The organism is Streptomyces sp. CA-106110, assembly GCF_050936285.1.
Taxonomy (GTDB): Bacteria; Actinomycetota; Actinomycetes; order Streptomycetales; family Streptomycetaceae; genus Streptomyces.
This window is the reverse complement of the sequence record NZ_JBNJNB010000001.1, coordinates 4,548,275-4,775,740: the sequence shown is the minus strand read 5'-3', so window position 1 is coordinate 4,775,740 and position 227,466 is coordinate 4,548,275. Positions and strand designations below refer to the sequence as shown.

204 protein-coding genes, 2 tRNA genes, 3 pseudogenes and 1 riboswitch (2 of these 210 only partly in view) are annotated in these 227,466 nt (G+C 70.6%); of the genes and pseudogenes, 125 read left to right on the top strand and 84 right to left on the bottom strand.

What is annotated here, in order from left to right; genetic code table 11:
• On the top strand, positions 1-780 hold the 3' portion of the coding sequence (locus tag ACQEXA_RS21925) for an SIS domain-containing protein (protein ID WP_432932075.1). 381 nt of this gene lie to the left of the window's left edge; 780 of the gene's 1,161 nt are visible here — the last part of the coding sequence; its start codon lies beyond the left edge, outside the window; its stop codon occupies positions 778-780.
• A 165-nt stretch (positions 781-945) separates the two neighbouring features.
• A complete protein-coding gene (locus ACQEXA_RS21920) occupies positions 946-1,794 on the top strand; it encodes a class II fructose-bisphosphate aldolase (RefSeq protein WP_432932077.1) in 849 nt (282 codons plus the stop codon).
• Between the two features lie 36 nt (positions 1,795-1,830).
• On the opposite strand, the gene ACQEXA_RS21915 is transcribed toward ACQEXA_RS21920, so the two are convergent.
• The gene (locus ACQEXA_RS21915; RefSeq protein ID WP_432932079.1) at positions 1,831-2,934 is read right to left on the bottom strand and encodes a Gfo/Idh/MocA family protein; all 1,104 of its coding nucleotides are present in this window, start codon (positions 2,932-2,934) and stop codon (positions 1,831-1,833) included.
• Positions 2,935-3,015: 81 nt separating this feature from the next.
• Positions 3,016-5,652, bottom strand: a complete 2,637-nt coding sequence (locus ACQEXA_RS21910; protein WP_432932081.1) for an amino acid permease — start codon at positions 5,650-5,652, stop codon at positions 3,016-3,018.
• A gap of 438 nt (positions 5,653-6,090) precedes the next feature.
• On the opposite strand from ACQEXA_RS21910, the gene ACQEXA_RS21905 reads away from it, so the two are divergent.
• The 4 genes from ACQEXA_RS21905 (at position 6,091) to ACQEXA_RS21890 (ending at position 9,145) form a co-directional block, all read left to right on the top strand.
• A complete protein-coding gene (locus ACQEXA_RS21905) occupies positions 6,091-6,387 on the top strand; it encodes a hypothetical protein (RefSeq protein WP_432932083.1) in 297 nt (98 codons plus the stop codon).
• A 49-nt stretch (positions 6,388-6,436) separates the two neighbouring features.
• Positions 6,437-6,871: an archease gene (locus ACQEXA_RS21900; RefSeq protein WP_432932085.1), complete on the top strand. Its 435-nt coding sequence runs from the start codon at positions 6,437-6,439 to the stop codon at positions 6,869-6,871.
• Between the two features lie 345 nt (positions 6,872-7,216).
• The gene (locus ACQEXA_RS21895) at positions 7,217-7,648 is read left to right on the top strand and encodes a DUF2267 domain-containing protein (protein ID WP_432932087.1); all 432 of its coding nucleotides are present in this window, start codon (positions 7,217-7,219) and stop codon (positions 7,646-7,648) included.
• A 72-nt stretch (positions 7,649-7,720) separates the two neighbouring features.
• The gene (locus ACQEXA_RS21890) at positions 7,721-9,145 is read left to right on the top strand and encodes an RtcB family protein (protein ID WP_432932089.1); all 1,425 of its coding nucleotides are present in this window, start codon (positions 7,721-7,723) and stop codon (positions 9,143-9,145) included.
• A 56-nt stretch (positions 9,146-9,201) separates the two neighbouring features.
• On the opposite strand, the gene ACQEXA_RS21885 is transcribed toward ACQEXA_RS21890, so the two are convergent.
• Entirely contained in the window at positions 9,202-10,323 is a 1,122-nt protein-coding gene (locus ACQEXA_RS21885; RefSeq protein WP_432932090.1) for a pyridoxal-phosphate dependent enzyme, read from the bottom strand.
• Positions 10,324-10,530: 207 nt separating this feature from the next.
• On the opposite strand from ACQEXA_RS21885, the gene ACQEXA_RS21880 reads away from it, so the two are divergent.
• The 6 genes from ACQEXA_RS21880 (at position 10,531) to ACQEXA_RS21855 (ending at position 17,272) form a co-directional block, all read left to right on the top strand.
• Positions 10,531-11,718, top strand: coding sequence for a DUF4190 domain-containing protein (locus ACQEXA_RS21880; RefSeq protein ID WP_432932092.1), 1,188 nt, complete (start codon positions 10,531-10,533; stop codon positions 11,716-11,718).
• A 147-nt stretch (positions 11,719-11,865) separates the two neighbouring features.
• Complete coding sequence (locus tag ACQEXA_RS21875; protein WP_432932094.1) at positions 11,866-12,618, top strand: GntR family transcriptional regulator; 753 nt, start codon at positions 11,866-11,868, stop codon at positions 12,616-12,618.
• Between the two features lie 376 nt (positions 12,619-12,994).
• Positions 12,995-13,177: an SPOR domain-containing protein gene (locus ACQEXA_RS21870; protein WP_432932096.1), complete on the top strand. Its 183-nt coding sequence runs from the start codon at positions 12,995-12,997 to the stop codon at positions 13,175-13,177.
• 53 nt (positions 13,178-13,230) lie between these two features.
• On the top strand, positions 13,231-13,629 hold the full coding sequence (locus ACQEXA_RS21865; protein WP_432932098.1) for a (deoxy)nucleoside triphosphate pyrophosphohydrolase: 399 nt from the start codon (positions 13,231-13,233) through the stop codon (positions 13,627-13,629).
• 312 nt (positions 13,630-13,941) lie between these two features.
• Positions 13,942-14,370, top strand: coding sequence for an ATP-binding protein (locus ACQEXA_RS21860; protein ID WP_432932100.1), 429 nt, complete (start codon positions 13,942-13,944; stop codon positions 14,368-14,370).
• 292 nt (positions 14,371-14,662) lie between these two features.
• Positions 14,663-17,272, top strand: a complete 2,610-nt coding sequence (locus tag ACQEXA_RS21855; RefSeq protein ID WP_432932102.1) for a SpoIIE family protein phosphatase — start codon at positions 14,663-14,665, stop codon at positions 17,270-17,272.
• A 223-nt stretch (positions 17,273-17,495) separates the two neighbouring features.
• On the opposite strand, the gene ACQEXA_RS21850 is transcribed toward ACQEXA_RS21855, so the two are convergent.
• From ACQEXA_RS21850 to ACQEXA_RS21835, 4 genes are all read right to left on the bottom strand, one after another.
• Positions 17,496-18,347: an immunity 49 family protein gene (locus tag ACQEXA_RS21850; RefSeq protein WP_432932104.1), complete on the bottom strand. Its 852-nt coding sequence runs from the start codon at positions 18,345-18,347 to the stop codon at positions 17,496-17,498.
• Between the two features lie 370 nt (positions 18,348-18,717).
• Positions 18,718-19,359 (bottom strand): hypothetical protein, encoded by a 642-nt coding sequence (locus tag ACQEXA_RS21845; protein ID WP_432932106.1) that lies wholly within the window; start codon positions 19,357-19,359, stop codon positions 18,718-18,720.
• 8 nt (positions 19,360-19,367) lie between these two features.
• Positions 19,368-21,986, bottom strand: a complete 2,619-nt coding sequence (locus tag ACQEXA_RS21840) for a hypothetical protein (RefSeq protein WP_433130782.1) — start codon at positions 21,984-21,986, stop codon at positions 19,368-19,370.
• Positions 21,987-22,191: 205 nt separating this feature from the next.
• Positions 22,192-23,763, bottom strand: coding sequence for a TPM domain-containing protein (locus tag ACQEXA_RS21835; protein ID WP_432932109.1), 1,572 nt, complete (start codon positions 23,761-23,763; stop codon positions 22,192-22,194).
• A 136-nt stretch (positions 23,764-23,899) separates the two neighbouring features.
• Between ACQEXA_RS21835 and ACQEXA_RS21830 the strand changes: the two genes are divergently transcribed.
• Genes ACQEXA_RS21830 through ACQEXA_RS21820 form a run of 3 tightly spaced genes read left to right on the top strand, consistent with a single transcriptional unit; the run spans position 23,900 to position 25,511 of the window.
• Entirely contained in the window at positions 23,900-24,196 is a 297-nt protein-coding gene (locus tag ACQEXA_RS21830) for a hypothetical protein (protein ID WP_432932111.1), read from the top strand.
• Complete coding sequence (locus ACQEXA_RS21825; RefSeq protein WP_432932113.1) at positions 24,193-25,182, top strand: phosphotransferase family protein; 990 nt, start codon at positions 24,193-24,195, stop codon at positions 25,180-25,182. Before ACQEXA_RS21830 ends, ACQEXA_RS21825 begins: the two co-directional genes overlap by 4 nt.
• Positions 25,179-25,511: a hypothetical protein gene (locus tag ACQEXA_RS21820; protein ID WP_432932115.1), complete on the top strand. Its 333-nt coding sequence runs from the start codon at positions 25,179-25,181 to the stop codon at positions 25,509-25,511. The genes ACQEXA_RS21825 and ACQEXA_RS21820 overlap by 4 nt, the downstream gene beginning before the upstream one ends.
• On the opposite strand, the gene ACQEXA_RS21815 is transcribed toward ACQEXA_RS21820, so the two are convergent.
• The 4 genes from ACQEXA_RS21815 to ACQEXA_RS21800 form a co-directional block, all read right to left on the bottom strand.
• A complete protein-coding gene (locus ACQEXA_RS21815; protein WP_432932117.1) occupies positions 25,492-26,262 on the bottom strand; it encodes a succinate dehydrogenase/fumarate reductase iron-sulfur subunit in 771 nt (256 codons plus the stop codon). The two genes, ACQEXA_RS21820 and ACQEXA_RS21815, sit on opposite strands and share 20 nt — an antisense overlap.
• Positions 26,259-28,208 (bottom strand): fumarate reductase/succinate dehydrogenase flavoprotein subunit, encoded by a 1,950-nt coding sequence (locus tag ACQEXA_RS21810; RefSeq protein WP_432932119.1) that lies wholly within the window; start codon positions 28,206-28,208, stop codon positions 26,259-26,261. Before ACQEXA_RS21810 ends, ACQEXA_RS21815 begins: the two co-directional genes overlap by 4 nt.
• Positions 28,208-29,041, bottom strand: a complete 834-nt coding sequence (locus ACQEXA_RS21805; RefSeq protein WP_432932121.1) for a hypothetical protein — start codon at positions 29,039-29,041, stop codon at positions 28,208-28,210. The genes ACQEXA_RS21810 and ACQEXA_RS21805 overlap by 1 nt, the downstream gene beginning before the upstream one ends.
• 95 nt (positions 29,042-29,136) lie before the next feature.
• Positions 29,137-29,427 (bottom strand): hypothetical protein, encoded by a 291-nt coding sequence (locus tag ACQEXA_RS21800; RefSeq protein WP_359396742.1) that lies wholly within the window; start codon positions 29,425-29,427, stop codon positions 29,137-29,139.
• Positions 29,428-29,788: 361 nt separating this feature from the next.
• Between ACQEXA_RS21800 and ACQEXA_RS21795 the strand changes: the two genes are divergently transcribed.
• The 7 genes from ACQEXA_RS21795 to ACQEXA_RS21765 all read left to right on the top strand — a co-directional run bounded on the left by ACQEXA_RS21795 (position 29,789) and on the right by ACQEXA_RS21765 (position 40,484).
• Complete coding sequence (locus ACQEXA_RS21795) at positions 29,789-31,927, top strand: ABC transporter family substrate-binding protein (protein WP_432932124.1); 2,139 nt, start codon at positions 29,789-29,791, stop codon at positions 31,925-31,927.
• A gap of 171 nt (positions 31,928-32,098) precedes the next feature.
• Positions 32,099-34,006 (top strand): translational GTPase TypA, encoded by a 1,908-nt coding sequence (gene typA, locus ACQEXA_RS21790; protein ID WP_329504986.1) that lies wholly within the window; start codon positions 32,099-32,101, stop codon positions 34,004-34,006.
• 617 nt (positions 34,007-34,623) lie between these two features.
• Complete coding sequence (locus tag ACQEXA_RS21785; protein ID WP_432932127.1) at positions 34,624-36,252, top strand: peptide ABC transporter substrate-binding protein; 1,629 nt, start codon at positions 34,624-34,626, stop codon at positions 36,250-36,252.
• Between the two features lie 145 nt (positions 36,253-36,397).
• Positions 36,398-37,330 carry an ABC transporter permease gene (locus ACQEXA_RS21780; RefSeq protein WP_432932129.1) on the top strand — a complete coding sequence of 311 codons (933 nt, stop codon included), beginning with the start codon at positions 36,398-36,400 and terminating at the stop codon, positions 37,328-37,330.
• Positions 37,323-38,273, top strand: a complete 951-nt coding sequence (locus ACQEXA_RS21775) for an ABC transporter permease (RefSeq protein WP_432932131.1) — start codon at positions 37,323-37,325, stop codon at positions 38,271-38,273. Before ACQEXA_RS21780 ends, ACQEXA_RS21775 begins: the two co-directional genes overlap by 8 nt.
• An 11-nt stretch (positions 38,274-38,284) precedes the next feature.
• Positions 38,285-39,343: an ABC transporter ATP-binding protein gene (locus ACQEXA_RS21770; RefSeq protein WP_432932133.1), complete on the top strand. Its 1,059-nt coding sequence runs from the start codon at positions 38,285-38,287 to the stop codon at positions 39,341-39,343.
• Positions 39,336-40,484, top strand: a complete 1,149-nt coding sequence (locus ACQEXA_RS21765; protein WP_432932135.1) for an ABC transporter ATP-binding protein — start codon at positions 39,336-39,338, stop codon at positions 40,482-40,484. The genes ACQEXA_RS21770 and ACQEXA_RS21765 overlap by 8 nt, the downstream gene beginning before the upstream one ends.
• A gap of 210 nt (positions 40,485-40,694) precedes the next feature.
• Here ACQEXA_RS21765 and ACQEXA_RS21760 read toward each other — a convergent pair whose 3' ends face one another.
• The 6 genes from ACQEXA_RS21760 to ACQEXA_RS21735 form a co-directional block, all read right to left on the bottom strand.
• Positions 40,695-41,684 carry an ABC transporter ATP-binding protein gene (locus tag ACQEXA_RS21760; RefSeq protein ID WP_432932137.1) on the bottom strand — a complete coding sequence of 330 codons (990 nt, stop codon included), beginning with the start codon at positions 41,682-41,684 and terminating at the stop codon, positions 40,695-40,697.
• On the bottom strand, positions 41,681-42,658 hold the full coding sequence (locus ACQEXA_RS21755; protein ID WP_432932139.1) for an ABC transporter ATP-binding protein: 978 nt from the start codon (positions 42,656-42,658) through the stop codon (positions 41,681-41,683). Before ACQEXA_RS21755 ends, ACQEXA_RS21760 begins: the two co-directional genes overlap by 4 nt.
• The gene (locus ACQEXA_RS21750) at positions 42,655-43,578 is read right to left on the bottom strand and encodes an ABC transporter permease (protein WP_433130780.1); all 924 of its coding nucleotides are present in this window, start codon (positions 43,576-43,578) and stop codon (positions 42,655-42,657) included. Before ACQEXA_RS21750 ends, ACQEXA_RS21755 begins: the two co-directional genes overlap by 4 nt.
• Positions 43,575-44,642: an ABC transporter permease gene (locus ACQEXA_RS21745; RefSeq protein ID WP_432932143.1), complete on the bottom strand. Its 1,068-nt coding sequence runs from the start codon at positions 44,640-44,642 to the stop codon at positions 43,575-43,577. Before ACQEXA_RS21745 ends, ACQEXA_RS21750 begins: the two co-directional genes overlap by 4 nt.
• Positions 44,643-44,704: 62 nt before the next feature.
• The gene (locus ACQEXA_RS21740) at positions 44,705-46,561 is read right to left on the bottom strand and encodes an ABC transporter substrate-binding protein (protein ID WP_432932145.1); all 1,857 of its coding nucleotides are present in this window, start codon (positions 46,559-46,561) and stop codon (positions 44,705-44,707) included.
• A 340-nt stretch (positions 46,562-46,901) separates the two neighbouring features.
• Positions 46,902-47,642: a class I SAM-dependent methyltransferase gene (locus ACQEXA_RS21735; RefSeq protein ID WP_432932147.1), complete on the bottom strand. Its 741-nt coding sequence runs from the start codon at positions 47,640-47,642 to the stop codon at positions 46,902-46,904.
• Positions 47,643-47,808: 166 nt separating this feature from the next.
• Between ACQEXA_RS21735 and ACQEXA_RS21730 the strand changes: the two are divergent.
• The 6 genes and pseudogenes from ACQEXA_RS21730 (at position 47,809) to ACQEXA_RS21705 (ending at position 54,164) form a co-directional block, all read left to right on the top strand.
• A pseudogene (locus tag ACQEXA_RS21730) lies at positions 47,809-48,196 on the top strand (VOC family protein).
• A gap of 303 nt (positions 48,197-48,499) precedes the next feature.
• Complete coding sequence (locus tag ACQEXA_RS21725) at positions 48,500-50,122, top strand: peptide ABC transporter substrate-binding protein (protein WP_432932149.1); 1,623 nt, start codon at positions 48,500-48,502, stop codon at positions 50,120-50,122.
• A 33-nt stretch (positions 50,123-50,155) separates the two neighbouring features.
• Positions 50,156-51,079 (top strand): ABC transporter permease, encoded by a 924-nt coding sequence (locus ACQEXA_RS21720; protein ID WP_432932151.1) that lies wholly within the window; start codon positions 50,156-50,158, stop codon positions 51,077-51,079.
• Entirely contained in the window at positions 51,072-52,076 is a 1,005-nt protein-coding gene (locus tag ACQEXA_RS21715; protein ID WP_432932153.1) for an ABC transporter permease, read from the top strand. Before ACQEXA_RS21720 ends, ACQEXA_RS21715 begins: the two co-directional genes overlap by 8 nt.
• A gap of 5 nt (positions 52,077-52,081) precedes the next feature.
• Positions 52,082-53,074, top strand: coding sequence for an ABC transporter ATP-binding protein (locus ACQEXA_RS21710; RefSeq protein WP_432932155.1), 993 nt, complete (start codon positions 52,082-52,084; stop codon positions 53,072-53,074).
• Complete coding sequence (locus ACQEXA_RS21705) at positions 53,061-54,164, top strand: ABC transporter ATP-binding protein (RefSeq protein WP_432932157.1); 1,104 nt, start codon at positions 53,061-53,063, stop codon at positions 54,162-54,164. Before ACQEXA_RS21710 ends, ACQEXA_RS21705 begins: the two co-directional genes overlap by 14 nt.
• Before the next feature lie 203 nt (positions 54,165-54,367).
• Here ACQEXA_RS21705 and ACQEXA_RS21700 read toward each other — a convergent pair whose 3' ends face one another.
• Complete coding sequence (locus ACQEXA_RS21700) at positions 54,368-56,500, bottom strand: prolyl oligopeptidase family serine peptidase (RefSeq protein ID WP_432932159.1); 2,133 nt, start codon at positions 56,498-56,500, stop codon at positions 54,368-54,370.
• Positions 56,501-56,704: 204 nt separating this feature from the next.
• Between ACQEXA_RS21700 and ACQEXA_RS21695 the strand changes: the two genes are divergently transcribed.
• From ACQEXA_RS21695 to ACQEXA_RS21660, 8 genes are all read left to right on the top strand, one after another.
• Positions 56,705-56,899, top strand: a complete 195-nt coding sequence (locus tag ACQEXA_RS21695; RefSeq protein ID WP_003992731.1) for a hypothetical protein — start codon at positions 56,705-56,707, stop codon at positions 56,897-56,899.
• Positions 56,900-57,170: 271 nt separating this feature from the next.
• Positions 57,171-58,094 (top strand): N-acetyl-1-D-myo-inositol-2-amino-2-deoxy-alpha-D-glucopyranoside deacetylase, encoded by a 924-nt coding sequence (gene mshB / locus ACQEXA_RS21690; RefSeq protein WP_433130778.1) that lies wholly within the window; start codon positions 57,171-57,173, stop codon positions 58,092-58,094.
• Positions 58,091-58,510, top strand: coding sequence for a DUF6113 family protein (locus ACQEXA_RS21685; protein WP_432932164.1), 420 nt, complete (start codon positions 58,091-58,093; stop codon positions 58,508-58,510). Before mshB ends, ACQEXA_RS21685 begins: the two co-directional genes overlap by 4 nt.
• A 223-nt stretch (positions 58,511-58,733) precedes the next feature.
• Positions 58,734-60,950, top strand: a complete 2,217-nt coding sequence (locus ACQEXA_RS21680; RefSeq protein WP_432932166.1) for a hypothetical protein — start codon at positions 58,734-58,736, stop codon at positions 60,948-60,950.
• Between the two features lie 131 nt (positions 60,951-61,081).
• Entirely contained in the window at positions 61,082-62,005 is a 924-nt protein-coding gene (locus ACQEXA_RS21675) for an ABC transporter ATP-binding protein (protein ID WP_432932168.1), read from the top strand.
• Positions 62,002-62,742 (top strand): ABC transporter permease, encoded by a 741-nt coding sequence (locus tag ACQEXA_RS21670; protein ID WP_360998708.1) that lies wholly within the window; start codon positions 62,002-62,004, stop codon positions 62,740-62,742. The genes ACQEXA_RS21675 and ACQEXA_RS21670 overlap by 4 nt, the downstream gene beginning before the upstream one ends.
• Complete coding sequence (locus tag ACQEXA_RS21665) at positions 62,739-63,926, top strand: sensor histidine kinase (protein WP_432932170.1); 1,188 nt, start codon at positions 62,739-62,741, stop codon at positions 63,924-63,926. Before ACQEXA_RS21670 ends, ACQEXA_RS21665 begins: the two co-directional genes overlap by 4 nt.
• 10 nt (positions 63,927-63,936) lie before the next feature.
• Positions 63,937-64,551 carry a response regulator transcription factor gene (locus ACQEXA_RS21660; protein WP_359396688.1) on the top strand — a complete coding sequence of 205 codons (615 nt, stop codon included), beginning with the start codon at positions 63,937-63,939 and terminating at the stop codon, positions 64,549-64,551.
• Between the two features lie 40 nt (positions 64,552-64,591).
• Here ACQEXA_RS21660 and ACQEXA_RS21655 read toward each other — a convergent pair whose 3' ends face one another.
• Complete coding sequence (locus tag ACQEXA_RS21655) at positions 64,592-65,443, bottom strand: transglutaminase-like domain-containing protein (protein WP_432932172.1); 852 nt, start codon at positions 65,441-65,443, stop codon at positions 64,592-64,594.
• 17 nt (positions 65,444-65,460) lie between these two features.
• Positions 65,461-66,510, bottom strand: coding sequence for a GNAT family N-acetyltransferase (locus ACQEXA_RS21650; protein ID WP_432932174.1), 1,050 nt, complete (start codon positions 66,508-66,510; stop codon positions 65,461-65,463).
• A 140-nt stretch (positions 66,511-66,650) separates the two neighbouring features.
• Here ACQEXA_RS21650 and fdxA point away from each other — a divergent pair, with 140 nt between their 5' ends.
• Together fdxA and ACQEXA_RS21640 are read left to right on the top strand one after the other, a co-directional pair.
• Positions 66,651-66,971, top strand: coding sequence for a ferredoxin (fdxA, locus tag ACQEXA_RS21645; protein ID WP_043443616.1), 321 nt, complete (start codon positions 66,651-66,653; stop codon positions 66,969-66,971).
• Between the two features lie 153 nt (positions 66,972-67,124).
• A complete protein-coding gene (locus ACQEXA_RS21640; protein WP_432932176.1) occupies positions 67,125-68,216 on the top strand; it encodes a bifunctional succinyldiaminopimelate transaminase/glutamate-prephenate aminotransferase in 1,092 nt (363 codons plus the stop codon).
• A 67-nt stretch (positions 68,217-68,283) separates the two neighbouring features.
• On the opposite strand, the gene ACQEXA_RS21635 is transcribed toward ACQEXA_RS21640, so the two are convergent.
• Together ACQEXA_RS21635 and ACQEXA_RS21630 are read right to left on the bottom strand one after the other, a co-directional pair.
• Positions 68,284-68,715, bottom strand: coding sequence for an ATP-binding protein (locus ACQEXA_RS21635; RefSeq protein ID WP_432932178.1), 432 nt, complete (start codon positions 68,713-68,715; stop codon positions 68,284-68,286).
• Between the two features lie 324 nt (positions 68,716-69,039).
• The gene (locus ACQEXA_RS21630; protein ID WP_432932180.1) at positions 69,040-69,996 is read right to left on the bottom strand and encodes a heavy metal transporter; all 957 of its coding nucleotides are present in this window, start codon (positions 69,994-69,996) and stop codon (positions 69,040-69,042) included.
• 95 nt (positions 69,997-70,091) lie between these two features.
• On the opposite strand from ACQEXA_RS21630, the gene dapE reads away from it, so the two are divergent.
• Together dapE and ACQEXA_RS21620 are read left to right on the top strand one after the other, a co-directional pair.
• Positions 70,092-71,171 carry a succinyl-diaminopimelate desuccinylase gene (gene dapE, locus ACQEXA_RS21625; RefSeq protein WP_432932182.1) on the top strand — a complete coding sequence of 360 codons (1,080 nt, stop codon included), beginning with the start codon at positions 70,092-70,094 and terminating at the stop codon, positions 71,169-71,171.
• A 112-nt stretch (positions 71,172-71,283) separates the two neighbouring features.
• On the top strand, positions 71,284-72,042 hold the full coding sequence (locus ACQEXA_RS21620) for a TIGR00730 family Rossman fold protein (RefSeq protein WP_359396673.1): 759 nt from the start codon (positions 71,284-71,286) through the stop codon (positions 72,040-72,042).
• A 78-nt stretch (positions 72,043-72,120) separates the two neighbouring features.
• Here the strand turns inward: ACQEXA_RS21620 and folP are convergent, their stop codons facing one another.
• Positions 72,121-72,981 (bottom strand): dihydropteroate synthase, encoded by an 861-nt coding sequence (gene folP / locus ACQEXA_RS21615; RefSeq protein ID WP_432932184.1) that lies wholly within the window; start codon positions 72,979-72,981, stop codon positions 72,121-72,123.
• A gap of 151 nt (positions 72,982-73,132) precedes the next feature.
• Between folP and ACQEXA_RS21610 the strand changes: the two genes are divergently transcribed.
• Together ACQEXA_RS21610 and ACQEXA_RS21605 are read left to right on the top strand one after the other, a co-directional pair.
• The gene (locus ACQEXA_RS21610) at positions 73,133-73,480 is read left to right on the top strand and encodes a DivIVA domain-containing protein (protein WP_359396668.1); all 348 of its coding nucleotides are present in this window, start codon (positions 73,133-73,135) and stop codon (positions 73,478-73,480) included.
• Positions 73,477-74,058, top strand: a complete 582-nt coding sequence (locus ACQEXA_RS21605) for a DNA-3-methyladenine glycosylase I (protein ID WP_432932186.1) — start codon at positions 73,477-73,479, stop codon at positions 74,056-74,058. The genes ACQEXA_RS21610 and ACQEXA_RS21605 overlap by 4 nt, the downstream gene beginning before the upstream one ends.
• 21 nt (positions 74,059-74,079) lie before the next feature.
• On the opposite strand, the gene ACQEXA_RS21600 is transcribed toward ACQEXA_RS21605, so the two are convergent.
• Entirely contained in the window at positions 74,080-74,883 is an 804-nt protein-coding gene (locus ACQEXA_RS21600) for an enoyl-CoA hydratase/isomerase family protein (RefSeq protein WP_432939524.1), read from the bottom strand.
• A 369-nt stretch (positions 74,884-75,252) separates the two neighbouring features.
• Here ACQEXA_RS21600 and ACQEXA_RS21595 point away from each other — a divergent pair, with 369 nt between their 5' ends.
• Positions 75,253-75,420, top strand: a complete 168-nt coding sequence (locus ACQEXA_RS21595; RefSeq protein WP_003966491.1) for a DUF3117 domain-containing protein — start codon at positions 75,253-75,255, stop codon at positions 75,418-75,420.
• Positions 75,421-75,565: 145 nt separating this feature from the next.
• Here the strand turns inward: ACQEXA_RS21595 and ACQEXA_RS21590 are convergent, their stop codons facing one another.
• The gene (locus tag ACQEXA_RS21590; protein WP_359396768.1) at positions 75,566-76,264 is read right to left on the bottom strand and encodes an O-methyltransferase; all 699 of its coding nucleotides are present in this window, start codon (positions 76,262-76,264) and stop codon (positions 75,566-75,568) included.
• Positions 76,265-76,415: 151 nt separating this feature from the next.
• On the opposite strand from ACQEXA_RS21590, the gene sigE reads away from it, so the two are divergent.
• The 5 genes from sigE to ACQEXA_RS21565 all read left to right on the top strand — a co-directional run bounded on the left by sigE (position 76,416) and on the right by ACQEXA_RS21565 (position 82,056).
• On the top strand, positions 76,416-77,186 hold the full coding sequence (sigE, locus tag ACQEXA_RS21585) for an RNA polymerase sigma factor SigE (protein WP_432939528.1): 771 nt from the start codon (positions 76,416-76,418) through the stop codon (positions 77,184-77,186).
• Positions 77,183-78,178 carry an anti-sigma factor family protein gene (locus ACQEXA_RS21580; RefSeq protein WP_432932188.1) on the top strand — a complete coding sequence of 332 codons (996 nt, stop codon included), beginning with the start codon at positions 77,183-77,185 and terminating at the stop codon, positions 78,176-78,178. The genes sigE and ACQEXA_RS21580 overlap by 4 nt, the downstream gene beginning before the upstream one ends.
• Positions 78,179-78,842: 664 nt before the next feature.
• A complete protein-coding gene (locus ACQEXA_RS21575; protein WP_432939530.1) occupies positions 78,843-80,525 on the top strand; it encodes a S1C family serine protease in 1,683 nt (560 codons plus the stop codon).
• Positions 80,526-80,723: 198 nt separating this feature from the next.
• Positions 80,724-81,158, top strand: a complete 435-nt coding sequence (locus tag ACQEXA_RS21570; RefSeq protein WP_432932190.1) for a sec-independent translocase — start codon at positions 80,724-80,726, stop codon at positions 81,156-81,158.
• 241 nt (positions 81,159-81,399) lie between these two features.
• A complete protein-coding gene (locus tag ACQEXA_RS21565; protein ID WP_432932192.1) occupies positions 81,400-82,056 on the top strand; it encodes a hypothetical protein in 657 nt (218 codons plus the stop codon).
• Between the two features lie 91 nt (positions 82,057-82,147).
• Here ACQEXA_RS21565 and ACQEXA_RS21560 read toward each other — a convergent pair whose 3' ends face one another.
• Genes ACQEXA_RS21560 through ACQEXA_RS21550 form a run of 3 tightly spaced genes read right to left on the bottom strand, consistent with a single transcriptional unit; the run spans position 82,148 to position 85,173 of the window.
• Complete coding sequence (locus ACQEXA_RS21560) at positions 82,148-83,281, bottom strand: Mrp/NBP35 family ATP-binding protein (protein ID WP_432932194.1); 1,134 nt, start codon at positions 83,279-83,281, stop codon at positions 82,148-82,150.
• Between the two features lie 43 nt (positions 83,282-83,324).
• On the bottom strand, positions 83,325-83,903 hold the full coding sequence (locus ACQEXA_RS21555) for a DUF1003 domain-containing protein (protein ID WP_432932196.1): 579 nt from the start codon (positions 83,901-83,903) through the stop codon (positions 83,325-83,327).
• Positions 83,893-85,173: a magnesium transporter MgtE N-terminal domain-containing protein gene (locus ACQEXA_RS21550; RefSeq protein WP_432932198.1), complete on the bottom strand. Its 1,281-nt coding sequence runs from the start codon at positions 85,171-85,173 to the stop codon at positions 83,893-83,895. Before ACQEXA_RS21550 ends, ACQEXA_RS21555 begins: the two co-directional genes overlap by 11 nt.
• Positions 85,174-85,345: 172 nt before the next feature.
• On the opposite strand from ACQEXA_RS21550, the gene ACQEXA_RS21545 reads away from it, so the two are divergent.
• Complete coding sequence (locus ACQEXA_RS21545) at positions 85,346-86,089, top strand: hypothetical protein (protein WP_432932200.1); 744 nt, start codon at positions 85,346-85,348, stop codon at positions 86,087-86,089.
• 32 nt (positions 86,090-86,121) lie between these two features.
• Here ACQEXA_RS21545 and ACQEXA_RS21540 read toward each other — a convergent pair whose 3' ends face one another.
• Both ACQEXA_RS21540 and ACQEXA_RS21535 read right to left on the bottom strand, forming a co-directional pair.
• Complete coding sequence (locus tag ACQEXA_RS21540) at positions 86,122-86,631, bottom strand: hypothetical protein (protein ID WP_432932202.1); 510 nt, start codon at positions 86,629-86,631, stop codon at positions 86,122-86,124.
• Positions 86,632-86,690: 59 nt separating this feature from the next.
• Positions 86,691-87,809 (bottom strand): magnesium and cobalt transport protein CorA, encoded by a 1,119-nt coding sequence (locus tag ACQEXA_RS21535; protein WP_359396643.1) that lies wholly within the window; start codon positions 87,807-87,809, stop codon positions 86,691-86,693.
• Positions 87,810-88,320: 511 nt separating this feature from the next.
• Between ACQEXA_RS21535 and ACQEXA_RS21530 the strand changes: the two genes are divergently transcribed.
• On the top strand, positions 88,321-88,905 hold the full coding sequence (locus ACQEXA_RS21530) for a suppressor of fused domain protein (protein WP_432932204.1): 585 nt from the start codon (positions 88,321-88,323) through the stop codon (positions 88,903-88,905).
• Positions 88,906-88,945: 40 nt separating this feature from the next.
• Here the strand turns inward: ACQEXA_RS21530 and ACQEXA_RS21525 are convergent, their stop codons facing one another.
• Entirely contained in the window at positions 88,946-90,208 is a 1,263-nt protein-coding gene (locus ACQEXA_RS21525; RefSeq protein ID WP_432932206.1) for an MFS transporter, read from the bottom strand.
• A gap of 171 nt (positions 90,209-90,379) precedes the next feature.
• Between ACQEXA_RS21525 and ACQEXA_RS21520 the strand changes: the two genes are divergently transcribed.
• The 3 genes from ACQEXA_RS21520 to ACQEXA_RS21510 all read left to right on the top strand — a co-directional run bounded on the left by ACQEXA_RS21520 (position 90,380) and on the right by ACQEXA_RS21510 (position 92,764).
• Positions 90,380-91,021: a DUF6758 family protein gene (locus ACQEXA_RS21520; RefSeq protein WP_432932208.1), complete on the top strand. Its 642-nt coding sequence runs from the start codon at positions 90,380-90,382 to the stop codon at positions 91,019-91,021.
• A gap of 113 nt (positions 91,022-91,134) precedes the next feature.
• Entirely contained in the window at positions 91,135-92,001 is an 867-nt protein-coding gene (locus tag ACQEXA_RS21515) for a PHP domain-containing protein (protein WP_432932210.1), read from the top strand.
• 157 nt (positions 92,002-92,158) lie between these two features.
• A complete protein-coding gene (locus ACQEXA_RS21510; protein ID WP_432932211.1) occupies positions 92,159-92,764 on the top strand; it encodes a MarC family protein in 606 nt (201 codons plus the stop codon).
• Positions 92,765-92,991: 227 nt separating this feature from the next.
• Here the strand turns inward: ACQEXA_RS21510 and ACQEXA_RS21505 are convergent, their stop codons facing one another.
• Entirely contained in the window at positions 92,992-93,144 is a 153-nt protein-coding gene (locus tag ACQEXA_RS21505; RefSeq protein WP_359396631.1) for a hypothetical protein, read from the bottom strand.
• 249 nt (positions 93,145-93,393) lie between these two features.
• On the opposite strand from ACQEXA_RS21505, the gene ACQEXA_RS21500 reads away from it, so the two are divergent.
• Positions 93,394-94,290, top strand: coding sequence for an NYN domain-containing protein (locus ACQEXA_RS21500; RefSeq protein ID WP_359396629.1), 897 nt, complete (start codon positions 93,394-93,396; stop codon positions 94,288-94,290).
• On the opposite strand, the gene ACQEXA_RS21495 is transcribed toward ACQEXA_RS21500, so the two are convergent.
• Both ACQEXA_RS21495 and ACQEXA_RS21490 read right to left on the bottom strand, forming a co-directional pair.
• On the bottom strand, positions 94,287-95,165 hold the full coding sequence (locus tag ACQEXA_RS21495) for an alpha/beta fold hydrolase (protein ID WP_432932214.1): 879 nt from the start codon (positions 95,163-95,165) through the stop codon (positions 94,287-94,289). The genes ACQEXA_RS21500 and ACQEXA_RS21495 overlap by 4 nt on opposite strands.
• 132 nt (positions 95,166-95,297) lie before the next feature.
• A complete protein-coding gene (locus ACQEXA_RS21490; protein WP_432939533.1) occupies positions 95,298-97,505 on the bottom strand; it encodes a DEAD/DEAH box helicase in 2,208 nt (735 codons plus the stop codon).
• A 475-nt stretch (positions 97,506-97,980) separates the two neighbouring features.
• Between ACQEXA_RS21490 and ACQEXA_RS21485 the strand changes: the two genes are divergently transcribed.
• A complete protein-coding gene (locus ACQEXA_RS21485; protein WP_432932216.1) occupies positions 97,981-98,718 on the top strand; it encodes a ferritin-like fold-containing protein in 738 nt (245 codons plus the stop codon).
• A gap of 861 nt (positions 98,719-99,579) precedes the next feature.
• Here ACQEXA_RS21485 and ACQEXA_RS21480 read toward each other — a convergent pair.
• The 4 genes from ACQEXA_RS21480 to ACQEXA_RS21465 all read right to left on the bottom strand — a co-directional run bounded on the left by ACQEXA_RS21480 (position 99,580) and on the right by ACQEXA_RS21465 (position 101,629).
• Positions 99,580-99,849 carry a hypothetical protein gene (locus tag ACQEXA_RS21480; protein WP_359396623.1) on the bottom strand — a complete coding sequence of 90 codons (270 nt, stop codon included), beginning with the start codon at positions 99,847-99,849 and terminating at the stop codon, positions 99,580-99,582.
• Between the two features lie 204 nt (positions 99,850-100,053).
• Complete coding sequence (locus ACQEXA_RS21475) at positions 100,054-100,281, bottom strand: DUF3107 domain-containing protein (RefSeq protein WP_359396621.1); 228 nt, start codon at positions 100,279-100,281, stop codon at positions 100,054-100,056.
• 151 nt (positions 100,282-100,432) lie between these two features.
• Positions 100,433-101,077, bottom strand: a complete 645-nt coding sequence (locus ACQEXA_RS21470) for a TetR/AcrR family transcriptional regulator (protein ID WP_432932218.1) — start codon at positions 101,075-101,077, stop codon at positions 100,433-100,435.
• Between the two features lie 327 nt (positions 101,078-101,404).
• Positions 101,405-101,629: a hypothetical protein gene (locus ACQEXA_RS21465; RefSeq protein ID WP_359396617.1), complete on the bottom strand. Its 225-nt coding sequence runs from the start codon at positions 101,627-101,629 to the stop codon at positions 101,405-101,407.
• A 212-nt stretch (positions 101,630-101,841) separates the two neighbouring features.
• Here ACQEXA_RS21465 and ACQEXA_RS21460 point away from each other — a divergent pair, with 212 nt between their 5' ends.
• The 13 genes from ACQEXA_RS21460 to ACQEXA_RS21400 all read left to right on the top strand — a co-directional run bounded on the left by ACQEXA_RS21460 (position 101,842) and on the right by ACQEXA_RS21400 (position 117,579).
• Positions 101,842-102,921 (top strand): alpha/beta fold hydrolase, encoded by a 1,080-nt coding sequence (locus ACQEXA_RS21460; protein ID WP_432932220.1) that lies wholly within the window; start codon positions 101,842-101,844, stop codon positions 102,919-102,921.
• 8 nt (positions 102,922-102,929) lie between these two features.
• Positions 102,930-104,522, top strand: a complete 1,593-nt coding sequence (locus ACQEXA_RS21455) for a DUF3152 domain-containing protein (RefSeq protein ID WP_432932222.1) — start codon at positions 102,930-102,932, stop codon at positions 104,520-104,522.
• Between the two features lie 56 nt (positions 104,523-104,578).
• Positions 104,579-104,671 carry an Ms4533A family Cys-rich leader peptide gene (locus ACQEXA_RS21450; protein WP_432932224.1) on the top strand — a complete coding sequence of 31 codons (93 nt, stop codon included), beginning with the start codon at positions 104,579-104,581 and terminating at the stop codon, positions 104,669-104,671.
• A gap of 175 nt (positions 104,672-104,846) precedes the next feature.
• Positions 104,847-106,559: an ABC transporter substrate-binding protein gene (locus ACQEXA_RS21445; protein ID WP_432932226.1), complete on the top strand. Its 1,713-nt coding sequence runs from the start codon at positions 104,847-104,849 to the stop codon at positions 106,557-106,559.
• A gap of 4 nt (positions 106,560-106,563) precedes the next feature.
• Positions 106,564-107,574, top strand: coding sequence for an ABC transporter permease (locus ACQEXA_RS21440; protein WP_432932228.1), 1,011 nt, complete (start codon positions 106,564-106,566; stop codon positions 107,572-107,574).
• Positions 107,571-108,569 (top strand): ABC transporter permease, encoded by a 999-nt coding sequence (locus ACQEXA_RS21435; RefSeq protein ID WP_360998746.1) that lies wholly within the window; start codon positions 107,571-107,573, stop codon positions 108,567-108,569. Before ACQEXA_RS21440 ends, ACQEXA_RS21435 begins: the two co-directional genes overlap by 4 nt.
• Positions 108,566-110,206 (top strand): dipeptide ABC transporter ATP-binding protein, encoded by a 1,641-nt coding sequence (locus ACQEXA_RS21430; RefSeq protein ID WP_432932231.1) that lies wholly within the window; start codon positions 108,566-108,568, stop codon positions 110,204-110,206. Before ACQEXA_RS21435 ends, ACQEXA_RS21430 begins: the two co-directional genes overlap by 4 nt.
• 232 nt (positions 110,207-110,438) lie before the next feature.
• The gene (gene pelF, locus ACQEXA_RS21425) at positions 110,439-112,169 is read left to right on the top strand and encodes a GT4 family glycosyltransferase PelF (protein ID WP_432932233.1); all 1,731 of its coding nucleotides are present in this window, start codon (positions 110,439-110,441) and stop codon (positions 112,167-112,169) included.
• Positions 112,166-113,635 carry a hypothetical protein gene (locus ACQEXA_RS21420; RefSeq protein ID WP_432932235.1) on the top strand — a complete coding sequence of 490 codons (1,470 nt, stop codon included), beginning with the start codon at positions 112,166-112,168 and terminating at the stop codon, positions 113,633-113,635. The genes pelF and ACQEXA_RS21420 overlap by 4 nt, the downstream gene beginning before the upstream one ends.
• Before the next feature lie 187 nt (positions 113,636-113,822).
• On the top strand, positions 113,823-114,782 hold the full coding sequence (locus tag ACQEXA_RS21415) for an NAD-dependent epimerase/dehydratase family protein (protein ID WP_433130775.1): 960 nt from the start codon (positions 113,823-113,825) through the stop codon (positions 114,780-114,782).
• Positions 114,770-115,519: a spherulation-specific family 4 protein gene (locus tag ACQEXA_RS21410; protein ID WP_432932237.1), complete on the top strand. Its 750-nt coding sequence runs from the start codon at positions 114,770-114,772 to the stop codon at positions 115,517-115,519. Before ACQEXA_RS21415 ends, ACQEXA_RS21410 begins: the two co-directional genes overlap by 13 nt.
• A gap of 63 nt (positions 115,520-115,582) precedes the next feature.
• Positions 115,583-116,761, top strand: coding sequence for an adenylyltransferase/sulfurtransferase MoeZ (gene moeZ, locus ACQEXA_RS21405; protein ID WP_359396593.1), 1,179 nt, complete (start codon positions 115,583-115,585; stop codon positions 116,759-116,761).
• Positions 116,762-117,135: 374 nt separating this feature from the next.
• Positions 117,136-117,579 (top strand): SMI1/KNR4 family protein, encoded by a 444-nt coding sequence (locus ACQEXA_RS21400; protein ID WP_432932240.1) that lies wholly within the window; start codon positions 117,136-117,138, stop codon positions 117,577-117,579.
• 385 nt (positions 117,580-117,964) lie between these two features.
• Here ACQEXA_RS21400 and ACQEXA_RS21395 read toward each other — a convergent pair whose 3' ends face one another.
• The 3 genes from ACQEXA_RS21395 to ACQEXA_RS21385 all read right to left on the bottom strand — a co-directional run bounded on the left by ACQEXA_RS21395 (position 117,965) and on the right by ACQEXA_RS21385 (position 124,233).
• Positions 117,965-119,506 (bottom strand): alpha/beta hydrolase, encoded by a 1,542-nt coding sequence (locus ACQEXA_RS21395; protein ID WP_432932241.1) that lies wholly within the window; start codon positions 119,504-119,506, stop codon positions 117,965-117,967.
• A 167-nt stretch (positions 119,507-119,673) separates the two neighbouring features.
• Positions 119,674-121,236 (bottom strand): alpha/beta hydrolase, encoded by a 1,563-nt coding sequence (locus ACQEXA_RS21390; RefSeq protein WP_432932243.1) that lies wholly within the window; start codon positions 121,234-121,236, stop codon positions 119,674-119,676.
• 138 nt (positions 121,237-121,374) lie between these two features.
• Positions 121,375-124,233 (bottom strand): lysylphosphatidylglycerol synthase transmembrane domain-containing protein, encoded by a 2,859-nt coding sequence (locus tag ACQEXA_RS21385; RefSeq protein WP_432939535.1) that lies wholly within the window; start codon positions 124,231-124,233, stop codon positions 121,375-121,377.
• 186 nt (positions 124,234-124,419) lie between these two features.
• On the opposite strand from ACQEXA_RS21385, the gene ACQEXA_RS21380 reads away from it, so the two are divergent.
• The 5 genes from ACQEXA_RS21380 (at position 124,420) to nudC (ending at position 134,756) form a co-directional block, all read left to right on the top strand.
• On the top strand, positions 124,420-124,785 hold the full coding sequence (locus ACQEXA_RS21380; RefSeq protein ID WP_359395976.1) for an MGMT family protein: 366 nt from the start codon (positions 124,420-124,422) through the stop codon (positions 124,783-124,785).
• Positions 124,786-125,099: 314 nt separating this feature from the next.
• A complete protein-coding gene (locus tag ACQEXA_RS21375; protein WP_432932246.1) occupies positions 125,100-128,564 on the top strand; it encodes an ATP-dependent helicase in 3,465 nt (1,154 codons plus the stop codon).
• Positions 128,565-128,669: 105 nt separating this feature from the next.
• Positions 128,670-132,236: a UvrD-helicase domain-containing protein gene (locus tag ACQEXA_RS21370; RefSeq protein WP_432932247.1), complete on the top strand. Its 3,567-nt coding sequence runs from the start codon at positions 128,670-128,672 to the stop codon at positions 132,234-132,236.
• 10 nt (positions 132,237-132,246) lie between these two features.
• The gene (locus tag ACQEXA_RS21365; RefSeq protein ID WP_432932249.1) at positions 132,247-133,650 is read left to right on the top strand and encodes a dipeptidase; all 1,404 of its coding nucleotides are present in this window, start codon (positions 132,247-132,249) and stop codon (positions 133,648-133,650) included.
• A gap of 164 nt (positions 133,651-133,814) precedes the next feature.
• Positions 133,815-134,756: an NAD(+) diphosphatase gene (gene nudC, locus ACQEXA_RS21360; RefSeq protein ID WP_359395967.1), complete on the top strand. Its 942-nt coding sequence runs from the start codon at positions 133,815-133,817 to the stop codon at positions 134,754-134,756.
• A 177-nt stretch (positions 134,757-134,933) separates the two neighbouring features.
• Here nudC and ACQEXA_RS21355 read toward each other — a convergent pair whose 3' ends face one another.
• Positions 134,934-135,176 (bottom strand): mycoredoxin, encoded by a 243-nt coding sequence (locus ACQEXA_RS21355; RefSeq protein WP_359395965.1) that lies wholly within the window; start codon positions 135,174-135,176, stop codon positions 134,934-134,936.
• A gap of 290 nt (positions 135,177-135,466) precedes the next feature.
• Between ACQEXA_RS21355 and ACQEXA_RS21350 the strand changes: the two genes are divergently transcribed.
• From ACQEXA_RS21350 to ACQEXA_RS21330, 5 genes are all read left to right on the top strand, one after another.
• Positions 135,467-137,665 (top strand): ATP-dependent DNA helicase UvrD2, encoded by a 2,199-nt coding sequence (locus tag ACQEXA_RS21350; protein ID WP_432932252.1) that lies wholly within the window; start codon positions 135,467-135,469, stop codon positions 137,663-137,665.
• Between the two features lie 165 nt (positions 137,666-137,830).
• On the top strand, positions 137,831-138,151 hold the full coding sequence (locus tag ACQEXA_RS21345; RefSeq protein ID WP_359395961.1) for a hypothetical protein: 321 nt from the start codon (positions 137,831-137,833) through the stop codon (positions 138,149-138,151).
• Positions 138,152-138,327: 176 nt separating this feature from the next.
• Positions 138,328-138,696, top strand: a complete 369-nt coding sequence (locus ACQEXA_RS21340; RefSeq protein WP_019072119.1) for a WhiB family transcriptional regulator — start codon at positions 138,328-138,330, stop codon at positions 138,694-138,696.
• Positions 138,693-139,016, top strand: coding sequence for a hypothetical protein (locus ACQEXA_RS21335; protein WP_359395958.1), 324 nt, complete (start codon positions 138,693-138,695; stop codon positions 139,014-139,016). The genes ACQEXA_RS21340 and ACQEXA_RS21335 overlap by 4 nt, the downstream gene beginning before the upstream one ends.
• Before the next feature lie 113 nt (positions 139,017-139,129).
• Entirely contained in the window at positions 139,130-139,354 is a 225-nt protein-coding gene (locus ACQEXA_RS21330; protein WP_432932255.1) for a hypothetical protein, read from the top strand.
• A gap of 13 nt (positions 139,355-139,367) precedes the next feature.
• On the opposite strand, the gene ACQEXA_RS21325 is transcribed toward ACQEXA_RS21330, so the two are convergent.
• Positions 139,368-140,729 carry an ABC1 kinase family protein gene (locus tag ACQEXA_RS21325; RefSeq protein ID WP_432932257.1) on the bottom strand — a complete coding sequence of 454 codons (1,362 nt, stop codon included), beginning with the start codon at positions 140,727-140,729 and terminating at the stop codon, positions 139,368-139,370.
• The gene (locus ACQEXA_RS21320) at positions 140,722-141,945 is read right to left on the bottom strand and encodes a TOMM precursor leader peptide-binding protein (RefSeq protein WP_432932259.1); all 1,224 of its coding nucleotides are present in this window, start codon (positions 141,943-141,945) and stop codon (positions 140,722-140,724) included. Before ACQEXA_RS21320 ends, ACQEXA_RS21325 begins: the two co-directional genes overlap by 8 nt.
• A 222-nt stretch (positions 141,946-142,167) precedes the next feature.
• Here ACQEXA_RS21320 and ACQEXA_RS21315 point away from each other — a divergent pair, with 222 nt between their 5' ends.
• The 4 genes from ACQEXA_RS21315 (at position 142,168) to ACQEXA_RS21300 (ending at position 146,034) form a co-directional block, all read left to right on the top strand.
• A complete protein-coding gene (locus tag ACQEXA_RS21315; RefSeq protein WP_359395950.1) occupies positions 142,168-142,764 on the top strand; it encodes a M48 metallopeptidase family protein in 597 nt (198 codons plus the stop codon).
• A gap of 141 nt (positions 142,765-142,905) precedes the next feature.
• A complete protein-coding gene (locus tag ACQEXA_RS21310) occupies positions 142,906-144,570 on the top strand; it encodes a TerD family protein (protein ID WP_433130773.1) in 1,665 nt (554 codons plus the stop codon).
• Positions 144,571-144,581: 11 nt separating this feature from the next.
• Positions 144,582-145,262, top strand: a complete 681-nt coding sequence (locus ACQEXA_RS21305) for an AIM24 family protein (protein WP_359395946.1) — start codon at positions 144,582-144,584, stop codon at positions 145,260-145,262.
• A 16-nt stretch (positions 145,263-145,278) separates the two neighbouring features.
• On the top strand, positions 145,279-146,034 hold the full coding sequence (locus tag ACQEXA_RS21300; protein ID WP_432932263.1) for an AIM24 family protein: 756 nt from the start codon (positions 145,279-145,281) through the stop codon (positions 146,032-146,034).
• Between the two features lie 44 nt (positions 146,035-146,078).
• Here the strand turns inward: ACQEXA_RS21300 and ACQEXA_RS21295 are convergent, their stop codons facing one another.
• Complete coding sequence (locus ACQEXA_RS21295; RefSeq protein WP_433130771.1) at positions 146,079-146,600, bottom strand: NUDIX hydrolase; 522 nt, start codon at positions 146,598-146,600, stop codon at positions 146,079-146,081.
• On the bottom strand, positions 146,597-148,012 hold the full coding sequence (locus tag ACQEXA_RS21290; protein ID WP_432932267.1) for a zinc-dependent metalloprotease: 1,416 nt from the start codon (positions 148,010-148,012) through the stop codon (positions 146,597-146,599). Before ACQEXA_RS21290 ends, ACQEXA_RS21295 begins: the two co-directional genes overlap by 4 nt.
• Positions 148,013-148,203: 191 nt before the next feature.
• Between ACQEXA_RS21290 and ACQEXA_RS21285 the strand changes: the two genes are divergently transcribed.
• The 4 genes from ACQEXA_RS21285 to ACQEXA_RS21270 all read left to right on the top strand — a co-directional run bounded on the left by ACQEXA_RS21285 (position 148,204) and on the right by ACQEXA_RS21270 (position 151,554).
• Positions 148,204-149,367 carry an SDR family oxidoreductase gene (locus ACQEXA_RS21285; protein ID WP_432932269.1) on the top strand — a complete coding sequence of 388 codons (1,164 nt, stop codon included), beginning with the start codon at positions 148,204-148,206 and terminating at the stop codon, positions 149,365-149,367.
• A gap of 217 nt (positions 149,368-149,584) precedes the next feature.
• The gene (locus ACQEXA_RS21280) at positions 149,585-150,043 is read left to right on the top strand and encodes a molybdenum cofactor biosynthesis protein MoaE (protein WP_432932271.1); all 459 of its coding nucleotides are present in this window, start codon (positions 149,585-149,587) and stop codon (positions 150,041-150,043) included.
• Between the two features lie 168 nt (positions 150,044-150,211).
• A complete protein-coding gene (locus ACQEXA_RS21275) occupies positions 150,212-150,376 on the top strand; it encodes a hypothetical protein (protein ID WP_359395934.1) in 165 nt (54 codons plus the stop codon).
• Positions 150,377-150,456: 80 nt separating this feature from the next.
• Positions 150,457-151,554, top strand: a complete 1,098-nt coding sequence (locus tag ACQEXA_RS21270) for a YlbL family protein (protein ID WP_432932273.1) — start codon at positions 150,457-150,459, stop codon at positions 151,552-151,554.
• 76 nt (positions 151,555-151,630) lie between these two features.
• Here the strand turns inward: ACQEXA_RS21270 and ACQEXA_RS21265 are convergent, their stop codons facing one another.
• Positions 151,631-152,173: a PPA1309 family protein gene (locus ACQEXA_RS21265; protein ID WP_432932275.1), complete on the bottom strand. Its 543-nt coding sequence runs from the start codon at positions 152,171-152,173 to the stop codon at positions 151,631-151,633.
• A gap of 142 nt (positions 152,174-152,315) precedes the next feature.
• Between ACQEXA_RS21265 and ACQEXA_RS21260 the strand changes: the two genes are divergently transcribed.
• The 4 genes from ACQEXA_RS21260 (at position 152,316) to ACQEXA_RS21245 (ending at position 157,589) form a co-directional block, all read left to right on the top strand.
• Positions 152,316-155,288 carry a UPF0182 family membrane protein gene (locus ACQEXA_RS21260; protein WP_432932277.1) on the top strand — a complete coding sequence of 991 codons (2,973 nt, stop codon included), beginning with the start codon at positions 152,316-152,318 and terminating at the stop codon, positions 155,286-155,288.
• 42 nt (positions 155,289-155,330) lie between these two features.
• Positions 155,331-155,404: transfer RNA gene (locus tag ACQEXA_RS21255), tRNA-Met, on the top strand.
• A gap of 230 nt (positions 155,405-155,634) precedes the next feature.
• Positions 155,635-157,440: a tetratricopeptide repeat protein gene (locus ACQEXA_RS21250; protein WP_432932279.1), complete on the top strand. Its 1,806-nt coding sequence runs from the start codon at positions 155,635-155,637 to the stop codon at positions 157,438-157,440.
• Positions 157,441-157,515: 75 nt separating this feature from the next.
• A tRNA-Met gene (locus ACQEXA_RS21245) sits at positions 157,516-157,589 on the top strand.
• A gap of 207 nt (positions 157,590-157,796) precedes the next feature.
• On the opposite strand, the gene ACQEXA_RS21240 is transcribed toward ACQEXA_RS21245, so the two are convergent.
• Entirely contained in the window at positions 157,797-158,213 is a 417-nt protein-coding gene (locus ACQEXA_RS21240; protein WP_432932281.1) for a Fur family transcriptional regulator, read from the bottom strand.
• A gap of 126 nt (positions 158,214-158,339) precedes the next feature.
• Here ACQEXA_RS21240 and ACQEXA_RS21235 point away from each other — a divergent pair, with 126 nt between their 5' ends.
• Positions 158,340-159,812: a catalase gene (locus ACQEXA_RS21235; protein WP_360995633.1), complete on the top strand. Its 1,473-nt coding sequence runs from the start codon at positions 158,340-158,342 to the stop codon at positions 159,810-159,812.
• Positions 159,813-159,887: 75 nt separating this feature from the next.
• Here the strand turns inward: ACQEXA_RS21235 and ACQEXA_RS21230 are convergent, their stop codons facing one another.
• Positions 159,888-160,289, bottom strand: coding sequence for a CBS domain-containing protein (locus ACQEXA_RS21230; RefSeq protein WP_359395921.1), 402 nt, complete (start codon positions 160,287-160,289; stop codon positions 159,888-159,890).
• A 209-nt stretch (positions 160,290-160,498) separates the two neighbouring features.
• A complete protein-coding gene (hisN, locus tag ACQEXA_RS21225; protein ID WP_359395919.1) occupies positions 160,499-161,299 on the bottom strand; it encodes a histidinol-phosphatase in 801 nt (266 codons plus the stop codon).
• 213 nt (positions 161,300-161,512) lie between these two features.
• On the opposite strand from hisN, the gene ACQEXA_RS21220 reads away from it, so the two are divergent.
• Positions 161,513-162,121, top strand: coding sequence for a TetR/AcrR family transcriptional regulator (locus tag ACQEXA_RS21220; RefSeq protein WP_432932284.1), 609 nt, complete (start codon positions 161,513-161,515; stop codon positions 162,119-162,121).
• A gap of 42 nt (positions 162,122-162,163) precedes the next feature.
• On the opposite strand, the pseudogene ACQEXA_RS21215 reads toward ACQEXA_RS21220, so the two are convergent.
• From ACQEXA_RS21215 to ACQEXA_RS21195, 5 genes and pseudogenes are all read right to left on the bottom strand, one after another.
• Positions 162,164-162,271: pseudogene (locus ACQEXA_RS21215) on the bottom strand (hypothetical protein); the annotation flags it as partial.
• A gap of 154 nt (positions 162,272-162,425) precedes the next feature.
• Positions 162,426-162,749: a DMT family transporter gene (locus ACQEXA_RS21210; protein ID WP_359395917.1), complete on the bottom strand. Its 324-nt coding sequence runs from the start codon at positions 162,747-162,749 to the stop codon at positions 162,426-162,428.
• A 104-nt stretch (positions 162,750-162,853) separates the two neighbouring features.
• Positions 162,854-163,864 carry a ribosome small subunit-dependent GTPase A gene (gene rsgA / locus ACQEXA_RS21205; protein WP_432932287.1) on the bottom strand — a complete coding sequence of 337 codons (1,011 nt, stop codon included), beginning with the start codon at positions 163,862-163,864 and terminating at the stop codon, positions 162,854-162,856.
• Positions 163,865-163,880: 16 nt separating this feature from the next.
• Positions 163,881-165,197 (bottom strand): 3-phosphoshikimate 1-carboxyvinyltransferase, encoded by a 1,317-nt coding sequence (aroA, locus tag ACQEXA_RS21200; RefSeq protein WP_432932289.1) that lies wholly within the window; start codon positions 165,195-165,197, stop codon positions 163,881-163,883.
• Between the two features lie 138 nt (positions 165,198-165,335).
• Positions 165,336-166,067: a M50 family metallopeptidase gene (locus ACQEXA_RS21195; protein ID WP_432932291.1), complete on the bottom strand. Its 732-nt coding sequence runs from the start codon at positions 166,065-166,067 to the stop codon at positions 165,336-165,338.
• A 49-nt stretch (positions 166,068-166,116) separates the two neighbouring features.
• Between ACQEXA_RS21195 and ACQEXA_RS21190 the strand changes: the two genes are divergently transcribed.
• The 10 genes from ACQEXA_RS21190 (at position 166,117) to ACQEXA_RS21145 (ending at position 176,365) form a co-directional block, all read left to right on the top strand.
• Positions 166,117-166,971: an SOS response-associated peptidase gene (locus ACQEXA_RS21190; protein ID WP_432932293.1), complete on the top strand. Its 855-nt coding sequence runs from the start codon at positions 166,117-166,119 to the stop codon at positions 166,969-166,971.
• A 19-nt stretch (positions 166,972-166,990) separates the two neighbouring features.
• On the top strand, positions 166,991-167,626 hold the full coding sequence (locus ACQEXA_RS21185; RefSeq protein ID WP_432939537.1) for an alpha/beta hydrolase family protein: 636 nt from the start codon (positions 166,991-166,993) through the stop codon (positions 167,624-167,626).
• Positions 167,627-167,882: 256 nt separating this feature from the next.
• The gene (sigR, locus tag ACQEXA_RS21180; protein WP_359395990.1) at positions 167,883-168,566 is read left to right on the top strand and encodes an RNA polymerase sigma factor SigR; all 684 of its coding nucleotides are present in this window, start codon (positions 167,883-167,885) and stop codon (positions 168,564-168,566) included.
• On the top strand, positions 168,563-168,865 hold the full coding sequence (rsrA, locus tag ACQEXA_RS21175) for a mycothiol system anti-sigma-R factor (protein ID WP_359395907.1): 303 nt from the start codon (positions 168,563-168,565) through the stop codon (positions 168,863-168,865). Before sigR ends, rsrA begins: the two co-directional genes overlap by 4 nt.
• Before the next feature lie 194 nt (positions 168,866-169,059).
• Positions 169,060-170,415, top strand: a complete 1,356-nt coding sequence (locus ACQEXA_RS21170) for an HD-GYP domain-containing protein (RefSeq protein WP_432932296.1) — start codon at positions 169,060-169,062, stop codon at positions 170,413-170,415.
• Positions 170,412-171,662, top strand: a complete 1,251-nt coding sequence (locus ACQEXA_RS21165; protein ID WP_432932298.1) for an HD-GYP domain-containing protein — start codon at positions 170,412-170,414, stop codon at positions 171,660-171,662. Before ACQEXA_RS21170 ends, ACQEXA_RS21165 begins: the two co-directional genes overlap by 4 nt.
• Positions 171,663-171,878: 216 nt before the next feature.
• Entirely contained in the window at positions 171,879-172,886 is a 1,008-nt protein-coding gene (locus tag ACQEXA_RS21160; RefSeq protein WP_432932300.1) for a tetratricopeptide repeat protein, read from the top strand.
• A 102-nt stretch (positions 172,887-172,988) separates the two neighbouring features.
• The gene (gene def, locus ACQEXA_RS21155; RefSeq protein WP_359395899.1) at positions 172,989-173,639 is read left to right on the top strand and encodes a peptide deformylase; all 651 of its coding nucleotides are present in this window, start codon (positions 172,989-172,991) and stop codon (positions 173,637-173,639) included.
• A 270-nt stretch (positions 173,640-173,909) separates the two neighbouring features.
• Positions 173,910-174,995, top strand: a complete 1,086-nt coding sequence (cyc1, locus tag ACQEXA_RS21150; protein WP_432932302.1) for an epi-isozizaene synthase — start codon at positions 173,910-173,912, stop codon at positions 174,993-174,995.
• Entirely contained in the window at positions 174,992-176,365 is a 1,374-nt protein-coding gene (locus tag ACQEXA_RS21145; RefSeq protein WP_432932303.1) for a cytochrome P450, read from the top strand. The genes cyc1 and ACQEXA_RS21145 overlap by 4 nt, the downstream gene beginning before the upstream one ends.
• Positions 176,366-176,380: 15 nt before the next feature.
• On the opposite strand, the gene ACQEXA_RS21140 is transcribed toward ACQEXA_RS21145, so the two are convergent.
• On the bottom strand, positions 176,381-177,343 hold the full coding sequence (locus ACQEXA_RS21140) for a GlxA family transcriptional regulator (RefSeq protein WP_432932305.1): 963 nt from the start codon (positions 177,341-177,343) through the stop codon (positions 176,381-176,383).
• A 93-nt stretch (positions 177,344-177,436) separates the two neighbouring features.
• Here ACQEXA_RS21140 and ACQEXA_RS21135 point away from each other — a divergent pair, with 93 nt between their 5' ends.
• On the top strand, positions 177,437-177,679 hold the full coding sequence (locus ACQEXA_RS21135; protein WP_432932307.1) for a hypothetical protein: 243 nt from the start codon (positions 177,437-177,439) through the stop codon (positions 177,677-177,679).
• Here the strand turns inward: ACQEXA_RS21135 and ACQEXA_RS21130 are convergent.
• From ACQEXA_RS21130 to ACQEXA_RS21105, 6 genes are all read right to left on the bottom strand, one after another.
• Positions 177,592-178,599, bottom strand: a complete 1,008-nt coding sequence (locus tag ACQEXA_RS21130; RefSeq protein ID WP_432932309.1) for a ribonucleotide-diphosphate reductase subunit beta — start codon at positions 178,597-178,599, stop codon at positions 177,592-177,594. The two genes, ACQEXA_RS21135 and ACQEXA_RS21130, sit on opposite strands and share 88 nt — an antisense overlap.
• Before the next feature lie 58 nt (positions 178,600-178,657).
• Complete coding sequence (locus tag ACQEXA_RS21125) at positions 178,658-181,024, bottom strand: ribonucleoside-diphosphate reductase subunit alpha (RefSeq protein ID WP_433130769.1); 2,367 nt, start codon at positions 181,022-181,024, stop codon at positions 178,658-178,660.
• 122 nt (positions 181,025-181,146) lie between these two features.
• Positions 181,147-181,283, bottom strand: a riboswitch (cobalamin riboswitch).
• Positions 181,284-181,335: 52 nt separating this feature from the next.
• Positions 181,336-181,842: a GNAT family N-acetyltransferase gene (locus tag ACQEXA_RS21120; RefSeq protein ID WP_432932313.1), complete on the bottom strand. Its 507-nt coding sequence runs from the start codon at positions 181,840-181,842 to the stop codon at positions 181,336-181,338.
• A gap of 73 nt (positions 181,843-181,915) precedes the next feature.
• Positions 181,916-183,544 carry a monocarboxylate uptake permease MctP gene (gene mctP, locus ACQEXA_RS21115; protein ID WP_432932315.1) on the bottom strand — a complete coding sequence of 543 codons (1,629 nt, stop codon included), beginning with the start codon at positions 183,542-183,544 and terminating at the stop codon, positions 181,916-181,918.
• Entirely contained in the window at positions 183,541-183,807 is a 267-nt protein-coding gene (locus tag ACQEXA_RS21110; protein ID WP_432932317.1) for a DUF3311 domain-containing protein, read from the bottom strand. The genes mctP and ACQEXA_RS21110 overlap by 4 nt, the downstream gene beginning before the upstream one ends.
• 361 nt (positions 183,808-184,168) lie before the next feature.
• Complete coding sequence (locus ACQEXA_RS21105; protein WP_359395879.1) at positions 184,169-184,933, bottom strand: GntR family transcriptional regulator; 765 nt, start codon at positions 184,931-184,933, stop codon at positions 184,169-184,171.
• A gap of 423 nt (positions 184,934-185,356) precedes the next feature.
• Here ACQEXA_RS21105 and ACQEXA_RS21100 point away from each other — a divergent pair, with 423 nt between their 5' ends.
• The 4 genes from ACQEXA_RS21100 to ACQEXA_RS21085 all read left to right on the top strand — a co-directional run bounded on the left by ACQEXA_RS21100 (position 185,357) and on the right by ACQEXA_RS21085 (position 190,142).
• Positions 185,357-186,643: an extracellular solute-binding protein gene (locus tag ACQEXA_RS21100; protein ID WP_433130767.1), complete on the top strand. Its 1,287-nt coding sequence runs from the start codon at positions 185,357-185,359 to the stop codon at positions 186,641-186,643.
• A 164-nt stretch (positions 186,644-186,807) separates the two neighbouring features.
• Positions 186,808-187,794: a carbohydrate ABC transporter permease gene (locus tag ACQEXA_RS21095; protein WP_359395875.1), complete on the top strand. Its 987-nt coding sequence runs from the start codon at positions 186,808-186,810 to the stop codon at positions 187,792-187,794.
• On the top strand, positions 187,791-188,639 hold the full coding sequence (locus ACQEXA_RS21090; RefSeq protein ID WP_359395872.1) for a carbohydrate ABC transporter permease: 849 nt from the start codon (positions 187,791-187,793) through the stop codon (positions 188,637-188,639). The genes ACQEXA_RS21095 and ACQEXA_RS21090 overlap by 4 nt, the downstream gene beginning before the upstream one ends.
• Positions 188,640-188,648: 9 nt before the next feature.
• Positions 188,649-190,142: a glycoside hydrolase family 3 protein gene (locus ACQEXA_RS21085; RefSeq protein ID WP_432932322.1), complete on the top strand. Its 1,494-nt coding sequence runs from the start codon at positions 188,649-188,651 to the stop codon at positions 190,140-190,142.
• Positions 190,143-190,202: 60 nt separating this feature from the next.
• On the opposite strand, the gene nagB is transcribed toward ACQEXA_RS21085, so the two are convergent.
• On the bottom strand, positions 190,203-190,988 hold the full coding sequence (gene nagB, locus ACQEXA_RS21080; protein WP_432932324.1) for a glucosamine-6-phosphate deaminase: 786 nt from the start codon (positions 190,986-190,988) through the stop codon (positions 190,203-190,205).
• 224 nt (positions 190,989-191,212) lie between these two features.
• On the opposite strand from nagB, the gene ACQEXA_RS21075 reads away from it, so the two are divergent.
• On the top strand, positions 191,213-192,286 hold the full coding sequence (locus ACQEXA_RS21075; RefSeq protein WP_432932326.1) for an SIS domain-containing protein: 1,074 nt from the start codon (positions 191,213-191,215) through the stop codon (positions 192,284-192,286).
• A 550-nt stretch (positions 192,287-192,836) separates the two neighbouring features.
• Positions 192,837-194,303 carry a PAS domain-containing sensor histidine kinase gene (locus ACQEXA_RS21070; protein WP_433134588.1) on the top strand — a complete coding sequence of 489 codons (1,467 nt, stop codon included), beginning with the start codon at positions 192,837-192,839 and terminating at the stop codon, positions 194,301-194,303.
• Positions 194,304-194,525: 222 nt separating this feature from the next.
• Here the strand turns inward: ACQEXA_RS21070 and ACQEXA_RS21065 are convergent, their stop codons facing one another.
• A complete protein-coding gene (locus tag ACQEXA_RS21065; protein WP_006380970.1) occupies positions 194,526-194,783 on the bottom strand; it encodes a WhiB family transcriptional regulator in 258 nt (85 codons plus the stop codon).
• A 320-nt stretch (positions 194,784-195,103) separates the two neighbouring features.
• Entirely contained in the window at positions 195,104-196,072 is a 969-nt protein-coding gene (locus ACQEXA_RS21060; RefSeq protein WP_432932329.1) for a diacylglycerol/lipid kinase family protein, read from the bottom strand.
• Positions 196,073-196,210: 138 nt separating this feature from the next.
• Between ACQEXA_RS21060 and ACQEXA_RS21055 the strand changes: the two genes are divergently transcribed.
• Complete coding sequence (locus ACQEXA_RS21055) at positions 196,211-196,660, top strand: hypothetical protein (RefSeq protein ID WP_359395861.1); 450 nt, start codon at positions 196,211-196,213, stop codon at positions 196,658-196,660.
• A gap of 60 nt (positions 196,661-196,720) precedes the next feature.
• On the opposite strand, the gene ACQEXA_RS21050 is transcribed toward ACQEXA_RS21055, so the two are convergent.
• The 3 genes from ACQEXA_RS21050 to ACQEXA_RS21040 all read right to left on the bottom strand — a co-directional run bounded on the left by ACQEXA_RS21050 (position 196,721) and on the right by ACQEXA_RS21040 (position 198,805).
• Complete coding sequence (locus ACQEXA_RS21050; RefSeq protein WP_432932331.1) at positions 196,721-197,863, bottom strand: RNA polymerase sigma factor SigF; 1,143 nt, start codon at positions 197,861-197,863, stop codon at positions 196,721-196,723.
• A complete protein-coding gene (locus tag ACQEXA_RS21045) occupies positions 197,860-198,273 on the bottom strand; it encodes an anti-sigma regulatory factor (protein ID WP_043449288.1) in 414 nt (137 codons plus the stop codon). Before ACQEXA_RS21045 ends, ACQEXA_RS21050 begins: the two co-directional genes overlap by 4 nt.
• Positions 198,274-198,544: 271 nt before the next feature.
• Positions 198,545-198,805, bottom strand: a complete 261-nt coding sequence (locus tag ACQEXA_RS21040) for a UBP-type zinc finger domain-containing protein (RefSeq protein ID WP_359395856.1) — start codon at positions 198,803-198,805, stop codon at positions 198,545-198,547.
• 87 nt (positions 198,806-198,892) lie between these two features.
• On the opposite strand from ACQEXA_RS21040, the gene ACQEXA_RS21035 reads away from it, so the two are divergent.
• The gene (locus ACQEXA_RS21035; RefSeq protein WP_432932333.1) at positions 198,893-200,488 is read left to right on the top strand and encodes a Na+/H+ antiporter; all 1,596 of its coding nucleotides are present in this window, start codon (positions 198,893-198,895) and stop codon (positions 200,486-200,488) included.
• Positions 200,489-200,583: 95 nt separating this feature from the next.
• Here ACQEXA_RS21035 and ACQEXA_RS21030 read toward each other — a convergent pair whose 3' ends face one another.
• A complete protein-coding gene (locus tag ACQEXA_RS21030; protein ID WP_432932334.1) occupies positions 200,584-201,528 on the bottom strand; it encodes a 1-aminocyclopropane-1-carboxylate deaminase/D-cysteine desulfhydrase in 945 nt (314 codons plus the stop codon).
• A gap of 55 nt (positions 201,529-201,583) precedes the next feature.
• Positions 201,584-202,174: an N-acetylmuramoyl-L-alanine amidase gene (locus ACQEXA_RS21025; RefSeq protein ID WP_432932335.1), complete on the bottom strand. Its 591-nt coding sequence runs from the start codon at positions 202,172-202,174 to the stop codon at positions 201,584-201,586.
• Positions 202,175-202,531: 357 nt separating this feature from the next.
• Between ACQEXA_RS21025 and ACQEXA_RS21020 the strand changes: the two genes are divergently transcribed.
• The 5 genes from ACQEXA_RS21020 (at position 202,532) to ACQEXA_RS21000 (ending at position 206,842) form a co-directional block, all read left to right on the top strand.
• Positions 202,532-203,938, top strand: a complete 1,407-nt coding sequence (locus tag ACQEXA_RS21020; RefSeq protein ID WP_432932337.1) for a family 2B encapsulin nanocompartment shell protein — start codon at positions 202,532-202,534, stop codon at positions 203,936-203,938.
• A 114-nt stretch (positions 203,939-204,052) separates the two neighbouring features.
• The gene (locus ACQEXA_RS21015; RefSeq protein WP_432932339.1) at positions 204,053-205,177 is read left to right on the top strand and encodes a family 2 encapsulin nanocompartment cargo protein polyprenyl transferase; all 1,125 of its coding nucleotides are present in this window, start codon (positions 204,053-204,055) and stop codon (positions 205,175-205,177) included.
• Positions 205,178-205,412: 235 nt separating this feature from the next.
• Positions 205,413-206,021, top strand: a complete 609-nt coding sequence (locus ACQEXA_RS21010) for a GNAT family N-acetyltransferase (RefSeq protein WP_432932341.1) — start codon at positions 205,413-205,415, stop codon at positions 206,019-206,021.
• Positions 206,022-206,252: 231 nt separating this feature from the next.
• Entirely contained in the window at positions 206,253-206,600 is a 348-nt protein-coding gene (locus tag ACQEXA_RS21005; protein ID WP_432932343.1) for a DUF952 domain-containing protein, read from the top strand.
• The gene (locus ACQEXA_RS21000) at positions 206,597-206,842 is read left to right on the top strand and encodes a hypothetical protein (RefSeq protein WP_359395841.1); all 246 of its coding nucleotides are present in this window, start codon (positions 206,597-206,599) and stop codon (positions 206,840-206,842) included. Before ACQEXA_RS21005 ends, ACQEXA_RS21000 begins: the two co-directional genes overlap by 4 nt.
• A gap of 48 nt (positions 206,843-206,890) precedes the next feature.
• Here the strand turns inward: ACQEXA_RS21000 and ACQEXA_RS20995 are convergent, their stop codons facing one another.
• The 4 genes from ACQEXA_RS20995 to sodN all read right to left on the bottom strand — a co-directional run bounded on the left by ACQEXA_RS20995 (position 206,891) and on the right by sodN (position 209,241).
• Positions 206,891-207,640: a VOC family protein gene (locus tag ACQEXA_RS20995; protein ID WP_432932345.1), complete on the bottom strand. Its 750-nt coding sequence runs from the start codon at positions 207,638-207,640 to the stop codon at positions 206,891-206,893.
• Between the two features lie 117 nt (positions 207,641-207,757).
• Positions 207,758-208,174 carry a VOC family protein gene (locus ACQEXA_RS20990; protein ID WP_359395837.1) on the bottom strand — a complete coding sequence of 139 codons (417 nt, stop codon included), beginning with the start codon at positions 208,172-208,174 and terminating at the stop codon, positions 207,758-207,760.
• Positions 208,175-208,183: 9 nt separating this feature from the next.
• Positions 208,184-208,615 (bottom strand): helix-turn-helix transcriptional regulator, encoded by a 432-nt coding sequence (locus tag ACQEXA_RS20985; RefSeq protein WP_359395835.1) that lies wholly within the window; start codon positions 208,613-208,615, stop codon positions 208,184-208,186.
• Positions 208,616-208,845: 230 nt separating this feature from the next.
• Entirely contained in the window at positions 208,846-209,241 is a 396-nt protein-coding gene (gene sodN / locus ACQEXA_RS20980) for a superoxide dismutase, Ni (RefSeq protein ID WP_355133333.1), read from the bottom strand.
• 145 nt (positions 209,242-209,386) lie between these two features.
• Between sodN and sodX the strand changes: the two genes are divergently transcribed.
• Positions 209,387-209,821 carry a nickel-type superoxide dismutase maturation protease gene (sodX, locus tag ACQEXA_RS20975; RefSeq protein WP_359395832.1) on the top strand — a complete coding sequence of 145 codons (435 nt, stop codon included), beginning with the start codon at positions 209,387-209,389 and terminating at the stop codon, positions 209,819-209,821.
• On the opposite strand, the gene ACQEXA_RS20970 is transcribed toward sodX, so the two are convergent.
• The gene (locus ACQEXA_RS20970; protein ID WP_359395830.1) at positions 209,725-210,354 is read right to left on the bottom strand and encodes a CGNR zinc finger domain-containing protein; all 630 of its coding nucleotides are present in this window, start codon (positions 210,352-210,354) and stop codon (positions 209,725-209,727) included. The genes sodX and ACQEXA_RS20970 overlap by 97 nt on opposite strands.
• A 98-nt stretch (positions 210,355-210,452) precedes the next feature.
• Between ACQEXA_RS20970 and ACQEXA_RS20965 the strand changes: the two genes are divergently transcribed.
• The gene (locus tag ACQEXA_RS20965; RefSeq protein ID WP_432932349.1) at positions 210,453-211,220 is read left to right on the top strand and encodes a class I SAM-dependent methyltransferase; all 768 of its coding nucleotides are present in this window, start codon (positions 210,453-210,455) and stop codon (positions 211,218-211,220) included.
• A 141-nt stretch (positions 211,221-211,361) separates the two neighbouring features.
• Here the strand turns inward: ACQEXA_RS20965 and ACQEXA_RS20960 are convergent, their stop codons facing one another.
• The 3 genes from ACQEXA_RS20960 to ACQEXA_RS20950 are packed head-to-tail and all read right to left on the bottom strand — an operon-like array spanning position 211,362 to position 214,083.
• Positions 211,362-212,162, bottom strand: a complete 801-nt coding sequence (locus tag ACQEXA_RS20960) for an amino acid ABC transporter ATP-binding protein (protein WP_359395826.1) — start codon at positions 212,160-212,162, stop codon at positions 211,362-211,364.
• Positions 212,159-213,088, bottom strand: a complete 930-nt coding sequence (locus ACQEXA_RS20955) for an amino acid ABC transporter permease (RefSeq protein WP_361825506.1) — start codon at positions 213,086-213,088, stop codon at positions 212,159-212,161. The genes ACQEXA_RS20960 and ACQEXA_RS20955 overlap by 4 nt, the downstream gene beginning before the upstream one ends.
• Positions 213,089-213,117: 29 nt before the next feature.
• The gene (locus ACQEXA_RS20950; protein ID WP_432932351.1) at positions 213,118-214,083 is read right to left on the bottom strand and encodes an ABC transporter substrate-binding protein; all 966 of its coding nucleotides are present in this window, start codon (positions 214,081-214,083) and stop codon (positions 213,118-213,120) included.
• A gap of 539 nt (positions 214,084-214,622) precedes the next feature.
• On the opposite strand from ACQEXA_RS20950, the gene ACQEXA_RS20945 reads away from it, so the two are divergent.
• The gene (locus ACQEXA_RS20945; RefSeq protein WP_432932353.1) at positions 214,623-215,846 is read left to right on the top strand and encodes an NAD(P)-dependent malic enzyme; all 1,224 of its coding nucleotides are present in this window, start codon (positions 214,623-214,625) and stop codon (positions 215,844-215,846) included.
• A 444-nt stretch (positions 215,847-216,290) separates the two neighbouring features.
• Positions 216,291-217,256, top strand: a complete 966-nt coding sequence (locus ACQEXA_RS20940) for a zinc-binding dehydrogenase (protein WP_432932354.1) — start codon at positions 216,291-216,293, stop codon at positions 217,254-217,256.
• A 148-nt stretch (positions 217,257-217,404) separates the two neighbouring features.
• Here ACQEXA_RS20940 and ACQEXA_RS20935 read toward each other — a convergent pair.
• A pseudogene (locus ACQEXA_RS20935) lies at positions 217,405-218,633 on the bottom strand (IS701 family transposase).
• Between the two features lie 215 nt (positions 218,634-218,848).
• Between ACQEXA_RS20935 and ACQEXA_RS20930 the strand changes: the two are divergent.
• Both ACQEXA_RS20930 and ACQEXA_RS20925 read left to right on the top strand, forming a co-directional pair.
• Positions 218,849-219,058, top strand: coding sequence for a helix-turn-helix domain-containing protein (locus ACQEXA_RS20930; RefSeq protein ID WP_040248424.1), 210 nt, complete (start codon positions 218,849-218,851; stop codon positions 219,056-219,058).
• Positions 219,058-219,621, top strand: coding sequence for a Clp protease N-terminal domain-containing protein (locus ACQEXA_RS20925; RefSeq protein ID WP_360995572.1), 564 nt, complete (start codon positions 219,058-219,060; stop codon positions 219,619-219,621). The genes ACQEXA_RS20930 and ACQEXA_RS20925 overlap by 1 nt, the downstream gene beginning before the upstream one ends.
• A 185-nt stretch (positions 219,622-219,806) precedes the next feature.
• Here the strand turns inward: ACQEXA_RS20925 and ACQEXA_RS20920 are convergent, their stop codons facing one another.
• The 5 genes from ACQEXA_RS20920 to ACQEXA_RS20900 form a co-directional block, all read right to left on the bottom strand.
• The gene (locus tag ACQEXA_RS20920; protein WP_432932357.1) at positions 219,807-220,457 is read right to left on the bottom strand and encodes a dihydrofolate reductase family protein; all 651 of its coding nucleotides are present in this window, start codon (positions 220,455-220,457) and stop codon (positions 219,807-219,809) included.
• On the bottom strand, positions 220,414-220,917 hold the full coding sequence (locus ACQEXA_RS20915; RefSeq protein ID WP_432932359.1) for a helix-turn-helix domain-containing protein: 504 nt from the start codon (positions 220,915-220,917) through the stop codon (positions 220,414-220,416). Before ACQEXA_RS20915 ends, ACQEXA_RS20920 begins: the two co-directional genes overlap by 44 nt.
• A gap of 54 nt (positions 220,918-220,971) precedes the next feature.
• Entirely contained in the window at positions 220,972-222,000 is a 1,029-nt protein-coding gene (locus ACQEXA_RS20910; RefSeq protein WP_432932360.1) for a helix-turn-helix transcriptional regulator, read from the bottom strand.
• A 1-nt stretch (position 222,001) separates the two neighbouring features.
• Positions 222,002-222,928 (bottom strand): DUF4097 family beta strand repeat-containing protein, encoded by a 927-nt coding sequence (locus tag ACQEXA_RS20905; protein ID WP_432932362.1) that lies wholly within the window; start codon positions 222,926-222,928, stop codon positions 222,002-222,004.
• A 750-nt stretch (positions 222,929-223,678) separates the two neighbouring features.
• Positions 223,679-223,861, bottom strand: coding sequence for a DUF6104 family protein (locus tag ACQEXA_RS20900; RefSeq protein ID WP_128381182.1), 183 nt, complete (start codon positions 223,859-223,861; stop codon positions 223,679-223,681).
• Between the two features lie 159 nt (positions 223,862-224,020).
• Here ACQEXA_RS20900 and ACQEXA_RS20895 point away from each other — a divergent pair, with 159 nt between their 5' ends.
• The 3 genes from ACQEXA_RS20895 to ACQEXA_RS20885 all read left to right on the top strand — a co-directional run.
• Positions 224,021-224,542 carry a CU044_2847 family protein gene (locus ACQEXA_RS20895; protein WP_432932365.1) on the top strand — a complete coding sequence of 174 codons (522 nt, stop codon included), beginning with the start codon at positions 224,021-224,023 and terminating at the stop codon, positions 224,540-224,542.
• Positions 224,539-226,800 (top strand): trypsin-like peptidase domain-containing protein, encoded by a 2,262-nt coding sequence (locus ACQEXA_RS20890; protein ID WP_432932367.1) that lies wholly within the window; start codon positions 224,539-224,541, stop codon positions 226,798-226,800. Before ACQEXA_RS20895 ends, ACQEXA_RS20890 begins: the two co-directional genes overlap by 4 nt.
• Before the next feature lie 108 nt (positions 226,801-226,908).
• Positions 226,909-227,466, top strand: partial view of an AAA family ATPase gene (locus ACQEXA_RS20885; protein WP_359395804.1) — the 5' portion only. It continues 474 nt past the right edge of the window; the window shows 558 of its 1,032 coding nt (coding positions 1-558); its start codon is at positions 226,909-226,911; its stop codon lies off the right edge, out of view.

Here is a 227,466-nt window from a genome sequence, read left to right as displayed (position 1 = left end):
GATCAGGTGCTCTCCGAGGTGCACCATCTGGTGATCACCTGCAACCCGCAGGGGCAGTTGGCGCGGGAACACACGGACCGCTCCGCGTCGCATGTGCTGCTGATGCCCGCCGCGGCCGACGACCGGGGCTTCGCCATGACGTCGAGCTTCACGTGCATGACACTCGCGGCACTGCTCGCCCTGGGCGGCGACGCCTACGACGGGACAGCCGGGTGCCTGGCCCGCGCGGCTGAGTGGATCACCGAGGACGGCGGCCTCGACGCTGCCGTCGGTGCCCTGGTGGACCGCGTCCCCGAGCGCATCGTCTTCCTGGGCAGCGGGGCGCTCAAGGGCCTCGCGGGGGAGTCGGCGCTGAAGGTGCTCGAACTCACCGGCGGAACGATCGTGGCCGGGGCGGAGTCGTCCCTGGGGTTCCGGCACGGGCCGAAGGCGGTGCTCAACGAACGGACGGTCGTGGTCGTGTACGTGTCCAACGATCCGTACACCCGGCTGTACGACCTGGACATCGTCGCGGAACTGCGCGGGAACCTCCCCCCGGGCAGCGTGGTGACGGTCGCCGCAGGCCCCGTGGCGGCCATGGACCAGAGCGGCGCCGAAGCCTGGCTGCTGCCGGGCCTCGAGGACGTCGAGGACGTGGCCCTGGCCCTGCCCGCCGTGGTGTGCGCCCAGCTCATCGCCCTGCGCGCCTCCGTGGCCCGGGGCATGCGGCCCGACAACCCCTTCCCCTCGGGCGAGGTCAACCGTGTGGTGCGGGGCGTGATCCTGCACCCCCTGCCGTAGGACCGGACGGATCGCCGGCGCGCACCGAGGCGCCGGACGGCGGCCGCACCCCGGTCCACCGCCGCCCCGGCACCGTCGCCCCTGTCTCGCCCGGTACGGATGCGGCCCGTTCCGTACCGGCCCCACCACGACGAGGGCCGGCCACCAGAGCGAGGGGAATGATCCATGTCCTTGGTTTCCATGCGTGACCTGGTCGCGAAGGCCGTCGCCGGCCACCGGGCCGTCGCGGCGTTCAACGTGGTCACGCTGGAGCACGCCGAAGGGGTCACCGCGGGCGCCGAGGCGGCCGGGATCCCGGTGATCCTGCAGATCAGCGAGAACGCCGTGCGGTTCCACGGCGGGCGGCTGGACCCGATCGCCCGGGCCGCGGCCGAGGCCGGCCTCGAGTGCGCCGTCGATGTCGCTCTGCATCTGGACCATGTGACCGACATGCGGCTGCTGCGCGGTGCGGCCGACGCGGGGTTCTCCTCCGTGATGTTCGACGCCGGGGCACAGCCGTACGCCGAGAATGTCGAAGCGACCCGCGCCGCGGCGCAGTGGGCGCACGGCGCGGGGCTGTGGCTGGAGGCCGAACTCGGCTATGTGGGCGGCAAACCCGGCGCCCCCGGGAGCGCCCACGCGGCCGGGGTGCGCACCGACCCGGGGGAAGCGGCGCGCTATGTCGCGGAGACCGGTGTGGACGCCCTGGCCGTCGCCGTCGGCAGCAGCCACGCGATGACCGAGCGCTCGGCGTCGCTGGACCACGCACTGATCGAGCGACTCCGGGAGGCCGTGCCCGTACCGCTGGTGCTGCACGGCTCGTCGGGCGTCGGCGACGACGAACTGCGGCGCGCCGTCCGGGCCGGCATCGCGAAGGTCAACATAGGCACCGCACTCGGCATCGCCTTCACCCGCGCGATCCGCGACGCGCTCGCGTCCCAGCCCGATCTGACCGACCCCCGCCCGTATCTGGCCCGCGGCCGGGAGGCGATCGCGGAGGCGGTACGGCTTCTGCTCACGGTGGTGAGCGGCTGAGACGGGATCACAGGGGGCGTGACGGGGACCGGGGGATCAGTGGTCCGCCCACGCCTCCACCGCGGTCGTCACCGGTGTCCCCGTACGCGCCGACTCCTCGACCGCCAGCGCCAGCAGATGGTCCTGACAGCCGTCGGCCAGCGGATACGGTTCCGGCCCTGCGCCCCGCACCCATGCGCCGGTGCGGCACAGCAGGTCCACCACGGCGAGGTCGTCCTCGGACAGGCTCGCCCCGACGTGGTCGTTGCGCCACACCACCCGTCCGTCGAAGGAGATGTGGTGCACCTCCGCCCCCTCCAGATTGAGGTCGGTTCCGGTGCGGCGCCGCACCAACGGGGACTCCACGGGCGTACGCGGATCGGCCATCCGCACCACGGTGTCGTCCACGATCTCGCCGAGCGAGCCGCGCACCACCATCCGGCGGGCGCGCAGCGGGTTCCACCACTGGTTGTCCGTGAAGTCGTACAGGGCCGTACGGGCCCCGCCGAAGTCCAGGAGGGCGAGGGTGGTGACGGCGTCCTTGGGGGTGAGGTCGTCGGACCAGCCGCCGGGGGACAGCGGGTCGGCGAGCGGGGCGGTGAAGGCGCGGGCCGTCACCGTCGCGGGCCCGAAGCCGATGCCCAGCGTGTGCCGGATCAGCGACATCGCGTGATACATGTGCGTCGAGGACACCTGCACCGAGGTGGCCTCGCCGATCACGCCCTCCCGGACGAGCGCGATCCGAGCGGCGTGGCCGGGCATCAGCGTGTACTGCTCCGCGACCTGGACGAGTCCGCTGCCGTCGGCGCGCGTCGCGCCGCCCACGGCGGCCCACAGCTCCCGCAGCCCGCGCACATCGGGGGCCGGCGGTGTCTCCGCGAGAACCGGGATCCCGCGGTCGACGAGGTCCCGTACGGCCTGGGGCGTTACCTCCCAGGGCACCGAGACGATCACGAACTCCGGAGCGGTGCCGCACAGTTCGTCGACGGTCAGGAAGGCGGGCACCCCCCACTCCTCCCGCACCTGGGCGGCGCGTGCCGCCGAGCGCGTCACCACGCCGGCCACCGTCAGCCGCCCGGGCAGTGCCCTCGCCAGCCGGGCGAAGAACCCGGCCCGCCAGCCACTGCCCACGATGCCGAAACGTACGGGTGCTGCGTCCACGTCTGCGCTCCTCCCGCATCCGGGCCGCGAGTCTAGCCGGGCGGCCCGGCGCGGGGTCCCGTAGGTCGTGCCGCCTTCCTCCTACGAGGAGTCCCCGGGCGGCATGGCCTGTTCGGCCCAGATGGTCTTGCCGGTGGGGGTGTAGCGCGTTCCCCAGTGCGCGGTCATCTGGGCGATGATGAACAGGCCCCGGCCTCCTTCGTCGTCGCTCGCGGCGTGGCGCAGGTTGGGGGTGGTGTGGCCGGTGTCGGAGACCTCGCAGATCAGGTTCCGGTCGCGGATCAGCCGTACCTGGATGGGGCCGCCGACGTAGCGGATGGCGTTGGTGACGAGTTCGCTGACGATGAGTTCGGTGGTGAAGACCAGGTCGTCGAGGCCCCAGTCGCTGAGTTGCTTGCTGACGCTGGTGCGCAGGGAGGCGACCGCCGCGGGGTCCGCGGCGGTTTCCCACTGGGCCAGCCTGTCGCGGTCGAGCATGCGTGTGCGGGCCAGGAGCAGCGTGGCGTCCTCGTCCACCGGCCCGGGCAGCAGGGTCGCCACCGCCTGGTCGCACAGGTTCTTCAGGGGCCGGGTGTGGTCGGCGAGGACCTGGGCGAGCCGGGCGAGCCCCTCGTCACGGCTTTCGTTCACCTGCAGAAGGCCGCCCGTGAAGAAGGCCAGGAGACTGCCCGGCGGGAGTTGCACCTCGGTGCTCTCGTAGGGCGGACCGACCACGCCCAGCGGCGGTCCGGGCGGCAGCTGCGGATAGTCGACGACGCGCGCGTGCGGGGCGACGACGGCCAGCAGCGCCTCTCCTGCCCGCGCCAGACTGCACTGCCCCGAGACGGGGTCGTAGACCGCGTACACGCATCTCACTCCGAGGGCCTCGTCCGCATGCGCTCTCGAGTGGCCGGAGGCGTGGCCTGCCTCCCCCTCGTGCTGGGTCTGCTCGACCAGGTCGTCCAGACGGGACAGGAGCTCGTCCGGGGCCAGGTCCAGCCGGGCCAGGACCCGTACGCCCGTGCGCAGGCGGCCCATGGTGGCGGCGGCGCGCAGTCCGTGGCCGAGTACGTCCCCGACGACCAGGCCGACCCGGGTACCCGACAGCGGGATGACGTCGAACCAGTCCCCGCCCACCCCGGACCCGCTGTCGGCCGGGAGGTAGCGGCTCGCGGACTCGAGCCCGGTCAGCGGCGGCAGCCTGCGGGGAAGCAGGCTCCGCTGGAGTTTGAGGGCCGCGGTGTGCCCACGGGTGATCACCAGCATGAGCACGAAGCCGATCAGCAGGGAGCCCAGACCCACGATCATCACGCCGCTCGTCGGCCCGATCAGCGGCAGGTCGACGATGGTCGCGCCGTACCGGGGGACCGCGTAGACGTCGAAGGTGCCGTAGAGGAACAGGGAGAGCATCCCGAGCCCGCCGAGTCCCGGCAGCACGCCCTTGAACACCAGGTCCTTGTTGCTGCGGGTGAGGACCTTGCGGTGGTACCAGACGCAGGCGAAGCCGGTCAGCCCGTAGTAGAACGTGACCGCGAGGCCGACCGAGTTGACCGACGTGAACAGGATGTTCCGGCTGAACACGCTGAGCAGGATCAGCACGACGATCGAGAGCGCCCCCATGCCGATGGTCGACCAGGTCGGGGTGAGGAACCTGCGGTGGACCCGGGCGAACTGGGCGGGTACGGCCTTGTGCACCGCCATGGAGAAGACGGTCCGGGCCAGGGGCAGGATGGTGGTCTGCGTGGAGGCCAACGCGGAGGTCAGCACCATCAGGATCAGCAGCCTGGACAGGAACAACCCCGTGGCGCCGCTGCCGAAGACGGCGCTGCCCAGGATGGAGAGCACATCGCCGACGTTGCCGGGGTTGCCCAGCCCGATGCCCGAGCCCTTCACACCGGCGAAGGCCTGCGCCGAGGTGGCCACCAGTCCGTAGGTGACCAGGAGAAACACGGTCGACAGGACCGCGGCGCGCCCCGGGATGCGCGTGCTGTCGGCCGTTTCCTCGTTGACCGACACGGCGGTGTCCCAGCCCCAGTAGATGAAGACCGCGGTGAGGACCCCGGAGGCCAGCGCCCCGACGGAGGGGATCTCGAAGGGGTTGAACCAGGAAGCGGACACATGCGTCGCCGTCGCGGGCGGGTCGGTGTAGACCCTGACCAGTGCCATGACAGCCAGCAGGAAGAGCACCGCGACCTCGGTGCACAGCAGCCAGCGCTGTACGGCGGCCGAGAGTTCGATGCCGATGTAGCAGATCGTGGTCATCACGGTGATCCAGCCGATGCCGGCCACGGTGGTCCACATCCGGTTCGCGGCAAGACCGTCGAAGCCCAGCAGTCGGAAGCTGTAGATACCGGCGATCTCGGCGACGTTCGTCATGACGAGGATGTCGGCGACGATGATGCCCCAGCCGCCCATCCAGCCGCTGCGCGGTCCGAAGGCACGGGTCGCCCAGGTGAAGGTGGTCCCGCAGTCGGCGTTGCTCGCGTTGAGCTCCCGGTAGGCGTACGCGATCAGCAGCATCGGGATGAACGCCAGCATGGTGACGATCGGGGCCTGCAGTCCGACCGCGACCACGATGAGACCCAGTGTGGCGGCGAGGCTGTACGCCGGGGCGGTGGAGGCCAGGCCGATGACGACCGAGGAGAACATCCCCAGGGCGCCGCTCTTGAGCCCCTTGCAGCCGGATCCCGAGCCCGGAGCGGGACGGCCGGGGGACACGGTACTGCCGAAGAGCCTCACGCCTGATTCCAACTCCGGCCCGCTCCCGTCCGCAACAGCACGGGAAGGCCGGGGAGCCGGCCGCCACCCGACTCCGCGGTGGGCGGCGAGCCCTGTGCGCGCGGACCGGGCGTGGCATCCCGGACTCCGGACAAAGCGAAGGCAGCCCGTCCCTGTGCCCGCCCCAGCGCCCCGGGCCCGGCAGGTGCGACCATGCGTTCGGGCATGCGCGGTCCCTCCTACCGTGATTGCTGCCCGCGAACCGGGACGAGTCGGGTGTGCTGCGTTGTCACCCACCCTGCGCCTTGCACCGGAAATCCACAACAAGTGTGCCTTTGTCCTGGTTCGGGGGATCGCGCCCGCTGTCGTTCCGGGCGCGGCGGGCGGACCATACCCAGTAGCAGGCAATGCGGCGCCGCCGGAACGAGCGCCCGCGTTCATGGGGAAAGGGTGATGGTCATGCTCTGGGCATCATGGACGACGACGGGGGTGTTCGCCGGACGCGGAGGCGCCCGTACCGACGAGGCAGGGATCATGACCGGCGACCTGACCGTGCACACCACCTGGGACGGCAGCCAGGTCGATGTGGCGGTGCAGTACAGCGGTGGCTCGCAGTGGTTCACCCTCGCCGGGAGTCCGGTGCCCTGCCTTTCCGAGGAGGACAGCCGGCATCTGCACCAGGAGGTGGTGGAGGCCGTGCGGGCCGGCGGTGGCGCCACCGTTCCGCAGGAGCACGGTCAGGAGCGGCGGCCCTGAGCGCCGAAGGCCGCCGGGCCGGCTCCGGTGCGGCCGCGGCAGGTGTGTGATGCCGCGGGAGGGTCCCCCGGGGCGCGCCGGTCACCGCAGTGTTCCGCATACCGCGGATCTGCGGGTCGAGGCCTGGGGCCCCACCCGTGAGGAGTGCCTGGCGCAGGCGGTCCGCGGTATGTGCGAGTCGTTCCTCGACCTGGCGGGAGCCGTGGCTCTCCGCACCCGGGACGTGGTGGTACGGGCCGGCACCGACGAGGACCTGCTCGTGGCCCTGCTGGAAGAGGTCGTGTACCGGCTCGACACCGACGGCGAGATCCCGCTGGACGTGGAACTGACCCCGCACGGCGACGGTCTGCGCGCCGGCCTGCGCATGGCCGACGCCGAGTCGCTCCCGGTGACGGGCGCGGTCCCGAAGGCCGTCACGCTGCACGAGCTGGACATCGCGGGTGGGCCGCGAGGCTGGACGTGTTCGGTGACGCTCGACGTCTGAGCGGCCCGCGCCCCGGACCGGACCATGTCCCCTCCGCCGGCCCGGAATCCCGCGCGAGCCCGCCCCGACCTGCCCGGCCCGCCCGGTCCCGTGGCGCGGCTGCCGACCGGTTTCCCCCGCCATACCATGGACGTCAGAGGACAGGGACGAAGAGAAGCAGCCGCGCGCGGCGCCTCCGCTCCCGCGGCACGGCCCGCCGGCCGTCACCGGCAGGCGCACCGCCTGCCCGTCGACTTCTCCTCACCTGGTCGTCGCGGTGTCGCACACCGCCCGCGCCAAGGCGCCGCATTCCATGACATTCCGAGAAGCGCAGGGACGCCACCGGCAGACCGGAAGGGAAGATTCATGTCCGTCACCCACCCACCCGACTTCGAGCGCACGATCCATACGGCGAACATCTGGCTCAAATCGGTGTGCGAGGCGCTGGGGACCGAGGACCGCCACCTCGCCCACCGGGTGCTGCGCACCTGGATGCACACACTCCGGGACCGGCTCACCGTGGATGTGGCCGCCCACTTCGCCGCCCAGCTCCCCGAGTTGATGCGAGGGGCCTACTACGACGGCTGGGACCCCAGCATCGTGCCCATCAAGTACGACCGCGAGGGCTATCTGAACCGCTTCTCGCACGAGGCCAAGGTCAGCGCCGAGGAAGTCCCCCGGATCGCCGCCGCGGTCACCGTGGCCGTACACGACCACGTATCGCCGGGAACCCTGGAGTCGGCGCTGGAGCAGATTCCGCACGACATCCGGGATCTCCTCCTCCAGCCGGCCTCCTGACGGCGCCGGGGCCGGGGCGCGGACACGCGTTGCCCGGTGCTGGGGCGGCCCTTCTTCGGACGGTGATCCGGAATGGACATCACGCTGGTGCCCGAGGGCCCGTTCCGGTTCCGCATGGACCGGTGCGACCCGATGCGGGTGCCCGGAGTGGTCTTCGCGACGCGGGAGCTGCTGCCGCAGGCCGCCGGGGACAAGGCGCTGGAGCAGGTGGCGAACGTGGCCACGCTGCCCGGCATCGTGCGGGCCTCGTTCGCCATGCCCGATGTGCACTGGGGCTACGGCTTCCCGATCGGCGGCGTGGCCGCCACGGACATCGACGCCGGCGGGGTCGTCTCGCCCGGCGGCGTGGGATTCGACATCTCCTGCGGTGTCCGGCTGCTCGCCGCCGACATCGACCGTGAGCCCCTGGCGCCGAGGATGCGCAGCCTGATGGACATCCTCGGTGACACGGTGCCGCGCGGCACGGGGCGCGGCGGGCTGTGGAAGCTGTCGGGCCGGGCGCAGATGGAGAAGCTCCTGGTCGCCGGCGCCGGATACGCGGTCGAACAGGGCCACGGGGTGCCGCGCGACCTGGACCGCTGCGAGGACCGAGGAGCGCTGACCGGAGCCGATCCGTCGCAGGTGGGGCAGCGGGCCGTGGACCGGGGACTCCAGCAGGTGGGGAGTCTGGGCTCGGGCAACCACTTCCTGGAGGTCCAGGCGGTGGACCGGGTGTACGACGCCCCGACCGCGGACGCCTTCGGGCTGCACGACGGCCAGGTCTGCGTCATGATCCACTGCGGCTCGCGCGGTCTCGGCCACCAGGTGTGCAGCGACCACGTCCGCGTCATGGACCAGTCCCTGCGCGCGTTCGGCCTCAGTCTCCCGGACCGGCAGCTGGCCTGCGCACCCGTCGTCTCGGCACCGGGCCGCGCCTATCTGGGGGCGATGGCGGCCGCAGCCAACTACGGCAGGGCCAACCGGCAGTTGCTGACCCAGGCCGCGCGCCGGGCCTTCGCCACCGCCGCGCAGGCGGGACTCGACCTGGTCTACGACGTCTCCCACAACACCGCCAAGCTCGAGACCCACGACGTGGACGGCGTACAGCGCCGGCTGTGCGTCCACCGCAAGGGCGCCACCCTCGCCCTTCCGCCGGGCCACCCCGATCTGCCCGAGGACCTCGCCGCCTTCGGGCACCCCGTGCTCGTTCCCGGCACGATGGGCACAGCGTCCTACGTCCTGGTCGGCGCCGCCGACAACGACGCGTTCGCGTCCGCCGCCCACGGCGCCGGGCGGGTGTGGAGCCGCCACCAGGCGCTGCGCCGGGTCCGCGGCGAGGAGCTGCGCGACGAACTGGAGGCACAGGGCGTCTCCGTCCGGCCGTCCTCGTGGCGCGGGCTCGCCGAAGAGGCCCCCGACGCGTACAAGGACGTCGACGCGGTCGTCCGTGCCGCGGAAGGGGCGGGCCTGGCGCGGCGGGTCGCCCGTCTGGTGCCGCTCGGTGTCGTCAAGGGATAGCGCCCGCTCTCCGGGTCCGCGTACGCAAGTCCGGCTCCCCGGAAGCCGGCCGCTCCTCAGGCGGGGGGCGGTCCGCCGATCGCCAGCCCCGTCTTCAGGCCGGCCCCGCACAGCGGTACCGCCGCACTGCGGTCGCCCAGCACCCCCTCCCGCACCGCCGCCCAGCACACCACCCCTGTCGACTCCACATAGAGCCCCCGGGTGGCAAGGTCCGCCTGGGCGTGCCGGATCTGATCCTCGGTCACGGTGAGGAACCGCCCGCCCGAGTCGCGGACCGCGCGCAGGATCTGCCGGGCCCGCGGCGGCCGGGGGATCGCGATGCCCTCGGCGGACGTGGGAGCCGTGGGTGTGGCGTCCGTCAGGTCGTCGGCACCCTCCTCCCACGCGTGCGCCAGCGGCGCGACCGCGGCCACCTGTACGGCGTACAGCGCAGGACGGCGCCCGATCAGGCCCGCCCCGTACAGCTCGGCGACGGCCAGGGCCGCGCCCAGCAGCAGGGTGCCGTTGCCGACGGGCAGGACGAGTACGTCCGGGAGCCGTCCGCCGAGGTCCTCCCACAGTTCGTGGACGTACGTCTTGGTGCCGTGCAGGAAGTACGGATTGAAGACGTGCGACGCGTAGAACGTCTCCGGTTCGTCCGCCGCCTCGCGTGCCGCCTGCGCCGCGGCCTCCCGGTCGCCGTCGACCACATGCACCCGCGCCCCGTGCGCCCCGATCTGCTCCAGCTTCTTGGGTGAGGTGGCTGCGGGGACGTACACCGTGCAGGGCAGTGCGGCCCGGGCACAGTACGCGGCGATCGACGTGCCCGCGTTGCCGCTGCTGTCCGCGACCACCCGCCCCGGCCGCAGCCGCAGGGCCAGCTCGGCCAGCAGCACCGCGCCCCGGTCCTTGAAGGACAGCGTCGGCATGAGGAAGTCGAGCTTGGCGGAGACCCCGTCCGTCAGCTCCACCAGCGGAGTACGGCCCTCTCCCAGGCTGATCGAGGGGGTGGACAGCGGCAGCGTCTCCGCGTACCGCCACAGCGAGTTCACCCGTCCGCCGAGGGACTTGAGCGGAGCGGGGGTCGGCGCGAAGTCCAGGTCGAGCGGACCGTGACAGACGGGGCAGCACCAGGCGAGCGACTCTGCGGCGACGCGCGTGCCGTCCACCGGGCAGTAACGGTCCGGCAAAGGTGTCATACCTGCAGGGTAGGTGTCCTTCCGGTCGGCATCCGCCGTGACCCGTGCATGACGCCCGTGTGGCGCTGCGCCCGCAAGCCCTCAACCCTCCGGTGCCGCACGACCGCGCTCGAGCGGCGCACACCATGCGTTCCGCCGCCGCCTCCTCCGCCCTACGATGCGCGTCGTACATCAGTTCTGCGCACTCCGGACGAGGAGCACGGTCCCGTGTCCATACCCCCGCCCCGCGAGCCCCAGCAGCCCGGGGGCCCCTACCCGCAGGGTCCCCATCAGCAGCCGTACGGGGGCGGGTTCCCATACCAGCCCTGGGGGCAGGGCTACAGCCCGTACAACCGTCCGGCGCCGATCAACGCGCTCGCGGTCACGGCGCTCGTGCTCGGCATCCTGTGCTGCCTGCCCGGCGTCGGACTGCTTCTCGGGCTGATCGCGCTGTCGCAGATCAAGCGGCGCGGTGAGCGCGGCCGGGGGCTCGCGATCGGCGGCATCGTGATGTCCTCGATCGGGCTCGTCCTCGTCGTCCTCGCCTTCGCGACGGGCGGGGTGCACGACTTCTGGGACGGCTTCAAGGACGGGGTGCGCAACGCGCCCGGCAACGGTGTGACCTTCTCCGTGAAGAAGGGCGAGTGCTTCGACGCGCCGGGCGGTTCCCTGGAGGGCGAGGCCTACGACGTCGACAAGGTGCCCTGCTCCGGTGAGCACCAGGCCGAGGTCTTCGCGAACTTCATGCTGCCGGACGGTGGTTACCCCGGCGACTCCGCGGTCGACAGGAAGGCCGACTCCCGGTGCTACGCGCTCCAGGACACCTACGCCATGGACGTCTGGGCCATCCCGGACGACGTCGACGTGTACTACTTCACGCCCACCCGTGAGAGCTGGGCCTTCGGTGACCGCGAGGTCACCTGCATGTTCGGCAACACCGACGAGCACGCCACCCTCACCGGCAGCCTGCGCCGCGACGCCACCACCCTCACCGGCGACCAGATGGCCTATCTGCGTGCCGACCGCGTCCTGTACGCGGCTCTGGACACCGCTCCCGACGCCGAGTACGTCGAGGACGACCTGCCGGGCCACAAGCAGTGGGCGGCCCGGGTGGCCGCGGCGCTGTCCGACCAGACCGGTCAGCTGCGCGCCCGCACCTGGCAGGACGGTGCGGGGCGGCCCGTCGCCGGCCAGGCCGACGCCCTGGATCGGGCCCGTGAGGAATGGCGGAAGGCCGCGGCGGCGTCCGACGCCGACACCTTCTACGTCCACTACGACCGGGGCAGTGCACTGATCGAGGGCCGTGCGGCAGTGACCGCCCGCAAGGCTCTGGGCCTCGCCGTGACTCCGCCGTCGCACGGTGCGGACGGTGGCGGCAGCGGGGGCGGAGGCACGGACAGCGGAAAGCAGGTGTGACGGCGGCCAGAGCGGGGAGAAAGTGCCTGCGTAGCGCCCTCGGCCGAGCCGGGTAATCACATCGGGTGATTCTCTGGCCCGCGCTTGCATAGAACAACCCTCGGTTGCCAGGCTGTTGCTGTCTGTACAAACTGATGGGAGCGGCCAGTGACTTTCGGTGAGCAGCCGGCGTATCTGCGTGTTGCGGGTGATCTCCGCAAGAAGATCGTCGATGGTCTGCTCCCACCCCACACCCGCCTGCCCTCACAGGCCCGGATCCGCGAGGAGTACGGGGTCTCGGACACGGTCGCCCTCGAGGCGCGCAAGGTCCTGATGGCCGAGGGCCTGGTGGAGGGCCGTTCCGGTTCGGGCACCTATGTCAGGGAGCGGCCGGTGCCGCGCCGCGTGGCCCGGTCCGGGTACCGGCCGCAGAGCGGTGCCACCCCGTTCCGCCAGGAGCAGGCGGAGGCCTCCGCGCGCGGCACCTGGGAGTCGCGCAGCGAGCAGACGGAGGCGAGCGGCGCCATCGCGGAGCGGCTCGCCATTGCGCCGGGCGACCGCGTGATGTGCACGAAGTACGTGTTCCGGGACGCGGGTGACGCGATGATGCTCTCCACCTCGTGGGAGCCGCTCACCCTGACCGGCCGCACCCCCGTCATGCTTCCCGAGGAAGGGCCTCTCGGTGGCATGGGCGTCGTCGAGCGCATGGCGGCCATCGACGTGATCGTGGACAACGTCATCGAGGAGGTCGGCGCCCGCCCCGGCCTCGCGGAGGAGCTGCTCGCCCTGGGCGGAGTCCCCGGGCACGTCGTGGTGGTCATCCAGCGCACCTACTACGCGTCGGGCCGCCCGGTGGAGACGGCGGACGTGGTGGTGCCGGCGGACCGCTACCGGGTGGCGTACCACCTGCCGGTGAAGTAGCGGGACGGGCGCCCGCCCGCTCTCCCTCTGGACCCCTGCCCGCCGCGGCGCATCCGCCGGGCCCTCAGCTTCCCCTTCCCTGCCCCGAGTCGGTCCGCGCTGCCCCTCAACGGGCGTGACCTGGGTAGCGGTTGCAATCCGGCCCTTCTCCCGGCGCCGTACCTGGAGCCCGCACGCTGCTTCGGGCGTACCGAAAGCGTGCTGGGCGGCGCATTCGGCGGCGCGCGCCCCATCCGACATGGCTGGTTGCGTACCTCTTTGTGAAAAGCCGTGTTCGCTGCGTAAAGGTAAGGCGTAGGCTCGGGCATATGCGCAGTGCGGTTTCCTTGGTGGGCGGGGCACGGCGAGAGCCGGGGACGGGAAGTGGAGGGGCGCGATGAACGACGGCACGGTCACTCTCCCCTGGCTCGTCATACGGCAGGACGACAACGGCAACCGCTACAGCGTGGGCAGGTACGCGACCCGGGCCGAGGCGCAGAAGATCGTGGACAGCCTCGACGCCCGCGGGCACAAGCAGCTCTACTGGGTCGAGCGCATCGGGCAGAAGGGGGGCAAGTGAGGGCGCCGGCCGCAGATGTGTGATCGGTCGCGCGCTCCCGTAGGCTCCGGCGCATGACGCAACCCCTCGTGGTGGTGGGAGCCGCCCTGGTCGACGGCGGCCGCCTCCTCGCCGCCCGCCGCAGCGCGCCCGCCGAGCTCGCCGGACGCTGGGAGCTGCCCGGTGGCAAGGTCGAGCCCGGAGAGACCCCCGAGCAGGCCTTGATCCGCGAACTGCGCGAGGAACTGGGCGTCACGGCGGAGCCCGTCGAGCGCGTACCGGGAGAGTGGCCCCTGAAGCCGGGATACGTCCTGCGGGTCTGGACCGCCCGCCTTCTGGCCGGCGCGCCCGAGCCCCTGGAGGACCACGACGAGCTGCGCTGGCTGACGCCGGACGAGGTCTGGGACGTGGACTGGCTCGACCAGGACGTGGCGGCGGTCAAGGCGGTACTGACCGTTTGGAAGCGGTACTGACTCCTTTGGGCTCGGCCGGGGTGCGGCGGCGGCCCGTGACCTGTGTATGGAGTCGGTAAAGCCTGTGGCGTTGCCGTGAGAGGGGTCCCGCGGCCGGCAGGCCTGAATTCGCGCTTCCGGCCTGCCTGGGGGCGCGATCGGAGCCCCGGAGCGGCCGGATGCGGGGCAGCTATGGGCCTGGGTCTGGCGGGGTTTGTGGTGCTCCAGGGGCCGGCGCCCCATACGCCGTTCGTGCCACAGTGCGCCCCGGTGCGCGGTAAGGCACTCGCGATATCGGGTATGTGCCAATTAACCCCCCGAAACCGGACAGGGATGGGAATTTGGGCCTGGGAAGTGGTCGGCGTGCTCGACACTCATGGCGAAAGCGCCGAGTGGACTTTTCCCGCTGACCCCGGTGCGGTAAGGACCGCTCGCGCCGTAGTCCGGGGGCAGCTGCGCACCTGGGGGCTCGACGTGCTGGGGGACGTGGCCGCGTTGCTGGTCAGCGAGCTGGTCACCAATGCGCTGCGGCACGCCAAGGGCCCCATCGGTGTGCGGCTGGCCCGTACCGACGAAGGCGACCCCGCTCTGCTCGTCGAGGTGTCCGACCCGCTGCCCGAGCCGCCCCACAAGCGCGCCGCCGGCCATGAGGACGAGGACGGCCGCGGACTTCAGTTGGTCGCGCACTCCTCGCGCCGCTGGGGCACCCGGCCGGCCGACCCCGGCAAGACGGTCTGGTTCGAACTCGCGCTGCCCGGCTGACCGCGAGCTCTCGGTACCGTGCGGAGCCCGTGGCGGAGCCCCGAGAGAGGGGTGGCGGGCGCCCCGGGGCATGGACCGATGGAATCCGGCCACGGCAGAAGTCCGAAGTCTTTGATTCGAGGGGGCACCACCTGGTTAGAAGACTGGGAGTATTGCCGGGCCGGTCCAAAAACCATCGGGACCGGGCTGTGATCGTGAACACCGTGTTGTGCGGCACCGTAGTGCTGGATACTGCGGGCAGCCGCCCCCGGTGACCGGTGCCGGACGCGGTGAGCTGGAGGGGACGGTTCGCGTGAGCGAGATACCAGCGAGGGCCACGGAGTCCGACGACCCGTCGGGCGGCACCGGGGAGGGCGCCGCGGTCGATTCCGCTTTGGCCGCCGAGGGCCGCGACACGACGAGCGGGGCGATGTGGCAGAGCAGCCCGCCCGGCTCCATCTACGACTACATCAAGGTCGCCTCGTTCTCCATCGGCCCTGACGGGCTCGTCGAGCAGTGGAGCCTGCGGGCCGAGCACCTCTTCGGCATCCCCGCCGAGCGAGTCGTCGGCATGGACCCCATCGAGGCGTTCATCAGCCCTCCGTTGCGCGAGCGCGGCCAGCGCAAGATGGCGGAGATCCTCGACGGCCGCGAGTGGACCGGGGTCGTCCCCTTCCGGATGCCCGGCGGGCAGGGGACCGAGGGGCTCGCCGAGGTCTATGTGATGCCCACCACGACGCAGGAAGGCGAGCGCGGCGCCGTCTGCATCATCGTCGACGTCCGCACCCTCCGCAGCATCGAGACGGACGTCGCCGCCTCGCAGGCGATTTTCGGTCAATCTCCTTTCGGTTTCCTGCTCATCGACTCCGACCTGCGGGTACGCCGCGCCAACGAGCGGTTCGCGTCCACGTTCGGCGGCACCCCGAACGACCACCGCGGCCACTCGGTCCACGACTACCTGCAGTCGCCCGAGGCCGAACGCGTCTTTGCGACGCTGCAGCGCGTCCTGGAGACCGGCGAGTCGATCACCGACATGCACATCACGGGCTTCATCCCGGGCTCCGACGAACGCAAGCACTGGTCCGTCAACCTCTACCGCGTGCAGAGCGGCAGCGGCCGTCCCATCGGCATCGCCTGGCTCGGGACCGACATCACCTCCCGCCGTGCCGCGGCCCGCGAGGCCGCCGCCGCCCGCCGCAACCTCGCCCTGCTGAACGAGGCGGGCGCCCGCATCGGCAACTCCCTCGACCTGGAGACCACCGCGCGCGAACTCCTCGACGTGGTCGTCCCCGGCTTCTGCGACCTCGCCACCGTCGACCTCTACCAGGGGCTCCTGGTCGGCGACGAGACCCCGCCGGGACTGGCCGACGGCAGCGCCGAGTTGCGCCGCGTGGCGTTCGCCAGCGCCGTCTCGGACGCGCCCTTCGTCGGCGGGCCCGAACCCGTGGACGTCGGCGCCGTGCACCACTACGCGTTCAACTCGCCTTGCGCGGACGCTCTGCGCACCGCCCGCCCCCGGCACATCCCCGCCGACGACGGCGGCCTGATCCAGTCCACGCTCGCCGTCCCGATGGTCGCCCACGACACCGTGGTCGGGCTCGCCCAGTTCTCCCGTACCAAGGGCAGCGAGCCGTTCGGCGAGCGCGACCGCGCCCTCGCCGTGGAGCTGGCCGCGCGCGCCGCGGTCTGCATCGACAACGCGCGCCTGTACCGCCGTGAGCACGAACGCGCGCTGATACTGCAGAGGTCGCTGCTGCCGCCGGGCGACCCGGAGGCCTCCGGTCTCGACATCGCGTGCCGCTATCTGCCGGGCAACGCGGCCACGGGGCGGCCGAGCGAGGTCGGCGGCGACTGGTTCGACGTCATCGAACTCCCCGGCCACCGCACGGCGCTGGTCGTCGGCGACGTCATGGGCCGGGGACTGCGCGCCGCCGTCGCCATGGGCGAACTCCGCACCGCCGTGCGGACCTTGGCGCAGCTGGACCTCGAACCGGCCGAGGTCCTCGCCCAGCTGGACGAGATCGCGCGCGGCCTTGGCGCCCCCGGAGGCGTCCAGCAGGCCACCCGCGCGGCCCGCAGGCCCCGGGAGGCGGACCTGTCCGAGGTCTACCTCGCGACCTGTGTGTACGCGGTCTACGACTCGGTCACACGACGCTGCACCTTCGCCAACGCGGGCCATCTGCCGCCGGTGCTCGTCGAGCCGGGTGAGCCCGCGCTGATGCTGGACGTCCCACCCGGGATGCCGCTGGGGGTGGGCGGCGAGCCGTTCGAGGAGGTGGAGGTCGAACTGCCGGAGGGGGCGCTCCTCGCGCTCTACACGGACGGCCTGGTCGAATCCCGCGACCATCCGCTGGACGAGGGGCTGCAGGCGTTCGTGGGTGCGCTCACCGACCCCACGCAGCCGCTGGAGGACGTCTGCGACCAGATCCTCAACACTCTGGACACCCATCACGGCGAGGACGACATCGCGTTGCTGATGGCACGTGTACAGGGGCTGCCGGCCGAGTCCGTCGGCGACTGGACGCTGCCGCGCGAGCCGCGCAGTGTGGGGCGGGCCCGGGAGTACGCACGCGGCCAGCTGCTCGCATGGGACCTTGAGCCGCTGGTGGACACGACCGAGCTGCTGGTCAGCGAGCTGGTCACGAACGCCCTGCGGTACGGCGAGGGCGAGATCAGACTGCGGCTGCTGCTGGACCGGACGCTGGTGTGCGAGGTGTGGGACTCGGGCCTGGTCCAGCCGCGCCGCCGCCGCGCCCGGGACACCGACGAGGGGGGCCGCGGGCTGCAGCTGGTCGGCCTGCTCTCCGCGGCCTGGGGCTCCCGCCGCACGCCGCGCGGCAAGACGGTGTGGTTCGAACTCCCGCTGCCCGACGGTGAGAACGGACTCACGGACCCCGCGGAGGCGTTGCTGAGCCTGTTCTGAGCGGGTCCGTCGCGGCACGCGGTACCGGTCCGGTCGTGGGAGGGCACGTCACCTCTCCCGCGCCACCGTTGCGGTACGGGGCCTCGGCAACTGCTGCGGGGACGGGTGCCCCGGGAGCGATCGCGGAACAGGTACGTGGACCCGACCACGACGTGCATGCCGACGTCGTACGCCGTGCAGTCGCTACGCGTCGGGCCGGCGGACGAGAGGTGTCACGTATGCCTTACGTGGGGAACTCGCCGCACCAGTTGCGTCCGATGAGGACGGCGGGCAGGTACTCGGACTCGACCTCGATGGGGACGCCCGCGTCGTGGGCGAAGCAGACGATGGCGAGCGGCGCGAGCGCGACGAGACCCGAGGCCTGGAGGGCCCGGCTCTCCTCGCTCCAGTACTCCTTGTGCCACTGAAGGGCGTTGGCCAGGGCCCGGTTGAACCCCGCGTGGTCCTTGCGGATGAAACGGTGGAACATCTCCATCGGCGGGTACAGCAGCTTGCCCACCGTCTCCGGATCGGCGACGGCCTCCGGATCGGTGCCGTCGACCGCGGCCACCAGCTTCGAGCCGAGGTCGGGACCGCCGAGCCAGTAGGTCTGGAGGGTGTCGATCCACGCGTAGTGGTAGTCCTGGAAGCGCGAACCGTTCTCCCGCAGCAGGGAGACGGGCACGTTGCACAGAGCAGTGATCCGGTCCCGTTCCCGGCACACCACGGCCAGGTAGAAGGCCGTGAGCCAGGAGCCCGGGTTCACGTACCACTGCGGGCCGGTGGCTCGAAGGTTGCGGTCCTTGTGCGCGATACGGCACTGCACATGATCCTCGGTCGTGGTCGCGGCGGCGAACACGGCGGAGCCGACCTGCATCGCGTTGACCCAGGCATCCCAGGTGGGGTAGTTCGCCGCCCGCGGATCCACCAGGCAGCGCGACTGCGCCAAGGTGAGCGTGATGCGCTGGGCGTCACCCAGATCGGTGGAGTCCTCCTCCAGACCGTCGATCAGCTCCTGTGCGTTCTCCTGGAGCACTGCGAGGCCTTCTTCCGCGTTCCCCTTGGGCAAGGGGGGGCGGCTGATGATCGAGACCAACGCGCTTCTCCTTAGAAGATCTTGAAATGCTTGAGCTCGGCCCAGCATGGTTACCAGTGTTCTCCGTCGCCTGGACGAGGACGTACTGCAGCCGAGCCGGCGTGCGACGGTGGTGACCGGCGTCTCGTCGGACTCCGGCGGGCCGATGTGGCCGAGGACCTGTTCGACCCGTTCGACGCTCACGCCTCAGTCGTCAGCGATCTTGACGACGGTCATGCGGCCGGCAGCCTGCCGGGCGACCTCGCGTACTCGCTCGCCGGGATCCGGCCCCTTCAGGCGCGGCTGGTGATGGAGCCGCCGTTCTGCCGCAGCTCGCGCCGAAGGCATCGATCCGCAGAGCGACTCCTTCGGCGCCCACCCAGGAATACCGTCACAGCATGTCCGTGAGGTCGGGCCCCCGGCCCTCGATCAGATCCGGCATCTCGATGCTGTAGCCCTCGGCGTGCCCGAAGTAGGTCGGATCACCCGGCTCGGCTGTCGCTCCGAGCAAGGATTCGAGTCCCTGCAACATCGCGGCCAGTCGAGGCGCGTTCCGCTTCTGGAGATCCGGGTGAGGGAGCCCCTTGAAGTCGCAGTAGCCCCAAATGTCATGAAAAACCGCAACCTCTGCGGCGAGGTGACGCTCATCCGGGTAGACGGTCAACTCCACCAGATCAGCCTCGTGATGCTCCCTGCCCTCGGCATCGAGCCACGTGCCCATGCCGGAGACCATGAGTGCGCCGACTTCGGCATCGGGGAATCCCACTGGGCGGAACAGCTGGATCTTCTGTCCGAGTTCGGCTTCATTGAGACTGCCCTTCAGGGCGACGCTCGTGCCGGCCCCGATGCTGCCACGCCCGGGGAGGAGCCACTTCCACTCCAGTTTGGAGGGCTCCAGCAGCCCGTGCTCCCGCAGCACCACCGTCATCCGTGCGGCCGTCATCAGCGCCGAGTCGAGTCCCGGTGGCGCGAAGCCGTCCAACTCCCATTCCCACGAGGCGCACGGCTGGGGTGCACGCATCAAAGTGGACATCGGTTTCCTCAGGGGTAGATCTGGCCGTTGGCCGGGATAGTGATCGAACCGTCCCGGAAGCGAAGCTCGTACGTCGCGCCGGTCCTCCTCGCGTAGTACTCGACGTCCTTAACGGTCGACTCGGTGAGAGCTGCCCGCGTGTCCTGGACGTCCAGTATCGCGACCTTGGGGCCGTCGATCTCACCGACCAGCTGCTTCTCCGCGATCTTACGAGCCGCCGAGGCGATGCCGTGTTCCTGCTGCACGTCCTTGAGCTGGCACCCGTACTTGATCTCGTCGCCCGACTTGACCAGGACGTCGAGGTCCAGACCCAGCTGCGGCTTCTTGTACTCGAAGGCCAGGTTTTCCACCCCGCGCGACTTGAGCTCCGCGGCGTACTCCATGGCTTGATGAACGGCGGGCATCATGCCCTTCTGCTTGGTTTGGTACAGCAGCTCTTTGTAGCCGGGCATTCCATCGAAGTCCCCCCGCGCAATGTGCTCGGCCACTCCGGCACCATAGTCGCCCTTGCGCAGCTGAGTGAGCAGGCGTTGCTGGTCCTGAGCCGGCATCTTCACCCGGTCGAGCGCAGCCTTGACTCCGGACTCCTGAACAGGGCTCATCGGGCCGGTGGCGGGACTGGCCGTGTGGTCTCCCTCGCTGAACCTCTCCGGGTCCCGGAAAGGTTCATGGCTCCCACTCGGTCCGTTGCCGGCACCTCCCGGCGCGCCCGGACCGCTGTGCTCCCCACCGGTCGGGCCGTCGTGTGAGCCCGTGGTGTGCGCGTCATGACCCGGGCCGCCATGATCACCGGGCTCACTGTGATGGCCCGCACCGTCCGAGCCGTCCGTATGGCCACCTGTGTGGCCGGAAGGCGGTTTGTGGCCGGCCGAGGGACCCGCGCCGTGCTCATGGGCGCTACCGCCCGGCAGGTGGTCGCCCGCGTGACCACCGGGGAGCTGATCATCCGCGTGGCCGCCGGGGAGGTGGTCTCCGGCGTTCCTGCCGGGGAGGTGGTCTCCGGCGTGCACGGTGGGCATGTCATTGCCGGCGTGGACGGTGGCGTCGTCGCCGGTGCGGCCCACGTCGCCGAGGTCATGACCCGCGCTGTCGCCGAGCCGGACCGACTGGCCCGCGTGTTCCGCGGTGTGGGTGCCCGCGCCGACCAGGGCCGGTTCCTTGACCGGGGAGGGTGTGTGCGGGACGTCCGAGCCGGCGTGCGGGTCGAGGTCGGTGCCGCCCGGCTCCTTCGGCGCGGCGTCGGCGTGCTGCACCACATCGCCGTGCTCGTCGAGGATGTTGCCGTGCGGGTCCAGGTACTGCGCCGGCGCGCCGTGTTCGGTCGGCAGCTTCATGCTGCCCTCCGGCAGCATTGTCGCATCGTGCGGCAACTGGAAGTTGCCGTCGGGGAGTTTGACCGCGCCCTCCGGGACCACCGAACCCTCGGGCAGGTGCACGGTGCCGTCCGGCAGCTTCAGCGCACCCTCGGGCAGCGTGATCGCATTGTCCGGGAGTTTGGGGATGTCGACGTTGCCGACGCCCTTCAGCGCCTTGCTGATGTCCCCGATCTTCGACAGCCCGGCTCCGGCACCCTTGGCGATGTACGTCATCGGGTCAATGACCCTGCCCGCCTTGCCCGCCAGCGACAACGCCTTCGCGACCGCACCCGCCTTGCCCGCACCCGACGCCGCACCCCCCGCACCACCCGTGAACACCGTCGTCAGCACATTGAAGGTGACCGCACCCGCAGCACGAGCCGGGTTCTTACCCCACTCGTCCCACGCCACCAGCGCCTTACCCGTCTCCTTCATCGCCGTACGCGAATCACGCAACCACGACGGCAACTTGTCATCCGGCAACGCCCAGAACAACGCCCCCGCACCCGGCATCGAGGAAATCACCAGACCAGTCGCCAACTGCGCCAGACCCTTCCACGCCTGACCCATCGCCTCCCAGCCACCACAACCCACCAGCGTGCCCAGACCCTTGATCGTCCCCCACACCCCGTCGACGATCAGCCCGTCCCACACGAACGACTTCACCCAATGGCCGATCTCGTACCAGTGGTGCTTCTCCTCCACCGGGTCACCCCAGGGAAGCTTCGCGTCCTTCATGTCCCGGGCGTTGAACCCGTACTGGTCCTTACGATCCGACCCGTCCCCGGCCACCATCTGCGTCCCACCGAACAACGCAGTGATCTTGTTGTGGCACGTCCGCTCCGCCGCCCAGAACGCCGCCACCGCCGCCGTCACATCATCACGGATCTGATTGTGGTGATCGACCTTGTCCCCGTCGTACTCCCAGTCCCCGTCACCCTTGACCGAGTCCACGAACGCCGTCGCATCCAGCTTCAACTGCTTCAGCTTCGCCACCAGCGGACGGATCTCCGTCGCATACGACGACAAGGCGGAGGACACCGTCTCCAGATCGCCGGCGAACCCGTCCGCCCGATCCGCCACCGGCTTCGTCGTCGCGAACAACTGCTCCGCCTCCGGCGCCGTGTAATACGCCGACAGACCCTGGAACTGCGTATGCACATCCCGGCCCGTGGACCGCACATGCGACGCATCCGACTTCAGATCGCCGTAATCCTTCTCCAACTGCGCCAGATCACCCGTGAACTGCGGAATCTGCCCAGGATTGATCACGCCGACTGCACCCCCGTATCGCCCTGTGCATCCCCTGCGAACGCGCTGCGCGGGCAGTCGACCCGCGGCTGTCCCAGGGGACTTCATCCCACCCGGTCGGAACGCCCATCATCACACAAGTCGCTTGGTAATTCCCTCGATTGGCGAACCGAAACAGCAACTCTCTGCCACGCTCGGGATCATGGGCGGCTGCCGTGCCGCGCGACTAGGGCGCTTTCGTCTCGTCCGGGAGCGGGCTCTGCGGTGGTCTCGGCCGGAAGAGTTCACCCCCGTCGCGCCGCCCCCGTGTGCCCGGTCCGCCGTAGCTCGCGGGACCACCGTCGCCCGGGTGGCCGGGTCGGTCGGCGGTCCGGTGAGGGACGTCGAGCAGGATGCCGCCGAGCACGGCGCCGCCCGTCCAGTCGCCCTCGCCGTACGGCGTCCCGTGCGCCCGTACGTCCCTCTCCGCCGACTGCCTGGCCTGCCGGGCGAGCGAGTCCGCCTCACGGGCGTCGGCGAGGGCGTCGGCCGGGGCCGGGACGGGTGGTGCGTCCGTGTTCTCCGCCGCGCGCAGTCGCCGCTCCGCCTCCGCGAGCCGGGTCCTCGCCTCGCGGCCGACGGCTCCGCGATGCGTGGTGACGTAGTCCGCTGTGGCGCCGACGGCACCGCGGGCGACGAGCAGGGCCCGCTCGAGGCGGGCCAGGGCTTCGGAACCGCCCGGTACCTGGTGCAACGCCCGGTCCAGCCCCAGGGCCACCTGCTCGATCCGTCGCAGCGCCCCCACCGGGTCGCTCGGCCCGTGTGCCCCTCGTACCTCCGCCATCACCGATTCCCCGTGAGCGATCGCCCGGGCGGTCTGCGGGCCGAGGAGGAGTCCGCGGGCCCGCGTCAGCGCGGTCTCGATGCCGGTCAGGGCCCCGGGGAGTGCGTCCGTCGCCGTGGCCAGGTCCGCGGCGAGGCGCGCGATGCCGTCCAGGAGGACCGCCGCCTGCTCCACGGCGGCCTCGCCGGCGCGCAGCAGGGCCACCGCGTCGTCCGCCCGGCCCGCGTCCATGGCCTGCCGTGCTCGGCCGAGGACGGTGGTGGCGAAGGCCAGCCGGTCCTTCGCATGTTCGTCGTGGCCCACCACCGGCAGATACGCGGGCAAGGCGTACCGCTCGCGCAGCCCGGCCGTCGTCGCGTCCGCTTCCGGGATCCGCGCCGCCACCTCCCTGGACCGTGCCTCGGCATGCGCCAGTGCCTCGCCCGCGGTCCGCTCCAGCGCCCGCAACTGGTCCCATCCGGGTGCCTCCGCGTCGAGGCGCCGCCCGGCGGTTCCGCACCGCCCGAGGATCTCCGTCAGCAGCACCCGCGCCTCGCCCGCCCCGTCGTCGAACCGTTGCCGGGCCCCGAAGGCCTGCGTCAGTTCGGCCGCCGCGACCTCCACCGCCTCCGTGCACGCCCGTATCGCCTCGTCCTCCAACTGCACTGCGGCACACCGGAGTTCCTCCCGGCTCGCGCGTATGCAGTCGTCGGTCTCGATGAGCGAGTGCTGCGCCCGCCGGTCGAGTTCGTCGAGCGGTACGACGGTGGGGGAGGCTCCGCCGGGCGTCGTACGGGTCCTCGCACGCAGCCTGCGCCGCACCGACGCGTACCCCGCCACGGCCACGGCGGTGACCCCGGCTATCAGCGGCAGGACCAGGTCGCCGGTGGACGTCTGCTGCGGCGCCGACACCACCCCGAACACAGCAGGAACCGACCGCACGGCTGGATACGCGACGGCCCGGCGCGGCCGGCGTCGACGGTGGGGCGGCGTCACATTTCGGAGCGTATGACCGATCCGGCGCTTCGGCGACCGGGATGCGCCGCTCGATGGGCGGAGGGTGGATCCGGCGACCGGCGAGGGCGGTGGCATCATCGGGGCTGACGGAACACCAGGGGGAGCGGGGGGCTCGATGGATGTCATCTCACTGATCGCAGGGGTGGTGGTCGTCGGGCTCTGTGCCGGTGTGGGAGTCCCGGCCGTGACGACCGGCTGGGTACTGCCGTGGCAGCGGGGCCGCGTCCTGCGGCCGCGGTTGTGGGGCTACGGATGCCTGCTCGTCGGAGCGGCGGCGGTGCTGTCGTGGTGCAGCGAGAACGTGTCCGGCGACGCCGCGTACGGCGTCCTCTCCGACAGCGGCCTGGCCTGCTTGCTCGTCGGCTTTGCGTTGCGGTTCCTCGGTCACCGTGCGGGACGGGTCTCCGCTTGACGAACGACCGAGCGGCTCTCACCCGCTCCGATCTCGCGCCTCTCGCCCGCGCGGCGCTGGGCGCCGGCCGGCGCCTGGAGACCGTCACCCGACTGCGCGGCGGCAGCAAGAAGGGCGTCTACCGCCTCACCCTGGAGGACGGCTCCACCGCCATCGCCTACGTCTGGTCACCCGACGAGGACTACTGGGACGAGCCGCCCGCCGACCCCTGCGACCCCTTCTCGCACGCCTCGGGCCTCGACCTGTTCACGTCGTCCCACGACCGTCTCGGTGCCGTCGGCGTCCGCACGCCCCGCCTGCTGTTCACCGACTCCACCCGCGCACTCCTCCCCGGGGACGCGGCGGTCGTCGAGGACCTCGACGGCGGCAGCCTGGAGGAACTGCTGCACCGCGACCCGCTCGCGGCCGCGCGCCCGCTGGAGGAACTCTCCGCCGGCCTGGCCGCGATGCGGGACTGTACGGCACCCCGCTTCGGCAAGGTGGCCGTCGTCGACCGCGGCGGCAGCGCGTCCGGCAGTTCGTGCGAGGCCCTGGTACGGGACCGCGCACTGCGCGACGCCGAGGAGGCCGCCGCCCGGGAGCCCCGTATGGCGGCCGTGCGCGAACGCCTCGACGACCGGGTGCGCTCCCTCGCCGCGAAGGTACGCCCCCGGGCCCGCCACACCCTCGTCCACGGCGAACTGGGCCCGGACCACGTCCTGCTGGACCGGCACGGCCGCCCCGCGCTGATCGACGTCGAGGGCCTGATGTACTTCGACGCCGAGTGGGAGCACGTGTTCCTGCGGCTCCGGTTCGGCCGCCACTACGACGCCCTCGGCGTCTCCGGCCTGGACGACTCCCGTCTGCGCCTGTACACCCTCGCCCTGCATCTCAACCTCGTCGCCAGGCCGTTGCGTCTTCTCGACGGCGACTTCCCGGACCCGGCGCCGATGCGGGCCATCGCGGAGCACAACCTCCGGTGCGTGCTGGAGTTGGTGCGACGATGACCGGTATGCACGAGATCATGGCGGGGGTGGCCGCGGCGGCCGTGGTGGCAGGCGTGGCGATGGGCGTCGCCGGGGCGGCGACGGGCTGGTCGCCTTCGTGGGCCGGCCGCAGGATCCTGCGGCCGAGGCTGTGGGGGTACGGCACGCTGGCGGGCGCCGTAGGCATGGCCGCGTACCTCTTCCTCGGTCCCCTCAGCGACTCCCCGTTCGCCCACAGGCCCGAGGCGGGCGTGGGCCTCGCGCTGTGGATGGCGGGACTGGTGGCGCAGATGCTGAGCGGGCGCCCGGGCCGTACCCCCGAAGCGGACTCTACGAAGAACGCCTCCTGATCTTCGACCCCAGCCACACCAGCGGGTCGTACTTGCGGTCGACCGCCCGCTCCTTCAAGGGGATCAGCGCATTGTCCGTGATCTTGATCCCCTCCGGGCACACCTCGGTGCAGCACTTGGTGATGTTGCAGTAGCCGAGGCCGTGCTCGTCCTGGGCGGTGCGCCTGCGGTCCAGGCCCGCCTGGTCCGCCGCGTCCAGCGGGTGCATGTCCAGCTCCGCCACCCGCATCAGGAAGCGCGGACCGGCGAACACCTGCTTGTTCTCCTCGTGGTCGCGCACGACATGGCAGGTGTCCTGGCACAGGAAGCACTCGATGCACTTACGGAACTCCTGGGAGCGTTCCACGTCCTCCTGCATCATGCGGTACTCGCCCGGACCGAGGTCGGCGGGCGGCACGAAGGACGGGATCTCGCGCGCCTTGCGGTAGTTGAAGCCCACGTCCGTCACCAGGTCGCGGACCACCGGGAAGGCGCGCAGCGGTGTCACCGTGATCGTCTCGTCCCGTTCGAACACCGACATCCGCGTCATACACATCAGCCGCGGCCGCCCGTTGATCTCCGCCGAGCACGAACCGCACTTGCCGGCCTTGCAGTTCCAGCGCACGGCGAGGTCGGCCGCCTGAGTGGCCTGGAGCCGGTGGATGATGTCCAGCACCACCTCGCCGTCGTTGACCTCGACCTTGAAGTCCTCCAGGGCGCCGCCCTGCGCATCGCCCCGCCACACCTTGAAGCGGGCCTCGTAGCTGCTCACTCGTAGAGCTCCTCTTCGGCCAGGTACTTGACCAGCTCCTCCTTCTCGAAGAGGGCGAGCAGGTCGGAGCGGACGGGTTCGGTGGTCTCCCGGAGAAGGGTGATCTGGCCGCGGACCGGATCGGTCGCCGCCAGACCCCCGGTGGGGTCGGTGAGCCGGCACAGCAGATTGACGCGGCGCCATGCGCGGTCCATCGCCGGACAGTCCTCGCGGGTGTGCCCGCCGCGGGACTCCGTGCGCTCCAGCGCGGCCCGCGCCACACACTCGCTGACCAGCAGCATGTTCCGCAGGTCGAGGGCGAGGTGCCAGCCCGGGTTGAACTGCCGGTGCCCCTCGACGCCCGCCCTGCGGGCCCGTACCCGCAGATCCGCCAGTTTCTTCAGCGCCTGCTGCATCTCCGCCTCGCGGCGGATGATGCCGACCAGGTCGTTCATGGTCTGCTGGAGTTCCTGGTGGAGGGTGTACGGGTTCTCCGGCGGGCGGTGCGGCTCCTCGATGTCCTCGCCAGGCGCCGGACCCTCGACCGAGAACGGTCGCAGGGCCTCCGCCGCCGCCGCGTCCACCTGGATGTCGTCCACCGCGGGGCGCACGGCGAGGCCCGTCGCGTACTGCGCCGCGTGCAGACCGGCCCGGCGCCCGAACACCAGCAGGTCGGAGAGCGAGTTGCCGCCCAGCCGGTTGGAGCCGTGCATACCGCCGGCAACCTCACCGGCCGCGTACAGGCCCTGGACCCCGCGGGTCGCCGCCGTGTCCGAGTCGACCGCGATGCCGCCCATCACGTAGTGGCAGGTCGGGCCGACCTCCATCGCCTCGGCGGTGATGTCGACGTCCGCCAGCTCCTTGAACTGGTGGTACATCGACGGCAGCCGGCGCCGGATGACCTCGGCGGGCATGCGCGTCGACACGTCCAGGAAGACCCCGCCGTGCGGGGAGCCGCGCCCGGCCTTCACCTCGGCGTTGATGGCGCGCGCGACCTCGTCGCGGGGGAGGAGCTCGGGCGGCCGCCGGTTGTTGTCCGGGTCCTCGTACCAGCGGTCGGCCTCGTCCTCCGACTGCGCGTACTTCTCCTTGAAGACGTCGGGGATGTAGTCGAACATGAACCGCTTGTCCTCGGAGTTCCTGAGCACCCCGCCGTCGCCGCGCACCGACTCGGTGACGAGGATGCCCTTCACCGACGGCGGCCAGACCATGCCCGTCGGATGGAACTGCACGAACTCCATGTTCAGCAGCGGCGCCCCGGCGAGCAGCGCCAGCGCGTGCCCGTCGCCCGTGTACTCCCACGAGTTCGACGTCACCTTGAAGGACTTGCCGATGCCGCCCGTCGCGATCACCACGGCGGGTGCCTCGAGGACGAAGAAACGGCCGGACTCGCGCTCGTAGGCGAAGACCCCGGACACCCGGTCCCCGTCCTTGAGGATCCTGGTGACGGTGCACTCCTGGAAGACCTTCAGCCGGGACTCGTAGTCCCCGGTCTCCTTCTCGTCCTCCTGCTGGAGGGCCACGATCTTCTGCTGGAGTGTCCGGATCAGCTCCAGGCCCGTTCGGTCGCCGACGTGCGCGAGGCGCGGGTACTCGTGGCCGCCGAAGTTGCGCTGCGAGATGCGCCCGTCCTTCGTGCGGTCGAAGAGGGCGCCCCAGGTCTCCAGTTCCCAGACCCGGTCGGGTGCCTCGCGCGCGTGCAGTTCGGCCATCCGCCACTGGTTGAGGAACTTCCCGCCGCGCATGGTGTCGCGGAAGTGCACCTGCCAGTTGTCATGGGGATTGGCGTTGCCCATCGCCGCCGCGATGCCGCCTTCCGCCATCACCGTGTGCGCCTTGCCGAACAGCGACTTGCAGATCACGGCCGTACGGGCACCGCGCTCGCGGGCCTCGATGGCGGCCCTGAGGCCGGCGCCGCCGGCCCCGACCACGACCACGTCCCACTCCTGCCGGTCGACCACGGACATCAGAAGAACCTCGGATCGTCGAAGGCGCCGGACGCCACCAGGTACACGTAGAAGTCGGCGAGTGCCACGCTGACCAGGGACGCCCACGCGAGGAGCATGTGCCGGGCGTTCAGCCGGCTGACGAACTGCCATGCCCCGTAGCGCACGGGATGCTTGGAGAAGTGCTTGAGCTTCCCGCCCACGATGTGTCGGCAGGAGTGGCAGGAGAGGGTGTACGCCCAGATCAGGACGATGTTCACCAGGAAGACCAGGGTGCCCAGCCCCATATGGCCCCAGCGGTAGTGCTGGTCGCGGAAGGCGAGCACGGTGTCGTACGTGAGCACACCCGCCACGAGGAGTGCCGCGTAGAAGAAGTACCGGTGGATGTTCTGCAGGATCAGCGGGAAGCGGGTCTCACCGCTGTACGTGCGGTGCGGCTCGGCCACCGCGCAGGCCGGGGGCGACATCCAGAAGCCGCGGTAGTAGGCCTTGCGGTAGTAGTAGCAGGTCAGGCGGAAACCGAGCGGGAAGATTAGGATGATGATCGCCGGGGAGATCGCCCACCAGCTGCCGAACAGGTCGGCGTTGGGGCCCGCGTGCATGGTCCGGCAGCGTTCCGCCAGACAGGGCGAGTAGAACGGGGAGACGTAGGGCGCCGCGTAGTAGTCCGCGTCGGCGAACGCGCGCCACGTCGAGTAGACGACGAAGGCCAGCAGCCCGGCGGCGGTGGCGGCCGGGGCCAGCCACCAGCGGTCGGTGCGCAGATGCGGGGCGGCGATCGCGGCGCGCGTACCGGTGCGCACGCCGCCGGGCGCATGGGATTCCGTGTCGGGGGGTTCCGTATCAGTGGTCACGCTATGACGCACCTTTCAGGGCTCGGTTCGGCTCCGGGCCGCGGACGTGTCGCCGTGCGCCCGGCCGCGGCCCTTCGGCTCACTCGCCTGTGGGTTCAGGGGGCGTGCCGGTCCCGGGCGCCGAGGCCCTCGTCGTCCGAGTCCGTCCACAGGCTGGTGTCGTACGGGGTGTCTGGGATCGTCACGAGGTCGACCCGCCGGGCCGCCTCGGGGGCGGCGGTGGCCTCGCGCAGTAGTGCGACGCTCTCGCGCAGGTGATCGGCGTCGGTGCGGACACGGCGTATCTCGAGCCCGCCGCTCCCCATCTGCTGCTCCAGGCGCCCCACCGACCGGTACAGGTCGTCGAGGCACCGCTGAACCGACGTCAGTTCGTCATACACGGACATGACGTGACCTCACTTCCAGGGGCCGGTGGCCCAGGGTGGCGACGTTCATGCGCCTGCGAGTGTTGCGCGTCACACCGGTCGGTGTGAAGGGACATGCAGGGATTGGTCGAGGCGCATCGTCGTGTGCGGGTGCGGATTCGATTTCCCGGCCCCGCCGGGGCCGGGAAGCAGGGGCGGGACCAGCAGGGGCGGTAGGCCGTCCGGGTGACCTTCCCGGCACTCGCCGCCGTGTCGCCCCACGTACCTCACCCCTTTCATCTTCAGTGGTCCATATATCTGATCAACACCAAATACCCCCAAACCAGAACAACCGGATCATAACCCTCGCTCATCGGTCGAGCGGCTCCCGGAGGAGGACGTGATGTCCCACGACGACGTCGGACCCCGCACGGTGATGCGCTCGGTGGCATTCCTCACTGCGGGAGCCCTCGCGGTGGCTGCGCTCGCCGGCTGCAGCGCCGACGAGGACCGGAGCAAACCGGTCGCCGCCCAGGACATCGCCCCGGCCGCCCGTACGGTCGTCGCCGACGGCGGGACCCTGCGCTGGGCCGTCGACGCCGTGCCCCGGACCCTGAACGCCTTCCAGGCGGACGCCGACGCCTCCACCACTCGGGTGGCTGGTGCGGTGCTGCCCACGATGTTCCGGCTGGACGCCAACGGCCGTCCCGAGCGCAATCCGGACTACCTCGAGTCGGCCAAGGTCGTGTCGACCGAGCCCAAGCAGGTCGTCGTCTACCGCCTCAACCAGCAGGCCGTCTGGAGCGACGGCCGGGAGATCGGCGCCGACGACTTCGCCGCCCAGTGGCGCGCCCTCTCCGGCCGGGACAGCGCGTACTGGACCGCCCGCAACGCGGGGTACGACCGCATCGAGAACGTCGAGCGCGGCGCGAACAACCTCGAGGTCAAGGTCACCTTCGGCAAGCCGTACGCCGACTGGCGGTCGCTCTTCTCGCCCTTGTACCCGAAGGACGTCATGGGCACCGCGAACGGCTTCAACGACGGGGCGAGGGCGGCCTTGAAAGCCACTGCCGGCCCGTTCACCCTTCAGGGTGTCGACGCCAAGAAGGGCGAGGTCACCCTCGGCCGCAATCCGCGCTGGTGGGGCCGCCCCGCCAAGCTCGACCGGATCGTGCTCGTGGCCGTCCCGCGCGACAAGCGGGCCGCAGCGATCGCCGCCGGGTCCGTCGACATGGCGGAGATCGACCCGCAGGACGCCGGACGGATCGCGAACGCCGCAAAGAACAAGGGCAGCGCCGCCCCGCAGGGCTCCTCCCCGGCTGCCACCACGCAGAGCGCATCGCCGGGCGCCACCGCGGAGAGTGCATCGCCGGGGGCCACCGGGCAGAGCGCATCGCCGGGCGCCACCGCGTCGAGCGGCCCGTCGGCCGCGCCGGGCGCCGCGGCGCTGAAGGCCCAGCGCGACTACGTGATTCGCAAGTCGCTCGAGCCCGCCTTCACCCAGCTCGCCCTGAACGGCTCCCGGGCCCCGCTCAGTGACGAGCGGGTGCGCCGGGCCGTGGCCCGCGCCCTCAACCGCGAGGAACTGGCCGGACTGGTCCTCACCCCGCTCCGGTTGCCCGCCGTGCCGGTCGGCAGCCACCTCGCCCTGTCGGGACAGGAGGCGTACGCCGACAACAGCGGCGCCCTCGGCGACCAGGACACCGGGCAGGCGAAGGAGCTGCTCAGCGAGGCGGGCTGGGTGCCCGGAGGACCGGTCAAGGAGGAGAAGAAGAAGACGGCCGGGTCGGGGGGCAAGAAGGCGGCCGGCGGCAAGGGCGCGGGCGACGACGGCAAGAACCTGGTCGGGGAGGACGACAAGGGGTACCGGAAGGACCCCGGTGACCACTCGAAGAGGCAGCCCGGGCACAAGGCCGGGGTGCCGGGGGCGTACGCGCCCAAGGGCACCGCCGCCCCGGGCGGCAATGTGAAGGGGGCGCTCGCCAAGGACGGCAAGGCGCTGGTGCTGCGGTTCGTCGTGCCGTCCGGGCCGGGCTCCCAGACCCTGCGTACGGTCGCCGACCGCATCACGCGCATGCTGGAGAAGGTCGGGATCCGCACCGAGATCGCCAAGGTTTCGGACGAGAGCTACTTCAAGGACCACATCGCGTCCGGGGACTACGACATCGCGCTGTACTCGTGGCCCGTATCGGCGTTCCCCGCCACCGACGCCCGGCCGATCTACGCCAAGCCGGTGCCGGCGTCGGACGGCACGCTGAGCGTCGAGCAGAACTACACCCGGGTCGGCACCGACCAGGTGGACCAGCTGTTCGACCAGGCGATCGCCACGCTGAACGAGAGCGAGGAGCGCGCCCTGATGCGAAAGGCCGACGCCCGCATCTGGGCCACCGCGAGCTCGATCCCCCTCTACCAGCGCCCCCAGCTCACGGCCGTGCGCGCCGACCTCGCCAACGCGGGCTCGTTCGGGTTCCAGGCTCCGGTCTACGAGGACATGGGCTTCCTGAAGAAGGGGGTGCGGCCCTCGGCGAGCCCGTCGTCGTGACCGGAGTGGGTGGCCCGCGCAACGTGCCTGGTCAAGGGGCCTGATCTGTACCCGGCAAGCCCGAACGGCAGGGTCCCCTTACCATGGGACAAGGCCGAGGCGTGTTCAGCCCGGCAGGCCGGCGCAGCGAAAGCGCGGGCCGTCCTCACCATTCCGGGAGTACGCCACATCATGGCCACGCGCCACGACATCCGCAATGTCGCCATCGTCGCCCACGTAGACCACGGCAAGACGACCATCGTCGACGGCATGCTGAAGCAGGCCGGTGCCTTCGCCGCTCACCAGCTCGAGCAGGTCGACGACCGCGTCATGGACTCGAACGACCTGGAGCGTGAGAAGGGCATCACGATCCTCGCCAAGAACACGGCGGTGAACTACCACCCCAAGGACGGCGGGGACCCGATCACGATCAACATCATCGACACCCCCGGCCACGCCGACTTCGGCGGCGAGGTCGAGCGCGGTCTGTCGATGGTGGACGGTGTCGTCCTGCTCGTGGACGCCTCCGAGGGCCCGCTGCCGCAGACCCGCTTCGTGCTGCGCAAGGCGCTCCAGGCCCGGCTGCCCGTCATCCTGTGCATCAACAAGACGGACCGCCCCGACGCCCGTATCGACGAGGTCGTCAACGAGACGTACGACCTGTTCCTGGACGTGGACGCGGACGAGGACCAGATCGAGTTCCCGATCGTCTACGCCTGCGGCCGTGACGGCATCGCGTCCCTGACCAAGCCGGAGAACGGCACGGTCCCGGCCGACAGCGACAGCCTGGAGCCGTTCTTCTCCACGATCCTGGAGCACATCCCGGCCCCCACGTACGAGGAGGACGCGCCGCTCCAGGCCCACGTCACCAACCTCGACGCCGACAACTTCCTCGGCCGTATCGCGCTGCTCCGCGTCGAGCAGGGCGAGCTGCGCAAGGGCCAGACCGTCGCCTGGATCAAGCGCGACGGCTCGGTCAGCAACGTCCGCATCAGCGAGCTGATGATGACCGAGGCCCTCACCCGCAAGCCGGCGGAGAAGGCCGGTCCGGGTGACATCTGCGCCGTCGCCGGTATCCCCGACATCATGATCGGCGAGACCCTCGCCGACCCGGAGAACCCCGTCGCGCTGCCGCTGATCACGGTCGACGAGCCCGCGATCTCGATGGTCATCGGTACCAACACCTCGCCGCTCGTCGGCCGGGGCGGCACCGGCAAGGGCGCCAACGTCAAGGCCACGGTCAAGGACCGCAAGGTCACCGCGCGCCAGGTCAAGGACCGCCTGGACCGCGAGCTGATCGGTAACGTCTCGCTGCGGGTCCTGGACACCGAGCGTCCGGACGCCTGGGAGGTGCAGGGCCGCGGTGAGCTGGCGCTCGCCATCCTGGTGGAGACCATGCGCCGCGAGGGCTACGAGCTGACCGTCGGCAAGCCGCAGGTCGTCACCAAGGACGTCGACGGCAAGGTCCACGAGCCCGTCGAGCGTCTGACCATCGACGTGCCCGAGGAGCACATGGGCGCGGTCACGCAGCTCATGGGCGTCCGCAAGGGTCGTATGGACAACATGTCCAACCACGGCTCCGGCTGGGTGCGCATGGAGTTCGTGGTGCCCTCGCGCGGTCTGATCGGCTTCCGTACGGAGTTCCTGACCGGCACGCGCGGCACGGGTATCGCCCACTCCATCCACGAGGGCCACGAGCCCTGGTTCGGCCCCCTCCAGACCCGTAACAACGGCTCGCTGGTCGCCGACCGCTCCGGCAGCGTCACCGCCTTCGCGATGACCAACCTCCAGGAGCGCGGCACGCTCTTCATCGAGCCCGGCACCGAGGTGTACGAGGGCATGATCGTCGGCGAGAACTCCCGCTCCGACGACATGGACGTCAACATCACCAAGGAGAAGAAGCTCACCAACATCCGGTCGGCCACGTCGGACATCGCCGAGTCGATCGTGCCGCCGCGCAAGCTGTCGCTGGAGCAGTCCCTGGAGTTCTGCCGCGACGACGAGTGCGTCGAGGTGACCCCGGAGTCCGTCCGCATCCGCAAGGTCGTCCTCGACCAGCGTGACCGCGCCCGCGCCGCCAGCCGCGCCAAGCACGGCTGACGAGGCTCCTGCACGGCGAAGGCCGGGCACCCCACGCGTGGGGTGCCCGGCCTTCGTTTTCGAGAAAGGATAGGGAAAACCCTTCATTCTGGTCGGGCACCCGTGTGACGCGCTCGATACGCTCTACTCTGCTTCCCGATGTGCACCCTGTCCGTGCCCTGTGGGCCGCCGGAGAGACGCGTCCGACTTGGGGTCTGTTGACCGGAACGGGACGGTACCTGCACTGTGCGTGCCGGGGTGAGGACACGCCTGGACGCCCCTCCCGGAAGCCATCTTAAAAGCAACCGGATTTTGCCTCCCGTCTGTCCGGAATGCGGACACCCGACACCGGTAGATGTGTAACAAGTCCGTTTCGCATGGATCTTTCAGTCGACGCTTTGTCCGGATTTTGGAAGAAGTGCACGCCGGGTGTGATCGAACCGAGACCTTAGGAATGTGGTTCGGCCACGAGTTCTGCCAGATAGTTAGGCGCGTAGAGCTCGGATTAATGGGTCACGCGCTGAACTGGTGGCGCCGACTCACGAGCGCGGGGCACTTGACTATCCACAGAGCCGATGGCGGTGGCGTGTCATATGCCTCTCCATGTGGTGAACCATTGGACTCATGAGGAGGAACCCATGCGCGGTGCGAAGAGCGCCAAATGGGTCGCGATAGCCGCGGTTGTGGCGCTGGGCGTGACCGCCTGTGGTGGTGGCGGCGGAGGCAAGGGCAGCGACAGCAGCAAGGCCGCAGTCGATCCGAACGGCAAGTTCTCGGTCGAGGTGGGCGAGCCGCAGAACCCTCTGCAGCCGGCCAACACGATGGAGTCCAACGGCAGCATCGTCATCAAGTCGATCTTCTCCGGACTCGTGGACTATGACGAGAGCGGCAAGATCGTCTATGTCAACGCAGAGTCGGTCGACTCCAAGGACAACAAGACCTTCACGGTCAAGCTGAAGCAGGGCTGGAAGTTCCACGACGGCACCCCGGTGACGGCCGATTCCTACGTCAAGGCGTGGAACTGGGCCGCGAACCCTGCCAACAAGCAGACCAACAGCTTCTGGTTCTCGGACATCCAGGGCTACGACGACGTCGCTCCGGCCAAGGGCAAGCCCAAGGCCGACACGATGTCCGGCCTGAAGGTCGTCGACGACAACACCTTCACGATCACGCTGTCCAAGCCGATCCCGTACTTCGTCTACAAGCTGGGCTACGAGGTCTTCGACCCGCTGCCGGAGTCCTTCTACAAGGACCCGAAGGCCGCGGGCGAGCACCCGATCGGCAACGGCCCTTACAAGTTCGTCAGCTGGCAGCACAAGAAGCAGATCGAGGTTGCCAAGTTCGACGGCTACAAGGGCCCGAACGCCGCCAAGAACGGTGGTGTGCTCTTCAAGAACTACACCAGCCTCGAGACGGCGTACGAGGACCTGAAGTCCGGCAACGTCGACGTGCTGCGTCAGATCGCGCCGAAGGACCTGCCCGTCTACAAGGCGGACCTCGGCGACCGCGCGGTGGACAAGGCGTACTCGGCGATCCAGACCATCGCCGTCGCCTACTACACCAAGCAGTGGAAGGCCATCGACCCGAAGGTCATCCAGGGCCTGTCGATGGCGATCGACCGCGACACCATCACGAAGACCGTGCTCCAGGGCACCCGTGAGCCCGCCACCGGCTGGGTCGCCAAGGGTGTCCTCGGCTACCAGCCGAACGCGGCCGGTGACGTCACCACGTACAACCCGACGAAGGCCAAGGAGCTCATCAAGGCCGGCGGCGGCGTTCCGGGCAACGCCATCTCCATCCAGTACAACGCCGACGGCGGCCACAAGGAGTGGGTGGAGGCGGTCTGCAACTCCATCACCACGGCCACCGGCGTCAAGTGCACCGGCGACTCCAAGGCCGACTTCCAGGCCGACCTGAACGCGCGTGACGCGCACCAGGTCAAGTCGCTGTACCGCTCCGGCTGGGTGCTGGACTACCCGTTCAACTCCAACTTCATCCGCGACCTGTACGGCAGCAAGTCGGACGGCAACCAGGGCGGCTTCTCCAACAAGAAGATCGACCAGGAGATCGCCGCGGCCGACTCCGCCGGTTCGCTGGAGGAGTCGGAGCAGAAGTACCAGGCGATCGAGAAGCAGCTGGCCGACTACATGCCGAGCATTCCGCTCTGGTACTACAAGGTCAACGCGGGCTACTCGGACAAGGTCACCGGCGTCGCGTACGCGCAGGACGGCGACCCGATCCTGACCGGCGTTCAGGTCAAGAAGTAACCGCAATCAGACCGTTTGTCCCGGGGCGCGGTGGTACCGCGCCCCGGGGAACGGCAGTGGCTGGGGGGCCCTTTCCGCGCGCATCATTCAATGGTGCCCGCAGAAAGGGCCCCTTGGCTGCCGCTGTGACTGACATGGAGGCACGATGGGGCGCTACGTCGCACGACGACTGCTCCAGATGATCCCGGTGTTCATCGGGACAACCTTGCTGATCTTCCTCATGGTCTACGCGCTGCCCGGTGACCCCGTACGAGGGCTGTTCGGTGACAAGGGCGGCAGCCCGCAGGTGATTGCGCAACTGAGGCATCAGTACGGTCTGGACCAGCCGATCTTGGTCCAGTACTGGCACTACATGAAGAACATGATCCTGCATGGCGACTTCGGCACGCAGATCGCCAGTGGCCGGCCCGTCACGGACGTGCTCGGTGACGCGTTCCCCGTCACCCTGCGGCTCGGCGCGCTGGCGTTCGTGATCGAGTTCGTCCTGGGCATCGCCCTGGGCATCGTGGCCGGCCTGCGCTCCGGGCGCGTCACGGACAACGCGATCCTGCTGGTCACCCTGCTGCTGATCTCGGTCCCGGTGTTCGTTCTCGGCTACATCCTCAAGGTCGTCTTCGCGTTCAACCTGAACTGGTTGCCGCCGAACGTCAATGACTCGACGAACATCAACGAGTTGTTGATGCCGGCCATTGTGCTGGCGACCGCGTCACTGGCGTATGTGACCCGGCTCACCCGTACGTCGATTGCCGAGAACCTGCGCTCTGACTACATCCGCACGGCCATCGCCAAGGGCCTGCCGAAGCGCCGTGTGGTGGGCGTCCACCTCATGCGCAACTCGATGATCCCGGTGATCACCTACCTGGGTACCGACATCGGTGCCTTGATGGGTGGCGCCGTCGTCACCGAGGGTCTGTTCAACATCCAGGGTGTGGGAGGCACGATCGCCCAGTCGATCGTGCGCCGCGAGGGCACCACGCTTGTCGGCCTGGTGACCATCCTCGTCATCGTGTACCTCCTCGCCAACCTGCTGGTCGACCTGCTCTACGCGGTCCTTGACCCGAGGATTCGCTATGCCTGACGTGACCAAGACCGTTCCTGAGAACGCTGCGGAGGAGGCGGCCGTGGCGGCGGCCGGCGGACCGCTGCCCGAGCCCAAGCCGGAGAAGACCCGCAGCCTGTGGGGCGACGCCTGGCAGGACCTGCGCCGCAGCTGGATCTTCATCGTCTCGTCGGTGCTGATCGTCGTGCTGCTGCTGATCACCTTCTTCCCGGGGTGGTTCACCGGAGTCGACCCCACCTCGGGCGACCTGGCCAAGCACTTCCTGCAGAAGCCCAAGCTGAGCAACGTCGGCTCGCCGGACTGGCTGGGCTACGACCAGCAGGGCCGCAGCGTCTTCGCCCGTGTCATGTACGGCACCCGGGCGTCCATCGCGGTCGGCTTCGGCACCACCATCGCGGTGACCGTCGTGGGCGGCCTGGTCGGCATGATCGCCGGGTACTTCGGCGGCGTCGTCGACTCGGTCCTGTCGCGGCTGACCGACGTGTTCTTCGGTATCCCGTTCCTGCTCGGCACCATGGTCGTGCTCAACTCTTTCCAGAACCGCACGACCTGGGTCGTCATCGGCGCGCTGAGCTTCTTCGGCTGGACGCAGATCGCCCGTGTGATGCGCGGCGCGGTGATCACCACCAAGCAGGCCGACTATGTGCACGCCGCCAAGGCCCTGGGCGCGAGCACCCCGCGCATCATGTTCCGGCACATCCTGCCGAACACGCTGGCTCCGGTGATCGTCGTCGCCACGATCTCCCTCGGCATCTACATCTCCGCCGAGGCGACCCTGTCGTACCTGGGCCTCGGCCTGAACGGCGTCTCGTGGGGCAACGACATCTCGGACGGCGGCAACCAGATCCGCGTGGCGCAGTGGATCATGCTGTACCCGTCGATCATGCTCATCATCACTGTGCTGGCGTTCATCATGCTCGGTGAGGCGGTCCGCAACGCCCTCGACCCGAAGATGCGCTGAGGGAGGCGTACGTGACCACCATCGAAGAAGTCGTTCCCGTTCCCTCGCCGCGCGACGGCGGGACGGACGGCACCCCACTGCTCGAAGTGCGTGACCTGCACGTCGAGTTCCACACCCGTGAGGGCGTGGTCAGGGCCGTCAACGGCGTCAACTACAGCGTGAACGCCGGTGAGACGCTCGCGGTGCTAGGTGAGTCGGGCTCTGGCAAGTCCGTCACCGCCCAGGCGATCATGGGCATCCTCGACATGCCGCCGGCGAAGATCCCCCAGGGGGAGATCCGCTTCCGCGGCCAGGACATGCTGACCATGTCCGGCGAGGACCGCCGAAAGATCCGCGGACAGCGGATCGCCATGATCTTCCAGGATGCGCTCAGCTCGCTGAACCCGGTGCTGAGCGTCGGGTACCAACTCGGCGAGATGTTCCGGGTCCACCAGGGCCTGTCCAAGAAGGAAGCCAAGGCCAAGGCGATCGAGCTGATGGACCGGGTGAAGATCCCGGCCGCGGCCGCCCGCGTGAACGACTACCCGCACCAGTTCTCGGGCGGTATGCGTCAGCGCATCATGATCGCGATGGCGCTGGCCCTGGAGCCGGACCTGATCATCGCCGACGAGCCCACCACGGCCCTCGACGTGACGGTCCAGGCCCAGGTCATGGACCTGCTCGCGGAACTCCAGCGCGAGTACAACATGGGCCTGATCCTCATCACCCACGACCTCGGCGTCGTCGCGGACGTCGCCGACAAGATCGCGGTGATGTACGCGGGCCGGATCGTGGAGCGCGCGCCGGTCCACGAGCTGTACAAGCGTCCCGCGCACCCGTACACGCGGGGTCTGCTGGACTCGATCCCGCGCCTGGACCAGAAGGGCCAGGAGCTGTACGCGATCAAGGGTCTGCCGCCCAACCTGCTGCGTGTCCCGACCGGCTGCGCCTTCAACCCGCGCTGCCCCAAGGCCCAGGACGTGTGCCGTACCCAGGTCCCGGACCTGCTGCCGATCTCCGAGCAGGACGGCACCGAGCTGGTGGGCCGGGCCTCGGCATGCCACTTCTGGAAGGAGACGATCCATGGCTGAGCTCAGCAAGACCGACGAGCCGCAGGACGCCACGCCGAACGTCTCCGAGGTGGACGTCGTCGACGCGCGCACGGAGGAGGAGGCGGTCCACGCGATCGAGGCCCCCGTCGAGCGCGGTGAGCCGATCCTGCAGGTCCGCAACCTGGTGAAGCACTTCCCGCTCACCCAGGGGATCCTGTTCAAGCGGCAGATCGGTGCCGTCAAGGCGGTCGACGGTGTCTCCTTCGACCTGCACCAGGGCGAGACCCTGGGCATCGTGGGCGAGTCCGGCTGCGGCAAGTCGACGGTGGCCAAGCTCCTGATGAACCTGGAGCGGGCCACCGCGGGCGAGATCTTCTACAAGGGCCAGGACATCACCAAGCTGTCCGGACGCGCCCTGAAGGCCGTGCGCCGGAACATTCAGATGGTGTTCCAGGACCCGTACACCTCGCTCAACCCCCGTATGACGGTGGGCGACATCATCGGCGAGCCCTTCGACATCCACCCCGAGGTGGCGCCGAAGGGCGACCGGCGGCGCAAGGTCCAGGAGCTCCTGGACGTCGTCGGCCTCAACCCCGAGTACATCAACCGCTACCCGCACCAGTTCTCCGGCGGTCAGCGCCAGCGCATCGGCATCGCCCGCGGCCTTGCGCTCAACCCGGAGATCATCATCTGCGACGAGCCGGTCTCCGCACTGGACGTGTCTGTCCAGGCGCAGGTCATCAACCTGATGGAGCGACTGCAGGACGAGTTCAACCTCTCCTACATCTTCATCGCGCACGACCTGTCGATCGTCCGGCACATCTCGGACCGTGTGGGCGTGATGTACCTCGGCAAGATCGCCGAGATCGGCTCGGACGAGCAGATCTACGACCACCCGACGCACCCCTACACACAGGCGCTGCTCTCGGCGGTTCCCGTGCCGGACCCGGAGGCCCGCGAGCACCGCGAGCGGATCATCCTGACCGGTGACGTGCCGTCGCCGGCCAACCCGCCGTCCGGCTGCAGCTTCCGCACTCGCTGCTGGAAGGCGCAGGAAAGGTGCGCGTCGGAGGCTCCGCTCCTGGCGATTCCCGAGCGTTTCAAGGGCGCGGACTCGCCGGCGGCCCACGAGTCGGCCTGCCACTTCGCCGAGGAGAAGGACATCGTGCACGCCGCCTGACGGCTTCCCGGCCTCGGTTCGGTTCCCGGCACCTCGACGAGGTGCCGGGAACCGGCTTTTTCGGGCCCTGTACGACCACCCCGCCCGCCTGGAAGGCCGGGGCGACCCGGCCTTCCGCCGTGCCACGGCGCGCGGCACCGAGCGGCCCGCTTCGCCGGCGGGAACGGGTCCGAGGCGGAAAACCGGTCGCCGGTGAAGGGTCACCGCCCATCACGTGGCGATGGCCGCCCGCGCCCAATGGCATGCCACCTGGCTCCCGGCGCCGCCCTCCAGGACCCCCGGATCCCGGCCGCGGCAGGCGTCCGCGACGCCCGCTCGTTCGGCCTCACCGCTCGCCAGGACCTGGCAGCGGGCGTGGAAGCGACAGCCACCGGGGATGCGGGAGGGGTCCGGCGGCTCGCCGGTCAGCACCACCGGGTCCCCCGGCGCCTCCGGCAGGACCGACAGCAGCGCCTGGGTGTACGGATGCCGGGGCGCCGTCAGCACCTGCTCCACCTCACCCGTCTCCACGATCCGGCCCAGGTACATCACCGCCACCCGGTCGGCGACGTTCCAGGCCAGGCCCAGATCGTGGGTCACCACGAGGGCGGCCAGGCCCAGTTCGGTGCGCAGGCGCAGCAGCAGCGCGAGGATCTCGCCCCGTACCGAGGCGTCGAGCGAGGCCACCGGCTCGTCGGCGACGATGAGCTCGGGCTCCAGTACGAGCGCGCCCGCGATCACCACACGCTGGCGCTGGCCTCCCGACAACTCGTGCGGGTAGCGCAGGAAGAACCGCTCGGGCGGCCTGAGCCCCGCCCTGGACAGGGCCTCGGCGACAGCGGCCCGCTCGTCGCCCGCGAACCCGTGGATCCGCAGCCCCTCGGCCACCGCGTCGAACACCGTGTGCCGCGGATTCAGCGACCCGCTCGGATCCTGGAGCACCAGCTGAACGCGCCTGCGGTAGGCCTTGAGCGCCCTCGATGTGTACGCAAGCGGCTTCCCGCCGAAGCCGACGTGCCCTGCCGTGGGCCGTACGAGGCCCAGCAGAGATCGGGCCAGCGTCGTCTTGCCGCAGCCCGACTCGCCGACCAGCGCGACGATCTCCCCGGCGCGGATGTCGAGGTCGACACCGTCCACGGCCCGGCTCGGCGCACCGCCGTGCCGGCCGGGGAAGGCCACGTGCAGCCCCTGGGCGCTGAGCAGGGGCGATGGTGAGGTCATACGGTGCTCCTCGCGTGCTCGGCTGTGTCCGCCACGTGCACACAGGCCGCTTGCCGGGCCTGCCCCGCCTCCCGCAGTGCCTGGTCCTGGGTGGCGCACAGGTCCAGGGCCACCGGACAGCGCGGATGGAAGACGCAGCCGGAGGGCAGCGCCGACGGGTCCGGAGGGTCACCGGCCAGTCCGCGCGGGGCGAACCGGGAGGCCGGGTCGCCGATGCGCGGGAACGCGGCCGACAGCGCCTTGCCGTACGGGTGGCGGGCGTCCTCGTAGACCGCCAGGCTGGGGCCCTCTTCGACCACCCGGCCCGCGTACATCACCGCGAGCCTGTCGCAGGTGTCGGCGAGCACCGCCAGATCGTGGCTGATCATGATCAGGCCCAGATCCTGCTCGGCGACCAGCCGCCCGATCAGCCGCAGAATCTGCGCCTGGATCATCACGTCCAGGGCCGTGGTCGGTTCGTCGGCGATGACCAGTTGGGGGTCGCAGGCCAGCGCCATGGCGATCATGACCCGTTGGCGCTGACCGCCCGAGAGTTCGTGCGGATACGCCGTCGCCCGCGCCGCCGGCAGGCCCACCTGCTCCAGGAGTTCGCCCGCCCGCCTCCTGGCCGCGGCCGCGGTCGCCTTGCGGTGCAGCAGGATCGGCTCGGCGATCTGGTCGCCGACACGATGCACGGCGTTCAGCGAGTGCATCGCGCCCTGGAAGACGATCGAGGCGCCGGCCCAGCGGACCGCCCGCACGCGCCCCCAGCGCATCGTCAGCACGTCCTCGCCGTTCAGCAGGATCTCCCCGGTGATCCGCGTCCCGGACGGCAGCAGTCTGAGCAGTGCGAGCGCCAGCGTCGACTTGCCGCACCCCGACTCGCCCGCGACACCGAGCTTCTGCCCCGCCGCCAGCGACAGGTCCACGCCCCGCACCGCGGCCGCCCCGCCCGGATACGTCACTTCGAGGTTCCGGACCTCCAGCAGGGTCAACGGGCCACCCCCAGCCTCGGGTTGAGAACGGACTCCACGGCGCGGCCGCAGAGTGTGAACGCCAGCGCGACCACGGCGATGGTGATTCCCGGCGGCACCAGGTACCACCAGTCACCCGCGCTGATCGCGCCCGCCTCGCGCGCGTCCTGGAGCAGTCCGCCCCATGACACGACCGTGGGATCACCCAGACCGAGGAAGGCGAGGGTCGCCTCGGCGAGGATCGACGAGGAGATCATCAGTGTGGTCTGCGCGAGCACGAGGGGCATCACGTTGGGCAGCACGTGCCGGACCATGATGTGCCGGTGCCCACCGCCCAGCGCCTTGGCGCGCTCGATGTAGGGCCGGGACTCCACCGCCAGCGTCTGGGCGCGCACGAGCCGGGCCGTGGTCGGCCAGGACGTCACGCCGATCGCCAGGATCACCGTGCCGAGTGAGCGGGACATGACGGTGGCGAGCGCGATGGCGAGGACCAGCGTCGGCATCACCAGGAACCAGTCCGTGATCCGCATCATCACGGTGGCGTACGCACCGCGGAAGTGCCCGGCCGTGATCCCGACGAGCGTGCCGATCGCCACCGACAGCACGGCCGCGAGCAGCCCGACCAGCAGCGAGACGCGGGAGCCCCACACCACAAGGCCCAGCACATCGCGCCCGTACCGGTCGGTGCCGAGGAGGAAGTCCCCGCTCGGCGCCTCCAGCGGGTGTCCCGGCGCTCCGGTCACGCTGGACACGTCGGAGCCGACCGTCAAGGGCGCGGTCAGTGCCAGGAGCGCGAAGACGACGAGCGCGGCCAGGCCCAGGAGTCCGGCGCGGTGGCTGCTGTACTGCTTCCAGAGCCGGGCGGCGGAGGCGCGGCGGCGCTGCCGGGCGAGGGTCCGCGGACCGGCTTGCATCGCCGGGGGCGTCGTGTCGGTCGTCATCTGCCCACCCGGGGGTCGAGTAGTGGATAGACCAGGTCGGCGATCGTGTTCATCACGATCACCGCCGCGGCGAAGACGAAGAACAGCCCCTGGACGAGGGGGAGGTCCGGCACGCTCAGCGCCTGGTAGAAGAGCCCGCCGAGGCCCGGCCAGGAGAACACCGTCTCCACGAGGATCACACCGGCGACGGTCCGGCCGAGGTTGACGAAGATCAACGTCACGGTCGGCAGCAGTGCGTTGGGCACCGCGTGCCTGCGCCTGACCAGGTCGTCCCTGAGGCCCTTGGCGCGTGCGGTGGTCAGATAGTCGCTGCCCATCTCGTCGAGCAGTGCGGAGCGGGTGACCAGCAGCGTCTGCCCGTACTCCACGGCGACCAGTGTGATAACCGGAAGGACGAGGTGGTGTGCGACGTCGACGACATAGGCGAGGCCCTCCTCGCCGCCCGACTCCATCCCCCCGGTGGGGAAGAGGCCGGGAATCGGGCCCGCGCCCACCGCGAACACGATGATGAGCAGCAGACCCAGCCAGAACGAGGGCACCGAGTAGAGAGTCAGGGCCAGTCCTGTGTTCAGCCGGTCCCCGAGCCGCCCGTGCCGCCACGCCGAGCGTGTCCCGAGGAAGATGCCCAGCGCGGTGTACAGCACGAACGCGGTGCCGGTGAGCAGCAGGGTGTTGGGCAGTGCCTCGGTGATCTTGTCGATCACCGGTGCCCGGAACTGGTACGAGGTGCCGAGGTCTCCGGTGAGTGCCTTGCCGCAGTAGTCCGTGAACTGCTGCCACAGCGGCAGGTCCAGTCCGAACTCCCGCCGGTAGGCAGCAAGTTGTTCCGCGGAGACCGGACGGCCACCCGTCATGAACTTGACCGGGTCGCCGGGGATCAGCCGGAAGAGGAAGAAACTGGTGACGAGGACCGCGAGCAGGGAGACGGCGGCCCCGCCCAGCTTCCCGGCCGCGTACTTGAGGTACGCGGCCCTGGTGCCCGTCCGCCGGCCGTGGGCGGACGGCCCGGCGGGAGCCGAGCCGTCCGGCTTCGCGACCGACGCGGGTGCGGCGTCGGCGGTCATGAAGGTTCTGCCTGATGGCGGGCGGCCCGATGAGGGGCCGGAGTGTTCTGTCGGATCATCGGCTACTCACGGTCCTCGGCAGTGGCGCGGCGGCGCAGCGCGAAGAACGCCCCGGCGCCGGCGAGCACGACGACGCTGACGATGACGCCGATGAGGATGCCTGACGAGTCGTCGCCGGAGGACTTGCCGGAGTCGGCCGGCACCGCCGACCACCAACTCCAGTAGCCGTCCTGGCCGTAGATGTTGCCCGCCTTCTCCGGCATGGTGGTGATCGACGCGATCTGGTCCGTGCGGTAGGCCTCGACGGCGTTCGGGTAAGCCATGACGTTCATGTACCCAAGGTCGTACAGCCGCGATTCCATCTGCTTCACGACGTTCGCCCGTTTGGCGGAGTCGTACTCCGCCAACTGCTGCGCGTAGAGCTTGTCGTACGTCTTGTCGCAGATGAAGTTGTCGGTCGCGCCGGTGTCCTTCGGGGTGGCGGGAAGCGCCGCACAGGTGTGGATGGAGAGGACGAAGTCCGGGTCGGGGTTGACGGACCAGCCGTCGAAGGCGAGGTCGTACTGGCCCGCGAGCCAGGGATCGGTGACATTGTCCAGGCAGTTGATCGTCACGCCGATGCCGAGCTTGCCCCACCACTCCTTGAGGTACTGGCCGACGGCCTTGTCGTTCGAGTCGGTGGCGTGGCACAGGACGCGGTAGTTCAACGGCTTGCCGTTCTTGCCGACGCGCTTGCCGTCGCTGTTTTGCTTGTAGCCCGCTTCGTCGAGGAGTTGGCCGGCCTTGGCCGGGTCGTAGGCGAGTTCCTGGCTTCCCGACGGCTGCCAGAAGTATGTCGAGAAGCGCGGCGGGATGTAGCCCTCGCCCTCGACCGCGTGGCCCTGGAAGACCTTGTCGATCAGGGTCTTGCGGTCGACCGCCATGAACAGCGCGTGCCGCACCCGCTGGTCCAGCAAGGACGGGTCGCCGTCACCGAACTTCTTGCCGTTCTTCGCCTGCGCGCCCGGATTGGTGGCGAGGGCGTAGAAGCGGCGACCGGGGCCTTCGTTGACGTGGATGTTCTTCTCGCCCTTGAGGGAGGCCGCCTGGGCGGGTGTCAGGGAGGGCGAACCGGCGACGAAGGAGACCTCGCCCTTGCGCAGGGCCGCCACCGCCGCGTCCTGGTCCTTGTAGTACCGGAAGACGAGCTCGTCGAACTTCGGCGCCCCGCGCCAGAAGCTCTTGTTGGCCTTCAACCGCACGTGGCTGTCGGCCTTGTAGTCGGTGAGGACGAACGGCCCGTCGCCGACGATGGGGAAGCTCTTGTCGTTGTTGAACTTCGAGAAGTCCTTGACCTTCTCCCAGATGTGCTGGGGCACGATCGGCACATCGAGTGCGGTCATCGTGGCCTGGGGCTTCTTCAGTTCGATGACGAGTTCGGTGGCACTCGGCGCGGTGACCTTCTTGAAGTTGCCGACGAAGCTGCCGTTGGCGGTGGCGGCGCCCTCGTCGGTCATCATCTTGTTGAACGTCCAGGCCGCGTCCGCGGCGGTGACCTGCTTGCCGTCCGACCACTTGGAGTCGGATCGAATGGTGTACGTCCAGGTCAGTTTGTCCGGCGAGGACGCCCATTTGGTGGCGAGGCCGGGGATGACATGGGCGTCCTTGGGGTCGTAGTTGGTCAGGTACTCGTACATCAGCCGGTGGATGCTCGTACTGACCAGGCGGCTCGCGAGGAAGGGGCTGAGCGAGTCGACGCTCTGCGCGACCGCGACGGTCAGGACCTTCTGATCCTTCGCCTCGGCCTGCTGGGGCGCGGGGGCGAGCGTTGTCGCGAACGCGGCCGCGAGAGTCAGGGCGGCTGCCAGAAGCCGCGGTGTACGGGGCCGTGTTCTGTGCGGGCGCGGGCGCCCCTTGCCGTGCTGGTCTTGCGTGCTCATCGATCCTGACCTCGCGTCATCTCTTGTACGGGGACGGCTCGCCGGACTGCTCGATCGGGCTGCAACGGGGACGGCTCAGGCTGAGTGAAGGTGTGTCTATCAGTGGCGGAATGCGCGCGTCAACGGCGCATGAATACCCTGTGGCCTGCGGAAATGGCACGCTGACACACCTGGGGCGAGCCATTGGTCCACACCTGTGAAGCGTTGCAGGTGGACGCCTGACGGCGCGTCGGTCCTGGGCGGACGGCAGCACGGCGTCGTCGCGGTCGCCTGCGCCCACCGGTTCCTCGCGGCCGAACGGAAGGGTGCAGGCGCCCCGCGCCTCAGCCTCGGACGTCTTCTAGCGGGATGCCCGTGCCATGGTGATGATCACGGGGCTGGTGGGCGTGAGCGGACCTCGTTCCCAGTCCCCGTACTGTTCGACGATGCGGAGTCCCGCCTCCTTCAGGAAGCGGGAGAGGGCGTCGGGCCCGAGGAACCGCAGGGTGCCGCGGGCGACCCGCGGCCGGTCCCACCCGGTGCCCTCGAAGGTCGCGGTGAACGTCACCCGGTCCCCGGTCACCGGGGCCCGGACCTCATGCCGCAGGCTCACCGACCCGCCGTCGCCGTCGGTTACTTCACGCACCCGGTCCGGCGTCCACGACTCCCAGGCCCGGGCAGAGGGGTTCCGGGTCTCAAACACGAACCGCCCGTCCTCGGCGAGGGCTTCGCGCACGGCGGCGAGGCAGCTCCTCAGTTCCTCGTCTCCGAGGATCAGTTGGAAGGTGTCCCCGGTCATCACGACGAGATCGAAGGCGCTCCGCCGGCGATGGGACCGCAGATCCCCGAGCACCCACTCCAGACCGGGGGCGCGCCGCCGTGCCTGGACGAGCATCGCGGCCGCCGGATCGAGCCCGCACAGCCGACCGTCGTGTCCCCTCTCCCGGGCCCGCGCGAGCAGCCTTCCCGTGCCGCAGCCGACGTCCAGGACGCTCCGCGAGGACATCACAAGTCCCAGATGGAAGTCATCACTCGGCCCCCACGGGTGGAGGGCGTCGTACAGCCCGGCGAGGGTGAGGTCGGAGTACGCACGGTCGGCCATCGTCGCAGTTTCCCAGCTCCGGAGGACGGTGGGGCGGACTGTACGCGATCTTTGTCGAACGGGAGCAGCACGGGGGAGTGTCGCGTAATGTCGGGTGGGGAATGCGTCCCGGTACGCCGGACATTCCACGAACTGCCCGACGGCGCCAAGGGAGTCCGACCCGGACATGGCAGAGACGACATCGCCCGGCCCGGTCATCCGCACCATCACTTTCGACTGTACCGGTGACCCGTACGAACTCGGCCTGTTCTGGGGCGCGTTGCTGGAACGCCCCCTCGCCGACGACGACAAGCCGGGCGACCCGGAGGCCGTGTTGCGCGACCCCCGGGGGCGGTCCGACCCTCCTCTTCGTGCGGGTGCCCGAGGGCAAGTCCGCCAAGAACCGCATCCACCTCGATCTGCGGCCCCAGGGCCGTACCCGTGCGCAGGAGGTGGATCGCGCCCTGGCTCTGGGCGCCCGCCGGATCGCCGACCACACCCGCCCGGACGGTGGCGGCTGGGTGGTCCTCACCGATCCCGAGGGGAACGAGTTCTGTATGGAACGCGGGGACTGAGAGCGCCTGCCCACCCCGCCTGCGCCGGCGGCAGGCCCTTCACCGTGATGTACCCATGCGCCCGTCAGGGGACCGACCCCTGACGGGCGTACCGCGTCTCACCCCGGGATCGATGCACGCCCACATGTGACCGTGCCACATCAAGATCGGCCGTGGGCCTGTCGGAGTGTGCCTGCCATCCGGATGACGTCCTGCTCCGACGGGTGGCGTGACTGAGTGATATGTACGCTGAATGCTGATATGGACCGATAGCGGACAGCGCCTCGGCGCTGGAGGTACGGGGCACTCCGAGGAGGCACTCCCATGCGTGGAGCCAGGCGCGCGAGACGGGCGGCGGCAGTGGCCGCGGCAGCCCTCGCGGCGGCCGGCTGCGGCGGGGGTGCGGGCACGGGTAGTGAACCCGGGGTGTTCAGCGCCTCCTGGAGTGATCCGCAGAACCCTCTGGAGCCCGCCAACACCAACGAGGTCCAGGGCGGCAAGGTCCTCGACATGCTCTTCCGGGGGCTGAAGCGCTACAACCCGAGAACCGGCGCGGCCGAGAACATGCTGGCGGAAAAGATCGAGACCTCGGACTCGCAGAACTTCACCATCACCGTCAAGGACGGTTGGACGTTCAGCAACGGGGAGCCCGTCACCGCCAGGTCCTTCGTCGACGCCTGGAACTACGGCGCCGGCCTGAGGAACAACCAGAAGAACGCGTACTTCTTCGGATACATCGAGGGGTACGACAAGGTGCACCCGGAGACCGGCAGGCAGACCGCCGACACCCTGTCCGGACTCGCGGTGACCGGCCCCCGCACCTTCACCGTGAGGCTCAACCAGAAGTTCTCGACGTTCCCGGACACCCTCGGCTATGTGGCCTTCTCCCCGCTGCCCCGGGCGTTCTTCGACCACCACGCGGCCTGGCTGAAGAAACCGATCGGCAACGGTCCGTACCTGGTCAAGTCCTACACCAGGGGCTTCATGATGTCGCTCAGGACGTGGAACGGCTACCCGGGCGCGGACAAGGCGCAGAACAACGGGGTGGATCTGCAGGTCTACACCGACAGCAACACGGCCTACACCGATCTGCTGGCCGGGAACCTCGATCTCGTCGACGACGTGCCCGCCCCGCAGCTCAAGTTCATCAAGTCCGATCTGCACGGCCGGTACATCAACACCCCGGCGGGCATCATCCAGACCCTCGCCTTCCCCTTCTACGACCCGAGATGGAGCAAGCCGGGGACGGAGAAGGTCCGCACGGGCCTGTCCATGGCGATCGACCGGAAACAGATCACGAACACCATCTTCCTGAAGACCCGTACACCGGCGAGCGACTGGACCTCCCCGGTGCTGGGCACGAAGGGCGGCTTCCAGGATGGGCTGTGCGGCGAGGCCTGCACCTACAACCCGGTCCGGGCCAAGCAGCTGATCCAGCAGGGCGGCGGGCTGCCCGGCGGCCAGATCAAGATCACCTACAACGCCGACTCCGGCTCGCACCGGCAGTGGGTGGACGCCGTGTGCAACGACATCAACAACGTCCTCGACAACGACAAGGCGTGCGTCGGCAATCCGGTCGGCACCTTCGCCGACTTCCGCAACCAGATCGGCCGGCACAAGATGCAGGGCCCGTTCCGGGCCGGCTGGCAGATGGACTACCCGCTGATTCAGAACTTCCTGCAGCCGCTGTACTACACGGGCGCCTCGTCCAACGACGGCCAGTGGTCCAACAAGGGGTTCGACAAGCTCGTCGACCAGGCCAACGCGGAGAGCGACCAGGCCTCGGCCGTGAGGCTGTTCCAGCAGGCCGAGGGCGTCGTGCGGGACAACATGGCCGCCATCCCGCTCTGGTACCAGAACGGCAGCGCCGGCTATTCGGAGCGCCTCTCCCATGTGGCCCTCAACCCGTTCAGCGTCCCCGTCTACAACGAGATCAAGGTCGGCTGAGCCCACGGCTGCCCGCTACCCCCCGGAGGCTCCATGGGACGGTACGTCGTCCGGCGTCTGCTGCAGATGATCCCGGTCTTCATCGGCGCCACCCTGCTCATCTTCCTGATGGTGAACGTCATGGGCGACCCCATCGCGGGCCTGTGCGGGGAACGGCAGTGCGACCCCGCCACGGCCGCTCAGCTGCGCCGGGACTTCGGCCTCGACAAGCCCGTGTGGCAGCAATACGCGACCTACATGGGCAAGGTGTTCACCGGCGACTTCGGCACCGCGTTCAACGGGCAGCCGGTCACCGAGCTGATGGCGACGGCCTTCCCCGTCACGATCCGGCTCACCGTGGTGGCCATCCTCTTCGAGATCGTCATCGGCATCGCGCTCGGCGTGGTCACCGGTCTGCGCCGGGGGCGGCCCGTCGACACGACGGTGCTGCTGCTCACCCTCGTCGTGATCTCGGTACCGACCTTCGTCACCGGTCTGCTGCTCCAACTGCTGCTCGGCGTCGAGTGGGGCTGGATCAGACCCTCGGTCTCCCCGGCGGCCGCCTTCGGCGAGTTGATCGTCCCGGGCCTGGTCCTCGCCTCCGTCTCGCTCGCCTACGTCACCCGGCTGACCCGGACCTCCATCGCCGAGAACAAGCGGTCCGACTACGTCCGGACGGCCGTCGCCAAGGGGCTGCCGCGCCACCGCGTGATCACCCGGCATCTGCTGCGCAACTCGCTCATCCCCGTGGTCACCTTCATCGGCACCGACATCGGCGCCCTCATGGGCGGTGCGATCGTCACCGAGCGGATCTTCAACATCCACGGCGTCGGCTACCAGCTCTACCAGGGGATCCTCCGGCAGAACACGCAGACGGTCGTCGGCTTCGTGACGATCCTCGTCCTCGTCTTCCTGGTCGCCAACCTGCTCGTCGACCTCCTGTACGCCGTACTCGACCCGAGGATCCGCTATGCATGACCAGCCGCCTGAGCGCGAGGGGGCCATCGCCGGTACCGGCATGGGCGGCGCGATGGACCTCGCAGCCAGCGAGGCGACCACCCTGGAGCCGCAGCGGACAGGCGCCGCCGGAGGACCTGCGGGGGGACCGGAGGGCGTGCCTCCCGCGGGCAAGCCACGCAGCCTGTGGTCCGACGCCTGGCACGATCTGCGCCGCAACCCCGTCTTCATCGTCTCCGGACTCGTGATCCTCTTCCTCGTCCTCATCTCGATCTGGCCGTCCCTGATCACCTCGGGCAACCCCCTGCAGTGCGAACTCGCCAAGGCGCAGGAGGGCAGCCAGCCCGGACACCCGTTCGGCTACGACGGTCAGGGCTGCGACGTGTACACCCGGACCGTGTACGGCGCCCGCACCTCGGTCACGGTCGGTGTCTGCGCCACGGTCGGCGTCGCGGTGCTCGGCTCGATCCTGGGCGGGCTCGCCGGATTCTTCGGCGGGGGATGGGACGCCGTCCTGTCCCGCGTCACCGACATCTTCTTCGCCATCCCGGTCGTCCTCGGCGGTCTGGTCCTGCTCTCCGTCGTGACCAGCAACACCGTCTGGCCGGTGATCGGGTTCATGGTGCTGCTCGGCTGGCCGCAGATCTCCCGTATCGCCCGCGGCTCGGTCATCACCGCCAAGCAGCACGACTACGTCCAGGCGGCCCGCGCCCTCGGCGCCTCCAACTCCCGCATCCTGCTGCGGCACATCGCGCCCAACGCGGTCGCGCCGGTGATCGTCGTCGCCACCATCGCGCTCGGCACGTACATCGCCCTGGAGGCGACCCTGTCGTACCTCGGCGTGGGACTGAGACCGCCGAGTGTGTCCTGGGGGATCGACATCTCCGCCGCCTCCCCGTACGTCCGCAACGCCCCGCACGCGCTGCTGTGGCCCTCCGGTGCGCTCGCGATCACCGTGCTCGCCTTCATCATGCTCGGCGACGCGGTGCGCGACGCCCTCGACCCCAGGCTGAGGTGACCGCCGTGCTGCTCGAAGTGCGCGACCTGCAGGTGGAGTTCCGCACCCGGGACGGGATCGCCAAGGCGGTCAACGGCGTCAGCTTCGCCGTGGACGCGGGCCAGACGCTCGCCGTGCTCGGCGAGTCGGGCTCCGGCAAGTCCGTCACCGCACAGGCCGTCATGGGAATCCTCGACACACCGCCCGCCAGGATCACCGGGGGCGAGGTCCTCTTCGGGGGACAGGACCTGCTCGCCCTGAAGGAGGACCAGCGGCGCAGGATCCGCGGAGCCAGGATGGCCATGATCTTCCAGGACGCGCTGTCCGCCCTCAACCCTGTGCTCACCGTGGGCGAGCAGCTCGGCGAGATGTTCGTCGTGCACCGCGGCATGTCGAGGAGGGACGCCCGGGCGAGGGCCGTCGAGCTGATGGAACAGGTGCGGATCCCGGCTGCCGCCCAGCGGGTGCGCGACTACCCCCACCAGTTCTCCGGCGGTATGCGCCAGCGCATCATGATCGCCATGGCGATGGCGCTGGAGCCGGCGCTGATCATCGCCGACGAGCCGACCACCGCCCTCGACGTCACCGTCCAGGCCCAGGTGATGGACCTGCTCGCCGAGTTGCAGCGCGAGTACCGCATGGGCCTCATCCTGATCACCCACGACCTCGGTGTCGTCGCGGACGTCGCCGACCGGATCGCCGTGATGTACGCGGGCAAGATCGTGGAGTCGGCTCCCGTGCACGACATCTACAAGGCGCCCGCCCACCCCTACACCAGGGGACTGCTCGACTCGATCCCGCGGCTCGACCAGAAGGGCCGTCGGCTCTACGCCATCAAGGGCCTCCCACCGAACCTCATGGACATCCCGCCGGGCTGCTCCTTCAACCCCCGGTGCCCCATGGCCCGGGACGTGTGCCGCACCGACGTGCCGCCGCTCTACGAGGTCGCCGGCGACCACGGGAGCGAGCGGGTGAGCGCCTGCCACTTCTGGAGGGAGTGCCTGCATGGCCGGTCCTGAGCCGATTCTGGAAGTGCGCGGTCTGGTCAAGCACTACCCGCTCACCCGGGGGATCCTGTTCAAGAAGCAGGTGGGCTCCGTCAAGGCGGTGGACGGCGTCGACTTCACCCTGGGCCGGGGAGAGACGCTCGGCATCGTCGGCGAGTCCGGCTGCGGCAAGTCCACGGTCGCGCGGATGCTGGTCAATCTGGAGCGCCCGACTGCCGGTTCGATTACCTACCGGGGCGAGGACATCACCAGGCTGTCCGGGCGCGCCCTGAAGGCCGTGCGGCGCAACATCCAGATGGTGTTCCAGGACCCGTACACCTCCCTCAACCCACGGATGACCGTGGGCGACATCGTCGGGGAGCCGTACGAGATCCATCCCGAGGCCGCGCCCAAGGGGGAGCGGCGGCGGCGGGTACAGGAACTGCTCGACGTGGTGGGGCTCAACCCCGAGTACGTCAACCGCTATCCGCACCAGTTCTCCGGCGGCCAGCGCCAGCGGATCGGGATCGCCAGGGGGCTGGCGCTGCGCCCGGAGATCATCGTCGCCGACGAGCCGGTGTCGGCGCTCGACGTGTCCGTCCAGGCGCAGGTGATCAACCTGATGGCGGGGCTCCAGGACGAGTTCGGGCTGTCGTACGTCTTCATCGCGCACGACCTGTCGATCGTGCGGCACATCTCCGACCGGGTCGCGGTGATGTACCTCGGGCGCATCGTGGAGACCGGCAGGGACGCGGAGATCTACGAGCATCCGACGCACCCCTACACGCAGGCCCTGCTGTCGGCCGTCCCCGTGCCCGACCCGGAGGCGCGCGAGCACCGGGAGCGGATCATCCTGAGCGGTGATGTGCCGTCCCCGGCGGCCATCCCCTCCGGCTGCCGCTTCCGCACCCGCTGCTGGAAGGCCCAGGAGCGGTGCGCCCTGGAGGTGCCGCCGCTCGCGGTGCCCGAGGAGTTCCGCCGTACGAGCGGACCGGCCGCGCACGATTCCGCGTGCCACTTCGCGGAGGAGAAGAGAGTGGTGCCGCCCGAGGAGCCGCCGGTGCCCGGCGATGCGCCGCACGAAGAGCGGCAGAAGCGGACAAACGCGAACGAAGGTCGTTAACACGCAGGCAACTTGACTGACGCGGTACCGATATACGGACACAGGAGAGTGAACTGCGTACGGCCGTGCGGGTGCCGTAAACGAGCCGGGGTGCGCCATGTCACCCCGGCTCGTTCATTGGGCACGGGCCGGCGCCGCTCTCGCGGACGCGGCCGGTGTTTCGCTGCCGCCGACGGTCGCAGTGCTCCGTGGGAGATCCCTGCTCAGCCCAGGTTCAGGGCGCGCTTGAGGAAGTCCAGCTGGAGCAGCAGCAGGTTCTCCGCGACCGTTTCCTGAGGTGTCATATGGGTCACCCCGGACAGCGGCAGCACCTCGTGCGCGCGGCCCGCGGCCAGGAGGGCCGAGGACAGGCGCAGGGAGTGGGCCACCACCACGTTGTCGTCCGCGAGGCCGTGGATGATCATCATCGGCCGGGCCGGATACGCGTCGTCGACAAGACCGGCGTCGTCGACGAGGGAGTTGCGCCGGTACACCTCGGGCTGCTGCACCGGGTGCCCCAGATAGCGCTCCTGGTAGTGAGTGTCGTACAGCCGCAGATCGGTCACCGGTGCGCCGACCACGGCCGCGTGGAACACGTCCGGGCGGCGCAGCGCCGCGAGCGCGGCGAGATAGCCGCCGAAGGACCAGCCGCGGATCGCGACCCGGGTCAGATCGAGCGGGAAGTCGCCGACCAGGGCGTGCAGAGCGTCGACCTGGTCCTCCAGCACGACCGCCGCGAGGTCGTCCTTGACCGCCTTCTCCCAGGCGGGGGAGTGGCCCGGGGTGCCCCGGCCGTCCGCGACGATCACGGCGAAGCCTTGGTCGGCGAACCACTGGGAGGTCAGGTGCGGGTTGTGCGCGGCCACCACCCGCTGTCCGTGCGGGCCTCCGTAGGGGTCCATGAGGACGGGGAGGGAGGTGTCACCGTCGTAGTCCGTCGGCAGAAGCACGGCGCACGGGATTCGTCGTGCGCCCCCTTGTGCAAGCGTCACGCGCGGGGACAAACCCGGGTGTTCCGCGAACGACGCAACGCCGGCCACACGCTTGCCGTCGTGCAGCACTTGCGCCTGGCTGCCCGCGCGGCCGAGTGTGGCGGAGATGAGCACGGTCACGCCCCCGGCGCGCACCGCCGTATGGACGCCGGGCTCCTGCGACACACGCTCCACACCGAGTTCGTTCACCCGGTACACATGGATCTCGCCGGTCTCCGGATCGGCCGCCGCCTCGCCCGCCGAGGCCGTGACGAGCACATCGTCGTCGGACACGTCGAGCACCGCGCGCACATGCAACTGTGCTCCGGTCAGGGGCCGTTCACCCACTGCGAGCACCCGTGCGCCGCCCTCGTCGGCGATCCGCACGAGCTGCCCCGAGGGGCTCCAGCACGGCACCCCAGGGAAAAGTTCAAGCCATTGTGGATCTTCGTCCGCGTGCACCATCCGAGTCGCCCCGGTGTCCGGGTCCACCGCCAGGAACAGCTGGCTGCGCTGGTCGCGTGCCTGCACCAGAATCAGTGGCGCACCCGCCGCTGACCAGTGCACTCGCGCCAGATACGGGTAGCCGGCCCGATCCCAGACGACCTCCGTGCGCGTCCCGTCGAGGCCCACGACGAACAGCCGCACCTCCGCGTTGTCCGTGCCCGCCGCCGGATATGCGACAGGCTGCGGCTCCCGCTCCGGATGTGCGGGATCGGAGATCCACCATCGGCGCACCGGCGTCTCGTCCACGCGCGCGACGAGCAGCCGGTCGGACTCCGGCGACCACCAGTAGCCGCGTGAACGCCCCATCTCCTCGGCCGCGATGAACTCGGCCAGTCCGTAGGTGACCGATCCCGGTTCCGTCTCCGGCTCCGCCTCGGCCAGCACCCGGTCGCCCTCGCCCTCGGCGCCGATCACCCGCAGGGCGCCCCGGGCGACATACGCGATGTGCCGTCCGTCGGGGGCGGGCCGGGGGTCGATCACCGGTCCGGGTACGGGCAGTTCACGTGCCGTGCCGACGCGCAGTTCGGCCGTGAAAAGCCGCCCTGACAAGGCGAAGGACGCCAACTCCACGGCGGCGTCGGTGGCGTAGCCGACGATGCCGGCACCGCCCTCGCGGCTGCGTTCGCGACGGGCGCGTTCCTCGGGTGGCAACTGCTCGGCGGTGCCCCCGAGAAGCGCACCCGGATCGGCCGCCGGGCGCTCCGCGCCGTCCGTCACATCGAGGACCCAGAGCTGGTGCGCGCGGTCCGCGCCGGACGCTGAGCGCAGGAACACCACGCGGGAGCCGTCGGGTGCGACGGTGAACGCACGCGGCGCGCCGAGCGTGAACCGCTGGGTCCGCGCGTGCCGTCGGGGGAAGGAATCAGACTCGGTCGTCATGCCACGACCATATTGGCCATGCGCCCCCTTGTGCGGCCGTGCGCCGACCGATGCGCACGTACGGATAGTTATGATCGCTGGCGCATGGTGGGTATGAACCCGCTGGCATCCGGGCGGACTTATCTGTGAGGACACGTCTGCCCGGATTCGTTGCCCCCATAGCCCGACCCCCGCGCCCCTGTGGATCTTTGGAGGTGAACCGCCGTGGCACTCTCGATTTCGGCGGTGGTGCTGCTGGCGATCATCGTCTTCCTACTGATCAAGAAGTCAGGGCTGAAGGCCGGGCACGCGATCGTCTGCATGCTGCTCGGGTTCTATCTCGCCTCCTCGACCGTCGCCCCGACGATCAGCGAGCTGACGACGAACATCGCCGGCATGATCGGCAGCATCAAGTTCTAGCGGCTGCGCAGGGCGCGGGTCCGGCGACCGTGGGGACCGGGCTCAGTGCCGGGGTTCGGTCCTGGTCCTCGCATCCCTGCCCGCGCCCCCGTCGCATCCACAGACCCGACACCCCCTGCCCCCGTCGCTTCCCGCCGTACCTCGCCCGCCTACGCCGCCCCGGTGCTCCTCAGGCCCGTCACCGCCCTCCTGGACGGTCTGCCGGGCCACGGGCGGGGGCGCTGTACGGCCCAGGCCCGGAGAGGACCCGGCGCCTCGTAGGGTGGACCCCATGACGGATCTGCCCGACCGGCGTCTGCTCCTGGTGCACGCGCACCCGGACGACGAGTCGATCAACAACGGCGCGACCATGGCCAGATACGCGGCCGAGGGTGCCCGGGTGACGCTGGTGACCTGCACGCTCGGTGAGGAGGGTGAAGTCATCCCGCCGCCGCTCGCTCATCTCGCGGCGGACCGCGACGACACGCTGGGCCCCCACCGCGCCGGCGAACTGGCCGCCGCCATGGCCGCGCTCGGCGTCAGCGACCACCGCCACCTCGGCGGCCCCGGCCGCTACCGGGACTCCGGGATGATGGGCGCCCCGCAGAACAGCCGTCCGGAAGCCTTCTGGTCCGCCGATCCCGACGAGGCGGCCGGCCACCTGGTGGCGGTCGTCCGGGAGGTGCGCCCCCAGGTCCTCGTCACCTACGACCCCGACGGCGGCTACGGTCACCCCGACCACATCCAGGCCCATCGTGTCGCCATGCGCGCCGCCCGGCTGGCCGCCGACCCCGGCTTCAGGCCGGACCTCGGAGCGCCCTGGGAGATCACCAAGATCTACTGGAACCGGGTGCCGCGCCGGGTGGCCGAGGCCGCCTTCGCGCGGCTCGGCGAGGCGCTCGACGACACCCCCTTCGCCAAGGCGGCGGCCGTCGAGGACGTCCCCGGCGTGGTCGGCGACGAGGTGATCACCACAGAGATCGACGGCACCGCGTTCGCCGCCGCGAAGGCCGCCGCGATGCGGGCGCACGCCACGCAGATCGAGGTCGCCGAGCCGTGGTTCGCCCTCTCCAACGCCCTCGCGCAGCCCCTGTTCACGACCGAGTACTACGAGCTGGTCCGTGGCGAGCAGACCGGGACGGGGGTCCTCCCGGCCCAGGGTGCCGGGAGCGCCGAGGCCCGGGAGACGGACCTGTTCGAGGGAGTGGCGCCATGATGTCCACGGGCAAGCAGCAGAGCACGCTCGCGCAGCCGCTGAAACCGCCCTCGGCCGGCCGGGCCGCCGCCTATCTGGGCCTGTTCGTGCTCGGCGCGGTGGTGGGGGCGGCGGGCGCGCTCGTGCAGGGCGGCTGGTTTCCCGGTGGGCTGCTCCTCGCGCTGGCGGGTGCGGCCGGGCTCTTCGTCGGCGGTGCCCGGGTCATGGGGACCCGGGCGGGGGCCGTCGCGCCCGCCGCGGGCTGGGTGGTCTCCGTCATCCTGCTCACCGCGAGCCGTCCGGAAGGAGATTTCCTGTTCGGTGCGGGCGTCGGGTCCTATCTTTTCCTGCTCGGCGGAATGGCCGTCGCTGTGATCTGCGCCACGCCCGCCCCGGGGCGGCCGGCAGGCGGCTCAGGCGTCCGACTCGGCAAGTGACGTACCACTTCGTCTCCCGGATCACGGAATGCCCCCGGGGAAAACGGGGTGCGCGCGTAGGAGTACCGTGCGGGTTTCCTGACAGGCGCGGTCTGCGGACCACCTGCGGCCAGTATGGTGGTGCGCGCCGCCGAGCCTTCCCCGAGCCCCTGGCTTCGCTCGAGCACGGGAGGCCACCTGTTGAGGTCGAAACAGGCGGTGGAGCCAACCGGGAGAACCTGCCTTGAGTCGTGAAACTGACAGTTCGTCCGCCGGATCCAACGGGCGTGGCGGAGCCGCGTATCCGTCCGGGACGCCGCCGTACGGGACCCCCATGGCTTCCGAGGACGGTGTCGACGCGAGCCGTTCGGCCACGCGGCCGGAGGAACGAAAGACCGAGACCACACTGACGACCCGGATCCGGATCAACATCCCCGGATCACGGCCCATTCCGCCGGTCGTCGTGCGCACCCCCGTCGCGGACGCCGACACCGCCGACACGACGGCCGAAGCGGCTGCCGACCCGCAGCCGACGAGCACCGTCACCCCGCTGAGCGCCCTCGACAGCACCGCGGAGCCCCCGGCGCCGGCCGGGGAGAAGACGAGCGACTGGTTCGCACCCCGCAAGCCCTCGGCGGCCAAGGGCCCGCAGGGCGGCGGCTCGACCGACGGCGCGGGTATGCCGGGAGGGTCCGGCATACAGGGGTCCGACGTGCCCGGCGGATTCGGCGCGGGCGGAGCGCGTCCGGGTGCTCCCGGCGCGAACGGCGCCGGTGCCGTGCACCCTGGTGCTTCCGGCGCGCCGGGCGCCACGGGCGCACGGCCCACAGGGGGCACGGGCGCCGCGGGCCCGCTGGGCGCACGCCCGGGCGCGACGAACGGCAGGGGGCTTCCGGGTGCCACCGGCGCGGGACCCGTCGCGCCGGGGCACGGCGGAGGAACCGGCTCCTTCGACGTCTCCGACGCCGTGGCCGCCACCACCGCCTCGTTGCCCGTCATAGGTCCCGAGGACGGCGTGGAGCCCAGCCGCGACGATCTGCCGTACTTCACGGACGGGAGCCCGCACGGCCCGTCCGGTCCCACCGGCGGCCCGGTCATCGGCGACGGCCCTGCCATCCCTCCCGCGGGTCCCACACCCGGCGGCCCCGGCCTGCCGGCACGGGGTCTCCCGGGGACGCCCGGCGCAGGCCAGGGCAGCCCGTACGGCCCCGGGGCACTGGGCGCGCCGGGCGCCGGCCCGGGCCAGGGCCGGCCCGGGGGCGGACTCAGCGACGACACCGCGATCCTCACCCCGCAGAAGCCGGCCCCCGCTCCGGGTGGCCAGGGCTACGGCCGCCCCGGCGACAACATTTCCGGGCACACGGTCACCAGCGGCATCCCGGTCGTCCCCGCGGGCGCCCAGAACGGCCCGTTCCCGGGCACGCAGTCCGACGGGCCCGTGCAGCACACGGCACCGAAGCTGCCCGAGCCGCCGAAGAGCCAGAACTCCAAGAGCGCGAAGCCGGCCAGGAAGAAGGGCCGCAGCAAGCCGGCGCTCTTGATCGGCGGCCTGGTCTTCCTCGGCGGTGTCGCCTACGGCGCCGGACTGCTGATGAACCACTCCGACGTGCCCAAGGGCACCACCGTGCTCGGTGTCGACATCGGTGGCGGAACGCGCGGCGACGCGATCCAGAAGCTGGACTCCGCCCTGGGCAGCCGTACCGGCAAGCCGCTCGAACTGTCGGTGGACGGCAAGACGGTCGCCCTCAGGCCGGACCAAGCGGGCCTCCAGCTCGACAGCAAGGCCACCGTCGCCGCCGCCGCACAGAGCGACTACAACCCGGTGTCGGTGATCGGCTCCCTGTTCGGGCAGGAGCGCGTCATCGATCCCGTGATGCCGGTCGACGAGGAGAAGCTGCAGGCCGAACTGGAACGCGCCGCGGGCGGTGCCAGCTCGATGGTCGAGGGCACGGTCAAGTTCGAGTCGGGCAAGGCCGTCGCCGTGTACGGAAAGGCGGGCGAGGGCGTCGACGTCTCCGCTTCCACCGCGGCCGTCGAGCAGGCGTACCGCACCGAGGTGGAGACCGGCGCGAGCACGCCCGTGAAGGTGCCCACGACCACGCGCCGGCCGACGGTCTCCAACGCGGAGGTCGACCGGATGATGAAGGAGTTCGCGCAGCCCGCGATGTCCCAGAACGTGACGGTGCGCACGGACGCCGCCCACACGATCTCCTTCAGCCCCCGCAACTCCCTGTGGAAGTTCATCGGGGTGAAGGCCATCAACGGCAAGCTCGTCGACACATACGACAAGGCGGCGCTGCAAGGGCTGTACGGCAACACCTTCGACGGTGTGCTCATCACCCGCGCCACCGGCCAGAAGACGGCGGTCACGGTGGAGGACGTGATCGGCGCGCTGCGGCCCGCGCTGCTCGGCAAGTCGCCGGCGGCCCGTATCGCGACGATCGACACGAACCCCAGCTGATCCGGACGACACGGGGGTGGCCGCCGGGAGCGGGCACCCCCGTCGTCGTGCCGGCCATATGACATCTGTCATGTGGGAGTCACGACACCTGGCACTGCTCCGCGGCACCACCGCGCGGCGACGATGGGGTCATGACGACGACAACTGCGGTCACCACAACGGTGGTCGCGTTCGACCAGGTGACCAAGGCCTACGGGAGCGTCCGGGCCGTCGACGGTCTGACGCTCGACCTGCACCCGGGCGAGACGGTGGCCCTCCTGGGGCCCAACGGCGCGGGCAAGTCCACCACTCTCGACCTGCTCCTCGGGCTCAAGCAGGCGGACAGCGGCACGGTCCGCGTGTTCGGGACCGGTCCGCGCGAAGCCATAGTCGCCGGACGCGTGGGCGCCATGCTGCAGAGCGGCGGCCTGATGGACGAGGTCACGGTCGCCGAACTGGTCAAGCTCGCCTGCGACCTGCACCCGAAGTCGTACAAGATCGACGATGTGCTCACTCGCGCGGGCATCGCGCAGATCGCCGGCCGCAAGGTCAACAGGCTCTCCGGCGGCCAGGCCCAGCGTGTCCGCTTCGCCCTCGCCACCGCGGGCGACAGCGACCTCATCGTCCTGGACGAGCCGACCACCGGCATGGACGTCTCCGCCCGCCAGGCGTTCTGGGCCACCATGCGGGAACAGGCGGACGAGGGGCGTACGGTCCTGTTCGCCACGCACTACCTCGAAGAGGCCGACGCGATCGCCGACCGGGTGCTCGTCCTGCACCGCGGGCGCCTCCTCGCCGACGGGACCGGCGCCGAGATCAAGGCGAAGGCCGGTGCCCGCCGTATCTCCTTCGATCTGGAGGGCTCGATCGACGAGGCCCCGCTGCGTGCGCTGCCCTTCCTCACCGTGATGGACATCTCCGGGCAGACGGTCCGCATCCAGTCCACCGACGCCGACGCCACCGTCCACGCCCTGTACGGCCTCGGTGTCTACCCCCGCAATCTCGAAGTGGCCGGGCTCGGGCTCGAGCAGGCATTCGTCGCCATCACCGAGGCCGAGGAGGCCAAGCAGTCGTGAGCAGCCTGATCAAGCTGGAACTGGCCAGGGCCCTGCGCAACCGCAAGTTCCTGTTCTTCTCCGTGCTGTACCCGTCGCTCCTCTTCCTGCTCATCGCGGGCAAGGCCGACAGCGTGACCAAGGTCGACGGCACCGGCCTGACGATCCCGACCTACATGATGGTCTCGATGGCGTCCTTCGGCGCACTGACCGCCGTCCTGATGGGCAACAGCGAGCGCATCGCCAAGGAGCGCGAGAGCGGCTGGGTCCGGCAGCTGCGGCTGACCCCCCTCCCGGGGCGCGGCTACGTCCTCGCCAAGACCGCCAGTGCGGCCGTCGTCAGCCTGCCGTCCATCGTGATCGTCTTCGTGGTCGCCTCGGCCGTGAAGCACGTCCGCCTCGAGGCCTGGCAGTGGCTCGCCCTCACCGGCGCGATCTGGGCCGGCAGCCTCGTCTTCGCCGCCCTCGGCGTGGCCATCGGCTATCTCGCCAGCGGGGACGCGGTCCGCCCGATCACGATGATCATCTACTTCGGGCTGTCGCTGCTGGGCGGCCTGTGGATGCCCGCGACCACCTTCCCGCAGTGGCTGCAGGACATCGCCAAGTGGCTGCCCACCCACGCGTACGCTGCTCTGGGGCAGGCCATCGAGGAGAGCCGGGCCCCGCACGCACAGGACATCGCCATCCTCGTCGCCTTCTTCGCCCTGTTCGCGGGCGGCGCGGCCTGGCTGTACCGGAAGGACACCTTGAAGGCGTGAGCGCCATGACGGACGACCTGCGGTCCGACGAGGTCCGGTCGGAGCGGCTGATACGCCTGAGTCAGCCGCCCCGCAACCGGCCTGAGCTGCTGCGCAAGACGCTGTGGATCGGTGTCTGGCTGGTCTTCCTCAGCTCGCCGGTCCACGACCTCGCCTCCGGCAACCACACCACCGGCGGCACCGTGGCCGGCTGGCTGGGCCTCGCGGCCTTCGTCGGGGTCTATCTCACGCTGGTCTTCCGCAACATGGGTCGGCCGTTCTCCGGGACGTACGTCAGCATCCTCATCGTCCTTCTCGCCGCGCTCGCCGCCCTGCTCTGCTTCACACTCGGCTCGGCCTGGATCGGCCTCTTCGTCTACGTCTCCGTCGCCTGCGGGGCGGCCCTGCCGCTTCGCATGGCCTACTGGGCGATCCCGGCGACGACCGCCGAGATGCTGCTCGTCGGACTGCATATCGGCGAGAAGCACGCGTGGAACATGATCCTCCTGGTGTTGCTCATCGGGTTCGCGATGACAGGCGTCGGCCAGCTGGTGCGCACGACGATCGAGTTGCGCAAGGCGCGGGCCACCGTCGCCCAGCTCGCGGCCAACGAGGAGCGGCTGCGTCTGGCCCGCGATCTGCACGACCTGCTCGGGCACTCGCTGTCGCTGATCACCCTGAAGAGCGAGCTCGCCGGCCGTATGCTCCCCGACCACCCCGACAAGGCGGCCCAGCAGGTCGCCGACATCGAACAGGTCAGCCGCCAGGCCCTCGTCGATGTGCGCGAGGCGGTCGCGGGCTACCGGCGTCCGCGCCTGGCCGCCGAACTCGCGGGAGCGCAGGTCGCCTTGACGGCGGCTGCGGTCACCGCAGACGTACCCGCGGAGCCCGACCTCTCGGGTGTCGCCCAGGACAGCGAGTCCGCCCTCGCCTGGGCGCTGCGCGAGGCGGTCACCAACGTCGTGCGGCACAGCGGCGCGGCGCGCTGCACGGTGGAGGTGCTCAGACGGCAGACCCTGGACGGGCAGGTACTGGAGCTCTCCGTGGACGACGACGGCTCCGGCGGCTCGGGCAAGGGCCCGGGCAACGGCCTGACCGGTCTGACCGAGCGGCTGGAGAAGGCCGGCGGGACGCTGGAGGCGGGCCGCGCGAAGCACGGCTTCCGGCTGGTCGCGCGCGTGCCCGTGGGCGGTGCCAGGCCGTAGGATCCGGGGCATGAGCCGCACGATCAAGGTCCTGCTCGCCGAGGACCAGTCGATGGTCCGGGAGGCGCTGGCCGCCCTGCTGGGTCTGGAGGAGGACATCGAGGTCGTCGCCCAGGTCGCCCGCGGCGACGAGGTGCTGGCGGCGGCGCGCGCCCACGACGTGGACGTGGCGCTCCTGGACATCGAGATGCCCGGTGCGACCGGGATCGAGGCGGCGGCCGGGCTCCAGCGGGAGCTTCCGGCCCTCAAGGTGGTCGTCCTCACCACCTTCGGGCGTCCCGGCTATCTGCGCTCGGCGATGGAGGCGGGCGCCGACGCCTTCCTGGTGAAGGACGCGCCCGCGGCCCAACTCGCCGAGGCGGTGCGGAAGGTGCTCGCCGGCGAGCGCGTCATCGACCCCACGCTGGCCGCGGCCGCCCTGGCCGACGGCGCCAACCCGCTGACCGACCGCGAACGCGACGTCCTGCGCGCGGCGGCGGACGGCTCCACCAACGCGGAGCTGGCCGCGGCCCTGCACCTGTCCCAGGGCACGGTCCGCAACTACCTCTCCACGGCCATCCAGAAACTGGCGGTTCGCAACAGGGCGGAGGCCGTCCGGATCGCACGGGAGAAGGGCTGGCTGTAGCCGCCTGGCCCGCGTGCGATCCCGAAGGAGCGGGGAGGCCTCAGTTCAGCCTTGCCCGGGCTGCCCTGGCCTGCCCCCGTACCTGATCGGCGGCCGTTTCGTCGACGGCGGACACCAGGTCCGCGTAGGCGTCGAGCTCCACAGCCCCCTGTACGAAGTCGCCCCGCTGGACCAGCAGCTGCGCGCGCTCGTAGCGCAGCCGGGCCGGATGCGCGGGGAGCAGCAACGACAACTCGACCGCCCACAGGGCCACATCGGACCGCTCGGGCCGGGCGGCGGCCCACGCGCGGATGTTGTTCAGCACCCGCAGCACGACGTCCAGCGAATCCGCCGGCGCCAGCATCGACGGGTCGAGCGGCGCTCCCGTGGCCCCGGCGACCAGCATCTCGGCGTCGCTGCCGGTCAGCACCCGCCCCCCGTCGAAGGGGTCGGCCAGCACCTGGTCCTCCTGCGTCCCGAACCCGACGACGAAGTGCCCGGGCAGCGCGACCCCGTACACCGGCGCACCGGCCCGCCGGGCCACCTCGATCCACACCACCGAGAGCAGGATCGGCAGCCCCTGTCGCCGCCGCAGCACCTCGTGCAGCAGCGAGGACTGCAGCCGCTCGTAGTCGGCGAGCGTGCCGTGGAAGCCGTAGCGCGCCCCGAGGAGGTCGGCGAGCGCGACGGCCCAGGAACGGGGGCCGCCCGGCCCGAACGGGAGCTGTCCGGCCAGCCGGTCCAGCTCCATCTGCGCGCCGTCCATCCCCGCCTCGTCCAGCGCTCCGTCCGCGGCGGCTCCCACGAGCAGGCAGAGGGTCGTGAGATCGGGCTGCGCGCAGCGGGCCTCCTCGCCGAACCGCCGACGCACCTCGGCGGCCCGTTCCGGCTCCGGGGGATAGGGGGATTGCATGACGGCCTCGAAACCTCTCACCCCACCGGACCGGACCGCGCGACCGCCGGGCCGCCCGCGTCCGGACCGCGGGAGCCCTCCGGCTCCCGGTAGTGGTGATAAGCATGATGCGCCCCGAAGCCCAGTCGTGCGTACAGGGCCCGGGCGCCCGCGTTATCCCTCTCCACCTGGAGCCACGCCGCCGAGGCGCCCTCGTCGAGGGCCTGCCGGGCCAGCGCGGCCATCACGGCCGTGGCCAGTCCCCGGCGACGCAGGTCCGGGTCGACCTCCACCGCCCCGAAGCCGGCCCACCGGCCGTCCACCACGCACCGCCCGATCGCCGCCGGAGGCGCACCCTCCGGCCCCGGTACCGTCGCGAACCAGACCGAGGGCCCGCTGCCCAGCACCTTCAGGGCCACCTCGCCGAGACCCTTGCGCTGATAGCGGGCGAGCCACGTCTCGTCGGCCGTGCGCGAGAGCACCACCCCGGGGGCCTCACGGTCCGCCACGGGCGCCAGGGCACCGGTCCACACCTCCGCGGTCACCTCCCGCGTCCACCCCCGGGCCTCCAGTTCCGCGCACAGCAGTTCCTGGGTGCCCTCCGCCCCCGTCGCCGTCTGCAGGTACGCGGGCAGGCCGCGGGCCGCGTACCAGCTCCGCACGGCCGTCAGGGCCTCGTCCAGCGGCAGCCCGGGGTCACCGAGCGGCAGCACCGAATTGGCCCGGCGCGTGAATCCGGCGGCGGCGCGCAGCTCCCAGTCACCGAGGCGCTCCCGTTCGACCGGCTGCCAGGCCCGGGCGGAGATCCGCGCGAGCTCCTCGTACGACGTCGCCGGGCCCGTACGGCGGACCCGGGCCGGGGGCACCACCTTGCCCGCGACCAGGGAGGACTCCGTGATCCGGACGGTCTTTCCGTCGCGTTGCGTGATCAGCAGCACACCCTTGTCCCATGATGTGAGAACTCCGACCGTGTCGGTGAACTTCTCACCCTCGGTGGCATGTTCGCTCCACCGCCGTACGGAGACGCGTTTCCCCACGTCAGCAGTGGTGATACGGACCACGAGTCGTCCGCCCGCAGAGATTTCCACAGGTCAGTTCACCCCTCCTGTTCGGATCATGCCCAGGAACGGAGATACTAGGTGCGGGCATCGACGACGCCGCGCTCCCGCGCGCCAGGCGGCGGAGCCTGAGGAGGCCCGCCAGCGCCCTACCGAGGAGGAACGACAGCGTGACCTACGTCATCGCAGAGCCTTGTGTCGACGTCAAGGACAAGGCGTGCATCGAGGAGTGCCCGGTCGACTGCATCTACGAGGGCCAGCGGTCCTTGTACATCCACCCGGACGAATGCGTCGACTGTGGAGCCTGCGAGCCGGTGTGCCCGGTCGAGGCGATCTTCTACGAGGATGACACGCCCGAGGAGTGGAAGGACTACTACAAGGCGAACGTCGAGTTCTTCGACGAGCTCGGCTCGCCCGGTGGCGCCAGCAAGCTGGGGCTGATCGAGCGCGATCACCCCTTCATCGCGGCGCTGCCCCCGATGAACCAGTAAGCGGCCCGCACAACCGGCTTCAGCGGCCCGGAAGCCGATGAGCCGGTGCCGTCTCGGTCCCGTACGGCGCTCGCGCCGCACGGGACCGTGGCGTTTGGCGCCCGTACGCTCGTAGGGGGCGCCCGTCGTACCCAGAAAGTGAGCCCGATCCCCGTGTCCGCAGTATCCGACCGCCTTCCGGTCTTCCCCTGGGACAAGCTCGAGCCGTACAAGAAGACGGCCGCCGCGCACCCGGGCGGAATCGTCGACCTGTCCGTCGGCACCCCGGTCGACCCGGTCCCCGAGCTGATCCAGAAAGCGCTTGTCGCGGCGGCGGACTCCCCGGGCTATCCGACGGTCTGGGGCACGCCCGAGCTGCGGGACGCGATCACGGGCTGGCTGGAGCGCCGCCTCGGCGCCCGTGACGTCACCCACCGCCATGTCCTGCCCATCGTCGGCTCCAAGGAGCTCGTGGCCTGGTTCCCGACCCAGCTCGGCCTCGGCCCCGGCGACACGGTCGCCTACCCGCGCCTGGCCTACCCGACCTACGAGGTCGGCGCGCGCCTGGCCCGCGCGGACCACGTGGCCTACGACGACCCGACCGAGCTGGACCCCGCGAACCTGAAGCTGCTCTGGCTCAACTCGCCGTCGAACCCGACGGGCAGGGTGCTGGCCAAGGAGGAGCTCACCCGGATCGTGGCCTGGGCGCGTGAGCACGGCGTCCTGGTCTTCTCCGACGAGTGCTACCTCGAGCTGGGCTGGGACGCCGACCCGGTCTCGGTCCTGCACCCGGACGTCTGCCAGGGGTCGTACGAGGGCATCGTCGCGGTCCACTCCCTGTCCAAGCGGTCGAACCTGGCGGGCTACCGGGCGGCGTTCCTCGCGGGCGACCCGGCGGTGCTGGGCCCCCTCCTGGAGATCCGCAAGCACGGCGGCATGATGACCTCGGCGCCGACCCAGGCCGCGGTCGTGGCCGCGCTGGGCGACGACACGCATGTCCGCGAGCAGCGTGAGCGCTACGCGGCCCGCCGCACGGTCCTGCGGGACGCCCTCCTGAAGCACGGCTTCCGCATCGAGCACAGCGAAGCGAGCCTGTATCTGTGGGCGACCCGCGACGAGTCCTGCTGGGACACGGTCGCCCACCTCGCCGACCTGGGGATCCTGGTCGCCCCGGGGGACTTCTACGGCCCCGCGGGCGAGGCGTTCGTACGAGTGGCCCTCACGGCGACGGACGAGCGCGTCGCGGCAGCGGTGGAGCGGCTCTAAGGCCGCGATACGAGCAGGAGGGGCCCAGGGCGGCTCCCTGTACCCCTCCGTCGTAGCGCTGTGCCACTCAGCCACCCAGCGGCAGACCCTGCACCGGCAGCTGCCGGCCCGGCAGTCCGGTCTTGGCGGCACCGCCGAGCAGACCGCCGGCCTGCCCTGCCGCGTCCCCGGCCGCCTTCTGCGCCATCGGCGCCGCGGTTCCGACGAGCCTGCCGCCGGCGTTGTTCGCGGCCGGGACGGCCTGCTTGACCGCCTTGCCGCCGGCCTGGACCGCCTGGCCACCGGCGTCACCCGCGAGCCCGGAGACCTTCTGGGTCGCGCTGTCGACGGTGGTGCCGACCTGTGCGTTGTCCAGGGCGGTCAGCCCGGCGAGGTTCGGGGTGGCCGGCAGATCGGTCGTCGCCGCGCTGGCGGAGCCGGCCGCACCGACCACGGGCGCCGCCCCCGCTGCGATCAGCAGCGCGGCACGGGCGATCCGGCGGGTCAGGGGGAGGGACATGGTGCTCCTTAGACGGGAGAGAACGGTGAAGTGCCCGGCTCTGTCCGGCAGTTGATCATTCCGGGCTCGGACGCAGTGACTACCGCTCGAAGCCCGCGAAGGTTGCGGTGCGCCCATGTAAAGAGTTGGCAATGCGTCGCATTATCGGCTGGGGATGAAATCGGGCAAACGGCATCCCGCCGGAAAGCCCCCCGAATCCCTGCAGCCCTTTGTTCTCAAGGATTTCGGGGTCTGCAGGGGGATGCGTGAAAAAGGTGGCGCGCCTCGTCGACGAGGCGCGCCGCGCACAACTCGGAGGGGTGAGAACCCGTACTGCTGCCCGATCTACTCGCCGGTGACGATACGGACTTCGGCGGCCGCAGACTTGGCGTCCGACCCACCCGCCGTACGCCACTCGTTCGCGAAGCCTCCGCGCGACCACTCACGGCCGTCGAAGGAGACGCGGGCGATGTGCAGCGCCGACGAGTTGGCCACGGCCCAGTGCGCCAGCTCCCAGCCGCGCTGGCGGACGGTGCCCGAGGCGGTGGACTTCCGGGGCACCGGGACCGTCACCGCGTTGCCGGCCGTCTTCGCGGTCACGGTGGGGGAGGCCGAGAGCCGGTGGGCGCCCACCTCCGCACCGGCCGTCTGGAGCACATCGCGCCCGAAGTCCCTTACCAGCGCGGCCCGTACCGCGTCCGGGCCACCGGCCGCCGTCGGCGCCGGGCGTCCCTGGCAGGTGAGCGTGGCGGGCGACCTGCCGGTGAGCGCGTCGGCGAGCAGCCTGGCGTCCGGCTCGTGCTTCGCGTACGCCTCCGGATAGCCGCTGCGCTGCACACGCTGCGCGGCGACGGTCAGCGGCAGCTCCTTGTAGTCGGGCACCTTGGCCAGGTGCTGGTAGAAGACGCCCGCCGCGTACGTCGGGTCCATGATCTGGTCCCGGCTGCCCCAGCCCTGTGACGGGCGCTGCTGGAACAGGCCGAGCGAGTCCCGGTCGCCGTGCTCGATATTGCGCAGGCCCGACTCCTGGAGCGCGGTCGCGAGCGCGATGGTCACCGCCCGCTCGGGCAGGCCGCGCGTGGTGCCGACGGCGGAGATCGTCGCCGCGTTGACCGCCTGCTCCGGGGTGAAGTCGTACGACGTTCCGTCGGTCTCGCCCGAGACGACCGTGCATCTGGGCGCGGCGGAGCCGGTGAGGTACTGGACGACGAGATAGCCCGCGACGGCGAGCAGGGCCACGAAAGCCGCCCCGAAACGGAGAAGGCGGCCGCGACGCTTGAGGTTGGGGGACGGCTCTGGCACGCGTACAAGGTACTGGAGGCGTCTCGGGACGCCGCCCGAGGTTGTGGACAACTCGTGGGGCAGCGGGCGCGGTCCGGCGCGCTAGGGTCGACATCATGGCCGATACCCCCCTTGACCTCACGCTGGACGCCGCGCGGCTGACCGCGCAGCTCGTCGACTTCCCCTCCGAGAGCGGCGCTGAGAAGCCCCTCGCGGACGCGATCGAAAGCGCACTGCGCGCCCTGCCGCACCTGGCGGTCGAGCGGTACGGCAACAACGTCGTGGCGCGGACGGGCCTGGGGCGGCCGGAGCGCGTCATCCTGGCGGGACACATCGACACGGTCCCGATCGCGGACAACGTGCCCTCCCGCCTGGACGCGGACGGTGTGCTGTGGGGGTGTGGCACCTGCGACATGAAGTCGGGCGTCGCCGTTCAGCTCCGTATCGCGGCGACGGTCCCGGAGCCCAACCGCGACCTCACGTTCGTCTTCTACGACAACGAAGAGGTCGACGCCCACCTGAACGGTCTGGGACATGTGGCCAAGACCCATCCCGACTGGCTGGAGGGCGACTTCGCGGTGCTGCTGGAGCCCTCCGACGGCCAGGTCGAGGGCGGTTGCCAGGGCACGCTGCGGGTGCTGCTGAAGACGAGGGGCGAGCGGGCGCACTCGGCGCGCAGCTGGATGGGCGCGAACGCGATCCACGCGGCGGCCCCGATCCTGGCCCGCCTGGCCGCGTACGAGCCGCGGTACCCGGTGATCGACGGCCTGGAGTACCGGGAGGGCCTGAACGCGGTCGGCGTCTCGGGCGGGGTGGCGGGGAACGTGATCCCCGACGAGTGCGTGGTCACGGTCAACTTCCGTTACGCCCCGGACCGCACCGAGGAGGAGGCGGTCGCCCATGTCCGCGAGGTCTTCGCGGACTGCGGGATCGACGAGTTCGTCGTGGTCGACCACAGCGGCGGGGCGCTTCCCGGCCTCTCGCACCCGGCCGCCGCGGCGTTCATCGAAGCCGTGGGCGGCACCCCGCAGCCCAAGTACGGCTGGACGGACGTCTCCCGTTTCAGCGCGCTCGGCGTCCCGGCCGTCAACTACGGCCCGGGCAACCCGCACTTGGCGCACAAGCGGGACGAGCGCGTGGAGACGGCGAAGATCCTCGCCGGCGAGGAGCGCCTGAGGGCCTGGCTGACGTCCTGACCTGCTGCGAATGTGGGGACCGCGGCCCATGGCGGACATGCACACGTCCCCTGTCCTTAACCAGCGTGGATCTACGCTGGGGAGGAACCACCCCCGAGCGGAGGGAGCGCACATGCCTACTGGCAACCCCGAGGGGAAGAAGGTGCCGCCGGACGAGCAGCGGCTCGGTCCGGTGCTGCGCCGGCGGGACCAGGTGAAGACGAGCACCACGGACCAGCGGCTGTTGGACGAGCGCGCTCCCACCGACTGGGTGCACACCGACCCCTGGCGGGTCCTCCGGATCCAGTCGGAGTTCGTCGAGGGCTTCGGTACCCTGGCCGAACTCCCGCCCGCGATCAGCGTGTTCGGCTCGGCCCGGACACCGGTGGACTCGGCCGAGTACGAGGCCGGAGTCCGGCTCGGACGGGGACTGGTGCGGGCGGGCTGGGCGGTGATCACCGGCGGTGGCCCGGGCGCGATGGAGGCGGCGAACAAGGGCGCCTGCGAGGCGAAGGGCGTCTCGGTCGGCCTCGGCATCGAGCTGCCCTTCGAGCAGGGGCTGAACCCGTACGTCGACATCGGCCTGAACTTCCGCTACTTCTTCGTGCGCAAGATGATGTTCGTGAAGTACGCGCAGGGGTTCGTGGTGCTGCCGGGCGGCCTCGGCACGCTGGACGAGTTCTTCGAGGCCCTGACCCTGGTCCAGACCCAGAAGGTGACGCGCTTCCCGATCGTCCTCTACGGCAAGGCGTACTGGGGCGGTCTGGTGGACTGGCTGACGAACACCCTGGTGGCCCAGGGCAAGGCCTCGCAGAAGGACCTGCTCCTGTTCCACCTGACGGACGACGTGGACGAGGCCGTCGAGCTGGTCTCCAAGGAGGCGGGCCGCTAGGTCCCGGTGGACGCGGTGGCCGGGGGGAGCCCCGCGACGGGCGGGCCGGCGGGACCAGGCCCCCGGCACCCGGCGGGGCTACGCCAGACCGCGGCGGGCGACCGCCGGCGGGCGATGGCCCGCGATCGACGCCACCATGTTCAGGACCTCGCGCGTCTCCGCCACCTCGTGCACCCGGTACACCTGCGCTCCCAGCCACGCCGACACGGCCGTCGTCGCCAGGGTCCCCAGCACCCGTTCCTTCACCGGCTTGTCCAGCGTCTCGCCCACGAAGTCCTTGTTGGACAGCGACACCAGTACCGGCCATCCCGTCGCGACCATCTCGTCCAGCCGCCGCGTCGCCTCCAGGCTGTGCCGCGTGTTCTTCCCGAAGTCATGGCCCGGGTCGATCAGGACCGACTCGCGCGGTACGCCGAGCGCCACCGCCCGCTCCGCCAGCCCCAGGGTCACCTTCAGGATGTCCGTCATCACGTCGTCGTACGTCACCCGGTGCGGACGCGTCCGCGGCTGCGCACCTCCGGCGTGGGTGCACACCAGCCCCACCCGGTACCGTGCCGCGACCTCCGCGAGCCGTGGATCGACCCCGCCCCACGCGTCGTTCAGCAGATCCGCGCCCGCCTCGCACACCGCCTCGCCGACCTCGTGGCGCCAGGTGTCCACGCTGATCACCAGATCCGGGAAGCGCCGCCGTACCTCGGCGACGAAACCGACCGTCCGCCGCGCCTCCTCCTCGGCCGTGACCTCTTCTCCCGGTCCGGCCTTGACCCCGCCGATGTCGACGATCTCGGCGCCCTGGGCGACCGCCTGCTCCACGCGCGCCAGGGCGGGCTCGTCGTGGAACGTGGCCCCCTGGTCGTAGAAGGAGTCGGGGGTCCGGTTCACGATCGCCATGATCACCGGCTCGTGTGCGCCGAATTCCCGCCTGCCCAGCCTGAGCATCTCCTGTGACCTCTCCCAGTACGTCCCGTTCCTCGGTCGCCTGCGACCTTAATCGTCAGCCTGGCATGGCACGATCTGACCGAGACACAATCGACATCGGCACTTCGCGCCGGCGCACCGCGCGCCGGCACCGAGCGTGGGGACCTCACTGATGCTCATGTTCCTGTTCCTGGTCGTCGCGCTCGCCGTCGTGGTGGCCGCGGTGACACTGGCCGTGGTGGGCGGCGGCGAGAGCGCACCCCTGCCGGAGGCGGCGCCCGAGCGGCTCGAGGACCCGCTGCCGCCGGACCGCCCGGTCGGCCACGCGGACGTGGAGGCCCTGCGTTTTCCGCTCGCCCTGCGCGGTTACCGCATGGCGGACGTGGACGACGCGCTCGGCCGCCTCGGCGCCGAGATCGCCGAACGGGACGCCCGCATCGCCGACCTGGAGTCCGCGCTCGCCGGTGCCCGCGCGTCCAGAGCCGCCACCGAGGAGCGGGGCGAGGGGGACCACCGATGAGCGGCGCCGCCGTGGCCGGGCCGGACGGTGTGCTGCGCTGCCCGTGGGCCCTGTCCGCCGAGGACTACGTGGCGTACCACGACGAGGAGTGGGGCCGCCCGGTCCACGGGGACGACGCGCTGTACGAGCGGCTGTGCCTCGAGGCCTTCCAGTCCGGTCTGTCGTGGATCACGATTCTGCGCCGCCGCGAAGGTTTCCGGTCAGCCTTCGCCGACTTCCGGATCGCCAAGGTGGCCGCCTTCACGGAGGCAGACCAGGAGCGTCTGCTCGCCGACTCCGGCATCATCCGCAATCGCGCCAAGATCGAGGCGACGCTCGCCAACGCGCGCGTGCTGGCCGACTGGGCGCCGGGCGAGCTGGACGAAATGATCTGGTCGTACGCGCCCGACGGGGCCTCGCGCCCGGCGCCGATGTCCCTCGGCGACGTGCCCGCCGTCACCGCCGAGTCGACGGCCCTGTCCAAGGCCCTCAAGAAGCGCGGCATACGGTTCGTCGGCCCGACGACGGCGTACGCGCTGATGCAGGCGTGCGGGCTGGTGGACGACCACCTGGCCGACTGCGCCGCCCGGAGCAGCTGACCCGGGCGGCGCGAAGCCGCCTCAGTGGCCCACGTACTTCGGCTTCTCCTTGTTGACGAACGCCTGCACCGCGATGCCGTGGTCGTGTGAGGCGCCCGCGCGGCCCTGCAGTTCGTCCTCCTTCTCGAGAGCCTCGTCGAGGGAGTGGGAGAGCCCGTAGGCGATGGACTCCTTCAGCGCGGCGTACGCGAGCGTCGGGCCCTCGGCCAGCGACCGGGCCACCTTCTCCGCCTCCGCACGCAGCTCGGAGGCGGGGACCAGGCGGTTCGCGATCCCCCACTCGTAGGCCTGCTGGGCGCTGATGCTCCGCGGGAAGAGCAGCAGGTCGGCGGCACGGGAAGGACCGATGACGCGCGGCAGCGTCCAGGAGGTCCCGGAGTCGGCGGTGAGCGCCACCCCGGCGAACGATGTGTTGAAGGCCGCCGTGTCCGCGACGATCCGGTAGTCCGCGGCGAGCGCGAATCCGAAGCCGGCTCCGGCCGCGACCCCGTTCACGCCGGCGACCACCGGCTTAGGCGCTCCGGTCAGCGCCCGGACGATGGGGTTGTAGTGCTCCCGTACGGTGCTCATCACCGCGGTGCCGGAGCCCGCGTCCTGGGCCTGGAGCAGGCCGATGTGCTCCTTGAGGTCCTGGCCCACGCAGAACGCCCGGTCCCCGGCGGCGGTCAGCAGGATCGCCCGTACGGCCTCGTCGGCCGCCGCCTCTTGAGCCGCGTCCCGCAGGGCGGCCTTGGTCGCGATGTTCAGCGCGTTCATCGCCTCCGGACGGTTCAGCGTGATCGTCGCGAGTCCGTCGCTCACTTCGTAGAGCACGGTGTCGGCCATGGTGGTCCCCTCTGATGTCACGGCTCCGTCGTACCGGTCGGTACGTCCTGCGTCGAAGACAGCATGGCGGAGATCACCGCCAGGGAAACGAGGCGCACGTGTGACCTGCGTCAAAGAATTGCCCGCCAGGTCCGGACGGCGGGTGTTCGTGCAAGAGCGCAGTATCACAGTCACATCGCCGAATTGAGTGGTTTTGCTCGCGCGTGTTGCCCAAGCGATGCCGACTCATGTTGGTCATCGGGTCCTGAGATGCGGGATAATGGCTTGGAAGCAATGTGTTCGATGCCGGTGTCGCGTGTCCCGTGAAGGACCGTGTGCCCTTCAAGGGCCGTCGGCTGACGTGAGCTGGTTTCAGGAAGGGGAACGAGCATGGCGGCCATGAAGCCGCGGACGGGCGACGGCCCGCTCGAGGTGACCAAGGAGGGGCGGGGCATCGTCATGCGCGTTCCGCTCGAAGGCGGCGGTCGGCTCGTCGTCGAGCTGACCCCTGACGAGGCTGACGCGCTTGGCGACGCCCTCAAGAAGGTCGTCGGCTGACGCGCAAGCGACCCCAGTTCTCGGTAGCCCCGGCATCGTACGCGGTGCCGGGGTCGCTGTTTTGCAGGGGTGGGGCATCGCGTTGCCAGGGCCGGAATGCCCGCCCGGGGGGAGCGGAGTGCTCACCCTTTTGCGGTGCGCGGCCTCAGCGCTTGACCCCGCACAACAGCCCGTCGCCCACCGGAAGCAGCGAGGGCATCAGGTCCGGGCTCTCGCGCACCGCCCGCAGCAGTTCCCGCAGGCGCAGCACCTCGGTGGGCTGCGGCCCGGAGTCCACCGTGCGGCCGTTGGCGAAGACACCCTCGAAGACGACCAGCCCGCCGGGGCGCAGCAGGCGCAACGATTCAGCGAGGTAGTCGAGGACCTCGAGCCGGTCGCCGTCGCAGAAGACGAGGTCGTAGCCCGCGTCCGCGAGCCGGGGCAGAACGTCCAGGGCCCGGCCGGGGATGAACCGGGCGCGGTTGCTCGCGAAGCCACAGGCCCTGAAGGCCTGGCGGGCGAACTGCTGGTGCTCCGGTTCCGGGTCCACGGTGGTCAGCACCCCGTCCGGCCGCATGCCGTGCAGCAGATGGATCCCGGAGACGCCGCATCCGGTCCCGATCTCCGCCACCGCCTTGGCGTCCACGGTGGCGGCGAGCATCCGCAGCGCGGCGCCCGCGCCGGGAGACACCGAGCGCAACCCCGCTTCACGGGCTCGGTCGCGGGCCCAGTGCAGTGCGTCGTCCTCGGCGACATAGGCGTCGGCGAACGCCCAGCTCGTCTGCCGGTTGCCGGTAATGACCCTCTCCTGTCCCCGTGATTGCCTGGGCGTGACTGTATCCGTTGGCCCCGGGAACCCGCAGATGGGACCGGGCGTTTAGGAGAGTGGAAAGAGAAGCGGGGGAACGAGGGGGGAACGGATGGACCCGGACGCCGAGCAAGTGATGACGCAGCCACATCACCTCACATCAAATTCACGTAAAACCGCTTATCCGGAGCTAACGGGCGGGGTGGCTATGGTAGGGGCTCCACTGGACACCACCAGAGCCGACAGGGGAGGTGCGGCTGCGCCTGTGGATCGGGGAGGAGTGCTACGGCGCCTTCTCAGGTCGTCCGGCGAGCCGAAATCCGTGACCGAGATCGCTGACACCCACCACGCTGCCGACACCGCGCAGACCGCGACGTTCGCCACCGACGCGGACGCGCAGGCGTGGGCTCCGCCCACCTGGGAGGAGATCGTCAGCACTCACAGCGGCCGGGTCTACCGGTTGGCGTACCGCCTGACCGGAAACCAGCACGACGCCGAGGATCTGACCCAGGAAGTCTTCGTCCGGGTCTTCCGTTCCCTGTCGACGTACACCCCCGGCACCTTCGAGGGCTGGCTGCACCGCATCACCACGAACCTCTTCCTGGACATGGTCCGCCGCAAGCAGCGCATTCGTTTCGACGCGCTGGGCGAGGACGCGGCCGAGCGGCTCGCCAGCCGCGAGCCGACCCCGCAGCAGGTCCTCCACGACGCGCACTTCGACGCGGACGTCCAGCAGGCCCTGGACACGCTCGCGCCCGAGTTCCGCGCGGCCGTCGTCCTGTGCGACATCGAAGGACTGTCGTACGAGGAGATCGCCGCCACTCTGGGCGTCAAGCTCGGCACGGTCCGGTCCCGGATCCACCGCGGCCGCTCGCAGCTGCGCAAGGCCCTGGCGCACCGCTCGCCCGAGGCCCGCGCCGAGCGCCGGTCCTTTGTGGCCCGCGTGCCCGCGTTGGGGGGAGGGGGCGCGACCGCGTGAGTGGAACCCGTCGTCCCACACCGGCAGAGCAGCATCTGGGAGACCGTCTCTCCGCCCTCGTGGACGGAGAGCTCGGTCATGACACGCGTGAGCGCGTACTGGCCCATCTGGCCACATGCCCTAAATGCAAGGCCGAGGCCGACGCACAGCGCCGGCTGAAGAACGTCTTCGCGGAGGCGGCCCCGCCGCCGCCCTCCGAGAGCTTTCTGGCACGGCTCCAGGGCCTGCCCGCGGGAGGCGACTCCGACGGCAACGGCACACCGCTGGGCGGGGGCGGCTTCGGCGCGGGGCTCCCGTCGTCCACCGGACTGCCCTCCGGCCCCGGTGTGTTCGGAGTGCCCGGAGAATCCTTCCGGTATGTGCCCACCGGGCCGCACGTCACCGCGCTGGCGCCCTCCGAGAACCGGGCCCTTTCCGAGGACCGCGGCTTCCGGATCCATCACGTGGGCCGCCCGGACGCCGAGCGGCCGGCCTCGCGCGGGCTGCGCTTCGCCTTCGCCGCGGCGGGTGCCGTGTCGCTGGCCGCGATCGCGCTCGGCGGGGTGTCGACGGGTGCCGCCACCGACGCGAGCGTCGATGCCCGCGGTGGTTCGGGTGCCGGGAGCAATGTGACCCCGACGCGCTCGCCCGGTACGGGCGGGACCACGGGGCCCGAGGCCCAGCGCCGGCGTTCCGTCGGACCGCTGCTCGGTCAGCGAGCGCTCAACCTGGTACCTCGTGCGTCCACCCAGGCCACGGCCCCGCTGCTGCCCGGAATCGCCGCTCCGGGCGTCCAGGACACCTCGGAGATGCGTGCCCTGACCGCTCCGGTGCTCGCCGGAGCCGCCGCGATGTCTCCGCTCATACGCCCGCTCACCGACACCGCGCCGGTCACGCTGACCTCCTGGTCGGCCGCGGCCTCGGGGATCACGGCTCCCGGAGCGCCGACCGCGCCGGTGCCGGCCGCGTCTGCCACCGCATCTCCCACACCCTCTTCACACACCGCCCGCTGAACCGGCGTCTGCGCGACGGCCGGGGAACCTGGTTGAATCCAGGGCGGGCCGCGCACGCGGAGCTTTCCGGGGCGCGGAGTCGACCATCCAGCGGCGACCGCCGGCGCCGCCGTGCGCCGGGTGTGGGGGGAGCATGAACGAAGGCAGGGCGGTCCCTCCGGGGGAATCCGAGGCGCGGACGTCCGGGGTACGCGACGGTGCCGGGGTGGGCGCGGACCCGGACGCGTACGGACGCGAACCGTCCGATGCGGTGCCCGCTGAGACGTCGGCCCGCCCGCAGGACCCGGCTGCCGACGGCGAGACGCCGGATGGTGCCGCGAGCGGCGGTCGCGAGCCGATCGACGTCCCCGAGGCGCGCCCGCGAGGCATGGCCAACGCCGAGGGGGACTTCGAGCTGGCACGCCCTGCCGCGGCACGACCCGCGACCGGAACGCCGTCCGCGCCCACCGCGACCGGGTCCGCTGTGCCGCCTGCTGAGCCCGGTTCCGCGGCGTCCGGAGGTGGCGCCACTGGTGCTTCGGCGGAAGAGGCCGGGGCTCCGGTGGCCCGCCCGTTCCCGGACCTCGCAGACCGCCCCAGGCCCCTGCACGACCCCGACCCCTACGGCACCCCGCCCTACGGCGAACCCGGCCCCTGGGCCCCCGCCCCGCCGGTCCAGCACCCGATGGCGACGCCTGCGCACGGCACGGCGCCTGCGCACGGCACGGCGCCTGCGCAAGGCACGGCGCCTGCGCACGGCACGACGCCCGCGCATGGCACGGTGCCTGCGCACGACGCGGCCTCGCCGCACGGCACGGCGTCCCCGCGGATCCCGGCACAGGCCGCGCCGATGCCCCCGGCGCCCGTGCCCCATACGGGTGCGGCCCCTGCCGTACCCGAGGCCGTGCTGCCCCCGGGTGCGCCGACGCCCCCGGCGCCCGTGCCTCGTGCAGGGGCGGCCGCTGCCGTGGCCGGGGTCGCACCGCCGGGCGCACCGATGCCTGCGCCAGCCGTGCCCCATGCAGAGGCGGTCCCTGCCGCGCCCGGGGCCGTGCCGCCGGGTGCGCCTATGCCCGCACCGGCCGCATCCCACGGAGAGGCGGCCGCGGCCACGCCCCCGCCGGTGTCCGGTGGCGCGGGGCTGGCGACTCCTGTTCCTGCGCCCTACGCGACGGCCCCCTGGCAGAACTACGACCCCTGGGCTCCCCGGGCCCCCTTCCAGCAGAACGGCGCCCACCCGGCCGGCCCGGAGCAGAAGCGCGCCCGTACCCGGAAGCATCTGGTGCTCGGGGCCGTGCTGCTGGCGCTCGTGGCCGGCGGTGCCGGGGGAGTCATCGGTGCGGCGCTGGAGCGCGACGGCGGAGTCGGGGACGTCCGGCTGCCGCAGGCGGGAAAGGAGCCCCAGGGCCGCGCCCCGGACAGCGTCGCCGGGATCGCCGCCCGGGCGCTGCCCAGCGTCGTGACCCTGCATGTGAAGGGAGCGGACGCCGCGGGCACCGGCACCGGCTTCGTCCTCGACGGGCGCGGGCACATCCTCACCAACAACCACGTGGTCGAACCGGCCGGATCCCGCGGCGAGATAAGCGTGACGTTCAACGGAGGCGAGACGGCCGCCGCCACCGTCGTCGGCCGGGACACGGGGTACGACCTCGCCGTCGTCAAGGTGAACGATGTGCACGGCCTCAGGCCCATGCCCCTCGGCAACTCCGACAACGTCGAGGTCGGCGACCCGGTCGTCGCCATCGGAGCGCCCTTCGACCTCGCCGGCACCGTCACGTCCGGGATCATCAGCGCCAAGGAACGCCCCATCACGGCGGGCGGCGAGAAGGGCGACGGCAGCGATGTGTCGTACGTCGACGCCCTGCAGACCGACGCCCCGATCAACCCCGGCAACTCCGGCGGCCCCCTCCTCGACGTCAAGGGCCGCGTCGTCGGCATCAACTCCGCCATCAGGTCGGCCGACAGCAGCTCGGACGGGGACGGCCAGGCGGGCTCCATAGGTCTCGGCTTCGCGATCCCCGTCAACCAGGCCAAGCGCGTCGCCGAAGAGCTGATCAACACCGGCAAGGCCACGCACCCGGTCATCGGGGTCACGCTCGACATGGGCTACACCGGGGACGGCGCCCGCGTCGGCACCAAGAGCGCGGGCGGCGGTCCAGCGGTCATCGCGGGCGGCCCCGGGGAGAAGGCGGGCATCAAGTCCGGTGACGTCATCACCGAAGTCGACGGCGTACGGGTGCATTCCGGTGAGGAACTCATCGTCAGGACGCGCGCCCACCGCCCGGGCGACCGGCTCGAGCTCACCGTCGTCCGGGACGGCAGCCGGCGGAAGCTCATGCTCCGCCTCGGTTCGGCGGACGGCAACTGACACGAACCCCACCGGTATGGGTCCGAAACCCGTACCACAAGGCAAACAACCCGGAAAACCCGACGTGTACACGTGGCGGGGAGGTCGGTCCAGTACCGGTTCGACGGAAACGCCGGGTACGGTGGATCCGGCCCGGACCACGGAAGACCGCACAGACCACCGAGGGCCGAGGACCGAGGACATCGCAAGGAGCTTCGTGTGTTCAATGACATAGGACCGCTCGAGCTGGTCACGATCGTTGTCCTCGCCGTGCTCGTCTTCGGTCCGGACAAGCTCCCGAAAATGATCCAGGACGTCACCCGCACCATCCGCAAGATCCGGGAGTTCTCGGAGAGCGCCAAGCAGGACATCAGAAGCGAACTGGGCCCGGAGTTCAAGGACTTCGAGTTCGAGGACCTCAACCCCAAGACGTTCATCCGCAAGCAGCTGGACAACGACGACCTGGGGCTCAAGGAGATCCGCAACGGCTTCGACCTGAAGAAGGAAATGGCCGAGATCACGGACTCGGTGCACGGCCGCGAGACCGAGTCCCCGTCGTCCTCGTCCTCTCCTTCCGGCCCCGTCGACATGACGAAGAGGCCCGAGAAGACCGAACCCGGCGAGCGTCCGCCCTTCGACGCGGACGCGACCTGAGCCGTCCGCGTACGCAGGCCCTGCGTACCCGTCACGTGGCGAGGTGACGCGGGCCACATACCCATCGGCGTGCGTGCGGCCATATCGCGACGCCCACAGGGCCGTACACGCGGGCGTTCCCCTGCTGTCCCGAGAGCTGTGGCTATGCTGCCCAGTTGTTGTGCGGACCGGTTTCGGAGCGAGGACGCCCGTGGGGGGCGGGCCGCTCGGGTCCGACGAGAGCGAGGAGGCGTCCGGGCAGATGGAGACGACAAGTCGGGTGGGCGTACAGGCGCCGGCCGCGGAGGGCCGACAACAGCTTCCCTTCGCCCGGGGCACGGTCGACGGCTATCTCCAGGCGTCCTTCCCGTGGTACGGCCTCGATGAGGCGTTCACGGGTCCGCGCTGGCTGATGCACGTGGGCACGGCGGCCGACGGAGCCGTGGAGCACGGATCGATCGGGAACGGCGAAGAGCCCTCCGTGCGCAGCGAGGCCACCGAGGACAAGGAGCGGTTCGCGGTCGTGGTGACCGTGGCCGCCAACCCCGTTCGGCGCAGCCCGGACGGCACCGGCCTGCTGGAGGCGACATCGGTCTCCTCGGCGGCCTGGCTCGCGGGCGTGGGGCTACTCTCGTTCACCTGGCCGGGCCAGATGGACCACACCCTGCGGGACGACTGGCTGGACCAGCAGACCGAGACGGCCTGGGTGCTCGCGGACGACCTGTCCGGCCCCGCCTGGTCGACCCTGTCGCTGCCCGTGGACGGCGTTCCGACGCCCTTCCACTACCGCGAGTCCGAGTTCGGCTGGGTGCTGGCCGGCTCCACGCAGGCGGGCGTGCACGTGGGGGCGTACGGCAGAGGGATGAGCGCGTACGGTCTGGGCTTCGCCGTGGTCAGGGACTTCGCGGCCTACGCCTAGCCGGGTACGCCGATGGGGGCGCCGTCCCACCCGGACGGCGCCCCCATCGGCGTACACAGCTCGCGGAACGCCTCTGTCGGCGCAGGCGGGCCTAGAACTTGTTCTTCGGCGTGATCCCCAGCGCCAGCCCCGCGAGGCCGCGCTGACGGCCGCCCAGCTTGCCCGCGATGGCACGCAGGGCCGAGCCCGCCGGGGAGTCCGGGTCGGTCAGGACCACCGGCTTGCCCTCGTCGCCGCCCTCGCGCAGCCGGACGTCGATGGGGATGGAGCCGAGGACTGGGACCGTGGCGCCGGTCGTGCGGGTGAGGCCGTCGGCGACCTGCTGGCCGCCGCCCGTGCCGAACACGTCCACCATCTCGCCGCAGTGCGGGCAGGGCAGGCCGGACATGTTCTCGACCACGCCGACGATCTTCTGGTGGGTCTGGACGGCGATGGAGCCGGCGCGTTCCGCCACCTCCGCGGCCGCCTGCTGCGGAGTGGTGACGACCAGGATCTCCGCGTTGGGGACCAACTGGGCCACCGAGATCGCGATGTCGCCCGTGCCCGGCGGGAGGTCAAGCAGCAGCACGTCCAGATCCCCCCAGAACACGTCCGCGAGGAACTGCTGGAGCGCGCGGTGCAGCATCGGGCCGCGCCAGACGACCGGCGCGTTGCCCGGGGTGAACATGCCGATCGAGATGACCTTCACGCCGTTCGCCTGCGGCGGCATGATCATGTTCTCGACCTGGGTCGGACGGCCGTCGGCGCCGAGCATGCGCGGCACGCTGTGGCCGTAGATGTCGGCGTCCACCACGCCGACCTTCAGGCCGTCGGCCGCCATCGCCGCAGCCAGGTTCACCGTCACCGAGGACTTGCCGACGCCGCCCTTGCCGGACGCGACCGCGTACACACGGGTGAGCGAGCCCGGCTTGGCGAAGGGGATCTCACGCTCGGCCTGGCCGCCGCGCAGTGCGGTCGCCAGTTCGCGGCGCTGCTCGTCGCTCATCACGTCGAGCGTGACGTCCACCCGGGTGACGCCCTCGACACGGGAGACCGCCTCCGTGACGCGCTGGGTGATGGTGTCGCGCATGGGGCAGCCGGAAACCGTCAGGTACACGGTGACCGCGACCGCTCCGTCCACGCCGATCTCCACCGATTTGACCATCCCCAGCTCGGTGATGGGTCGCTGGATCTCGGGGTCGTTCACCGTCGCCAGTGCCTGGCGCACCGCGTCTTCCGTAGCCATAACCACGATGGTACGGCGCCCGGTGGTGCCCCGGTACGCCGTGTCAGCGGTCGTCTACGTCACGTCCGCCCGCCCGGTCCGCCGGGAATACGGCATGCCCGTCGGGGCGCCGGTGCCCGTCCAGTTCCTTCGCGAGGTCCTGGAGCTCGGAGCGGATCCAGTCCCGGGTGGCCACTTCGCCGAGGCCGGTGCGCAGCGCGGCGACCTCCCGGGTCAGGTACTCGGTGTCCGCGATCGACCGCTCGTTCTGCTTGCGGTCCTGCTCGAGGTTGACCCTGTCGCGGTCGTCCTGGCGGTTCTGGGCCAGCAGGATGAGCGGGGCCGCGTACGAGGCCTGGAGGGACAGCATCAGGGTCAGGAAGATGAAGGGGTACGGGTCGAAGCGCAGGTAGTGCGGGGCGGTGACGTTCCACACCAGCCAGATGATGATGACCACCGTCATCCAGACGATGAACCGCCCGGTGCCCAGGAAGCGCGCGATCCGTTCCGAGAGGCGTCCGAAGGCCTCCGGGTCCCATTCGGGCAGCACGCGGGTGCGCCGGGGCTGCGGCTGGTCGAGCCGGATGCGGGTGCGGGTCGCGGCGGTCGCGCCGGAGGGCACCTTCTCGCGCTCAGGGACCATGGGCGACCCCCTCGTCGCTCAGGTCGAACTCCGTCTCGCGCCAGTCCTCGGGCAGCATGTGGTCCAGTACGTCGTCCACGGTCACCGAGCCGAGCAGCGAGCCGGACTCGTCGACGACGGGTGCCGCGACCATGTCGTAGGTGGCGAAGAACCCGGCCACCACCGGCAGCGGCGCGTCCGGGGCCAGCGGCTGCAGATCGTTGTCCAGGATCGAGCTGACGAGCGTGTACGGCGGGTCCCGCAGCAGCCGCTGGAAGTGCACGATCCCCAGGTACTTGCCGGTCGGTGTCTCGTCCGGCGGACGGCAGACATAGACCTGGGCGGCGAGCGCGGGCGACAGATCGCGGTTGCGGACCCGGGCGAGGGCGTCGGCGATGGTCGCGTCCGGCCGCAGCACGATCGGCTCGGTGGTCATCAGACCGCCCGCGGTCTTCTCCTCGTACGCCATCAGACGGCGCATCTCGGCCGCGTCGGCGGGCTGCATCAGGCTCAGCAGCCGTTCCTTCTCGTCCTCCGGCAGCTCGCCGAGCAGATCGGCGGCGTCGTCCGGGTCCATGGCCTCCAGGATGTCCGCGGCGCGCTCCTCCTTCAGCTTGCCGAGGATCTCGACCTGGTCGTCCTCCGGCAGCTGTTCCAGCACATCGGCGAGCCGGTCGTCGTTCAGGGCGGCGGCCACCTCCGCGCGGCGCTTGGCGGAGAGATGGTGCAGGACGTTGGCGAGGTCGGCGGGCCGCAGCTGTTCGAAGGTGGCGAGCAGGCTCTCGGCGCCCTGGCCCTGCTCCTCCAGGGAGAACCCGGTGACGGCGGACCAGTCGACCGTGAGCGTCTCGCCCTTGCTGCGCCGGAACGCCCCGCCCTTCCCCTTGCGCACGAAGACCTTGCCGACCTCCCACTCGCGGCGGGCGGGCAGCTGCTGCACGGACAGGTCGAGGACGGTGACCTCCTCCTCGCTCTCGACGAGCGTGACGCGCCGGTCCAGCAGCTCGCCGAAGACGAGCCGCTCGGTGGGCCGCTGCTCGAAGCGCCGCACGTTCAGCACGCCGGTGGTGATGACCTGGCCGGACTCGATGCCGGTCACGCGGGTCATGGGCAGGAAGCTACGGCGACGGGTGGTCAGCTCGACCACCAGGCCGAGGAGTCGGGGAGGACGCCCGCCCACGCGCAGCATGACCACGAGATCGCGCACGCGTCCGACCTGGTCGCCGTTGGGGTCGAAGACCGGGACGCCGGCCAGGTGCGAGACGAAGATGCGAGGGGCGCTTGCCGCCATGCCCGCACCTCCTTTTCCTGCCGTTTTGTCCGCTCGCGTGGGCTTCAGGCTAGCCCGTCCTGGTGCGGTACGCCCTGGCGAGAGGCGCGGACGGACTGGCTCCGGAGGGCCTCACAGGCACCGGTACGCTGCCGTAGCCGATGAGGACCCCGGATGAGAGGCAGCCCCACCTGTGACCGCAATTCCCCACGGCCGTACCCGCAGGGCCGTACTGGTGTGCGCGCTGGTCGTGACGGGGACGGGGCTCGTCGGGTGCAGCAGCGATCCGGACGCCGGGACGAACGGGGTGGGCAAGCTGCCGGCCGACAAGATCCAGAGCCGCACGCGGACGGCGGCCGCATCGGCGTCGGCGGTCAGGCTGTCCGGGACCGTCGTCAGCAGCGGCACCACCTACACGCTGGACATGCAACTGAAGGCCGACGGCGGCACCGGCTCGGTCACCTCGAAGAACGGCACGTTCAAGCTGCTGCGGGTGGGCCGGCACCTGTTCCTGAAGGCCGACGCCAAGTTCTGGAACCAGCAGGACGGCAAGGAGGGCGGCGGGGGCTCGCAGGCCGCGGCCGACAAGCTCGACGGCAAGTACGTGACGGTGCCGACGGGGGACCCCGCCTACAAGCGTTTCAGCGGCTTCACCGACAAGGACGTGCTGCTGGAGGGGCTTCTGACCCTCCACGGCGCGCTGGCGACCGACGGCCACCACGAGCAGAACGGCATCCGCACCATCCGGATCACCGGGGACAAGGGTTCCGGCGGCACGCTGGACGTCTCCCTGAAGGGAACCCCCTATCCGCTGCGCCTGGTCCGCGCCGGGAACGCGGGGACGCTCACCCTCTCGGACTGGGGGAAGAGCTTCGCCTTGGCGGAGCCGTCGAAGAACGAGACGGTGGACTACGGGAGGCAACTGCCGTCGTCCTGACGGCGGGCGGGGAGCCCGGCCGCGAGGCAGGGCTACCGGCGCTTGCGCCGCAGCAGACGGGGCAGGGCCGCCGGGATCGGCCGGCGGGTCGTCGCCGGGGTCGGGACGGGCGGCGCGGCCTGGGAGTCCGAGGGCAGCGCCACGGTCGCGCCCGTCGGCTCCAGGCGCAGCACACGGCACTCCCGGCGCCAGCGCTCCGGCATCTCCTCGCCGTCGGGAGCGTTCAGCCGCTTGCCCTTCAGTTCGGCGACCGCGGCCTCCCACTCGGGCGAGCCCTGCGCCAGCTCGACCACCTTCGCGGGCCAGGTGACGATCCGGCCGCCCTTGTCCTTGCTGCGGACCGTGACGAGGGCGTCCCCGCCGTCGGAGAGGCCGGTCAGCGGCTGTTCGCCGGGGCCGTCGCCGACCACGCAGGCGGCGCCCTCGTGCCACACGTGCCACAGCGCCCGCGGGGGGTCCGGCAGCGCTCCCTGGACCCAGATCAGCCCGGACTTCTTCGTGGCCTCCTCGACGAGGGCCCGGTCGAGCAGCTCGCTTGTCATGGGCCCAGCCTAGGACGTGCCGTGCCGATCCCGTCCGCAGCCGTGGCCCGGACCCGCCGTCACAGCCAGCCGTTCCGCTTCAGTGTGCGGTGGATACCCAGACAGATGGCCACCGTGATGCTCATGATCACCGGGTAGCCGTACTTCCAGTGCAGTTCCGGCATGTGCTTGAAGTTCATGCCGTACACGCCGCAGACCATCGTCGGCACGGCGATGATCGCCGCCCACGCCGTGATCTTGCGCATGTCCTCGTTCTGCGCGACGGACGCCTGCGCCAGGTTGGCCTGGAGGATCGAGTTCAGCAGCTCGTCGAAGCCCACCACCTGCTCGTGGACCCGGGCGAGGTGGTCGGCGACATCGCGGAAGTACTTCTGGATGTCCGGGTCGACCAGCCGCATCGGCCGCTCGCTCAGCAGCAGCATCGGCCGCATGAGCGGTGCCACCGCCCGCTTGAACTCCAGCACCTCGCGCTTGAGTTGGTAGATACGGCCGGCGTCCGTGCCCCGGGGCGTGCCGCCCTTCCTGCCCGGCGAGAACACCTCCGTCTCCACCTCGTCGATGTCGACCTGCATCGCGTCGGCCACGGCGATGTACCCGTCGACGACGTGGTCGGCGATCGCGTGCAGCACGGCCGAGGGGCCCTTGGCGAGCAGTTCGGGGTCGTCCTGCAGCCGGTGCCGCAGCGTCCGCAGCGAGCCCTGGCCGCCGTGCCGGACGGTGATGAAGAAGTCCCGTCCGGTGAAGCACATGACCTCGCCGGTCTCGACGACCTCGCTGTTGGCGGTCAGCTCGTCGTGGTCGACGTAGTGGATGGTCTTGAAGACGGCGAAGAGGGAGTCGTCGTACCGCTCCAGCTTGGGGCGCTGGTGCGCCTGCACCGCGTCCTCGACCGCCAGCGGGTGCAGCCCGAACTCGCTTGCGATACCGGAGAATTCGGCTTCGGTCGGCTCGTGCAGACCGATCCACACGAAGCCTCCGTCGCGCTGCACCCGGCGCATCGCCTCCTGCGGCGACAGCGGACTGGCCGTGTCGACCCGGAACCCGTCGCGGTAGACGGCGCAGTCGACGACGGCGGACGGCGTCGCGGGGTCGCGAGTGCTGTCGTACGGGGCGGCGTCCTTGCGCAGCGAGGGGCGGGAGGGGCGGACCGCGGCGCGCAGGTCACGGATCATCGACATGGCGGGCTCCTTCGCAACGAGCAGCGATGGCGCCGACGACGGGTGGAACTGCCCGGAATGAGGACGTCCTGGGAGTGCGCATGTTTGGCACGTCCACAAAGCGGGGAGCACCGCACCATCGCGGTGGCGGACTTCGCTGCTGATTCAGATCAGACAGAGCAGAACGAAACGAAGTGCTCTTCCGTGACGCACCGGGAGTCCGGAGCGGGTCCGAGGGGGATCCGCGCGAAATCATGGCGCGCAAGTGAGAGGTGGCGGCCAGCCAGAGCAGCTACATCAATGACCGGAAGAGCGGGTGCTACTGCACGGTCGACTTCGATCCATGACAGCCCCACCTCCTCCAGCCAGTCCCTCGTGAGGGACGATTCATTCCCCGTCGGGGAATCTCACGGTGTCGGGACCCGACCGCGACGCTTCTGCGTGCTGCCCCGAACCACCGGCCAAGAGTATCAGCCGACCGAAGTGTCAAGGCGCTGCTTTGCCCGGTACTGACGAGTTCTATATTCACCGCATGGTTGATGTTCTTCCACTGGTCGAGGCTCGGTTGCGCACGGCGCTGGGCGAACCGGACGCCCGCGCCGCGGTCACCTTCCTGGGCACGGACCGCATCGAGGTGCTGCGTTTCCGGGAGAAAGACATCGTCCGTTACGCCACTCTGGGGATGTCGGCCCAGCCGATGACGGATCCCACGGCGACGCTCGCCGACCCCGTCAAGGGACCCCGCGCCGAGTTGGTCCTCTCGGTCCGCGCCGGTGTCGCCGACACCGACAAGGTGTTGCGTCCGCTCGCCGTGCTCGGTGCGTCCCCGCAGGTCGAGGGCGTGGTCGTGGCGCCCGGCGCCTCGCTGGACGTGGGCGAACCGCTGTGGCCCGGCGCCCCGTTCACCTCGGTCCTGGTCGCCGAGCCGGGCGGCCTGGTCGAAGACCTCGAACTGGACGAGCCGCTCGACCCGGTGCGGTTCCTGCCGTTGCTTCCCATGACCCCGAACGAGGCCGCCTGGAAGCGGGTGCACGGAGCACCGGCCCTCCAGGAACGCTGGCTGACGAGCGGGACGGACCTGCGGGATCCGTCCCGCAGGTCCGTCCCGCTGGACTGACGCGGAGTGAGCAAGCTCACCGATCCGCGGCCGCCGGAGGTCAGTTGGCGAAGACGGTGACGCCGTCCTCGCTCGCGTGCCGCGTCTCGAGCTCCTCGGCCTCGTGTGTGAGGGCGTTGCGTCGTACGAACACCACGATTGCGCCCACGACGGCGGTGAGGGCCGCGACCACGAACGGGATGTGGATGTCGCTCCACTCCTCGATCTTCGGCGCCAGGTAGGGGGCGGCCGCCGCGGCGAACCAGCGCACGAAGTTGTAGCCCGCGCTGGCCACCGGGCGCGGGGCGTCCGACACGCCGAGGGCCAGCTCGGTGTAGACCGTGTTGTTCACGCCGATGAAGGCACCGGACAGGACCGTGCAGACGATCGCGGCGGTGTGGTCGCCGTAGCCGAGCACGGCCACGTCGATCGCCAGCAGCACCAGCGAGCCGCCGAGCACCCTCAGCGAGCCGAAGCGGGCCTGCATACGGGGCGCCACGATCACCGAGAAGACGGCCAGCAGCAGGCCCCAGGCGAAGAACACCGCGCCCGACTTGTAGGGGGTCATGTCCAGCACGAACGGTGTGAAGGCCAGCACGGTGAAGAACGTGTAGTTGTAGAAGAAGGCGGAGGCGGCCACCGAGGCGAGTCCGCCGTGGGCGAGTGCCTTGATCGGGTCGAGGAGCGAGGTCTTCCGCGCGGGCCGCGGCTGCTCCTTCAGGAACGCCGTGATGCAGAGAAAGCCGATCGCCATCAGCGTGGCCGTGCCGAAGAACGGGTAACGCCAGCTGATGTTCCCAAGCAGCGCGCCCAGCAGCGGGCCGCACGCCATGCCGAGGCCGAGCGCCGACTCGTACAGCAGGATCGCCGCGGCGCTGCCTCCGGCCGCCGCGCCGACGATCACGGCGAGCGCCGTGGAGACGAAGAGCGCGTTGCCGAGGCCCCAGCCGGCGCGGAAGCCGACGAGCTGGGCGACCGAACCCGAGGTGCCCGCGAGGGCCGCGAAGACCACCACGAAGGCGAGGCCGAGCAGCAGCGTCCTGCGGCCGCCGATACGGCTGGAGACGAAGCCGGTGACCAGCATGGCGACGGCGGTGATCAGGAAGTACGAGGTGAAGAGAAGGGAGACCTGGCTGGGCGTGGCCTGCAGGCCCTTGGCGATGGACGGCAGGATCGGGTCCACGAGCCCGATGCCCATGAACGCGACGACGGACGCGCCGGCTGTGGCCCACACGGACTTGGGCTGGCGCAGGATGCCGCCGGCTCCCGCGTCGAACGGATCCGTCCCGGCCGCCGCGGCCGGTCCTCCTGTACGGGTGCTCATGCGTGTCCTCGCACTCTCCCTGGATTGGTTGGCTTATGCATACATTATGTTAGGGGAGCTAATTAATGCAAGCTGCATCTAGTTTCGGTCGATCAGGCGTGCGTGCGAGCTACACGCCGGACGGGTGATCGTCCTTGACGCGGCGCTGGACGGGGAGGACCGTGGGGGCCTATGAGGGGCGAACCCAGTTGCCCGAAGTGTGGTGGCCGGGTCAGGGCTCCCGGACTCTTTGCCGACTCGTGGCAGTGCGACGTGCACGGCAGCGTGCATCCCCTGCAGCCCGTGATCCCGCCCAGCGTCGAGGCTCTCGGCGTCGTGGTGCACCGGGCGACGGTGCCGGTGTGGATGCCGTGGCCGCTGCCGGTCGGATGGCTGTTCACCGGCGTGGCCTGCGCGGGCGACGACCGCAGCGGGGGCCGTGCCACGGCGGTGGCCTGTTCGGGCCCGGGACCGCTCGGCGGTATGGGCGAGCTGATCCTCGTCGCGGAGGAGCTGGGGGTCGGCCTGGGTGCGCGGTACGCGGGCATCGACGGCCCGGACCCCGGCCCCTATCTGAACGTCGAGAAGCCGCCCCAGGCCAAGGTGCTGGCGGCCGGCCGCCCCACCCCGCTGTGGCATGTCACCGGCACCCCCGACGATCGCGCGGTCTTCGCGGGCGAGGCGCGGGGACTGTGGCTGTGGGCGGTCGTCTGGCCCGAGCAGACGGGCATGCTGCTGTACGACGAACTGGTACTGACCGACCTCAGGGACGCGGGGGCCGAAGTCGACCTGCTCCCCTGCGGGGCGTTGTCGCCGCGCCTGCTGCAGCCATGACGCGGGGGAGTCCGCGGGCGTAGGGGGCGCATCCCGGCTGCGGGTATGACGAACTGAGGGATCCCGTTATTCTTGAGCGTCCCCTCCCCCCGTCGTCGCTTGGAGTCCGCGTCGTGCGCATCGACCTGCACACCCACTCCACCGCCTCCGACGGTACGGACACCCCGGCGGAGCTGGTGCTGGCCGCCGCTGCCGCCGGACTGGACGTGATCGCCCTGACCGACCACGACTCCACCCGCGGCCACGCCGAGGCGATCCGCGCGCTGCCCGAGGGGCTGACCCTGGTTCCCGGCGCCGAGCTCTCCTGCCGGTGGCAGGGCATCAGCATGCACATGCTTGCCTACCTGTTCGACCCCGAGGAGTCCGACCTGCTCGCCGAGCGGGAGCTGGTCCGGGACGACCGGGTGCCGCGGGCGCACGCCATGATCGACAAGCTCCGCGAGCTGGGCGTGCCGATCACCTGGGAGCAGGTGGCCCGCATCGCCGGCGACGGCTCGGTCGGACGCCCGCACATCGCCACCGTCCTGGTCGAGCTGGGCGTCGTGGACAGCGTCTCGGACGCGTTCACGCCCGACTGGCTGGCGGACGGCGGGCGCGCCTACGTCGAGAAGCACGCGACCGATCCGTTCGAGGCGATCAGGCTGGTCAAGGCCGCGGGCGGGGTGACCGTCTTCGCGCACCCGGCCGCCTCCCAGCGCGGGCGGACCGTGCCGGAGTCCGTCATCGCGGACCTCGCCGCCGCGGGGCTCGACGGCATCGAGGTCGACCACATGGACCACGACCAGGCGACCCGGGCGCGGCTGCGCGGCCTCGCCGGCGAACTGGGGCTGCTCGCCACCGGTTCCTCCGACTACCACGGCAGCCGCAAGACGTGCGTGCTCGGGGAGAACACCACCGACCCCGAGGTGTACGGGGAGATCATCAGGCGCGGCACCGGGGGGTTCCCGGTGCCGGGCACCGGTGGACACCCGAGCGCCTAGCGCTGTCGTAGTCCCCGCTGCTCGTTCTCACTGCTTTCGGGCCCGTCATACGCCGCCGTGCCCCCACCGTCGCGTGCCTTCTGGCTCCGCCCCCTTGACCAGTCCATCGGCCGCGGCCGCCGCCGTGTGTCCGTCCGTACCTCTTCGCAAGGCCCTCATGTTCGACGTCGCCCTCTTCGGTTCCCTCTTCCTCACCCTCTTCGTGATCATGGATCCCCCGGGGATCACCCCGATCTTCCTCGCGCTCACCGCCGGACGCTCCGCCAAGGTGCAGAAGCGGATGGCCTTCCAGGCCGTCTGCGTGGCCGGCGGTGTGATCGCGGTGTTCGGGGTGCTCGGCCACCAGATCCTGGACTATCTGCATGTCTCGGTGCCCGCCCTGATGATCGCGGGCGGACTGCTCCTGCTGCTGATCGCCCTCGACCTGCTGACCGGCAAGACCGACGAGCCGAAGCAGACCAAGGACGTCAATGTCGCCCTCGTGCCGCTCGGCATGCCGCTGCTCGCCGGGCCGGGCGCCATCGTGTCCGTGATCCTGGCGGTCCAGCGGGCCGACAGCGTGGGCGCCCAGGTGTCGGTGTGGACGGCGATCCTCGCGATCCACGTCGTGCTGTGGCTGGTCATGCGCTACTCGCTGGTGATCATCCGCGTCATCAGGGACGGCGGCGTGGTCCTGGTGACCCGGCTCGCGGGCATGATGCTCTCCGCGATCGCCGTGCAGCAGATCATCAACGGCATCACCGAGGTCGTCCGCGGGAGCTGAACTGCCCGGACGGTCCCGGTACACGCGAAGCCCCGTACGGCACAGGTGCCGTACGGGGCTCCGAAGTTTTGGTCACGCCGAGGACTTGCTCACGTCGTTGTACGTCGTCTACGTCGTTCGCGCCGAGGCCGTGCCTGGGTCGGTCACGCCTGAGCGCCGGTTGCGTCGAGTGTTCGGTTGTGCAGAAGTATCGGTTGTGCCGGCTTCTCCGAGCCCGCCCGATTCGATTACGAGGCTGTCGTCTCGGCCGGGCGGATCCAGAGGCGCTGCCCGATGGCCGCGGCCTGCTGAACGATCTGCTTGACGGAGGCGGCGTCCACGACGGTGGTGTCCACGGGGGTGCCGTCGACGTCGTCGAGTCGCATGATTTCGAAGCGCATAAGGCTTCTCCCTTCGTCTGGTCATCCTCCTGAGGAGAACTACTGGTGAGCGGAGCACGGGCGACGGTGCCCGTGTTCCTGTAGAAGTCAACCGGGTGCCCCGGCAGAACATTCCCTACGCTAAGGAAATTTTTCGAGTCTCTAATGACCGACTGGTAAGGAGTTGGTTTCCGGCGCTGACTGGATTCACGTTGCACTGACCGGGGCCGTTTGTGTTCGCAGCGTGACCGCCGGGACAATGGAGGCAGTATGAACGACGACCTGTCGGCGCTCGGCGCCCGTATCGACCGCACCAACGAGTTGCTCCAGCGCATGCTCGCCGAGGTGGCCAAGACGCCCTCGACCCATGCGATCTTCGTCGATGCCGGCTACCTGTACGCGGCCGCGGGACGCCTCGTCGCCGGCACCGAGGACCGCCGGGCCTTCGACCTCGACGCCGAGGGACTGATCGAGGCACTCATCGACAAGGCGCGCACGATCTTCGCGGACAGCCGGCTGCTGCGCGTGTACTGGTACGACGGCGCCAGACGCCGTATCCACACCGCCGAGCAGCAGTCCATCGCCGAACTCCCCGACGTGAAGGTGCGGCTCGGCAACCTCAACGCCAACAACCAGCAAAAGGGCGTCGACTCCCTGATCAGGACCGACCTCGAGTCACTCGCCCGGCACCGGGCCATCAGCGACGCGGCGCTCATCGGCGGCGACGAGGACCTGGTGTCGGCGGTCGAGGCGGCGCAGGGCTACGGCGCCCGGGTGCACCTGTGGGGCATCGAGGCGCCCGAGGGCCGCAACCAGGCGGAACCGCTGCTGTGGGAGGTCGATAGCCAGCGCACCCTGGAGCTCGAGTTCTTCAAGCCGTATGTGAGCCGGCGGACGGCCACGACCTACGAGGCCTCGTCCGTCGCCCGCCCCACCCGCGAGGACGTCCGCTTCGTGGGCGCGCAGATCGCGGCGAAGTGGCTGGCGGCCCGGGGCCGGGAGGCGCTGGCGGACCTGCTGCCCGGCCACCCGTATCTGCCGGGCTCCGTCGACCAGGATCTGCTGGTGGAGGCCGAGGGCCTGCTGCAGTACTCGCTCCGCGGCCAGTCGGACCTGCGGCGCGCCCTGCGGGACGGATTCTGGGAGCACCTCCAGGGCCAGTACTAGGCCGCCCCGAGGACCTGGTCCCAGAAGGCGGCCAGAGCGCGGGCCGTGTGTGCCGGCTGATCGGTGTTGGGGGAGTGCTCGGCATCCGGTACGACCGTGCGGTCGGCACCGAGCCGGGCGGCCATGTCGTCCAGGAGCGGGACCGGCCAGGTGTCGTCGCGGTCGCCGGACAGCACGTGCACGGGCAGGCCCACGGCAGCCAGTTCGGCCACCCGGTCGGGTTCCGTGCACAACTGCCGGCCGGTGGCCAGGAGCTGGGCGGGGCTGTTGCCGAGCCAGCGGCGGCGCAGGTCCTCCCCGTCGGCGAGCCCCTCGTCGATGTCCCCGGCGTCGACGTCCTCCGGCGGTTCCATGGCCTGGATGGCCTCCCAGACCTGGGCCATGTCCAGGACGGCGAGCGCGTCGTGCAGCAGCTTGACGCGCTGCTGCTGGGGCGCCGAGATCTGGGCCGGGCCGGAGGCCATGAGGGTCAGCGAGACGAACGGGGAGGCGTCGAGGAGGACGGCGGCGCGGGCGATCTGACCGCCCAGGGAGTGCCCGAGCAGGTGCACGGGCGCCCCTGTGGCATGCGCCTGCGCGATCACGTCCCGCGCCAACTCGGCCTGCTCGTACGGCGCTTCGTCGTCCCGGGGGCCGGGGGACTCGTACTGCCCTCGTCCGTCGACGGCGACGGTCCGGTATCCGGCCGCGGCCAGCAGCGGCTGCAGGACGATGAAGTCCTCCTTGCTCCCGGTGAACCCCGGCAGCAGAAGCGCGGTCCCCTTCACCCGATCCGTCGCGGCGTCGGCCTCAAGGACGGCGAACTCCCCGCGGTCCGTACCGAGCCGGTACGCCCGGACACCGGGCGGCGGGGTGAAGCTGGGGGGACGGCTCATGGAGGGGAGGTTACCGGGCGGTCGGTGCCGTGCGCGGGTGGGGCAGGGTGACATCAAGGTGTACGGAGCGGGAGAAACGCCGATGGCCCGTCTCCACGCGGGGTGGAGACGGGCCATCGACCGGGTGTCGGGTCAGCCCTCGGCCGGCTCGGCGGCCTTGCGCGTACGCCGTCGCGGCTTCGCCGCAACCTCGTCCGCCTGCGCCTGCAGCTCCGTGTCGGCGGCTACCGCCTTGCGGGTCCGGCGCCGGGGCTTGGCCTCCGGCTCTTCCGCCGCCTGAGCGGGAATCGCCACCTCGACGGGGGCGGCTTCCGCGGTCTTGCGGGTGCGTCGGCGCGGCTTGGTCTCCGTCGCCTCGGCGGTGTCGACGGCCGCTTCCGCGGGGGTCGCCTCGGCGGCCTTACGGGTGCGTCGGCGCGGTTTCGCCTCCGGCTCCGGTGCCGTCTCGGCCGTCTCGGCAGGGGCGGCCTCTGCCGTCTTGCGCGTACGCCGCGGCTTGACCGGCGCCTCGGCCTCGGCCGTGTCGACCGGGGTCTCGGCCGCCTTGCGGGTGCGTCGGCGCGGCTTGGCCTCCGCGGCCTCGGCAGTGTCGACGGCCGCCTCTGCGGGGGTCGCGTCCGCGGTCTTGCGGGTGCGTCGGCGCGGCGTGGCCTCCGTCGCCTCGACGGTGTCCACGGCGGCCTCCGCCGTGTCGACCACGGCCTCGGCGGCCTTGCGCGTACGACGGCGCGGCTTGGCCTCCACGGCCTCCGCCACGTCCACCGCGGCCTCTGCGGCGATGGGAGCCGTCTCCGTGGCCCCGCCCGTGTTCACGGTGGTCTCCGCAGCCTCCGGGCCCCTGCGGGTCCGGCGGCGGCGCGGCTTGACGGGCTCGGCCGTGTCCACAGCGGTCTCCGCCGCCTCCGGCGCCGCCGTCTCGGTCACCGCGGCGACCGGTTCGGCCACACCGCCGCGCATACGGCGGCGACGGCGCTGGGCGCGCGGCTCCACGGCCTCCACCGTGTCCGTGGCCTGCGTGGTCTCCGGGGCGGACGGCGTCTCCATCGGCGACCCGTTCCGCGTACGACGCCGGCGACGCGGCGTACGTGCCGGACGCTCGGCCTCCGCGGACGGGCCCGAGGAGCGGCGGCCGCGCGGCCCCCGGCCGCCCGTCTCGCCGAGATCCTCCAGCTCCTCCGCAGCGAGCCCCGCACGCGTGCGCTCGGAGCGCGGCAGGACGCCCTTCGTGCCCTCGGGGATGCCGAGCTCGGCGAAGAGGTGCGGGGAGGTGGAGTACGTCTCCACCGGGTCGTTGAAGTTGAGCTCCAGCGCCTTGTTGATCAGCTGCCAGCGCGGGATGTCGTCCCAGTCGACGAGCGTGATCGCCGTACCCGACGCGCCCGCCCGGCCCGTGCGGCCGATGCGGTGCAGGTACGTCTTCTCGTCCTCGGGGGACTGGTAGTTGACGACGTGCGTGACGCCCTCGACGTCGATGCCGCGCGCGGCCACGTCGGTGCAGACGAGCACGTCCACCTTGCCGTTGCGGAAGGCCCGCAGCGCCTGCTCACGCGCGCCCTGGCCGAGGTCGCCGTGGACCGCGCCGGACGCGAAGCCGCGCCGCTGGAGCTGCTCGGCGATGTCGGCCGCCGTACGCTTCGTACGGCAGAAGATCATCGCCAGTCCGCGTGTCTCGGCCTGCAGTATGCGTGCGACCATCTCCGGCTTGTCCATGGAGTGTGCGCGGTAGACGTGCTGGGCGATGTTCGCGACGGTCGCGCCCTCGTCGTCCGGTGCCGTGGCACGGATGTGCGTCGGCTGGGACATGTAGCGGCGGGCGAGCCCGATGACCGCGCCCGGCATGGTCGCCGAGAACAGCATGGTCTGGCGCTTGGCCGGCAGCATGTCGATGATCTTCTCGACATCGGGCAGGAAGCCCAGGTCGAGCATCTCGTCGGCCTCGTCGAGGACCAGGCACTTCACATGCTTCAGGTTCAGCTTCTTCTGGCCGGCCAGGTCCAGCAGCCGCCCCGGGGTGCCGACGATGACGTCGACGCCCTTCTTCAGGGCCTCCACCTGGGGTTCGTAGGCCCGGCCGCCGTAGATCGCCGTGACGCGCACATTGCGTACCTTGCCCGCGGTGAGCAGGTCGTTGGTGACCTGCGTGCAGAGCTCGCGGGTGGGCACGACGACGAGTGCCTGGGGGGCGTCGGTGAGGGCCTCGGGCTTGGCCCGGCCCGCCTCGACGTCCACGGGGACGGTGACGCGCTCGAGGAGCGGGAGGCCGAAACCGAGCGTCTTGCCGGTGCCGGTCTTGGCCTGGCCGATGACGTCCGTGCCGGAGAGGGCTACGGGAAGGGTCATCTCCTGGATGGGGAAGGGATTGATGATGCCGACGGCTTCCAGGGCCTCGGCCGTCTCGGGAAGGATTCCGAGTTCTCGAAAAGTCGTAGTCAGGGTGCTGCCTCTTCTGTGTACGCGATGCGAGGCGAACGCGGGGGTCGTGACCGTGCGTACGACGTCGGCCTGCTTGGGGGACGGGCCTACTGCCACGGGACCACGCCGACGTTCCAGCGCTCGTATCGCTGAGGGTCCCTCCGGATGCCGTACGCGACTGTGCCGTACGGACAGGGAGGGCTGTCGGGTCGGAGCCGATCGGGCCACCGACCGGGCATCCTCATACGTGCGGCCTGTCGAGGTACGTCGTAGTACTCAGCAGGCGCATTACCACCATACCCCGGAATCGCGCACACGTGATGGCCGATTCGGTCACGTAGTCGTCGTCACAGTGATTGACCAGGGACTTCCCCGGGGCGCGGAGCGGACTATTGTGCGCTGCATGACGACGCCTGACAACGCCCCCGACGCATCCGCCGAACCCACCTCGGTCGCCGCCCAGGACTGGGCGAAGGCCTCCGTCGACCCCCATTACCGTGCCGCGGTCGTGGATCTGCTCGGCGCGCTCGCCTACGGCGAGCTGGCGGCGTTCGAACGGCTCGCGGAGGACGCGAAGCTCGCCCCCACGCTCACGGACAAGGCGGAGCTCGCGAAGATGGCGTCCGCCGAGTTCCACCACTTCGAGCGGATCCGGAACCGGCTCACCGAGATCGGGATCGAGCCGACAGAGGCGATGGACCCGTTCGTCACGGCGTACGACAGCTTCCACAAGCAGACGGCGCCCTCGGACTGGCTGGAGGGGCTCGTCAAGGCGTACGTGGGCGACTCGATCGCCAGCGACTTCTACCGGGAGGTGGCGGCCCGGCTGGACTCCGACACGCGTGAGCTCGTCCTGGCCGTGCTCGACGACACCGGGCACGCCGGCTTCGCCGTCGAGAAGGTGCGCGCCGCGATCGACGCCGAACCGCGGGTGGGCGGGCGGCTCGCGCTGTGGGCGCGCCGGCTGATGGGCGAGGCCCTGTCGCAGTCGCAGCGCGTGGTCGCGGAGCGGGACGCGCTGTCGACGATGCTCGTCGGCGGCGTCGCGGACGGCTTCGACCTCGCGGAGGTCGGCAGGATGTTCTCCCGGATCACCGAGGCCCACACGAAGCGGATGGCCGCCTTGGGGCTGGCCGCCTGATCCTCGCAAGGACGGCGGCTGCCGCGGGCGGCGGAGTTGCTGCGGCTGGGGCGTCCGTCGGTGCGGCTGACGCCGGCGTCGGGCCGTATCAGCGCGGCTGGCGGCGATGCGTCCATGGCCCCATTGATGCGTCTGGCCGCTGCCGTCGCGACGGTTCACCGCTGCGTCGGCGCGGCCCGTTGCCGCCGGGGCCTGTCGTCGGGCGTGTCCCGGGCGTCGACTTGCCTGGCGCGGCGGGGGCAGAGCGGCTACCGCCGCAGGCATGGCTCCATCAGCACGGCTGCCGCCCCGTCTGTGCCCCAGGCCACGATGGGTGCCGGGGGCGGGCGCCCCAGGCGTTGCCGTGCCCGGCGTGGCTGGTGCCGCGCGGCGGCCGTCGGCGTCATGGCCGTATCTGCGCGGCCGCCGCTGCCGTCGTGACGGCTCATCGTCGCATCGGCGCGGCGCGATGCCGCCGGGGTGCCCTGGGCGCCTCGTCGGGCGTGTCCCGGGCGTCGCCCTGCCCGGCACGGCTGGGTCGCTCGGGTCGCCGTGTCCGGCATGGCTGGGCCAGTAGGTCATCCGGCCGGCGTGCTGAGTTGGCGCACCTGCGGTCGGTGTGGCTGGGTCGATGGGGTCGCGCCCCGGCTGGCGGGCTCGGTCGGCGTTGTCGGTGCCCCTCGGTCGGTCCGGTCGACGCGGCGGCTCGGTTGGAGGCGGCTGCCCCCGGCGTCACGCCCGTATCAGCGTGGTGGCCCGCGGGCCCGTGACCTCATCGATGCGACTGCCGCTGTCGTCGCGACGCCACGCCGACGCGTCGGCGTAGCCGCTCGCGCCGGGTGCCGGGGCTGTCCTGGGCGTCGCCGTGTCCGGCGGCCGGCCTCAGGCCGTCGCCGATCGGCGGCGGAATCTTTCCGCCGGACGCAGCAGCAGCGACAGTGAAGCCGCGGAGACGACCAGCGAGCCGACGAGGATCAGGAGCAGACCCACCGAACCCAGCGCGCTGTGAGTGATGAACGCGCCGAAGAGAGCCCCTGCCACGCCGGTGGGCAGCACCAGGCGGCGGGCGGGAAGCCGGTGGGGCAGTCGGTGTGCGGCCACCCATGCCAGGGCGAGCCCGAGGACGGCGGAGCCGAGCGCTTCCAAGAGCATGACGAGGGTCCCTCCCGCACGGCTGCTGCCAGGGCAAATCAGTCGTAGCCGGTACTACCCGTGGCGTGCGGAAGGCAATCCTCCTCTGTGCGGGGGATGTGCCCCGTCTGTGTGTCCGCCGACCTTGGAGCAGGCCGGGGACAGAGCAGCGGAAGGGGCCCGGTGGTGCGTCCCACCGGGCCCCTTCCATTGCTCCGTATGGATCTACAGCGCGCCGAAGCCCACCTTGCGCGGGGCCTGCTCGCCGATCTCCACGTACGCGAGGCGGTCCGCGGGGACGAGGAGCTTGCGGCCGTGCTCATCCACGAGGGTCAGCAGGGGCGACTTGCCGGCCAGCGCCTCGGCCACGACACGCTCGACCTCCTCGGCACTCTGACCGCTCTCCAGAACGATCTCGCGGGGCGCGTGCTGCACGCCGATCTTGACCTCCACGGCTTTGTCCCTCCGACGGTCAGTGATGTGCGCGGCCGTCCGCGCCGTACCAGCACACATTAGCCCGGTGAGGGGACGTGCACGCTCCGCTCCGGCACGCCAGGAGCGAACAGCCGCCGGGAACAAAACCCACGTGGCCCCGGCCGCCGCGTCAGTGGTGCTGTTCGCTGCCGTGCAGCGGGAATCCCGCGATGCCCCGCCAGGCCAGCGAGGTCAGCAGCTGCACCGCCTGGTCGCGCGGCACGCTGCGGTCGCTGTGCAGCCAGGAGCGCGCCACAACCTGGGCGAGGCCGCCGAGTCCCGACGCCAGCAGCATCGACTCGACCCGCGACAAGCCGGTGTCCTCGGCGATGACGTCGCAGATCGCCTCCGCGCACTCGATCGTGACCTTGTCGACACGATCACGCACGGCGGGCTCGTTCGTCAGGTCCGACTCGAAGACCAGCCGGAAGGCACCGCCGTCGTCCTCCACGTAGGCGAAGTACGCGTCCATGGTGGCCCGTACACGCTGCTTGTTGTCGGTCGTCGACGCGAGCGCGTTCCGTACGGCCTGCAGCAGTGCCTCGCAGTGCTGGTCCAGCAGGGCCAGATAGAGGTCGAGCTTGCCGGGGAAGTGCTGGTAGAGCACCGGCTTGCTGACACCGGCCCGCTCGGCGATGTCGTCCATCGCCGCCGCGTGGTAGCCCTGCGCCACGAACACTTCCTGGGCGGCGCCCAGCAGCTGGTTCCGTCGGGCACGGCGCGGCAGGCGAGTGCCCCGCGGGCGTGCCGCCTCTGTCTGCTCGATGGCTGTCACGCCGCCTCCCAAAATCGTCCACATGCGGTGTGCGCCGCGCCGCCATCGTACTTTTCGGTAACCGTGCTGTGCGCGGTGCGAACGCAGAATTTCATGGACCGGACGGTGGCGAAAGCCGCGCGGAGCGCGCCGAACGGGGCAGTGCGGGCAAAAGGCTCTCCCTGCTCCCGGCGGCACGCGGCCTGCGCACTCGTCCGCTCACTGGTCACTTGTCACTTCTCCGGTGCGAGCGTCCTGCCCGAGGCGGACCTCCGGCACCTACGGGCCGACCGCCCGAAGGGATCGTCCTGTGCCTCACCGGTCCCGTGTCCGGCCGATACTCACCACTCACTGATAGGCGTCCTCGTCATCGATCTCGACGACGCGCTTCTGCTCCACGAGATCGGCCTCGTTGGCCCGCAGGATCTCCTCTTCTGTCAGAGGTTCCTCCCGCGCCGGGGTGAGCTCCGTGAGTTGTTCGGCGACGTCGTTCTCCGGGGCCTCCACGTCGATCTCGACGGCCTCGTTCACATCTTCCTCGAACGTCTCGGGATCAGTGGGGTCTACGGCCATGGTGGGCTCCCTCCTAGAACTCCTGGAACGTCCCTGAAAGAGGCAGGGTCCCCACCGGGTGCCCTGCTATGAGCCTAGGAGACACCCGATACGGACGCTATGTGTGGTGAAGCGGGACTCCTGACGCTTCCAGGCGGCAGCGGCGCGCCGCGTCCAGCTCCTGTGACGGCGAACACATGAGCCGCTGTGTGATCGTCTCGTAACATTGCCGCATGTCGTCGACCGAGCTGCCGTCCGTCGTTGCCGCCAATGTGCTCCCGAAGGTGGCTCCTGTCAGGGTCGAGGAAGGGGAGCGCCTCAAGTCGGTCGGGTTGCCGGGGATCACTCTGACCCTGCGGTCGCGGCCGCCGGAGCGCGAAGGACTGCCCCCCGCCCTGTATGTCCACGGGCTCGGCGGGTCCTCCCAGAACTGGTCGGCGCTCATGGCACGGCTCGACGGGTTCGTCGACGGCGAGGCCATGGATCTGCCCGGATTCGGTGACTCGCCGCCCCCGGACGACGGCAACTACTCCGTCACGGGGCACGCGAGGGCGATCATCCGCTATCTCGACGCCACCGGCCGCGGACCGGTGCACCTGTTCGGCAACTCAATGGGCGGCGCCATCGTCACCCGTGTGGCGGCCGTTCGCCCCGATCTCGTCCGTACGCTCACGCTCGTCTCGCCCGCGCTGCCGGAGATCTTCATCCAGCGCGGCGCCGTGCCGACGGGGCTGCTCGCGCTGCCTGGCGTGGTCGGGCTGTTCATCCGCTACACCAAGTCATGGAGCCCCGAGCAGCGCGTCCGCGGGGTCCTGGCCCTGTGCTACGGAGATCCTGGGCAGGTCACGCCGGAAGGGTTCGACCACGCCGTCGAGGAGATGGAACGGCGGCTGCGGCTGCCCTACTTCTGGGACGCGATGGCACGCTCGGCGCGCGGGATCGTGAACGCGTACACGCTGGGCGGTCAGCACGGGCTGTGGCGCCAGGCGGAGCGGGTCCTCGCGCCGACGCTGCTGGTGTACGGCGGCCGGGACCAGTTGGTGTCCTACCGCATGGCCCACCGCGCGGCGCGCGCCTTCCGTGACTCCCGGCTGCTGACTTTGCCGGACGCGGGGCATGTCGCGATGATGGAGTATCCGGAGGTCGTGGCCACGGCGTTCGGGGAACTGCTCGCGGACACGGGGCAGTTGCCCGAGTCGGTGGGCGACCCGGCGAGCGGTCGCGACGGCCGCGCGGCCGGCCGGGGCGACGAGCCCGAGAACAGGGGCACAGGGGCGACGGGCGAGTCCGGCACGGCCGGTGCGAGGAGCTGAGGCGCGGCGTGGGACGGCACAGCCGCAAGGGGCGGGGCGACAGGACGAACAAGGACACGGGCGCGACGCCGGGGATATCGGCGGCGTCCGCGTCGACGTGGGAAGCGACGGACGGACCCCGCCCGCCCGGCGGTACCCCGGCGCGTGAGATACCAGGTGTGCCGGGCGGCACTCCCGCCCAAGGGGTGCCCCGGTTCCCGGGCGGCACGCCGGCGCAAGGGGTGCCCCGGTTCCCGGGTGGTACGCCCCCGCAGCGTGCACCACGGTCGGGCGACGGCACTCCGGCTCGTGGTGTGCCCCGTCTCCCGGACGGCACCCCGCCTCGTGGCGTGCCCCGTTTCCCGGACGGCACTCCGGCTCACGGCGTACCGCGCCTTGCCGACGGCACTCCGGCTCGTGGTGTGCCCCGTCTCCCGGACGGCACCCCCGCTCGCGGTGTCCCCCGCCTCCCCGACGGCACCCCCGGCCGCGGCACCCCCCAGGTACGCGGCGGTCATCCCCAGCACCGTGAGTCCGGCGGCGGCTGGGGCGAGCTCAGGGGTGCGCCGGTGGCCACACAGGCGCCGCAGGCCGCACCGCCCGGCCGTGCCACGCCGCGTCTTCCCCAGCAGCGGTCGCAGTCCGGCGGCCCCCGCCAGGACTACATCGACGCCTTCGACCAGGACGACGACGTCTTCACGCCCCGCCGCGGTGCCACCGGTCCCGTTCCCCTCATCGACGACCGCCGTACCGGAACGGACACCGGGACCGACGACACGCCGGAGACCGGGGTCGAGGAGGAGCCGCGCAAGGCCAGGAGCAAGGGGCGTACGTTCGCCGGGATCGCGGCCGCCGCCGTCACCACCGTGCTCGCGGTCGTCGTCGCCGGCCAGTTCGTGAACGGGCGGGACGGCGCACCCGCCCGGTCCTCGGCCGCCACCGACCAGGCCCGCGACACGCATGGCTATGCCACCCGCGGCAACGGCCGTCCGACCCCCTCCACCTCGCCCGACGCGAAACCGCTGACGTACGAGCAGGCGATGGGCGAGAAGTACCCCCTCAGTGCCACGCTGAAGGGCTCGGGGAAGTTCTTCGCGGTCCCCGGTTTCGCCAAGGCGCCCGGCACGGGCCAGAAGTACACCTACCGCGTGGATGTGGAGAAGGGGCTCGGCCTCGACGGGGAACTGTTCGCGCAGGCGGTTCAGAAGACGCTCAACGACGACCGCAGCTGGGCCCACCACGGCGCCCGTACCTTCGAGCGCATCTACTCCGGCAAACCCGACTTCGTGATCACGCTCGCCAGCCCCGGTACCACCGCGGCCTGGTGTGCCAAGTCAGGACTGGACACGACGGAGGACAACGTCTCGTGCGACTCGGCCTCCACCGAACGCGTGATGATCAACGCCTATCGCTGGGCGCAGGGCTCGAAGACGTATGGTGACAAAATTCACGCCTACCGTCAGATGCTGATCAACCACGAGGTCGGCCACCGCCTCGGGTACGGCCATGTCAGCTGCCAGAAGGATGGCGAGCTGGCGCCGGTCATGCAGCAGCAGACGAAGTTTCTCGATCACGACGGAATCCACTGTCTGCCCAATCCCTGGCCCTTTCCCAGGAGTTGACGGGCAGCACTTTGGCCGCGTTGACATGCGCGCGGAGTTCGTTCATATTTCTCACCATGTCGTCCTGTCACGCCCTCAGCCGCGCCGCCATCGAGCTGGCGCTCATCGGCGTGACCTCGCTGTGCGTGGCCGACATTCACTGTTGCTGACGCCGCCCCAGGCGCTCGCGTCGCGATCTTGACCTTCTGCGTGACCTTTCGCACTGCCGATCGGTTCACGGTTTTCCGACGGCTCGGCGCCTGGCAGACGTGTGCTCATCTTCGTCTCACCATTCGTTCACTTGTCTCGTAGATCGAGACGCGCCTTCGAGAGGTCGTCATTCCGATGCGTCAACCGTCCGTCATAGCGCGCCGCCTGGCAGCGGCATCCGTCGGCCTGGCCGTGGTAGCGGGCGCCGCCGCCTGCGGGCCGAAGGACAACGGTGTCAAGGCTGCCGGTGGCGACTCCGCGCCGCACAAGGGCGGCACGCTGACCGTCCTGAACTCCGACCCGCAGCAGGACTTCGACCCGGCGCGCCTGTACACCTCCGGCGGCGGCAACGTCCCCTCGCTGGTCTTCCGCACCCTCACCACCCGCAACCGCGCGAACGGCGCGGCCGGCGCCAAGGTCGTCCCGGACCTCGCGACCGACACCGGGCGCCCCAGCGAGAACGCGACCGTGTGGACGTACACGCTGAAGAAGGGCCTCAAGTTCGAGGACGGCACCCCGATCACCTCGGCCGACATCAAGTACGGCATCGAGCGCTCCTTCGCCCCCGAACTCTCCGGCGGCGCCCCCTACCTGCGCGACTGGCTGGTCGGCGCGGCGGACTACCAGGGCCCGTACAAGGACAAGAAGGGCCTCGCCGCGATCGAGACCCCGGACGAGCAGACCATCGTCTTCCACCTGAACAAGCCCGAGGGCGAGTTCCCCTACCTGGCCACACAGACGCAGTTCACGCCCGTACCGAAGGCCAAGGACACCGGCACGAAGTACGAGGAGCACCCGGTCTCGTCGGGCCCGTACAAGGTCGTCGAGAACCAGAACGACGGTGAGCGGCTCGTTCTGGAGCGCAACACGAACTGGTCGGAGGACGACCAGCGCAAGGCCTACCCGGACAAGATCGACGTGCGCTCCGGGCTCGACTCCTCCGTGATCAACCAGCGGCTGTCGGCGTCCCAGGGCGCGGACGCCGCCGCGGTCACCACGGACACCAACCTCGGCCCGGCCGAGCTCGCCAAGGTGACCGGCGACAAGGAACTGGCCTCGCGCGTCGGCACCGGCCACTTCGGCTACACGAACTACATCGCGTTCAACCCGACGGTCAAGCCGTTCGACAACGTCAAGGTGCGGCAGGCGATCTCGTACGCCATCGACCGTTCGTCGGTCATCAACGCCGCGGGCGGATCCGCGCTGGCCGAGCCCGCGACGACGTTCCTGCCCGACCAGAAGTCCTTCGGCTACACGCCCTACGACCTCTTCCCGGCCGGCGCGGCGGGCAACGCGGCCAAGGCCAAGGAGCTGCTGAAGGAGGCCGGGTACCCGAACGGGCTGACGGTCACCCTGACCCACTCCAACAGCAAGGACTTCGAGACCAGCCCGGAGATCGCCACCGCGATCCAGGACGCGCTCAAGCAGGCCGGCATCACCGTCAACCTCCAGGGCCTGGAGGAGAACGACTACAAGGACAAGATCCACAGCGTCAAGACGGAGCCCGGATTCTTCCTCGCCCACTGGGGCGCCGACTGGCCGTCCGGCGGCCCGTTCCTCGCCCCGATCTTCGACGGCCGGCAGATCGTCAAGGACGGCGCGAACTTCAACACCGGCCTGCTGAACGACACGTCCGTCAACACCGAGATCGACGCGATCAACAAGCTGACCGACCTCGACGCCGCCGCGAAGCGGTGGGGCGCCCTGGACAAGAAGATCGGTGAGCAGGCCCTGACCGTGCCGCTCTTCCACCCCGTCTACAAGCGCCTGTACGGCAAGGACGTCAAGGACATCGTGATCAGCGACTGGACCGGTGTGCTGGACGTCTCGCAGGTCGCGGTGAAGTAGCGCCGTGAGCGAGGCACTTGTCGCCTCTCAGGCCCCCGGGACGGACACACCCGTCCCGGGGGCCTCGGGGGCCCGTCTGTTCTGGCGGCGGCTGCAGGCGCAGCGCGTCGCCCTCGTCGCGGCGGGCGTCGTCGCGCTGCTCGTCCTGGTCGCGCTCGCCGCGCCGCTGCTCACCGCTCTCGAGGGCCAGGACCCGACCACGTACCACCCCACGCTCATCGACTCCGCCCGCGGCGGCGTCCCCGTCGGCTCCTTCGGCGGCATGAGCGCCGACCACTGGCTCGGTGTCGAACCGCAGACCGGCCGCGACCTGTTCGCCAGGCTGGTCTACGGGGCGCGCGTGTCACTCGGTGTCGCGCTCGCCGCGACCGTCGTACAGGTGGCCATCGGGGTCACGATGGGTGTCGCCTCGGCGCTCGGCAACCGATGGGTCGACCAGCTGCTCAGCCGTGCCACCGACATCATCGTCGCCATGCCGCTCATGATCATGTCGCTGGCGCTGCTCGCGATCGTGCCGTCGAGCTTCCCGCGGCCCGTCCTGGTCACCCTCGTCATCGGCCTGATCGCCTGGGGCAACATTGCCAAGATCGTGCGCGCACAGACGCTCACGCTGAAGGGGCTCGACTACGTCTCCGCCGCCCGGCTCAGCGGCTGGGGCACCTGGCGGATCGCCCGGCGCGAGCTGCTGCCCGGTCTGGCCGCACCCGTCATCACGTACGCCGCGCTGCTCGTCCCCACGAACATCTCGACCGAGGCGGCCCTGTCCTTCCTCGGCGTGGGCGTGAAGCCCCCGACACCGTCCTGGGGACAGATGCTCACCGCCGCCGACGTCTGGTACCAGGCGGCGCCGCAGTACCTGCTGCTGCCGGCCGGCGCCCTGTTCGTGACCGTCCTGGCGCTGACTGTCCTCGGCGACGGCGTGCGCACGGCGCTCGACCCGCGCGCGGCCTCCCGTCTGCGGATCGGTACGGGCCGCAAGAGCGAGGCCAAGGCAGACAAGGAGAAGACGGCATGAGCGGTCTCGGCGGATTCACCCTGCGCCGGGCCGTCGGCGCCCTGGTCACCCTGTTCGCCATCTCGGTGATCATCTACGTGGTCTTCTACGCCACCCCCGGCAATGTCGCCCAGATCACCTGCGGCCCCCGCTGCTCGCCGGAGCAGGTGCACCAGGTGGCGCAGCAGCTCAAGCTCGGCGACCCGCTCTACCTGCGCTACTGGCACTTCCTCGAGGGCCTCTTCGTCGGTCAGGACTACTCGACGGGCACGTCGGTGCAGCACTGCACGGCGCCCTGCCTCGGGCTCTCCTACCAGAGCGACCAGCAGGTCCTGGACATCATCCTGACCAAGCTGCCCGTCAGTCTGTCGCTGGTCCTCGGCGCCATGGTCCTGTGGCTCGTCCTCGGTGTCGGCACCGGCATGCTCTCCGCGTGGCGGCGCGGCAGGCTCACCGAGCGGTTGCTGACCGGCATCACCCTGGCGGGCACCGCCACGCCGGTCTTCGTCATCGGCCTGGTCCTGATGATCGTCGTCTGCGGCGAGCTGCAACTGCTGCCCTTCCCGCAATACGTGAACTTCACCGACGACCCCGAGCAGTGGGCGTGGAACCTGCTGCTGCCGTGGTTGTCGCTCGCCCTGATCGAGGCCGCCTCGTTCGCCCGTCTGACCAGGGCGGCGATGCTGGAGACGCTCGCCGAGGACCACATCCGCACCTTCCGTGCCTACGGCGTCGGCGAACGCTCGGTCATCGGACGGCACGCCCTGCGCGGGGCGCTCGCGCCGGTCATCGCGCTGAACGCCAACAACGTCGGCTCCGCCGTCGGCGGCGCGGTGCTCACCGAGACGCTCTTCGGCCTTCCCGGCATCGGACAGGAACTGGTGCACGCGGTGGCGGTCGTCGACCTGCCGGTGGTCGTCGGCATGGTCCTGGTCATCGGCTTCTTCGTGGTCATCGCCAACGCCGTCGCCGACGTGCTCTACGCGGTGGCCGACCGACGGGTGGTACTGACATGAGCGACTCCAAGGCTGCGACGACGCCGCTGGTGGAAGTGACCGATCTCGCCGTCGAGTTCGGCGATCTGCGCGCGGTCGACGGGCTCTCCTTCCGGCTCGCCAGGGGCGGCGCACTGGGTCTGGTCGGCGAGTCCGGTTCGGGCAAGTCCACCGTCGCCTCGGCGCTGCTCGGGCTGCACCGCGGCACGGGCGCCGTGGTGCGCGGCTCGATCCAGGTCGCCGGGACCGACGTGACACGGGCCTCCGACGACGAACTGCGGCGGCTGCGCGGCGGAAAGGCCGCGATGGTCTTCCAGGACCCGCTGTCGTCGCTGGACCCCTATTACGCGATCGGCGACCAGATCGCCGAGGTCTACCGGGTGCACACGCGAGTGTCACGGCGTGCGGCACGCGCGCGTGCCGTCGAAGTCCTCGACCGGGTGGGGATCCCGGACGCGGTACGGCGGTCTCGTTCGCGCCCGCACGAGTTCAGCGGCGGTATGCGCCAGCGCGCCCTGATCGCCATGGCGCTCGCCTGTCAGCCCGAGCTGCTGATCGCCGACGAACCGACCACCGCGCTGGACGTGACCGTCCAGGCCCAGATCCTCGACCTGCTGCACACGCTGCGGGAGGAGACCGGGATGGGGCTGCTGCTGGTCACGCACGACGTGGGCGTCGCCGCCGAGAGCGTCGACGAGGTGCTCGTCATGCGGCACGGCAGGGTCGTCGAGCACGGCCCGGTCGCCACCGTGCTGGGGGAGCCCCGCCAGGAGTACACGCGGGAACTGCTGGGCGCGGTGCCGCGCGTGGACGTGCCCAGGAGCTCGCCGGGCTCCGCCTCGGACGAGATTGTCCTGGAGGCGGTGGGGCTGCGCCGTGAATTCGGCCACGGCTCACGGCGCTTCGCCGCCGTGGACGACGTGTCGCTGGCGCTCCGGCGCGGCGAGACCCTCGGCGTCGTGGGCGAGAGCGGCAGCGGGAAGACCACCCTCGGGCGCATGCTGGTCGGGCTGCTGCAGCCGACGGCCGGCGAGGTCCGCTACGAGGGCGGTGTGCGGACCGGGGTGGGCCCCGCCGTGCAGATGGTCTTCCAGGACCCCGTCTCCTCCCTCAACCCCCGCCGCAGCGTGGGCGAGTCGATCGCCGACCCGTTGCGGGCACGCGGCCTCGGCCGCAGCCGGGAGTCGGGGAGGGACGAGCAGAGCATTCGGCACCGCGTGCGGGAACTGCTCGAGCGCGTGGGGCTCGACGGGGCGCACTACGACCGCTACCCGCACGAGTTCAGCGGTGGGCAGCGGCAGCGCGTCGGCATCGCCCGGGCGCTCGCCGCCGACCCCAGGGTCATCGTCTGCGACGAGCCGGTCTCCGCGCTCGACGTCACCACCCAGGCCCAAGTCGTCGCCCTTCTGGGTGAGTTGCAGCGCGAACTCGGCCTGTCGCTGGTCTTCGTGGCGCACGACCTCGCTGTGGTACGTCAGGTCAGCGACCGGGTCGCGGTGATGCGCCAGGGACGGATCGTCGAGTACGGTCCTGCCGACGAGGTGTACGAGTCGCCCCAGGACCCCTACACCAAGCAGCTCCTGGCCGCCGTCCCCGCCCTCGATCCGGCCGTGGCGACCCAGCGGCGCAGCGCGCGCAGGGAGTTGGCGACGGCGTGAGACCCCTTCGTGCGGACGGCACGGGACCAGCCCGCTTCGCAACGCAAAGTAGTCCCCTGGTCTCCTAGCGCGAGCGAACGCGGTCCGCGCGGGAAAGTTACGTCCGTTCACCCCTTTTGGTGGCGCGATGGACAACCGTCCATCGCGCCACCGGCATATCCGCATACGTTCGTCCCGCTGCGAGCCGCCGGGGCCAACGGCGGCTCGAATACGGGAGATCGGGGGTGCACTCGTGCGGATCGGACTGGTTACGGAGGGTGGCTACCCGTATGTGAGCGGTGACGCCAGGCTCTGGTGCGACCGGCTCGTGCGCGGGCTCGGGCAGCATGAGTTCGACCTCTACGCACTCAGCCGCACAAAGCGGCAGGAGACCGACGGCCGGCTCTCGCTGCCGCCGCAGGTCGTCGGGGTGCGGACGGCGTCGCTGTGGACCGCGGAGGATGTCGCGCCCGCTCACGGGCGCCGGGCCCGGCGGCGGTTCGCCGAGGCGTACGGGGAGTTGGCCGCCGCACTCTGCACGGCACCCGAGCCGGGCACACCGCAGAACGCGGCGGAGCCGTTCGGCCATGAGGCGGACCGTTTCGGCAGTGCCCTGTACACGCTCGCCGAACTCACCCGTGACGAGGGCGGGCTGACCGCCGCCCTGCGTTCCGAGACCGCCCTGCGCGTCCTGGAACAGGCCTGCCGTGCACCGCACGCCCTGCGTGCCGCGCGGACGGTGCGCCTCCCCGACCTGCTCGAGGTCGCCACGCGGATCGAACGCGCCCTGCGCCCCCTCTCGCTCGACTGGTACGAGGACGGCGGGCTCGGCGCGGCAGACCTCTGCCACGCCACCACGGGCGGCGCGGCGGCCCTCACCGGACTGCTCGCCGGGCACTTCACGGGCGTGCCGCTGCTGGTCACCGAATACGGCGTACAGCTTCGGCAGCACTACTTGAGGGCGCCGGAGGCGTCGCCGACCGTGCGCGCGCTGCTCGCCCGCTTCCACCGGCGGCTGGCCGCGGAGGTGTACCGGAAGGCGGCCTGTATCACCCCCGGCAACACCCACTCCCGTCGCTGGCAGGAGCGGTGCGGTGCCGACCGGTCCAGGCTGCGCACGGTCTACCCCGGTATGGAGGCGTCCCGTTTCACGGAGGTGGGCGAGTCGGCCGACCGCGCGGACCCCGGCACGCTGGTCTGGGTGGGCCGCATCGAACCCGCCAAGGACCTGATCTCCCTGTTGCACGCCTTCGCGGAGATCCGTAAAGAGGAGCCGCGGGCCCGGCTGCGGATCGTGGGGGCCCCCGCGGACGTCGAGGGCACCGCCTATCTCGGCCACTGCAGGGCGCTCGCCGCGCAGTTGTTCCCCGACGAGGCCGAAGGCGTGCACCCCGTGGGCGACAACCCGGTGTCCTTCGAGGAGATCGGCGGCCCGGAGGTGCCGGACCTGGCGGAGGCCTATGCGGGCGGGGCGGTCGTCGTCCTGTCGAGCGTCGTCGAGGGGTTTCCGATCGGCCTGGTGGAGGCCATGTTCTGCGGCCGTGCGACGGTGTCCACGGACGTGGGCGCGGTCGTCGAGGTCATCGGCGGTACGGGGCTGGTCGTCCCGCCGCGCAACCCGCGGGCACTCGCGGAGGCGTGCCTGGCGCTGCTGCGCGACCCCGAGCGCCGTGAGCGCCTCGGCGCGGCCGCTCGCGCACGCGCCCTGGAGCTGTTCACGGTCGAGCAGAACGTAGCAGCATTTCACTGCATTTACCTGGATGTCGTCTCCCATGCGCCGGTGCGGCGGGTGGTCGTGGACGACGCCGGTGAACCGCTGCCCTTCGGAGCGCCGGCGGAGTCCTGTCTGCCGGGCCGCTGGACCGAGGTGCGGCGGCCGGGTTCCGGACCGCGCTGGGCGTGGGAGCCGGGCGACGCGACCGCACCCGGAAGCACCACCGGGCACCTCCAGGAACCCGTTCCGGCAGCGGAGGGGGCGCGATGAGCGACGTGGGGGAACTGGACCGACCCGGCACACCCGGCAGCCCCGGTTCCTGGGACGGACGTTCGGAGGAATGGCTGGACGGGGCGTGGGAGCGAGTCACGGGCGAGGAGGGGGAGGCGGAGACGTCCGGGAGCGCGGACGAGGTGGTTGCGGACGGCGAACACCACAGCCGGGCCGACGGCCGGACGGAGTCCGCCACGAAGAGCCCCACTTCGGTGTCTCAGAACACCACTTCAGCGGCCCGGACCCTCGCTTCGTCGGCCCCGTGGGACTCCGACGGCGGATCCCCGGCCGGGGCGGACACGGAGTCCCGCGCGCCGGAGCGTGCGCCAGGGACCCGCGACACCACCAGCCCGGCACCCGCCGGGAGCGCCCTCCGGGCCGGCAGGCCCGCCGGCCGCCGTGCCGGCGCCGACCCGGTCAAGGCACTCATGCACCGGCACCGCGACCTGTGCGAGCGCGCCGTCGACCCGCTGGAGATCGTGGCCGGTCTGGAGGCGCACGGGCTGACCGACCGCGCGGCCGCCCGCTACCGCCACCGGGACGTGTTCTCGCTCGCCGAGGAGATGTACGCGCGCGTGCCACGCGGCGGCGACCGGCCACCGCCACGCACCGGCCCCGGCGAAGCGCCCCGGGAACACCGGGCGTGGGCCGTCCTCGCCCTGCTCCCGGGCGCGCTGTGCACGGCCACGGTCATCGGGTTGCGGTTCACGGAAGGTGGTGTCCGCCTTGCCGTCGCGGCGGGGGGCGCGCTCGCCGTCGTGTTCGGTCTGCGGGCGGCACTCGCTCGCGGCCCCTTGCGCGCCCCCGTGCACGCCACCTCCGGCGGCGCACGCGCGGCGACGTACTGGCTCGTCCTCTACGCCCTCCTCGGCGACGGTCTGCTGGGCGCGGCACTGGACGGCGGCCCGCAGGGCACCTGGCCCCCGGCCACCGGCCCGGTTCTCGCCCTGATCCTGGCCTGCGGCCCCGCCGCCTGGTGCGCTCGCCTCTTCGCCGTACGTGCCGGCCGACGACTCCGCGCGAGCCGCGGTCTCGCGGAGTTCGCGTCCTCGGTGACCCCGCTGCTTCTCGGCGTCTTCGGTCTCTTCCTGTGTGCCCTCGGCGCTCTGCTCGCGTTGTGCGGAGCGCTGCTCGGCGAACCCGCCGCGTACGCCGGAGCCGGCGCGCTGGGCGGCCTCCTCCTGCTCGCCCGGCTGCTGATCGCGCGCGGCTTTGTCCGCGGCCCGGCCTTCGTCCTCGGCACCGCGGCGATCGCCGAGGTCGCGGCCCTGGCCACGGTCTTCGCCGCCAGGCTCCCGGGCTGCTCGGTCCTGGACGCACCGGTCCGGCACCTGGCCGACGCCTGGGGCGCGGACGCCGTCCCCGCCCTGGTCTGCGCTCCCGCGACCCTCGCCCTGTTGATCCACGCGATCCGCACCCTGACCCGGGCCTCGGCCCATGTACGGCCGCCCGGTTCACCCTGAGCCCCCGGTTCACGGCACCCCACCTCCGACGCCATGAACCAGGACTGCCGCCCGGGGCCTCGCACCCGGGCCCCCTTCTCCCGCGGGGCCGACACCGCGGGCCCCTCTCATCCCACGGCATCACCCCCGAAGGAGAAAGACAGATGATCACCTCCCGAACCGGAGAGTCCGCCCCGGGAGCCGCCCGATGAGGGTCCTGTTGATCGGAGCCAACGGATACCTCGGCCGGTTCGTCGCCGACCGCCTGCTCGCCGACCCGGCCGTGCAGCTCACCGCGCTCGGCCGCGGCGACGACGCCGATGTACGGTTCGACCTCGCCTCGGGCAGCCCCGGCGCACTCACCCGGTTCCTGGACGCCGTGCACCCCGGGGTCGTCATCAACTGCGCCGGAGCCATCCGCGGCGGCGCCCGTGATCTCACCCGGCACAACACCGTGGCCGTCGCCACCGTCTGCGAAGCCCTGCGCCGCAGCGGCTGCGGGGCCCGCCTGGTGCAGATCGGCTGCGGCGCCGAGTACGGCCCCAGCCAGCCGGGATCCTCCACAGCCGAGGACGCCGTACCGCGTCCCGGTGGCCCGTACGGTGTCAGCAAGCTCGCCGCCACGGAACTGGTCCTCGGTTCGGGGCTCGACGCGGTCGTGCTCCGCGTCTTCTCGCCCGCCGGCCCCGGCACCCCCGCCGGATCGCCGCTGGGCCGGCTCGCCGAGGCCCTGCGCCGCGCCATGCAGTCCGGCGACGGCGAGCTCAAGCTGGGCGGTCTCGGTGTCCAGCGCGACTTCGTGGACGTCCGCGACATCGCACGCGCGGTCCACGCCGCGTCCCTCTCCGCCGCCCAGGGTGTGATCAACATCGGCTCCGGCCGGGCCGTGCGCCTCCGCGACGCGGCCGCCGTCCTGGCCCGGGTGGCCGGCTACGGCGGCAACCTGCACGAACTCGACGGGCCTCCCGTGCCGGGACGGCCCGCCATCGGCCATCCGCGGCACGACCCGGAGCACGTCGTCCCGGTCGCCTACCCCTACCCGGACGGCTGCGGGAGCTGGCAGCAGGCCGATGTCCGCACCGCCCGCGACCGGCTCGGCTGGCGGCCCCGCATCAACCTCGAGGAGTCCCTGGCCGACATCTGGATGGAGGCGGCATGCCGCATCTGATCAGCACCACCGCGGGCTCCACGAGCACCGGGCTGGGTGTCGGCCTCGGGATCCCCGGCTATGCGCACCCCCTCGTCGCCCCTCTGGAATGGGGCCAGCTCACCCGGCCGGGCACCCCGGTGCACTGGGCCGTCCTCAATGTGAGCGGCGGTCCCGGAACATGCCCGGACCCGCACTGCCTGGAGGCCGCGGGACGGCTGCGAAACGCGGGCGTCCGTGTACTCGGTCACCTCGACGTCACCTACGGCGCCCGCACCTTCGACGAACTGCTCTCCGACGCGCACCGCTATCTCGACTGGTACCGGGTCGACGGCTTCTTCCTGGACCGCTGCCCGACCGAACGTTTCGCCCTCCCCGAGGTCCGCCGCACGGTCACCGCGCTCCGCGCGCTGCTCGCCCCGGGGCACATCGTTCTGGGGCACGGCACCCACCCGTATCCCGGGTACGCCGAGAACGCCGACCAACTGGTCACGTTCTCCGGCTCCTGGAGCGACTACCGGTGGTCGCAGGTGGCCGAGTGGACCGCCGACTACCCGCCAGAGCGTTTCTGCCACTTCGTGCACGGTGTACCCCGCAGCCACCTGGAGGAGGCGCTGCGGATCGCGCGCTGGCAGGGAGCCGAGACGATCTGGTTCACCGACCGCTCGGACCGGGGCGGCCGCACCGTGCCCTGGGAGGCGATGCCCGGCTACTGGGACGAAATCGTCTCGCACCTCGGAACGGGTGTCTCGGAATGAAGGAGGGCGTGGCAGTGTTACGGGGAGAACAACCGTAGTGATTGACCGACCAACGGAGTCCCCGTGTCGCTGCCACCCCTGGTTGAGCCGGCTGCCGAGCTCACCGTAGACGAGGTCCGCAGGTACTCCCGCCACCTGATCATCCCTGATGTCGGGATGGACGGGCAGAAGCGGCTGAAGAACGCGAAGGTGCTCTGTGTGGGCGCGGGCGGTCTGGGCTCGCCCGCGCTGATGTACCTGGCCGCGGCCGGCGTGGGAACGCTGGGCATCGTGGAGTTCGACGAGGTCGACGAGTCGAACCTGCAGCGGCAGATCATCCACAGCCAGGCCGACATCGGCCGCTCGAAGGCCGAGTCCGCGCGTGACTCGGTCCAGGGCATCAACCCCTACGTGAACGTGATCCTTCACGAGGAGCGGCTCGAGGCCGACAACGTGATGGACATCTTCAGCCAGTACGACCTGATCGTCGACGGCACGGACAACTTCGCGACCCGCTACCTGGTCAATGACGCCTGCGTGCTGCTGAACAAGCCGTACGTGTGGGGTTCCATCTACCGCTTCGACGGCCAGGCCTCCGTCTTCTGGTCCGAGCACGGCCCCTGCTACCGCTGCCTCTACCCGGAGCCCCCGCCGCCGGGCATGGTCCCGTCCTGCGCCGAGGGCGGCGTCCTCGGTGTGCTGTGCGCGTCCATCGGCTCCATCCAGGTCACCGAGGCGATCAAGGTCCTCACCGGCACGGGCGAGCCGCTGGTCGGCCGACTGATGATCTACGACGCCCTGGAGATGCAGTACCGCCAGGTAAAGGTCCGCAAGGACCCCAACTGCGCGGTCTGCGGCGAGAACCCGACCGTCACCGAGCTCATCGACTACGAGGCCTTCTGCGGCGTCGTCTCCGAGGAGGCCCAGGCCGCGGCCGCCGACTCGACGATCACTCCCAAGCAGCTCAAGGCGTGGATCGACGACGGCGAGAACATCGAGATCATCGACGTCCGTGAGCCGAACGAGTACGAGATCGTCTCCATCCCGGGCGCCCGGCTGATCCCGAAGAACGAGTTCCTCATGGGCTCTGCCCTGGAGGGTCTCCCGCAGGACAAGAAGATCGTCCTGCACTGCAAGACGGGTGTCCGCAGCGCGGAGGTCCTCGCCGTCCTGAAGTCGGCGGGCTTCGCGGACGCGGTCCACGTGGGCGGCGGCGTGATCGGCTGGGTCAACCAGATCGAACCGCACAAGCCGGTCTACTGATCATCGGTCTCGCTGACCAGCGGGACTGAAGAAGCCCACGGCTCTGACCAGTTCAGATGCCGTGGGCTTCTGTCGTTGTCGGCCGGCCTGGGGCGGCCTCGCACGGCCCGGAGACGGCCCCGGGACTGACCGTCCAGGGCCGTCTTGCCTCCATCCCGACTGGCCTGAAGCGGTTCGCGACGGTAGTTTCCGCGCGAGTCGATTCAGCCGGCCACCGACGTGCGGCAACTTCTTGGGGGCGCCATGTGGGACGGCCCGTTCTACCGAGTGAAGCGTGTTCTCCGTGAGTCGCCGCTGCACGGGACTCGTCGCTGGCACGCGCCACGGTTAGCTCATGGTTGCCTCACCCGAGTAGTCGGTACGATCATCGCCCAATGTGGAAAGAGTTGATCACACGGCACGCTGGTGGGGTCGAGGTCGCGTTCAGCGTTCCGGTCACGGTGGACGCTTTGAGTGAGGCTGCGGAGGCTCTTGGGCACCCGCTCCCGAACGACTTGGTCTCGGTGCTGCGAGAGAGTAACGGCGTCGTTGGCGAGTACGGCTATCACCTGGTGTCGCCGCTCGAAACGATCGTCCAGCGGAACCTGGAGCTCCGGAGTTCCTTCTCTGAGCTGTACATGGCCTTCGATCAACTGCTCTTCTTCTCGGACATGCCGGGCAATGGCGACCTGTTCGGGATAGTGCTTGTACCAGGGCAATTTGAGCAGGTCTTCCTCTGGGATCATGAGACCGACAGCCGCAGGTGGGCAGCCTCTTCCATCGCCGATTTCGTGGAGCGGTGGCTTAACGGAGTGATTGAGGAGCAACTCGACTGCTAGCCCCGGGGGTCCAGCTCGCGCGTGACTTCGGTTTGGCTTGCAGAGCTGAGGTCCCCAGAGGTATTGCGTCTTGGACTGACCCAGCCGTGCGGCCTCGGTCGGCTTGCGCAGCTCCTAGGTCCGGCCCAGGGGCCGTTGCCCTGAGCGAAGGTCGGCACCATCCACCCTTGCTCACCCGATTCCCCGTCAGGTCCCGACCGTTCTGGATATTCAGCCACTGCCAGCGGGAACTCCCTGGGCACAGCGGCTTTCACGGTGGTCTGATGCACCTGGCCTCGGCGACCGACTCCAGTGCCTGCAGGTACCGGGCAAACGCCGGTGCTCGGCAGGTTCCTCGTCTGTTGGCGAGGGCTGCGGGTCCCCGCGGGTGACCGGAGCCCCGTCGTCAGGAGCAGACCTTGCCGTCCTTCGGGACCGTTCCGTTCAGCAGGTACGCGTTCACCGTGGAGTCCACGCAGCTGCTGCCGCTTCCGTAGGCGCCGTGTCCCTCGCCCTTCCAGGTGAGCTCGACGCCGACGCCCTCGCCCAGGCCGTCGGCCATCTTCCGGGCGCCCTCGTAAGGCGTTGCCGGGTCCCCGGTGTTGCCCACCAGCAGTACCGGTGCCGCTCCCGGGGCACTGACCTCCGGATGGTCGAACTGCCCGGCCACCGGCCAGTCGTGGCACCAGCCGGCGGTGTCCCAGCCCAGGAAGTCACCGAACACGGGCGAGATCTTCTCGAACTCCGGCAGCAGTTCCTTCGTCTCCTGCGGCGTCGGCCGACGTCTGTCGTCGAGGCACGATATGACTCGCTGCGAGTGCGTCGTCGTGCCGTAGTGCCCGGAGGCGTCCCGTTCGTTGTAGTTGTCGGCGAGGCTCAGCAGTGCGGAACCGTCCCCGGCCCGGGCCGACTGAAGCGCGGCGGTGAGTGCGGGCCAGCTCTCCTTGCTGTAGAGCGGCAGCACGATGCCGGTGAGGGCCAGGGACTGGTTGAGTTTGCGGCCGGACGACGTCGGCAGCGGTTTGGCGTCGATCCGCTTCAGCAGGTCCGCGATCTTCCGGGAACCCTGCTTGGGGTCCTGACTCGTCGACTTCAGGTAGTCGTCCAGAGCGCGCTGGAAGCCTCGGGTCTGGTTCTTCGCGTGGCCCACGCTGTCGGCGGTCGGGTCCACGACGGCGTCCAGCACCACTCGCCCGACATTCTTCGGGAACAGATGGGCGTACACCCCGCCCAGTTCGGTGCCGTAGGAGATTCCGAAGTAGTGCATCTTCTGGTCGCCGAGGACCTGTCGCATCAGGTCCATGTCGCGAGCGGTGTCGGTCGTCGAGACGTGCGAGAGCAGTTTCCCGGCGGCCTTGGCGCACCCCTCGCCGAAGGCGGCGGCGTCATCGAAGTAGGCCTTCTCCTCGGCGTCGTCGTCCGGGGTCACGTCGATGCTTTCGGCGGCCTGGATCGACTTGTCGTCGCGGCAGCGTATGCCCTCGCTGGCACCGACCCCGCGCGGGTCCCAGCTCACCAGGTCGTAGCGCTCATGGAGTTTGGCGACCATGCTCCCGTACGACGGCATCATCGAGATGCCGGAGCCTCCGGGGCCGCCGAAGTTGAACACGAGGGAGCCGATGCGCTTGCCTCCGGTCGCCTTGGAACGGATCAGCGCCAGACCGATCGTCTCGCCTCCCGACTTCGCCCAGTCCAGCGGCACCTCGAGCGTCGCGCACTGCCAGTCGCCGCCGGGCGCGGGTGCGGTTTTGCACCGGCCCCACTCGAGCTTCTGGGAGGTGAGCGAGGAGGGCAGCTCAGAGGAGGCCGTGGGACGTGAGGCCGCGGACGGACGGGATCCGCCCTTCGCATCGTCCGCGCCGGAACCGGAGCCGGCCGCGCCGCTGCCGCAACCGGTCAGCAGTAGCGCGGCTGCGACCGCGGCGGTCCATTGTGCGAAACGTGGCATGTGCACCCCCCTGACGAGCTCCCCGCACGGAGCCGCGGGGAGCAGTCAGGCCATAGTAGGCGGGTCGGGCGGAGCCCATGCCCGCTTGTGGATAACTGTCTGACCTGCGCCTTTGCTCTGCAAGAGGGACTGGTCGATCTGCTGGTCGGGACGCGGGGCCGGTCCTGCTAGGTGCAGACCGTGCCGGCTGCAGGAACCTTTCCGTCGAGCAGGTAGGCGTTCACGGCGTTCTGTACGCACTTGTTTCCGCTGTCGTAGGAGCCGTGTCCCTGGCCCTTGTACGTCAGCACGACTCCGACGGCCTTGCCCAGTGCCTGCGCCATCCTGTACGCACCCTCGTACGGAGTGGCCGGGTCACCCGTGTTGCCGATCACCAGCATCGGCGGTGCGCCGGGTGCGCTCACGTCCGGGTGGTCGGCGGCGCCGTGCACCGGCCAGTTGGTGCAGCTGAGCATGCCCCAGGCCAGAAACTCCCCGAACACCGGGGACGCGGCCCGGAACAGGGGCAGCTTCGCCTTCACGTCGGCGATGCTGTACCGCTGTCTCGCGTCCGCGCAGTTGATGGCGATGTTCGCGGGGATGAGGTTGCTGTAATGGCCGCTGTCGTCCCGCCCGTTCAGCGCGTCCGACAGCAGCATCAGCACCTTGCCGTCGCCGGCGTACGCCTGCTGCAGGCCTTGGGTGAGGTACGGCCAGAAATCCTTGGAGTACAGGGCCTCGGCGATGCCGTTGAGGGCGGCCGTCTGGGTCAGTTTGCGGGAGTCGACGCCGGGGAGGGGCTTGCTGTCGAGGCTTTTCAGCAGCTTGAGGATCCGGTTCTGGACGTCCTGCGGCGTCTTGCCGATCGGGCACCCCGTGTTCCGCGAGGTGCAGTCCCGGACGAAGTTGTCGAGCGCGAGCTGGAAGCCCTTGGCCTGACCCAGTGAGCTCTGCTCCGGATTCTCCGTCGGGTCGACGACCGCGTCGAGCACAGCCCGCCCGACCTTATGGGGGAACAGGTGTGCGTAGACGGCGCCCAGTTCGGTGCCGTAGGAGATGCCGAAGTAGTGCAGCTTGGCGTCCCCGAGCACTTGGCGCATCAGGTCGATGTCGCGGGCAGCGTCGGTGGTGCGCACATACGGCAGCACCTTGCCGGAGTGAGCCTCGCAGGCCGCGTTGAACTTCTTGATGCTGTCCAGGTACGACTTCTGCTCGGCCGCGGTGTCGGGTGTCGCGTCCTGCTGGAAGAACGTGTCCAGTTGCGGGTCGTTCTCGCAGAGCACGCCCGCGCTGCGGCCGACTCCGCGGGGGTCGAAGCTGACCAGGTCGAAGCGGGTGCGCAGGGCCGCGTAGTCCTGCGCGAAGGCGGGCAGCGCGGCCACCCCGGAACCTCCGGGGCCGCCGAAGTTGAAGATGAGTGATCCGATGCGCTTGCCCGGGCCGCTGGCCGTCGCCCGGATCAACGCGAGGTCGATGCTCCCGCTGTTGGGGTTGTTCCAGTTCAGGGGCACTTTCAGGGTGGCGCACTGCCACCGTCCGCCGTTGGGCAGGGGCGCGGGGGCGCTGCCGCCGCCCTCCGATTCGGACGGTGCCGGACAGTCCTTCCAGTCCAGCTTCTGGTTCGACCAGTTCAGCGCCGGGCTGGACAGCGCCACACTCGTGGTGGCGTTGGCGCAGCCCGTCAGCAGCGAGGAGACGAGGACGGTGGTGGCGGCCATGGAGATGGCGCGGATCCGATGAGGGTTCGGCATGCTCCCATCGTGGGGCTGGACCACCTGGGACGCTCACGCTGCGAGCCGTGCGGGTGAGTTCGGGCGATGCGGAGGGCGTGGCGCGTTGCGTGCGGCGGGGCACACGCGCGTGTGCCCCGCCGCACGCAACGCGCAGCTCTAGAGCGAGCCCCTGCGCGTCAGATGGTTGAAGAAAAGCCATCCCGGCAGCACCGGCAGCCACAGCGTCAGGAGCCGGTACAGCAGCACCGCGGGCGCGGCGACTTCCTTGGGAAGACCCACGGCGATGAGACCGACCGTCAGGGTCGCCTCCACCGCGCCCACGCCGCCCGGGGTCGGCGCGGCCGAACCGAGCGCGTTGCCCGCGAGGAAGACCACCGCGACGCTGGCCAGGCTCAACGTGCTGGTCTCCTCGTGCCCGAACGCCCGGATCGAGGCGTCCAGGCACATCACGAAGCAGGCGGTCAGCAGCAGCATGCCGCCGATGCCGGTGATCAGCTTCTGCGGGCGCTGCAGGACGTCGAGCATGCGGGGCACGACGCCCGCGAACAGGGACCTCACGCGCGTGACGACGAATTTCCGCATGAACGGCACCGATGTGACCACCAGCACGAGCACGGCGACCGTCAGCAGACCGGCGATGACCGTGCGGGACGGCGACAGGGACGGCGTCTTCTCGGTGCCCGTGAGGTAGCCGAAGGACAGCAGCATGAGCACATGGCAGCCCAGTCCGAACAGCTGCGACGCGCCGACGCTCGCCACGGCGAGGCCCGGCCGCACGCCCGCGCGCTGCAGGAAGCGCGTGTTGAGCGCGACACCGCCGACCGCCGCGGGCGCCACGATCTTCACGAACGACCCGGCGACCTGGGCCGCCGCGGTGCGCAGGAACGGCACCCGTTCGGGCACGAAGCCCAGCAGCGCCATCGCCGCGGCGACGTAGCTCAGCGCCGAGAAGAACACGGCCGCCGCCACCCAGCCCCACTCGGCGTTGGCGAAGAGGGGGCCGAACTCGATGTGCGTGAGCTGCGTCAGCAGGAAGTACGCGCCGATGGCGCCGGCCATGAAACTGATCAGCGTGCGCGGCCGCACCCGCTCCAGCCGGGCCGGCTCGACCGGCGCCTGCGGCCTGATGCGCAGCACCTGGTGACGGATCTGGGTGAGCAGGTCCTCCTCGCGGGCGCCGTCGATCGCCTCGTCGATCGCCCGCTTCTCGGCCCGCTGCTCGGCGCGTACGGCCTTCTTGTCGGGCTTGTCGAGGACGACCCCGGTGCCTTCGCGGTCCTCCTCCAGGCGGGCGGCCTTGGCCTGCCTGGAGGCCTCCAGGACTTCCTCCCGCTCACGCTGGGCCCGCTCTCGGGCCAGCTTCCTGAGCGTCGCCCGTGTGGAGCGGGTCAGCGCGATGGGCTGCAGCATGGGCAGGCAGTCGGCGACCGCGTCCGGGCCGAGCACGCCGACCGCGGAGGCGACCGACCGCTCGGCTCCCACACGCAGTCCGAGTGTGGTGAGCAGCTGCGCGATGTCCATCCGCAGCACCAGGTCGCCGGCCGCGATCTCCCCGTTGCGCAGGTCCGTCAGGATGACGGCGCCGGAACGATCCACCACGATGGCGTCGCCGGCGAGCCGGCGGTGCGCGATACGCCGCGACTGGAGCGCGCGGACCTGCTGCCAGGTGTCGCGCAGCAGTTCGTCGGTGATCTCCTCGTCGGACAGCTGGTCCAGGGTGCGGCCGCCGGTGTGCTCGTAGACGAGCATCACCGCGTCGGGCCCGAGCTCCGAGGTCGCGATCAGCTTGGGCGCGTTCGCGCCGGCGGCGATGGCCGCGTAGGCGAGCAGCGCCTCCTGCTCCAGCGCCTGGCGTAGCGACTGCAGGCTGCGCCGGGTGGTGATGCCGCGCAGCGTCAGCTGCCGCCACACGCGGTAGAAGAAGCCCTGGGCCTGCTGTTCGCGGTCGACGACGGTGACGTCGAGGGGCGGGCCGTCCTCCAGGGTGACGAAGTAGCGCCGGCCGCGGTCGCCGTTGTCCGTCGTGTCCGGAAGGTCCTCTCGCGCGGCGCTCACGGGGCGGAAGCCCACGGTGCGCAGGCCCGCCATCAGCGTCCGCCCGGTCGGCTGCACGTTGGGTGAACCGACGGCGTAGAGCGTCCCGGCGGCGACGCTCCAGCCGATGAGCACCGTAAGGATGATCGAGAACGGTGTGGTGTAGCCGGTGACCAGCATCGAGAAGGCGTCGAGCAGCAGCACGACCCACAGCACGGCGCGCCAGCGGGGCCTGCGTGACATGCCCACGGCCGTCATATAGGCGATGACCGGTGCGAGGTAGCCGTGCACCGGGTCGGTCAGGGCGTGGATGTCACCGGGGGAGGGCTGGGTGAGCGCCTCCCGGATGGACGGCGGGGCGCCCCTGGCGACCCATAGATCCGTGGCGAGCGTCACCCCGTGCGCGAGAACCGCGGCGAGGACGCCGTCGGCGATGCGCAGCCCGTCCCGCTTGATCAGCCGTTCGATCGCGAAGGCGACCGGCACCAGCAGGACCGCGATGCTCGACGCCAGACCTGCGATCTTGATCAGTAGATCGGGTGCCTGGCCCGTGCCCTTGTTGATGTCCTGTTCGAGCCCCGAAGTGGTTCCGTGTGCGAACGCGGCGATGGCGAGCAGCACGGCGATCGCGAGCACGCCCACCAGCAGGCGCATGAGGTCGGAAGGCCGGTGCACGCGCGCGGGGAGCAGCGGTTCGTCGCCCTCGACCTCGTCGTTGTGGGCGTCGGCACAATGCTCGTCCGACTCGGACCGCGGCCTCGGGGCCGCCAGCCGGGGCTCCTCGTTCTCGTCCGCCTTCTCGCGCGTGGCCTCGTCCTCGGCTGCCTTCTTGTACGCCGTTGCCTCGTCGTCCGCCTGCTTGTCGGCACGCGGCTTCTCGTCACCGGGGCCGGAGTGCGGGCCCATGGATTCGGTGTCCGGGCGCGACGAACCCGCAGAGGTGCCCGCCGCGTCGTCGGGGTGCACGCCCTGCTGCTTCATCATCTCTTCTTGATCTCGTATCACCAGTCACCGCCCGCACGATGGTGGCACGTCTTCCCGACACTCGGGGGCATCAGGGTGCAAATGCGGGGGCGCACAGTCTGCCCGAAGCGCCGCGCCGGGGCGAGGGATACGCCCCGTCACTCTCACCTCACATTGTCGGTGCGGTGCGGCAGGATGGGTCGGATGAGCGAGGAGAGCCTTCCGGCGGACGCCCTGCCGGATTACGCGGAACGGGTCCTTGACGTGGCCGAACGCATTCCGTCCGGGCACGTGATGACGTACGGGGACGTGGCCGAGTGGCTGGAGGAGGGCGGTCCGCGCCAGGTGGGCCGCGTGATGGCCCTCTACGGAGGAGCGGTCCCCTGGTGGCGTGTCATCCGTGCGGACGGCGTCCTGCTCCCGGGCCACGAGCTGGAGGCGCTGGGCCACTACCGCGACGAGGGCACCCCCTTGCGCGAGGCCGGCCGCGCCACCGACGGCCATCTGCCGCGGGTCGACATGAGACGGGCCCGCTGGAGCGGCGACGAACGCGCGGAAAGACCCACCTGACAGCTTCCGGCATCGTGCGGACCCAGAGGCGACCCGTGGCTCGTCCGGGGGAAGTCCGGCACATCCGTGACATGCCGTACGTTCGTTCAGCGGGGGGCATGAGCGACCCGACGGGCGCGTCGGACCGGGGGGAAGGACTGCTTCCGCGATTGGCGCGGGCGTAGCGTCGACGGCGCCCGTTCCTCTCATCCCGCGGCCACCGCCCGCCGCGCGCGGCCGTCCTCCGACCCGTGGCCCGACCACGATCCCTCGACGACGGCGCCACGCGCCGACAGTGACAAGCCCGAGTACGACCACCAGGACCGGCGAACCACGTGAGCTCCTCTTCCTCCACCAGGCGCCTGCCGCACCCCCAGGTACGGCAGGGGAGCCGTGGCGCTTACCGACTGGTGCGTACCCCGCCCGTCCGGGTGGACCCCCCTGTGCTGGACGCAGCACAGCGGGCCGTGGTTGACCACGAGGCCGGTCCGCTGCTCGTCCTCGCGGGCCCGGGCACGGGCAAGACGACCACGCTGGTCGAGTCCGTCGCCGCCCGGATCGCCCGCGGCGGCGACCCGGAACGCATCCTCGTGCTGACGTTCAGCCGCAGGGCCGCCGTCGACCTGCGCGACCGCATGGCCCGGCGCACCGGCGCGGCGCACGCCCCGCAGGCGACCACGTTCCACTCGTTCTGCTACGCGCTGGTCCGCGCCCACCAGGACAGCGAGCTGTTCGTGGAGCCGCTGCGACTGCTGTCCGGCCCCGAACAGGACGTGGCCGTGCGCGAGCTGCTCGCCGGTCAGCCCGACCTGGAGCGCCTCGGGCTCGCCCATGTGCGCTGGCCGGACGAACTGCGCGCCTGTCTGACCACGCGTGGCTTCGCCGACGAGGTGCGTGCCGTGCTGGCCCGCACCAGGGAACTCGGCCTCGGCCCGGACGCCCTGCGCCGCTTCGCCGAGCGCATCGGCCGTCCCGACTGGACGGCCGCGTCGGCCTTCCTCGCCGAGTACCTGGATGTCCTCGATCTCCAGGGAGTGATCGACTACGCGGAGCTGGTCCACCGCGCGGTGCTCCTGGCCCGCCGCCCGCAGGTCGCCGAGTGGCTGGCCGCCCGGTACGACGCGGTGTACGTGGACGAGTACCAGGACACCGATGCCGCGCAGGTACGCCTCCTGCGGGCGCTGGCGGGCGGTGGCCGCACCCTGGTGGCCTTCGGCGACCCCGACCAGTCGATCTATGCGTTCCGGGGTGCCGACGTCGGCGGCATACTCGAGTTCCCCCACGCCTTCCCGCGCGGAAACGGCGCTCCGGCACCCGTGGAGGTCCTCAGGACCTCCCGCCGCTCCGGTGCGGCTCTCCTGGCCGCCACCAGGCTGCTGACCCGGCGCATGCCCCTGACCCGGCTTCCGGCGGAGAAGGTGCGCGCCCACCGGGAGCTCGCCGCGGAACGCGACGGGGGCCGTGTCGAGGTGTTCACCTACCCGACGCCCGGCACCGAACTCGACAACATCGCCGACATGCTGCGCCGGGCACACCTGGAGGACGGCGTGCCGTGGGGCGAGATGGCCGTTCTGGTGCGCGCCGGAGCCCGCACGATCCCGGTGGTCCGCCGCGCCCTGACATCGGCCGGGGTCCCCTTGGACATCGACGGCGACGACCTGCCGCTGCGCCACGAACCGGCGGTGACCCCGTTGCTGACGGCACTGCGCGCGGTGGCACGGGCGGAGGCCGCGTCCACGGGACCCGGTGACGGCGTGCCGGAGCCGGAATCCGGAGAGTCCGGGCACAAGGGAGTGGAATCAGAGGGGGCGGAGCAGGGCGAGATCGAGCAAACCGGAACGAAAGCCAGTGTGACGGCGCAAGTCGGTGCCGGGCAGGGCGAGTCGGGAAGGGACACGACGGATCCCGTCCCGCAGCCGTGGCTCGACACCGAGACCGCGCTCGCCCTGCTCACCTCGCCCCTCGCCGGCATGGACACCGCCGACCTGCGCCGCCTGGGGCGCGCCCTGCGGGAGGAGGAGCGGGCCGCCGGCAACCCCGTACCGCCGCCGTCCGACGAACTGCTCGCACGGGCGCTGGCCGAACCGGAGCGGCTGGTGGCGCACGACCCGGCGTACGCGCGCGGCGCCCAGCGCCTGGGCGCTCTGCTCAGGGAGGCCCGTGAACGGCTCGCCGGCGGCGGCACGGCCGAAGAGGCTCTGTGGGAGCTGTGGGGTGGCACTCCATGGCCCAGACGTCTGGAGAGCGCATCCCGGCGCGGCGGCGCGGCCGGGCGCAATGCCGACCGCGACCTCGACGCCGTGTGCGCCCTCTTCGCGACGGCCGCGCGCGCCGAGGAGCGCACCGGCGGCCGGGGCGCCCTCAACTTCCTGGAGGAAATCGAGGCCCAGGACATCGCCGCCGACACGCTGACCCGCCGGGCGGTGCGCCCCGACGCCGTACGTCTGATGACCGCGCACCGCTCCAAGGGCCTGCAGTGGCGCCTGGTCGTCGTCGCCGGTGTCCAGGAGGGGCTGTGGCCCGACCTGCGCCGCCGCGGATCCCTGCTGGAGGCCGACCGCATCGGCCGTGACGGGCTGGCCGAACCCCTCACCCCGGGCGCGTTGCTCGCCGAGGAACGCCGGCTGTTCTACGTCGCCTGCACACGCGCGCGTGAACGCCTGATCGTCACCGCCGTGAAGGCCCCCGCCGACGACGGCGACCAGCCCTCGCGCTTCCTCGCCGAACTCGGTGCCGAACCCAAGGACGTCACCGGCCGCCCGCGCCGCCCTCTGGCCGTCGCCGCGCTCGTCGCCGAACTGCGCGCCACGACCGTCGACCCGCGTGTGTCCGACACCCTCAGGGAGGCCGCCGCCCGCCGACTGGCCCGGCTCGCCGCGCTCACCGACGAGGACGGCCGCCCCCTGGTGCCGTCCGCGCACCCCTACCGCTGGTGGGGCATGTGGGACCCGACCGAGAGCAAGGTGCCGCTGCGGGACCGCGACCAGCCGGTCGTGCTTTCCGGTAGCGCGCTCGACCAGCTCGCGAACACCTGCGCCCTCCAGTGGTTCCTGGGCCGGGAGGTGAAGGCCGACACACCGGCGACCGCCGCCCAGGGCTTCGGCAACGTGGTGCACGTCCTCGCCGACGAGGTCGCCTCCGGGCGCACCCCGGCCGACCTCGACGTCCTCATGGAGCGCCTCGACTCGGTGTGGAACGCGCTCGCCTTCGACGCGCCGTGGAAGTCCGAGCAGGAGAAGGACAACGCGCGTGTGGCACTCGAACGCTTCCTGAAGTGGCACGTCGACTCCAACGGAGCCCGCCCCGGGCGTACGCCGGTGGCGAGCGAGCACGACTTCGACGTCACCCTCGAAGCCGGTGACTACGAGGTGCGCATCCGGGGCTCCATGGACCGTGTCGAGACGGACGCCGATGGCCGTGCCTACGTGGTCGACTTCAAGACGGGCAAGCAGGCCCCCAGCGCCGCCGAGGTGGCCCGCCATCCGCAGCTCGCCGTCTACCAGCTCGCCGTGCGCGAGGGAGCCGTCGACGAGGCCTTCGGCGGCGTGCACCCCGAGCCGGGCGGCGCCGAACTCGTCCAACTGCGGCAGGGCGCACCCAGGAAGGACGGCGGGGACACCCTGCCCAAGGTGCAGGCTCAGGCACCTCTGACGGGGGAGTGGGCCGGCGAGCTGCTGGCCACCGCCGCGGGCAAGGTCCTCGACGAGCGCTTCTCCCCGGACCCCGGGCAGCACTGCACGCACTGCGCGTTCCGCGCCTCGTGCAGCGCGCGACCGGAGGGCCGTCACATCGTGGAGTGACCACGCCCGTGTGGTGGACCGCCCCGTGCGTGCCGACCAGCGCTTCCTCGAGCCCGGCGGCCGATGTGGCATCCGCTGTCAGTGGCCGCCGATAGCCTCTCCGACGTGCCCGCCCGTATCAGCGACCCCGAGCAGCTCAAGGAGCTCCTCGGCATCCCGTTCACCCCGGAGCAGACAGCCTGCATCACCGCACCGCCCGCGCCGCAGGTGATCGTGGCCGGCGCCGGGTCGGGCAAGACCACGGTGATGGCGGCCCGCGTGGTGTGGCTGGTCGGCACCGGACAGGTCGCCCCGGATCAGGTCCTCGGGCTGACGTTCACGAACAAGGCGGCCGGTGAGCTGGCCGAGCGCGTCCGCAAGGCGCTGGTGAAGGCGGGCGTCACCGACCCGGACGTGATCGATCCGGACAACCCGCCAGGCGAGCCGGTGATCTCCACCTACCACGCCTTCGCGGGCCGCCTGCTGACCGACCACGGGCTGCGCATAGGGCTCGAACCGGCCTCGCGCCTGCTCGCCGACGCGAGCCGCTACCAGCTCGCCGCGCGCGTGCTGCGCGAGGCGCCGGGCCCCTACCCGGCGCTGACCCGATCCTTCCCGGACCTGGTCAGCGACCTGCTCACCCTCGACTCCGAGCTGGCCGAGCACCTCGTTGGGCCCGAGGAGGTTCGCGCGTACGACGCCGAACTGCTGCTCACCCTGAACGGCGCCCGGCTCACCAACGCCGACCTGCGCAAGGTTCCCGAGACGGCCGCGGCCCGCCGTGAACTGGCTGAGCTGGTCGTCCGCTACCGCGCGCTCAAGCGGGAGCGCGACCTCCTCGACTTCGGCGACCAGATCGCCCTCTCCGCTGACCTCGCCCGCATCTCCGAGGTGGGGCGCATTCTGCGTGACGAGTTCCGTGTGGTGCTGCTCGACGAGTACCAGGACACCTCGGTCGCCCAGCGCGTCCTGCTGGCCGGCCTGTTCGGCGGCGGTACCGGGCACCCCGTGACCGCGGTGGGCGACCCCTGCCAGGCGATCTACGGCTGGCGCGGCGCCTCCGTCGCCAACCTCGACGACTTCCCGGAGCACTTCCCGCACAGCGACGGCCGTCCCGCGACCCGCCAGGCGCTCAGTGAGAACCGCCGCAGCGGCGGCCGCCTCCTCGACCTCGCCAACGGACTGGCCGAACCATTGCGCGCCATGCACGCGGGCGTGGAGGCCCTGCGCCCGGCTCCCGGCGCCGAGCGCGACGGACAGGTCCGGTGCGCACTGCTCGGCACCCACGCCGAGGAGATCGACTGGGTCGCCGACTCCATCGCCCACCTGGTGCGCACCGGCACGGCACCCGGCGAGATCGCCGTCCTGTGCCGTACGGCCACCGACTTCGCCGAGATCCAGGGCGCCCTCGTGGCCCGCGACATCCCCGTGGAGGTCGTGGGCCTGTCCGGGCTGCTGCACCTGCCCGAGGTCGCCGACCTCGTCGCCGTCTGCGAGGTGCTCCAGGACCCCGGCGCCAACGCCTCCCTCGTCCGCCTCTTCACCGGGCCCCGCTGGCGCATCGGCGCCCGCGACCTCGCCCTCCTGGGCCGGCGCGCCCGGCTGCTCGTGTCGCACGCGCGCGTGGACGCCGACGACGACCCGGACCGCCGGCTCGCCGCGGCGGTCGAAGGCGTGGACCCGGCCGAGGTGATCTCGCTCGCGGACGCCCTCGACACCTTCCTGGAACTGCCCATGGAGGCCGGGCGGGAGCACGACGGCCTGCCGTTCTCGCCCGACGCGCGCGTACGGTTCGCGCGCCTCGCCGCCGAGCTGCGCGAGCTGCGCCGCTCCCTCGCCGACCCGTTGATGGACGTGCTGCACCGGGTGCTCGCCGTCACCGGCCTGGAGGTGGAGCTGGCCGCGTCCCCGCACGCGCTGGCCGCCCGTCGCCGCGAGACCCTGTCGAACTTCCTGGACATCGCGGCCTCCTTCGCGGCCAACGACCCGGACGCCACCCTCCTGGCGTTCCTCGGCTTCCTGCGCACCGCCGCACAGTACGAGAAGGGCCTCGACAACGCCCTGCCCGGCGGTGAGAACACCGTCAAGGTGCTCACCGCGCACAAGTCCAAGGGCCTCGAGTGGGACGTCGTCGCCGTGCCGGGACTGGTCACCGGGACCTTCCCGAGCACCCAGGGCCGCGAGAAGTGGACCGCTCAGAGCAAGGTGCTGCCGCACGCCCTGCGCGGTGACGCGGACACCCTGCCCGACGTAGAGCGGTGGGACTCCCGGGGACTGAAGGCCTTCCACGAGGCGATGAAGGAGCACCAGCACACCGAGGAGCTGCGCCTCGGCTACGTCACCTTCACCCGCCCCCGCTCCCTGCTGCTCGGCTCCGGGCACTGGTGGGGACCCGCCCAGAAGCGCCCCCGCGGACCCTCCGACTTCCTCCAGGCCCTCTACGAGCACTGCGCCGCCGGGTACGGCGAGATCGAGGCCTGGGCCGACGAGCCGGCCGAGGACGAGGAGAACCCGGCGCTGCTCCGGGCCACCACCGACCACGCCTGGCCGCTCCCGCTGGACGAGGCGGCACTCGCCCGTCGTCGCGCCGCCGCACAGACCGTGCTCGCCCACCTCGACGAGGACGCCTCGCACGACGGCGCCCAGCCCGCCGCCACCCCCGACCCCTCCGCGTACGACGACCCGGAATGGCCGTCCAACCCGGAGGACGAAGACCTCCACGAGGAGCAGGCCCCGGAGGAGCGAGTCCACGAGGGCACCTCGTACGACGAGCTTCCCGACGACCTCCCCGAGGAGGACGCCTCCGACTGGGATCCCGAGGAGGACGCCTCCGACTGGGATTCCTGGACGACCGACCGCCCCGCGGCGCCGCCCGAAATCCCACACGCACGCGTGCAGCCCGGCGACGGCATCCCCACCATCCCCCACGCCCGCCAGAGCCCGGCCGAGGACATCCCCGGGCTCACCCCGGAGGAGGCCCGGACCATCGCCTCCTGGGACCGTGACCTGGACGCCCTCACGGGAGAGCTGCTGCGCGCCCGCGCGGGCGTCACCGACGTGCCCTTGCCGACGTCGCTGACCGCCTCCCAGGTGCTGCGACTGGCCGCCGACCCCGATGGGCTCGCCCAGGAACTCGCGCGCCCCATGCCGCGCCCCCCGCAACCCGCCGCGCGCCGCGGCACTCGGTTCCATGCCTGGGTCGAGGCACGCTTCGAAGAACTGCGGCTGCCCATGCTGGAGCCCGAGGACCTCCCCGGCAGCGAGGCCGAGATCGCCGACGAGCGCGACCTGGAGGCCCTCAAGGAGGCCTTCGAACGCACCCCGTACGCGCACCGCACCCCGTACCGCGTCGAGGCTCCGTTCCAGCTCGCCATCGCCGGGCGCGTGGTGCGGGGCCGCATCGACGCCGTCTACCGCACGGACGACGGCGAGTCGACCACGTACGAGATCGTCGACTGGAAGACCGGCCGGACCCGTACCGGCGATCCGGTCCAGCTCGCCCTGTACCGGCTCGCCTGGGCCGAGCAGCAGGGCGTCCCTCTCGAAGCCGTCGAGTCCGCGTTCCTGTACGTCCGCAGCGGTGAGGTCGTACGCCCTGAAGACCTGCCGGACCGGGCCGCACTGGAGCGGCTGCTGCTGGCCGAGCCGGCCGCGCAGGAACCGGCGGACCAGGATGCCGGCGCGGGCCGATAGGCTCGTGAGCATGAGCGAGACCCCGGACAGTGCCGTCCGCACGTACATCGACCACCACCGCGCCGCCTTCCTCGACGACCTCGCGGAGTGGCTGCGCATCCCGTCGGTGTCCGCCCAGCCGGAGCACGCGGCGGACGTGCGGCGCAGCGCCGAGTGGCTGGCCGCCAAGCTGGCGGAGACCGGCTTCCCCACCGCCGAGGTGTGGCCCACCGGCGGCGCTCCCGCCGTCTTCGCCGAGTGGCCCGCCGACGACCCGCAGGCGCCCACCGTCCTGGTCTACGGCCATCACGACGTGCAGCCCGCCGCCCGGGAGGACGGCTGGGACAGCGACCCGTTCGAGCCGGTGATCCGCGAAGGCCGCCTCTACGCGCGGGGGGCCGCCGACGACAAGGGGCAGGTGTTCTTCCACACACTCGGTGTCCGCGCCCACCTCGCCGCCACCGGCCGCACCGCGCCGGCCGTCCACCTGAAACTGCTGATCGAGGGCGAGGAGGAGTCCGGCTCCCCGAACTTCCGCACCCTCATTGAACAGCGCGCGGACCGGCTCGCCGCCGACGCCGTGATCGTCTCCGACACCGGCATGTGGTCCGCGGACACGCCCACCGTCTGTACGGGCATGCGTGGCCTTGCCGACTGCGAGATCGTCCTGCACGGGCCCGAGCAGGACATCCACTCCGGCTCCTTCGGCGGCGCCGTGCCCAATCCCGCCACCGCGGCCGCCCGCCTGGTCGCGGCCCTGCACGACGAGCACGCGCGCGTGACGATACCGGGCTTCTACGACGGCGTCACCGAGCTCACCGACCGCGAACGCGCGCTCTTCGCCGATCTGCCCTTCGACGAGGAGCAGTGGCTGCGAACCGCCAAGTCGACCGCGGCCCACGGTGAAGCCGGTCACACCACCCTGGAACGCATCTGGGCCCGCCCCACCGCCGAGGTCAACGGCATCGGCGGCGGCTACCAGGGGCCGGGCAGCAAGACGATCATCCCGTCCTCGGCCATGGTCAAGCTCTCCTTCCGGCTCGTCGCGGGCCAGGACCCCGACCACGTCGAAGGGGCCGTCCGCGCCTGGGCCGCCGACAAGCTGCCCGCCGGGATCAGGCACGAGATCACGTTCGGCGCCGCCACCCGCCCCTGTCTGACCCCCCTCGACCACCCCGCCCTGCAGTCCGTCGTACGCGCCATGGGCCGCGCTTTCCAGCAGTCGGTCCGCTTCACCCGGGAGGGCGGATCCGGACCCGCCGCCGATCTCCAGGAAGTCCTCGGCGCGCCCGTCCTCTTCCTCGGCATCTCCGTCCCGTCCGACGGCTGGCACGCGCCCAATGAGAAGGTCGAACTCGATCTGCTCCTCAAGGGCGTGGAGACCGCCGCGTACCTGTGGAGCGACCTCGGGGAGATCCGGCGCGATGCGGACTGACGACGCCCTCGGCGGGGCGGCCGACCGGGCGTGCCGTGGAGCACGGCACACTGGAAGGACCACCCCGCACGCCCAAGGCCCACGGGACCCGGTCCCCTCCAGCCGCACGTCCCGCTGAACCACCCGCCGAAACCACCGCCGCACCGGGGGAGTTGGAAGCACCCGTGACCACCTGGACCGACCACACCGCCGATCGACCCATCTCGCTCACCGCCCCGAGCGGCATCGACCGCGCCGCCCACCACCGGCTCGACGAGGCCTGGCTCGCCGCGGCGTGGAGCCACCCCACAACCCGTTGCTTCGTGGTCTCCGGTGGTCAGGTCCTCATCGACGAGACGCCCGACGGCCGGACCGAACTCGTCATGACCCCGTCCTTCGAGGCGCCCCTCACGGAGGCCCACCGCTACTTTCTGGGCACCGACGAGGACGGCATCAGCTACTTCGCGCTCCAGAAGGACGCTCTGCCCGGCCGCATGGACCAGTCGGCGCGCCCGGCCGGACTGCGCGAGGCGGGCCTGCTGCTGTCCCCGCGCGACGCCGGACTGATGGTGCACGCGGTCGCCCTGGAGAACTGGCAGCGCATGCACCGCTTCTGCTCGCGCTGCGGCGAACGCACCGTCATCGCGGCCGCCGGCCACATCCGCCGCTGCCCGGCCTGCGGCGCCGAGCACTACCCGCGCACGGACCCCGCGGTGATCATGGCGGTCACGGACGACGAGGAGCGCATCCTGCTCGGCCGCCAGGTGCACTGGCCCGAGGGCCGCTTCTCGACGCTCGCCGGCTTCGTCGAACCGGGTGAGTCCATCGAGCAGTCCGTGCGCCGCGAGGTCTTCGAAGAGGCGGGCATCACCGTCGGCGAGGTCGAGTACGTCGCCAGCCAGCCCTGGCCCTTCCCGTCCAGCCTGATGCTGGGCTTCCTGGCCCACGCCACCTCCACCGACATCACCGTGGACGGCGACGAGATCCACGAGGCCCGCTGGTTCTCCCGCGAGGACCTGCGCGCGGCCTTCGAGTCCGGAGAGGTCCTGCCCCCGTACGGCATCTCCATCGCCGCCCGTCTGATCGAACTGTGGTACGGCAAGCCCCTGCCCACGCGGAGCGCCTGACCACGGCACACGTAGGCCTGAGAGACCCGTTCCGGAGCAGGCCGGACCTGCGGCGCCGGCTGCGATGACGCTCCGCGGTGACCGGGCCGACGGGGCTGACGGGGCACAAAACGACGGGAAGGCGGTCCCTGAGACACCTCAGGGACCGCCTTCCCGTGAAATCGTTCCGGCGCCGCGTTACGCGCTGATCTTCTGCTTGACCTGCGCCAGCGACGGGTTCGTGAGCGTCGAACCGTCCGCGAAGAGCACGGTCGGGACCGTCTGGTTTCCGCCATTCGCCTTTTCCACGAAGGCCGCGGAGTCCGGGTCCTGCTCGATGTTGATCTCGTTGTACGTGATGCCCTCACGGTCCAGCTGGCTCTTCAGCCGCCGGCAGTAGCCACACCACGAAGTGCTGTACATCGTCACAGTGCCCGGCATGTCGGTCGCGCTCCTTTACGGTCCGGTGTGCGTAGTCGCAGAGACGGCAACGTATGTGAACCTTCCACCATTCCCGTCACGCGCTATGGGCATACTCCTCCCAGCGGTGTGCCCGCCGTAGGGAGCGGTGACGCTCAGCACGGGAGGGTCACGCCTGCCGCATCAAGCGGGGAGCGTTGCGCCTGCGGTACCCACGGGAGGGGCGTGGCGCCTGCCGCATAAGTACGACTGCTGGGCCTCCCTGTGGACAACCGCCGCACCCGTCTCCGCCGACCTGGCAGCATGGCGGGGTGACAGCAGCAACGCATTCCACCCTCTTCCCGCAGACTCCGGACTCGGCCGACGCGGTGCTCGACGGGCTCGACCCCGAGCAGCGCGAGGTGGCGACCGCCCTGCACGGTCCGGTGTGCGTGCTGGCAGGTGCCGGCACCGGCAAGACGCGTGCCATCACGCACCGCATCGCCTACGGGGTCCGCGCCGGCATCCTCCAGCCCTCCAGCGTGCTCGCCGTCACCTTCACCAACCGCGCTGCGGGCGAGATGCGCGGCCGCCTCCGCCAGCTCGGCGCCGGAGGGGTCCAGGCCCGGACCTTCCACTCCGCGGCCCTGCGCCAGCTCCAGTACTTCTGGCCGAAAGCCGTCGGCGGCGGCCTTCCGAGGATCATCGATCGCAAGATCCAGCTCGTCGCCGACGCGGCCGCCGCATGCCGTGTCCGCCTCGACCGCAACGAGCTGCGGGACGTGACCGCCGAGATCGAATGGTCGAAGGTCACCCAGACCGTCCCGGCCGACTACGCCGCGGCGGCCGTCAAGTCGGGCCGGGAAGCACCTCGGGACCCCGCCGAGATCGCGCAGCTGTACGCCGTGTACGAAGACCTCAAGCGGGACCGCGCCGTCATCGACTTCGAGGACGTCCTCCTCCTCACCGTCGGCATCCTTCAGGACCGGCACGACATCGCGGACGAGGTGCGCGCCCAGTACCAGCACTTCGTGGTCGACGAATACCAGGACGTCAGCCCGCTCCAGCAGCGCCTGCTGGAGCTGTGGCTCGGCGACCGCGACAGCCTGTGCGTCGTCGGCGACGCCAGCCAGACCATCTACTCCTTCACCGGCGCCACCCCCGACCACCTGCTCGACTTCCGTATTCGCCATCCCGGAGCCACAGTCGTCAAACTCGTTCGCGACTACCGCTCCTCGCCCCAGGTCGTCCATCTCGCCAACGGCCTTCTCGCCCAGGCCCGCGGCCGGGCCGCCGACCACCGCCTCGAGCTGGTCTCCCAGCGCGATCCGGGCCCCGAACCCGACTACAGCGAATACGCCGACGAGCCCGCCGAGGCCGAAGGTGCCGCCCGTCGTATTCGCGACCTGCTCACCGCGGGCGTGCCCCCGGCCGAGATCGCGATCCTGTTCCGCACCAACTCCCAGTCGGAAATCTACGAACAGGCCCTCGCCGACGCCGGGATTCCCTATCAACTGCGCGGCGCCGAGCGCTTCTTCGACCGTCCCGAAGTACGCAAAGCGGGCATCGCCCTGCGCGGCGCCGCCCGGTTCGGCGCCAACGACTCCCTCCTCGACGACGCCGTGGACCTGCCCTCCCAGGTACGCGCCGTCCTCTCGGGCGAAGGCTGGACCGCCGCACCCCCAGCGGGCTCCGGAGCCGTCAGAGAACGATGGGAGTCCCTGGCCGCACTTGTGAACCTCGCCCAGGACTTCGCGGCCGCCAAGCCCGGCGCCACCCTCGCCGACCTGGTGGCGGAACTCGACGAGCGGGCCAACGCCCAGCACGCCCCGACGGTGCAGGGCGTCACTCTCGCCTCGCTGCACTCGGCCAAGGGCCTTGAGTGGGACGCCGTCTTCCTCGTCGGCGTCGCCGAAGGCATGATGCCGATCACCTACGCCAGGACCGATGAGCAGATCGAGGAGGAACGCCGCCTCCTCTATGTGGGTGTCACCCGCGCCAGGGAACACCTCCATGTCTCCTGGGCTCTCTCCCGTTCACCCGGCGGCCGCCCCGGCCGACGGCCGAGCCGCTTCCTCGACGGACTGCGTCCCGGTTCCTCCGCCGGCACCGGCCGCGTCACCGTCGCCGGCCGTGGAGGCATCGAACGTGGCTTCAGCGCAGCTGCTACAGCGGCCGCTCCGCGCCGCCACAGCAGAACTCCGGCCCGCTGCCGGGTCTGCGGGCGCACACTGTCCGAGGCCGGCGAGATGAAGCTGATGCGCTGCGACGGCTGCCCCTCCGACATGGACGAGGGCCTCTACGAGCGGCTGCGGGCATGGCGGGCGGTGCAGGCGCGCCGCAGCGGACAGCCCGCCTTCTGTGTCTTCACCGACCGGACCCTGATCGCGATCGCCGAAGTCGCCCCCGGTGACGACGGCGAACTGGCGCGCATCCCGGGTGTCGGAGTCCGCAAGCTCCACCGCTTCGGGGAGGATGTTCTGGCCATCTGCGCGGGCCGTGACCTCGCAGAAGAGGACGACGGCGACTGATACGAACTCGTCGAAAAAATAGTTTGCGCATGCCCCGGGAATCCCCATAGGTTCTAAGCACGCGAACGGCGGCCTTCTCGGAGGGCCCCATTCCGTGTTGTACTTGCATATCCGTTGGACTGGGCTCGCCCCGGTCCCCCTAGACGCCGAGAGGAGGCGATTGAAGTGATCAGCATCAAGGCCAGCTCCACCAGCACCGTCAAAATGACCGATCCCTCGGTCGTCTCCACGTGCATGCTCGGCGTCTCCAACCTGGGCACCGGTCTGTCCGGCATTCGTGCCGTCCGTCCGGCGTCCTCCGTGTCTCGCGCGGCTCTGCCCGTCCGTGAGCGCAATGAGCGACCGACCAAGGCACTGGAAGCAGTAGCGGCACAGGCCCAGGCCTATGCCCTCGCGGCGGCCGGTGCCGGATTCCGGAAGCAGACGACGCAGCACCACCTGATGTGGGCCTTCCGTGGGCCAGAACCCTGGAGTGATCCAGCCTGATCGGCGATCAGGCCGGCGCCTTCAGGGCCGCGGAACCCCACCCGGGATCCGCGGCCCTTCTGTTTTCCCCGAACGGGGATGGCAGAGCGAAGGGGCCTCGGGACAAGAAAAGAACCCGGTACCAAGCCGCCACCCGGTCCAACAGGGCCGGAACGACCAGACGAGGAAGACGAACCGTGCAACTCGAAGCGCACGCCCCGTCCGTACCGCCTTCAGAAACGATCCCCCCGCCCGGCCTCACGGAGGACTCCACCTTGACCCCGCTGACGGCGCTCACCGCGCTCGACGACGCCATCGAGAACCTCGGCGTACCCGTCCCCTGCCGCTCCTACGACCCGGAGGTCTTCTTCGCCGAGTCGCCGGCAGACGTCGAGTACGCCAAGTCCCTCTGCCGCACCTGCCCGCTGATCGAGGCCTGCCTCGCCGGCGCCAAGGAGCGGCGTGAGCCCTGGGGCGTCTGGGGTGGCGAGCTCTTCGTCCAGGGTGTCGTCGTGGCCCGCAAGCGGCCGCGTGGCCGCCCGCGCAAGAACCCGGTCACGGCATGAACACCGCAGGAACGATCGATCGCCCCCTCACGCACGACCCCAAGAAGCAGGCCCCGATGAAGCCGTCCACCAGCGAGCCCGCAGGCTCCGCGACCCAAGACTCCACCACCGCAGGCGCGAACGCCTCGCGTCAGAACAGGACCCGAGAGATGCAACTCATCCCAGAAGCCTTGGCTCGTGCGCATATGCACGAGCGACTGCACGAGGCTGAGCTGGACCGCCAGGCCGTACGCCTGGTGATGGCCCGTCGGATGCAGCGCCGGGCGGAGCGCGCGTCGATGCGCGCCCGCCGTGCGCTCGCCATGGCCGTCATGCAGTAGCCGACGCTTGACATTCGGCACCCGGAAAGTCTCGCGGGGGCCGGTCCGAAGGGACCGGCCCCCGCAGTGCGTTGTATGCGCCGAACCGGTTCGGCGCCGATAGGGTCACCCGGGTGACGAGTCTTTCCGGGGACAGTGACGACAACGGCTCCGCCGAGCCGCCGGACAGCGCACAGACTCCGTACCTCGTGTGCGACCGCTGCGGCGCCCGGGCCGACGGCCCCCGCCCCACCTGGATCTGCTCCGTGGAGAACGGGCATCGCCACTACTTCTGCGACACCTGTGCCCGGGACAACATCAGGGCGATCGAAGGGCGTCTGGACTCGGACTGGTGGTAGACGACGCGTTCGCTCAGGCCTCCGCCGCGGATTCCTCCTCCGGCAGGAAGCCCGGAAGCCACTCTTCCAGCTCGTCCCGCAGACGGACCGTGGCACCCAGTTGGCACAGCACACCGATCGTGCTCAGGGTCACCCGGTGTATGAGGAGGTACGCCGGGGGCAGGTTCAGCTGTTTGCCCAGCTGGTAGGCGGGGGAGCGGGGGTCGGCGACCCGGGCCGCCTGGCTGCGCATCCAGCTGCGGCTGAAGGTGAACGCGTCGGCCTCGGCGGGTTCGATGATCGGGAGGAGATAGTCGAGGACCGCGTCGGGGTCGAGTTCGATGGTTTCCTTCACGAAGCCCTCGGCACAGAGCAGTTCGTAGACCGACTGGGCATCGCCCTCCAGGGTCATGCGCAGCGAGTGGCCGATCGGGGTCGGCAGGCCGCCGGGGAGACGGTCGACCGTACCGAAGTCCAGCACGCCCAGGCGCCAGTCCTCCTGGCGGGTGCCGCCGTCGAGGCCGGGCACGAGACGGAAGTTGCCGGGGTGCGGGTCGGCGTGCAGCAAACCCGTGCGGGCCGGGCCCGAGAAGAGGAAGCGGGCCAGCAGCTGACCGGCTCGGTCCCGCTGTTCCTGGGTACCGCCGGAGATCACCTCTGACAGAGCTATGCCGTCGATCCACTCGGTCACCAGAACCTGGTCGCACTGGTGCACCACCGCCGGCACCAGGACGTCCGGGTCGCCCGCGAACTCCTCCGCATGCGCCTGCTGTGCCTGTGCTTCCAGGCCGTAGTCGAGTTCCTCCGAGACCCGGTCCCGCAGTTCCGCGATCAACGGCTTGATGTCCATGCCCGGGATCAGGGGACCGAGCAGGCGGGCGAACCGGCTGAGCTGGGTCAGATCGGAGAGCAGCGCGTCGCCGGCGCCCGGGTACTGCACCTTGACCGCGACCTCGCGTCCGTCGTGCCACACCGCGCGGTGCACCTGGCCGATCGAGGCCGCCGCGGCCGGCTTGTCCTCGAATTCCAGGAACAGCTCGTGCCAGTCCTCGCCGAGGCGCTCCTCCAGTACCGCGTGCACCGTGCGCGTCGGCATCGGCGGGGCCGCCTCCTGAAGCTTTGTCAGCGCGGCGCGATACGGTCCGGCGACCTCCTCGGGCAGCGCCGACTCGAAGACGGACAGCGCCTGCCCGAACTTCATGGCGCCGCCCTTCAGCTCGCCGAGCACCTTGAACAGCTGCTCGGCCGTGCGTTGCTGGAGTTCGCGGCCGACGATCTCCGCGGACTCCCCGACGATCCGTTTGCCCAGTCCCCAAGTGGCCCGCCCGGCGAAACCGAGCGGGAGCGCGGCGAGCTTGGCGGTCCGGGTGACCGCCTTCCGGGGAAGATCAGACATGCGCCCTCCAAGTCCCAGACCGCCGTGCCGCGTGTGTCGTGCGGGACACGTTCCTCAATGGCCGTTGCTCTGCCATTGTCTCGTGCGGCTCCCCGTCCTTTGAGGTGTGTTCCTCCTTACCTTTCTCCGCTGCACCGCACCCGCATGCGGGATGGGCCCAGACGGGTCGCGCATGCCAGTCGAGTCGGGGCACGGAGGCCTCCCAGCGGACGCCCGCGCTGGAGGGGGACTCGCCGTCCAGGAAGGCGAGCGCGTGCCCGGCGGCGACCGACGCGACGGCGGATGCCAGGGCGAGGTCGCATGCCTGGACCTGCCGAGGGCGTCCGGAGCGCCATTGGGCGACCAGACGCGGCCAGGTCTCGTCCCGGTCGGCCCGCCCCCGGTCGAGGCAGCCCGCGCAACTCGTCTCGCCGGGGACGACGAATGGGCCGACGATTCCCGTGCCCTCCGCGACACCCGCGTACAGATGCGGGGTGCCGGAGGCGATCAACGGCTCGGCGTGGAACGGGTCGGGTGCGTGGATGTCGAGGCCGTCGCGTGGGGCCAGGACCACCAGGGAGTAACCCGCGTCCCCGTCGTCGTGGGGAGAGTGCCGGGATGCCCGCTGCCGGCGTGGTGGCCGGTCCGGGACGGCAGCGCGGACCGCGCGGCGGGCCGCCTGGTCCCTGCGCTCGCCGATGGAGTCCGCGGGCAGTCCGCCGGGTGCCACGTCCCATGGCTCGACACAGCCGGTGTCGCGGACATCGACCTCGCCGACGCCGGCGCCCGCGAGCAACGAGGCCAGGACGGTCCCCACGCGGCCGGCACCGCGGACCTGGACGCGCAGGGAGCGGCGGGCGGCCAGGCGCCGGGCGGGTTCCCCCGGTCTGCGGGCGACCAGCGACAGTGATGCCAGATCCGGCCGGAGGCGGTCCAGGACGGCGGCTTTCGCGCGCAGCGCGTCTGCCTGCGGGCCGCCGCCGGTCGCGTCGTCGAGCAGCCCCGCGCCCGAGAGGTTGTCCACGAGTGCGTCGACGTGCCCCTCGGGCAGGCCCATCCGGCGGCCTTCCTCGCGCAGCAGCGACAACCCGCGGGTGCCGTCGAGCAGGGGGAGAAAACTGCCCGTCGCGGTGTCCACCGGGCCCAGCACCATCGCATGCGCGGGTGCCATCCCGAACTGGACGGTGTTCAGATCGCGCCAGCCGCGCCGCAGCGCGGGCTTCACCATCGGATGCATGACCGACCCCCGTTGTCTGTAATGCATGGTTATGTCATTGATCGTCAGCAGATGTCGTCGTCTGCCGACGCATGCCAGGATGCCCAGGCGGAGCGCGGTGTGCGGAAAGTTGTCCACAGGCGGGGACATTGGTCTTACAAAACGAGCGGTCCCGGGTGTGGATCCAAACGGAACCGTCCCGGAGGCGGGACTTCCCCCATGTGCAGCAGGTAACGTCGGGGCGTGCCCGCCGAACCACTGCATCGCGCCGGAAACCCACAGCGCAGCACGACGAGCCAGCCGCCGAGCGGCTCAGGGGCGAGCGCGATCGAGGTACGCAGGAGTGCGCGTCGCCGCAGGACTGTCTCCGCGTACCGCGAGGGCGACCGCACCATCGTGCTGATCCCTGCCCGGATGTCGGAGGCGGAGGAGCAGCGCTGGGTGAACCTCATGCTCGCCAAACTGGCCGCGCAGGAGAACAAGCGGGTCATCGGTGACGCGGAGCTCGCCGAGCGTGCCGAGCGGCTTTCGGTGCAGTACTTCGACGGCCGGGCGCGGCCCACCTCGGTGCGCTGGGTCACCAACCAGAACACGCGCTGGGGTTCGTGCACCCCCTCCGAAGGCAGCATCCGTCTGTCGCACCGGCTGCAGGGCATGCCCGACTACGTCGTCGACTATGTCCTCCTGCACGAGCTCGCGCATCTGCTGGTGCCGGGGCACGGCCCGCGGTTCTGGCGGCTGCTGGAGGCGTACCCGCGCACCGAGCGCGCCCGCGGCTACCTGGAGGGCGTTGTCGCGGCCGACCGGCTGCCGCATCAGCCCGCGCCTGCCGAGGAGTAGCCCGGACACCGGCCCGATGTCCCGCGGCGCCACCGAAGATGCGGTTGTGTACCGGGTCTGTACCGGCTTCTTCCACTCGCGGCGTTTGCGGCTAGCCTGACGCGACGCACTCATATTCGGGATGGGGGACGGTCGTTACGCATGGCCAGGGAATTCCAACGCGGCCACAAGGCCAGGGTCAGTGACCTCACCTCGGGAACGGATCTGTATGTAGGTGTGCAGATCTCCGGACCCGGACTGACCTTCGACATCAGCTGCTTCGGTCTGGACGCCGACGAACGGCTCTCGGACGACCGCTACTTCGTCTTCTTCAACCAGCCGAAGACGCCGGAGGAGGCCATTCAGCTCCTCGGTTCGCAGGCGGGTGACACGGAGTCCTTCCGGGTCACGCTCGACAGGATCCCGCCGCAGATCCATAAGCTGTCGTTCACGGCGACGGTGGACGGCAACGGGCAGATGTCGCAGATCAATCCCGGATACATCCGTATCGTCGCGGGCGGCGAGGAGGTGGCACGGTACTCCTTCAACGGCTCGGAGTTCACCACCGAACGCGCCGTGATGCTGGGCGACTTCTACCTCAAGGACGTCTGGCGGTTCGCCGCGGTCGGCCAGGGATTCGACGGCGGACTCGACGCGTTGCTGAAGAACTTCGGCGGCGAGGTCCTCGAAGAGGAGACGCCCGCACCGCAGCAGCCCCAGTCCGGTGCCGCCCCGGGATTCGCGCCGCCCGCGCAGGCCGCCGCGCCGCCCGCGTTCGCCGCCCCGTCCACCCCCGCTCCGGCGCCGCCGCAGCCGGCCCCGCAGGGCTTCCCGCCCCCGCCGGCCCCCGCGCCGCCCGCCCCGGCCCCGGTGCCGTCCGTGCACGCCGCACCCACCATCGTGGCGCCCCTGAGCACGCCGCCCGGCGGTACGGTTCCGCCGCCCGGGCCCGCGCCCTACGTCCAGCCGCCCGGGCAGCCGGGCCCGCCGCCCGGCTACGGGGGACAGACGTCCGCCCCGATGCCGCCCGGTTACGGTCAGCAGCCCCCGGCCGCGCCCCCCGGTTACGGCCAGCAGCCGTCGTACGGGCAGGTCCCGGGACAGTACGCCGGTCAGCCCGCGGCACCCTCCCCGTACGGTGCTCCCCAGGGCGCACCTCAGGCCGGTGCCGGGGTGACCGCGGCGCTGCAGGTCTTCAAGGAGACGCCGACCGGGCAGCGGTGGACGCAGCAGAACAAGAAGCTCGTCCGGGTCGACCTCGGTATCGGCGGCCAGCCAGTGCTGGCCCGGCAGGGCAGCATGGTGCTGTACCAGGGGAAGGTCGACTTCAGCTATAAGGGCGCCGGTTTCGCCGGGCGGATCGTGGGCAACGCGACCGGCCAGGAGATGCAGTTGATGCGCTGTACTGGGCAGGGCCAGGTGTTCCTCGCCGAGAGCGCCACCCATCTGCATCCGATCGAGCTCCAGGGCGACGCCATCTGCGTCTCCGCGGAGAACGTCCTCGCCTTCGACGAGTCCCTCCAGCACGAGGTCCGGCGCATCGAGGGGCACGGCATCCCCGGCGGCGCGCTGTTCACGATGCAGTTCCAGGGCACCGGGACGATCGTCGTGAAGACGCACGGCGCGCCCGTGGTGCTGCCCGTCACTCCGACGACCTTCGTGGACTCCAACGCCGTCGTCGCCTGGTCCGCCGCGGCTCAGGTGATCGTCTCCAGCCAGGTGCGGATGCGCCGCAACGCCTACCCCGGGGACACCGGGGAGAGCGTCAACCTCCAGTTCCGGGCGGCGCCCGGCAATTTCGTCGTCGTCCAGCCGTACGAGGTCTGAGGGAGCCCGACATGAACCAGCCGCTCGCGGGCTTCGCGCCCGCACCCGTCACCGCCCGCATGGAGAACCACGGCAGTCACATGCTGAAGGTCGCCATGCAGACCGGAAGCGACCTCCTCGCGCGCGTGGGGTCGATGGTCGCCTACGAGGGGTTCATCCAGTACGAGCCCAACCCGCCGGCCGTGCGCCAGATCGCGCGGGACTGGATCACCGGTGAGGGCGCGCCTCTGATGAAGTGCTCCGGGGACGGTCTGCTCTACCTCGCCGACTACGGCGCGAACGTGGTCGTCATCAACCTGAACGGTGACGCGATCTCCGTCAACGCCACCAACCTGCTCGCCTTCGACGCGCACCTCCAGTGGGGTGTCGAACGCGTCAAGGGGCTCGCCAAGTTCGCCGGGCAGGGCCTGTGGAACACGAAGATCTCCGGACAGGGCTGGGTGGCCCTGACCTCCCGCGGCGAGCCGATCGTCGTCGACTGCGGTGGCGGTGAGGACGAGACGTACGTCGACCCGGACGCCCTCGTGGCCTGGTCCCCGAACCTGAAGGTGAAGGGCAAGCGCAGCTTCAAGGCGCAGTCGCTCATCGGGCGCGGCAGCGGCGAGGCGTACCAGATGGCGTTCTCCGGGCAGGGCATCGTGGTCGTCCAGCCCAGCGAGGACAGCACCGACCGCCTCCGGTTCAGGGGCTGAGGGGGAACCGCACACCATGCAGAGCACGCTTTTCGGCTACAACGAGCAGCAGACCCAGGACCGCTACAGCCTGCAGAACTCGCAGATGCTGCGCGTCCTGCTGGAGGGCCACGACGACATCCTGGCGCGCAAGGGCACCATGGTGGCCTACCAGGGGCTGATCGAGTTCGACGGCGAATACCAGAGCCACGGCCAGCAGCGCGCGCGTGCCTACACCGGCGAGGGCCTGGACCTGATGCGCTGTCACGGTCAGGGCACCGTCTACCTCGCCAACCTCGCCCAGCACGTGCACATCATGGACGTGGAACGGGACGGGCTCACCGTCGACAGCAGCTACGTCCTGGCGATGGACTCCTCACTGCACCACGAGGTCATCGCCGTGGACAGCCAGTACGGCATCTCCGGCTCCGGCAAGTACCAGCTCAACATCACCGGCCGCGGCAAGGTCGCGCTGATGACGTCGGGCGCGCCCCTGCTGATGCAGGTCACGCCGGACAAGTACGTCAACTGCGACGCGGACGCGATCGTCGCCTGGTCCACGAGCCTGCGGGTCCAGATGCAGGCGCAGACGCACTCCTCCGGTGTGTGGCGCCGCCGGGGCAACACCGGCGAGGGCTGGGAGCTCAGCTTCATGGGCAACGGCTACGCGCTGGTCCAGCCCAGTGAGCTGCTGCCGCCGCAGAACGCGGCGATCGGACAGGGGCTGCGCGCCCAGTACGGCATGGGCCAGTACGGCGCCCGGGGCCAGAACCAGGGCAACGTCTGGAGCTGAGCGAAGGTGAGGGGTGACCGCTGCGGCGGTCGCCCCTCGCTCTTTCACAGCCTGGCGCGCGCCGCCTCCAGCAGGCCTACGACCGACTCGTCCGCGACGTCCACCACCTCGTCGTAGGGGAACCAGCGGACGTCCAGCGACTCGTCGCTGATCATGTGCTCCGCGTCCGGCGGAGCCAGGACCGCGTACTGGACGTCGAAGTGCCAGTGGCACGGCGAAGGGATTGAGTGCCGGTCCAGGCGCACCGGGCCGCCCGGCAGCAGGACGAGACCTGCGACGCCGGACTCCTCCGTGGCCTCGCGCAGGGCCGCGGCCTCCAGCGTGGCGTCGCCCGGCTCGCAGTGGCCGCCCATCTGCAGCCACATCCTGAGCTTCTTGTGCAGCGTGAGCAGCACCCGGCCGCGGCGGGGGTCGATCACCAGCCCGCTCGCGGTGAGGTGTCCCGCGTGGCACGCCTTCCAGAGGCCGTCGGGGTGTGCCTCGAGGTGGTCCAGATACGCCTGGCGCAGTTCTTCCTGGTCCTCGTACTCCTTGAGCACGCGGACCGCGTCGTCGTACAGGCTCACTCGGTGTCGTCGTCCTTGGCGTCGTCGTCCTTCTCGAGGTTCGGCTTCTTGGTTCCGTCCGCCGCCTCGCCGAGCATCTTGTCCAGTTCGGAGAAGTCCAGCTGCTCACGGTGCACGAAGCCGTCGGGGTCGTCCAGGTCGGAGGCCGTCGGCAGCATGTCGGGGTGGGCCCACAGGCCGTCCCGGCCGTCCACACCGCGCGCGTCCGTGAGGGACGCCCACAGGCGTGCGGCGTCCCGCAGCCGGCGCGGCCGCAGCTCCAGACCGATGAGCGTCGCGAACGTCTGCTCGGCCGGGCCGCCCGTGGCGCGACGGCGGCGCAGCGTTTCGCGCAGCGCGTCCGCGGACGCCAGGCGCGGCTTCGCGGCCGCGTGCACCACGGCGTCCACCCAGCCCTCGACGAGCGCCAGGGCCGTCTCCAGACGAGCCAGGGCCGCCTTCTGCTCGGGGGTGTCCTCCGGCTGGAACATGCCCTGCTGGAGCGCCTGCTGCAGCTCCTCCGGGTTCTGCGGGTCGAACTGGCCGACCACGTCCTCCAGCTTCGCCGTGTCGACCTTGATGCCGCGCGCGTAGCCCTCGACCGCTCCGAACAGGTGCGAGCGCAGCCAGGGAACGTGTGCGAACAGACGCTGGTGTGCGGCCTCGCGCAGCGCGAGATACAGCCGCACCTCCTCCTTGGGGATGCCCAGGTCCTTGCCGAAGGCCTCGATGTTCAGCGGCAGCAGTGCGGCCTTCCCGGCCGGGCCGAGCGGCAGGCCGATGTCGGTCGAGCCGACGACCTCGCCCGCGAGCACGCCGACGGCCTGCCCGATCTGCGTACCGAACATGGCGCCGCCCATCGAGCGCATCATGCCGATCAGCGGGCCGGCCATGGCCTGCATCTCCTCCGGCAGGACATCGCCCATGGCGGCGCCGACGCGCTCGGCGACCGGGTCGACGAGGTCCTTCCACACCGGCAGGGTCGCCTCGACCCACTCCGCACGGCTCCAGGCCACGGCGGTGCCCGCGCCGGACGGCAGGGACGTCACATCGTCGAGCCACAGGTCGGCCAGGCGGACCGCCTCCTCGACGGCGGAGCGCTCGCCGGGGCCGACGCTCACGTCCTTCGTGCCGTCCTGGGTGCCCTGGGAGACCGTCTGGCGGGCGATCTGCTTGGCCATGTCCCAGTTCACCGGGCCGCCCTCGTACGAGAGCATCTGGCCCAGCTGCTGGAAGGCGGCGCCCAGGTCGGTGGGGTTCAGGGAACCGAACATCGCGGCGAGCGGATTGTCGGCGCCACCGGCTCCGGGCCCGAAACCGAACGGGTTGGCCGGACCCTGACCGCCACCGCTCTGCTGGTCCTTCTTCTTGCCCTCGTCGCCGTTCTCCGGCTCCTCCGGCGGAAGGCCGAATCCGAATGGGGTGTCACTCACGGGATTCCTCGGCTGGTAAGGCCACCGGTTCCTTCCGGCGGCTGGCTGCCCGACAACACCACCCAGCGTAGACACCTGGGCCCGATCGGGCCTGAGTGCTTCGCCGACACCTGGCCTGCGGCAGGATGGATGCCACCTGGTACGCACGCGTGCTTCGCGGTCGTACTGAAGACAACCGCTGGAGACGCCTGGTGAGTTCCCCAGATCCGCAGGTTCGCGGAGCGCGAAACCATTCAGCCCGCCCGTCGGACGATCAGCGCCCCTCGGCGGCGCCGCTGCGGGCCGGCGAGTCCGCGGGCGTCCGCGGACCGGTGGTCGCGGTCACCGGCGCCGCGTCCGGCGTCGGCGCGCTGCTCACCGAGCGGCTCGCCGCGTCCGACGAGATCAAGCAGGTCGTGGCGATCGACGAGCGGCGCGGCGAGTGCGCGGCGGCGCAGTGGCACATCCTGGACGTGCGGGACCCGGCGATCGCGGAGAAGCTGCGGGGCGCGGACGTCGTGGTGCACCTGGCGCTCGATCTCGACCTGGAGACGGACACCGCGGCGCGTACGGCATACAACGTCCGGGGGACGCAGACGGTGCTGACCGCCGCCGCGGCGGCGGGGGTGCACCGGGTGGTGCTGTGCACGTCCTCGATGGTGTACGGGGCGCTGCCAGACAACGAGCTCCCGCTCTCGGAGGACGCCGAACTGCGGGCCACGGCGGAGGCGACCGGGGTCGGGGACCTGCTGGAGATCGAGCGGCTCGCGCGCCGGGCCCCGCGGGCGCATCCCGGACTCAATGTCACCGTCGTCCGGCCCGCCGTGCTCGTCGGGGGCACGGATACGGCGCTGACCAGGTACTTCGAGTCGCCCCGGCTGCTGGTGGTGGCCGGGTCCCGGCCGGCCTGGCAGTTCTGCCACGTCGAGGACCTGTGCAGTGCCCTCGAGTACGCCGTGCTGGAGAAGGTGGACGGGGAACTGGCCGTCGGCTGCGACGGGTGGCTCGAGCAGGAGGAGATCGAGGAGCTCAGCGGGATCCGGCGGATGGAGCTGCCCTCGGCGGTCGCCCTGGGGGCGGCGGCCCGGCTGCACCGGATCGGGCTCACGCCGTCGCCCGCCGGCGACCTCGCGTACACGATGTACCCCTGGGTGGTGAGCGGGAGCAGGCTGCACGAAGCCGGATGGCGGCCGCAGTGGACGAACGAGGAGGTCCTCGCGGAGCTGCTGGAGGAGGTGGCCGGGCGGCACACCGTGGTGGGGCGGCGGCTCGGTCGCAAGGACGCGACGGCGGCCGGTGCCGCGGGGGCGACGGTGGCGCTGCTGGGTGCGGCCGCGGTGGTGCGGCGGGCGCGGAAGGCCCGTCGGCGGATCTGACAGGCGGGCGTGTCGCGGCGCGCCGGGGCCTCGAGCTTCTCCCCCTCCGCTGCCTGTCTTCACCGGGTGCCCTGCCCACCGCTGCGGCCCGACCGGCTTTGCCCTCGGACCCCTGACGGGTCGGGCTGCCTCTCGTAGGACACACCAAGGCCTCACGCGCGCGTGCCGGGCGAAACGTCTGTTCCTCCTCGCCCGTGGTGTGCGGCACGATGGGCGCATGGCATCCCACAGCGATCACCCCGGTGAGCAGTCGGCGGACGAGCCGATCAAGCTGCTCGCGATCCGCGACACGCCGCTCTCCCTCGACGAGGTCTTCCGTGCCGTCGGTGACGACGCCGCCGGAGGGACCGCGCTGTTCGTCGGGACCGTGCGGAACCACGACGGTGGGGCCGACGTGGACGAGCTCGGGTACTCGTGCCATCCGAGCGCCGAGGCGGAGATGCGGCGGATCGCCGAGAAGGTCGTCGCCGAGTACCCGGTGCGGGCGCTCGCGGCCGTGCACCGGGTGGGAGACCTGCGTGTCGGCGACCTCGCCGTCGTCGTGGCGGTGGCCTGCCCGCACCGGGGCGAGGCCTTCGACGCCTGCCGGAAACTCATCGACGACCTCAAGCACGAGGTGCCCATCTGGAAGCACCAGAGGTTCTCCGACGGGACGGAGGACTGGGTCGGCGTGTAGAACCGTCGCCCGGGCGCCATTCGGCCGAGGCGTGCCGCTCATATGGTTGACCAACCTCTCACCCGGGCTCCGGTTGCGTAACCGCACCCCTGGCGTGAGCGTTGACATGGCAGATGATTAATCTGCTGATCAGTCAGTTGCGGTCGCTCATGGGGCTGGGAGGTCGAGATGGCGGCGCTCGCCTGGTTGCTGATTCCGCTGGTGGCTGCGATCGGTGCCGGACTGTGGGGAAGTTGGGCCAGCCGCAACCGCAAGACGGCGGGCGACGGCTCCGAGCTCGCCGGATATGCCCGTTTCTGCGAGGCCATGGAGAAGTCCCACTCGGGCGGCTGACCGCTCCAGGAGGTGGAGCCGCCCGATCGTACGGACGGCCCCGACGGTGCGCTTACAGGACTGTCCCGTACTGTCGTTCCATGCCACGCCGCACCGCGACGATGCTCGCCTCGACTCTGATGCTGATCGCGCTCCTGTGCGCGGGAGTGTTCATCAAAGTGCCGTACGCGGAGATGTCCCCGGGTCCGACCGTGAACACCCTCGCCGAGCACGACGGCGAGCCGGTGCTGCAGATCTCCGGGCGCAAGACCTATCCGACGACCGGGCACCTGAACATGACCACGGTCCGGGTGACCAGCGCGGACTACAACATGAACCTGATCGAGGCCGTCTACGGATGGCTCGCGCATGACAGCAAGGTCGTCCCGCACGACACCCTCTACCCGGACGGCAAGACCGAGGAGCAGTCCACCCAGGAGAACGCCGAGGAGTTCAGCCAGTCCCAGGAGAGCGCCAAGGTCGCCGCCCTGGAGCGGCTGGGTGTCCCGGTGAAGTCCTGGGTGATCGTCTCGACCGTTCTCAAGGGCTCGCCCGCCGAAGGCAGGCTGCACGCGGGGGATGTCATCAAGGCCGTGGACGGTACGGAGGTTAAGGCGCCCGGCGACGTCGCCAAGCTGGTCACCCGGCACACGCCCGGTCAGGACGTCGTCTTCACGATCGTGCCCGCCAAGGAGCAGGCCGCCGCCGAGAAGGCGAACACAACGGCCACCAAGACCCAGAATGTGACCATCACCACGACGACGTCCCACGACAGCGGACAGCAGCGGGCCATCGTCGGGATCTCCGCCGGGACCGATCACACGTTCCCGTTCACCATCGACATCAAGCTCGCCGACGTCGGCGGGCCGAGTGCCGGTCTGATGTTCGCCCTCGGCATCTACGACAAGCTCACCCCGGGCAATCTCACGGGCGGCAAGTTCGTGGCCGGCACCGGCACCATCGACGACGCCGGTCATGTGGGACCGATCGGCGGCGTCGAGATGAAGACGGTCGGCGCGCGCAGTCAGGGCGCCCAGTACTTCCTGACGCCGAAGGACAACTGCGCGGCCGCCGCCAAGGACACCCCCGAGGGCCTCCGGCTCGTCAAGGTCAACACCATCGACGACGCCCTGAACGCCTTGAAGGACATCCGCACCGGCGACACCGCGGATTTGCCGAAGTGCACGACCAAGGGCTGAGGCGCAGCGCTCCGGCGTGAGGAGGGCGCGTCCGGGACACCCCGAGCGCCCCCTCCTCGTCGCCTCAGCGCGGCATTCAGTCCTCGAACGTCGCCGACAGCGCCTCCGCGAGCCCCGGCACCAGGTCGCGCCCGGTCAGCACCTCCGTCGCCGAGTCCTTCTCGCGCAGCCGCAGCGCCGACTCGCGCGCACCGTTCCGCAGGACCGCCACCGTCATCCGCACCTCCTGGCGGTCGGGGTGGCCGGCGACCCACTGCGCGAGGTCCTTCTCGCTCAGGCCCTGCGGAACCTCGGCCTCCGCGGACGGCGGCAGCATCAGCCGCTCCACCGTGAGCGCGCAGCCGGCCACCGCGTCGGGCCAGGCGATGGTGCCGAGGAACTCGTCCAGCGGCCTGTCGGCGGGGACCTCGTCCTGCTCGACGGGGGTGAGGCCTACTGCCTCGGAGTCGTCCTCCAGGCCGAGCTGCGCCGCGAGCGCGGGCTCCTCGGCCCGCAGCCGTTCGGTGTCGACGAGGGCGAAAAGGCGAGCGGGCTGGTCCCAGCCGAGGCCGGAGGCGTACTCGTCGATCTCGAGCACGGCCCGGGTGAGCGGGTTCGCTGCCATAGGAGTGTTGGACATGGTCACAATCCTGCCTCGTTCCCACCCGGATCCGGGAACCGAGTAAAGCGCCAGTAAGTTGCATAGGTGAGGCTCCGCGATCGTGGAGCCTCCTCCATGGCCCGCTTTCACGGGGCCTGGAGAATCGACAGCGAACTTCGAGGTGCGCACCTTGGCTTTCCAGATGCCGGACCGCGGCGGAGGCCCGACGGGGCCACGGATCAGAGTGGGCCGCCCGTCCCGGCGTGCCCGGACCCTCCTCATGACACTGGGGGTCCTCGCCGTCCTCGGTATGGCGTTCGTCATGTTCGCCGGCTTCTGGACGGAATGGCTCTGGTACCGGTCGGTGAAGTACTCGTCCGTGTTCACGACCACGTTGTGGACCAAGATCGGGCTCTTCTTCGTGTTCGGTCTGCTGATGGCGGCCGCGGTCGGCTTCAACATCTGGCTCGCGCACCGGCTGCGCCCGCCGCTGAGCGCCATGTCCATGGAGCAGCAGAGCCTCGACCGCTACCGGATGGGGATCGCGCCCTACAAGAGGTGGCTGCTGCTCGGCATCACCGCCCTGGTGGGCCTGATCGCGGGCGCCTCGGCGTCCAGCCAGTGGCGGACCTGGCTGATGTGGGTGAACGGCGTGCCCTTCCACCAGAAGGACCCCCAGTTCCACCTGGACGTCGCCTTCTACGCCTTCGACCTGCCCTGGTACCGCTTCCTGCTCGGCTTCGGCTTCGCAGCCACGGTGCTCTCGCTGATCGCCGCCGCGCTCACGCACTACCTGTACGGCGGTCTGCGCATCACCTCCCCGGGAGCGCGCGCCACGGCCGCCGCCACCGGGCACCTGTCGGTGCTGCTCGGTGTCTTCGTCGCGCTGAAGGCGGTCGCCTACTGGCTCGACCGGTACGGCCTCGCGGTCAAGTCCAGCGACTTCAAGGCGACCGGAAACTGGACGGGCCTGAGGTACGTCGACGCCAACGCCTATCTGCCGGCCAAGACGATCCTGTTCTGCATCGCCGCCATCTGCGCGGTGCTCTTCTTCGCCACCCTGTGGCGGCGCACCTGGCAGCTGCCCGTCATCGGCTTCGGTCTGATGGTGCTCTCGGCGATCCTCATCGGCGGGCTCTACCCGGCGATAGTGCAGAAGTTCCAGGTCCAGCCGAACGAGCAGGCCAAGGAGGCGCCGTACGTCGAGAAGAACCTCAAGGCGACCCGCGAGGCCTACGGCATCGACGACGCCCAGGTCACCGAGTACAGCGGGACGAGCAGCACCAAGGACAAGACCAAGCTGCGCGACGACGCGGACGCCACGGCGAGCATCCGCCTGCTGGACCCGAACATCGTCTCCCCGACGTTCCAGCAGCTGCAGCAGATGAAGAACTACTACGCGTTCCCGACCAACCTGGACGTCGACCGGTACAACAAGGACGGCAAGGACCAGGACACGGTCATCGGTCTGCGCGAGCTGAACCTGGCGGGCATCCCGAAGCAGAACTGGATCAACGACCACTTCCGCTACACCCACGGCTTCGGCGTGGTCGCCGCCAAGGGCACCACCGCCGACGCCAACGGGCAGCCCGAGTTCACCGAGTCCGACCTGCCGTCCAGGGGAGACCTGCCCACCTACGAGCAGCGGATCTACTACGGCGAGAAGACCAACACGTACTCGATCGTCGGCGGTCCCCAGAAGGAGATCGACTACTCCGACGACAGCGGTGAGAAGACCACCAGCTACCGGGGCAAGAGCGGGGTCAGCCTTTCCAGCCCGATCAACCGGGCCGCGTACGCGGTGGCGTTCAACGAGCCGCAGATCCTCTACTCCGGCGCCATAGGTGAGGGCTCGCGGATTCTGTACAACCGCACGCCCAAGGACCGTGTCGAGGCAGTCGCGCCCTGGCTGACCATCGACGGCGACGCTTACCCAGCGGTGGTCGACGGCCGGATCCAGTGGATCGTCGACGCGTACACCACGACGAACGGCTATCCCTACGCCTCTCGTACGACCCTCGGTGACACCACGGCGGACTCCCTGACCGCGGGCAACACCCAGCGCGCGGTGATGGCCCAGCAGAACCAGGTCAACTACATCCGCAACTCGGTGAAGGCGACCGTCGACGCGTACACCGGCGAGGTCAAGCTCTACCAGTGGGACACTCAGGACCCGGTCCTGAAGACCTGGATGAAGGCCTTCCCCGGCACGGTCAAGGCCAAGAGCGACATCTCGGCCTCGCTGATGGCCCATCTCCGCTACCCGCAGGACCTGTTCAAGGTCCAGCGCGAGCTGCTCACCCGCTACCACGTCAAGGACGCGCAGACCTTCCTCAGCGGCAGCGAGGTGTGGCAGGTGCCGGACGACCCGACCAACAAGTCGGGCGACGCGGTGCCGCCGTACTACCTGAGCATGAAGATGCCCGACCAGACGTCCCAGGCGTTCTCGCTGACGACCACGTTCACGCCCAACGGCCGTGACAACCTCAGCGCGTTCATGACGGTCGACTCCGAGGCGGGCACCAGTGACTACGGCAAGATCCGCGTCCTGAAACTGCCGACCAGCACGACCGTCGACGGACCCAAACAGGTCCAGAGCCAGTTCAACTCCGAGCAGGACATCGCCGAGTCCATCAGGCTGCTCAAGGGCGGCGACTCGGACATCGAGTACGGAAACCTGCTCACGGTGCCGCTCGACGGCGGACTGCTGTACGTGGAACCGGTCTACGTACGCGGTGGCGGGCTCAAGTACCCGCTGCTGCGCAAGGTGTTGGTGACCTACGGAGGCAACACCGCCTTCGAGGACACGCTCGACCAGGCGCTCAACAAGGTGTTCGGGGCGCAGGATTCGACCGCCACACCGCCGGACACCGGCACCACCAACCCGCCTCCGTCCGGTAATCCGACGGTCCAACAGGCCCTCCAGGACGCCCAGAAGGCGTTCGACGCCGGCCAGGAGGCGCTGAAGAAGCCCGACTGGGAGGCGTACGCCCAGGCCCAGAAGGACCTCGAGGCCGCGCTGAAGCGGGCGGAGGATGCGCAGGTCAAGGCCGGCAAGACCGGCGGCAGTGGCGGCAGCGCTCCGTCCGCCGCTCCGAGCGGCTCGCCCAGTAGTTCACCGAGCAGCAGCCCGAGCGCTTCCGGCGGCGGCTGAACGGAGCCCGCCCCGCGCCGTGATATGGTTTACCAACAACGGCGCGGGGTGGAGCAGCTCGGTAGCTCGCTGGGCTCATAACCCAGAGGTCGCAGGTTCAAATCCTGTCCCCGCTACTGAAGTCGAGGGCCCGGATCCTGATCAAGGATTCGGGCCCTTCGCGTGCGCGCGCGACACGACGAGGCGTACATCGTGACCTGGCGACTCTCGGGAAGTGCAACCGGTTCCGTGGGGAGTTGGCCATTCTGTGTTTGACTTATCTCTCTGTGGGCATGTCGACAAAACGCTGAAGTGACCTCACTAGCTGCGGTATACCAGGTGTACCCGGCTTGCAGGTGGTGCGACGATGGACGTTATGGGGGAGAAGGCAGCTCTGTTCGAGTCGGGGCGAATTGTGCAGTCCGCCGATCGGGACGAGACCGGCGAGGCCGCCGAGGAGGCACTTCTGCGGTTCGCGGTCGAAGCCGGCGAGATCGAGGCGATGAGCGTCCTCGGGGCCATGCTGTTGCGCCGTGGCGATCTCGACGGTGCCGAGCCCCACTTGCGAGCCGCCACCGCCGCAGGTGACCGTGCCGCCGCCAACAACCTGGGTGTCCTTCTGCATCAGCGCGGCTACGCAGAGGAGGCCGCCGGCTGGTGGCGGATCGCCGCCGTGGCCGGTTCCGCCGCGGCCGCGCACGCGCTCGGGCGGCACCACCGCGAGCGGGGCGACGAGCCCGCGGCCGAGTACTGGCTGCGCCAGTCCGCCGAGCAGGGGCACACCCTCGGCGCGTATGCGCTGGCCGATCTGCTGGAGCACCGCGGTGACGAGACCGCGGAGCAGTGGATGCGGGCCGCCGCCGAGCGCGGGCACCGGGAGGCCGCCTACCGGCTGGCGCGCGCGCTCGACCGCAAGGCCCTGCACGAGCAGGAGGCCGGCGGTGACAACGGTGTCGAGTCGCCCGTCCTCGACGAGGCGGAGCAGTGGTACCGGCAGGCGGCGGCACGCGGGCACCGGCGGGCCGCGCTGCACCTCGGGGCGATCCTGGAGAAGCGGGGCGCCCTCAAGGAGGCCGGACGCTGGTACCTGACCAGCGCGAAGGACGGTGAGCCGAGAGCGGCCTGCGCGCTCGGCTTCCTGCTGCGGGACGCCGGGGACACCGAGAGCGCCGCCGTCTGGTGGCTGCGCGCCGCGCAGGAAGGGGACGGCAACGCGGCGAACGCCCTGGGCGCGCTGCACGCCGAGCGCGGTGAGACGCAGACCGCCGAGCGCTGGTACCGGGCCGCGATGGACGCGGGCGACGTTAACGGCGCCTACAACCTCGCCCTGCTCTGCGTCGAGCAGGGCCGGACCGCGCAGGCCGAGCAGTGGTACCGGCGGGCCGCGTACGCCGGGCACCGGGAGGCCGCGAACGCGCTCGCCATCCTGCTGCTCCAGGGCGGGGACACGACGGGCGCCGAGCCGTGGTTCTCCAAGGCCGCGGAGGCGGGCAGCGTGGACGCCGCCTTCAACCTCGGGATCCTCCATGCGGGCCGGAGCGACGACGAGGCGGCGCTCGGGTGGTACGAGCGGGCTGCTGCCTCCGGGCACACCGAGGCGGCGCTCCAGGTCGGGATGGCACGGCTGCGGGAGGGGGACGAGCTGACGGCCGAGCGGCATCTGCGATGTGCCGCCGGGGGCGGGAGCGCGGAGGCCGCCTACCGGCTGGCCGCTCTGCTGGACGCCCGGCGGCCGCCGGCGCCCGCCCATGAGCTGGGCGAGCCGTCGCAGGAGAAGAGCGAGTGCGAGGAGTGGTACGAGCGGGCGGCGACGCAGGGGCACCGGCGGGCGCAGGTCCGGGTCGGGATGCTGGCCGCCATGCGCGGCGATGTGGTGGAAGCGGCCCGGTGGTACCGCGAGGCGGCGGAGGGCGGGTCGCGCAACGGTGCGTTCAACCTGGGGCTGCTGCTGGCACGCGAGGGCAGCGAGCCGGAGGCCGCGCTGTGGTGGACGCGAGCGGCCGATGCGGGGCACGGCCGGGCGGCTCTGCGGCTGGCCCTCGTCTATGCGCGCCGCGGCGAGCTGGCGGAGGGGCAGCGGTGGGCCGACCGGGCGGTGTCGCTCGGACCGGCCGAGGTGTCCGAGCGTGCGGCACGGCTGCGGGACGCGCTGAAGCAGGAGCTGTCGGCCTGACGGGGGCCTTGATCGGCCCCGTCCTTAAGCGATTTGCCTCTGTCCGCGTCATTGACGTAATGTTGCGTTCACCGACGCGGGGTGGAGCAGCTCGGTAGCTCGCTGGGCTCATAACCCAGAGGTCGCAGGTTCAAATCCTGTCCCCGCTACTGAAGGCCCAGGGCCGGAATCCTCAAGGATTCCGGCCCTGGTGCTTTGTGTACCCCCGTACGGCGGCGGAGCCGGGAGGCGTCGCGAGGTGGGCGGCGACACACGCGCCGGTCCGCCGGGCGATGCGCACCCCACGAGCCCACGGCCTCGTACACGCACGAAAGCCCCGGCACCTAGCAGGTGCCGGGGCCTTCGGACGGTCTTGGTCAGCCGGCCGCGCAGTGCGGGCACAGACCGCGGTACGTCACCTCGACGTCCGAGACCGTGAAGCCGAAGCGCTCCGATTCCGGGAGGTCGGTGAGCGGGTTCCCGTTCGGATGGACATCGCGGATCGAGCCGCAGCGGGCGCACACCAGATGGTGGTGCGGCCGGTGCGCATTGGGGTCGTACCGCTTGGCGCGCTTGTCCGTGGCGACCTCGAGCACCTCGCCGAGGGAGACCAGTTCGCCGAGCGTGTTGTAGACGGTCGCCCGGGAGATCTCCGGCAGCTTGGCGACGGCCCGGGCGTGCACCTCGTCGGCTGTCAGGTGAACATGCTCGCCGTCGAGGACCTCGGCCACGACACGTCGCTGCGCGGTCATCCGCCATCCGCGTCCGCGCAGCCGTTCCAACAGGTCACTCATGGAGCCCAGCTTAACAGCAAGCGGACCAGGTTCCGAATGGGTGTGACTTTGGATTTTTATTTGACTTAGACATTGTCCATTGTAGGATCGGGATCGGCTTTAGCTCGGTAACAAGGTTAGTCAGATGTGACGCAGGAGGCCCACGTGACGCAGGGACCGCTTACGACGGAGTCCGGTGCTCCAGTAGCCGACAACCAGAACAGTGAGACCGCGGGCGTCGGAGGTCCGGTTCTCGTCCAGGACCAGCTCCTGCTGGAGAAGCTGGCCCACTTCAACCGTGAGCGCATTCCGGAGCGTGTGGTGCACGCCCGCGGTGCGGGCGCCTACGGCACCTTCACGGTCACCGCAGATGTCACCCGGTACACGCGCGCCAAGTTCCTCTCCGAGGTCGGCAAGCAGACCGAGACGTTTCTGCGCTTCTCCACCGTGGCCGGCAACCTCGGTGCGGCGGACGCCGTCCGCGACCCCCGCGGCTGGGCGCTGAAGTTCTACACCGAAGAGGGCAACTACGACCTCGTCGGCAACAACACTCCGGTGTTCTTCATCAAGGACGCCATCAAGTTCCCCGACTTCATCCACACCCAGAAGCGCGACCCGTACTCCGGCTCGCAGGAGGCGGACAACGTCTGGGACTTCTGGGGTCTGTCCCCCGAGTCCACCCACCAGGTGACCTGGCTGTTCGGCGACCGGGGCATCCCGGCCTCGTACCGCCACATGAACGGCTACGGCTCGCACACCTACCAGTGGAACAACGAGGCCGGCGAGGTCTTCTGGGTCAAGTACCACTTCAAGACCGACCAGGGGATCAAGAACCTCACCCAGGCGGAGGCCAACAAGCTCGCCGGTGAGGACCCGGACTCCCACCAGCGCGACCTGCGCGAGGCCATCGAGCGGGGTGACTTCCCGAGCTGGACCGTGCAGGTCCAGATCATGCCGGCGGCCGACGCGGCGACCTACCGCTTCAACCCGTTCGACCTCACCAAGGTGTGGCCGCACGAGGACTACCCGCCGATCGAGATCGGCAAGCTGGAGCTCAACCGCAACCCGGAGAACATCTTCGCCGAGGTCGAGCAGTCGATCTTCAGCCCCGCGCACTTCGTGCCGGGCATCGGTCCCTCCCCGGACAAGATGCTCCAGGGCCGCCTCTTCGCGTACGGCGACGCCCACCGCTACCGCGTCGGGATCAACGCCGACCACCTGCCGGTGAACCGTCCGCACGCCACCGAGGCGCGCACCCACTCCCGTGACGGCTTCCTCTACGACGGCCGCCACAAGGGCGCGAAGAACTACGAGCCGAACAGCTTCGGTGGCCCCTTCCAGACGGACCGTCCGCTGTGGCAGTCGTTCGACGGCTTCACGGCCGGCACCGGCGACCACGCGGCACCGGTCCACGCCGAGGACAACGACTTCGTGCAGGCGGGCAACCTCTACCGCCTGATGTCCGAGGACGAGAAGGAGCGCCTGATCGGCAACCTGGCGGGCTTCATCGCCAAGGTCTCGCGCGACGACATCGCCGAGCGTGCGATCAACAACTTCCGTCAGGCCGACGGAGACTTCGGCAAGCGCCTGGAAGCCGCAGTCCAGGCCCTGCGCGGCTGACCCGGGCTGGACCGCTTGCCGTAGGGGGACGGGCCGGAATCCCAGTGGGGTTCCGGCCCTCTCGCTTGCCCGCGGCTAGTGGGCCGTGGCCGGGACGCGCTCCCGGAGCGGCGCCCAGCAGCGGATGATGTCGCGGACCGAGACGACGCCGACGACTTCGTCGCGATCCAGGACGATCAGATGCCGGAAGCCACCGTGAGCCATGGCACGTGCGGCCTCTTCGAGGGTCCAGGTGGGCGCCGCGAACACGACGTCCGTGGTGGTGTGGGAGTGGGCCCGTTCGGTGTCCGGGTTCTGTCCGAGACCGACGGAATTGAGGATGTCGCGTTCGGTGAGGATTCCGAGGCCGCCCGCGTCCGGGTCGAGGACCACGGCCGCGCCGATACGGCGGGCGGACATCAGGGCTGCTGCCTGGCGGAGGGTGTGTGCGGGGCCGATGGTGAGGACCAGCGTGCTCATGGCGTCGCGGACGAGCATGGGGCGGAGCCACCTCCTAGAAATGCGCGCGAATGCACTGGCTCAGGGCTCCGAGTGCCGTCGACTGCCGCCGACCGGTCGCCCCTGTGCAATGCTTCACAAATTCACAAGTGGGGGACTTTCAGAGTTGCAGGCAAAGGGCGGGTCAACAAGAGGGCGCGCGTCGTGAGTTCAGGGGCGCTCGCGGTGCTCGGGGACAGCCCTGATGCCTAGTACCGGTCGTTCAGGTAGTCGAGCAGGGTGTCGTGGAGCAGGCCGTTGGACGCGGCCGCGTTGCCACTGTGCGGGCCCGGGCGGCCGTCCAGGCCCGTGAAAGAGCCACCGGACTCCGTGACGATGATCGCGTTCGCCGCCATGTCCCACAGCGACAGCTCCGGCTCCGCACAGATGTCGACCGAGCCCTCGGCGACCATCATGTACGGCCAGAAGTCGCCGTACCCGCGGGTGCGCCACACCGCGCGCGTGAGGTCGAGGAAGCCGCCCAGCCTGCCCTGCTCCTCCCAGCCCGACAGCGAGGAGTAGGCGAAGGACGCGTCCGACAGTTTGGAGACGCGCGAGACGCGCAGCCGGGACGCCGAGGACAGGCTGCGGCCCGTGAAGGCGCCGTGTCCCTTCGCGGCCCACCAGCGGCGGCCTAGGGCGGGGGCGGAGACCACGCCCACGACGGGCTGGTAGCCCCCCTCGCCCGCCTCCATGAGGGAGATCAGCGTCGCCCACACCGGCACACCGCGTACGTAGTTCTTGGTCCCGTCGATGGGGTCGACGACCCAGCGGCGCGGGCCCGTGCCCTCGATGCCGTACTCCTCGCCGAGGATCGCGTCGCGTGGCCGGGCGCGCTGCAACTGGCCCCGGATCAGCTCTTCGGCGCCCTTGTCGGCCTCGCTCACCGGCGTCATATCCGGTTTCGTCTCCACCTTGAGGTCGAGCGCCTTGAACCGGGCCATGGTCGCGGCATCGGCGGCGTCCGCGAGTACATGGGCGAGCCGCAGGTCATCGAGATAGTCGGGCATGACCGAACGGTATCGGCCCCTTCCGCGCGAGGGCCACACCGCCCGGCGGATCTTCGGGAGCACAGGCATCTCGTCCCCGGGGACCGGCTGCCGTGGTGCGATCACCGCGCGCGACGCCCGGCGCACGCCCGGGGAGCCGCCGCGAACTCTTGACAGTGCAGATATGCGCGTCAAATCTGTGCGTCAGAGCCGCCGGCCCCGAGGGAGGCGAGGATGCCTGCAGCGCGGGAATCGCTACTGGACGCCGCCTATATGGCCCTCCTGCGCCGCCCCTGGTCCACCGTGCGCATGGTCGACGTGGCGGCCATGGCCGGTGTCTCCCGCCAGACGCTGTACAACGAGTTCGGCAGCAAGGAAGGGCTCGCCCGGGCCCTGGTGCGTCGGGAGGCCGACGGCTACCTCGCCGGTGTCGATCGCGCCCTCGCCACCCTCGCCGAGCCACGCGAACGGCTGACGGCGGCCGCCGTGTGGACCGCGTCGGCGGCCAGGGAGAACGTGCTCGTGCGCGCCATGCTCACCGGCTGCTGGGGCGAGCGGCTGCCCTCCCCGACGCTTTCCGCGGTCCCGTCCACCTCCGCGGTGCCCGCGCAGCGGCGGGCCGACGGACCGCTGCCCTCGCCGTCGGACTTCGTGGCGCTGTTCCGTGACCGGGCCGTCGCCGCGATCAACGGCCACGGCATGGGCAAGGAGGACGTCACGGAACTCGCCCGTGCCTGCGAGCTGGTCGTCCGGCTCTCCCTGTCCTGCGTGGCGGCTCCGCCGAGCGAGGGGAGCGGGGTGGCGGAACTGGTGCGATTCGCCCTGCCGAGGCCGGTGCGGTGACGGCCCACTGGGGCGCCGGCCGTGGTCGTGGCACGGGTCCGGGTCGTCGTTCGACATGATCCCGAAAGTGCGGCTGCCGAGCGCCAGCACCATCGCGCCGGTCAGGGTCGCCACGTCCACGATCGCGTCGGGCTGCTCCTGGGAGGGTCGCCTGCGGTCGGGCGGCGTCGCCACGGAGCCGGGGCCGTATGTCGGGCGGGACCTCGCCTCTCGTACGCGGCTGGGCCGCACGTCGAGCGGAGCCTCGCACCCCCACGCGGCGGAGCGCACATCGAGGGAAGCCCCGCGCCCGCGGCGGCGTCTCTCAGTGGGCCGAGCCCGAGAGTTGCAGGCCGATCACGCCCACGATCACCAGCGTGATCGAGACGATCTTCAGGGTGGAGACCAGGTCGCCCAGGAAGACCATGCCGTAGATCGCCGTTCCGGCGGCACCGATGCCCGTCCACACCGCGTAGGCCGGGCCCACGTCCAGCTTCTTCAGGGACAGGGTGAGCAGGCCGAAGCTGCCGAGCGCGAAGCAGCAGAACGCGACCGTGGGCCAGAGCCTGGTGAAACCGTGCGACAGCTTGAGGCAGACGGCGAATCCGGTCTCGAGGAGCCCGGCCACGATGACCAGCAGCCACGCCATGTGTCGTCCTCCCGCGTCCCCACGTCGACTGCTTCGGCCGGTCGGGTCCGGTCCGGTGCGAGGTAAGAATTTACCTGCCCGCGAGGCACCCAAACCCCGGGAGGTCAGTCCCCTTCCTTTCGTTCGCGGGTGGCGAGCAGTCTGCGCAGGGAGTAGAGCCGCGCCGGATCCGCGTGACCTTCGGCCACCCACGCGTCCAGGGCGCAGTCCGGCTCATCGTGGCTGCACGCGCGCGGGCAGTCCTCGGTGCCGGGCTCCAGGTCCGGGAAGGCGTGGATCACCCGGGACGGGTCGATGTGCGCGAGGCCGAAGGACCGTACGCCCGGGGTGTCGATGACCCAGCCGTCCGTCTCCGCGAGCGGCAGCGCGAGCGCGGAGGTCGTGGTGTGCCGCCCGCGGCCGGTCACGGCGTTGACACGGCCGGTCGTACGCCGGCGGTCGTCGGGCACCAGCGCGTTGACCAGCGTCGTCTTGCCCACGCCGGAGTGCCCGACGAAGGCGGTGACCTTGCCGTCCAGATGCTCGCGCACCCGGCCCGCGGCGTCACCGTTCTCCAGTTCCTCACGGCTGGTGACCACGTACGGGATGTCCAGGTCCCCGTACAGCTCCAGCAGCTTGCCGGGCGGGGCGAGATCCGACTTCGTCATCACGAGGAGGGGTTCGAGGCCGCCGTCGTACGCCGCCACCAGACAGCGGTCGATCAGACGGGGGCGCGGCTCGGGGTCGGCGAGCGCGGTGACGATGGCCAGCTGATCGGCGTTGGCGACCACCACCCGCTCGAAGGGATCGTCGTCGTCGGCCGTGCGGCGCAGGAGGGACGTGCGCTCCTCGATGCGGACGATGCGGGCGAGCGTGTCCTTGGCGCCGGACAGGTCGCCGACGAGGGCGACCCGGTCGCCGACCACGGCGGCCTTGCGGCCCAGTTCGCGGGCCTTCATCGCCATGACCGTGCGGTCGTCGACGAGGCAGGTCAGCCGGCCCCGGTCGACGGTGAGGACCATGCCCTCGGCCGCGTCCTCGTGCTTGGGCCGGATGTTCGTGCGCGGCCGGTTGCCCCTGCGGTTGGGGCGGGTGCGGATGTCGTCCTCGTCGGTGTGCTTGCCGTAGCGGCGCATGGTCCCAGTCCGCCCGTCAGTCCCCGAGCATCCCGGCCCACAGTTCGGGGAAGTCCGGCAGCGTCTTGGCCGTCGTCGCCACGTTCTCGATCTGCACACCGTCGACCGCCAGGCCGATGACCGCGGCCGCGGTCGCCATGCGGTGGTCGTCGTAGGTGTGGAAGACGCCGCCGTGCAGGCGGCGCGGGCGGATGTGCAGGCCGTCGGCGGTCTCGGTGACGTCGCCGCCCAGCTCGTTGATCTCCTTGGTGAGCGCGGCGAGGCGGTCCGTCTCGTGGAGGCGCAGATGGGCCACGCCGCGCAGCGTCGACGGGGAGTCGGCGAGGGCGGCGACCGCCGTGATGCCCGGCGTCAGCTCGCCGACCTCCCCGAGGTCCACATCGATACCGTGAAGAGCACCCGAACCGGTGAATTCCAGGCCGCGCTCGGTCAGCGCGCAGGAACCGCCCATCTCGGTGAAGATCTCCCGCAACCGGTCGCCGGGCTGGGTCGTGCGGGCGGGCCAGTCGGGGATGACCACCTTGCCCCCGGTCACCAGGGCGGCCGCGAGGAAGGGCTGGGCGTTGGAGAGGTCCGGCTCGACCGTCAGGTCCCGGCCGAGCAGGGCGCCCGGCGTCACCCGCCAGACGTTGGGCTCGCCCCCGGACTCGGGTGTGTCGACCTGGGCGCCGATCGCGCGCAGCATGTCGACGGTCATCCGGATGTGCGGCATCGAGGGCAGCGTCGAGCCGGTGTGGCGGACCTCCACACCTTGGTTGAACCGGGGTGCGGAGAGCAGCAGGGCGCTGACGAACTGGGACGACGAGGAGGCGTCGATCGACACCGGGCCGCCGTCCAGCGCGCCGCCGCCGTGCACGGTCAGCGGCAGCGTGCCGCGGCCGTCGTCGTCGATACGGGCGCCGAGGGCCCGCAGAGCGTCGATCACACCGTCCAGGGGGCGCTCGTACGAGCGCGGGTCGCCGTCGAAGCGCACCGCGCCGTCGGCCAGCGCGGCCACCGGGGGCAGGAAGCGCATCACGGTGCCGGCGTTGCCGACGTCGATCGTGGCCGGGCCGTGCAGCGCGGCGGGGATCACCCGCCAGGTCTCGCCGGAGCCGTCGGGGCCGACTCCTTCCTCGATGCCGACGCCCATCGCGCGCAGGGCGGCGGCCATCAGGAGGGTGTCGCGTGAGCGCAGGGGGCGGCGCAGCCAGCCCGGCTCGGAGGCGAGGGCGGCGAGGACGAGGGCGCGGTTGGTGACCGACTTGGACCCGGGCACGTGGACCGTCGCATCGACGGCTCCGCTCGCGTGCGGGGCGGGCCAGAGGGCGGTGTGCGCGGGGTTAACGGTCATGCGCCCCACTGTAGTGGCTGGCTCACGCCGGAGATCTTGATCAAAAGCGGCGAAACCTGAGCGAAATCGTTGTCTGATACCCGGGCCGTGAATGCCGTGCATACATGCGCGAACACATGCGGTCACCCCTGGGCGCGATCAGATCCGCAGCAGCCACTGACCGCCCCCCATCAGCGCGCACAGCGACACGACGTGGAACAGGAAGAGCCACAGTCCGGCCGGTACATGGGTGAGCCGGGACAGCTGGTCCGCGTCCGAGTCCCCGGCGCCGCCACGGGACCGCTTGGCCTGCAGCTCGAAGGCCGGCCGTACGCCGCCGAACAGCAGGAACCACACCACCGCGTACCCGAACGCCGCCTGCACCTGGGGACCGGTGAGCCATGACACCAGCACGAACATGCCGCCGGTCAGGAGCACGGTCAGCGCCCCGTACGCGTTGCGGATCATCACCAGCATGGCCACGAGCAGTGCTGTGGCCAGCCACAGCAGCATGGTGATGTGCCCGGCGGCGAGCAGCGCGGCACCGCCGAGGCCCAGGAGCGGGGGAGCGATGTAGCCGGCGGCGGCCGTCAGGATCATGCCGAGGCCGTACGGCTTGCCGCGGCTGACGGTGAGGCCGCTGGTGTCGGAGTGGAGCCGGATGCCGGTGAGGGTGCGTCCGGTGAGCAGTGCGATCAGGCCGTGGCCGCCCTCGTGCGCGATGGTGATGGCATTGCGCGATATCCGCCACGCGCCCTGCGGAACGACCACGGCCAGCGCGGCGACCAGGGTGGCGATCACGACCCACAGATCGGGGTCGGGCTGGCTCCCGAAGACCCTGTCCCAGAGGTCGGGCAGCGCGCTCAGCGAGGGCGAGGCGAGGGTGTGCATGGCGGTTGTCGGCTCCTGGGCTCTCGTCGGATCTGGCAGTGTGGCACGTATGTGCGGACGGTATGCAGCGAGTCGCAGGCCTGAGGATCTCGCAGGAATCTTTGAGATCGAGACAGGAGTCCCCCCTGCTCCGGCGGAGTCGGAGGCGCAGGGCGGGGAGCCCGGGGAGATCCTGGCACCCGACTACAACGTGGCTCCCACCAAGGAGGTCTACGCGGTCCTCGAGCGCCCCCTTAAGGACGCCGACGACAAGCGGCCGGTTCGCCAGCTGCGCAGGCTCAGATGGGGCCTTGTCCCGTCCTGGGCGAAGTCGCCGGAGGGCGGCGCCCGGATGATCAACGCGCGCGCCGAGACGGTGCACGAGAAGCCGTCCTACCGCCGGGCCTTCGCCGCCCGGCGCTGCATCCTGCCCGCGGACGGTTACTACGAGTGGGTCACCGGCACGGAGGAACGCGAACTGGAGGCCGAGGGCAGGAAGAAGCGGCCACGCAAGCAGCCGTACTTCGTGCTGCCCGCCGACGGCTCGGTCTTCGCTATGGCCGGCCTGTACGAGTTCTGGCGGGACAGGACCCTGCCCGACGACCATCCCCGGGCCTGGTGGGTGACCTGCTCGGTGATCACGACGGAAGCGGAGACGTCGCCGCTGGCCGTGGCCCCGGCCGAGGGGCCGCACTCGCTGTCCGACATCCACCCCCGGATGCCCCTGATGCTCACCCCGGACCGGTGGGACGCCTGGCTCGACCCCTCCTGCACGGACCCCGACGACCTGCGCTCCCTGCTGGACGCACCGCCGTCCGGCCTGATGCGCGCCTACCCGGTCTCCACGGCGGTCAGCAACGTCCGCAACAACGGCCCGGAGCTGCTCAAGGAGCTGGCCGGCCCCGAAGAGGGCACACTGTTCTGACGTGACGGATGTGACTGTTATGCCGGATGCGACGGAGATGGTCGCAACCGAGGCCGGTACCGCGCGGGTCACCTGGCACACCGCCGAACGGGCGAAGTTCGTCCTCGCCGTGAGCCATGGCGCAGGCGGGGGCATCGAGGCCGCCGACCTCCGGACGCTGGCCCGGGTGCTGCCCGGGCACGGCGTGAGCGTCGCCCTCGTGGAACAGCCCTGGCGCGTCGCCGGTAAGAAGGTGGCGCCCGCGCCGAAGACGCTGGACGAAGGCTGGCGCGGGGTGTGGCCGGTCCTCGGGAAGCCGGGACTGCCCGTGATCGCCGGTGGGCGCAGCGCCGGGGCCCGGGTCGCCTGCCGTACGGCCACCGAGCTCGGCGCACACGCCGTACTCGCGCTGAGTTTCCCCTTGCACCCGCCGGGCCGGCCCGAGAAGTCCCGCGAAGGCGAACTGCTGGGCGCGGGTGTGCCCACGCTGGTCGTCCAGGGCGGCAACGACCCGTTCGGGAGGCCCGAGGAGTTCCCGCCCGGGCCGTACGAGATCGTCGAGGTGCCCCACGGCGATCACGGCCTCGCCGTCCCCAAGCGCGCCGGGATCAGCCGGGAGGAGGCGCTGGAGATCGTCGCCGACGCCGCGGTGAAGTGGATCGCGTCACTCGGGTGACGCCCGGGAATGCTGCGCGGCGGACCGATGTTGTGCGGATCAGACAGCACCCGACGGTGTTGCACCGCACGAACGAGAGGAAGTCCGCCGCATGGGTTCGACCATCTGCCCGAGCCGCAGCAGCAGCGCTGACCTGGAGTGGACGGTGCTGCACGCGGCCAAGACCGCCCCTGTTCGAGCGGCGGCGGGTAAGGATGTTCGTCTATCCTCCGATTCAAGTGGGACCTCTTTCGGTCCTGCCACGTTGCTGGAGGAGGTGGGTCCGGTCACCGGTACCGACGCAGGGACCGACAACGGCCGGGCGGAGCAGCCCGAGGGCCGGGGCACGAGCGCGGAGTCGTCCGCGGCGCGCAGCGCGCGCTTCGAGCGGGACGCGCTCGAATTCCTCGATCAGATGTACTCCGCCGCATTGCGGATGACCCGCAATCCGGCGGACGCCGAGGACCTGGTCCAGGAGACGTACGCGAAGGCGTACGCGTCCTTCCACCAGTTCCGTGAGGGCACCAACCTCAAGGCCTGGCTGTATCGGATCCTCACCAACACCTTCATCAACTCGTACCGCAAGAAGCAGCGCGAACCCCAGCGCAGCGCCGCTGAGGAGATCGAGGACTGGCAGCTCGCCCGCGCCGAGTCGCACATGTCGACCGGTCTGCGCTCCGCCGAGTCGCAGGCGCTCGACCACCTGCCCGACTCGGACGTCAAGGAAGCGCTGCAGGCGATCCCCGAGGAATTTCGCATCGCCGTGTATCTCGCGGACGTAGAGGGCTTTGCGTACAAGGAGATCGCGGACATCATGGGGACACCCATCGGTACGGTGATGTCCCGGCTGCACCGGGGCCGCCGTCAACTGCGCGGCATGCTCGAGGACTACGCCCGCGAGCGCGGGCTCGTCCCGGCCGGCGCCGGAGAGTCGAACGAAGCGAAAGGTTCGGGCTCATGAGCTGCGGAGAGCCGCACGAGACGGACTGCAGTGAGGTCCTCAACCATCTCTACGAGTTCCTCGACAGTGAGATGCCGGACATGGACCGCACCAAGTTCCAGCAGCATTTCGAGGAATGCTCGCCGTGCCTGGAGAAGTACGGGCTCGAGCAGGCCGTGAAGAAGCTGGTCAAGCGGTGCTGCGGGCATGACGACGTGCCGACCGACCTCAGGGCGAAGGTCATGGGCCGTATCGATCTGATCCGCTCGGGTCAGACGGTGCCCGAGCACGATGTGACCGCGACGCCTCAGGAGTCCTGAACTCCAGTTCGGAAACTCCGGTCAATCGTCGGTGGTTTGTCACTCGAACGTGCTAATCCGCGAGCCATTGGCCTGCGGATACCCCCAATGCCGCTTTCCTGCCCTGCCCTCGCCTCTAGGCTCCGGAGCCTGAGAGGGGCATGACCGCCCCCGCCCGGTAGCGGGAGGGGCGCGGGATGCGGGGGAGGTGCGTCATGGGGCCGGTACGGCCGTGGGCACGGGTGTACGTCGGCTGTGTCGTCCTCGCCGCACTGGTGTGTGTGGCTCCGCTGGCGGACCTCTCGGTCGCCTGGTGGGCGATCGCCCTCTCTGCCGCGCTCTACGCCGGCTGCGAGCAGATCGTCCGGTGCCGACCGCTGAGCACCCGGGCTCCCGAAGGGCTCGGCACCTTCTTTCCCGTACTGCTCGCCGCGGCCTTTCTGCTGCCGCCACCGGCCGCCGCCCTGGTGCCGCTGCCCGGGGCCCTGCTGGCCCGTGTCGGGGAGCGGCCGCCGTGGCTGCGCCGTGTCTGGCGGGCCGCCCAGCTCGTCCTGGCCGTGTGGGCGGCCTCGCGGGTGCACTGGGCGCTCGGCGGCCGGGACGCGGTTGCCGGCCCGCGCTTCCCGTACGCACTCCTGACCGCGGGCGTGGCCGTGGTGGCGTTCTGCCTGACGCTGACCCTGCTGGACGGCGGGGTCCTGGCACTCGCCGAGGGGGTGCCGGCGCGTATGGCGTGGCGCGGGCTGTTCCTGCGCTCCCTTGCCCCTGTCTCCGTCCACGGGCTCGCCGGGCTGATGATGGCCGTGCTGTGGCGCAGCCCGTTCGGGCCCGTCGCCGCCCTGCTCGTGCTGCTCCCCATGTACGTGTCCTGCTGGGTCTTCGCCCAGTACCACCGGGAGCGGGCGGCCCACCAGGCCACGATCCGCGCGCTGGTGCAGGCGGTCGACATCAAGGACGGGTACACCCGCGGGCACAGCGAGCGGGTCGGACAGGCCTCCATGATGATCGCGCGTGAACTCGGCATGGACGACGACCGGGTGGAGGTCCTGCGGTTCGCCGGGATCCTGCACGACGTCGGCAAACTCGGCGTGCCCACACGGCTGTTGCGCAAGGACGGGCCGCTCACCCCTCAGGAGCGGCGGATCATCGAGCTGCACCCCGAGTACGGCCACGAGATGGTCCGCGGGATCGGGTTCCTCGGCGAGGCACGGTCCGCGATCCTCCACCACCACGAGCGGCTCGACGGCAGCGGATACCCGTACGGTCTGGTCGGCCACCAGATCCCGGAGCCGGCCCGGGTGGTGGCGGTGGCCGACGCCTTCGACGCGATGACCTCGACCCGCTCGTACCGGCGCGCCCGCCCGGTCGGGGCGGCGCTGGAGGAGCTGGAGCGGTGTGCGGGGGCGCAGTTCGACCCCGCGATGGTGCGGGCACTGGTCCGCGCCCTCGGCCGGCACGGCTGGCATCCGGCGGTGACCGCGGACGAGGTGCGCGCCGCCGTGCCCCCGCCCGCCGCCGTGCCGACGGCCGGTGAGCCGGCCGGGCAGCGCCGCGGCGGGGGCGGCGCATGACCGTGGGCCGCCTCGTCCTCGTCCTGGCCCGTACGGCGGCCGCGCTCCTGGCCGTGGGCTCCCTCTGGCTCACGCTCTGGCGCGGTCTCGACGAACCCGCCGTCGCCCTCGCCTTCGGGGTGCTCGTCGCGGTGGGCGAGCTGTGCCGGTGGAGCGACAGCGACGAGCGGGAGTCCACCCCTCTCGGTGCGGCCGGTGCGCTCTCCTACGCGCTGCTCGGGCAGAACGCCGGGCACCCCACCCACCACGGGGTGCAGCAGGTCGTCACGGTGGTCCTCGCCGCCTGTCTCGCGGGCTGCGTCCCGCACGTGGCCCGCGGCCGAGGGCCCACCGCCGACCACCTGACCCGCCGGCTGCTCACTGTGGGCTTCGCCACTGTCTGCTTCCAACCCCTCTACGCCCAGGGCAGGTTGCGCGACTGGAGCGGACCGGCGTACGCGCTCCTACTCGTCGCGCTGCTCGTGCTCACCACCCTGTGCGACGCCGTGCTCGCCGCCGCGCTGGCGCACTCCAGGACCCGCTGGCCGTTCGGACCGCTGCTGCGCGACGAACTGCGGGCCAGAGTCGGCATCGGCTCGGCCGTCTGCGCGACCGGCGCGGTGATGTCCCTCGCGGTCGCGGTCGTGGGCCTGTGGGCGCTGCCGGTGTTCTCGCTGCCGCTGCTGCTCACCCAGCTCTCCTACCGGCGGTACGCGGCCGTGCGCACCACCTACCGGCAGACCATCGCCTCGCTGGCGCGGGCCACCGAGATCGCCGGGTACACACCTGCCGGGCACGCCCGCCGGGTGGCGGCGCTCAGCTGTGCGGTCGGCCGGGAACTGGGTCTGGCCGAACCGGAGCTGACCGTCCTGGAGTACGCGGCCCTCATGCACGACATCGGGCAGCTCAGTCTGATCGACCCGGTGCCGGCCGGTGCCACGGCCGCGCTGCCCACCGAGGAACAGCGGCGCATCGCGCTTCTGGGCGGGGCCGTCGTACGCCAGACCGGGGTGGACGCCGAGGTGGCGGTGGTCGTGGAACGGCAGGCGGATCCCTACCGGGAACAGCCGGTCAGCGCCAGAATCGTCCGGGCCGTGAACGCGTACGAGGAGATGGCGCGGGAAGAAACGGGACCAGGCGGAGCGCTCAGAGCACTGGAGCGGCTGCGGCTCGGCTGTGCCCGCGACTACCAGCCGGAGGTCGTGGAGTCACTCGCCCGGGTGCTGCATCACAGGGGCGGCGCGATGAGTGTCGCACCGGTCGTCTAGCGCCCGGGGTGCGCCTCGGGCAAGGGCGGCGGTGGAGCTTGCGCGGCCGGTCTGACCTCGGCGACTGCGGGGTAACCCATGGGTAATGAGCGCCCGTCCGGCCGTACGTGGTTGGATGCGAGAAGAGGGTGTTCGGGGGCACAGCTCGGTCCGTGGCCCCCGCGAACGGCGAGAAACCGGCAGGCGGGAATCGCAAGGGACTGGCAGGCGGGAATCGTGAGGATCTTCGGGAAGGGACGGCACCGGCCCTCCGCCTCCTGGCGGCAGGCCACCGACCGCGCGTTCACGCTGATCGGCGACGGCCGGTACGAGGACGCGGGAGCGCTGCTGACCCGTGCCGCGGACATGGAGCCCTGGCTGTCGGAGTCCTGGTTCAATCTCGCCCTGCTGCACAAGTTCCGGCACGACTGGGAGCAGGCCCGCACCGCGGGACTGCGCGCCGTGGCCCTGCTCGAGAAGGACACCGGGGCGCCCGACTGGTGGAACGTCGGCATCGCCGCCACAGCCTTGCAGGACTGGCCGCTGGCCCGCCGCGCCTGGCAGGCGTACGGCCTCAGGGTGCCCGGGGGCCCCACCTGGCCGAAGGCAGGGCTGGGAGCCGCCGGCTCCGACGAGCCCACCGGGATGGAGCTGGGCAGCGCCGCCGTACGGCTGTCGCCCGAGGGGGAGGCCGAGGTCGTGTGGGGGCGCAGGCTGGACCCCGCCCGCATCGAGGTGCTCTCCATCCCGCTGCCGTCCTCCGGGCGCCGCTGGGGTGAGGTTGTGCTGCACGACGGCGTCCCGCACGGCGAGCGCACGACGGCGGTTGGGCACGCCTACCCCGTCTTCGACGAGATCGAGCTGTGGGCGCCCTCGCCTGTGCCCACCTGGGTGGTCCTGCTGGAGGCCGCGACGGAGGAGGACCGGGACGCGCTGGAGCAGCTGGCGGCCGACGCCGGGTTCGCCGCGGAGGACTGGTCGTCGTCCGTGCGGCTGCTGTGCCGTATGTGCTCTGAGTCCCGGATGCCGGCGGACGAGGGCGACGGCGAGCATCTCGACCCGCACGACCACAGTGAGCCGGGGCACCCGGGACCGCTGGGGCACCGCACGGCCGGGCAGCTGTGGGTGCCGGAGCGCGAGTGCGGTATCGCGGCGCCCGCCTCGCTGGTGCGCGGACTGCTCGACGGGTGGGTCGCGGACAGTCCGGACAGCCGGGACTGGCGGGACCTCGAAGAGGTCTGCTGAGGCGGTATCCGGGCCCACGGTTCATGGGGAGGGCATCCGGCCGCGCCCCGTAGGCTGTACCCGCAGGTTTTCTCACAGGTTGCAGGAAGGCATACGTCGGTCATGGCGCAGCAGGACACCGATCAGCAGCACACGGGCGTTCTCCCCGTGGACGACGAGGGATTCGTCATCGACACGGAGGACACCGAGCAGCGTGAGGCCGCCTGGCGCGAGCGCGGCACCTCGCGGCCGATCACGGTCGTCGGCAACCCGGTGCTGCACAAGGAGTGCAAGGACGTCACCGAGTTCGGCGATGAACTGCAGCAGCTGGTCGCGGACATGTTCGCCAGCCAGCGCACCGCCGAGGGCGTGGGCCTGGCCGCCAACCAGATCGGCGTCGACCTGAAGGTCTTCGTCTACGACTGCCAGGACGACGAGGGCCTACGGCACGTCGGTGTGGTCTGCAACCCGAAGGTCGTCGACCTGCCCGCCGACAAGCGCCGGCTGGACGACAGCAACGAGGGCTGCCTGTCCGTCCCGACCGCGTACGCACCGCTCGCCCGCCCCGACTACGCCGAGGTGACCGGGCAGGACGAGAAGGGCAACCCGATCAAGGTGCGCGGCACCGGGTACTTCGCCCGGTGTTTGCAGCACGAGACAGATCACCTGTACGGGTACCTCTATATCGACCGGCTCTCCAAGCGCGAGCGCAAGGACGCCCTGCGGCAGATGGCCGAGAACGAGCCTCGCTACCCCGTGGTGGCCAACGACTGAAAGCCCTTGCCGACGACGCCCGGCCGGAGATCTCTTCCGGCCGGGCGTCGTTCATGTGTGCGTTGGACATTCGATCCCTTGTACGTATGAATTAACCCATATTCAGTCACGCAAGGCATGTTCTCGGCGTGGTGGGGCGTTCGTTGAAGCAAATCCGTTCCCAGATCGGTCAGTTGTAGTGCTGAATGGAAAGCGCGGGGATACGCAACGGCGCGTGCCCGGCACAGCGGAAGGGGTGTCGCGCCACCGGCGGCTGAGAGGGGTTTGTTCGTGCCAGCTTTCCCACACAGCACTTCATCGACAACGACCGTGGTCGCGGTTCCACCGGCACTCTCCATGCCGGTCATCGAGGCCGCGTTTCCGCGTCGACTGCACCCGTATTGGCCCCGCCTGCAGGAGAAGACACGTACCTGGCTGCTGGAAAAGCGGCTCATGCCGGCGGACAAGGTCGAGGAATATGCCGATGGACTGTGCTACACGGACCTCATGGCGGGCTACTACCTCGGTGCCCCCGACCGGGTCCTGCAGGCGATCGCGGACTACAGCGCATGGTTCTTCGTCTGGGACGACCGTCACGACCGTGACATCGTCCACCGGCGGCCCGCCGCCTGGCGGCGGCTGAGGTTCCAGCTCCATGCGGCTCTGGACTCCCCCGAGGACCACCTGCATCACCCGGATCCCCTGGTGGCGGGGTTCGCGGACAGCATGGTGCGGCTGTACTCGTTCCTCGGCGACAGGTGGAACGCGCGCTTCGCCCGGCACTTCCACGCGGTGATCGAGGCGTACGACCGGGAGTACCGCAACCGCACCACCGGGACGGTCCCGACGGTCGAGGGCTATCTCAAGCTCAGGCGGCTCACCTTCGCGCACTGGATCTGGACCGATCTGCTCGAGCCCAGCGCGGGCTGTGAACTGCCCGACTCCGTGCGGAAACACCCCGCTTACCGGCGGGCGGCGCTGCTGAGCCAGGAATTCGCAGCCTGGTACAACGATCTGTGCTCGCTCCCCAAGGAAATCGCGGGGGACGAGGTCCACAATCTCGGAATCAGTCTCATTCACCACGAGGGGATGACGCTCGAAGAGGCCATCAGGGAAGTAAGGCGGCGGGTCGAGGAATGCGTATCGGAGTTCCTTGCCGCTGAAAAGGAGACGCTGCGGCTCGCCGACTCGCTCGCGGACGGTACCGCGCGAGGAAAGGAATTGAGCGCCGCCGTGAAAGCGATCGTCGCAAACATGCGGAACTGGTTCAGCGCCGTGTACTGGTTCCACCATGAGTCCGGCCGCTACATGGTCGACAACTGGGACGACCACTCCACACCCCCGTATGTCGACAACGAAGCGGCAGGTGAGAAATGACCCTCGAATCAATCGGTTCGGAGGCCCCCGAGGCGGCGACGCCACCACGCGTTCCGCCCCTTGCCGCGGGCGGTGTCCCGTTCCTCGGACATGGCTGGAAGCTCTTCCGTGACCCGCTGGGCCTCCTCGGCCGGCTGCGGGACGACGGCGACGTCGTACGGCTGAAGCTCGGTCCGAAGGCGGTGTACGCGATCACCACCCCCGCGCTTGCCGGAGCACTCGCGCTGAGCACCGACTTCCAGATAGGCGGTCCGCTGTGGGAGTCCCTCGAGGGCCTCCTCGGCAAGGAAGGTGTAGCCACCAGCAACGGGCCGCTGCACCAGCGCCAGCGGCGGGCGATCCAGCCCGCCTTCCGGCTGGAGTCCATCCCGGGCTACGGGCCGATCATGGCGGAGGAGGCGCAGGCGCTCGTGGAGCGCTGGAGGTCCGGCCGGACCGTGGACGTCACGACCGAGTCGTTCCGTGTGGCGGTGCGGGTGATCGCACGCTGTCTGATGCGCGGCAGCTACATGGACGAGCGGGCCGACCGCATCTGCACCGCGCTCGCCGCGCTCTTCAGCGGCATGTACCAGCGCATGGTCATACCGCTCGGGCCGCTGTACCGCCTGCCCCTTCCGGCCAATCGCGAATTCAACCGGGCGCTGGCCGATTTGCATCTCCTGGTCGACGAGATCATCGCCGCCCGCCGCGCATCCGGTCAAAAGCCGAACGATTTGCTGATGGCATTGCTGGAGGCGAAGGACCACGACGGCGAGCCCATTGGGGAACAGGAGATCCATGACCAGGTCGTTGCCATAGTCACGGCCGGCAGCGAAACAGTGGGATCCATGGTCATGTCGCTCCTGCAAGTCCTCACGGACCACCCGGATCAAGCGGACAAGATCCGCGACGAGGTGAAAACCGTGACGGGTGACCGGCCGGTCGCATTCGAGGACGTACGGCAGCTGCCGTACACCGCGAATGTCATCGTCGAGACAATGCGTTTGCGTCCCGCCGTATGGATATTGACCCGGCGGGCGGTGGCCGACACCCAGCTCGGCGGGTATCGCATTCCGGCCGGAGCGGACGTCGTCTACAGTCCGTACGCGATCCAGCACGACGGGCGGTCCTACGAGCGGGTCGCGGAGTTCGACCCCGACCGCTGGCTCCCGGAGCGCGCCAAGAGCGTGCCGAAGTACGCCATGACCCCCTTCGGGGTCGGCAACCGCAAGTGCCCCGGGGACCACTTCTCGATGGCCGAGCTCACCCTGATCACGGCCGCGGTGGCATCCGCCTACCGCTTCGAGGAGGCGCCCGGGTCCGACCCGAGGCCGCGGATCGGCATCACACTCCGCCCGCGCCGGCTCCTGCTGAGGGCCCTGCCCAGGTGATGGTCCGGCGCACGTTCAGGCGGCCTGTGGGCCCCTGAACGTGCGCCGGTAGGCATGGGGCGTCGTGCCGAGCGCCCGGACGAACTGATGCCGCAGCGCCGCCGCCGTGCCGAAGCCGGTGCGATCGGCGATCGTGTCCATCGTCTCATCGGTCCGCTCCAGCAACTCCTGGGCCAGCAGCACACGTTGACGCAGGATCCAGCGGTACGGGGTGGTGCCGGTCTCCTGCTGGAAGCGGCGGGCGAAGGTACGCGGGGACATATGGGCGCGGGCCGCGAGCTGTTCCACGGTCACCTCCTGGTCCAGGTGCCGCTCCATCCACACGAGCACCTCGGCGACCGTGTCGCACTGCGACCGCGGCAGAGGCCTTTCGATGTACTGGGCCTGGCCTCCGTCGCGGTGCGGCGGCACCACCATCCGGCGGGCGATCTTGTTGGCGACCTCCGGGCCCTGCTCCTTGCGCACGATGTGCAGGCAGGCGTCGATGCCGGCGGCGGTGCCGGCCGAGGTGATCACCGGGTCCTCGTCGACGTAGAGCACGTCCGGCTCGACGACGGCCCGGGGGAAGCGCCGGGCGAGGGCGTCGGCGTGCCGCCAGTGCACGGCGCAGCGCCGCCCGTCCAGCAGCCCGGCGGCCCCCAGCACGAAGACGCCGGAGCAGACGCTGAGCACCCTGGCGCCGCGCTCGGCGGCCCGGCGCAGCGCGTCGAGCAGTTCGGGCGGATACGTGCGGTCCGCATAGGTGTCCCCGGCCGGCACGGCGATGAGGTCGGCTTCCTCCAGCCGCTCCAGGCCGTGCGGCGTGGACACGGTGAATCCGCAGTGGGTGCCGAGCGAGGGTCCCTCGGCCGAGGCGACCGCGAAGTCGTAGACCGGTAGGTCCTCGTCGCTGCGGTCGATGCCGAACACCTCGCACACGACGCCGAGTTCGAAGGGATGCACACCGTCGAGGAGGACGGCGGCCACGTTCTGCAGCATGCCATCAGTGTGCCTCGGAAGTGGCAGTAATTCGAGGGTGTACGGCAGTCCTGTCACTGACGGTAAGGAGCATTCGGCGCGACAGTGGTGTCCATGAATACGGCACAGGCACAGGCCCTGATCGGAATGCTCACCGTCGTCGGGATCCTCGTCCTCCTGGTCCTCCCGTCACTGATCGGCATCGCGCATGAGCGGCGCGTCGACCGACGGATCCGGAAGGCCCAGGAGGCATGGGAGAAGGCGGCGGCTCAGAAGTCCTCGTCCAGGTCGACGGTGCCCTCCACCGCCACCTGGTACGCCGAGGGACGCCGCTCGAAGAAGTTGGTCAGCTCCTGAACACCCTGCAACTCCATGAAGGAGAAGGGGTTCTCGGAGCCGTACACCGGGGCGAAGCCGAGGCGCGTGAGGCGCTGGTCGGCGACGCACTCCAGGTACTGCCGCATGGAGTCGGTGTTCATGCCGGGGAGGCCGTCACCGCACAGGTCGCGCGCGAACTGCAACTCGGCCGCGACGGCTTCCCTCAGCATGGCGGTGACCTGCTCCTGGAGCTCGTCGTCGAAGAGGTCCGGCTCCTCCTTGCGCACGGTGTCGACCACATCGAAGGCGAAGCTCATGTGCATCGTCTCGTCCCGGAACACCCAGTTGGTGCCGGTGGCCAGACCGTGCAGCAGGCCCCGGCTGCGGAACCAGTAGACATACGCGAAGGCGCCGTAGAAGAAGAGGCCCTCGATGCACGCGGCGAAGCAGATGAGGTTGAGCAGGAAGCGGCGCCGGTCGGACTTCGTCTCGAGCCGGTCGATCCGCTCCACCGAGTCCATCCACGTGAAGCAGAACTCGGCCTTCTCCCGGATGGAGGGGATGTTCTCGACGGCCGCGAAGGCCGCGGCACGGTCCTCCGGATCGGGCAGGTAGGTGTCGAGCAGCGTCAGATAGAACTGGACGTGCACGGCCTCCTCGAACAGCTGGCGCGACAGATACAGGCGCGCCTCGGGGGAGTTGATGTGCTTGTACAGCGTCAGCACGAGGTTGTTCGCCACGATCGAGTCGCCCGTGGCGAAGAAGGCCACCAGACGGCCGATCATGTGCTGCTCGCCCGGCGTGAGCTTGGCGAGGTCGGCCACGTCCGAGTGGAGGTCCACCTCCTCCACGGTCCAGGTGTTCTTGATGGCGTCCCGGTAGCGCTCGTAGAAGTCCGGGTAGCGCATGGGACGCAGGGTCAGTTCGAAGCCGGGGTCCAGCAGGTTCTGGTCAGTCATGGCAGTGGGCGCGCGTGGCGCCGTCCTCCAGGGGTGGTGATCGGGTGGCGGGCGGGAACTACTGGCAGGCCTCGCAGGACTCGGGGTTCTCGAGGGAGCAGGCGACGGCGTCGGGGTCGGCGACCTGCTGGACGGGAACGGCCGGCTGCGCCTGGGCGGCACGGGCGATCCGGGTCGCCGGGCGGGAGCGCAGGTAGTACGTCGTCTTCAGGCCCTGCTTCCAGGCGTAGGCGTACATCGAGGAGAGCTTGCCGATCGTCGGCGTCTCCATGAAGAGGTTCAGGGACTGCGCCTGGTCCAGGAACGGGGTCCGCGCGGCGGCCATGTCGATCAGACCGCGCTGCGGGATCTCCCACGCCGTGCGGTACAGCCGGCGTACCTCCTCCGGGATCCAGCGGAAGTCCTGCACTGAGCCGCTCGAGTCGCGCAGCGCCTCCCGGGTGCGGGCGTCCCAGACGCCGAGCTCCTTGAGGTCCTGCACCAGGTACGAGTTGACCTGGAGGAACTCGCCGGACAGCGTCTCGCGCTTGAACAGGTTGGAGACCTGCGGCTCGATGCACTCGTAGACGCCCGCGATGGAGGCGATGGTGGCGGTCGGGGCGATCGCCAGGAGCAGCGAGTTGCGCATGCCGACGGCGGCGATCCGCTCGCGCAGTGCCGCCCAGCGCTCCGGCCAGGCGCGCTCCACGTCGTAGTGGTCCGGGTGCAGCACACCCCGGGCGGTGCGGGTCTTCTCCCACGCGGGAAGAGGCCCGTTGCGCTCGGCGAGGTCGGCGGAGGCCTCGTAGGCGGCGAGCATGATGCGCTCGGCGATCCTGGTGGACAGGCCCTTCGCCTCGGCGGAGTCGAAGGGCAGACGCAGCCGGAAGAAGACGTCCTGAAGACCCATCACACCGAGGCCGACGGGACGCCACTTGGCGTTGGAACGGCCGGCCTGCTCCGTCGGGTAGAAGTTGATGTCGACGACACGGTCGAGGAAGGTGACGGCGGTGCGGACCGTCTCGTCCAGCCGTTCCCAGTCGATGTCGTCTCCGGTGACGAAGGCGCCCAGGTTGACCGACCCCAGGTTGCAGACCGCCGTCTCCCCGTCGTCCGTGACCTCCAGGATCTCCGTGCAGAGGTTGGAGGAGTGGATGACGTGGCCCGGCTCGGCCGTCTGGTTGGCGGTGCGGTTGGCCGCGTCCTTGAAGGTCATCCAGCCGTTGCCGGTCTGCGCGAGGGTGCGCATCATCCGGCCGTACAGGTCACGGGCGGGCATCGTCTTCTTCGCCAGGCCCGCCGCCTCGGCCTTGCGGTAGGCGGCGTCGAACTCCTCTCCCCACAGGTCTACCAGCTCGGGCACGTCGGACGGGGAGAACAGGGACCACTGTCCGTCCGCGTCGACGCGGCGCATGAACTCGTCCGGGACCCAGTGCGCGAGGTTCAGGTTGTGGGTCCGGCGGGCGTCCTCGCCGGTGTTGTCGCGCAGCTCCAGGAACTCCTCGATGTCCGAGTGCCAGGTCTCCAGGTAGACGGCGGCTGCTCCCTTGCGGCGGCCGCCCTGGTTCACCGCGGCGACCGAAGCGTCGAGGGTCTTCAGGAACGGGACGATGCCGTTGGAGTGCCCGTTCGTGCCGCGGATGAGGGAGCCGCGGGAACGGATGCGGGAGTACGAAAGGCCGATGCCCCCGGCGTGCTTGGAGAGGCGGGCGACCTGGTGGTAGCGGTCGTAGAGGGAGTCCAGCTCGTCCTTCGGGGAGTCGAGGAGGTAGCAGGACGACATCTGCGGGTGCCGCGTGCCCGAGTTGAAGAGCGTGGGGGAGGAGGGCAGGTAGTCCAGGCGGCTCATGAGCCCGTAGAGAGCCGCCACTTCGTCGACCGCCCGCGCGGTGTCGTCCTCCGCGAGCCCGGCGGCCACCCGCAGCATGAAGTGCTGAGGTGTCTCGATGACCTTGCGGGTGATCGGGTGCCGCAGCAGGTAGCGGCTGTGCAGCGTGCGCAGCCCGAAGTAGCCGAAGCGGTCGTCGGCGGCCCGGTCGACGAGGGCGTCGAGACGGCCGGCGTGCAGGCGTACGAACGCGGCGGTCCGGTCGGCGATCAGGCCCTCCCGGTGGCCGACGGCGACGGACCGGGTGAAGGACGTGACGCCCTGCGAGGCGGCCTCGGCCCGGATGCCGATCGTCAGCAGACGGGCGGCCAGCTTCGAGTAGGCGGGGTCCTCCGAGATCAGGCCGGCGGCCGCTTCGGTGGCCAGCTCGCGCAACTCCGCGTCGTCGGCCTGCGCGGACCGGCCCCGCAGCGCGGCGGCGGCGACTCGTCCGGGGTCGGCGTCGGGGAGGTCGGCGGTCAGCTCGGTCAGGGTCCGCAGCAGCGTGGCCCCGGGACCGTCGGTTCCGTCGGTCTGGACCGGGATCACTGAAGCCGGATCGGCTGGCGCGATGGTCACGTGTGGCTCTCCCTCGCTCGGCACGGGGCCTTGAGGAGGGCAGGGGGCAGCTCACGAGCGCGCACGGCGTCGCGTCCACCGGCCCATTCCACGAGGCCCGGACGTCTGGCGCCCGGGCCGGACGGCCGGGCGCACTGTCGGCAGGTCCTCGGACTGACGCTCGTACGTGCACGCAGGCGCGAACACGCATAAGTACACCGTTGCGGGACAGTTCCGGATTCGCACCGGATTCCCCTGCGGCGACAGCGAGCATGAGCATACATCTTGTGCCGGGTTTCGGTGCTACCCCCAGATGTTGTGCCGCACCGATGTCACAGTGTCAACTCGTAGGTGAGGAGAGTGATGTCGTCCAGCTGCGGCAGGGGATTCCAGTCGCGGCCGGGGGTGCGGACGAAGCCCAGCCGTTCGTAGATCCGGTGGGCGGAGCGCATGCTGCGCTGGGTCGACAGGACGACGCGCACGCAGTCCTCCGTGTCCCGGGCGCGGTCGACGCAGGCGCGGACCAGGGCCTCGCCGACGCCCCGGCCGCGGGCGTCGTGCGCGACCGCCAGCATGCGGATCTCGGCTTCGCCGGGACCCGCGATGTCGGCCATGAGGCCGCCGGACGGGACGAAGGTCACGCCGCCGAGCACACTGCCGTCCCGGGCCGCGACCAGCACGTCGGCGGCCGCGGCTCGCTTGCCGACGTCTCTCAGCTCGCCCAGGTACTCGTCGCTCTCCCCGAAGTCGAGGAGCCCGTCCTGGAGATAGGCCTGGGCGGTGATGTCGCCGAGGGTGTCGTACTCGTCGGGGGCCGCCTGTCGGATCACGAAGTCCATGCGGCCGAGTGTGCCGGACGGGTACGGCAACGGGCCGCCGGATTTTCTCCGGCGGCCCGTGGAGCACCAGTCCCTAGTGGGATGCGCCGGCCGTCGCCGGCGGCAGCTCCACCTCCACCCCGGGGTCGCCGGCGTCCGCCGTGTAGTCGTCCGGCTTCGTCTCGTCGACGCCCGCCGGGGCCTTCACGGCCTTCAGGACGAAGGTCAGGACCACCGTGACGACGATGTTCATCACGAAGGCCGTCAGACCGATGTAGCCGATCTCACTGAAGCCCGGGATCTCCTTCGCGGAGCCGCCGAAGTGCTTCTGGGTCGGGGAGGCGACGCCGTAGGCCGCGAGCGTGCCGTAGACCATGCCGACCGCCCAGCCCGCGAGCAGCGCCCAGCGGTGGAACCAGCGCGTGAACAGACCGCCGACCATGGCCGGGAAGGTCTGCAGGATCCAGATGCCGCCGAGCAGCTGGAAGTTGATCGCCACCGTCTTGTCCATGGTCAGGACGAAGACCAGGGCGCCCACCTTCACCAGCAGCGACACGATCTTGGAGACCCTGGTCTCCTCCTTCGGTGTCGCGTCCGGCTTGATGAAGTCCTTGTAGATGTTGCGCGTGAACAGGTTCGCGGCGGCGATGGACATGATGGCCGCCGGGACGAGCGCACCGATGCCGATGGCCGCGAACGCCACGCCCGCGAACCAGTCCGGGAACATGTTCTCGAACAGCTGCGGGATCGCCAGCTGCCCGTTCTGCACCTTGATCCCGGCCGCGATCGCCATGAAGCCGAGCAGCGCCAGCAGGCCCAGCATCAGCGAGTACAGCGGCAGGATCGTGGTGTTGCGGCGGATCACCTCACGGCTGCGCGAGGAGAGCGTCGCCGTGATCGAGTGCGGATACATGAACAGCGCCATCGCCGAGCCCAGCGCGAGCGTCGCGTAGGTCCACTGGCCCGCCTCCGGCGGCGCGAGCGCCCCGCGCGGCTTGCCCGTCGCCGGGTTCGTCTGCGCGAACGCATGGCCTGCCTTCGCGAAGATGTCGTCGAAGCCGCCCAGCTTGATCGGGATGTAGATGATCGCCACCGCGATGACGATGTATATCAGGGTGTCCTTCACGAACGCGATCAGGGCGGGCGCCCTGAGGCCCGAAGAGTAGGTGTACGCCGCCAGGACGCCGAAGGCGATCAGCAGCGGCAGGTCCTTCACGAACCAGTTCGTGTTGTCGCCGCCGCCCACACCCATCACGTCCAGCACGGCCTGGATGCCGACCAGCTGGAGCGCGATGTACGGCATCGTCGCCAGGATGCCGGTGACCGCCACCGCGAGCGACAGGCCCTTCGAGCCGAAGCGGCCGCGGACGAAGTCCGAGGTCGTCACGTATCCGTGCCGGTGGGACACCGACCACAGCCGGGGCAGGAAGGTGAAGATCAGCGGGTAGACGATGATCGTGTACGGCACCGCGAAGAAGCCCGCGGCGCCGGCCGCGTAGATCGCCGCCGGGACGGCGACGAAGGTGTAGGCGGTGTACAGGTCGCCGCCGAGCAGGAACCAGGTGATCCAGGTACCGAACGACCGGCCGCCGAGTCCCCACTCGTCGAGGCTGTGCTCGTTGTCCGCCCTGCGCCAGCGCGCCGCCAGGAAGCCCACGACGGTGACGGCCAGGAAGAAGAAGATGAAGACGCCGAGTGCGACGCCGTTCACGCCGTCCTTCATTCCGCCGCACCTCCCTTCCGGTCGGCACGGCCGCGCTGGTCGCGCTGCCACAGCTGGTAGGCGGTCATCGTCAGCGCCGTGGAGATCAGCACCCACAGCATCTGGTACCAGTAGAAGAACGGGATGCCGATGAACGCCGGGTCGGTCTTGGCGTAGGAGCCGACCCACAGCATCGCTACGAAGGGTGCTACAAGACACAGTGCGATGACGACGCGTAGAGGCGTCACCACCGGCGCTCTGGTCGAATCAGACTGATCGGACATCTAGCGACTCCGTCCCCTCACTGATCACCGATGTAATGCGCAGGCAATGTAGGTGACGCGTCACGGAAGCGGAAGCCCTAGTTCGTATATCGGTATCCCGCCGTTTCCGCACCGCCCCGGCGAAGGCCACCCCGCGGTGATCCGGACGGGCCGGAGCGGGCCGTGCGTCCGGACCGCGAGGACACGACCGGACCGTCGAGCCGGTGACGGCGGCGAGTGCGGTGGGGGTCCGGACGGCGAGGGCGGCCAAGGACCGAGCGGGCGCGGTACGCACGGGGGTGCCTCCCGTCCATGCGACGACGCAAGGACCGTAGAGCAGGAGGAGCGGTCGCGCCACACCGCGCGCACGGCCCAGGGCGACTTATTCCTGCGGTCGCTTGAGCCGCGCGACGAACTTGTACCGGTCTCCCCGGTAGACCGACCGCACCCACTCCACCGGGTTTCCGTCCCGGTCCAGCGAGTGGCGGGAGAGCATCAGCATCGGCAGGCCCACGTCGGTGCCGAGCAGGCCGGCCTCGCGCGGCGTCGCCAGCGACGTCTCGATGGTCTCCTCGGCCTCGGCGAGGTGGACGTCGTACACCTCCGCGAGCGCGGTGTAGAGGGAGGTGTACTTCACCAGTGACCGGCGCAGCGCCGGGAAGCGCTTCGCGGACAGATGCGTGGTCTCGATCGCCATCGGTTCGCCGCTCGCCAGCCGCAGCCGTTCGATGCGCAGCACCCGGCCGCCGGCCGAGATGTCGAGCAGCCCGGCGAGGGAGTCGTCGGCGGTGATGTAGCCGATGTCCAGCAGCTGCGAGGTCGGTTCGAGGCCCTGGGCGCGCATGTCCTCGGTGTAGGAGGTGAGTTGCAGCGCCTGCGAGACCTTGGGCTTGGCGACGAACGTGCCCTTGCCCTGGATGCGCTCGAGCCGCCCCTCGACGACCAGCTCCTGCAGGGCCTGGCGCACGGTCGTGCGCGAGGTGTCGAACTCCGCGGCCAGGGTGCGCTCGGGGGGCACGGGAGTACCGGGCGGCAGCGTCTCCGTCATGTCGAGCAGATGCTTCTTCAAGCGGTAGTACTTGGGCACGCGCGCGGTGCGGACGGTCGCCCCGCCCTCGTTCTCCGCACTGCTGACGTCGGCGCTCATGCTCTGCCTTCCCGGCTCCGGATGCCGAAGCGACCGGCAGCTGCCGGTCACGGCTCACCATCGTGGCACGGCCTGACGGGGGATTCCCCGCACGCTCCGTGATCCCCGTCCTGCGGCCGGGGATCCCCTCTGTATACCGTTGGGTCCCCCTCTGGTCTAGTCCACCAAATCCAAGTGGTCCAGTCGGGTGGGGCGGAAGTGGTCTACCCGATTTCGCTGGGTTCCTACTTAAAGGTCGTTGCATATGTAGGTCCCATAACGGAGCCCTTGAGGGCCGTGAACTCCCTTGACACACCTATTGGTCTGGGCCAAGCTTCCCGCACTGGTCTACACCATTGGTCCAGGTCCCGGCCCCACGAGCGGTACTCGTCGTCAGTCGCCGCGGGGACAAGGGGGGTTGGTGGCATCCCTGAGGAGGATGGCGTGAAGCGCAAGCTGATAGCCGCGATCGGAATCGCGGGCATGATGGTCTCCATCGCGGCGTGCGGGGACGGTGACAGCAAGTCCGGAGGCTCGGACAAGGGGGCGGACGCCAAGGAGCTCACCGTCTGGCTCACGGTCGACGCTCAGAACAACTGGCCCGCGCTGGTGAAGGCCGCCGACGACGCGGTGGTCAAGAAGCACCCCGGCCTCAAGATCAAGCACGAGTACTACGGCTGGCCGGACAAGAACACCAAGCTCGACGCGGTCCTCGCCACCGACAAGGCCCCCGACGTGGTCGAGATGGGCAACACCGAGATGCTCGGCTACATGGTCAAGGGCGCCTTCGCCCCCGTCGAGCCCTCCACGTTCGACAACTCCGGCCAGTGGCTGGACGGCCTGAAGGCCTCGGTGACCTACGAGGGCAAGACGTACGGCGTGCCCTACTACGCCGGCGGCCGGGTCGCCAACTGGCGCAAGGACGTCGCCGCCTCGGTCGGCGTCAAGACGCCGCCGACGACGTACCAGGAGCTGACCGCCGACCTGGACAAGATCCAGAAGAAGGAGGGCGCCAAGTTCAACGCCTGGTACCAGCCGACGCGCGACTGGTACGCGGCGATGTCCTTCGTCTACGACGCGGGCGGCTCGATCGCCAAGGAGGAGGGCGGCCAGTGGAAGGCCAACCTCTCCTCGCCGGAGTCCCTCAAGGGCCTCAACGAGTTCAAGACGATCCTCGACAAGTACATGCACGGCGACAAGACCAAGGACGAGTCCGACCGTTACATCGTCTACGGCCAGGGCAAGTCCGCCATGATCTTCGGTGCCGCCTGGGAGGGCGCTACCGCGGCCGACCCGAAGAACGACAAGACCGGCAAGCTGAAGGACAACCTCGAGAACTTCGTGATGCCCGGCCCGTCCGGCAAGAACATCCCGGTGTTCCTCGGCGGCTCGGATCTCGCGATCCCGGTGAAGTCCAAGGCTCAGTCGGTGGCCGCTGAGTGGATCAACGCGTTCACCGGCTCCGAGGGCCAGAAGGGCCTGATGGCCAAGGGCAACCTGCCCAACAACAAGACCGACCTCGCCACGCTGAAGAACGACCCGGCGACGGCGGTCCCGGCCACCGCGGCCGAGTCCAACTGGTTCGTCCCGATGGCGCCGGGCTGGGGCCAGGTCGAGAAGGCGCAGATCCTGCAGACCATGCTGCAGAACATCGGCACCGGCAAGCAGTCGGTCGAGGCCGCCGCGAAGGACGCGGACGCCGCGATCGACAAGGTCATCAACACCAAGTGACCTGAGCGCAGGGCCCCGTGACCCCGGAGGTAGGCGGGGCGGGGCCCTGCTTCTCGCACGACCGCACGGCGGAATCCCCCGTGCGGGCGTGCGGTGTTCCGCCTTCGTACGACCGTGCGGGGCTTCGCCCTTGTACGACCTGAGGGACCCTCAAGGAGCGCGCGATGAGTGCCGCAGACACGACCACCCACGCCAAGGTGCCGCCGCCGCGGCCGGCGCCGCCACCGGGCATCCCGGCGAAACCACGCGGACAGCGGACGCCGCGCGGGACCGCCACCCCCTGGGCGCTGCTCGCCCCCTGTCTGCTGATCCTCGCCCTGGTGATGGGGTATCCGCTGGTCCGCCTGGTGACCCTCTCCTTCCAGAAGTTCGGCCAGTCGCAGCTGTGGGGCTTCCAGCCCGCCGAGTCGGTGGGCTTCGCCAACTTCTCCCAGGTGCTCGGCGACAGCGAGTTCTGGGCGGTGGTGGTGCGCACGATCGTGTTCGCCGCCGGCTCGGTGATCTTCACCATGGTCCTCGGCATGCTGATCGCGCTGCTGCTCCAGCGGGTCTCCGGCTGGGTGAAGACGATGGTCAACATTGTGCTGGTGGCCAGCTGGGGCATGCCGATCATCGTCGCCACCACGGTTTTCAAGTGGCTCTTCGACTCGGACTACGGCATCCTCAACGCGCTGCTGAGCAAGCTGCCCGGAGTGGAGCTGATCGGGCACAACTGGTTCGCGAGCGGGCCGCAGGGCCTTGCCGTGATCATGCTCCTCGTGGTGTGGGGCGCGGTGCCGTTCGTCGTCATCACGCTCTCCGCCGGCCTGACCCAGGTGCCCAAGGAGCTGGAGGAAGCGGCCCGTCTGGACGGTGCGACCGGGTGGGGCGTCTTCCGCCATGTCACCCTGCCGATCCTCAAGCCGATCATCGTGATGCTCACGACCCTCTCGGTGATCTGGGACATGGGCGTCTTCCCGCAGGTCTTCGTGATGCGCAACGGCCATCCGGAGCCGGAGTTCCAGTTGCTCCAGACCTATTCCTACGACCGCGCGTTCGTGGTCAACGACTACGCGCAGGGATCGGCGATCGCCCTGTTGACCGTGCTGCTGCTGCTCGGTGTGGTCGCCGTGTACATGCGTCAGATGCTGAAGATCGGAGAGGTCGAATGAGCGCCATCGCGACCGGGGGGCGCCGCCGCCCGACGTCCCGGCTCGGCTGGAACCTTCTCGGTCTGCTCGTCTTCGTCACCGCGGGCTTCCCCGTCTACTGGATGGTCGACACGGCCTTCAAACCGGCCAAGGACGCCATCGACCCGGATCCCAGCCTGCTGCCCACGGGTGTCACCCTGGCCAACTTCCGCCGGGCGCTGGACATCGCCGACTTCTGGGGGCCGGTCGGCCGCAGCCTGATCGTGTCGCTGTCCGTCGTCGCCATCGGCATCGTCGTCGGCATGCTGGCCGCGCTCGCCATCTCCCGCTTCGCCTTCCGCGGCCGGAAGATCGTGATCGTGGGCATCCTGGCGGTCCAGATGGTCCCGGCGGTGTCCATGATCATCCCGGTCTTCCTGCTCCTCAATGACCTCGGCCAGTACGACAAGCTGACGGGGCTGATCATCACCTACCTCACCTTCATCCTCCCGTTCACGGTGTGGACGCTGCGCGGGTTCGTCGTCAACATCCCGCGCGAACTGGAGGAGGCGGCGATGGTGGACGGCTGTTCGCGCACCGGAGCCTTCCTGCGCGTGGTCTTCCCGCTGCTGGCCCCCGGCCTGGTCGCCACCTCGGTCTACGGCTTCATCCAGGCGTGGAACGAGTACCTGTACGCCTTGATGCTGATGAGCCAGGAGAACCAGACCGCGACTGTCTGGCTCGGCAACTTCACCACCAAGCACGGCACCGAGTACGCGCCGATGATGGCCGGCTCCACGATGATGGCGGTGCCGATCGTCATTCTCTTCCTCCTCGTCCAGCGCAAGATGGCCGCGGGCCTCACCGCGGGCGCCGTGAAGGGATAACGCCACCCGATGACGACATTCGCCAGCGGTACCGACACCCTGACGCGAGACGCGCTGACGGTCCTCCAGCCCGGCTTCACCGGCACCACGGCCCCCGACTGGCTGCTGCGCCGTATCGGCGAGGGCCTGGCGTCCGTGGGCCTGTTCGGCCGCAACATCGCCTCACCGGCACAACTTGCCGCCCTGACCGCCCAGTTGCGGGCCGAGCGCGACGACGTCATCGTCGCGATCGACGAGGAGGGGGGCGATGTCACCCGCCTGGAGGTCAGGACGGGTTCCTCCTTCCCGGGCAACCACGCCCTCGGCGCGGTGGACGACGTGGAACTGACCCGCGAGGTGGCCCGTGAACTCGGCCGCCGGCTCGCGGAGTGCGGGGTCAACCTCAACTGGGCGCCCTCCGCCGACGTGAACTCCAATCCCGCCAACCCGGTGATCGGCGTCCGGTCCTTCGGCGCCGACACCGCACTGGTGGCCCGGCACACCGCCGCATATGTCACCGGACTCCAGTCGGCCGGCGTCGCGGCCTGTACCAAGCACTTTCCCGGCCACGGCGACACGGCGGTCGACTCCCACCACGCGCTGCCCCGGATCGACGCGGAGGCGCCCACGGTCCAGGAGCGCGAACTGGCGCCGTTCCGCGCGGCGATCGCCGCCGGCACCCGCGCGGTGATGAGCGCTCACATCCTGGTACCGGCACTGGACCCGGACCACCCGGCAACGTTGTCCCGGAGCGTCCTGAGCGACCTGCTGCGCGGAGGGCTCGGCTACGACGGGCTGATCGTCACCGACGGCATGGAGATGCGGGCGATCGCGGGGACCTACGGGATCGAGCGCGGCAGCGTCCTCGCCGTCGCGGCCGGCGCGGACGCCATCTGCGTGGGCGGCGGCCTCGCCGACGACGAGACGGTACGGCGTCTGCGGGACGCCCTGGTCACCGCCGTGCGCTCGGGGGAACTGGCCGAGGAGCGGCTCGCCGAGGCTGCGGACCGCGTGCGGGCCCTGGCGCGCTGGACGGCGCAGGCGGGAGTGAAGGACGCCGCCGCCCTGCCGGGCGCCCGTGCGGACATCGGTCTGCTGGCGGCCCGGCGTGCGCTGACGGTCACCGGCGCGGAGGGCTTCGCCCCGCTCACCGAGCCTCCCTACGTCGCCGCTCTCACCCCCGTCGCCAATATCGCGGTGGGCGAGGAGACCCCGTGGGGCGTGGCCGCGGAACTGGGCCGACTGCTTCCGGGCACCGAGACCGGCAGCTTCGCGGGGGAGGAAGCGGGGCGGGAGGCCCTGGAGGCCGCCGGGGGCCGGCGGATCGTGGCGGTGGTCCGGGACGAACACCGCCACCCCTGGATGGCGGGGGCCCTCGACACGCTTCTCGGGTCACGTCCGGACACGATCGTGGTCGAGATGGGCGTCCCTCAGGCCGCTCCCCGCGGTGCCCTGCACATCGCCACCCACGGGGCGGCGCGGGTGTGCGGACGGGCGGCGGCGGAGGTTCTCGCGGGCGCGTAGCCGCTGTGCCGAAGGCCCGGCCACCCCTCGGGGGCCGGGGCCTTCGGCGTACCGGGCGGGCTAGATGCCCTGCCAGGCGGGCTTGTTGGCGTAGGTGTGGCGGAAGTAGCCGGCGAGCTTCAGCTTGGACGCCGCGGCCTCGTCGGCGACGACCGTCGCGTGCGGGTGGAGTTGGAGCGCGGACGCCGGGCAGATCGCGGCGACGGGGCCCTCGACGGTCGCGGCGACCGCGTCCGCCTTGCCCTCGCCGGTGGCGAGGAGCACGAGGTGCCGTGCCTCCAGGATGGTCCCGATGCCCTGGGTGATCACGTGATGCGGTACCTGGTCGATGTCGCCGTCGAAGAAGCGCGCGTTGTCGATCCGGGTCTGCTCGGTCAGCGTCTTGATTCTGGTGCGCGAGGCGAGCGAGGAGCACGGCTCGTTGAACCCGATGTGCCCGTCGGTGCCGATGCCGAGCAACTGAAGGTCCACGCCGCCGGCCGCGGCGAGCGCACGGTCGTAGGCCTCGCACGCCGCCTGCACGTCCTCGGCGGTGCCGTCCGGTCCCATGAAGGCGTCCATGCCGATGCCGAGCGGCTCCAGCACCTCGCGCCTGAGCACCGAGCGGTAGGACTCGGGATGCTCGGCCGGCAGCCCCACGTATTCGTCGAGCTGTGCGATCCGCGCCCGCGAGGCGTCCACGGCACCGGAGCGCACCTCGGCCGCCAGCGCCTCGTAGACGGGCAGCGGGGTCGAGCCGGTGGCCACCCCGAGCACGGCGTCGGGCTTGCGTCTCAGCAGCTGCGCCATGGCCTCGGCGATGAGTGCGCCACCTGCCTTGGCATCCGGAACGATGACAACTTCCACGCTGGGCCTGCCGATCTGAAGAGGGCTCGCCGGGGAACCGAGGGGAAACAATAGTGGTATAGACCAATCTACCAGAAACGGTCTCCGACAGCGGGTTCCACGGGCCGCGCGTCCCAGGTCGGCCATGTCCGGGTCGCCCCCGACTGCGCGGATCCAAGGACGGGGGAGTGGAATGGAGGCAGCCGACGCCGTGCCGTAGCGGTGAGCCACCTCGAGGAGGCCCCATGACCGCGCCCACCACGGACCCCCGCAGCGACGACCTGCCCGGGCGGATCATGGCCGGGGAGATGGCCGAGCAGCCCGCAGTGCTGCGCCGGATCCTGGACGCCGGGGCACCGCGGATCCAGGAGGTGGCCCGGGAGGTCGCCGCCCGCAAGCCCCGGTTCGTGCTGCTGACCGCCCGCGGCACCTCCGACAACGCCGCGCTCTACGCCAAGTACCTGCTGGAGATCCGTCTCGGTCTGCCCTGCGGTCTCACCTCGATGTCGACGACCACGGCGTACGGCGCCCGTCCCGATCTCACCGACGTTCTCGTCATCACCGTCAGCCAGTCCGGCGGCTCCCCGGACCTGGTCGCCTCCACGCAGGCCGCCCGCGAGGCCGGCGCGCTCACGCTCGCGGTGACCAACAACCCGGACTCGCCGCTCGCCGCGGTCTCCGAGTTCCACATCGACATCCTCGCGGGACCGGAGAAGGCCCTTCCGGCGACCAAGACCTACACCGCCTCCCTGCTCGCCCTCTATCTCTTCGTGGAAGGGCTGCGCGGCGGTGACGGTGCGCCCGCGAAGGTACTGCCCGACCTCGCCGGGCAGCTGCTCGCCCGCCAGGACGAGGTCCGCACCCTCGCCGCCCGGTACCGGTTCGCCGAGCGGATGGTCATCACCTCGCGCGGCTACGGCTATCCGACCGCGAAGGAAGCCGCCCTGAAGCTGATGGAGACCAGCTACATCCCCGCCCTGTCCTACTCGGGCGCCGACCTCCTGCACGGTCCGCTCGCCATGGTCGACAACGTCTCGCCGGTCATCGCGGTCGTGACGGACGGCAACGGCGGCGCGGCGCTCCGGCCCGTACTGGACCGGCTGCGCGGGCGCGGCGCCGATCTTGTCGTCATCGGGCCCGAAGACCAGGTGGAACAGGCCTCGGCGGGCTTCGTCCTGCCCACCGGGGGCGTACCCGAGGAACTCCAGCCGATCCTGGAGATCATCCCGCTTCAGTTGCTGGCGTACGAGGTGACCATCGCCCGCGGTCAGGATCCGGACGCTCCGCGTGCCCTGGCCAAGGTGACGCAGACGCACTGAGCGGGGAGGGTGGTGGCTCCCGTCAGACGCACGCCGGGGCGGGCCGGTGGGAACCGGAGCACTCGCGAGCGCCACGATGGCGATCCGGCCCCGCCCGGGAGCCGAAGACGGCTACGCTGCGGGTGAGCCGTCGGCGGGTGTCCGATAAAGAGACAACAACAAACATCCGCCAACGCATGGACACACGACCCGGGACCCAGGAACATGGTTCGCGAGCGTGGTCTAGTCCAGACAGCTCAGGTAAATTCAGTAAAGTCCGCTCGTCCCACGGTGAGTGGACCTGCCGCACAGACCTCCGTCTTCCCCGCACAGGAGGACGGACCGAGGATCCGGCGCTCTCTGCCCTGACTGCTCCGGCTCCTCGACCATCGGCCGACCGGGACCGCACACCCACGGCCGTTGCTGCTCCGGGCTGCGGTGCCGGGAGGGTTGAGGGTCCCTCCCAGGCGCCGCGGCCCGCGGGTGTTCCTGGGGCCTACCGCAATGTCGCCGACCTGGCCGATTTCGATCGATGTACGAAGCCCCGGGTACCCTCGCACACGTGCCCTCCATGAACGAGCTGGTCCGCCAGCACACCGCGCTCAGCGACTCCGACCTGGAGTGGCTGCATCTGCTGGTGTCGGAGTGGCAGCTGCTCTCCGACCTCTCCTTCGCCGACCTGGTGCTGTGGGTGCCCACGCGCGACGGCACCCGTTACGTCTCGGTCGCCCAGATGCGCCCCAACACCGGCCCCACCTCCTACCAGGACGACATGGTCGGCCATCTCGTCCCGCGCGGCCGCCGCCCCATGCTGGACGCGGCCCTGGACGAGGGCCGGATCGTCCGTGAGGGCGACCCCGAGTGGCGCGAGGAGGTTCCGGTCCGGGTCGAGTCCATTCCCGTGCGACGCGAGGGCCGTGTCCTCGGTGTCATCGCACGCAACACCAACCTGCTGACCGTGCGAACCCCGAGCCGCCTGGAGCTGACCTACCTCCAGAGCGCCTCCGACCTGGCGCAGATGATCGCGGCGGGTTCCTTCCCCTTCCCCGGGCAGCAGGTCGACATGGACGCCTCGCCGCGTGTCGGCGACGGGCTGATCAGGCTGGACGCGGACGGCATAGTCCAGTACGCCTCCCCGAACGCCCTGTCGGCGTACCACCGCCTGGGCCTCGCGGCCGACATCGTCGGCCACCACCTCGGCGAGACCACGGCCGAACTGGCTCCGACCCAGGGTCCGGTGGACGAGGCCCTGGTCAAGGTCGCCAGCGGCTGGGCGCCGCGCGAGTTCGAGATCGAGTCGAACGACGGGGTCATCCAGTTCCGCGCGATCCCCCTCAAGCCGAAGGGCACCCGGATCGGCTCGCTGGTCCTGCTCCGGGACGTCACCGAACTGCGGCGCCGCGAGCGGGAGTTGATCACCAAAGACGCGACCATCCGGGAGATCCACCACCGGGTGAAGAACAACCTCCAGACGGTAGCCGCGCTGCTCCGGCTCCAAGCCCGCCGGATCGAGTCCGAGCGGGGGCGGGAGGCCCTCGAGGAGGCCGTACGGCGCGTGGGCTCGATCGCGATCGTCCATGAGACGCTGTCCCAAAACCTGGACGAGCGGGTGGAGTTCGACGAGATCGCCGACCGGGTGCTCGCCATGGTCGCCGAGATCTCACCCGGTACGGTCACCGGCCGGCGCAGCGGCCGCTTCGGCATCCTCGACGCCGAGGTCGCGACCCCGCTCTCCATGGTGTTGACCGAGGTGCTGCAGAACGCCCTGGAGCACGGCTTCCGGCAGGGCGACACCGGCACGGTCGAGGTCTCCGCGGTCCGCGGCGGTACGACGAAGGAGGCCCGCCTCCTGGTCACCGTCCAGGACGACGGGGTCGGTCTGTCTGAGGGCTTCGATCCGCACACGGCGGGCAACCTGGGCCTGCAGATCGTACGGACGCTGGTGGAGGGCGAGTTGGGCGGCACCTTCGACATGGTCCCGGCCCCGGAGCGTGGTACGAGGGTCATCCTGGACATCCCGGTGCGGGCACCCAAGTGACACCGCCTCACGGCACCGACGGTGTCCGGCCCCGGGACAGCGCCCCCCGACAGTGGTCCCGGACAGCAATGAGCCCCGGACCACAAGTGGTCCGGGGCCAGAGCTCGTTGCCGGGTGTTGCTCACTAGGCGCACCGGGGGTACTGCGCGCTGCGGCTCGGGGGCGGGAGATGCGTACTCGCTGTACGCGCCGCCAACCTCAGGCTCGTACGGGGTGGGCAGGTCAGGCGGTGGCCTGACGGGCCCGATTGCGGGCGGCGCGGCGCTTCATCGCGCGGCGCTCGTCCTCGCTGAGACCACCCCAGACGCCGGAGTCCTGGCCGGACTCGAGCGCCCACTGCAGGCACTGCTCCATAACCGGGCAGCGACGGCAGACGGCCTTGGCTTCCTCGATCTGCAGCAGCGCAGGACCGGTGTTGCCGATGGGGAAGAAGAGCTCGGGGTCTTCCTCGCGGCAAACGGCGTTGTGACGCCAGTCCATGGCTGCTACCTCTCCGTGGTAATACGTGCAGATTGCTTGTGAATGTGAACGCTTTCACGAATCCCTCAACAAGTGAAGGGCCGATCGTCAGACACGCTGACGTGGTCCTGTGGATTGAGGAGGGGTTCGGGCTCTTGATGGGAGGCCGATGTTGCGGGCCGTCCCGAGCGCCACGTAGAGACTCGCAAACCTCAGCGGCGGATACAACCCTTTCCGGAAAGTTTTTTTTGATTCCTTGGTGTCGGCTCGATCACAGCCGTACTTCCAAGGGGTGGATCCTGGCCTAAACGTTCGAGTGAAAGGACTTTAGCCCCTTCTGCTCACACAATCACACGCAGTGCACGGCGTACGCCTGTGAACGTCACGCTCGTACGCACCCCTAGGTGGTCACCGTCCATCTGAAGGGGCAGGGGAGCCTTCGAATGCAAGGTGAAGTCACTCAGGTCGTGCAGTGACACCACATGCTTGCCGCGGGGCCCCCGTTCGGGGGACGAAGTGAGCAACTGGGTTGCATATCGGGCAACCGAGGCCGTCGAGACGCGGCTGAGACCGAGTACGTCAAGTCCTGTATCGAACGACGCCTTAGGTGACGCGTACACCGGACGATTGCCGAGAAACGTCCAGGGCGCCGTGTTGCAGATTATGGACAGGACGAGATCCGTGATCGGTTCCTCGCCGGCCCGCTCCAGAGTGATCGTTCCGTGCCGGCGGTGGGGTTCGCCCAGGAACTGACGTGCCACCTGGCGCATATACAGCGCATGGGTCGAGCGCTTGCCCTGCTCGCGCCGCTGCTCGACCCGGCCCACCACGCCCGCGTCAAAACCGAGGCCCGCGTTGAAGGTGAACCAGCGGGAGGGCACCGCCTCGTCCTCGGTGCCCGGGGTGCCCGAGGCGAGACCGAGGCCGACCGTCCGCTCCCTGTCGTTGCGCAGGGCGTCGAGGATCGCGCCGGTCGCCTCCACTGCGTCGTTGGGCAGCCCCAGCGCGCGGGCGAAGACATTGGTCGAGCCGCCGGGGACCACCGCGAGGCGCGGGAGGCGGTCGGGGTCCGGGCCGTGGTGCAGCAGGCCGTTCACGACCTCGTTGACCGTGCCGTCACCGCCGAGGGCCACCACCAGCTCGATGTCGTCGCTCTCCGCGGCCTGGCGGCCGAGGTCCCTGGCGTGCCCCCGGTACTGCGTGGTGATCGTCTCGAGCTTCATCTCGCTCGCCAGCGCGTGGAACAGGACGTCACGAGTACGTGCGCTTGTGGTGGTGGCTGCCGGATTGACCACGAGAAGTGCACGCATGGATTGCAGGGTACCTACCGGGGCGGTGCTCATCCCAGCCCGAGGTAGGGATCCGGTAAGAGGAATGGGGGTGGCCTTGAGCACAGTCGCGGTACCCGTGCCGACGGTGGGCGTGGGCCCGAAGGCTACTCTTCAGGGGTGAGCGCTGAGCAGAACCCCACCCCCGCCGCCTCCGGAACAGAACCGCGTCCCGGGCGGCTGACCGCCGCGGCCGCGCTGGCCGCTCTGGAGGGGCTCGCCGTGGTCGTGGGCGGCATCTGGATTCTCGTCCTGGGTCTGACGGGCACGCCTGACGACCGCGGGCAGGCCGTCACGGGTGGCCTGACCCTGGTCGTGCTCGCGCTGCTGCCTCTGCTGGCCGCGCGCGGACTGCTGCTGCGGCGCGGCTGGAGCAGGGGACCCGCCGTCATCACCCAGATCCTGGCCCTGCCGGTGGCCTACAGCCTGCTTCAGGCCGACAGCATGGCGATCCCGGCCGGCATCGCCCTTGCGGTCGTCGCGGTGTCCGCCCTGGTGCTGCTGCTGCACCCGGCGACGACGCGTGCCCTCGGCATCCGCGGACCCGGAAACGTACAGGACCAGAAGTAACGGCGCGGCCGGGCTTCGGCACACGCACCTTGGGGCGACCGGATCTCCGGTCGCCCTTCGTCACTCCTCGACCAGCAACTTCTCCCGCAGTTGCGCCAGCGTGCGGGCCAGCAGCCGCGAGACGTGCATCTGGGAGATGCCGACCTCCTGCGCGATCTGCGACTGCGTCATATTGCCGAAGAAGCGGAGAAGCAGGATCCGCTTCTCTCGGGGCGGAAGGTCCTCGAGCAGCGGCTTCAGCGACTCGCGGTACTCGACGCCCTCCAGCGCCTCGTCCTCCGCGCCGAGCGTGTCGGCGACCGCGGGCGACTCGTCGTCCGTGTCCGGCACATCGAGGGACAGCGTCGAGTACGCGTTCGCCGACTCCAGGCCCTCCAGGACCTCTTCCTCCGAGATGGCCAGTTTCTCGGCCAGCTCGTGGACCGTCGGGGAGCGGCCGTGCTGCTGGGACAGCTCGGCCGTGGCCGTGGTCAGGGCCAGGCGCAGCTCCTGCAGACGGCGCGGCACCCGCACCGCCCATCCCTTGTCACGGAAGTGGCGCTTGATCTCGCCGACCACGGTCGGGGTCGCGTACGTGGAGAACTCGACGCCGCGGTCCGGGTCGAACCGGTCCACCGACTTGATCAGACCGATGGTGGCGACCTGGGTCAGGTCGTCCAGCGGCTCGCCCCTGTTGCGGAAGCGGCGCGCGAGGTGCTCGACGAGCGGCAGGTGCATACGGACGAGCTGGTTGCGCAGCTCGGCGTACTCCGGGCTGCCCTCCTTCAGCTTGCGCAACTCGACGAACATGGCCCGCGCTCCGGTGCGGTCCTGAGGGTCGTGCTGTACGCCGCCCGGCACACTCTGCTCAGCGTTTCGCTCGTGCTCGCTCATCGTCCCGCCCGTCACCCTTCCCCATGCTCTCGACTCCGCTCGAGCAGGGGAGGCCCCAGTCCCTCCGGAGGACGTGCTCCGCGTGGCGCCGTCCGGATCCCGCAGTCCGTCGCCCCGGACGGAGAACGCCTCGTCCGTGCCGTTCGGCCCCGTCTGCAGGGGCGCCACGACCGCCGAAGCCTCGTCCTCCGGGTGCGGACGGGCCTGCTCGGGGATACCGTCCACGCCGTCCGCCATGCGCCGCGACCCGCTCGGGCCACCGGCGTCCCCGGCGGGGAGTTCCCGTGTGCCGCGCTCTTCGTCCCGCACCGGCCCGTCCCCGTTCGTCACGCCGGCCCGGGTCCCGCGCCGCGCTGTTTGTAGAGGCTGATGGACACGGTCTTGTCGTCGCCGACCGCGGAGGAGACCTTGCCGGCCAGAGCCGACAGAACGGTCCAGGCGAAGGTGTCCCGCGAGGGGGCGTGACCGTCCGTGGTGGGGGCCGCGACGGTGACCTCGAGCGAGTCGTCGATGAGCCGGAAGACACAGCTGAGCACCGAGCCGGGCACGGCCTGTTGCAGCAGGATCGCGCAGGCCTCGTCGACCGCGATGCGCAGGTCCTCGATCTCGTCGAGGGTGAAGTCCAAACGCGCCGCGAGACCGGCCGTGGCCGTGCGCAGCACCGACAGGTAGGCACCCGCTGCCGGAAGCCGGACTTCCACGAAGTCCTGGGTCGCGGGCTCGCCTGCGATCTGGGACACCCTCACCTCCAAGGTGGTACAAGCTCTTTCGGGGCCGAGGGTCGCCCCCGGGGGTAACGCCCTACGTGGTTCAGCGGTGACGCTATCGCGATCTCAGCTTTTCTGTCCCGGGACCCCGATCCCTTCCTGTCACTCATAGTAAACCCATGCATACGCACAGTGGCTAGGGGTCTGCGGGCCCAATCCGGATGAGCGAGCGCCGGTTTGACGTACCCAGTCGTCAGACCGCCGAACCGTCCGGATCCAGGGTCACACGCGAGGGGACCGCGCGTCACACGAGTACATGGTCGACAAAGCACCACCGCCAGCTCTCGCCGGGCTCGAAGGTGCGCATCACCGGGTGGCCGCTGTCCTTGTGGTGCGACGTCGCGTGCCGCAGGGGCGAGGAGTCGCAGCAGCCCACGTGTCCGCACTCCAGACACAGCCGCAATTGCACCGGGTGCGTGCCTGCCGCGAGACACTCCAGGCAGGTCTCGCTCTGGGGCTTGGGTTCGGGGAGCGGCAGCGCGTCGGCGTGCGTGCACTGTTTCATGATTGCCAGGTTACGACGGGTCCGTGCGGTGCCGCGCGGAATTCGGGGACGGGAAGCTGTGCGGAGATCGAGGGTGGGCGGAAGACGATGAACGTATTGCCGTTGCTGTTGCTGGTGGCCGGCAGTGCCGCCGTCGCCGGTGCGGCGCGCCGGACTCCGGTGCCCGCGCCGCTGCTGCTCGTCGCGGTGGGGCTGGTGGTCTCGTATCTGCCGGGGGTGCCGGAGTACACCCTGGACCCCGACATCGTGCTGCCGCTGGTGCTGCCCCCGCTGCTGTACACGGCGGCCACCGACAGTTCGTACCTGGACCTGCGGGCCCAGGTGCGGCCAGTGGCCCTGCTGTCCATCGGGTACGTGCTGTTCGCGACGCTCGCCGTGGGCTGGGCGGTGTATGTACTGGTGCCGGGCATGCCGCTCACCGCCGCCCTGGTGCTGGGTGCGGTCGTCGCGCCGCCGGACGCGGTCGCCGCGACGGCGGTGGCCCGGCGGGTGGGGCTGCCGTCACGGATCACCACGATCCTGCAGGGCGAGTCGCTGGTGAACGACGCGACCGCGATCACGGCGTACAAGGTGGCGCTCGCGGCGGCGGTCGGCGAGGGGGCGACCTGGGCGGACGGGGCGCGCGAGTTCGCCGTGGCGGCTGTGGGCGGCGTCGCGATCGGTCTGCTGCTGATGATGCCGATCCACTGGCTGCGTATGCACCTGAAGGAGGCGTTGCTGCAGAACACGCTCTCCTTGCTGATTCCGTTCGTCGCCTACGGGGCCGCGGAGTGGGTCCATGCCTCCGGGGTGCTCGCCGTGGTCGTGGTCGCCCTCTACCTCGGGTACCACAACTGGCAGGTCGACTTCGCGACGCGGCTCCAGGAGGAGGCGGTGTGGAGGATGGTCGCGTTCGTCCTGGAGTCGGCCGTGTTCGCGTTGATCGGGTTGCAACTCCCGGTCGTCCTGAGGGGGCTGGGCCGGTTCGAGGGCACGCGTGCGGCCTGGTACGCGCTGGTCCTGTTCGGCGTGGTCGTCGTGACACGGTTCATGTGGGTGTATCCGTCGATCTTCCTGCCGCGGATTGCGTCCAAGCGCATCCGGGAGCGGGAGGAGGACCCGACGTGGAGGGGGCCGTTCGTCATCAGCTGGGCCGGGATGCGCGGTGTGGTCTCGCTGGCGATCGCCTTCTCGATCCCGCGGGCCATGCACAACGGCGACCCCTTCCCCTACCGCAACCTGATCCTCTTCCTGACCTTCACGACGGTGATCGGCACGCTGGTGGTGCAGGGACTGAGCCTGCCGCCGCTCATCCGGCTGCTGAGGCTGCCCGGGCGTGACGCGCAGGCGGAGACCCTGGCGGAGGCCAACGCCCAGGCGCAGGCGTCCCGCGCCGCCGAGCAGCGCCTGGACGCGCTGCTCGACGACGAGCGCAACGCCCTGCCGCCACCGCTGGCCGACCGTCTGCGCAGGGTCCTGGAGCGGCGCCGCAACTCGGTCTGGGAGCGGCTGGGCTCGGTGAATCCGGTGACCGGGGAATCGCACGACGACACCTACCGCCGTCTGTCCCGCGAGATGATCGGCGCGGAACGCAAGGTCTTCGTCAAGCTCCGCAACCACCGCTACATCGACGACGAGATGCTCCGCACCCTGCTGCGCCGACTGGACCTGGAGGAGGCGGCGGCGTACCGGGAGACCACGTGAGGCGGCTCGTCGGGAGCCCACGGGACCACGGCGGTCCCGTCCCGGGGAGGGGCTTGGACCGTCTCGCGCGTCGGGCCCCGGATGCCCGTGACCGCCTAAGGGACTCGGCGCGGCGCTGAGGGAAACGGGCTTCCGGTGATCACAGCGGCCAGCACCGTACCCGGAGGGATGGCGCCCTCTTCGGTCAGGACGACAAGTCCGTAGAGCAGTTTGGCGACGTAGAGACGATCTACCGGCAGGCCGTGGCGGGACTCGAAGTCGGCCGCGAAGGTCTCCAGTTCATCGGGTACGCGGGCGTAGCCACCGAAGTGGAAGCGGGTGTCCAGCGACCAGGTGCCGCGCCGAGCGCCGAAGGTCCGCTGTTGCAGCTCGGCGGTGTCGGCGGCCAGGAAGTCGCCCTTCAGAACCGGGATCCCCAGGGCCCGCTGGTCCTGTGCCAGCCCGGCGGCAAGGCCAGCCAGCGTGCCGCCGGTGCCGCAGGCGACGGCGACCACGTCCGCCCGGCCGCGCAGTTCCTCACCGAGCGCGAGGCAGCCGTGCACGGCGAGGGAGTTGCTGCCGCCCTCGGGCACGACGTAGGCCTCCGCGGCGTCCGCGGCCCGCAGGATGGCGGCCAGGGTCTCCGGTTCCGACTTGCGGCGGTACGTCGACCTGTCGACGAAGTGCAGCCGCATGCCGTCGGCCGCGCACCGGGCCAGGGAGGGGTTGAGCGGGCGGTGGGCCAGCTCATCGCCGCGGACCACTCCGATCGTCCCGAGGCCCAGCAGCCGGCCGGCGGCGGCCGTGGCCCGCAGATGGTTGGAGTGGGCGCCGCCGAACGTGACCAGGGGGCGGCCGGCCGCGGCCCGCAGGTTCGGGGCGAGCTTGCGCCACTTGTTGCCGACCAGGTCCGGGTGGATCAGGTCGTCCCGCTTGAGCAGCAGCCGGACGCCGTGCCGCGTGAACCGCTCGTCCGCGACCTCCTCCAGGGGAGACGGCAGACGTGGGTGCAGTACGGCCGGGTCGAGCGCTTCGGTGTGCGGCACATCGGGGCTGGTCACCTCGCCATTGTCGAACACGCGGGGAGTCCGCACGGCCGGGCGGGGGCGGCCCGTGTCACTTCAGGCGGTCGCGGACCCGCTCCCGAAGCCAGGCCATCGAGAAGCCCTTCGGATCGACCTTCCCGGGCTGCCACTCCAGATGCCCGATCACCGAGCGTTCCGACCAGCCGTGCCGGCGGCAGATCGCCGCACTCACCTTCTCGATCGCCTCGAGTTGGGCCGGGGGCCAGGGGTCCTCGCCGTCGCCGAGGTTCTCGCACTCGAAACCGTAGAAGTGACGGTTGCCGTCGGTGTTCGCCTCGTTCACCGGGGGCAGCGCCTTTTCGGCGACGACCGCGCGCAGTACGTCGTCGTCGCCCAGCCCCGCGTGGTTGGCGCGGCCGTAGCCCACCAGATGCACCACACCGTCCTTGGTGATCACGCCGTGGCACAACGGCCCGGGCAGCTCGGCGTCGCCGTCGCGGCACACCGCGACGGTCCGCTCGCTCCCCGATGTCGCCGTGTGGTGGATCAGCACTCCGTGGACGGGGCCCCAGGGGCCCTTGTGGTTGCGGTTGTGATGTCGCCAGTCGCCGACCTCGACGACGGTGACGCCTTCGGCTTCGAGCCAGTCGAGGAACGTGCCCGCGGACATGGGTGGGGCCATGGCCGCCTCCTTCGCGCTGCGCGACGGCCACCGGTCGCGGCCGCCTCGTACCGGTGCTTGTACCGGCGACCACAGCGCGCGGACCAGCCGTTCGTACGGTGTGCGAGCCGATCCGGTCAGCGGAGGATCTGCCGACGATCGGCCGGCCCGAGCAGGGACTTGTGCGTGCGCTTCCGGGTCCGCGCCCGTCCTCGACCGCCGGTTCCGGAGGGATGCCGCGGCGCCTTGGCAGGGCTCCCCAGTGTGCCCAGGGCCACGATGATCCATTCCCGCTCGTTTGGGTAATGGCACGGTCACGCTTCGTGCTGCGAGGCTTCTTCCCGCAGATCAACGCATGATCCGGGAGGGGCAAGCCCAATGTCGGTAGGCGAAGAGGTCCGCGCGGACGAGAACAGGCCGCAGCAGAGTCTGGGTACCGCGGCCGCACGGAACCTGGCCACCACCACCAAGTCCGCACCCCAGATGCAGGAGATCAGCTCACGATGGCTGCTGCGCATGCTGCCGTGGGTGAACGTGCAGGGTGGTACGTACCGTGTGAACCGCCGCCTCAGCTATGCGGTGGGCGACGGCCGTGTGACGTTCGTGAAGACCGGCGACCAGGTCACGGTCATCCCGGCCGAGCTCGGTGAGCTGCCGGCCCTGCGGTCGTACGACGACCAGCACGTGCTCGGCGAACTCGCCCAGCGCTGCCAGCAACGGAGGTTCGCGCCCGGGGACGTGCTCGCCGAATTCGGCAGCCACGCCGACGAGGTGTACCTGCTCGCGCACGGCAAGGTCGAGAAGATCGGAACGGGTCCCTACGGGGACGACGCGGTGCTCGGCGTCCTCGCCGACGGCGCCTACTTCGGCGATCAGGCGCTGCTGGACCAGGGTGCCATCTGGGAGTACACGGCCCGTGCGGTCACCGCCTGCACGGTGCTCGCCCTGCCCCGCCGGGACGTCGAACAGATCGCGGAGCGTGCCGAGTCGCTGCGCGAGCACCTCCGGCAGCAGCGCACGATCCCGGAGCAGCGCACCAACAAGTACGGCGAGAAGCAGATCGACCTCGCCGCGGGCCACAGCGGCGAGCCGGACGTGCCGCACACCTTCGTCGACTACGAGGCCGCACCCCGCGAGTACGAGCTGAGCATCGCCCAGACCGTGCTGCGTATCCACTCGCGCGTGGCGGACCTCTACAACCAGCCGATGAACCAGACCGAGCACCAGTTGCGGCTCACCGTGGAGGCGTTGAAGGAGCGCCAGGAGCACGAGCTGGTCAACAACCGTGACTTCGGTCTGCTGCACAACTGCGAATACGACCAGCGGCTACAGCCGCACGACGGCGTGCCGAGCCCCGACGACCTGGACGAACTGCTCAGCAGGCGGCGCGGCACCAAGCTGTTCCTCGCCCACCCGCGCGCGATCGCCGCGTTCGGCCGGGAACTCAACAAGCGCGGACTGGTCCCCGAGACCGTCGACATGGGCGGCAACCGCATCCCCACCTGGCGGGGAGTGCCGATCTTCCCGTGCAACAAGATCCCGGTCAGCGAGGCCCGTACGACCTCGATCATCGCCATGCGTCTCGGGGAGGAGGACCAGGGCGTCGTCGGCCTGAGGCAGACGGGCCTCCCCGACGAGATCGAGCCGAGCCTCTCGGTGCGCTTCATGGGCATCAACGAACAGGCGATCATCAAGTACCTGGTGACGGCCTACTACTCGGCCGCGGTCCTGGTCCCCGACGCGCTGGGTGTCCTGGAGAACGTCGAGATCGGCCGCTGGAGGTGACGCTGAGCACAACCGGCACGCCGTGTGCCCGCCCGTCCGGGCGGGTACACCCTCGGGGTACTGGCCCATCGGCAGCGGAAGCGTCACCGTCCGCAGACACTTCGAGGCGGTTCCATGGGTGAGTTCATGACGGAGCCGAAGCAGAGCCCGACGCTCGGACGGCTCGGCCCGGCCGGCTCCCTTGGCCGCCTCGGCCCGCTCCCGGGCCCGGCCGGGCCGCCCGACGGACACGAGGCCACGGTGATCCTGGAGCGCACCCGCGCCTCGGTCGACCCAGAGCTGCGCCGGGCCGTGGACTCGCTGCCCGGCTCGATGCGCCGCATCGCGCGCTACCACTTCGGCTGGGAGCACGCGGACGGCACCCCCGCGTCCGGCAACGCGGGCAAGGCGATACGGCCCGCGCTCGTCCTGACCGCGGCCCGCGCGCTCGGCGGCCAAGCGGCCGCCGCCGTGGGGGCCGCCGCGGCCGTCGAACTGGTCCACAACTTCACGTTGCTGCACGACGACGTGATGGACCGGGACGCCACCCGCAGACACCGTCCCACCGCCTGGACCGTGTTCGGCGACGCCGACGCCATCCTCGCCGGGGACGCCCTGCAGGCTCTCGCCCTGCGGCTGCTCGCCGAGGACCCGCACCCGGCGTCCGGGGCGGCGGCCGCCCGGCTCGCGTCCTGCGTCGTCGAACTGTGCGCCGGTCAGCACGCGGACACGGCCATGGAGCGGCGCGACCCCGACGAGGTCACCCTCGACGAGGTGCTCGCCATGGCCGAGGCGAAGACGGGCGCACTGCTCGGCTGCGCCTGCGCACTCGGCGCTCTGTACGCCGGAGCGGACGAGGAGGACGTCGCGGCGCTGGACGCCTTCGGCCGCGAGGCCGGGCTCGCCTTCCAGCTCATCGACGACGTGATCGGGATCTGGGGGGACCCGAGCCGCACCGGCAAGCCGGCCGGGGCGGATCTCATGGCCCGGAAGAAATCGCTGCCCGTGGTCGCCGCCCTGGCCTCCGGTACACCGGCGGCGGCGGACCTGGCGGAGCTCTACCGGGGACCGTACGAGGAAGGGGAGTTGGAGCGCACCGTGCTCGCCGTCGAGCGGGCGGGCGGACGTGACTGGGCGCAGGTGCAGGCGGCCGACCGGATGGGCCGGGCGATGCACGAGCTGTCCCGTGCGGTCCCCGACCCGGCGGCGGCGGACGGCCTGCTGGCCCTGGCCGAGTTCGTGACCCGGCGCAGCAGCTGACCGGCACGACCGTCAGACCCCGGAGACCCGGGTTCCGCGAGGCTCCTGACTCCTCGCGGCACCCGGGTCTCCGGCTGCGGGGTGGGCCCCGCACCTCCCCGCGGTGTGCGGCCTCTGTGCCCTTTGCCGAAGGCCGGTTCGCCTCCGGAGCGCCCCTTCGGGTCATGCGCCCAGCAGCACTCGATAGGGTCAACACCCGTAAGAAAACGGCTGGTTGGGGTGAAAGGGCGGGCAGATGGGCGTGGCCATCCGGGCGGCGGAGGGGGACGACCGCGAGACGGTCGTCCGGCTGCTGGACGAGGCGTTCCGGGACGATCCGGTCAGCAGCTGGGTGTTTCCTGACGAGGAGCACCGGCGTACGACGCACCACAGGCTGATGGGCGCGTTCACCGACATCGTGTTCGCCGAGGGGCGCATCGATGTGACCGAGGACGGCACGGCCTGTGCGCTCTGGCTGCCGGTGCCCGCCGGCGACCACGCGGGCGCGGAGGACGACGCGGAGGACGCGGACGACGCCGTGCGACTGCGTGAGACGGTCGACCCGGACAACGAAAGGGTCGAGCGCATCGCCCGGCTGACGGCCGCGTCGCACCCCACGGAACGCGCCCACGAATACCTGTGGATGATCGGCGTGGCCCGGGGGCACCAGGGCGAGGGCCTCGGCACCGCGCTCATCCAGCACGTCCTCGACCGCTGCGACCGGGAGGGCCTGCCTGCCTACCTGGAGGCGAGCAGTGCCCGCAGCACCAGGCTGTACGAGCGGCTCGGGTTCGCCTACACGGGTCGCACCCTCGACATCCCCGACGGCCCGAAGATGTGGCCGATGTGGCGCGACCCTCGCTGACCGAAAGCACCGGGGGCGCCGCACCCGTGGCCGCCCTACGCTGAGGGCATGGGCAGCAAGGATCAGGTCTGTCCGTCCTGCGGGCAGCCCGTCGGCACCGTCGTACGGCGCCATAAGACGCTGGGTATCTTCGTCCCGGTGTGGCGCCCCGGTCCGTGCCGCAACCCCAAGTGCCCGGCGTACGCGGCTCCGGAGACCGGGGTGTCGTACCCGAAGCCTAGGGTTGGCGGTATGTCCGAACCTCTGCTGCACCTCACCGAGCGCTCCCTGTGGGAGGCGGCCCGCGCGACCGGCACCTACGAGATGTCGACCCGCGACCGCACCCTTCAGGAGGAGGGCTTCATCCACTGCTCGCTGCGGCACCAGGTCCCGCGCGTCGCGGGCTGGGTGTACGGGACGTACGAGGGGCCCGACGAACTGGTGCTGCTCGTCATCGACCCGCGGCGTCTGACGGCCCCCGTACGCTACGAGGCCGTGCAGCCCGGCGGCGAGGAGTTCCCGCACATCTACGGGCCGATACCGGTGTCCGCCGTGGTGGACGTGGAGGTCTGGAACGCCGGGACGGCGGCGCCGGAGTGACCGCGACGGGGGGACGGAGCAAGGCCTGGCGGTGGGCCGTCGGGGTGTGGGCGGCACTGGTGCTGACGGGCGGGGGCCTCACGCTGTGGCTGCAGGAAGCGAACGAGCCGGATCCTCCGGCCCGGTGGGAACGCGCGCCCGCTCCGCTGCTGTCCGCGGACGTCGACGAGACGTCCTGTCCGACCCCGACGCCTGCCACGAGGCCGGTGATCATCGTATGCGCGTACTCCGCCGTCCGGTAGTACGCCGTCATCCGGCGGAGCGGGCATGACGGCGCCGTCCGGCGTCGCCTAGCCGGGCAGGCCGCCCGTCCACGGATCGCGGGCCGTCAGGCAGTACGTGCCGCCGACCGGGTCGCGCATCACCGTCCAGTGCGCACCCCGCTCGACGAAGGCGGCGCCCAGGCGTTCGTGCCGGGCCCGGGTCGCCTCGATGTCCGCGCACGCGAGGTCGAGATGGGCCGAGGCGGGGCCGTCGGTGCCGAGGCGCTGCACCAGGATGCGGACCGGCAGTGCGGCGGGCGCCCGGACCACATGGAACTCCGGCAGGGAGCCCGGATACGACTCCCAGCCGGTGAGGCCGCCCCAGAAGGCGACTTCGGCGTCGAAGACAGCCGGGCCGACGTCGAGACACACCTGGTCGAGCCGGTCGGCCGCACCGCCGGAGTCCTCGACCACGGGAGGCCGCGCCGACTCGCCGTGCCAGGGCACCGCGCAGAACGACTGGCCGCCCGGGGAGCGGAGCACGGCCCACCCCGGATGGCCGGCGACGACGTCGGCTCCGAGCCGCCGCGCCGCCGCCACCAGCGCGGGCACGTCCTCGACGGCCAGGTCGAGATGGGTGCCGCCGCCCGCGCGCACGGCCTGCGCCTTCAGGCAGGCGTCTCCCGTCTCCGGCAGGAGCGTCACGAACTCGCCGTCATCACCCCGGGTTTCGGACAACTTGGTCGCCGTGACCGCGGTCCAGAAATCGCAGGCCCGGCCGAACTCCGGAGCGGGCCGGTCGACGAAGGCGTAGGACCAGCGGATCGGTTCGCTCACGGGGCGACTCCCTGGCAGACGGTGCGGACGGTGGACGGGCCGCTCGTACCGTCTCCCGGCCGGAAGGAACGCGCAACGCGTTTCCCGGGCCCGGCTGCCAGGTGGCCGCGGTCCGCGTCAGGCGGCGCGGCGCTCCGTGAAGCGCAGCAGGTTGCCCGCCGGGTCGCGGAAGGCGCAGTCGCGCATGCCCCAGGGCTGGTCCATGGGTTCCTGGAGGACGTCGGCCCCGGCCCCCTCGACGCGGGCGAAGAGGGCGTCGCAGTCCTCGGTGGAGAAGATGACGCCCCGCAGGATGCCCTTGGCGAGCAGCTCCGCCATCGCCTGGCGGTCCGCCGGGGAGGCGTCCGGGCTGGCGCCCGGCGGCTCCAGGACGATCTCCACGTCGGGCTGGAGCGGTGAAACGACCGTCACCCAGCGCATCCCCTCGAACCCGACGTCGTTGCGGACCTCGAGGCCCAGGACGTCCCGGTAGAAGGCGAGCGCCTTGTCGTGATCGTCGACGGCGATGAAGCACTGGGAGAGTTTCAGGTCCATGGCGCCAGGCTAGAGCTGGGCGCGCGGGTCCGCTCGCGTATCGCCCGGCCTGCCCCGGCGGGGGCGCGTCAGGCCCTTCACCACGCACGGCGGAATCGGCGCTGCGTGCTCGTGCGACCGCGCTCGGTAGGCGCTCGGCGTCTCGCCGACCAGCTCCGTGAAGCGCGAGCTGAACGACCCCAGGGAGGTGCACCCCACGGCGATGCAGACCTCCGTCACGGTCATGTCCCCGCGCCGCAGCAGCGCCTTGGCCCGCTCGATGCGGCGGGTCATGAGGTAGCTGTACGGAGTCTCCCCGTAGGCCGCGCGGAAGCTGCGCTGGAAGTGCCCGGGCGACATCAGCGCGGTGTGCGCGAGCGCGGGCACGTCCAGCGGCTGTGCGTAGTCTCGGTCCATCCGGTCGCGGGCCCGCCGCAGCCGGACCAGGTCGTCCAGGTCCACGCCCACAGCATGGCACGGGGTACCGACAACAGGACCCGGCATGAGACGGCTCGGCGGTCCGGACGGGCGGAACGGTCCGGTCCGCAACCGGGTGATCCATGCGCTTGCCCCGGGCGGCCGGGCACATGTGAAGGGGCCCGGCCGACGGTGCGGCCGGACCCCTTCAGACACGTCGCTGACCTGCGAGGATGCACCGCTCGCGGGTCTTTGCGATCAGAAGGACCGGTGGATCAGGCCTTCTTGGTCTCCCAGAAGATCTTGTCGATCTGGGCGATGTAGTCCAGCGCCTTCTGGCCCGTGGCCGGGTCCTTCGACGCCTTGGCGGCCGAGAGGGCCTTCAGGGTGTCGTTGACCAGCTGGTGCAGCTCCGGGTACTTCTCGAAGTGCGGGGCCTTGAAGTAGTCGCTCCACAGCACCGAGACGTGGTGCTTGGCGAGCTCGGCGCGCTGCTCCTTGATGACGGTGGCGCGGGCCTGGAAGTGCGGGTCGTCGTTGGCGGCCATCTTCTCCTGTACGGCCTTCACCGACTCCGCCTCGATGCGGGCCTGGGCCGGGTCGTAGACGCCACAGGGCAGGTCGCAGTGGGCGCTGACCTTGACCTTGGGGGCAAACAGGCGGGAGAGCATGAAGCTGTCCTTCCTCGTGATCGTCTTCTCAGGTGGGACATTACTCCGTGGGGGACGGGTTTTCGCGAGTGCCCCCGTGGGCTTACGTCAAAAGTCCAGGGTGAGACTGGGACTGGTGGAGGATCGGACCGGGGAGGTGCCGGGGATGCCGGAGCTGTCACAGGAGTTCGAGCGCACGAGGGCCCTGCTGCCGTTGGGGGCGGCGGAGGTGACGGGACCGTCCATGGTGCCCACGCTGCACCACGGGGACCGGCTGCTCGTCCAGTACGGGGCGCGGGTCCGGCCGGGTGACGTCGTCGTTCTGCGGCATCCCTTCCAGCAGGACCTGCTGGTCGTCAAGCGGGCCGTCGAGCTCCGCGAGGGCGGCTGGTGGGTGCTCGGCGACAATCCGTACGCGGGCGGGGACAGCACCGACTACGGCAGCGTTCCCGAGGAGCTCGTCCTCGGGAAGGTGCGACTGCGCTACCGGCCGCGCAAGGAGGGTCAGCGCTCGCTGTTCGCGCTGCTGCGCTGGGCGCTCTCGGCCGGCCGGCCCGTGTTCTCCGACCGGTCCGCCTCCAGGCGCTTGCGGGCGCGGTAGGCGGCCACGTTGGCGCGCGTCGCGCAGCGGTCCGAGCAGTAGCGCCGGGAGCGGTTCGTCGACGTGTCGAGGTACGCGTTGCGGCAGGGGGCCGCCTCGCACAGGCCCAGGCGGTCCACGCCGTATGCGGTGAGGTGGAAGGCGAGCCCCATCGCGGCGATCGCCGCATAGCCCGCGGTCGCGTTCGACGGGTGGTCCGCGAGGTGCATGTGCCACAGCGGGCGGCCGTCCTCGTCGCGGTGGTCGTGCCCGGAGATCTGCGGGCTCACCGGGAACTCGAGGAGCAGCGAGTTCAGCAGGTCCACGGCGAGCGTCTCGTCGCCGGTGTCGGCCGCCTCGAAGACCGCGCGGAGTCGGGCCCTGACCGATCGGAACCGGGTGACGTCGGCGTCGGTGGCGCGGCGGGCCGCCGACTGGTTGCCCCCGAAGAGGTCGCGGACGGCCTCCACCGAGGTGAGCGAGTCCTTGCCCCGGGCCGGTTCCTCGCTGTTCACGAGTCGTACGGCGTAATCCGAGTAATAGGCCAGTTCCACTTGTAGTCCTTACGGAGGCGCTCTATGGTCGTGGGGCGGTCGGGTAACAGACGATCGTGCTTCCAGGGTATTACGTGACGCACGTAACGGAGGGCGGCATGGCGGACACGGAGACCACGGCGACGACCGACTGGCGGGCCTGGCAGGAGAGCTGGGACCGACAGCAGGAGTGGTACATGCCCGACCGAGAGGAACGCTTCCGGATCATGCTCGACATGGTCGAGGCGTTCGTCGGCACCGAACCCCGGGTGCTCGACCTCGCCTGCGGCACGGGCAGCATCACCGCCCGGCTGCTCGACCGCTTCCCGGGGGCCACCAGTACCGGCGTCGATCTCGATCCCGCACTGCTGGCCATCGCGCGCGGCACGTTCGCGGGCGACGACCGCGTCACGTTCGTCGAGGCGGACCTCAAGGACCCCGGCTGGCCCGCGCGTCTGCCACACGACGTGTACGACGCGGTGCTCACCGCCACGGCCCTCCACTGGCTGCGCAAGGACCCCCTCGAAGGCCTCTACGGTCGGATCGCGGAACTCGTCCGCCACGGCGGTGTCTTCATGAACGCCGACCACATGATCGACGACACCACGCCCCGGATCAACGCGGCCGAGAGCGCCCTCCGGCACTTGCGCATGGACCAGGCGATGCGGGGCGGTGCCCTCGACTGGGCCGAGTGGTGGCAACTGGCCGCCGAGGACCCCGTTCTCGCCGCGCCGACCGCCCGCCGCTTCGAGATCTACGGCGCCCATGCCGACGGGGAGACGCCCTCGGCCACGTGGCACGCGCGCGTACTGGGCGAGAAGGGCTTCGCCGAGGCCCGCCCGGTGTGGTGCTCGCCTTCGGACACGCTCCTGCTCGCGCTGAAGTAGGGGCAACAGGCTGCCGTTTCACCGCGTTCGCGGTACCGGCCGTGGCGGGCCGGGCTCGGCGTATCGCCGAAGTGAGTGGGCCCCGTGTCCTTGCGACACAGGGCCCACTCACTTCTTGCTCTGCACAGTCCGCGACGTGCTCTACAGAACCTTCGACAGGAACGACTTGGTTCGGTCGTGCTGCGGGTTCGTCAGGACCTCGCGCGGGTGGCCGGCCTCGACCACCACGCCGTCGTCCATGAACACCAGCGAGTCGCCGACCTCACGCGCGAAGCCCATCTCGTGCGTGACGACGATCATCGTCATGCCGTCCTCGGCCAGGTCCCGCATCACGTCGAGCACCTCGCCGACGAGCTCCGGGTCGAGGGCCGAGGTCGGCTCGTCGAAGAGCATCAGCTTCGGCTCCATCGCCAGCGCCCGGGCGATGGCGACTCGCTGCTGCTGGCCGCCGGAGAGCTGGGCGGGGTAGTGCCCCTTCCGGTCTCCGAGGCCCACCCGGTCCAGGAGCCGCTCCGCGCGCTCCCGTGCCACGGCCTTGGACTCGCGCCTCACCTGGACCGGAGCTTCCATGACGTTCTCCAGCGCCGTCATGTGCGGGAACAGGTTGAAGCGCTGGAACACCATGCCGATGTTCCGCCGCTGGGCCGCGACCTCCTTCTCCTTGAGCTCGTAGAGCTTGTCGCCCCTCTGCCGGTAGCCGACCAGTTCATTGTCGACGTACAGCCGGCCAGCGCTGATCTTCTCCAGGTGGTTGATGCACCGCAGGAAGGTGGACTTGCCGGAGCCGGACGGGCCGATCAGGCAGAACACCTCACGCGGGTTCACCTCCAGGTCGATGCCCTTGAGGATGTGCGCAAGACCGAAGGACTTGTGCACCCCCTCGGCCTTGACCATCGGGTGGCCGGTCGTGCTCGGGGCGATGCCCTTGCTGAGACTGCTCATCGGGCCACCTCCGGGCGGCGGAACGAACCGAACAGGCGGAGGTTCTTCCTCAGGCGCTGAAGCGGTGTCGGCGGCAGGCTGCGCGACGAACCGCGGGCGTACCGGCGTTCGATGTAGTACTGGGCGATGCTGAAGACCGTGGTGAGGATCAGGTACCAGATCGAGGCCACGAAGAACATCTCCACGACCGCGAGCGAGGTACTGGAGATGTCCTGGGCCCGCTTGATGAGCTCGTTGAACTGGACCGCGTAGGCCAGCGACGAGGTCTTCAGCATGTTGATGAACTCGTTGCCCGTCGGCGGCACGATCACCCGCATGGCCTGCGGGAGGACCACGCGCCGCAGCGTCTTGCCCTGGGTCATGCCCAGAGCGTGCGACGCCTCCGTCTGCCCTTCGTCGACCGACTGGATGCCGGCCCGGACGATCTCGGACATGTACGCGGCCTCGTTCAGACCGAGTCCCAGCAGGGCCGCCAGGAACGGGGTCATCACCTGGTTCATCTCGTCCTTGTAGAACCCCAGGTTGAGGATGGGGAACACGAGCGAGATGTTGTACCAGAGCAGCAGCTGGACCAGGACCGGAGTGCCGCGGAAGAACCACACGTAGAACCAGGCCACGCTGCTGGTGACCGGGTTCGACGACATCCGCATCACGGCGAGGATCACGCCCAGGACGAGACCCAGCACCATGGCGAGCACGGAGATGTACAGCGTGTGCCAGACGCCGGACAGGATCGTCCCGTCGGTGAGGTAGTCCGGGATCACGCCGTAGTTGATCTTGGCGTTGGAGAAGGCGATCCCGATCAGCACCAGGATGGCGATGACCGCCGCGCCCGCCACCCAGCGGCCGTAGTGGCGAACCGGAATGGCCTTGATCTGCTCCGGCGGCACCGTCGGCGCCGGAGTCTTGTCGACAGTGTCAGTCACGGTGACAGCCCTTCAGTGGTGCCTGAGGCTCAGGAGCCGCCGTTGATCTTCGCCTCGGTGACCCCACCGTCCGTGACGTTCCACTTCTCCAGGATCTTCTGGTACTCGCCGTCCTTGATGATCGCGGCCATGGCCGCCTGGAGGGCGTCGCGCAGCTGGGTGCTCTCCTTGCTGACGCCGATGCCGTACGGGCCGGCCTCGATCTGGTCGCCGACGACCTCGAAGTCGTTGCCGCCGCCGGAGGTCTTCGCGTTGTACGCCGCGACGGGGAAGTCGTTCAGGTCGGCGACGGACGCGCCCTGCTTGAGGCGGAGCAGCGCCTCGGGGTCGGTGTCGAAGGTCTGCAGCGTGATGGCCTTCTTGCCGTCCTTCGTGCACTTCGTGCTCTGCGCCTTGGCGATGCCCTCCGACGTGGTGCCCTGCTGCAGGGCCACGACCTTGCCGCACAGGTCGTCCAAGGTCTTGATCGCCTTCGGGTTGCCCTTCTGGACCAGGATCGAGGTACCGGCGGTGAAGTAGTCGACGAAGTCGATGCCGTTGCCGACCTTCTTGCCCGTGTCCGAGTCGATGCCGTTCTGGCGGTCCTTCGTGTCGTTCATCGCGGACATCACCACGTTGAACCGCTTGGCCTGCAGACCCACGATGAGCTGGGCGAACTTGCCGTTCTGGAAGTCGAACTTCACGCCCAGCTGCTTGCCGAGCGCGTCCGCGATGTCCGGGTCGATCCCGACGGCCTTGCCGCCCTCCATGTACTCGACCGGCGGGTACGCGATGTCGGAGCCCACCTTGATGACTCCGGCGTCCCGGATGTCCTTGGGGAGCTTGTCGGCGAGCGGCGCTGCGGCCGAGCTGGAGCTGCCGTCGCCGCTGTTGCTGCTCTTGTCGGTGTGGTCACCGCAGCCGGCGACCAGCAGGGTGCCCGCGACCGCGACGGCGCCGACCGCGGCTATCCGGGAGCGCGTGGCGGTCGTACGACGGGTGGAGCTTGCGGCCATGGTGGGTTCCTCCGGCGGGATCAGTTGTGCCGATGGGGTCGACGAGAACACACACCTTCGGGTGTCGCGACCTCGTGTGGTTGAGGCATCTTGCCATTTGGATTCGGTGATTCAGGGGACCAGCGATGTCAAAATCGGATAACAGGTGACCCCCGAACCGCCTCGAACCCGGACCGACGCCGGACCTTGTGCGGGAATCCTTCGTTCCGGCCGGAAGATCTTCGGTGCGTTCCGGGATCCGGACGATCTCGCTCCGCGCGTGTGATCACGACGGGGTGTGTGCGTTGCCGACTTGTCCGCATTTTCGGCCATGAGTCATCTCACCGGCGTGTGACCTTCGTGTTATGGACTCGTCCGGGACACCATCCGTCGGGTAAGAAGGTTCTTTACACCCCTCATCCGGGGCTCAGGGCGCGTGTGCGGCGCGCCGTCGCGTATGCACCCGTACCCATCAGTTCTCAAGGTCATACGCGGTCCCGCCCACCCCTCAACCAGGGGTGGTCACCCTCAAACCATGAACATCTAAGGGGTTCAACACAGTGGCAGCGGAGATCGTCAATCCTCGCAGCGACAGCAATACGGATCAGGACGGCGGGGCCGAGCCCCACGATTCCTTCGATCCTGTGTTCGCGCTGCACCGCGGCGGCAAGATGGCCGTGCAGGCCACCGTGCCGGTCCGCGACAAGGACGACCTGTCCCTCGCGTACACCCCCGGGGTCGCCCGGGTGTGCACCGCCATCGCGGAACAGCCGGAGCTGGTCCACGACTACACCTGGAAGTCGTCGGTCGTCGCGGTGGTGACGGACGGTACGGCCGTCCTCGGCCTCGGTGACATCGGCCCCGAGGCCTCCCTCCCGGTGATGGAGGGCAAGGCGATCCTGTTCAAGCAGTTCGGCGGGGTGGACGCGGTCCCGATCGCGCTCGCCTGCACGGACGTGGACGAGATCGTCGAGACCGTGGTGCGCCTCGCGCCCTCCTTCGGTGGCGTGAACCTCGAGGACATCTCGGCACCGCGGTGCTTCGAGATCGAGCGCCGGCTCCAGGAGCGGCTGGACATCCCGGTCTTCCACGACGACCAGCACGGCACGGCCGTGGTGACGCTGGCGGCCCTGCGGAACGCGGCGAAGCTGACCGGGCGGAGCATCGGCGAGTTGCGCGCGGTCATCTCGGGCGCGGGCGCGGCCGGGGTCGCCATTGCGAAGATGCTGATCGAAGCGGGGATCGGCGATGTGGTGGTCGCCGACCGCAAGGGTGTCGTCTCGCTCGACCGCGAGGACCTGACGCCCGTCAAGCGGGACGTCGCCGGGTTCACCAACAAGGCCGGACTCACGGGTTCGCTCGAGCAGGCCCTCGCAGGTGCCGACGTCTTCATCGGCGTCTCCGGCGGCACGGTTCCGGAAGAGGCCGTGGCCTCGATGGCCGAGGGCGCCTTCGTCTTCGCGATGGCCAACCCGACTCCCGAGGTGCACCCGGACGTCGCGCACAAGTACGCGTCCGTGGTGGCGACCGGGCGGTCCGACTTCCCGAACCAGATCAACAACGTGCTGGCGTTCCCGGGCATCTTCGCCGGGGCCCTTCAGGTGCGGGCGTCCCGTATCACCGAGGGGATGAAGATCGCCGCGGCCGAGGCGCTGGCGGCGGTCGTCGGCGACGACCTGGCGCCCGACTACGTGATCCCGTCGCCCTTCGACGAGCGGGTGGCCCCGGCGGTGACGGCGGCGGTCGCCGCCGCGGCCCGGGCCGAGGGAGTCGCGCGCCGATAGCTCCGCCGGGTGGACGGGCTTGCATGCGGGCCCGTCCACCCCTGTGGAGCCGGGTCCGTTTGCGGCCCGCTGGTGCGGGTGGCGTTCGGTCGCCACGTGCCCGAGCGGCTTGTGTTCGGGTGCCCGCCATCCAAGTGGGGCTGGATTTGCTTTGTCGGCCCCACCGCGGGTCGCCGGCCCGTGTGTCTGTGCGAGGGTCGGGATTGCGGCCCAGCGGCATCCCCTAGTGCCCTTGCGGCCGCCTGTCTACGCTGGTGACCTTCCGGGTCCCCGTCTTCCCGGCGCACTGCCGGAGCCGGCGGGAGACGTCCCGACACCGCCCGTGCCGTCCCGGGCATCTCTCCCGCTCCGGGCCGCAGTACGACAGCCGTGCGCCCCCTCGGGGACACGCGTCACAGCCGGGCCAGGTTCCCTACGGCAACCGCGGAGCCTATCGTCAAGGTCATGTTCGCTGCCTACGCCGCCCGTATCGACCGCGACCAACCCCTGACCGGCCTGGAGTTGGGAGAGCGTCCCGCCCCCGAGCGCAGGCCCGGCTGGACGACCGTGAACGTCAAGGCCGCCTCCCTGAACCACCACGACCTCTGGTCCCTGAGGGGCGTCGGCCTCTCCGAGGACAAACTCCCGATGATCCTCGGCTGCGACGCGGCCGGCGTCGACGAGGACGGCAACGAGGTCGTCCTCCACTCCGTCATCGGCCAGACCGGTCACGGCGTCGGCCCCGACGAGCCCCGCTCCATCCTCACCGAGCGTTACCAGGGCACCTTCGCCGAACAGGTCTCCGTACCCACATGGAACCTGCTGCCCAAGCCCAAGGAACTCTCCTTCGAGGAGGCCGCCTGCCTCCCTACCGCGTGGCTGACGGCGTATCGCATGCTCTTCACCAATGCGGGCGTCCGCCCCGGCGACTCCGTTCTCGTCCAGGGTGCCGGCGGCGGTGTGGCGACCGCCGCGATCGCGCTCGGCAAGGCGGCGGGACTGCGGGTCTTCGCCACCAGCCGTGACGAGGCCAAGCGCAAGCGTGCCCTCGAACTGGGCGCCGTGGAGGCGCTGGAGTCGGGAGCGCGGCTGCCCCGGCGGGTGGACGCCGTCATCGAGACCGTCGGCGCCGCCACCTGGTCCCACTCGGTGAAGTCGCTGCGGCCCGGCGGCACCCTCGTCATCTCGGGTGCCACCAGCGGCGACCGTCCTTCGCACGCCGAACTGACCCGAATCTTCTTCCTGGAACTGAAGGTCGTCGGCTCCACCATGGGCACCAAGGACGAACTCGAGGACCTGCTGTCCTTCTGCGCCGCCACCGGAGTGCGTCCCGTCATCGATGAAGTCCTTCCGCTGGACCGCGCCCGCGAGGGCTTCGAACGCCTGGAGTCGGGCGAGCAGTTCGGCAAGATCGTGCTGACCGGGAACTGATCGCCGCTGTGGACCGCCGCCCACTAGTAGGGCTTGGTCAGGTAGGGGGCGAGCGTGTCGTATCAGGGCCAGGGTCTTCGGCAGGTGGGGCACGCCCCGGCCCAGCAGACGAGGAGGACTTGGAGCCCGGCCACGACCTGGTAGATCGTCAGACCGTGGCCGGTGCTGGCGGGCACAGTCGCTCCAGGGTGCAGAACGCCTGCGCCACCGAGGCCAGCGTGAGATGTCGCAGGAAGCCCTGGTAGGTGCGTCCCTCGAAGTGGCCCAGCCCCAGGGCGGTCTTCAATTCCCGGTAGTCGTGCTCGACCCGCCAGCGGATCTTCGCCAGCCGCACCAGGCGCCGCAGGGGAACGTGGGCGGGCAAGGTGGACAGCCAGTACTTGGTCGGCTCCGGCTCTTTGGCGGGCCACTCGGCCAGCAGCCAGCACACCGGCAGGTCCTCACCGGGGTGCGCCCGGCGGACCCGCGCTCCGGCCGGCCGGACCCGCAGCGCGACGAAGTACGAGCGCAGCGGCCCCTTCGAGCCGCGCCGCCAGGTGACGCGGTGCCGTGCGCCGCGCCCGGCGGCCAGCACGATCTCGCGGACCGACACCGGCTTGTCCCGGTAGCAGGGCACCGGCGGCCGCCCGGTGCCCGACCACGGCGGGGCGGTGCGCGCCGCCGTCTGGGGCAACACCGCGGTATCCGACCGCACCCCGACGACATACGCGATCTCCCGCTCCTCCAGTGCCAGGCGAAAGGCCCCGTCCTGCCCGTAGCCCTCGTCGGCCACCACCAGCGGCGGATCCAGGCCCCAGCAGCGCAGCTCGTCGACCATGTCCACGGCCAGCTGCCACTTCGGCACGTGCCCGACCTCATCGGGGACGCGCGCCCGACGGCGCCGCAGGACGGCGCTCTCGGGCTCGTCTGCGGTGGCCGGATCCCATTCGGCGGGCAGGAACAGCCGCCAGTTCACCGGGCAGGAGGCGGCGTCGGTGACCAGGTGCAGACTCGGCGCGACCTGGCAGTTGGCGGTCTTGCCCAGCGCGCCGCAGTACTGCGCGGCCACCCCGGGGAGGCATGACCGTCCTTGGGGAAGGACACGTCGTCGATCACCCAGGCTGCCGGGTGGATGGCCGGCTCCATCCGCCAGGCCAGCTCGGCCAGCACCATCTGGTGCGACCACGGGGAGTCGGCCAGGAACTGCTGCAGGCCCTGCCGGTCCACCCCCAGCCGGGCGGCCATCGGCTCCATCGACTTGCGCCGCCCCGCGCCCAGCAGCCCCCGCACATACCGCTCGCCCCACCGCCGCTGATCCACCCGCCCGAACGAGCCGAACACCTCGGCCGCGAGCGACTCCAACCGCTGTTGGGCCTCCGTGAGCTCCTGCGGTGTCATTCCCCTCACCTCCGAGAGACGACACACCGCTACTCACCCAAGGTAACCAAGCCCTACTAGGCGGCCGCGATCTTTTCCTCTGTCAGCTGTCAGCTGTCAGCTTTGAGCTGTAGGCCCGCGGCGGGCTCGGACCTTCCGAGTCCGCCGCGGGTTTTTGAGGTCCTGGATTGTCAACTAGGGTTGACAATCTTCCCGCGTCAACCTAAGTTGACATCATGACCGAAGCAACGGATCTCGCCGAGCGCGCGGGCGATCGTGATCCACGGATCGGGCTGCGGGCCGTCGCCGCGCTGCGGAGGCTGCTGGAGCAGCTGGAGGCGGTACAGGTGCGCAGCGCGCGCAACCAGGGCTGGTCGTGGCAGGAGATCGCCGCGGAACTCGGAGTCAGCAGACAGGCCGTGCACAAGAAGTACGGGAGGCAGTGATGTTCGAACGGTTCACCAAGGACGCCCGCGCCGTGGTCACCGGAGCGGTCGAACACTGTGAACGGGCCGGTGAGGCGCGCGTCGAGGAAGCGCATCTGCTGCTCGCCCTCCTCGACCGCGAAGGCAGCAGGGCCGCCTTCGCCCTGGCGTCACTCGGGCTCACCGGGCGGCGCGAGGCGGTGGTGCGGGAGCTCGCCGAGGCACGCCGCCGCGGCGGCCTCTCCCGGGCCGACGCCGATGCCCTCGCCGGGCTCGGCATCGACCTCGCGGAGATCGTCTCCCGGGTCGAGGAGACGCACGGCGAGGGCGCGCTGGCCACCGGCCGTGCGGGAAGCGCACGGCGAGCCGGACGCCGTCCGTTCGACCGGGGCGCCAGGGAGCTCCTGACCGTCTCTCTGCGCACCGCCCTCGCGCATGGCGACCGGCACATCGGCGATGAGCACCTGCTGCTCGCCTTGACTCTCCGCCCCGGCATCCCCTCCGAGGTCCTCGCCGACCATGGAGTGACCCACGCCGGCGTCGAGCGCGTGCTGTGGGGTGGGCGAGCGGCACAGGCCGGGTGAGGCGAGTCCCCCGGAGGGCGCTGCCCTTGAGGCGCACGGCAGCCAAGCAGGTCCACTGCCCATGCGGCTGGTTGATGGTTGTGGGCGAGTACCGCGGTCTGTAGGGGTATCTCGCCCACAACTACGCGTTCATTTGCTGAAACGCTCGCATGGGCCGTGCTGAGATTCCTGCGTGGTCCCTCGTGTCATTTTCGCCAGAACAGGTGGTGCGTCACGCCGCTCGGGCTGGGCACGACCTCGAGATGGAACCGGTCGAGCAGTTCATCGGGCGACTCCCAGAGGCGCAGGCCCGACCCGAGCTTCACTGGCGAGACCGCTACGTGCAGGGTGTCGACGAGGTCGGCATCAAGGAACTGCCGGACGGTGGTGACCCCGCCGCCGAGTCGGACGTCCTTGCCCTGCGCCGCCTCCCGCGCCTGTTCGAGGACCGTGATCGGGCTGCCCTCGACAAAGTGGAACGTGGTGTCGGAGAGCGTGATCGAAGGACGCTTGTGGTGGGTCATGACGAACACCGGGGTGCGAAACGGGGGCTCGTCACCCCACCAGCCGCGCCAGTCATGGTCCTGCCAGGGCCCACGCTGGGGGCCGAATTTATTGCGGCCCATGATCTCGGCGCCGATGTTGCGTGCGAAGTCCCGCGTGAAGTAGTCGTCGAGGCCACGGCTCCCGCCGGGGTCGGTGCGGTTGGGCCAGCTCGCCGTGGCGCCGGCCCAGGCGAACAGCCTCTCAGCATGGGCGAGGCCGAACGGATTCTCGAAGCTCTGGTGCTGGTGCTCACCGGCACCGATCCCGTCACTCGAGACGTTGAAGTTCATGAGTCTCAGTAGCTGATCCATGTGTTTCCTCATCAGGTCCTGGGTCGCAACCTCGTGTGGCGAAGTGCCCCACATCAGGTCGTCGAACGGGATGTGGCCGGATCGACAGTGGCCCCTGACTTTTTTCCAAGGCGTGCCCGGCGTGAGAGTTCACGTGCGTCGTTCGGCGGCGTCCCCGTGCCCGCCAGCGCGGCGTCGAGCCGGTAAGAGACGCGCGGAGGTGGGACTGTCGGTTGCGTGCGGGCAGCCGAGGCGACAGGCAGGCCAGGCCGATCTCGTTGAACCGATGGATCGCGTCACGGACGGTGTCCTCGTCGGCCTGCACCAGCTTTGTGATCATGGGCACCCGGTTGCCGCCGGCCGAAGCGGGCAGCATCATCGCGCGCCGGTACCGCACCGAAATGGTGCTGCCCTGGCGCACGATCGGCTGCAGCTTCTGCCCTTCCTGGTCGGTCAACCTGCGCAGCCGGGAAGGAGGCATCCCGTGGCAGCCCAGGCGGCGCCGCGCCCGCGGTCCGGCCCCGCGATCCGGGTGTCAGCTCTTTCCTGACCGCAACGTCGCCCCGATATGAGCCGCAGCCGTCGACAGATGGCGGCGGGCCTCGCGGAGCTGGTCCTCCGTCACCCCGTGGTCGCGGGCAGCGTCCCGGATGTCGTCGCGGAAGCGGTCCAGAAGCCGGTCGAGGGCACGGGTCGGGTCGCCCGAGAAGTCCTCGTGCGCCCAGGAGGGTTCGTACGCTCCGGGGAAGTCCTCGGAGGTCGTCGAGTACTCCGGGGCATCCGGGGCCTTCGGCGTGCCGGTGGCTCCGGCGCGTCCGAAGCCGTACTCCTTCCCGAACTCACCGAACTCTTTGGCCAGTTCGGTGACGCCCTCCCGGACGCCGGTCGGCCAGTCGCCGCGCGCGAAGTGGTCCTGCACCTGCTCCTGCACCCGGCGGGCTATGCGCTGCACATCCTCCTGCGCCTGGGCGCGCGCCCGCTCCTGGGCCTCCCTGGCCTGGTGGCGGGCGCGCTCGGCCTCCTCGCGGGCCCGCCGGCTCTCGTCCTTGGCGCGCCGCGCCTGGTCCTTCCACTCCTGCTTGACGCGGCGCATCTCCTCCTTGGCGACGCGCCACGCCTCCTTCTCGGACTGGTCGGTGTGCCCCCCGTACGCACCCCCGTGGCCCTTGGTGCCCCGCTGAGCCTCGGAGACCGCTGCCCGCATCTCGCGGCGCAGGTCTCCCGCAGCCCCCCGGACGTCGGCGCGGATCTCGGCGGCCAGCTCCGCGACGGACTCCCGGATCTCCAGCTCCAGATCGGCCAGTTCGGCGCTGCGCTCGGACAGTTCGGCGCGGCCCGCGTCCGTGATCGCGTAGACCTTGCGGCCGCCCTCGGTGGTGTGCGTCACCAGGCCCTCGGCCTCCAGCTTGGCCAGCCTCGGGTAGACGGTGCCGGCGGACGGCGCGTACAGGCCCTGGAAGCGCTCCTCCAGGAGCCGTATCACCTCGTAGCCGTGGCGCGGCGCCTCGTCGAGCAGCTTCAGCAGGTAGAGGCGCAGTCGTCCATGGGCGAAGACGGGAGGCATGTCAGAGCCCCTTCTGCTCGGTCGGACCGGCGGTCGTGCCGTTGGAGGAACTATCTGACGAGACGGTGGTGTCGCCGCCTGCGGAGCGGTCCGCGGGTGGCGCGTCCCAGGGCTCGTCCTCGGCGGGCGGCCGGCGGAGCAGAGCGATGGAGCCGGAGACCGTGGTGGCCTTCACACGGCCGGTGCCCCCGCCCAGACGGCCCGTGATCTTCTTGGCGCCCCACTGGCCGCTCACCCGCAGGTCGTCGAAGGCGTTGGACACCGCGCCGCTCGCCGTGTTCGCCTCGACCTCGGCGTCCGCGGGGTGGGGGAGGCGGATGGCGATCTCGCCCGAGACGTTCGTCAGACGGGCGTCGGTGGGGCCGCTCGTGGGATTGAGGTCGAGGATGATCGAGCCGCTCACGGAGTCGGCCTTCACGACGGGGCAGGTCCCCTCGATGACCGTCAGATCGCCGGAGACGGAGTTGAGCTTCAACTCCCCGCTGACGCCCTGGGCCTCGACGCTCCCGGACACCGTCGTGGCGCGGACCGGTCCGGAGACGCCGACGAGTGTCGTGTCGCCCGTCACGCCCTTCACATCGGAGCCGCCGTCGATCCCGGAGACCATGGCGTTGGCCCCGACCACGCCCACCTCCACACGGGTGGACGCAGGAACCGCCAGGGAGACCACCGCGCTGCGGCGCCAGCCCTTGGAGTCGAGCCACTTGAGGAACCCCTTCCAGGGGAGGTCCTCGTACGCCACAGTGAGGGCGCCGTCCTTGTGGGTCACCACGAGCGGCGGCCCCTCGATCTCCGAGACCTCCAGCCGCGCGGAACTCTCGTCGGTGCCCACCACGTTCACCGTTCCGTTGACGATGCGCACATGGAGTGCCGTCACCGGGGCGTCGAAAGTGAGCTTCCTCGGCTCTGCGACGGACCACTCTGACATGGTGCTGACCTCCTCGGCCGGGGCGGACAGGCATCCGCGAGGGACGGCGGCGCGGACATGCGCGACGACGCCGGACGGCTCCGCGGACGGGGCTCCCGACGCGCCATATCGCGTCTTCTGCAATTCACGATATATCGCGGCCGGGGAAAGTCAAGGCGCCCATTCGGGGGAACGTGCGGATGGGGCGGCGAACCCGCGTCGGCGACGAGGGAGTGCGCCACCTCGCCGCTTCGTTGCCTCGCCGTCTCGGCGCCTGGCTGCCGTGCGGCGGCCGGTGATCACGTGCCCGCACGTTCGGACGGGCAGGTCACCCGGAAGGCTCGACGGACAGGTCGCGCGAGGAGCGCGCCGGGCAGCCGGGCGGATCCCGAGTCACGCGGGGGGCGCGCAAGCCGGATGATCGAGCAACCCGGACAAACTCAACAAACTGACCGCGCCCACACTGGCCCGTTCCCGACGGCTCGCGTACGGCACCCCGCCGGCAAGCACGAGACGACGCGCCGACGGGCGCCTCCCGCCACCGCTCGCGACCGTGCCCGACGTCGCAGGGGGCCGCCCCGCCACCCCTCGCGACCGGTGGTCAGGCCCTCAGAGGGCGGGCCCCGGCGCCGCTACGGTCGTGCCCGACACCGAGGAAGGCCGCCCCGCCACCGCTTGCGACCGTGTCGGACGCCCGCAGGAGGCGTCCCCGCGCACGCAGAACATCGCCCCGGCGCCGCTGTGGCGGTGCCGGGGCGGGCGGCGCAGGTGCTACTCGTCGTCGTCCTCGTCGTCCAGCCGGGCCAGCCAGGTCGCCAGGCGCTCCACCGGCACCTCGAAGTCAGGATTGAGATCGACGAACGTACGCAGCTGCTCGGCGAGCCACTCGAAGGTGATCTCTTCCTCGCCGCGCCGCTTCTCCAGCTCTTCGATACCGCGGTCGGTGAAGTACATCGGTGGTGCTCCGGAGGTTCGCTGAGGGGGTAGGAGAGAACAAGAAAAGGATAGGCGGGAGCGCGGTGGTCCCGCGGGTCGGCTGTGCTCTCGCGTCACGTCCGCCGTGTCGCTAGCCTGCGCAGCGGCAGACGGGTTCACGGGGGAGCGGGGGATGCCATGGCGGACGGGTCGACGCGGATAGCGCGCATCGAGATGCCGGACGGAACACCTGTGTGGGCCCGGATATCCGGGGCCGAGGAGCTCGCGGTGCCGTCCGGGGAGCTGTCGTACACGGACACCGGTTTCGCCGACCGGGTGGAGGCACAGGTCGAGAGCCTCCACTCCGTGATCACCGGCGTGGCGCGTTCGCTGGCCGGACCGCTGCGCGCGGTACGGCCCGACGAGGTCAGCGTCGAGTTCGGGATCGAGCTGACCGCGAAGGCGGGCAAGGTGGTCGGACTGCTCGCGGACGGCGAGGCCAAGGCGGGCATCACGGTCACTCTGACCTGGAACGGTGGCCCGCCACCGCCCGGCACGCTGGACGGCACCCCAGGCACGCTCGACGCCACCGCCGGTACGGGCGACGACACACCGGGGACCACACCGTCCCCCGCGGCCGGCGTCCCGGACGCGGGCGCCTCCCCCGGCGCTCGGGGGCACGGCGGCGCCGATGCGGCCGGCGGCGGGAGCGGGGCATGACGGACGGGCACGCCCGGGGCGCATCGAGCGGCCTCGACGCGGCCCATCGTGCGCTGCGTGAACTCGTCATGGCCGCGACCGTGCGCATCCATCGGCCGGGGGTCGGGTATGCCCTCGACGAGACGGGAACTTTCCTCGGCAGCGGGTTCTTCGTCGCGCCGAACTGGGTTCTGACCTGCGCACACGTGGCACTGGGCGGGGAGGGGGACGAGGTCGCCGTGGTCTACGAGAACGGTCCGGGGCGCGGTGGCTCCGTCGTGCCCGGAGCCGTCGCGGCCACGGTCCCGGAGCGCCCGGCGGGGGCCGTGCGCGGCAACTGGCCCGCCCCGGACCTCGCGCTCGTCCGGCTCCGCGAGCCCGTCGACCACGACTGCGTCTACGTCTCCGAGCGGCCCGCCGCGTATTACGACGAAGGCAGGGTGTTCTACGCGGGCTGGACCGTGCTGGGCGGCCAACTGCAGGTCATGGACGGACCCCTCTCGGTGCAGGGCACCCTGGGAGGCTGGTCCTCGGGCGTGCAGATGCGCCTCGGCCACAACGACCTTCCGCCGGGCGTCTCGGGAGGCCCCGTCATCGACCCGCTGCGCGGCGAGGTCATCGGCGTCCTGAAGTCCCGCTCGGACCACGGCAGCGGGGGTACGTCCACGGGGATCGAGCAGTTACGGGCGCTGACCGTGCCCCGGGACGGGATCCGCAGCGAGCACTGCGATCTGTACCAGGCCGTCTTCCACGCCCACGACCGCTACCACCGGGACCGGCAGCGGCACCCCGACTCCGAGCGTCCCACCTGGGCCGATGTGCAGGGCCAGCTCGGCGCACGGCCCGGCCGCGCACTCAGTCCCGACGAGCGGATCCAGCTACTGGGCCGCCTCGCGGACCTGCCGCCCCCGGCCAGCACCCGCGGCCTGCTGGACATCCTCGAGTCGCTCCCGGGTCTGGCGGCCGCGATCCCCCAGCCGGCGCCGCGCGGCTGGCGCGACGGCCTCGGCGCACTGTACGAGAGCGCCCGTGAGGACGGCGCGCTGGAACTCGTGATCGACTACGCGATGCGGGTCATGTCCGCCGACCGGCCCTTCGAGACGCCCGGCACCCAGGACGCGGAACAGGCCCTGTGGGAGTGGCTGCGACAGAGCGCGGAGGGTCTCGGCACGCGGTACCGGCACATTCTGGCGCAGCGGCGGATCGATCTCCTCCGGCCACGGCACAGCCCGGGGTCCGCCCCGCTGCCCCCGCAGCGCGGAAGGCGCGATCCGCTGGACCTCGTCCCCGCCACCCCCTATGGAACACCGCCGTCGACCGGTTCCACAGCGTTCGCGCCCTCGAACGACCTTGCGCCCGGACTCGAAGCGTCCTTGGCTCACGACCCCGCGCGTGGGGAGCAGGCCGAGGCGCACACGGCCGATCGCACGCCACGCCCGTGCGCACTGCTCGAACTCGTCCAGCGGGGCTGGGAGCCGGACCGCTGCGACTGGCGGATCTCGGTGGCCCGGCCCGACGGCGAGGTCGTCCGCCTCGAAGAGGCCGAGCGGCTGCCGCTGGACGCGTTGCCGGGACCGCTCGTCGGCCCCCTCGCAGAGGCCTTCCGCCACTGCGACCGGCCCGGCCGGCCCGCCCTGCTGCAGGTCGCGCTGCCCCGGACGCTGCTCGGACTGCCGGTCGACACCTGGCAGTTGGGTCCGGACGGCACGCCGCTCGGCGCCGAACGCCCTGTCGTCGTGCGCTCGGTCGACCGTGACCAGCTGCCCGACGGGGCGGAGTTCGTACCGTACGAGAAGGACCCGCTCGCCGACGACGAGGAGCAGCGGGAGCGGGAGGCCCGCTGGCACTGGGTCCATTCGCACGATGCCCGGCCCGAAGTCCTGGACTGCGACGACGGATTGCGGATACCCGTACCGCCACTGAACCGGCTGCGGGGCCTGCCGCACGGTGCGATCCCGATCCTGTGCCGCTACGGCGACCAGCGGTTCGAGGACGACACGGTGGCGCTTGCGCGGATCGTGCACGGCGGCTTCGGCGTCGCGCTGTGGCGCCGCTGGCGCGGCCGACGGGACGCGGTGTGCGGGGAGTTCCACCGCCGGGCGGGCGACACGGTCGCCGGGGCGGGCGGTGCCGAACGGCTTCCGGAGCTGGTCCACACGTTGCGGGCGGGGCTCCGGGCCGGCCGGACGGAGACGTACTGGGCCGACGGCATCGCCCTGTTCTACGACGACCCGCACCGGCCGCTGCCGGGGAGCGACGACCTGCTGGAGGCACCGTGAAGCGACCGCGCCGAAGGCTGTACCGCGCTCTTACCAGGCTTCCTGTGGATGGATACGGTGAAGCACGTTCGGCGGCCATGGCGGACGAGTGACGACGAGGACCGGATCATGACCGAATCCAGTGAGTGGCTCATCTACCGAGGCGCCGGGGAACCCCACGACGGGATCGAACGGCTGCCCGACCCTCCGCCGTGGCGGGACTTCAGGGGCCGGGAGGCGGCGGCCGCGGGCGTCGACGGCGACGGGTCCGAGGACCGCAGGCTCGGTGCGTACCGGCACCTCGCCGAACTGCACCGGCCCGGTGCCGAGGAACTGGAGATGATCAACGCGGCGCTCTATCTGCGCCGTCCCCTCCTCGTCACCGGCAGCCCCGGGGCGGGCAAGAGCACCCTCGCGCACTCCGTTGCCTATGAACTGGGTCTCGGCAACGTCCTGCGCTGGTCCATCGTCAGCCGCTCCACGCTCCAGGACGGCCTCTACCACTACGACGCCATCGCCCGGCTGCAGGATGTGCAGATCGCGGCGCAGGGAGGATTCGGGACCGCGGCCGGTTCCCCCGGATCGGCGGAGAGCATCGGCAGCTACATCCGCCTCGGGGCCCTCGGTACCGCCCTGCTGCCGTCCGACGTCCCGCGCGTGCTGCTCATCGACGAGCTGGACAAGAGC

Coding starts and splice junctions, on each gene's coding strand:
- ACQEXA_RS21920 (WP_432932077.1), top strand. CDS start 946: ATGTCCTTGGTTTCCATGCGTGACCTGGTCGCGAAGGCCGTCGCCGGC.
- ACQEXA_RS21905 (WP_432932083.1), top strand. CDS start 6,091: ATGCTCTGGGCATCATGGACGACGACGGGGGTGTTCGCCGGACGCGGA.
- ACQEXA_RS21900 (WP_432932085.1), top strand. CDS start 6,437: ATGCCGCGGGAGGGTCCCCCGGGGCGCGCCGGTCACCGCAGTGTTCCG.
- ACQEXA_RS21895 (WP_432932087.1), top strand. CDS start 7,217: ATGTCCGTCACCCACCCACCCGACTTCGAGCGCACGATCCATACGGCG.
- ACQEXA_RS21890 (WP_432932089.1), top strand. CDS start 7,721: ATGGACATCACGCTGGTGCCCGAGGGCCCGTTCCGGTTCCGCATGGAC.
- ACQEXA_RS21885 (WP_432932090.1), bottom strand. CDS start 10,323: ATGACACCTTTGCCGGACCGTTACTGCCCGGTGGACGGCACGCGCGTC.
- ACQEXA_RS21870 (WP_432932096.1), top strand. CDS start 12,995: ATGAACGACGGCACGGTCACTCTCCCCTGGCTCGTCATACGGCAGGAC.
- ACQEXA_RS21865 (WP_432932098.1), top strand. CDS start 13,231: ATGACGCAACCCCTCGTGGTGGTGGGAGCCGCCCTGGTCGACGGCGGC.
- ACQEXA_RS21860 (WP_432932100.1), top strand. CDS start 13,942: ATGGGAATTTGGGCCTGGGAAGTGGTCGGCGTGCTCGACACTCATGGC.
- ACQEXA_RS21845 (WP_432932106.1), bottom strand. CDS start 19,359: ATGTCCACTTTGATGCGTGCACCCCAGCCGTGCGCCTCGTGGGAATGG.
- ACQEXA_RS21830 (WP_432932111.1), top strand. CDS start 23,900: ATGGATGTCATCTCACTGATCGCAGGGGTGGTGGTCGTCGGGCTCTGT.
- ACQEXA_RS21820 (WP_432932115.1), top strand. CDS start 25,179: ATGACCGGTATGCACGAGATCATGGCGGGGGTGGCCGCGGCGGCCGTG.
- ACQEXA_RS21810 (WP_432932119.1), bottom strand. CDS start 28,208: ATGTCCGTGGTCGACCGGCAGGAGTGGGACGTGGTCGTGGTCGGGGCC.
- ACQEXA_RS21800 (WP_359396742.1), bottom strand. CDS start 29,427: ATGTCCGTGTATGACGAACTGACGTCGGTTCAGCGGTGCCTCGACGAC.
- ACQEXA_RS21795 (WP_432932124.1), top strand. CDS start 29,789: ATGTCCCACGACGACGTCGGACCCCGCACGGTGATGCGCTCGGTGGCA.
- typA (WP_329504986.1), top strand. CDS start 32,099: ATGGCCACGCGCCACGACATCCGCAATGTCGCCATCGTCGCCCACGTA.
- ACQEXA_RS21785 (WP_432932127.1), top strand. CDS start 34,624: ATGCGCGGTGCGAAGAGCGCCAAATGGGTCGCGATAGCCGCGGTTGTG.
- ACQEXA_RS21780 (WP_432932129.1), top strand. CDS start 36,398: ATGGGGCGCTACGTCGCACGACGACTGCTCCAGATGATCCCGGTGTTC.
- ACQEXA_RS21775 (WP_432932131.1), top strand. CDS start 37,323: ATGCCTGACGTGACCAAGACCGTTCCTGAGAACGCTGCGGAGGAGGCG.
- ACQEXA_RS21765 (WP_432932135.1), top strand. CDS start 39,336: ATGGCTGAGCTCAGCAAGACCGACGAGCCGCAGGACGCCACGCCGAAC.
- ACQEXA_RS21760 (WP_432932137.1), bottom strand. CDS start 41,684: ATGACCTCACCATCGCCCCTGCTCAGCGCCCAGGGGCTGCACGTGGCC.
- ACQEXA_RS21750 (WP_433130780.1), bottom strand. CDS start 43,578: ATGACGACCGACACGACGCCCCCGGCGATGCAAGCCGGTCCGCGGACC.
- ACQEXA_RS21745 (WP_432932143.1), bottom strand. CDS start 44,642: ATGACCGCCGACGCCGCACCCGCGTCGGTCGCGAAGCCGGACGGCTCG.
- ACQEXA_RS21740 (WP_432932145.1), bottom strand. CDS start 46,561: ATGAGCACGCAAGACCAGCACGGCAAGGGGCGCCCGCGCCCGCACAGA.
- ACQEXA_RS21735 (WP_432932147.1), bottom strand. CDS start 47,642: ATGGCCGACCGTGCGTACTCCGACCTCACCCTCGCCGGGCTGTACGAC.
- ACQEXA_RS21725 (WP_432932149.1), top strand. CDS start 48,500: ATGCGTGGAGCCAGGCGCGCGAGACGGGCGGCGGCAGTGGCCGCGGCA.
- ACQEXA_RS21720 (WP_432932151.1), top strand. CDS start 50,156: ATGGGACGGTACGTCGTCCGGCGTCTGCTGCAGATGATCCCGGTCTTC.
- ACQEXA_RS21715 (WP_432932153.1), top strand. CDS start 51,072: ATGCATGACCAGCCGCCTGAGCGCGAGGGGGCCATCGCCGGTACCGGC.
- ACQEXA_RS21705 (WP_432932157.1), top strand. CDS start 53,061: ATGGCCGGTCCTGAGCCGATTCTGGAAGTGCGCGGTCTGGTCAAGCAC.
- ACQEXA_RS21700 (WP_432932159.1), bottom strand. CDS start 56,500: ATGACGACCGAGTCTGATTCCTTCCCCCGACGGCACGCGCGGACCCAG.
- mshB (WP_433130778.1), top strand. CDS start 57,171: ATGACGGATCTGCCCGACCGGCGTCTGCTCCTGGTGCACGCGCACCCG.
- ACQEXA_RS21685 (WP_432932164.1), top strand. CDS start 58,091: ATGATGTCCACGGGCAAGCAGCAGAGCACGCTCGCGCAGCCGCTGAAA.
- ACQEXA_RS21675 (WP_432932168.1), top strand. CDS start 61,082: ATGACGACGACAACTGCGGTCACCACAACGGTGGTCGCGTTCGACCAG.
- ACQEXA_RS21660 (WP_359396688.1), top strand. CDS start 63,937: ATGAGCCGCACGATCAAGGTCCTGCTCGCCGAGGACCAGTCGATGGTC.
- ACQEXA_RS21655 (WP_432932172.1), bottom strand. CDS start 65,443: ATGCAATCCCCCTATCCCCCGGAGCCGGAACGGGCCGCCGAGGTGCGT.
- ACQEXA_RS21635 (WP_432932178.1), bottom strand. CDS start 68,715: ATGTCCCTCCCCCTGACCCGCCGGATCGCCCGTGCCGCGCTGCTGATC.
- dapE (WP_432932182.1), top strand. CDS start 70,092: ATGGCCGATACCCCCCTTGACCTCACGCTGGACGCCGCGCGGCTGACC.
- ACQEXA_RS21620 (WP_359396673.1), top strand. CDS start 71,284: ATGCCTACTGGCAACCCCGAGGGGAAGAAGGTGCCGCCGGACGAGCAG.
- folP (WP_432932184.1), bottom strand. CDS start 72,981: ATGCTCAGGCTGGGCAGGCGGGAATTCGGCGCACACGAGCCGGTGATC.
- ACQEXA_RS21610 (WP_359396668.1), top strand. CDS start 73,133: ATGCTCATGTTCCTGTTCCTGGTCGTCGCGCTCGCCGTCGTGGTGGCC.
- ACQEXA_RS21605 (WP_432932186.1), top strand. CDS start 73,477: ATGAGCGGCGCCGCCGTGGCCGGGCCGGACGGTGTGCTGCGCTGCCCG.
- ACQEXA_RS21600 (WP_432939524.1), bottom strand. CDS start 74,883: ATGGCCGACACCGTGCTCTACGAAGTGAGCGACGGACTCGCGACGATC.
- ACQEXA_RS21595 (WP_003966491.1), top strand. CDS start 75,253: ATGGCGGCCATGAAGCCGCGGACGGGCGACGGCCCGCTCGAGGTGACC.
- sigE (WP_432939528.1), top strand. CDS start 76,416: ATGGTAGGGGCTCCACTGGACACCACCAGAGCCGACAGGGGAGGTGCG.
- ACQEXA_RS21575 (WP_432939530.1), top strand. CDS start 78,843: ATGGCGACGCCTGCGCACGGCACGGCGCCTGCGCACGGCACGGCGCCT.
- ACQEXA_RS21565 (WP_432932192.1), top strand. CDS start 81,400: ATGGAGACGACAAGTCGGGTGGGCGTACAGGCGCCGGCCGCGGAGGGC.
- ACQEXA_RS21560 (WP_432932194.1), bottom strand. CDS start 83,281: ATGGCTACGGAAGACGCGGTGCGCCAGGCACTGGCGACGGTGAACGAC.
- ACQEXA_RS21555 (WP_432932196.1), bottom strand. CDS start 83,903: ATGGTCCCTGAGCGCGAGAAGGTGCCCTCCGGCGCGACCGCCGCGACC.
- ACQEXA_RS21550 (WP_432932198.1), bottom strand. CDS start 85,173: ATGGCGGCAAGCGCCCCTCGCATCTTCGTCTCGCACCTGGCCGGCGTC.
- ACQEXA_RS21540 (WP_432932202.1), bottom strand. CDS start 86,631: ATGACAAGCGAGCTGCTCGACCGGGCCCTCGTCGAGGAGGCCACGAAG.
- ACQEXA_RS21535 (WP_359396643.1), bottom strand. CDS start 87,809: ATGTCGATGATCCGTGACCTGCGCGCCGCGGTCCGCCCCTCCCGCCCC.
- ACQEXA_RS21530 (WP_432932204.1), top strand. CDS start 88,321: ATGGTTGATGTTCTTCCACTGGTCGAGGCTCGGTTGCGCACGGCGCTG.
- ACQEXA_RS21525 (WP_432932206.1), bottom strand. CDS start 90,208: ATGAGCACCCGTACAGGAGGACCGGCCGCGGCGGCCGGGACGGATCCG.
- ACQEXA_RS21520 (WP_432932208.1), top strand. CDS start 90,380: ATGAGGGGCGAACCCAGTTGCCCGAAGTGTGGTGGCCGGGTCAGGGCT.
- ACQEXA_RS21510 (WP_432932211.1), top strand. CDS start 92,159: ATGTTCGACGTCGCCCTCTTCGGTTCCCTCTTCCTCACCCTCTTCGTG.
- ACQEXA_RS21505 (WP_359396631.1), bottom strand. CDS start 93,144: ATGCGCTTCGAAATCATGCGACTCGACGACGTCGACGGCACCCCCGTG.
- ACQEXA_RS21500 (WP_359396629.1), top strand. CDS start 93,394: ATGAACGACGACCTGTCGGCGCTCGGCGCCCGTATCGACCGCACCAAC.
- ACQEXA_RS21495 (WP_432932214.1), bottom strand. CDS start 95,165: ATGAGCCGTCCCCCCAGCTTCACCCCGCCGCCCGGTGTCCGGGCGTAC.
- ACQEXA_RS21490 (WP_432939533.1), bottom strand. CDS start 97,505: ATGACCCTTCCCGTAGCCCTCTCCGGCACGGACGTCATCGGCCAGGCC.
- ACQEXA_RS21485 (WP_432932216.1), top strand. CDS start 97,981: ATGACGACGCCTGACAACGCCCCCGACGCATCCGCCGAACCCACCTCG.
- ACQEXA_RS21480 (WP_359396623.1), bottom strand. CDS start 99,849: ATGCTCTTGGAAGCGCTCGGCTCCGCCGTCCTCGGGCTCGCCCTGGCA.
- ACQEXA_RS21465 (WP_359396617.1), bottom strand. CDS start 101,629: ATGGCCGTAGACCCCACTGATCCCGAGACGTTCGAGGAAGATGTGAAC.
- ACQEXA_RS21460 (WP_432932220.1), top strand. CDS start 101,842: ATGTCGTCGACCGAGCTGCCGTCCGTCGTTGCCGCCAATGTGCTCCCG.
- ACQEXA_RS21450 (WP_432932224.1), top strand. CDS start 104,579: ATGTCGTCCTGTCACGCCCTCAGCCGCGCCGCCATCGAGCTGGCGCTC.
- ACQEXA_RS21445 (WP_432932226.1), top strand. CDS start 104,847: ATGCGTCAACCGTCCGTCATAGCGCGCCGCCTGGCAGCGGCATCCGTC.
- ACQEXA_RS21435 (WP_360998746.1), top strand. CDS start 107,571: ATGAGCGGTCTCGGCGGATTCACCCTGCGCCGGGCCGTCGGCGCCCTG.
- ACQEXA_RS21430 (WP_432932231.1), top strand. CDS start 108,566: ATGAGCGACTCCAAGGCTGCGACGACGCCGCTGGTGGAAGTGACCGAT.
- ACQEXA_RS21420 (WP_432932235.1), top strand. CDS start 112,166: ATGAGCGACGTGGGGGAACTGGACCGACCCGGCACACCCGGCAGCCCC.
- ACQEXA_RS21415 (WP_433130775.1), top strand. CDS start 113,823: ATGAGGGTCCTGTTGATCGGAGCCAACGGATACCTCGGCCGGTTCGTC.
- ACQEXA_RS21410 (WP_432932237.1), top strand. CDS start 114,770: ATGCCGCATCTGATCAGCACCACCGCGGGCTCCACGAGCACCGGGCTG.
- ACQEXA_RS21400 (WP_432932240.1), top strand. CDS start 117,136: ATGTGGAAAGAGTTGATCACACGGCACGCTGGTGGGGTCGAGGTCGCG.
- ACQEXA_RS21395 (WP_432932241.1), bottom strand. CDS start 119,506: ATGCCACGTTTCGCACAATGGACCGCCGCGGTCGCAGCCGCGCTACTG.
- ACQEXA_RS21390 (WP_432932243.1), bottom strand. CDS start 121,236: ATGCCGAACCCTCATCGGATCCGCGCCATCTCCATGGCCGCCACCACC.
- ACQEXA_RS21385 (WP_432939535.1), bottom strand. CDS start 124,233: ATGAAGCAGCAGGGCGTGCACCCCGACGACGCGGCGGGCACCTCTGCG.
- ACQEXA_RS21380 (WP_359395976.1), top strand. CDS start 124,420: ATGAGCGAGGAGAGCCTTCCGGCGGACGCCCTGCCGGATTACGCGGAA.
- ACQEXA_RS21365 (WP_432932249.1), top strand. CDS start 132,247: ATGAGCGAGACCCCGGACAGTGCCGTCCGCACGTACATCGACCACCAC.
- ACQEXA_RS21355 (WP_359395965.1), bottom strand. CDS start 135,176: ATGCCGGGCACTGTGACGATGTACAGCACTTCGTGGTGTGGCTACTGC.
- ACQEXA_RS21335 (WP_359395958.1), top strand. CDS start 138,693: ATGAACACCGCAGGAACGATCGATCGCCCCCTCACGCACGACCCCAAG.
- ACQEXA_RS21325 (WP_432932257.1), bottom strand. CDS start 140,729: ATGTCTGATCTTCCCCGGAAGGCGGTCACCCGGACCGCCAAGCTCGCC.
- ACQEXA_RS21320 (WP_432932259.1), bottom strand. CDS start 141,945: ATGCATCCGATGGTGAAGCCCGCGCTGCGGCGCGGCTGGCGCGATCTG.
- ACQEXA_RS21310 (WP_433130773.1), top strand. CDS start 142,906: ATGGCCAGGGAATTCCAACGCGGCCACAAGGCCAGGGTCAGTGACCTC.
- ACQEXA_RS21305 (WP_359395946.1), top strand. CDS start 144,582: ATGAACCAGCCGCTCGCGGGCTTCGCGCCCGCACCCGTCACCGCCCGC.
- ACQEXA_RS21300 (WP_432932263.1), top strand. CDS start 145,279: ATGCAGAGCACGCTTTTCGGCTACAACGAGCAGCAGACCCAGGACCGC.
- ACQEXA_RS21280 (WP_432932271.1), top strand. CDS start 149,585: ATGGCATCCCACAGCGATCACCCCGGTGAGCAGTCGGCGGACGAGCCG.
- ACQEXA_RS21275 (WP_359395934.1), top strand. CDS start 150,212: ATGGCGGCGCTCGCCTGGTTGCTGATTCCGCTGGTGGCTGCGATCGGT.
- ACQEXA_RS21270 (WP_432932273.1), top strand. CDS start 150,457: ATGCCACGCCGCACCGCGACGATGCTCGCCTCGACTCTGATGCTGATC.
- ACQEXA_RS21265 (WP_432932275.1), bottom strand. CDS start 152,173: ATGTCCAACACTCCTATGGCAGCGAACCCGCTCACCCGGGCCGTGCTC.
- ACQEXA_RS21250 (WP_432932279.1), top strand. CDS start 155,635: ATGGACGTTATGGGGGAGAAGGCAGCTCTGTTCGAGTCGGGGCGAATT.
- ACQEXA_RS21240 (WP_432932281.1), bottom strand. CDS start 158,213: ATGAGTGACCTGTTGGAACGGCTGCGCGGACGCGGATGGCGGATGACC.
- ACQEXA_RS21230 (WP_359395921.1), bottom strand. CDS start 160,289: ATGCTCGTCCGCGACGCCATGAGCACGCTGGTCCTCACCATCGGCCCC.
- hisN (WP_359395919.1), bottom strand. CDS start 161,299: ATGCCCGACTATCTCGATGACCTGCGGCTCGCCCATGTACTCGCGGAC.
- ACQEXA_RS21220 (WP_432932284.1), top strand. CDS start 161,513: ATGCCTGCAGCGCGGGAATCGCTACTGGACGCCGCCTATATGGCCCTC.
- ACQEXA_RS21210 (WP_359395917.1), bottom strand. CDS start 162,749: ATGGCGTGGCTGCTGGTCATCGTGGCCGGGCTCCTCGAGACCGGATTC.
- rsgA (WP_432932287.1), bottom strand. CDS start 163,864: ATGCGCCGCTACGGCAAGCACACCGACGAGGACGACATCCGCACCCGC.
- aroA (WP_432932289.1), bottom strand. CDS start 165,197: ATGACCGTTAACCCCGCGCACACCGCCCTCTGGCCCGCCCCGCACGCG.
- ACQEXA_RS21195 (WP_432932291.1), bottom strand. CDS start 166,067: ATGCACACCCTCGCCTCGCCCTCGCTGAGCGCGCTGCCCGACCTCTGG.
- ACQEXA_RS21190 (WP_432932293.1), top strand. CDS start 166,117: ATGTGCGGACGGTATGCAGCGAGTCGCAGGCCTGAGGATCTCGCAGGA.
- ACQEXA_RS21185 (WP_432939537.1), top strand. CDS start 166,991: ATGCCGGATGCGACGGAGATGGTCGCAACCGAGGCCGGTACCGCGCGG.
- rsrA (WP_359395907.1), top strand. CDS start 168,563: ATGAGCTGCGGAGAGCCGCACGAGACGGACTGCAGTGAGGTCCTCAAC.
- ACQEXA_RS21170 (WP_432932296.1), top strand. CDS start 169,060: ATGGGGCCGGTACGGCCGTGGGCACGGGTGTACGTCGGCTGTGTCGTC.
- ACQEXA_RS21165 (WP_432932298.1), top strand. CDS start 170,412: ATGACCGTGGGCCGCCTCGTCCTCGTCCTGGCCCGTACGGCGGCCGCG.
- def (WP_359395899.1), top strand. CDS start 172,989: ATGGCGCAGCAGGACACCGATCAGCAGCACACGGGCGTTCTCCCCGTG.
- ACQEXA_RS21145 (WP_432932303.1), top strand. CDS start 174,992: ATGACCCTCGAATCAATCGGTTCGGAGGCCCCCGAGGCGGCGACGCCA.
- ACQEXA_RS21140 (WP_432932305.1), bottom strand. CDS start 177,343: ATGCTGCAGAACGTGGCCGCCGTCCTCCTCGACGGTGTGCATCCCTTC.
- ACQEXA_RS21135 (WP_432932307.1), top strand. CDS start 177,437: ATGAATACGGCACAGGCACAGGCCCTGATCGGAATGCTCACCGTCGTC.
- ACQEXA_RS21130 (WP_432932309.1), bottom strand. CDS start 178,599: ATGACTGACCAGAACCTGCTGGACCCCGGCTTCGAACTGACCCTGCGT.
- ACQEXA_RS21120 (WP_432932313.1), bottom strand. CDS start 181,842: ATGGACTTCGTGATCCGACAGGCGGCCCCCGACGAGTACGACACCCTC.
- mctP (WP_432932315.1), bottom strand. CDS start 183,544: ATGAAGGACGGCGTGAACGGCGTCGCACTCGGCGTCTTCATCTTCTTC.
- ACQEXA_RS21110 (WP_432932317.1), bottom strand. CDS start 183,807: ATGTCCGATCAGTCTGATTCGACCAGAGCGCCGGTGGTGACGCCTCTA.
- ACQEXA_RS21105 (WP_359395879.1), bottom strand. CDS start 184,933: ATGAGCGCCGACGTCAGCAGTGCGGAGAACGAGGGCGGGGCGACCGTC.
- ACQEXA_RS21095 (WP_359395875.1), top strand. CDS start 186,808: ATGAGTGCCGCAGACACGACCACCCACGCCAAGGTGCCGCCGCCGCGG.
- ACQEXA_RS21090 (WP_359395872.1), top strand. CDS start 187,791: ATGAGCGCCATCGCGACCGGGGGGCGCCGCCGCCCGACGTCCCGGCTC.
- ACQEXA_RS21085 (WP_432932322.1), top strand. CDS start 188,649: ATGACGACATTCGCCAGCGGTACCGACACCCTGACGCGAGACGCGCTG.
- ACQEXA_RS21075 (WP_432932326.1), top strand. CDS start 191,213: ATGACCGCGCCCACCACGGACCCCCGCAGCGACGACCTGCCCGGGCGG.
- ACQEXA_RS21070 (WP_433134588.1), top strand. CDS start 192,837: ATGAACGAGCTGGTCCGCCAGCACACCGCGCTCAGCGACTCCGACCTG.
- ACQEXA_RS21065 (WP_006380970.1), bottom strand. CDS start 194,783: ATGGACTGGCGTCACAACGCCGTTTGCCGCGAGGAAGACCCCGAGCTC.
- ACQEXA_RS21060 (WP_432932329.1), bottom strand. CDS start 196,072: ATGCGTGCACTTCTCGTGGTCAATCCGGCAGCCACCACCACAAGCGCA.
- ACQEXA_RS21040 (WP_359395856.1), bottom strand. CDS start 198,805: ATGAAACAGTGCACGCACGCCGACGCGCTGCCGCTCCCCGAACCCAAG.
- ACQEXA_RS21035 (WP_432932333.1), top strand. CDS start 198,893: ATGAACGTATTGCCGTTGCTGTTGCTGGTGGCCGGCAGTGCCGCCGTC.
- ACQEXA_RS21025 (WP_432932335.1), bottom strand. CDS start 202,174: ATGGCCCCACCCATGTCCGCGGGCACGTTCCTCGACTGGCTCGAAGCC.
- ACQEXA_RS21020 (WP_432932337.1), top strand. CDS start 202,532: ATGTCGGTAGGCGAAGAGGTCCGCGCGGACGAGAACAGGCCGCAGCAG.
- ACQEXA_RS21015 (WP_432932339.1), top strand. CDS start 204,053: ATGGGTGAGTTCATGACGGAGCCGAAGCAGAGCCCGACGCTCGGACGG.
- ACQEXA_RS21010 (WP_432932341.1), top strand. CDS start 205,413: ATGGGCGTGGCCATCCGGGCGGCGGAGGGGGACGACCGCGAGACGGTC.
- ACQEXA_RS21005 (WP_432932343.1), top strand. CDS start 206,253: ATGTCCGAACCTCTGCTGCACCTCACCGAGCGCTCCCTGTGGGAGGCG.
- ACQEXA_RS20990 (WP_359395837.1), bottom strand. CDS start 208,174: ATGGACCTGAAACTCTCCCAGTGCTTCATCGCCGTCGACGATCACGAC.
- sodN (WP_355133333.1), bottom strand. CDS start 209,241: ATGCTCTCCCGCCTGTTTGCCCCCAAGGTCAAGGTCAGCGCCCACTGC.
- sodX (WP_359395832.1), top strand. CDS start 209,387: ATGCCGGAGCTGTCACAGGAGTTCGAGCGCACGAGGGCCCTGCTGCCG.
- ACQEXA_RS20965 (WP_432932349.1), top strand. CDS start 210,453: ATGGCGGACACGGAGACCACGGCGACGACCGACTGGCGGGCCTGGCAG.
- ACQEXA_RS20960 (WP_359395826.1), bottom strand. CDS start 212,162: ATGAGCAGTCTCAGCAAGGGCATCGCCCCGAGCACGACCGGCCACCCG.
- ACQEXA_RS20950 (WP_432932351.1), bottom strand. CDS start 214,083: ATGGCCGCAAGCTCCACCCGTCGTACGACCGCCACGCGCTCCCGGATA.
- ACQEXA_RS20940 (WP_432932354.1), top strand. CDS start 216,291: ATGTTCGCTGCCTACGCCGCCCGTATCGACCGCGACCAACCCCTGACC.
- ACQEXA_RS20930 (WP_040248424.1), top strand. CDS start 218,849: ATGACCGAAGCAACGGATCTCGCCGAGCGCGCGGGCGATCGTGATCCA.
- ACQEXA_RS20925 (WP_360995572.1), top strand. CDS start 219,058: ATGTTCGAACGGTTCACCAAGGACGCCCGCGCCGTGGTCACCGGAGCG.
- ACQEXA_RS20920 (WP_432932357.1), bottom strand. CDS start 220,457: ATGGATCAGCTACTGAGACTCATGAACTTCAACGTCTCGAGTGACGGG.
- ACQEXA_RS20915 (WP_432932359.1), bottom strand. CDS start 220,917: ATGCCTCCTTCCCGGCTGCGCAGGTTGACCGACCAGGAAGGGCAGAAG.
- ACQEXA_RS20910 (WP_432932360.1), bottom strand. CDS start 222,000: ATGCCTCCCGTCTTCGCCCATGGACGACTGCGCCTCTACCTGCTGAAG.
- ACQEXA_RS20905 (WP_432932362.1), bottom strand. CDS start 222,928: ATGTCAGAGTGGTCCGTCGCAGAGCCGAGGAAGCTCACTTTCGACGCC.
- ACQEXA_RS20900 (WP_128381182.1), bottom strand. CDS start 223,861: ATGTACTTCACCGACCGCGGTATCGAAGAGCTGGAGAAGCGGCGCGGC.
- ACQEXA_RS20895 (WP_432932365.1), top strand. CDS start 224,021: ATGGCGGACGGGTCGACGCGGATAGCGCGCATCGAGATGCCGGACGGA.
- ACQEXA_RS20890 (WP_432932367.1), top strand. CDS start 224,539: ATGACGGACGGGCACGCCCGGGGCGCATCGAGCGGCCTCGACGCGGCC.